Genomic DNA, 185596 nt, shown 5'->3' with positions numbered 1-185596 from the left:
GCCCACGCCGTGTCAGTCAGCTCACCACGCCCCACACCCACAACCCGGACATTACCGGACACATGCCAAGAACATTCGCAGGACAGGGCCTAGACCGTCGGGCCCTTGCCCGGGTTGCCGCGGTCGCGACGGCGCAGGTAGCGCTCGAACTCGCGCGCGATCGCCTCGCCGCTCGCCTCGGGCAGCTCCGCGGTGTCCTTCGCCTCCTCGAGCTGCTGGACGTACTCCGCGATCTCGGCGTCCTCCGCGGCGAGCTCGTCGACGCCGTGCTGCCACGCCTCGGCGTCCTCGGGCAGATCCCCGAGCGGGATGGGCTCCGAGAGGAGCTCCTCGATGCGCGCGAGGATCGCCAGCGTCGCCTTGGGCGACGGCGGGTGCGCCACGTAGTGCGGCACGGCCGCCCACAGCGACACCGACTGCAGGCCCCGCTCGGCGGCGGCGTGCTGGAGCACCCCGACGATCCCCGTCGGCCCCTCGTACGTGCTCGGCTCGACGTCGAGCACCGCCTGGAGCCCGACGCTCTCCGACGTCGCCGTCATGGGGATGGGCCGCGTGTGCGGGACGTCGGCGAGCAGCGCGCCGAGCGTGACGACCGTGCGCACGTCGTGCTCCTCCGCGATGTCGAGCAGCTCGCGGCAGTACCGGCGCCACCGCATCGACGGCTCGATGCCGTGCACGAGCACGACCCGCCGCCCACCGGGCGACAGGGTCGCGGACGCGATCGTCGTCGTCGGCCACGTGATCTCGCGGAGCCCGTCGTCGTCCGTCGTGACGACGGGGCGGTTCACCTGGAAGTCGTGGTACTCCTCCGGGTCGAGCTCGTCGACGTCCTCGGCGCCCCACACCTCGTGCAGGTGCTGGAGCGCAGCCGTGGCGGCGCTCCCCGCGTCGTTCCAGCCCTCGAACGCCGCGATCATCACGGTCTGCCGGGTGCCCTCGGTCGCGTTCTCGGTCATCGCCCCAGCCTATGCGGCCGGGCCCGACGACGGCGGAGCGGGTTCGCGCGTGGCGTAGTCGGCGGGCAGGGGTACCTCGGGCGCGCGGCGCGCCCCTCGGTCCGGTGCGCCGTCCTGTCATTCCTCGGGACGAACCTCGTCGCGACGAGGTACGTCCCTGGTGGGACGTCGCCCCCGTGAGGGAGGATCGAGGATCGACGGGTGCCCTTCACCCTGTCCCACCCCGCCGCGGTGCTGCCCTTCGTGCGGGCCCCCTTCGTCCCTGCCGCCCTCGTGGCGGGGGCCGTCGCCCCCGACGTCCCGTACTTCGTCCGCGTGCCGCGGTCCGCGGACTCCTGGTACGAGCCGTTCGTCAACGCGACGACGACGCACCAGCCGCTCGGCGCGCTCGCCGTGGCCGTGCCGACCGCCGCGGTGCTCCTCGCGCTCTGGTCCGTCGTGCGCGCCCCGCTCCGCGCCCTCGTCGTCGGGCACGAGCGCGGGGACGTCCGCAGGAAGCCCGGGGGCGGCTCCTGGGGCGTCCGCGCGTGCTGGGGCGTCGTCTCGTTGGTGCTCGGTGTCGCGACGCACGTGCTGTGGGACGCGCTGACGGACGACGCCGGAGTCCTCGTCGAGCTCCTCGTGCCGGCGCGCGAGCCCGCGGCGACGGGGTGGGACGGCAGCCGTGTGCTGCAGCATGCGAGCACGGCGCTGGGACTCGGGGTGCTCGCGGTGTGGTCGTGGCGCCGGTTCGCCGCGTGGCGAGGCGACAGGGGTCGCCTGCGGCTCACCTCGGGCCGGGCGGCGATCGTCGCCGGGATCGTCGCGCTCGTCGTCGGGGTCACGGTCGCGGCCGCCGTGCGCGCGGGGCAGGACGAGCTCGCCGGGGTCGAGGGGGTCCTCACCGCGGTCGCGAAGGCTGCGGGGTCCACGCTCGCCGCAGGGGTGCTCGTGTACGCCGTCGCGTGGTGGTGCTGGGCCGGTCGACGGCGCTCGGCCACGATCACCGGCACGGAGCCGTGACGAGAACCCGCGCCGGGCGTACCGGCGTGGCGCGAGGGTCCGACGCGTACCGCAGGCCTGGGGCCGGGTCGATGAGCAGGGACCGTCCTGCGCGCGGCGTCCTGGCCGGGAGCGTGGTGCCCGACGATCGTGGCGGGAGGAGCGGCTAGGGTCGGGTGCTGCACGACGTGCTGCACCGTTCGGTTGGGAGTATGTGATGGCCGCCCCTCATGGCGAGATGAACGCAGGTCGCAAGACGTCTTCGAGCGTGGAGCTGCCTGATGCTGTCCTGTGGGACATGGACGGGACGCTCGTCGACACCGAGCCCTACTGGATCGCCGCGGAGCACGAGCTCGTCGAGGCGCACGGGGGCACGTGGACGCACGAGGACGCCATGTCGCTCGTGGGGAACCCGCTGCGCGAGTCCGCGCGGATCATCCGGGACCGTGGGGGAGTGGACCTGCCGGTCGACGAGATCGTCGCGTTCCTCCTGGGGCGGGTCGTCGAGCAGGTGCAGGCCGCGGTCCCGTGGCAGCCCGGCGCGCGCGAGCTGCTCACGGCGCTGCGCGAGACCGGCGTGCCGTGCGCGCTCGTCACGATGTCCTACCGCGAGCTCGCCGCACCCGTCGCGGAGCTCGCGCCGGACGACGCGTTCCAGGTGCTCGTGTGCGGCGACGAGGTCGAGCGCGGCAAGCCTGACCCCGAGCCCTACCTGCTCGCGGCCGAGCGGCTCGGCGTCGACGTCACGCGCTGCGTCGCCATCGAGGACTCGCCTGCCGGTATCGCCTCGGCCCGCGCGGCCGGCGCGGCGACGCTCGGCGTGCAGGCCGTGGTCCCCGTCCTGCCCGCGCCCGGCCTGAGCCGGACGCCGTCGCTCGAGCTCGTCGACCTCGACCTGCTCGCCCGGCTCGTCTCCGGCGAGGTCGTCGACCTCATGGACGACGACGCCGCCTAGCCTCGCGCGAGGCGCGCCGCGTCCCGGCGGTACATCGCGGCTTGGTCGTGGAGGTCCGGCCGAGCGGTGTCCCGGGCGTGCGCGTCCGTCCAGCCGGCGAGGTCGAGGAGACGTTCGTGCATCGTCGACAGCACGGCGGCGGGAGCCGGCGCGCGGTCGAGGCCGTAGCCGACGAGCAGCTCGGCGAGCCGCTCCTCGGGTGCGAGCCCGGGCGGGGCCGGCATGTCCTCGCACCAGCCGCACAACCGGTAGGCGAGGTAGGCGACGTCCCAGACCCGGGGCCCTGGTGACGCCATGTCGACGTCGATGAACCCGACGAGCGCGCCCCCCGCGCGGACCATGTTGTACGGCGCGGCGTCGTTGAGGCACACGACCTCCGCCGGCTCGCGCACGGGCGAGCGCCACACCGCCCCGGCGAGCGCGAAGCCGACGGTCGCGTCGTGCCACGCCCGCAGCATCGCGCCCGACTGGCGGAGCGTCGCGCGGTCCCAGAGCCAGTCCGGGAGCGGCCAGCCGCCGACCTCGCCCTCGGTCCAGGTCAGCACCTCGCGCCCGACCGCGTCGCGGCCGAGCGGCGCGGGGGCCACGGAGACCCCCTGGGCGCGGACCCAGGCGAGGAGCGCGTGGACCGTCGGCGTCCACGGCCCGGCCGTCCGCCGCACGGTGTCGCCGACGCGCACCACGGCGTTGACGTTCCCTCCGGTCAGCGGGACCTCGTCCTCGTCGTCGTCGTGAGCGTGCACGGCCCGATCATCGCACCCGCCGCCCGCCCGACGTCCGGGTCGGCGCGCGGAACGCATAGGCTCTCAGGGTGGACGGACCCGACCCCAGAGCCCCCCGCACGCCCGCACCGGCCGGCCCGCGCACGAAGGGCTGGGTCATCGGTCGCATCGTCGGCGCACCGGTCATCCTCACGCCGTCGTGGTTCCTGGCCGCCGCGATCCTCACCGTGCTCTTCGTCCCCACGGTGCGGCGGCTCGCGCCGCACCTGGGCAACGAGGTGTACCTCGTCTCGTTCGCGTTCGTGCTCCTGCTGTTCGCCTCCGTGTTCCTGCACGAGGTGGCGCACGCGCTCGTCGCGCGGGCCCGCGGGCAGCACGTCACCGAGCTCGCCGTCACGCTGTGGGGCGGGCACACCGCGTACTCGGGGACGTCCGCCCGCCCGCTCGACGGCTTCCTCATCTCCGTGGTCGGGCCCCTGACCAACCTGGCGCTCGCGGTCGTGTTCTGGGTGACGTTCCAGGCGCAGCCGACGTTCTCCGTGCCCGCGCTGCTCCTCTACGCCGGGGCGTTCTCCAACGCGTTCGTCGGGTTCTTCAACCTCCTGCCGGGCCTGCCGCTCGACGGCGGGCAGATCCTCGAGTCGGCCGTGTGGGCCGCGACGGGCTCGCGTACCAGGGGCACGGTCGCGGCGGGCTGGGTCGGGCGCGCGGTCGCCGTCGGCGTCGTCGCGTGGGCCCTGGTGTGGCCGCTGACGGTCGGACGCCAGCCCGACCTGTGGACCGTCGCCTGGGCCGCGCTCATCGGCGCGTTCCTCTGGAGCGGCGCCGGGCAGGCGATCACCGCGGGCCGGACGCGCGAGGCGGTCTCCGGGCTCTCCGTGCGCGGCCTCGCGCGGCCCGCCGTCGCGGTGCCCTCCACGGCGACGGTCGGTGCCGTGGGACGGGCGGTGGCGCTCGCGGGCGGGCCGCACGTCCTCGCCGTGCTCGTCGACGGGACGGGCCGGCCCGTGGGATACGCGGACCCCGGGGCCGCCGCGGCCGTGCCGCCCGACGCCGCCGAGGCCACGCCCGTGGGCGCCGTCGCCGTGCCGCTGCCCGCGGGCGCGACGATCGACGCGCACCTCCAGGGTCAGGACATGCTCGGCGCCCTGGCACGCGTCGGGCGGGACGGCGCCGTCGTCGTCGTGACCGACGGCGGACGCGTCGTCGGGGCGCTCGAGGTCGCGCGGGTCGTGGCGGCTCTGCGGGACGCGCAGCGCGGTCGCTGACCGCGTCCGGCCCGTAGGATGGTCGCCCGTGACCTCCGAGCCCGCCGCCACGCCCGGCCCCCAGACGACGCCCTCCGGACCGGAGGACACCGCCGCGCCCGCGCCCGCGGCCGCCGCCCCGGACCGCCCCGGCGCGACCGGCGCCGACGAGCGCCGCGGGCCCCTGCGCGTGGGTGACAAGGTCCAGCTCACCGACCCGCGCGGACGCCTGCACACGATCACGCTCGCGCCGGGCGCGACGTTCCACACGCACAAGGGCTACCTGCGCCACGACGACCTCATCGGGCAGCCCGAGGGGAGCGTCGTCCGCAACACGGCCGAGATCGAGTACCTCGCGCTGCGCCCGCTGCTCGCGGACTACGTGCTGTCCATGCCGCGCGGGGCCGCGGTGGTCTACCCCAAGGACGCGGGGCAGATCGTCGCGATGGCGGACATCTTCCCCGGCGCGCGCGTCGTCGAGGCGGGCGTCGGCTCGGGCGCGCTGACGATGTCGCTCCTGCGCGCCGTCGGGGACGCGGGCGAGCTGCACTCGATCGAGCGCCGCGAGGACTTCGCGGCCATCGCGCGCGGCAACGTCGAGACCTTCTTCGGCGGCGCGCACCCTGCCTGGACGCTGTCCGTGGGCGACCTCGCGGACGTGTTGCCCACCGTCACCGGGGACGGCACGGTCGACCGCGTCGTCCTCGACATGCTCGCCCCGTGGGAGAACCTCGACGTCGTCGCCCGCGCGCTCGTCCCCGGCGGCGTGCTGGTCTGCTACGTCGCCACCACGACGCAGCTCTCGCGCCTCGCGGAGGACCTGCGCGCCGACGGGCGCTACGCCGAGCCGGTCGCGTGGGAGTCCATGGTGCGGGGCTGGCACCTCGAGGGCCTCGCGGTGCGCCCGCAGCACCGCATGATCGGGCACACGGGCTTCCTGCTCACCGCGCGCCGTCTGGCCGACGGCGTCGCGCCGCCCGAGCGCAAGCGCCGCCCGGCCAAGGGTGCGTACCCGACCGACGCCGAGCAGTGGTCGCCCGAGGAGCTCGGCGAACGCCCGGTGTCGGAGAAGAAGATCCGCCGCGTGCGGCGCGACGTCGGCCAGGGGCCGGAGCAGCCCGACCTCCAGGGCTCGGAGCAGGTCCCCGGGCACGGCGCCGAGCAGGGCGAGCACCCGTCCGGCGTGTCGGGTCCGTGACGGTCCGGTAACGATCGGGACCCGGTCGTCTCACCCTGGGTGTCGTCGGTGTGCACGGGCCAGAATTGTGCCTAAGGTCGACACCCGACCGCCGGACGGTGGTCGGCACGGGTCCTCCCGCGGGTCCGTCGTCCGCCGTCCACCACGCGGTCGGGCGAGCCGCCGGCGAGAGGGGACACCCCATGAGCGAGACATTCGGCCGTAGCGACGAGGCCCCGCAGAGCAGCGCGCGCGAGCTCGCGCTGCTGTCCGCGAAGAACGAGAGGCTCGCCGAGGCGCTCCGTGCCGCGCGCGACCAGATCCTCGACCTCAAGCGGCAGATCGACGACCTCGCCAAGCCCCCCGGCACGTACGCGGTGTTCCTCGCCGCGCACCCGGACGGGTCGGTCGACGTGTCCGCCGCCGGGCGCAAGATGCACGTCGGCGCCAGCCCGAGCCTCGACGTGGAGCGGCTGCGCCCCGGCCAGGAGGTCAAGCTCAACGAGGCGATGACCGTCGTCGCGGCGGGCGGGTACGAGCGCACGGGCGAGATCGTCACCGCCAAGGAGATCCTCGACGCCGACCGCGTGCTCGTCGTGGGTCGCGCCGACGAGGAGCGTGTCGTGCGCCTCGCCGGCTCGGTCGCGCACGCGTCGTTGCGCGTCGGGGACTCGCTGACGATCGACACGCGCAGCGGCTTCGTGTTCGAGGTGATCCCCAAGTCCGAGGTCGAGGAGCTCGTCCTCGAGGAGGTCCCCGACATCGAGTACGAGGACATCGGTGGCCTCGGCCCGCAGATCGAGCAGATCCGCGACGCCGTGGAGCTCCCGTTCACGCACCCCGACCTGTTCCGCGAGCACGGGCTGCACCCGCCCAAGGGCGTCCTCCTGTACGGCCCGCCCGGGTGCGGCAAGACGCTCATCGCCAAGGCGGTCGCGAACTCGCTCGCGCACACAGTCGCGCGGGCGCGCGGGGAGCAGGTCGAGGCCGGCTCGGGCGCGGCGCGCAGCTACTTCCTCAACGTCAAGGGTCCCGAGCTGCTCAACAAGTACGTGGGCGAGACCGAGCGGCACATCCGCCTGATCTTCGCCCGCGCCCGGGAGAAGGCGTCCCAGGGCACCCCGGTCGTCGTGTTCTTCGACGAGATGGAGTCGCTGTTCCGCACGCGCGGCACCGGCCTGTCGTCCGACGTCGAGACGACGATCGTTCCCCAGCTGCTCGCCGAGATCGACGGCGTCGAGCGGCTCGACAACGTCATCGTCATCGGCGCGTCGAACCGCGAGGACATGATCGACCCCGCGATCCTGCGACCCGGTCGCCTCGACGTGAAGATCAAGATCGAGCGGCCGGACGCGGAGGGCGCGAAGGAGATCTTCGCCAAGTACCTCACCGAGGACCTGCCGATCCACGCCGCCGACCTCGCCGAGCACGGCGGCAACCAGCGCGAGGCCCTCGACGCGATGATCCGGTCCGTGGTCGAGCGCATGTACTCCGAGGAGGACGAGAACCAGTTCCTCGAGGTCACCTACGCGAGCGGCGACAAGGAGGTCCTGTACTTCAAGGACTTCAACTCCGGCGCGATGATCCAGAACGTCGTCGACCGGGCCAAGAAGTCCGCGATCAAGGACTTCCTCGCCACCGGCCAGCGCGGCATCCGCGTCGACCACCTGCTCTCCGCCTGCGTGGACGAGTTCAAGGAGAACGAGGACCTGCCCAACACGACCAACCCCGACGACTGGGCACGCATCAGCGGCAAGAAGGGCGAGCGCATCGTCTTCATCCGCACGATCGTCCAGAAGAAGGGCGAGGGCGGCTCCCCGCGCACCATCGACACGGTCACCAACACCGGCCAGTACCTGTAGGACCATCCGACCGACGCCCCGAGACCCCGTCGGGTCGGCGACCTGCTCGCGCGGGCCGTCGCACCGGCGGGGTCTCGCCGCTGCGTGGGAGGGGGCCGTCGTCGGTGGACAGGGACCGCGCGCCGTCGGAGGACCGACATAGGGTGAGCGCGTGAGCGTTCGACGGGTCATGGGGATCGAGACCGAGTACGGCGTCCTGCAGCCGGGGAAGCCGATGGCGAACCCGATGCTCCTGTCGAGCCAGGTCGTCACCACCTACCGGGCGCTCGCCGCGCGGAGCGACGGCGCGCGCGGCCGGGCCCGCTGGGACTACGACGACGAGGACCCGCTGCAGGACGCGCGGGGGTTCCACGTGCCGCGCGCGTCGGCGCACCCGTCGTTGCTCACCGACGACCCGACCCGGCCCGCCCCCTCCGGGCCGGTGGCGGAGCCCGCCGGGGAAGAGGTGCCCGCGGGCTCGCTGCAGGAGGTCGCGCGGCCCACGACGGAGGAGTACGACGACCCGAGCGCTGCGAACGTCATCCTCACGAACGGTGCCCGGCTCTACGTCGACCACGCGCACCCGGAGTACTCCTCGCCCGAGGTCACGGTGCCGCACGACGTCGTGTGCTGGGACGTGGCGGGGGAGCGCGTCATGCTCGCGGCGTCGCGCGAGCTGGACCAGGTCCCCGGCGGGTCCGTCGTGCTGTACAAGAACAACGTCGACGGCAAGGGCGCGAGCTACGGCACGCACGAGAACTTCCTCGTGGACCGCGACGTCCCGTTCGGGGTGCTCGTGGAGATGCTCACGCCGTTCCTGGTGACCCGGCAGGTGTTCGCCGGCTCGGGGCGCGTCGGCCTCGGCCCCGCGGGCGAGGAGCACGGGTTCCAGATCTCCCAGCGCGCGGACTACGTCGAGGCGGAGGTCGGGCTGGAGACGACGCTGCGCCGCCCGATCGTCAACACGCGCGACGAGCCGCACGCCGACCGGCAGCGCTGGCGCCGCCTGCACCTCATCATCGGCGACGCGAGCATGCTCGAGACCGCGACCTATCTCAAGACGGGCACGACGTCGCTCGTGCTGTTCGTCGTCGAGCACCTCGAGGAGCTGGGGCCGCAGGTGCGGTCGCGGCTTTCGGGCCTGCGGCTGGCGGACCCGGTGGCCGACGTGCAGCGGGTCAGCCGCGACCTGGACCTCACGCGGCGGCTCACCCTCGCCGACGGGCGCGAGCTGACCGCGCTGGAGGTCCAGCGCGAGTACCTCGAGGTGGCGGCGCAGGCGTCGGAGCGGCTCGCCGGGGCTGACGGCGTCGACGCGCCCACGCGCGACGTGCTCGCCCGATGGGCCTCCGTGCTCGACCGTCTCGGGACGGACCGTGCCGCGTGCGCGCGCGACGTCGAGTGGGTCGCCAAGCTGCGCCTCCTCGACCGGCTGCGCGAGCGCGACGGTCTCGAGTGGGGCCACCCGCGGCTCGCGGCGATGGACCTGCAGTGGTCGGACGTGCGCCCGGAGCGCGGCATCTACCACCGGCTCCTCGCGGCGGGCGCGGTCGACCGGGTCGTCACCGAGCGCGAGGTCGGCGCCGCCGTGCACCACGCCCCGGAGGACACGCGCGCGTTCTTCCGCGGCGAGGTGATGGCGCGCTACGGCGACCAGGTCTCCGCCGCGAGCTGGGACTCCGTGATCTTCGACGTCCAGGGCGCGCCGTCGCTCCAGCGGGTCCCGATGATGGACCCGCTGCGGGGGACGCGCGCGCACATCGGCGCGCTGCTCGACGCGAGCCCGGACGCGGCGGCGCTCCTGGCGGGTCTGGCGGGCCCGTCGTGAGCCGCGGCGACTAGGCTGGACGTACGACGGCGCCCCGCCCCTCGCGGAACGGGCGCCGCGTGCGAGCAGGGCCGGGAAGGGCGCGAGCCCCGACCGGGTTGGAACGGACAGAGCGTCGGCGCGGCACCGGGCCGACGGACGAGGAGGCAGCCATGGCGGGTACCGAACGCACCCACGCGTCGCACGAGGACCGGCGTCCCGACGACGAGCCCGAGGGCCCCGAGGTCCCGGTCGCGCCGCAGGCGCAGTCGCGCGACGCGGAGGTCGACGCGCTCCTCGAGGAGATCGACGAGGTGCTGGAGACGAACGCGGAGTCCTTCGTCCGGGGCTTCGTCCAGAAGGGCGGCGAGTAGGAAGGGTGACGGCAACCCGATGAGCACGGACCAGCCAGGGCGCCTGCCCGACGCGTTCACGACCCCCGGGTCGTCGTCCTTCCTGGACTTCCTGTCCGGGCACGCCCCCGACCTGCTGCCGTCGCACCGCGCCGCCGGGCACGCGTCCGCGGGCGCGGCACCCGACGCGCCCCACGCGACGACGATCGTGGCGCTCACGTTCGGCGCCGAGGGCGTCGCGGGCGGCGTCGTCATGGCGGGCGACCGTCGCGCGACGATGGGCTCGATGATCGCGAACCGCGAGATCGAGAAGGTCTTCCCGGCGGACGAGTTCTCGGCGGTCGGGATCGCGGGGACCGCGGGCATCGCGGTCGAGCTCGTGCGCCTGTTCCAGCTCGAGCTCGAGCACTACGAGAAGATCGAGGGCGCCCTGCTCTCGCTGGACGGCAAGGCGAACCGCCTGTCCACGATGATCCGGCAGAACCTCGGCCTCGCCATGCAGGGCCTCGCCGTGGTCCCGCTGTTCGCCGGGTTCGACCTCGACCGGGCCACGGGCCGCATCTTCTCCTACGACGTGACCGGCGGCCGGTACGAGGAGCGCGCCTACCACTCGGTGGGCTCCGGGTCCGTGTTCGCGCGGAGCTCGCTCAAGAAGCTCTGGCGCACCGAGCTCGACCGGGACGCGTCCGTGCGCGTCGCGGTCGAGGCCCTGTACGACGCGGCGGACGACGACTCCGCCACCGGTGGACCCGACCCGGTGCGCCGGATCTGGCCCGTCGTCGCGGTCGTGACCCGGGACGGCTACGAGCGCGTCCCGGACGACGAGCTCGCGGCCGTCGTCGAGCAGATCGTCGCCGAGCGGTCCGGCACGGGCGTGCCGCGCCGCAGCCCCGCGGTGACGAACGCCGAGGCGGTCCCGCACGACCAGCCGCACGACCTGTCGCAGGGCCCCGCGTCGGGAGGTGACGCCGAGTGAACATGCCCTTCTACGTCTCGCCCGAGCAGCTCATGAAGGACCGGGCGGACTTCGCGCGCAAGGGCATCGCGCGCGGCCGGTCCGTCGTGGTCCTCGCCTACGAGGACGGGATCGCGTTCGCCACGGAGAACCCGTCGCGCGCGCTGCACAAGATCTCGGAGATCTACGACCGCATCGCGTTCGCGGCGGTGGGCAAGTACAACGAGTTCGAGAACCTGCGGGTCGCGGGGGTGCGCTACGCGGACCTGCGCGGCTACTCGTACGACCGCACCGACGTCAACGCCCGCGGGCTCGCGAACGCCTACGCCCAGACCCTGGGTACGGTGTTCACCACGGAGTCCAAGCCCCTCGAGGTCGAGCTCGTCGTCGCGGAGGTCGGGCGCACCGCGGCGCAGGACCAGCTCTACCGGATCTCCTACGACGGGTCGGTCGCGGACGAGCAGGGCGTCGTCGTCATGGGCGGGCAGGCCGACCAGCTCGGCCGCGTGCTCCAGGACGCGTGGCAGCCGGGCCTGGCGCTGGCCGAGGTCCTGCGCCTCGCGGTGCGCGCGCTCGGGTCGGGCGGTGACGGCGAGGAGGCGCGGACCATCCCGGCCACGCAGCTCGAGGTGGCCGTCCTGGACCGCACGCGCCCGCGGCGCGCCTTCCGGCGGCTGTCCGGGCAGGCCCTCGAGGACCTGCTCGCGGACGACGCGACCGGCACCGGTCCCGCGACGGACGAGGGGTAGGACCGCATGGACCGCAGGATCTTCGGGCTGGAGACGGAGTACGGCGTGACGTGCGCGTCCGACGACGGCCGCGGGCTGTCGGCGGACGAGGTGGCGCGCTACCTGTTCCGCAAGGTGGTCGCGTGGGGCAGGTCGTCCAACGTGTTCCTGCGCAACGGGTCGCGCCTGTACCTCGACGTCGGCTCGCACCCCGAGTACGCGACGGCGGAGTGCGACGACGTGCACCAGCTCGTCGCGTACGACCGCGGCGGGGAGCGGATCCTGGAGGGTCTGGTCGCGGACGCGCAGCAGCGCCTCGAGCACGAGGGGCTGCCCGGCCGCATCCACCTGTTCAAGAACAACACCGACTCGGCGGGCAACTCCTACGGCTGCCACGAGAACTACCTCGTGCGGCGCCAGGGCGACTTCTCGCGCCTGTCCGACGTGCTCGTCCCGTTCCTCATCACCCGTCAGGTGCTCACGGGCGCGGGCAAGGTCCTCACGACGCCGCGCGGCGCGGTCTACTGCCTGTCGCAGCGCGCCGACCACATCTGGGAGGCGGTCTCCAGCGCGACGACCCGGTCGCGCCCGATCATCAACACGCGCGACGAACCGCACGCCGACGCCGAGAGCTACCGGCGGCTGCACGTCATCGTCGGCGACTCGTCCATGGCGGAGACGACGACGATGCTCAAGGTCGGCACGACCGACCTCATCCTGCGCATGGTCGAGGCGGGCGTGCCCATGCGCGACCTCGCGCTCGAGAACCCGATCCGGTCGATCCGCGAGATCAGCCACGACATGACGGGCAAGCAGCCGGTCCAGCTCGCGAGCGGACGGACCGTCACGGCGATCGACCTGCAGGGCGAGTACCTGCAGCGGGTCAAGGAGTTCGTCGAGCAGGACGTCGCGCCCACGCCCGTCGTCAAGCAGGTCCTCGACCTGTGGGAGCGTGGCCTGCGCGCGCTCGAGACCGGCGACCTCTCGCTGGTCGACCGCGAGCTCGACTGGGTCATCAAGTACCGGCTGATCCAGCGGTACCAGGCCAAGCACGGGCTCGAGCTCGACGACCCGCGGATCGCGCGCCTGGACCTCGCGTACCACGACATCTCGCGCACCGAGGGGCTGTACAACCTCCTGGCCGCGCGCGGGATGGTCGAGCGCGTCACGACGGACCTCGAGGTGTTCGAGTCGACGGCGGTCCCGCCGCAGACGACGCGCGCCAAGCTGCGCGGCGACTTCGTGCGCGCCGCCCAGGAGGCACGCCGGGACTACACGGTCGACTGGGTGCACCTCAAGCTCAACGACCAGGCGCAGCGCACGGTCCTGTGCAAGGACCCGTTCCGGAACGTCGACGAGCGCGTGGAGCGCCTCATCGAGTCGATGTGATGCGGGACGTGATGTGACGAACCTGGTTCCTCCGACCGGGCGCCCCGTGCCGGGCTCCCGGTCCGCTCGTCGTCGTGCGCCCGGCGCCCGGGCGGCGCTCGCGCTGCTCGTGGCGTTCGTCGCCTCGGTCGTCCTCGCCGCCTGCACGGAGCCCGAGGACGCGACGCCGACGCCGCTGAACACCGACCTCACGGTCGCCGGTTCCTCGGGTGCGCCCCCGGAGCTGCAGTACCGCGCCCCGCTCGACGTGCCGGAGGCGACGTCGGAGGTGGTGTGGCCGGGCGCCGGGGCCGAGCTCGTCGACGGCGGCCCGCTCCTGCTCAACCTCTACGCGCAGGACGTGAGCGACGGGACGGTGCTGCAGAACACCTACACCGACGCCCCGCGCTGGCGCACGCTGACGGACGAGTCGATCGGGCGGGACCTGCGCGACCTCCTGCGCGGCCAGCGGGTGGGCGCGCGCCTCCTGCGGCTCGAGGAGGACGACGGCGTCCCCGTCGCGCTGGTCGTGGACGTGCTCCCGACCCGGGCGTCGGGCGAGGCGGTCGCGCCGGTCGAGGGCCTGCCGACCGTCACGCTCGCCGAGGACGGCGCGCCGAACGTCGCCGTCCCGCCCGAGACGGCCGCGCCGGGCGGGCTCGTCGTGCAGCCGCTGATCCGCGGCGACGGCCGCCAGGTCGAGGTCGGCCAGGTCGTCACGGTCCGGTACACGGGCGTGCGCTGGTCCGACGGCGAGGTCTTCGACACGACCTGGGCCGACGGCACCGCGCCCCTGTCGATCATGATCGGGATCGGCGAGGTCATCGAGGGGTGGGAGCAGGGCCTCCTGGAGCAGTCGGTCGGGAGCCAGGTGCTGCTCGTCGTTCCGCCGGACCTCGCCTACGGCGAGACGGCCAACCCGCTCGCGGGCGAGACGCTCGTCTACGTCGTGGACATCCTCGACGCCCAGTTCCCGGTGACCGCCGAGGAGGCCGCCGAGGGCGGCACCGACGGCGCCGGTACCGACACGACCGGCGACGCGCCGGCCGACCAAGGAGAGTCCTCATGACCGTCGCGATCCGTGTGATCCCGTGCCTCGACGTCGACGCGGGGCGCGTCGTCAAGGGCGTGAACTTCGAGAACCTGCGCGACGCGGGCGACCCCGTGGAGCTCGCCTCGCGGTACGACGCCGAGGGTGCCGACGAGCTGACGTTCCTCGACGTCTCGGCGTCGTCGGGGAACCGCGAGACGACGTACGACGTCGTGCGGCGCACTGCGGAGCAGGTCTTCGTGCCCCTCACGGTCGGCGGCGGCGTGCGCTCGGCGGAGGACGTGGACCGTCTCCTGCGCGCGGGCGCGGACAAGGTCGGCGTGAACACCGCGGCGATCGCCCGGCCGGAGCTCATCGCGGAGATCGCGGACCGCTTCGGCAGCCAGGTGCTGGTCCTGTCCGTCGACGCGCGCCGCACGACGGGCGACGTGCGCACCGACTCCGGGTACGAGGTCACGACCCACGGCGGGCGCCGGGGGACGGGCATCGACGCCGTGGAGTGGGCCGCCCGCGCCGCGGGGCTCGGGGCGGGCGAGATCCTGCTCAACTCCATGGACGCGGACGGCACGACCGCGGGCTTCGACCTCGAGATGCTCGGGGCGGTGCGCTCCGAGGTCCGGGTCCCGCTCGTCGCGAGCGGCGGTGCGGGGACGCCCGAGCACTTCGTGGCCGCGGCGCGCGCCGGGGCCGACGCGGTGCTCGCGGCGAGCGTCTTCCACTTCGGCGCCCTCACGGTCGCCCAGGTCAAGGACGCGATGCGCGCGCAGGGCGTCGAGGTGCGCTGAGGCCGTCTCGTGGGGCGGAGGGCCGGCTCCGTCGTCGCGGTCGGCAGAATTCCGTCGGGGCGCGTCAGGGGCGCATGAGAAGATCGTGCAACCCCTGAACGAAAGACGAGGACCGTCCCGTGCCCGGCAGCAGGACGCGCCCCACCGGCGCCGACGCCCCGCCCGCCCCGACCGACCTGCCGGCCTCGACGGACCGGCCCGACCCGCCCCGGGACCTGCTCCCCGACGAGCCGACCGTCCGGCGCCCCCACGCCCTGACCGGGTCGCGGGTGCGCCGGTCGCTGGCCCTCATGGGCCGCGGCATCCGCGACGAGCCGCGCACCTACGCCCTGGCGATCGGGTCGTCCGCGCTCTTCGGCGCGCTCACCGTCGCCGTGAGCAGCGCGATCGGCACCGCGACCGACGAGGTCGTCGTCCCCGCGATCGCGGGCGACGCGGCCGCGCGCGGCCGCATCTGGGTCGCGGGCCTGGTCCTCGCCGGCATCGCGGTCTCCCTCGCGGTGAGCGTGGCCGCGCGTCGCATCTTCGCGGGCAACGGGTACGCCGCGCTCCAGGCGTGGCACCGCACCGCGGTGACGCGCCAGTACCTGCGCCTGCCCATGTCGTGGCACCGCTCGCACCCCGCCGGGCAGCTCCTGTCCAACGCGAACTCCGACGTCGAGGCGGCGACGGGCGTGTTCAACCCGCTCCCGTTCGCGCTCGGTGTCGTCGTCATGATCGGCGTCGCCGCCGTGATGCTGTTCCGCGTGGACGTGTGGCTCGCGTGCGCGGCACTGATCGTCATCCCGCTCGCGATCGCCGTGAACATCGTCTTCCAGCGCTACATGTCGCCCGCGATCACGCGCGCGCAGCAGCTCCGGGCCGAGGTCTCGGACGTCGCGCACGAGAGCTTCGAGGCGGCGCTGCTCGTCACGTCGCTCGGGACCGCGGACCGCGAGGAGCGGCGCTTCGCCGAGCGCACCGACGAGCTGCGCGCCGCGAACGTACGCGTCGGGGTCGTCCGGGCGTTCTTCGACCCGGTCATCGAGCTGCTGCCGTCGCTCGGTACGCTCCTCGTCCTGGCCGTCGGGACCGTCCGGCTCACCTCGGGCGGCGTCGCGGCGGGTGACATCGTCACCGCCGCCTACCTCCTCACGATCATGGCCGTCCCCGTCCGGGCGTTCGGGTGGGTGCTGGGCGAGCTCCCGCGCGCCCTCGTCGGGTACGAGCGCATCAGCCGCGTCGTCGACGCGGGCGGCGTGCTGCGCCCCGGGACCGGCGGGCTCCCCGGCGGGGGCTCGGGGCTGGGCGTCCGCCTCGAGGGCGTCGGCGTGGACGTCCGCGCGGGCGGTCGGGCGATCACCCTGCTCGACGGGGTCGACCTCGAGGTCGACCCCGGGACCACGGTCGCGGTCGTCGGCCCGACGGGTGCGGGCAAGACGACGCTCGTGTCGCTGCTCGCCCGGCTCTCGGACCCGACGCGCGGTCGGGTGCTGCTCGACGAGACGGACGTGCGCGACGTGCGCGAGGCCGACCTGACGTCCCAGGTCGCCCTCGTGGCGCAGCAGGCTTTCGTCTTCGAAGACTCCGTGCGGGCGAACGTCACGCTCGTCGACGACGGCGACGCGGGCCCGGACGACGACCAGGTCTGGGAGGCGCTGCGCCTGGCGCGCGTGGACGACGTCGTCGCGCGCCTGCCGGAGGGCCTCGACGCGCCGCTGGGGGAGCGCGGGGCGAACGTGTCCGGCGGCCAGCGCCAGCGGCTCGCCATCGCGCGCGCCCTCGTGCGCCGTCCGCGCCTGCTCGTCCTGGACGACGCGACGTCCGCGGTCGACCCGCGCGTCGAGCAGCAGATCCTCGCGGGCCTCGCCCGCGAGGGGGCCGACCGCCCGACCGTCGTCATGGTGGCCTACCGCATGTCGAGCGTCGCGCTCGCAGACGTCGTCGTGCACGTCGAGTCCGGCCGCGTGGTCGACGTCGGGACGCACGAAGAGCTCCTCGCGCGCGACCGGGGCTACCGCGAGCTCGCGACGGCCTACGCCCGCGAGGCGGAGCGGCGCGAGCAGGAGCGCGCGGACGCCACCGACGCGACCGCGCTGGAGGCGGCCGAGAAGGACGACGCGAGCCGGGGCGACGACCTCGCGCGTCGGGAGGAGAGCGAGGAGGACGACGTCGTGCGGCACGTCGAGACGGGGGCGCTGGAGGAATGAGCCGGACCACCACCACGGAGCGTTCCGCGACCGGGAGCGCGGCCCCCGCGCCCGGAGGCACGCCGGGCCGGGCGGCCGAGGCCCGCATCGCCGCGGCGAGCTCGCTCGGCGTCCTCGCCACCCTGCGCCGCGGCGTCCAGGTCTCGCCGCAGATCCTCGACGGGATCTGGATCACTCTCGGCCTCGCGGTCGCCGCCGCGCTGGGTCGCGTCGTCGTGCCGGTGACGGTCCAGCAGACCGTGGACACCGGCGTGCTCGCCGACGGCGGTCCGGACACGACGCGCGTGGCCGTGCTGGTCGGCGTCGCCGCGGTCGTCATCGTCCTCGCGGGCCTCTGCTCGGCCTTCGTCAACGTCCGGCTGTTCCGGTCGACGGAGGCGGGGCTCGCCGGCCTGCGGGTCGGGGCGTTCCGGCACGTGCACGACCTCTCGGTCCTCACCCAGAACACCGAGCGTCGCGGGTCGCTCGTCTCGCGCGTCACGAGCGACGTCGACACCATCTCGCTCTTCGTGCAGTGGGGCGGCATCATGCTGCTCGTCTCGGTGCTGCAGATCGGCGTCGCGACAGTCCTCATGGCCGTCTACTCGTGGCAGCTCACGCTCGTGGTCTGGGCGTGCTTCGTCCCGCTGTTCCTCGTCCTGCGCCCCGCGCAGGCCCGGGTCAACGACGCCTACACGCAGGTCCGGGCGCGCGTCGGCGGGATGCTCGGCGCCATCTCCGAGTCGATCGTGGGCGCGGAGACGATCCGCGCCTACGGTGCGGGCGCGCGCACCGCGCGCCGCATCGACGCCGCCGTCGACGCGACGCGGCGGGCGATGGTCCGGGCGCAGAAGCTCGTCGCCGTCGTCTTCTCGAGCGGGGTGCTCGTCGCGAACCTCGTGCTCGCCGTCGTCGTGGTGGTCGGCTCGTACCTCGGGGTGGCCGGCGACATCTCGGTCGGCCAGCTCCTCGCCTTCCTCTTCCTCGTCCAGCTCTTCACGGGCCCCGTGCAGATGGCGACCGAGATCCTCAACGAGCTCCAGAACGCCGTCGCCGGCTGGCGCCGCGTGCTCGCGGTGCTGGAGACGCCCGTCGAGGTCGTCGACAAGGGCGCCGACGGCGAGCGCAGCCCCCGCGGACCTGCGCACGTGCGGCTCGAGGGCGTCCGGTTCGCCTACCCCGACGGGCCCGAGGTGCTGCACGGCGTCGACCTCGACCTCCCGGCCCGGGCCTCGGTCGCCGTCGTCGGGGCCACCGGGTCCGGCAAGACGACGATCGCCAAGCTCGTCACCCGGCTCATGGACCCGACCGCGGGCCGCGTGCTGCTCGACGGCACCGACCTGCGCGACCTCGCCGTCGAGTCCCTGCGCGAGCGCGTCGTGCTCGTGCCGCAGGAGGGCTTCCTCTTCGACGGCACGCTCGCCGACAACGTCGCCTACGGGCTGCGGGGCGACGCCGAGCAGGAGCCCGACGCCGCGCGCCGTGCCCGGATCGAGGCCGCCGTAGAACGGCTCGGGCTCACCGACTGGGTCGCGGACCTGCCCGACGGGCTCGACTCCCCGGTCGGCCAGCGCGGCGAGTCGCTCTCGGCCGGGGAGCGGCAGCTCGTCGCGCTGGTGCGGGCCTACCTCGCCGAGGCCGACCTGCTCGTCCTCGACGAGGCGACGTCCGCCGTCGACCCCGGGACCGAGGTCCGCATCGCCCGCGCCCTCGCTTCGCTCACCGCGGGCCGCTCGACGCTGACCATCGCGCACCGACTCTCAACCGCCGAGGCCGCGGACCTCGTCGTCGTGGTGGACGCGGGCCACGTCGTCGAGGTCGGCCACCACGACGACCTCGCCCGCGCAGGCGGCGTCTACGCCCGCATGCACGACGCCTGGGTCTCGCAGACCCGCTGAGCCGCCCGTCGCCGGGACGGGGCGCTCCGGGGCGGCCGCGGGTCGGGGGACGAGACCACGCCCCGGCCCGACCGTGGGCGAGGCGAGACGGCGGACCGGGGAGGGCGCGGCGTCTGGCAGGATTCTCGGGTGCCCGACTCCACGACCGGCCCGCAGCCCACGACCGACCTCTCGCTCGACCCCGAGATCGCCGCGCGGCTCAAGCGCGACGACGCCGGGCTGGTCGCCGCGATCGTCCAGCAGCACGACTCGGGCGACGTGCTCATGCTCGGCTGGATGGACGACGAGGCGCTGCGCCGGACGCTGACGACCGGGCGCGTGACGTTCTGGAGCCGGTCCCGGCAGGAGTACTGGCGCAAGGGCGACACGTCGGGCCACGTGCAGGTCGTGCGCTCGGTCGCCCTCGACTGCGACGGCGACGCGCTGCTCGTGCGCGTCCACCAGGTCGGGGCCGCGTGCCACACCGGCACGCGCACGTGCTTCGAGGCCGGGGGAGACCTGGGCGCCGTCGTCGGCGACCTGCCGCCCGGCGCCGTCGACCCCTCGACCACGCCCGACCCCGATCCTGAGGAGGAGAACCAGTGAGCGCGACCGTCGACCCGGCCGAGACCACCACCGTCCCCGCGGGCGGTCCCGCGTGGGGCGAGACGTGGCCCGTGCTCGACGGCTTCCGCGCGCTGGCCACGTCGCGACGCGTGGTCCCGGTCGTCCGGCGCCTGCTCGCCGACGACGTGACGCCCGTCGGCCTGTACCGCACGCTCGCGCAGGGGCGGCCGGGCACGTTCGTCCTGGAGTCCGCCGAGTCGGACGGCCGCTGGGCGCGGTACTCGTTCGTCGGCGTCGCGTCCCGCGCGACGCTCACGGCGCGCGGCGGCCGCGCGGTCTGGTCCGGCGACGTGCCGGCGGGCGTCCCGCTCGAGGGGGACGTCGTGGACGTGCTGGAGGCGACGCTCGACGTGCTGCGCACGCCGGCCGTCGAAGGCCTCCCGCCGCTCACGGGCGGCCTCGCGGGCGCGATCGGCTGGGACGTGATCCGGCACTGGGAGCCGACCCTGCCCGCGGACGCACCGGACGAGCTGGGCGTGCCCGAGCTGACGCTGTGCCTCGCGACGGACCTCGCGGTCGTCGACCACGCGGAGGGCAGCGTGTGGCTCGTCGCCAACGCGATCAACTTCGACGACACGGACGAGCGCGTCGACGAGGCGTACGCGGACGCCGTCGCACGGCTGGACGCGATGCAGGACCGGCTCGTCGCCGGGGGCGCGCACGTCGCGTCCGTCCTCGCTCCGGACGTCGCCGAGCCCGAGCTCGAGTTCCGCTCGACGCGCGACGAGTTCGAGGCGGCCGTCGTCGCGGGCAAGGACGCGATCCGCGAGGGCGAGGTGTTCCAGGTGGTGCTGTCCCAACGCCTGGACCTCGACTGCCCTGCGGACCCGCTCGACGTGTACCGCGCGCTGCGGACGATCAACCCGAGCCCGTACATGTACTACTTCCAGCTCACGGACGCGGACGGGCGGGACTTCGCGGTCGTCGGGTCCAGCCCGGAGACCCTCGTGAAGGTCGACGACGGGCGCGTCACGACGTTCCCGATCGCCGGTTCCCGTCCCCGCGGCGCCACGCCCGAGGAGGACGTGGCACTGGGCGAGGAGCTCCTGCAGGACCCGAAGGAGCTCGCCGAGCACATCATGCTCGTGGACCTGTCGCGCAACGACCTCGTGAAGGTGTGCGAGCCGACGTCCGTCGAGGTCGTGGAGTTCATGGCGACCAAGCGGTTCAGCCACATCATGCACCTGTGCTCGACGGTCGTCGGGACGCTGCGCGACGGCGCGACCGCGCTGGACGCCTTCCGGGCGACGTTCCCGGCCGGGACGCTCTCCGGCGCGCCCAAGCCGCGGGCGATCGCCCTCATCGACGAGCTCGAGCCGGCGTCGCGCGGGATCTACGGTGGGACCGCGGGGTACTTCGACTTCGACGGGAACATGGACATGGCCATCGCGATCCGGACCGCGCTCATCCGCGACGGCCGGGCGAGCGTCCAGGCCGGCGGCGGCATCGTCGCGGACTCGGTGCCGGCGCTGGAGTACGCGGAGTCGCGCAACAAGGCAGCGGCCGCGGTCCGGGCCGTCCAGGTCGCCGCGCGGCTGCGGGGGCTGGCATGAGCCGGCCGGCCGGGCCGAGCCGGCGTACCGCGATCTGGGTCCTGCTCCTGCTCGGCGGCGCGACCCTCGCGACGGCGGTACCGACGTGGCTGAGCACGACCGGCGCGACGGCGCTCGACCCGGAGGTCGAGGTCGCCGTCGCCGGGACGTCGGCGGCGCCGGGGGTGAGCGCGTCGGCGCTCGTGCTCGTCGCCGCCGCGCTCGCGCTCGGGCTCGTCGGCCGCGTCGGCCGGTGGGTCGTGCTCGCGGTCGCCGCGGCGAGCGGTGTCGTCGCGACCGTCTCCGCGCTCGGCGTCGCGCTCGACCCGGGGCCGAGCGCCCGGTCGGCCGTCGCGGACGCGACGGGCGTCACGGAGCTCACCGCGCCCGTCGAGCTGACCGTCGCGCCTTGGCTCGCCGCGGCCCTCGGCGTCCTCACGGTGCTCGCGGTGGTGTGGGTCGCGCTCGGCTCGCGGTCGTGGGCGGGCGCCTCGACCCGGCACGAGCGCGCGGCGCCCCCGGTGCCCCCGAGCGCTCCGGCGCCGTCCGCGACGGGTCCCGAGGACCGTCCGGACGCCGCGGCGAGGACCGCGGAGCCCTCCGCGCCCGACGACCTCTCCGACCACGACGCGTGGGACGCGCTGTCCCGCGGCGAGGACCCCACGGACCGCTGAGCAGCGCGGACGCCCGTCCTTGCCCTCGCGGCCCGCGACCGCGCGGGGGACGGGCACCGGCCCGGTCCGATAGGCTCTGACCACATCTTGACGAAAGGCACGACCCTCATGGCCGAGAACCAGAAGACCACCGAGATCGCCTACCTGCCGACGGCGGCGCCGCCCACGAACCACGGCCACACCGTCGCCGCGTGGTTCACCATGATCGGCATCATGGTCGGCGCGCTCGTGGCCGCGATCGGTGTCCTCCTCCCGGGCATGGCCCAGGTGTCCGGCGTCTGGCTCTTCTGGGTCGGCATGGGCGTCGTGGCGGTGGCGCTCGTCGGCGGCCTCGTGCTCCGCAACATGGGCTACGGCCAGAAGCAGTCGCGATGACGCAGCCGCCGGGTCCCGGCCCGTACGACCCCGCAGGCCCGCAGGACGGGTCGCAGGCGCCGTACGGCTCGTCGGCGCCCGGCGGCCCGCAGCACCCGACGGGCGACCCCGCGGGAGCCCCGTACGGGGCACAGCCGCCGTACCCGGCGCAACCGCAGTACCCGGGGCAGCAGCAGTACCCCGGACAGCAGTACCCGGCGGGCGCCTACGGGGCGCCGCCGTACTACCCCAAGAACAACCTGGCGATCTGGTCGCTGGTGCTGGGGATCGCCTCGTTCGTCCTGAGCTGCGGATTCTTCACGGGCATCCCGGCGGTGATCGTCGGCAACGCCGCGAAGCGGGCGGTGGCGGAGGGCCAGGCGGACAACGACGGCATGGCGACGGCGGGGATCATCCTCGGCTGGGTCGCGATCGGCCTGTCGGTGCTCGGCGTGCTCTTCCTGCTGATCTTCGTCCCGGGCATCCTCGCCTGGGTCGGCACGATCCCGGACCAGTACTGACGGGTGCGCACGTGACGTCCGAGGCCGTCCGACGTCGACGGGTCCCGCGCGCGGCGCAGGCACCCCTCGCCGTCGGCGCGCTCGTGGTGGCCGCGGCGGCCTACGTGGGCGCCGTCGACCCCAACCGTCCGGGGCACTACGTCACGTGCCCCCTGCTCGCGCTGACCGGCCTCGCGTGCCCCGGGTGCGGCGGCCTGCGCGCCACCCACGACCTCGTGCACCTCGACCTCGCCGCGGCCTGGTCCATGAACCCCCTGTGGGTCGTCGTCGCGCCGCTGCTCGCCGCGCTGTGGGTCACGTGGCTCGTCCGGGCCTGGCGGGGGCGCCCGGCGCTGCGTCTCCCCGTCTGGCTGGCGTGGGCCTCCCTCGGCGTCCTCGTGCTCTTCGGCGTCCTGCGGAACGTGCCCGCGCTCGTCCCGTGGCTCGGCCCGGTAGCGGGTTGAGACGGTCGGGCAGCGCCGCGACGGTCGTCTCGGGGGCTGAGCCGTGGTCATCGTCACTCGGGGGCGGCTCTACGATGGCAGGTACCTCCCTGTCAACGGGTCGGCCCGAACCTGTGGGTGCACGATGGCCGACCGGCCCGGCCGGGGGGCGAGACGACACGGGGAGTGGTGGGACGATGACGGTTCTGGACGACATCGTCGCGGGCGTGCGCGAGGACCTCGCGGTACGTCAGGCGGCGACCTCGCTCGACGAGCTGAAGGAACGTGCCGCCCGTGTCCCCGGGGCGCTCGAGGTCGTGAGCCGCCTCAAGGCGGACGACGCCGTCGCGGTCATCGCCGAGGTGAAGCGCTCGAGCCCCAGCAAGGGTGCGCTCGCGGCGATCTCCGACCCGGCCGAGCTCGCGGGGGAGTACGAGAAGGGCGGCGCGGCCGCGATCTCCGTGCTCACCGAGCAGCGCCGCTTCAACGGGAGCCTCGCCGACCTCGACGCGGTGCGCGCCCGGGTCGACGTCCCGGTGCTCCGCAAGGACTTCGTCGTGACGCCGTACCAGGTGTGGGAGGCGCGGGCGCACGGCGCCGACATCGTCCTCCTCATCGTCGCCGCGCTCGAGCAGACGGTCCTCACATCGCTCGTCGAGCGCGTCCACTCGCTCGGCATGACCGCGCTCGTCGAGGTGCACACGCTGGACGAGGTCTCGCAGGCGCTCGACGCCGGTGCGCGCGTCGTGGGCGTGAACTCGCGCGACCTCAAGACCCTCGACGTGGACCGCACGACGTTCGCGCGCCTTGCCCCCGCCATCCCGGACGAGGTCGTCCGCGTCGCCGAGTCCGGCGTGCGCGGGCCGCACGACGTCATGGACTACGCCCGTTCCGGTGCGCACGCGGTGCTCGTCGGCGAGGCGCTCGTGACCGACGACGCCCCGCGCTCGTCCGTCGCGGACCTCGTCGCGGCCGGGTCGCACCCGTCGCTGTGGTCCGTGCGGCCCTGAGGCACGACGGCACCGTCCGTCACGCCGCAGGCGCCGCGCCCCGGCCCAGCACACCCCACCACGCAGGAGGACCGGCCCCGTGCCCGACTCGACACCTTCGACCACCTCCCGGAGCGCCGAGCACTCCGTGCGCGCCGACCTGACGCGCTCCCTCGCGACCCAGGAGGGTCCCTACTTCGGCGAGTTCGGCGGACGCTTCGTCCCCGAGGCGCTCATCGCCGCGCTGGACGAGCTGGAGACCGAGTACCGCAAGGCGCTCGACGACCCGGCGTTCGTGAACGAGCTCGCGCGGCTCCAGCGCGAGTACACCGGGCGTCCGAGCCCGCTCACGGAGGTGCCGCGCTTCGCGCAGCACGCGGGCGGCTCGCGCGTCTTCCTCAAGCGCGAGGACCTCAACCACACCGGCTCGCACAAGATCAACAACGTGCTCGGCCAGGCGCTGCTGGTCAAGCGCATGGGCAAGACGCGCGTGATCGCCGAGACCGGGGCGGGCCAGCACGGCGTCGCCACCGCGACCGCCGCGGCCCTGCTCGACCTCGAGTGCGTCGTGTACATGGGCGAGGAGGACACGCGGCGCCAGGCGCTCAACGTGGCCCGCATGCGCCTGCTCGGCGCGGAGGTCGTGCCCGTGACGATCGGGCAGCGCACGCTCAAGGACGCGATCAACGAGGCGCTGCGCGACTGGGTCGCGAACGTCGACACGACCCACTACCTCCTGGGCACGGTGACCGGCCCGCACCCGTTCCCCGAGATGGTGCGGGAGTTCCACCGCGTGATCGGCGAGGAGGCGCGCACGCAGATCCTCGACCGCATCGGGCGGCTGCCGGACGCCCTCGCGGCGTGCGTCGGCGGCGGGTCCAACGCGCTCGGCCTGTTCAACGCGTTCCTCGACGACGAGGGCGTCGAGCTCTACGGCTTCGAGGCCGGCGGCGAGGGCGTGGAGACCGGCCGGCACGCGGCCCGCTTCAGCGGGGGCGCCCCGGGCGTCCTGCACGGCGCTCGCTCCTACCTGCTGCAGGACGACGACGGCCAGACCCTGCCCAGCCACTCCGTCTCCGCGGGGCTGGACTACCCGAGCGTCGGCCCGGCGCACTCGTGGCTCCACGACCTCGGGCGGGCGACCTACGAGCCCGTGACCGACTCCGAGGCCATGGAGGCGTTCCGGCTGCTGTGCCGCACGGAGGGCATCATCCCCGCGATCGAGTCGGCGCACGCGCTCGCCGGCGCGCTGCGGGTCGGCCGCGCGGCCGCCGCCGCGGGCCGCACGGACCACGTGATCCTGGTGAACCTCTCGGGGCGCGGGGACAAGGACGTCGCGACCGCCGCCCGGTGGTTCGACCTCGTGGACGACGACGCGATCGCCGAGACGGCGACGGGCACGGAGGGACAGCTGTGAGCGCGGCACAGACCAAGGACGCCGTCGGGGCGACGACCGCAGGCGCGACGGGCACCGCGCGCCGCCTGCTCGAGCTCCGCGCGGAGGGCCGGGCGGCGCTCGTCGCCTACCTGCCCGTCGGCTTCCCGACCGTGGACCGCTCGATCGAGGCGGCGCTCGCGCTCGTCGAGTCGGGCGTGGACGTGCTGGAGCTCGGCATCCCGTACACCGACCCCGTGATGGACGGTCCGGTGATCCAGGCCGCCGCGCAGACCGCGCTCGACGCCGGCGTGCGCGTCGCCGACGTGTTCCGCGTCGTCGCCGCCGTCACGGAACGCACCGGCGGCCGGGTCCCGGTGCTCGTCATGACGTACTGGAACCCGGTCCTGCGGTACGGCGTCGACGCGTTCGCGCGCGACCTCGCCGCCGCCGGGGGAGCCGGGCTCATCACGCCCGACCTCATCCCCGACGAGGGCCGCGCCTGGCTGGACGCGTCGGAGGCGCACGGGCTGGACCGCGTCTTCCTGGTCGCGCCGAGCTCGACGGCCGAGCGGCTGCGGCTCACCGCGCGCGCGTCGCGCGGGTTCGTCTACGCCGCCTCGACGATGGGCGTCACGGGCGTGCGGGCGGCCGTCGGGCCGCAGGCCGCGCGGCTCGTCGCGGACACGCGCGCCGCCGGCGCCGACCTCGTGTGCGTCGGGCTCGGCGTGTCCACGGGCGAGCAGGCGGCGGAGGTCGGCCGCTACGCCGACGGCGTCATCGTCGGCTCCGCGTTCGTCCGCCCCCTCCTGGGCGACGCGCCGTGGGACGAGCGGATCGCCGCCCTGAAGGTCGTCGCGGCGGACCTCGCCGCGGGCGTCCGCTCGGGTCGCGGCGGGGCCGGCGACGACGCCCCGGCCGGCTCGACGACGTCCGGAGCGGTGGTCGCATGAGCGCCGCGCTCGCCGTCGGGCAGCTCGTGGAGGCCGCGGGCGCCCTGCCCGCCGCGATCCCGAGCCCTCCGCAGCACACGTGGTACGTCGGGCCGTTCCCGATCCGGGCGTACGCGCTCGCGATCCTCGCGGGCATCGCAGTGGCCCTGTGGCTCACCCGGCGCCGCTGGGTGCAGCGTGGGGGAGAGGCGGACGACGTCCTGGAGATCGCCTTCTGGGCGGTCCCGTTCGGGATCGTCGGCGGACGTCTGTACCACGTGTTCTCGACGCCGGACCCGTACTGGGGCCCGAACGGCGACCCCGTCCGCGCGCTCTACGTGTGGGAGGGCGGCCTCGGCATCTGGGGCGCGGTCGCGCTCGGCGCGGTCGGCGCGTACATCGGGTGCCGTCGCCAGCGCGTGAGCTTCCCCGCGTTCGCCGACGCCCTCGCGCCCGGGCTGCTGCTCGCGCAGGCGGTCGGCCGCCTCGGCAACTGGTTCAACCAGGAGCTCTTCGGCGCTCCCACGACGCTGCCCTGGGGGCTGCGCGTCGACGACTCCGTGGCCGCCGCAGCCGGCTATCCGCCGGGCACCTTGTTCCACCCGACGTTCCTCTACGAGATGGTCTGGAACATCGGTGCTGCCCTGCTCCTGATCTACCTGGACCGTCGGTTCCGGCTGGGTCATGGTCGGGTATTCTGGCTCTACGTCTTCGTCTACACGCTCGGTCGGGTGTGGATCGAGATGCTGCGCATCGACGAGGCCGAGCTCGTCCTCGGCCTCCGGCTGAACGTCTGGACCTCGATCCTGGTCGGCGTCGGTGCGTTGATTGCGTTTATCGTTGTCGGGCGTCGCCACCCCGGGCGCGAGGAGACGGTGTCCCTCGACGCTCCGGACGAGGCGTCCACCACGGGGTCCGAGGAGCCGGTCGAGGAGTCGACCGACGACACGGACACCTCGACGACCGAGGACTCCGACGACTCGGAGGAGTCCGAGCAGGCAGATGCCGCGCGACCAGACCCCGGTCGCTGAGCATCCGTCATTCATAGGCGAATCCGCCGGGCGACCGCCCGGTGGGTTCTGTCATGTCCATAGGGCCGACGACGTCCCGAATCCCCCAGCTGGAACCAGCCCGGCCGTCTCGGTCGGGCGCCTGTGAGGACGGTGTTGATGACCACGCCGCAGTATCGGGACGCGCACCGGGCACCTGCCCTGTCCGCCCCTCCCACGGCATCCGGTCTGTACGACCCCGCCGCCGAGCACGACGCGTGCGGCGTCGCCTTCGTGGCGACGCTCCGCGGCACGCCCGGACGCGACATCGTTGACGCGGGCCTGACGGCCCTGCTCAACCTCGACCACCGCGGCGCCGTCGGCGCCGAGGAGAACAGCGGCGACGGCGCCGGGATCCTCACGCAGATCCCCGACGCGTTCGTGCGCGACGTGGTCGACGCGGAGCTCCCGCCCGCCGGGCACTACGCCATCGGCATGGCCTTCCTCCCGCAGGACGCCGGCGCGGCCGCGGAGGCGGCCCGCGGTGTCGAGGCGATCGCGGCCGAGGAGAAGCTCGAGGTCCTCGCGTGGCGCGACGTGCCCGTGACCGCCGACCTCGTCGGACCGAGCGCCCGCGCGTCCATGCCGCTGTTCCGCCAGGTCGTCGTCGCGGACCCCGCGCGCGAGCTGTCCGGCGTCGAGCTCGACCGCCGCACCTACCGCCTGCGCAAGCGCGCGGAGAACGAGCTCGGCCTGTTCTTCGCCTCGCTCTCGGCGCGCACCCTCACGTACAAGGGCATGCTCACGACGGCGCAGCTCGAGCCGTTCTTCCCGGACCTGTCCGACCCGCGGTACGCGAGCGAGATCGCGCTCGTGCACTCGCGGTTCTCGACGAACACGTTCCCGTCGTGGCCGCTCGCGCAGCCGTTCCGGATGATCGCGCACAACGGCGAGATCAACACGGTGCGCGGCAACCGCAACTGGATGGCGGCGCGCGAGGGCACCCTCGCGAGCGACGCCGTCGGCGACCTCGCGCCGCTCCTGCCGGTGTGCTCGGAGGGGTCGAGCGACTCGGCGAGCTTCGACGAGGTGCTCGAGCTCCTGCACCTGTCGGGCCGCTCGCTGCCGCACGCCGTGCTCATGATGATCCCGGAGGCGTGGGAGAACCACGCCGACATGGACCCGGACCTGCGCGCGTTCTACGAGTACCACTCGACGCTCATGGAGCCGTGGGACGGGCCGGCGTGCCTGAACTTCACCGACGGGACGCTGATCGGCGCGGTCCTGGACCGCAACGGCCTGCGCCCGGGACGCTACTGGGTGACCGAGGACGGCCTCGTGGTGCTCGCGAGCGAGGCGGGCGTGCTCGACCTCGACCCCGCGACGATCGTCCGCAAGGGCCGCCTCGAGCCGGGGCGCATGTTCCTCGTCGACACCGGCCAGGGCCGGATCATCGAGGACGAGGAGATCAAGTCCCAGCTCGCCGCGCAGCGCCCGTACGCGCAGTGGGTCGCGGAGAACGCGGTCTACCTCGACCAGCTCCCCGAGCGCGAGCACGTCGCGCACAGCCCGGCGTCGGTCGAGCGCCGCCAGCGCGCCTTCGGGTACACGCAGGAGGAGCTCAAGGTCATCCTCACCCCGATGGCCAACACGGGGGCGGAGCCGCTGGGCGCCATGGGCACGGACACGCCCATCGCCGTCCTCGCGAAGCGACCGCGCCTGCTCTTCGACTACTTCACGCAGATGTTCGCGCAGGTGACGAACCCGCCGCTCGACGCGATCCGCGAGGAGCTCGTCACGTCCATCGGCGGCGCGATCGGCCCGGAGCCGAACCTCCTCGTCGACACGCCCGAGCACGCGCGCAAGCTCATGCTGCCGTTCCCCGTGCTCGACAACGACCAGCTCGCCAAGATCATCCGCGTCGACAAGGACCCGAAGCTCGCCGGCATCTTCCGCGCGGTGACGATCAAGGGCCTGTACCGCGTCGCGGGCGGTGGCGAGTCCCTGCTCGCCCGCCTCGAGGAGATCTTCGCCGAGGTCGACGAGCACGTCGCCGCGGGCGCGAGCTTCATCGTGCTGTCGGACCGCGACTCGGACGCCGAGCACGCCCCGATCCCCTCGCTGCTCCTGTCGAGCGCGGTGCACCACCACCTGCTGCGCCGGCACACGCGCACCCAGGTGTCGCTCGTCGTCGAGGCCGGCGACGTGCGCGAGGTGCACCACGTCGCGCTGCTCATCGGCTACGGCGCCGCCGCGGTCAACCCGTACCTCGCCATGGAGACGGTCGAGGACCTCGCGCGCCGCGGCTACCTCACGGTCGACCCGGCGAAGGCCGTCGCGAACCTCATCAAGGGGCTCGGCAAGGGCGTCCTCAAGGTCATGAGCAAGATGGGCATCTCGACCATCTCCTCCTACCGCGGCGCCCAGGTCTTCGAGGCGGTGGGCCTGTCCCACGACCTCGTGCAGGCGTTCTTCACGGGCACGACGTCGCGCCTCAGCGGCATCGGGCTCGACGTCGTCGCGGCCGAGGTCGCGGCGCGGCACGTCGACGCGTACCCCAAGTCCGGCAACCACCGCCCGCACGTCCGTCTCACGACGGGCGGCGAGTACCAGTGGCGCCGCGACAGCGAGGAGCACCTGTTCGACCCGGAGACGGTCTTCCGCCTCCAGCACGCCACGCGCGAGCGACGGTTCGACATCTTCCGCCAGTACACGCACCGCGTGGACGAGCAGTCCTCGCGCCTCATGACGCTGCGCGGTCTCCTCGCGCTGCGCGAGGGCGAGCGCCCCGCGGTCCCGCTCGACGAGGTCGAGCCCGTGAGCGAGATCGTCAAGCGCTTCAACACGGGCGCCATGTCCTACGGGTCGATCTCCGCGGAGGCGCACGAGACCCTCGCGATCGCGATGAACCGCCTGGGCGGCCGGTCGAACACCGGCGAGGGCGGCGAGGACCCGGAGCGCCTGTACGACCCGGAGCGCCGCTCCAAGGTCAAGCAGATCGCGTCGGGGCGCTTCGGCGTCACGAGCGAGTACCTGACGAACGCGGACGACATCCAGATCAAGCTCGCCCAGGGCGCCAAGCCCGGCGAGGGCGGTCAGCTCCCGGGGCACAAGGTGTACCCGTGGGTCGCGAAGACCCGGCACTCGACGCCGGGCGTCGGGCTCATCTCGCCGCCGCCGCACCACGACATCTACTCGATCGAGGACCTCGCGCAGCTCATCCACGACGCCAAGAACGCGAACCCGGCGGCGCGCATCCACGTCAAGCTCGTGTCCGAGTTCGGCGTCGGGACGGTCGCGACGGGCGTGTCCAAGGCGCACGCGGACGTCGTCCTCATCTCGGGCCACGACGGCGGCACGGGCGCGAGCCCGCTCACGTCGCTCAAGCACGCGGGCACGCCGTGGGAGATCGGCCTCGCCGAGACGCAGCAGACCCTCGTGCTCAACAACCTGCGCGACCGCATCGTCGTGCAGGTCGACGGGCAGATGAAGACCGGGCGCGACGTCGTCGTGGCCGCGCTGCTCGGCGCCGAGGAGTTCGGCTTCGCGACCGCGCCGATGGTGGTCTCGGGCTGCGTCATGATGCGCGTGTGCCACCTGGACACGTGCCCGGTGGGCGTCGCGACGCAGAACCCGGAGCTGCGGGCCCGCTTCACGGGCAAGCCGGAGTTCGTCGTGAACTTCTTCGAGTTCATCGCGGAGGAGGTGCGCGAGTACCTGGCGCGCCTCGGGTTCCGGAGCATCGAGGAGGCCGTCGGCCGCGTCGAGCTCCTCGACACGCGCCAGGCGATCGACCACTGGAAGGCGCAGGGTCTCGACCTCGCGCCCATCCTCGAGAAGCCCGTCCCCGTCGAGGGCGCGTCGCTGCGGAACACGACGACGCAGGACCACGGCCTGGAGAAGGCGCTCGACAACCAGCTTGTCGCCCTCGCCGAGGACGCGCTCGAGCGGCGCGAGCCGGTCCGCATCTCCCTGCCGGTGCGCAACGTCAACCGCACCGTCGGCACGATGCTCGGCCACGAGGTGACCAAGCGGTTCCGCGGCGACGGCCTGCCCGACGACACGATCGACGTGACCCTCACGGGGTCCGCCGGCCAGTCGCTCGGCGCCTTCCTCCCGCGCGGCGTCACGCTGCGCCTGTTCGGGGACGCGAACGACTACGTCGGCAAGGGCCTGTCGGGCGGGCGGATCGTCGTGCGGCCCGACCGCAACGCGGTCCTCACCGGGTCGAGCAACGTCGTCGCCGGGAACGTCATCGGCTACGGCGCGACGTCGGGCGAGATCTTCCTGCGCGGTCGCGTCGGGGAGCGCTTCGGCGTCCGCAACTCGGGCGCGACGCTCGTCGTCGAGGGCGTGGGCGACCACGGGTGCGAGTACATGACGGGCGGCACGGTCGTCGTGCTGGGCCCGACCGGGCGCAACTTCGGTGCCGGCATGTCCGGCGGCACCGCGTACGTGCTCGACCTGCGCGAGAGCGCCGTGAACACGAGCGCGCTCGCGACCGGCGAGCTCGGGCTGAGCCCGCTCGAGGACGCCGAGGTCGCGCTCGTCGAGCGGCTCGTCCGCCGTCACCACGAGGAGACCGGCTCGCCGCTCGCGGCCGAGCTGCTCGAGGACTTCGCCACGGCGGTGCAGCGCTTCACGCGCGTCCTGCCGACCGACTTCGCCCGCATGCGCTCGGCGCTCGAGAAGGCCGAGTCGGCCGGTCTCGACCCGGCCGCGCCCGGCGTGTGGGACCAGATCTTGGAGGTGGCCCGTGGCTGACCCCCGCGGATTCCTGAAGGTGCGGGAGCGCGAGCTCCCGCCGAACCGCCCGGTGGCCGTGCGCCTGCGGGACTGGAAGGACGTGCACGCGCACCTCGAGGAGGGCCAGCCGTTCCTCAAGGAGCAGGCGGGCCGCTGCATGGACTGCGGCATCCCGTTCTGCCACCAGGGCTGCCCGCTCGGGAACCTCATCCCCGAGTGGAACGACCTCGTCTACCGCGAGCAGTGGGCCGACGCGATCGACCGCCTCCACGAGACGAACAACTTCCCGGAGTTCACCGGGCGCGTGTGCCCGGCGCCGTGCGAGTCGAGCTGCGTGCTCGGCATCAACCAGCCGCCCGTGACGATCAAGAACGTCGAGGTCTCGATCATCGACGAGGCGTTCGACCGCGGGTACGTCACGCCCCAGGTGCCGCAGCGGCTCACGGGCTTCACGGTCGCGGTCGTCGGGTCCGGCCCCGCCGGGCTCGCCGCCGCGCAGCAGCTCACGCGCGCCGGGCACACCGTCGCGGTGTACGAGCGAGACGACGCCGTCGGGGGCCTGCTGCGCTACGGCATCCCCGACTTCAAGCTCGAGAAGCACCACATCGACCGCCGCGTCGCACAGATGGAGGCCGAGGGCACGCGGTTCCGCCCCGGCGTCGAGATCGGCGTCGACATCACGTGGGACGACCTGCGGGCGCGGTACGACGCCGTCGTGGTCGCGACCGGTGCGACGGTGCCGCGCGACCTGTCGGTGCCGGGGCGCGAGCTCGGCGGCATCCACTTCGCGATGGACTTCCTGCACCAGGCGAACGCGGTCGTGGCGGGGCACGAGGTGCCCGACCAGATCACGGCCACGGGCAAGCACGTCATCGTCATCGGTGGCGGCGACACGGGCTCGGACTGCCTCGGCACCTCGCTGCGCCAGGGCGCCGCGAGCGTCACGACCCTCGCGATCGGCAAGCAGCCGCCGCTCGAGCGGTCCGCGACCCAGCCGTGGCCGACGGACCCGATCGTGTTCGAGGTGTCCTCGTCGCACGAGGAGGGCGGTGAGCGCGCGTTCCTCGCGTCCACCGTCGAGTTCCTGGGCGACGAGAACGGGGCCGTGCGCGCGCTGCGCGTCGCGGAGACCGAGTACCTGCCCGACGGCCGTCGCGTGCCCAAGGCGGGCACCGAGCGCGAGATCCCCGCGGACCTCGTGCTCGTCGCGATGGGCTTCACCGGGCCGGAGACGGCGACCATCACGACCCAGGCGGGCGCGGACCTCACGGGCCGCGGCCTCGTGGCGCGCGGCGACGACTTCGCGTCGTCGCTGCCCGGGGTCTTCGTGGCCGGCGACGCGGGTCGTGGGCAGTCGCTGATCGTGTGGGCGATCGCCGAAGGTCGGGCGGCGGCGGCGTCCGTCGACGCCTACCTTCAGGGAGGGACCGAGCTGCCCGCGCCTGTGCGCGCGAACACCGTGTCCTTGCGCGCTTGACGTGCACCCCGGCGCCGGGTGTCCGGCGCCGGGACGATGAGCGGGGCATCCTAGGGAGGGGCACCCCGCGACGACCGGCTCCCGGCCGGTCGGAAGACTAGAGGCTGGAGATATGCGCAGAGCAAAGATCGTCTGCACCATCGGACCCGCGACCGAGTCGAAGGAGCAGCTCCGCGCGCTCGTCGACGCCGGGATGGACGTGGCGCGGATCAACCGCAGCCACGGCAGCGCCGAGGAGCACGCGGCCGTCTACCACGGCGTGCGCGAGGCCGCCGCCGAGTCGGGCCGCTCCGTCGCGGTGCTCGTCGACCTCCAGGGGCCGAAGATCCGCCTGGGCCGCTTCGGCGGCGACGAGAAGCACTGGCTCGAGGAGGGTGACACCTTCACGATCACGACCGAGGACGTCGTCGGCACCAAGGAGCTCGTCTCCACGACGCACAAGGGTCTGCCGGGCGACGCGCGCGTCGGCGACCCGATCCTCATCGACGACGGCAAGGTGCTCGTCCGCGTCACTGCCGTCGAGGGCCCGCGCGTCGTCACGCGGGTCGAGGTCGCCGGCCCGGTGTCGAACAACAAGGGCCTGAACCTCCCGGGCGTCGCGGTCTCCGTGCCGGCGCTGTCCGAGAAGGACCAGGACGACCTGCGCTGGGCCCTCAAGCTCGGCGCGGACATCATCGCGCTGTCGTTCGTGCGGTCCGCGAAGGACTTCGAGGACGTCAAGCGGATCATGGACGAGGAGGGCCGCACGGTCCCCGTCGTCGCGAAGATCGAGAAGCCGCAGGCCGTGGAGAACCTCGCCGAGATCGTCGACGCGTTCGACGGCGTCATGGTCGCCCGCGGCGACCTCGCGGTCGAGCTCCCGCTGGAGCAGGTGCCGCTCGTCCAGAAGCGCATCGTCGAGCTCGCGCGTCGCAACGCGAAGCCCGTCATCGTCGCGACGCAGGTGCTCGAGTCCATGACGAACTCGCCGCGCCCGACGCGCGCCGAGGCGTCCGACTGCGCCAACGCCGTCCTCGACGGCGCCGACGCGGTCATGCTCTCGGGCGAGACCAGCGTGGGCGAGTACCCGATCCTGACGGTCGAGACCATGGCCCGCATCATCGAGGCGACGGAGGAGGCCGGCCGCGAGCGCATCGCGCCGCTCGGCTCGACCCCGCACACGCGCGGTGGCGCCATCACGCGTGCCGCCGCCGAGATCGGTGAGATCCTCGGCGCGAAGTACCTCGCGACGTTCACCCAGTCGGGCGACTCGGCGCGTCGCATGTCGCGCCTGCGCTCGTCGATCCCGCTGCTCGCCTTCACGCCGCGCGAGCACGTGCGCAACGTCCTGTCGCTCACGTGGGGCACCCAGACGTACCAGGTGCCCGAGGTGGAGAACACCGACGCGATGGTCGGCCAGGTCGACACGACCCTGCAGGCCAACGGCCTCGCCGAGGTCGGCGACCTCGTGGTCGTCGTCTCCGGCGCCCCCGTGGGCCAGCCGGGCACGACGAACTCGATCCTCGTGCACAAGATCGGCGACCACTCCGACACGCGCGCCTGACACCGTCGCGCCCGTGAGGGCGTAGACCGCGCACGACGCCGGACGGCGGCGCCCCTCTCGCAGGGGCGCCGCCGTCCGGCGTCTCGCCGTCGAGCACCGCGGCCACCGCGCGCGCGAGCGACCCGTCGGTGGAAAGACCACGACACGGACGCTCCGGTGCTCCTACCCTCGCGGGATGCGTGCCGTGCCGGACTCCCTGGACCCTGCGGTCGTGCGTCGGGTCGACGCGCGGCTGGACGCCGTCGTGCGCGACGAGCAGGTCGCCATACCGCTCGCGGTGGAGAGCGGGAGCCGTGCGTGGGGGTTCCCGTCGCCGGACTCGGACTACGACTGCCGGTTCGTCTACGTGCGGCCGGTGGCGGACTACCTGGACCCGTGGCCGCGGCGCGACGTCGTCGAGACGCCGCTCGACGCCGTGCTCGACGTGAACGGCTGGGACCTGCTCAAGGCGGTGCGGCTCCTTGTGCGGGGCAACGCGACGCTGCTGGAGTGGGTGCGCTCGCCGATCGTGTACCGCGCCGACGACGCGTTCCGGGCGGAGCTGCTCGCGCTCGCGGAGCACGTCGTCGACCGTTCCGCGCTGCGGCGCCACTACCTGCACGTCGCACGGGGGCAGCGGGAGCGCTGGTGGTCGGACCCCGAGGTGCCGCTCAAGGAGGTGTTCTACGCCGTGCGCCCGGCGGCGACGCTGCGCTGGCTCCGGGTTCGCCCCGAGGCGGTCCCCCCGATGGACCTGGCGACCCTGCTCGCCGAGGGCGAGGCCTCGGCGAGCGTGGTGCGTGCCGCGTCGGACCTCGTCGCGCTCAAGGCCGTGTCGCGCGAGATGGGTGCGGGCGCCGTTCCGGGACCGCTCGCTCGGCTCGTGGCCGACGAGCTGGCCCTCGCGTCCGACGCCGTGCTGCACGACGGCGACCGCGCCGGTGCGCGCACGGTCGCCGCGGAGGCGTTCCGGACGTTGGTCGCGCGGTACGGTCCGGCGCCGTCCCGCCCGACGCCGGACCTCACGCGCGCACCGGCCGCTGGTCCGTGACCCACCGGGGCGCGGTGGGCGACGCCACGAGTCGGGCGAGCATCGCGTCGAGGACGGCGGCCCGGTCGAACTGCGACGCGTACGTCCGGGCCGCGCCGGCGCGCGCCTGTCGCGCCGGGGCGTCGAGGGAGAGCGCCTCGTCGAGGGCGTGCGCGACGGCGGCAGGGGAGTGCGTCGGGACGATCGTCGCGTGCGGACCGACGGCCTCGCCGATGCCACCGGTGTCCGTGGTGATCACCGGCCCCCCGCCGGAGAGCATCGCCTCGGCGAGGGCGATGCCGAACGTCTCGACGAACTCCGGGCGTGGCTTGCTCGGGAGGACGAACGCGGCGCTGCCGGCCATGAGGTGCGGCTTGGTGGCGTCGTCGGCGTCGTCGAGGAACACGATCCGGTCGGCCGCGCCGCTCGCGGCGGCGCGCGCACGCAGGTCGGCCTCGGCCGGACCGCGGCCCGCGACGACGAGGCGGGCGCCCGCGGCGCGGGCGGACAGCGTGAACCCGTCGATCAGGTCGTCGACGCCCTTCGCGGCGGCGAGACGGGACAGGAAGAGCACGTACGGGCGGTCGTCCAGACCGCGTCCGGCGAGCACGTCGCGCGTGACCGCCGGATCGAGACCGGTGTACGCGCTGGTGTCGATCGCCGGGTACGAGACCTGCACGCGCTCGGCGCACTGCTCCGCGAAGAAGGTCCCGTGCCGGTCGTCGATCTCCTGGGCGCACGCCACCACGAGGTCGCGCGTGTACCGGGAGACGGTGACGCACAGGTCGCTGGCCAGGTACCCGGACAGGACGTGCGCGGCGGCTCCGAAGCGGCCGTCCTCGACGCACGAGCGGACGACGTTCGTCACGTCGGAGCCGACCGCCTCGGCGATCGTGGCGACCTCGACGGGCAGGCCCGTGCTGCGTGCCACGCGCACGGCGTCGGTCACCGCGGTCGTGTGCGGGCTGAGGTACAACGAGAGGCAGACCGTGGGCACGCCGTCGGTGAAGAGCTCGACGAGGCGGCCGGTGAGCCCGGCGAGGTATCGGCCGTCGGGCACCTTGTAGTCGCCGACGGGACCCGGCCGCTCGACCGTGATGCCCGCGCTGTAGGGCAGGACGGAGTCGAGCGGCTTGAGCGGGAGCCCGGCGGCCTCGAGGCGCTCGACCGGCCAGGTCACGATCCGCACGTCCGTGAACCCACGGTGCAGCGCGGCCTCGGCGAGGTTGCGGGCCTCGCCCGAGTGGCCGCAGATCACGGGGTCGGCGCGGACGACGACGACGAGGCGGCGGGTGGGCGTCTGGCGCGGCGTGATGGTCATGACGTCTCCGAGGTCTGGTCGGTCGGGTGGCGTGCGGGGCTCCCGTCGGGGTACGACGGAGGCCGGTGCTCGGGTGCGGTGCCCCAGTCCGTGGGGTGCTTCCCGAGCTCGAGGACGAGGCGCCCGCCGCGGCGCACGCGCGTCGCGGGGAGCCAGGTCCGGTCGAGCGGACGGCCGTCGAGCCACGCGGCGCGCACGTGCTGCGGCGGCGTGCGCGGGCCGGGCTCGACGAAGCCGGTGGTCTCGATCGTGAGCGTCCCACCGGGGACGCGGAGGCGGGACTCGACGAACGACGGCACGCTGACGAGGAAGATCCCTTGCCCGGCGACCGGGAACAGGCCGAGCGACGCCCAGACGTACCACGAGCTCAGCGCGCCCGAGTCGTCGTTGCCGGGCAGGCCGCCCGGCCCGGTGCCGAAGCGCTGGTGGACCGCCGCGTGCACGACCTCGGCGGTCCGGTCGGGACGCCCGGCGTAGTGGTAGGCCCACGGCGCCTCCATGTCGGGCTCGTTGTTCAGCCCTTCGAAGCGGTTCAGCGCGTACCCGGCGGTCATCTCGGCCACGGACGGCCGCTCGCCCGGCTGCGTCACGGCCGGTGCGCCGACGCCGAAGAACCGGTCGAGGAGCGCGACGAACGCGTCGTCGCCGCCCGCGAGCGCGATCCGCGCCGCCATGTCGTGCACGAGGCGGAAGGAGTAGTTCCACCGGCCGCCCTCGTAGAAGGTCGAGTCGTGCAGCAGCCCGGTGGCGGGATCGAAGGCGTTCACCCACCCGCGGGCGTGCCGCGTGAGCTCGTCGGCGAGCGTGTGGTCGCCGACGCGGCGCGCGACGAGCGCGGTGCACCAGTAGCCGAACGCGAGGTCGAGCGTGTGGCTGATCGGGTGCGCGACACCGTGCAGGAGGTAGTCCTCGCCGTAGGTCCGGCGCAGGTCGGCGTGCAGGTGCACGAGCGCCCAGTCCCAGTCGATGCCCGGCTCGTCGATGGCGCACAGGTCGGCGAGGAACGTGTGCGCGAGCGCGCTCGCCTGGCGCGAGAAGCGGTCGGCCCCGCGCGCCATCCGGTACCCGATCGGGAAGTTCCCCTCCACCTCGCAGACGTGCAGGAGCGCGGTCGCGAGCTCGACGGCGCGCTCCGGCCAGAAGGTCGTGAGGAGCGGGAGCTGGGTCCGGTAGATGTCCCACATCGTCGACACGTCGAAGGCGAACGGCGTGTCGCCGGGCCAGAAGGGGCTCTCGTCCGGGGCGAGGCAGGGCTTGAGCAGCGCGTGGTACAGGGCCGTCGCGAAGACCGTGCGGCGTGCCGGGTCCGGGCACTCGACCTCGATCCGGTCGAGGTGCTGCGCCCACGTTGTCGTGGTGCTCTCGTGCCGGGCGGCGAAGGCCGCGGGGCCGGGGCCGCAGTCCGCGCGGAGGTTAGCGTGCGCCTGCTCGGGCCCGCGCAGCGAGAAGCCGAGCCGGACCTCGACGACCTGACCGGCCGTCGTCGGGCCCGCCCAGAGGAGGCCGAAGGGGCGCAGCGTCGTCGGCCGGATGTCCGCGAAGTCCAGGCGGGTGCTGCCCGGCATGAGGCGGCGGTCGTACCAGAGCATCTGCCGCCACGGGTGCGCGTCGCACTCGAGGTGGACGGCGAGCGGCGCGCCCTCGACGACGATCTCCCCGGCCGCCGTCCCGGGGCCCAGCGTCGCGAGGTGGGCGCGGAGCGGGACGGTCGTGCCGTACGGGATCGCCAGGCCGCCGAGCGAGAGGTCGACGACGAGGCGCGCGTCCGGGTGCGCGGGGAAGGTGTAGCGGTGGACCGCGCTCTTGGGGCCGACCGTGACCTCGCACCGGACCCCGTTGCCGAGCGTGGCGGCGTAGTAGCCGGGGGAGGCCTCCTCGTCGAGCAGGTCCCAGTGCCGGCCGAGCGCGTCGAGCGGCTCGAGCATGGGCGTCACCCGCACGTAGTTGTAGTACTTGCGGATCGCGCCCGTGCCGGACTGCTGGAAGTGCGTGAGGCCCGACGCGACCGGGTGGTCGAACAGCGTGGGAGGTACGCCCTCGGTGCCGAGGTCGTACCGGCCGTACCCCGTGGGGTAGGCGCCCGAGTAGGCGCACGCCGAGACCATCCCGAGCGGATGGGTGGCTCCGGGGTGGGTGTTGCCCACGAGCGGCTTGGGGGACCACCACGTCGCGGCGAGGCCGGTCGGCGCCGGGAGATCGGTCACACCCGTGCCCACGAACGGGTCCACGTGCTCGAGCACGCCCACCTCCCACCCGGACGCACGGCCACGCGCCCTGCTCCGGACGGTACGAGCGGGGTGTGTCGCGAGTGTTTCCTGCGGTTTCCTGCGCGTCACGACGCCGGGACGAGGTCAGGAGGTAGAGGGTGCCCCGGGTGGGATTCGAACCCACACTGGATCGGGTTTGAGCCGAACGCCTCTGCCGGTTGGGCTACCGGGGCGGTGCGCGGCGGGGCCGGTCACCGGGTCCGCAGCGCGTGCACCATCGAACCACACGTGCCCGCCTTCACGAGAATCACACTCCTCCGAGGGCGAAACGCGGGGGCGGCAGGGGGTACGGCGCACTACAGTGAACCCCGTGAGTGACCAGACAGCGCAGCCCGAGGACAAGCAGCCGCTCGACCTGCCCCCGATGATCGAGCCCGAGCCCGCCGCGACCCCCGCCCCGTCGGGCCGTCCCGCGCGCCGCGCGGTCGTCGCCGAGGACGAGGCCCTGATCCGTCTCGACGTGGTCGAGACGCTGCGCGACGCCGGGTTCGATGTCGTCGGCGAGGCCGGTGACGGCGCGACGGCGGTGAAGCTGGCGCTCGAGCTCAAGCCCGACGTCGTCGTCATGGACGTGAAGATGCCCGAGCTCGACGGCATCTCCGCCGCGGAGCAGATCGGCAAGGCGCACGCCGCGCCGGTCGTCCTGCTGACGGCGTTCTCGCAGGCGGAGCTCGTCGAGCGGGCGCGCGACGCCGGGGCCATGGCCTACGTCGTCAAGCCGTTCACGCCGGCGGACCTGCTGCCCGCGGTCGAGATCGCGATCTCGCGCTACTCGCAGATCACGGCGCTCGAGTCCGAGGTCGCGGACCTGGCGGAGCGGTTCGAGACGCGCAAGCGCGTGGACCGTGCCAAGGGCCTGCTCATGACCAAGATGGGCCTGTCGGAGCCGGAGTCGTTCCGCTGGATCCAGAAGACGTCCATGGACCGCCGCCTCACCATGCGCGAGGTCGCGGACGCCGTCATCGAGCAGGTCGGCGGCGCCTGAGCCCGCATCGGCGACCGATCGGCCGTGGCCGGGTGTCCTGAGCAGGACCTTTGTCACGGCGCCCCGGGCGGGCTATCGTCTTGGACTGGCGTCCAGTAGTTCCCGGGGCGGTGGACACGCGGTCGCCACGTAGTGCTCAGTCGACGGCCGACGGCGCCGTCCGAGCGACGTGGAACCATCTCACCCCCCACGTCCCTCGGTGCCGTCGGTCCCACGGTGCGAACGAGGAGGAGCGCGGTGCGCCCAGCAGTGGAGGTCAGGCCCGCGGTCGGTGACGACCTGCCGGGGATCGCTGTGCTGTGCTCGGAGGCTCGACGCGAGTCGGCGTCCGGGGCCCAGATCTGCGCGCCCGACGAGGACCGTCTGGTCCGGCACCTGTCGGTGCTGCTGACGCTGCCGGGCGGCAACGTCCTCGTCGCCCTGCACGACGGCCGCCCCGTCGGGTTCGTGCTGGCGCGCGTGCTCGACCCGCACTTGTTCGCCGACGAGCCGAGCCTGTACGTCGAGGCCGTCTACGTCGGCGAGGACGCCCGCCGACGCGGCGTGGGTCACGCGCTGCTCAGCGCCACGGCCGACCTCGCCGCCGGCGCCGGCGCGACGCACGTCTACTCGGTCCCGATCCCCGGCTCGCGCGGCGTCCAGCGCTTCCTCGCGCGCCTCGGCTTCGGCCCCGTCGCGGGCCACCGCGTCGTGTCGACCGCGGTGCTGCAGCGCCGCCTCGCGGCCGACCTCACGCCCACCCGCCGGGGCGCCCGGTCCCTGGAGGACCTCATCGCGCGCCGTCGTCGCGCCCGGACCGAGACGATGTCCGGACCGGTCGACCTGCGCGAGTTCCAGGCGGAGTACCGCAGCCGCAGCGGCGTCGTGACCCCGGTCGAGGCCCGCGAGACCCTGCCCGGCTGAGCCGGCGGCCGCCCGCCTGCCGGGCGCACCCGGCGGGCGGACGCCCGCGACGTCGTGGTCAGTCCAGGCTGAGGATCATGCACGTGAGGCGCGCCGTGCACACGCGACGACCCTCGTCGTCGGACACCACGATCTCGTAGCTCGCCGTCGTGCGGCCCCGGTGGACCGCGACGGCCTCCCCGTGGACCCAGCCGTCGCGCACCCCGCGGTGGTGCGTCGCGTTGACCTCGATCCCCACCGCGGCACGCCCCTGTCCGCCGTGGAGCTGGGCGGCGATCGAGCCGAGCGTCTCGGCGAGCACGACCGACGCACCCCCGTGCAGGAGACCGGCGGGCTGGGTGTTGCCCGCGACGGGCATGCGGGCGGTGACCCGGTCGGCGCTCACGTCCTCCAGCTCGATGCCCATGCGCTCGATGAGCGTGCCCGCGGTGCGCAGGCCCATGGCCTCGTAGGCGTGGCGCGGGGCCTCGGGCGCGCCTGTGGCGGCGGGCGCGGGCGCGGTGGGGTCGGTGGTCCGGTCGGGGCCGTGCGTGTCGGTCATGGACTGTAGGTTGGCACCCGTGACGACCTCCGCGCGACCTCGCCTCCTGCTCATCGACGGACACTCCATGGCCTACCGGGCGTTCTTCGCGCTCCCGGCGGAGAACTTCTCGACGACCACGGGGCAGCACACGAACGCGGTGTACGGCTTCACGTCGATGCTCATCAACCTCCTGCGGGACGAGGAGCCGACGCACGTCGCGGTCGCGTTCGACGCGGGGCGCCAGTCGTTCCGCACCGAGATCCTCCCGAGCTACAAGGGGACGCGCGAGTCCTCGCCCGAGCCGTTCCGCGGCCAGGTCCCGCTCATCAAGGAGATCCTCGAGACGCTGCACATCCCGACGCTCGAGCGCGAGGGCTACGAGGCGGACGACATCTTCGCGACGCTCGCCACCCAGGGCGCGGACGCCGGGATGGAGGTCCTCGTCTGCTCGGGCGACCGCGACTCGTTCCAGCTCGTCGGCCCCGACGTCACGGTGCTCTACCCGAAGAAGGGCGTCTCGGAGCTCGCGCGCATGGACAGCGCCGCCGTCGTCGAGAAGTACGGCGTGCCGCCCGAGCGATACCCGGACCTCGCCGCCCTCGTCGGGGAGACGTCGGACAACCTGCCGGGAATCCCGGGCGTCGGTCCCAAGACGGCCGCCAAGTGGATCACCGCGTACGGCGACCTCGACGGCCTGCTGGACCACGCCGACGAGATCAAGGGCAAGGCGGGGGAGAACCTGCGCGCGCACCTCGACCAGGTCCGCCTCAACCGGCAGCTCAACGCGCTCCTGCGCGACCTCGAGCTGCCCGTCGGCCCCGACGACCTCGCGACGCGCCCGTGGGACCGCGAGGCGGCCCACCGCGTGCTCGACGCCCTGGAGTTCCGCGCCCTGCGCGACCGGCTCTTCGCGATCGCCCCCGAGGGCGAGGTCGAGACGGAGGCCGGGTTCGACGTCGAGCTCGCCGACGTGCTGCCCGGCGGGCTCGGTGCGTGGCTCGCCGAGCACGGCGCCCGGCGCCTCGGGATCGAGGTGGCCGGCAAGGCGGTGCCCGGCGGCGGGGACGCCTGGGCGCTCGCGGTGTCCGACGACGCCGGGGCGGCCGTCGCGCTCGAGCTCGCCGACGTGGCGGGCGCCGACGACGAGGCGCTCGCCGCCTGGCTCGCCGACCCGGAGCGGCCCAAGGTCGTGCACGGCGCCAAGTCCGCGTGGCACGAGCTCGCGGCGCGCGGCTACGACCTCGCGGGCGTCACGTTCGACACCGAGCTCGCCGCCTACCTGTGCCACCCGGACCAGCGCGGCTACGACCTGGGCGACCTCGTGGTGCGCCACCTGCACCGCGAGCTGCGCCCCGACACGGAGGCCGGCAACGACGTCCAGGGCGCGCTCGACCTCTCGCTCGACGGGAACGGTGAGCAGGAGCGCGACGCCGTGCGCGCGCTCGCCGTCGCCCAGCTCGGCGACGTCCTCGCGGGCGAGCTCGAGGACCGCGACGCCACCACGCTCCTGGCCGACCTGGAGCTCCCGCTCTCCCAGGTGCTCGCGCGCATGGAGCAGCGCGGCATCGCGGCCGACGTCGAGTACCTGCGCGAGCTCGAGCAGCACTTCGGCGACCTCGTCGCGACCGCCGCCTCGGAGGCGTACGCGGTCATCGGGCGCGAGGTGAACCTGGGCTCGCCCAAGCAGCTCCAGGAGGTGCTGTTCGACCAGCTCGGGATGCCCAAGACGAAGAAGATCAAGACGGGCTACACGACCGACGCGTCGGCGCTCGCGGACCTCTTCGTCAAGACGCAGCACCCGTTCCTCGAGCACCTGCTCGCGCACCGCGACGCCTCGCGCTTGCGCCAGACGGTGGAGGGGCTGCTCAAGTCCGTCGCGGACGACGGGCGCATCCACACGACGTTCCAGCAGACCATCGCGGCGACGGGACGCCTCAGCTCGACCGACCCGAACCTGCAGAACATCCCGATCCGCACGGAGGCGGGCCGGCGCATCCGGCGCGCGTTCGTGGTCGGCGAGGGCTACGAGACGCTCGTGACCGCCGACTACAGCCAGATCGAGATGCGCATCATGGCGCACCTCTCGGGCGACGAGGGGCTCATCGAGGCGTTCCGGTCCGGCGAGGACCTGCACTCCTACGTCGGCTCACGGGTGTTCGAGGTGCCGGCCGCCGAGGTCACGCCCGCGATGCGCGCGAAGATCAAGGCGATGTCCTACGGGCTGGCGTACGGTCTCTCGGCGTTCGGGCTCTCCCAGCAGCTCACCATCGAGGTGGGCGAGGCGCAGAAGCTCATGGACGACTACTTCGAGCGCTTCGGCGGCGTGCGCGACTACCTCACGGGCGTCGTCGACGAGGCGCGCGCCACGGGATACACGGCGACCATCCTCGGGCGCCGCCGGTACCTGCCCGACCTCACGAGCGACAACCGGCAGCGTCGCCAGATGGCGGAGCGCATGGCCCTCAACGCACCCATCCAGGGCAGCGCGGCCGACATCATCAAGGTCGCGATGCTGGGCGTCCAGCGGGCGATCGACGAGCGCGGGCTGCGCTCGCGGCTGCTCCTGCAGGTGCACGACGAGCTCGTGGTCGAGGTCGCCCCGGGCGAGCGCGACGCCGTCGAGGACGTGCTGCGCACGCAGATGGGCGCGGCGGCGGACCTCGACGTGCCGCTGGACGTGTCGGTCGGCGTGGGCGCGACGTGGCACGACGCGGGGCACTGACCCGGGCTCGTCAGCCCGGGAGGCGCGTGCGGAAGATCGCCGTCCCGGGCAGGTAGGCGCCGCGGACTGGCCCCCAGCCGCCCCACACCTCGGTGTTGGCGGCCGGCCACTCGGGCTCGACGACGTCGCGCAGCTCCAGCCCTGCGGCGACCACCTCGCGTACGTGGTCGCCCAGCGTGCGGTGGTACTCCGCGTAGACGACGCGGCCGGCGTCGTCCGTCTCGACGTACGGCCGCCGGTCGAAGTAGGAGCGGTTCGCGGTGAGCCCGTGCGCGCTCGGGTCGTCGGGGAAGGCCCACCGCGTGGGGTGCGTGACGGAGAACGTCCACGTGCCGCCCGGCCGGAGCACCCGGGCGACCTCGCGGTGGACGGCCTCCGCGTCGGGGACGAACGGGATCGCGCCGAACGACGTGAACGCGACGTCGAACGTGTCGTCCGCGAACGGCAGGCGGCGCGCGTCGGCCTGGACGGCCGGCACCCGGACGCCCGTCGCCCGGTCGAGCGCCTTCCCCGCGGCGAGCATGCCCCGCGAGACGTCCGTCGCGACCGCGCGGGCACCCTGCGCGACGAGCCAGCGCGAGCACTGGGCAGCCCCCGCCCCGACCTCGAGGACGCGGAGACCGGCCACGTCGCCGAGCAGGTGCGCGTCCCGCTCGCGCAGCCCCTCCGGGCACCAGCAGAAGTCCGCCGCGCCGAGGAACGCGCCGTGCTCGTCGAGGTACTCGGCGGCGTTCGCGTCCCACCACCCGCGCCCGGCGCGGCCGCCCTCGGCGGCGGGCACGTCCCGGTAGCCGGCGTCGGCCGTCGGGCCGGGCGGGGTGACGTCCGGGACCGGGACCTGCGGCGGCACGGGGGCGGGGGTCGCGCTCATGCCGGCCATTCTCCCGGGCGTCGCCGCTTCCGGGCACCGTGGGGCGCCGCACGGCCCGGACGGGCGGGACCTTGGTCGCCGGCGTGCCCGAGGACCGGGACGGGCCGTGACCCACGCCGCGGGGTTGACTAGGGTTGAGGGCGACGCGGTGCCGCGGAGGTCGGCACCTCCGTCGACGCCGGGCACGCGCGCGAGGACGCGCGACGCGACGACGAGACGGAGGAAACAGGTGCGCATCGGACTTCTCACCGGCGGAGGCGACTGCCCCGGCCTGAACGCGGCGATCCGGGCCGTGGTCAAGCAGGGGACGGGGGAGTACGGGCACACCATCATCGGCTTCCGCAACGGGTGGCGCGGCGTGGTCGACGGCGACGTGCACCCGCTCGGGCGCCAGGACATCCGCAACGTGCTGCCGGTCGGCGGGACGCTGCTGGGCACCGCGCGGTTCCACCCGCGCGAGGAGGACGGCAGCATGGACGCCGTCCTCGCGACGGTCGAGGCCGAGCACCTCGACGCCCTCATCTGCATCGGCGGCGACGGCACGCTGCACGCCGCGAGCCGCGTCGCCGAGGCGGGCGTCAAGATCGTCGCGATCCCCAAGACGATCGACAACGACGTCGAGGGGACGGACCTGTCGATCGGGTTCCACACCGCGGTGAACATCGCGACCGAGGCCCTCGACCGTGTGCACACGACGGCGGAGAGCCACAACCGCGTCATGGTGGTCGAGGTCATGGGCCGCCACGCCGGGTGGATCGCGGTCAACGCGGGCATCGCGGGCGGCGCCGAGGTCGTCCTCGCTCCCGAGGAGCCCTTCGACATCGACCAGCTCGTGAAGTTCCTGCGGCACCGGCACCGGGCGCACGCGAACTTCTCGATCGTCGTCGTCGCGGAGGGCGCGGTCCCGCGCGAGGGGTCGTCGATGGAGTTCACGCAGCAGCTCGGCCGCTTCGGCGAGATCGTCGCGGGGTCGATCGGCGAGCGGGTGAGCGCGGAGATCGCGGAGCGCACGGGGTTCGACACGCGGCTCACGGTCCTCGGGCACGTGCAGCGCGGCGGGGAGCCGACGCCGACCGACCGGATCCTCGGGAGCCGGTTCGGGGTCGCGGCCGTCGACGCGGTGAGCGCGGGGACGTCGGGCGTGATGACGGCGCTGCGGGGCGAGCGCGTCGAGCTCGTGCCGCTCGCGGAGGTCGCCGGCCGGCCCAAGCGCGTGCCCGAGGAGCTGCTGCGCGTCGCGCGCGTGCTCGCCTGACGCGACCCGGGCGGACGGCGGGGGGGTCTCGGTCGTCGCGTTGACCACCGGGGTGACACCCGGATAAGGTGGACGGCGGTGCGTTGCGCCTGCCTTCGTCCCGGACCACGACGCCGACCATGGCGTCACCCGGTCCACGGACCAGCGGCAGCGGCGCGCCGAGAACCCTACCCGCTCGACTACACCTGTCCGCATCGGAGCATCGAACTCAATGACCATCTCTACCCCCGCGAAGTCCGCACCCCAGGTTGCCGTCAACGACATCGGCACCGAGGAGGACTTCCTCGCCGCCGTTGACGCGACCATCAAGTACTTCAACGACGGCGACATCGTCGAAGGCACGATCGTCAAGGTGGACCGCGACGAGGTCCTCCTCGACATCGGCTACAAGACCGAGGGCGTCATCCCCTCCCGCGAGCTGTCCATCAAGCACGACGTGGACCCCGGTGAGGTCGTCAACGTCGGCGACGCGGTCGAGGCCCTCGTCCTCCAGAAGGAGGACAAGGAAGGCCGTCTGATCCTGTCCAAGAAGCGCGCCCAGTACGAGCGCGCCTGGGGCACGATCGAGAAGATCAAGGAGGAGGACGGCGTCGTCACCGGCACCGTCATCGAGGTCGTCAAGGGTGGTCTCATCCTCGACATCGGCCTCCGCGGCTTCCTCCCGGCCTCCCTCGTGGAGATGCGTCGCGTCCGCGACCTCCAGCCGTACGTCGGCAAGGAGATCGAGGCGAAGATCATCGAGCTCGACAAGAACCGCAACAACGTCGTCCTCTCGCGCCGTGCCTGGCTCGAGCAGACGCAGTCCGAGGTCCGCTCCACCTTCCTGCAGACCCTGCAGAAGGGCCAGGTGCGCCCCGGTGTCGTCTCCTCGATCGTCAACTTCGGTGCGTTCGTGGACCTCGGCGGCGTCGACGGCCTCGTGCACGTCTCCGAGCTGTCCTGGAAGCACATCGACCACCCCTCCGAGGTCGTCGAGGTCGGCCAGGAGGTCACGGTCGAGGTCCTGGACGTCGACTTCGACCGCGAGCGCGTCTCGCTGTCGCTGAAGGCGACGCAGGAGGACCCGTGGCAGACGTTCGCCCGGACCCACGCGATCGGTCAGGTCGTCCCGGGCAAGGTCACCAAGCTCGTCCCGTTCGGTGCGTTCGTGCGCGTCGAGGACGGCATCGAGGGCCTCGTGCACATCTCGGAGCTGGCCGTGCGCCACGTCGAGCTGCCGGAGCAGGTCGTCAACGTCGGTGACGAGGTCTTCGTCAAGGTCATCGACATCGACCTCGAGCGTCGTCGCATCTCGCTCTCGCTCAAGCAGGCCAACGAGGGCGTGGACCCGGAGTCGGACGACTTCGACCCCGCGCTCTACGGCATGGCGGCCGAGTACGATGAGCAGGGGAACTACAAGTACCCCGAGGGCTTCGACCCGGAGACCAACGAGTGGCTCGAGGGCTTCGAGACGCAGCGCGAGGCCTGGGAGGCGGAGTACGCCAAGGCCCACGAGCGCTGGGAGGCGCACCGCAAGCAGGTCGCCGAGGCCGTCAAGGCCGACTTCGACGCCGCGTCGGGCGACTCGGGCTCCTCGAGCTCGTCGTCCTCGAGCAGCACGTCCTACTCGTCGGCCCCGGCCGCCGAGGCCACGGGCACGCTCGCGTCGGACGAGGCGCTCGCCGCGCTCCGCGAGAAGCTCACCGGCAACTGATCTCCTGACGCCCTCCGCCGCTCCGGCGGAGACGTCGCAGGTCGCAGAATGGCCCGCCACCCCCAGGGTGGCGGGCCATTCGCCGTTCCCGACGTACAGGGACCGTGCCGAACAGGTGGTCCTGGTCCGTCAGCGGCCGTGGACGAGCCGGGAACACCTGTTCGGCGGTCCGGGATCGCCTGGTGGGCGATCCGGGCCGTCAGGCCGTGGCGGTCACCGGCTCGGCCGGCGCGGTGGTCGGGTCGAGGTCCGACGGCGTGGGCCTGTCCGCGAACTGCGTCCGGTAGAGCTCGGCGTAGCGCCCGTCGCGGGCGAGCAGCTCGGTGTGCGTGCCCGTCTCGACCACGTGCCCCGCGTCGAGGACGACGATGAGGTCCGCCTCGCGCACCGTGGAGAGCCGGTGCGCGATGACGAGCGACGTGCGCCCGCGCAGCGCCTCGGCGAGAGCGGCCTGGACGGCGGCCTCGGAACCGGAGTCGAGGTGGGCCGTCGCCTCGTCGAGGACGACGAGCTGCGGCGCCTTGAGGAAGACGCGCGCGATGGCGAGGCGCTGGCGCTCTCCGCCGGACATGCGGTATCCCCGGTCGCCGACGACGGTGTCGAGCCCCGACGGCAGCGCGGCAACGACGTCCCACACGTGCGCGCGCCGCAGCGCGGCCTCGAGCTCGGCGTCGGTCGCGTCGGGCTTGGCGTACCGGAGGTTCTCGGCGATCGAGTCGTGGAAGAGGTGCGCCTCCTGCGTGACCACGCCGACGGCGTCGTGGAGGCTCTCCTGCGTGACGTCCCGCAGGTCGCGCCCGGCGATCCGCACGTGCCCGGAGGTCGGGTCGTACATGCGGGTGACGAGCTGTGACACGGTCGTCTTGCCCGCGCCGGACGAGCCCACGAGCGCGACCATCGCCCCCGCGGGGACCGCGAAGGTGACGTCGCGCAGGGTGTCGGTCGTGGGGTCGGTCCCCTCGACGGCGACGGACTCGAGCGAGGCGAGGGAGACCTCCGAGGCGCTGGGGTAGCGGAACGTCACCCCGTCGAGCTCGAGGCTCGCGCCGTGCCGCTCGATGTCGTCGGCGAGGTCGTCGGCGTCGGGCGCGTCGGTGACGGTGGGCTCGAGGTCGAGCACCTCGAGCACGCGCTCGAAGCTGACGAGCGCGGTCATGACGTCCACCTGGACGTTGGACATGGCCGTCAGGGGGCCGTAGAGGCGCCCGAGGTAGGCGGTGAGCGCGACGACGGTGCCGACCGTCAGCGAGCCCGAGATCGCCATGACGCCGCCGAGCCCGTAGACGATCGCGACGGCGACGGAGGCGACGACGGTGAGGCCGACGCGGAAGACCGTGCCGTACATGGCCTGCTTCACGCCGATGTCGCGCACGCGGCTCGCCTGGTCGGCGAACCGGGACGACTCGCGGGCGGGGTCGCCGAAGACCTTGACGAGGTGGGCGCCCGCGACGTTGAACCGTTCGTTCATGGTCTGCGCAGCCTCCGCGTTGAGCTCGTAGCTCTCGCGCGTGATCGCGGCGAGGCGCTTGCCGACCCAGCGGGCCGGCAGCACGAACGCGGGCAGCAGGGTCAGGGCGAGGAGCGTGAGCTGCCAGGACATGGAGAGCATGGCGGCGAGGACGAACACGACGGTGAGGAGGTTCGAGAAGACGTTCGAGAGCGTCGACGTGAACGCCTGCTGGGCGCCGAGGACGTCGCCGTTGAGCCGCTGGACGAGCGCCCCGGTCCGGGTGCGGCTGAAGAAGGCGAGCGGCATGCGCTGCACGTGGTCGAAGACGGCGGTGCGCAGGTCGACGATGAGGCCCTCGCCGATGCGCGAGGAGAACCACCGCTGGGCGACGCCGAGCGCGCCCGAGAGCACCGCCAGCCCGGCGGCGACGGCGGAGAGCGCGACGACGACGCCGACGTCGCCCGCCGTGATGCCGTCGTCGATGATGCGCTGGAACAGCAGCGGCGTGGCCGCGCCCGCGGCGGCGTCGACCGAGATGAGCACGAGGAACGCCGCGAGCTGGCGCCGGTAGGGCCGGGCGAACGTGAGGACGCGTCGGATCGTGCCGCGGTGCAGCCGACGGGACGCGACGGAGGAGTCCTGGCGGAACGAGCGCATGCCGCGCCCGCCGCCGGAGCCGGGAAGGGGTGAGGTGAAAGACATGGGGCCTCCTGGGTGGGGGAGGGGCGCGGTCGTCTGCGGCGGTGTGGCGGCCGGCGAGCGCGGCCGGCTGGGGGCGGACGCGAGGACCGCTCGCGCGAGAGCGATAGTGAGTCTAACTCACAATGAGCAAACTCCACAAGACCTCGCGCGCCCGGTACGCTCGGCCTCGTGACGAGCGATGCGAGCGCGCGCCCCGCGCGGGGCGCGGAGGGCGGCCTGACCTCCACGGACGAGGCGGGCGAGTTCCTCTCGCTCCTGCACGCGGCGCTCCGGAGCGTGCGGCGCGAGGCGAGCGAGCGTGCCGAGCCGGCAGGGACGACCCCCGGCCAGTACCGGATGCTGCGCTTCCTCGCCCGCTGCGACGAGCCCTGCCGGCTCGGCGCGGTCGCGTCGGCGCTGGACGTCGCGCCCCGCTCGGTGACGTCCAAGGTCGACGACGCCGAGCGGGCCGGGCTCGTCCGGCGCACCCCAGACCCGCACGACCGGAGGGCGACGCTCGTCGCGCTCACCCCGCGGGGGCGGGAGGTCGTCGCGCAGGTAGGAGCGGAGCGCTCGTCGAGCGCCGGCACGCTCCTCGCGCGCCTCGACCCCGCGGAGCGCGCCGAGCTCCTGCGGCTCCTGCGCGCCGTCGCGGGGGAGCGGCCGGACGGTGCGCACGCCGGCGACCGGCCGAGAGGTGGCACGGGCGCGCACGACTGAGCCGCGGCGCGAAGGTCGACCGTCCCGGCGCGAGGTCGCCCACCGGCTGGCAGGATGGGGCGCATGTTTCGCATCGGCCTGACCGGAGGAATCGCGGCGGGGAAGTCCGTCGCGCTCGCACGCTTCGCCGAGCTCGGCGCCGTCGTCGTGGACTACGACGCGCTCTCCCGGGACGCGGTCGCGCCGGGGACGGTCGGCCTCGACCAGGTCGTCGAGGCGTTCGGGCCGGGCGTCCTCGACGGTGGCGGCGCGCTCGACCGGACCGCGCTCGGCCGGGTCGTGTTCGGCGACGCCGCAGCGCGCGAGCGCCTCAACGCGATCGTCCACCCGGAGGTGCGCCGGCTCGCGGCCGAGCGCGAGGCCGCCGCCGGCGCGGCCGACCCCCGGGCCGTCGTCGTGCACGACATCCCGCTGCTCGTCGAGACGGGCGACCCCGCGCGGTTCCACTGCGTCGTGGTCGTGCACACGCCCGCGGACGTCCGGGTGGGCCGGATGGTCGAGGGTCGCGGGCTGAGCGAGGACGAGGCCCGCGCCCGCCTCGCCGCCCAGGCCGACGACGCGTCGCGCCTCGCCGCGGCGGACGTGACCCTCGACGGTTCCGGCTCGCCCGAGGCGCTGCGGGAGCAGGTCGACGAGCTCTGGGCACGGGTGCGTGCCGAGGTCGACGCCGAGGTCCAGGCCGAGATCGAGGAGCACGAGGCGTGACCGTCCTCGTCAGCGGGTTCGAGCCGTTCGACGGCGCCGTCGCGAACCCGTCGTGGGAGACCGCCTCGCGGCTCGCTGAGCGCGGGGAGGAGCTCGTGGGCGATCGGGTGGTCGCCGTCCGGCTCCCCGTGACCTTCGCGGGGGCGTGGCCGGTGCTCGACGCCGCGATCCGCGAGCACGACCCCGACGTGGTCGTGGCGCTCGGCCTCGCGAGCAGTGCGCCGGGCGTCCGCCTCGAACGGGTTGCCGTGAACGTGCGCGACGCACGGATCGCCGACAACGCAGGCGCGCAGCCCGTCGACGTCCCCGTCGTCACCGGTGCGCCCGTCGGGTACTGGTCGACGCTCCCGCTCAAGGCGTCTCTCGCGGCGATCCGCACGGCGGGTGTCCCTGCAGGGGTGTCGAGCACCGCCGGGACCTACGTGTGCAACGACGTCTTCTACGCGCTCATGCACCACTGGGGCGCCGGGCCGGGGCGGCGTGCCGGGTTCGTCCACGTCCCCGACGCCGACGTGGTCCCGGTCGAGGACCAGGTCGCCGCGGTGGCCGCGGTCGTGCGGCACGCGCTCCTCGGCACCCCCGAGCCGGCCCTCGCGGCCGGCGCGGAGAGCTGAGCCGGAGCCGGGACGCCGAGGGCCCGGCAGGTCTCGCCTGCCGGGCCCTCGGTGCTCGTGGTCGAGGCGTCAGCTCGTCGCGCGTCGACGTGCCACGACGAGGATCGTCGCGCCCCCGGCGAGCAGCAGCGCGGCCACCACGCCCAGCACGACGACCGACGTGCCCGTCGTGGCGAGGCCGCTCTCGGGCGTGTCGTCGCCCTCGGCGGACGCAGGGGTCGCGTCAGGGCTGGCCGCCGGGGTCTCGGCGGCCGGGGTCGCCTCCACCGTGGGCTCGCCCGGCTCCTCCGTGGACGGGGTCTCCTCGGTCGTCGGCGGCGTGGTCACGCCCTCGCCCGGGTTCGGGCCCTCCGGCGACGGCTCGGGCTTGGGCTCCTCGACGAACGGCGTCGACTCGCACGGGCCGGCGAACGGGTAGTTGTGGTGCTCGATCCCGGCGCCACCGGTGTAGGAGACGGCGCCGTTCGACAGGATGCGCCCGTTGGTCGAGGTCGCGACGGTGAGGGTCGCGTCCGTGCGCGGGACGACGACGGTCCCGGGGAACTGGTCGTTCGTGCCGAGCGTCACCCGGGTCGCGTCCGGGAAGCTCCACAGGAAGTGCGCCGACAGGTGCTGCGCGGCCTGGTAGACGCGCACGCCGCCGTACTCGACGTGCTCCAGCCGCGACACGTCCACGGAGGCGCCGGTGACGGTGAGGAGCACCGGACCGGTCCCGGTGACGTACAGCGTGGTCAGGGTGGAGGCCTGGTCGGCCGTGAGCGTGTACCGCGCCCCGGCCTCGACCGTCAGCACCCCGGCCTCGGGCGCGGCGGCGACGGCGCCGTCGGCGGCGTCGGCCGCGAGGCCCGTGACGAGCCCGGGGAGCGCGACGTAGGGACGCAGCGCGGCGTCGCGGCCGACGCCCTGCGTGACCGTGCCCGGACGGCCGGGCGCGTTGCGGCTCTCGGTGCTCGGGGTCGCGCCGGTGATCTTCCCGCCGACGACGACGTTGCCCCCGCTCGAGGCGTGGAAGCCGACCTGGGTGTTCGTCGCGGTCGCGAGGTCGCCGCCGACGACGAGCATGTCGGTCCCGCCGGCCGGGGTGATCGCCGAGCCGCCGCCCCCTGCGGTCCCGACGTTGAGGCTCCCGGCCCCGGAGAGGTCGGCGTCCCCGCCCACGACGACGCGACCCTCGAGCTCGGTCGCGGTCGTGACGGTGAGCCCGCCGCCCGCCCAGATGCCGACGCCCGCGTCCTCCACGGCGGTGAGCTCGTAGACGTCGACCGGTCGCGTGGACGGATCCGCGGTGCAGACGTCGTCGGCGGTGACCTCCGGCGTGGTGGCCAGCGGCGCGGCGGTCGCCGGCGCGGCGAGGCCGACGGTCGTCAGGGCGAGGGCGGTGAGTGCGAGCAGGGGGATTCCGCGGGGGCGCGCGGGGTGAAGGCGCATGGTGTCGGCTCCAGGTCGAGGGTTCGCTAGCGGCGCTGACTTACTGCGGACGGACTCCGTCGCCCGTGATCCGTGGTGTCGTGCTGCTCCACGGGCGTCGGGGAGCGCGGCAGGGTCGAGGCGACCCTAGAGGTTGCGAATGACACCTTCCAAATTACGTCGGGGTGATTTCCCGGAACGACTCCTCCAGGGGGCGCCGACCGCGCACGGAGGGGTCCGTGTGGGTGGGTCGACGTACCGTGGAGGCATGCGTCCCGTGACCGATCTCCAGCGTGCGACCACCCCGTTCGAGGTCATCTCCGAGTACCAGCCGTCGGGCGACCAGCCCACGGCGATCGCGGACCTCTCCCAGCGCATCCGTGCGGGGGAGAAGGACGTCGTGCTCCTCGGTGCTACCGGCACCGGCAAGTCGGCCACGACGGCGTGGCTCATCGAGGAGCTGCAGCGCCCGACGCTCGTCATGGCCCCCAACAAGACGCTTGCCGCGCAGCTCGCCACGGAGTTCCGCGAGCTGCTGCCGAACAACGCGGTCGAGTACTTCGTCTCCTACTACGACTACTACCAGCCCGAGGCGTACATCGCGCAGACGGACACCTACATCGAGAAGGACTCGTCCATCAACGACGAGGTGGAGCGGCTGCGGCACTCCGCGACCAGCTCGCTGCTCACCCGGCGGGACGTCGTCGTGGTCGCCTCCGTGTCGTGCATCTACGGTCTCGGCACGCCGCAGGAGTACGTCGACCGCATGGTCCGGCTCGACGTCGGCATGCAGGTCGAGCGCGACGACCTGCTGCGGCAGTTCGTGACCATGCAGTACACGCGCAACGACATGGCGTTCACGCGCGGCACGTTCCGCGTGCGCGGGGACACGGTCGAGATCATCCCGGTGTACGAGGAGCTCGCGGTCCGCATCGAGTTCTTCGGCGACGAGATCGAGAGCATCCAGACCCTGCACCCGCTCACGGGCGACGTGATCCGGTCCGAGCCGAGCATCCACGTGTTCCCGGCGACGCACTACGTCGCGGGGCCGGAGCGCATGGAGCGCGCGATTTCCTCGATCGAGGCCGAGCTCGCCGATCGGCTCGACGAGCTCGAGCGGCAGAACAAGCTGCTCGAGGCACAGCGGCTGCGCATGCGCACCACGTACGACATCGAGATGATGCGCCAGATCGGCACCGCGTCCGGGATCGAGAACTACTCGCGGCACATCGACGGCCGCGAGGCGGGGTCGGCGCCGAACACGCTGCTCGACTACTTCCCAGAGGACTTCCTCCTGGTCATCGACGAGTCGCACGTGACCGTGCCGCAGATCGGCGCGATGTTCGAGGGCGACATGTCGCGCAAGCGCAGCCTCGTCGACCACGGGTTCCGCCTGCCGAGCGCGATGGACAACCGGCCCCTGCGCTGGGAGGAGTTCGTCGAGCGGATCGGCCAGACCGTGTACCTGTCGGCGACCCCCGGCGACTACGAGCTCTCGATGGCGGACGGCGTCGTCGAGCAGATCATCCGCCCGACGGGCCTCGTCGACCCCGAGGTGCTCGTCAAGCCCACCACGGGGCAGATCGACGACCTGCTGCACGAGATCCGCGAGCGCGTCGAGCGGAACGAGCGGGTCCTCGTCACGACGCTCACCAAGAAGATGGCGGAGGACCTCACCGACTACCTGCTCGAGAAGGACGTGCGGGTGCGGTACCTGCACTCCGAGGTCGACACGCTGCGGCGCGTCGAGCTGCTGCGCGAGCTGCGCCTCGGCGAGTACGACGTCCTCGTCGGGATCAACCTCCTGCGCGAGGGCCTCGACCTGCCCGAGGTGTCGCTCGTCGCGATCCTCGACGCCGACAAGGAGGGTTTCCTGCGGTCGCCCAAGTCGCTCATCCAGACGATCGGTCGCGCGGCCCGCAACGTCTCGGGCCAGGTGCACATGTACGCGGACAAGATCACGCCGGCGATGGCCGCGGCGATCGAGGAGACCGAGCGTCGTCGCGAGCGGCAGATCGCGTACAACACGGAGCACGGGGTCGACCCGACCCCGCTGCGCAAGCGGATCTCCGACGTGACGGACATGCTCGCGCGCGAGGACGTCGACACGGCCGAGCTGCTGGCGGGCGGGTACCGGCAGCCGGGCAAGGGCGCGAAGGGCAAGGCGCCGGTGCCGGGCGGGCCCAAGGAGGGTGCGTCGTCGGGCAACCGGCTCGCCGGCGCGGCGGCGAGCGACCTCGCCGAGCTCATCCAGGAGCTGAGCGACCAGATGCACGCGGCCGCGGGCGAGCTGCAGTTCGAGCTCGCCGCCCGGCTGCGCGACGAGATCTCGGGGCTCAAGAAGGAGCTGCGGCAGATGCAGGCCGCGACCGCCTGAGCGGCGTCCGTCCCGGCCCCCCGACGCACCGCTCACGCGCGCCCGAGGAACAGTCCGCGGTGGCGTGGTGTTGTCACGTCAGGAGGAGCGATGGCCTATGCTGGCTCCTCGTTGAAGGGGAGTATTCCTCCGCGGTGATGTCGTCATCACGGCCGGCGCAGTCGTCGGCCCGGTGTCACCGGTCCCGCAACCACCAGCCCGCGTCTCGTGCGGGTGCGGGTGGCGGTGCGTGGCGGAAGAGACCTTCGGTACACAGTGCTCCCCACGTACCGGAGGAATCTTCATGGATGTGCCCGTCTGGGTCTGGCTCGTCACCGTCGGCGTGATCCTCGCGATGCTCGCCGTCGACTACGTCGGGCACGTGCGCACGCCCCACGCCCCGAGCCTGCGCGAGGCCACCTGGTGGTCCGCGGGCTACGTCGCCGTCGCGGTGGCCTTCGGCGGCATCGTCTGGGCCGTCTGGGGCTCGACGTACGGCGGGGAGTACTTCGCCGGCTACATCACCGAGAAGAGCCTGTCGGTCGACAACCTCTTCGTGTTCGTCCTCATCATGACGAGCTTCCGCGTCCCGCGGCTCTACCAGCAGAAGGTGCTGCTCATCGGCATCACGATCGCGCTGGTCCTGCGGACGATCTTCATCTTCCTCGGCGCGGCCCTCATCGAGAACTTCAGCTGGGTCTTCTACGTCTTCGGCGCGTTCCTGCTCTACACCGCGTGGACGCAGGTCAAGGCGGGCTCGGGCCACGACGAGGAGTTCCACGAGAACGGCGCGCTGAAGCTGACCCGCCGCCTGTTCCCGACGACGGAGACGTACGTCGAGGACAAGATGACGACGAAGATCGACGGGAAGCGCTACATCACCCCGATGCTCATCGTGATGATCGCGATCGGCAGCGCGGACCTGCTCTTCGCGGTCGACTCGATCCCCGCGATCTTCGGCCTCACGCAGGAGACCTTCCTCGTGTTCGCCGCCAACGCGTTCTCCCTGCTCGGCCTGCGCCAGCTCTACTTCCTCATCGACGGCCTCCTCGACCGCCTCGTCTACCTCGCGTACGGCCTCGCGGCGATCCTCGGCTTCATCGGCGTCAAGCTGCTCATCCACGCGCTGCACAAGAACGAGGTGCCGTTCATCAACGGCGGTGAGCATGTCACCGCCGTCCCGGAGATCTCGACGGCGCTGTCGCTCGGGTTCATCGTCGTCGTGCTCACGATCACCACGGTCGCGAGCCTCGCCAAGGACCGCGCCGACCGTCGGCGCTCCGTCGAGAGCTCGGAGGGCTCACGCTGATGGTTCACGAGCTTCCCGTCTGGTTCGAGTGGGCGTCGCTGTCGGCGCTCGCGGTGCTGCTCCTCGTCGACCTGTTCGTCGTGGGGCGCCGCCCGCACGTCCCCTCGATGCGCGAGAGCGCGCTGTGGGTCGGCTTCTACGTCGCGCTCGCCCTCGTGTTCGGGGCGATCGTCGGCGCGGTGGGCGGGGCGGCACCGGCCGGGGAGTTCTACGCGGGGTGGCTCACGGAGTACAGCCTTTCCGTGGACAACCTCTTCGTGTTCGTCATCATCATGGCGAGGTTCGCGGTCCCGCGGGACCAGCAGCAGCGCGTGCTGATGGTCGGCATCATCGTCGCGCTCGTCCTGCGCGGGGCGTTCATCCTCGCGGGCGCGGCGATCATCGCCCAGTTCGTGTGGGTGTTCTACCTGTTCGGCGCCTTCCTCATCTACACGGCCGTCAAGCTCGTGGCCGGCGGGGACGAGCCCGAGGAGTACCACGAGAACCGCGCGGTGCGGGCGCTCCGGCGGGTCCTGCCGCTGGGCACGCAGTACGACGGCGGCCGGCTGCGCACGGTCGAGGACGGCAAGCGGGTCTTCACGCCGCTCGTCATCGTGTTCCTCGCGATCGGCAGCACCGACCTGCTCTTCGCGTTCGACTCGATCCCTGCGATCTTCGGGCTCACCCAGGACCCGTTCATCGTCTTCACGACGAACGTCTTCGCGCTCATGGGGCTGCGCCAGCTCTACTTCCTCCTGGGCGGCCTGCTCGAGCGGCTGGTCTACCTGCCGATCGGTCTCGCGGTGATCCTCGGGTTCATCGGCGTGAAGCTGATCCTCGAGGCGCTGCACGAGAACACGCTGCCGTTCATCAACGGCGGCGAGCACCTCGACGCCGTCCCGACGGTCCCGATCTGGCTGTCGCTCGTGGTGATCATCGGTGCGCTCGCCGTCACTACCGTCGCGAGCCTGCTGCGCACGCGGGCGTTGCATACCCAGGACGGCTCGTCCGCCGCGGCCCCCGAGCGCGGCGTCGCCGGTCCCGTCGAGGACGCGGCCGAGTCGCCGGCCGACGCGTCGACGGAGGAGGTCGCGCCGGCCGCCGAGACGCCGCCGTGGGGCACCGGTCCGCAGGACGGCGTCGGGCGGTAGCGTGCCCGGCGAGCCGCGGGACGCGACGGTGCCCGGACGGTCCGGCGCGTCCCGCGCCTCCCGCCTGGCCGCGCACGCAGCGGTCGCCACCGCGCTGTCGCTGCGCAGCGACAGCGAGCTGCGCGAGCTCGTGGACGCCGCCCCGCGGGTCGGTGCCGGCATCGGCGGGGAGACGGCGCTGCTCGACGTCGACGGCACGCCCGTGTTCGTCAAGCGCGTGCGTCTGACCGACCTCGAGCGGCAGCCGGACGACGTCCGTTCCACGGCGAACCTGTTCGACCTCCCGACCTTCTGCCACTACGGCGTCGGCGTGATCGGCTCCGCGGGCTTCGGCGCCTGGCGCGAGCTGGCCGCGCACGTCATGACGACGGGCTGGGTGATCGCGGGGGACCACGAGGGCTTTCCCCTGATGCACCACTGGCGGGTGCTCCCCGACGCGCGCCGGCCGCTGCCCGACGAGCTGGCCGACGTCGAGCGCGCCGTCGCCTACTGGGGCGGCGGCACGGCGGTGCGTCGCCGGATCGAGGCCCTCCAGGAGTCCTCGGCGAGCATCGTGCTGTTCCTGGAGTACGTCCCGCAGACGCTGCACGACTGGCTCGGCGTCCAGGTCGAGGCGGGTGGCGAGGCCGCCGAGCGGGCCTGCGCGTTCGTGGAGGAGGAGCTGAGCACGGGGATCTCCTTCATGAGGTCGCGGGGCCTGCTGCACCTCGACACGCACTTCGAGAACGTCCTGACCGACGGCGAGCGGCTCTACCTCGCCGACTTCGGTCTCGCGATCTCGTCCCGCTTCGACCTCTCGCCCGACGAGGTCGACTTCGTCGCCGCGCACCAGGACTACGACGACTGCTACAGCGTCACGCACCTGGTGAGCTGGTTGGCCGTCGCGCTGTTCGGGTGCGGGCCCGAGGAGCGCGCGGCACTCGTGCGCTCCTGGGCCGACGGTGCCCCGGTGACAGGGGCGCCGCCGGCGGTCGCGGCAGCGCTGGCCCGGTACGCTCCGGTCGCGGCGGTCGTCGGGGACTTCTACCGCGCGTTCCAGCGGGAGAGCCGGTCGACGCCCTACCCGTGGGAGGCGATCCGCCGGCTCCGCACCCGCCCGCCCGTACCCGGCCCCGCCGGGTGAGACGCCGGGGAGGGCGGAGCGTCCTCGGGCGCGCGCGCCGGGCCCGGGGCGGTGCCCGTCAGACGCGGTCGGCCCAGTCGCCGATGATGGGGGCCCACGGGCGCACCGTGCGCTCGGCGACGAGCCCCGCACGCCCGAACGGGTCCTCGTCGAGGACCGCGGCGACGGCGTCGGGCGTCTCCCCGTCCAGGACCAGCAGGGCCCCGGCCGGCGCGCCCTCGTGCGCGGGCAGCGGGCCGGACGCCAGGAGCGTGCCCCGGGCATGGAGCGTGCCCAGGAACGCGCGGTGCTCCGGGCGCAGGGCGTCGAGCTCGGGGGCGCGGTCGGCGTAGACGTAGGTGACGGCGTGGATCGGCATGGCGCCAGTGAACCAGGCCGACCCCACGACGCGCGGTCGGGTCCGCGCCTCGGTCGTCGTCGCGGCGTCCGGGCCGCGCGGCCGGGTTCCGCTACCAGCCGCGCTCGCGCCACGCGTCGAGGTGCGGTCGCTCGGCGCCGAGGGTCGTGTCCGCGCCGTGGCCGGGGTAGACCCATGTCGCGTCGTCGTACCGGTCGAAGACGCGCTCCGTGACGTCCGCGAGGAGCCGCTCGAAGCGCTCCGGGTCGCGCCCGGTGCTCCCGACGCCGCCCGGGAACAGCGAGTCGCCCGTGAACAGGTGAACCCGGCCCGCCACGGCCTCCGGCTCGTGCACCTCGGTGGGCTCGCGGTACGCGAGCGCGACCGACCCCGGGGTATGGCCCCGCAGCGCGACGACGTCGAGCACGACGTCCCCGGCACGGACGACGTCCCCGTGGCGGAGGCGCCGCACGACGTGCACGCCGGCGGCCGCCGCGACGGCGTCGGCGTCGGGAGCCCCGACGGCCGTCGCGGCCCCCGTGACCGCGACGATCGACGCGAGGGCGCGCAGGTGGTCCAGATGGCGGTGCGTCGTGACGACGACGTCGAGGCGCGCGGTCGGCGACCCCTCGCGGACGAGCGCGAGGACGTCGTCGGGCGCGTCCGCCGCGTCGATGAGGACCTGGGCGCCCGTGCGTCGGCACGTGAGGAGGTAGACGTCGTTGGCGAGCGGCCCGACGGCGAGCTTGCGGACCTCGACCTCGTCGAGGCGGCGCACGTCGCCGCGCCCGCCCACGACGACCTGTCCGGTGTACGTCATGCGGTCAGTCTGCCTCGCCCGGCGACCGCGGGTGGGGCCGCGGTGAGCGTTCGCCGCAGGACGCGCGAAGGTGACGTCGAACACCTGTGCGAATGTGGGTGGTCGGTCGTACGATGCTGCGGTGAGCAATCGCCTCGTCATCTCCGGTGCCCGCGAGCACAACCTCCGCAACGTCGACCTCGACCTCCCGCGGGACAAGCTCATCGTCTTCACGGGACTCTCCGGCTCGGGCAAGTCGTCGCTCGCGTTCGACACCATCTTCGCGGAGGGGCAGCGCCGCTACGTCGAGTCGCTGTCCGCGTACGCGCGCCAGTTCCTCGGGCAGATGGACAAGCCCGACGTCGACTTCATCGAGGGCCTGTCGCCCGCGGTGTCGATCGACCAGAAGTCCACGAACCGCAACCCGCGCTCGACCGTCGGCACCATCACCGAGGTCTACGACTACCTCCGCCTGCTCTTCTCGCGCGCCGGGACGCAGCACTGCCCCGTGTGCGGCGAGCGCGTGACCGCGCAGACCCCGCAGCAGATCGTCGACCGCCTCCTGGAGCTGCCGGAGGGCACGCGGTACCAGGTGCTCGCGCCGGTCGTGCGCGGGCGCAAGGGCGAGTACTCCGAGCTCTTCAAGGAGCTGCAGACCAAGGGCTTCGCCCGCGCCCGCGTCGACGGCGAGGTGCGCACGCTCACCGACGTCCCGGCGCTCGAGAAGAAGCTCAAGCACGACATCGAGGTCGTCGTCGACCGCCTCGTGGCACGCGAGGGCGTGCAGCGCCGGCTCACCGACTCGGTCGAGACCGCGCTCGGGCTGGCGGGCGGACTCGTCGTCATCGAGCTCGTGGACGCCGACGTGGACGACCCGGCGCGCGAGCGCCGCTTCTCCGAGAAGCGCGCGTGCCCCAACGACCACGAGCTCGCGCTGGACGAGATCGAGCCGCGCACGTTCTCCTTCAACGCGCCCTACGGCGCGTGCCCCGAGTGCACCGGCATCGGCTTCCGCCTCGAGGTCGACCCCGACCTCGTGGTGCCGGACGTCGAGAAGTCGCTGGGCGAGGGCGCGGTCGCGCCGTGGGCGCAGATCTCCTCGGAGTACTTCGAGCGGGTGCTCACGGCGCTCGCGGACGACCTCGGGTTCTCCATGGACACGCCGTGGCGGGCGCTGCCCGAGCGTGCGAAGAAGGCGGTCCTGCACGGGCAGAACCACCAGGTGCACGTGCGGTACAAGAACCGCTGGGGCCGCGAGCGGCAGTACTCGACCGGGTTCGAGGGCGTCATCACGTTCCTCGAGCGCCGGCACACGGAGACCGAGTCGGACTGGTCCAAGGAGAAGTACGAGGCCTTCATGCGCGAGGTCCCGTGCCCCGTGTGCCAGGGCGCGCGCCTCAAGCCCGAGGTCCTCGCGGTCAAGGTCGGGGGCAGGTCGATCTGGGACGTGTGCCGTCTCCCGCTGCGCGAGGCCGCGGCGTTCCTCGGGACGCTCGAGCTGGGCGCGCGCGAGCGCGCGATCGCGACGGAGGTCCTCAAGGAGATCGACGCGCGCCTCGGGTTCCTGCTCGACGTCGGTCTCGACTACCTCTCGCTCGAGCGCCCGGCGGCGACGCTGTCCGGCGGCGAGGCGCAGCGCATCCGGCTCGCGACGCAGATCGGCTCCGGCCTCGTGGGCGTCCTCTACGTCCTCGACGAGCCGAGCATCGGCCTGCACCAGCGCGACAACCGTCGCCTCATCGAGACGCTCACGCGCCTGCGCGACCTCGGGAACACGCTCATCGTCGTCGAGCACGACGAGGACACCATCCGGACCGCGGACTGGGTCGTCGACATCGGCCCGGGTGCGGGCGAGCACGGCGGGCGCGTCGTCCACTCCGGCGACTACGCCGGTCTGCTGGAGGCGCCCGAGTCGGTCACGGGCGCCTACCTCGCGGGCCGTCGCAGCATCCCGCTCCCGGCCGAGCGCCGCCCGACCGACCCGGGCCGTCAGGTCAAGGTCGTCGGCGCGCGCGAGCACAACCTCACGGGCATCGACGTGAGCTTCCCGCTCGGCACGCTCACCGCCGTGACCGGGGTGTCGGGGTCCGGCAAGTCGACCCTGGTGAACTCCATCCTCTACACGGTCCTCGCCAACGAGCTCAACGGCGCTCGCCAGGTCGCGGGGCGGCACACGCGCGTCACGGGCCTGGACCACCTCGACAAGGTCGTGCACGTCGACCAGGGGCCGATTGGGCGCACGCCGCGGTCGAACCCGGCGACGTACACCGGCGTGTGGGACCACGTGCGCAAGCTCTTCGCGGAGACCACCGAGGCCAAGGTGCGCGGGTACACGCCGGGCCGCTTCTCGTTCAACGTCAAGGGCGGCCGCTGCGAGGCGTGCTCGGGCGACGGCACCCTGAAGATCGAGATGAACTTCCTCCCGGACGTCTACGTGCCGTGCGAGGTGTGCCACGGCGCGCGATACAACCGCGAGACGCTCGAGGTGCACTTCAAGGGCAAGACCGTGGCCGACGTCCTCGACATGCCGATCGAGGAGGCGTCGGAGTTCTTCGCGGCCGTCCCGGCGATCTCGCGGCACCTCAAGACGCTCGTCGAGGTCGGCCTCGGGTACGTCCGCCTCGGGCAGCCTGCCCCGACGCTGTCGGGTGGCGAGGCGCAGCGCGTGAAGCTCGCGAGCGAGCTGCAGAAGCGCTCGACCGGGCGCACGATCTACGTGCTCGACGAGCCGACGACGGGCCTGCACTTCGAGGACATCCGCAAGCTGCTCGGCGTGCTGCAGTCGCTCGTCGACAAGGGCAACAGCGTCCTCGTGATCGAGCACAACCTCGACGTCATCAAGAGCGCCGACTGGGTCGTCGACATGGGACCCGAGGGCGGTTCGGGGGGCGGCAAGGTCGTGGCGCAGGGCACGCCCGAGCAGGTCGCACGCGTCGAGGCGAGCCACACCGGCCGCTTCCTCGCGGAGATCCTCGACCAGCACGACCCCGTGCCGGTCGGTGCGCCGACGAAGCCCGGCGCGGCGCAGGCGCCCGCGGCGAAGGGAGCCAAGGGCCGCTCGGCCAAGGCTCGCCGGGCGACCGACGAGGGCACGACCCGCCCCCGCCGCAAGGCCTCCGCGGCCTAGCCGGTGCCCGACGCGGGTGCGCCGGTACGCCGTCCGGTCGTGACCCCGCGGCGACGCGTCCTCGGCGCGCCGCCGCGGGCGTCGACGACGGCGGGCGGGGTGCTCAGGCGGCGGCCCGTCGCGCGGGCGCCGGCTCGACGAGCACGCGGAAGTTCACCGAGCGCGCGATGAAGCAGTGGTCGTGCGCGCGCTGGTGGAGCGCGGCCAGCGCCTCCTCGTCGGTCCCCGGGCCGTCGTCGACCACGACGCGGGGGTGCAGCGTGACGTCCGTGAACTGCCCCTCGCCGCCGGACTCGACGCGCATGGTGCCGGTGACGTCGTCCACGTACTCCCGCACGACGACACCCGCCGCCGCGGCGAGGTGGAGGAACCACAGCATGTGGCACTGCGAGAGGCTCACGACGAACAGCTCCTCAGGGCTGTAGCGCGTCGGGTCGCCCCGGAACGCCGGGTCCGCGGACCCGGGCAGCGGCGGCCTCCCCTCGAGGAGCACGTCGTGGTCCCTGCCGTAGGCCGTGTAGGAGGCGGTGCCCCTGTCGCCCGCGCCCGTCCAGCGGACCGTGGCGGCGTACCCGTGCTGTGCACTCATGGCCGCCACCCTAGCGGGCGGTGGTGCAGGTCACACCACGTCTTTGCCGGCGTTGCGGCGGCCGCCGCACGTCCCCCGCCACCGCACCGTCGGTGGCCTCGCCTAGGCTGGAGAACATGGCTGATCCCGCGACGTACCGCCCGGCGCCGGGGGAGATCCCCACCTCGCCGGGCGTCTACCGGTTCCGCGACGACCACGGGCGCGTGATCTACGTCGGCAAGGCCAAGAACCTGCGTGCACGCCTGTCGAACTACTTCCAGGACGTCGCGAACCTGCACCACCGCACGCAGACGATGGTGACGACCGCGGCGTCCGTCGAGTGGACCGTCGTCGGCACCGAGGTCGAGGCCCTCGCGCTCGAGTACTCCTGGATCAAGGAGTTCGACCCGCGGTTCAACGTCAAGTACCGCGACGACAAGTCCTACCCCTACCTCGCCGTGACGATGGGGGAGGAGTTCCCCCGCGCCCAGGTCATGCGCGGCGCCAAGCGGCCCGGCACCCGGTACTTCGGCCCCTACGGGCACGCGTGGGCGATCCGCGAGACGCTCGACCTCCTGCTCCGCGTCTTCCCGGTGCGCACGTGCTCGGCGGGCGTGTTCAAGCGGGCCCACCAGACGGGCCGCCCGTGCCTCCTGGGGTACATCGACAAGTGCTCGGCGCCGTGCGTCGGGCGCATCACGCCCGAGGACCACCGGGCGCTCGCCGAGGACTTCTGCGACTTCATGGCGGGCGACACGCAGCGCTTCGTGCGCCGCCTCGAGCGCAAGATGAACGAGGCCGCCGCCGCGATGGAGTACGAGGCCGCGGCGCGCCTGCGCGACGACATCGTCGCGCTCCAGCGCGCGACCGAGAAGAACGCGGTGGTGCTCGGCGACGGCACCGACGCCGACGTGTTCGCGCTCGTCGGCGACGAGCTCGAGGCGGCCGTCCAGGTGTTCCACGTGCGCGGCGGGCGGATCCGCGGCCAGCGCGGCTGGATCGTCGAGAAGGTCGAGGACGTGACCGACGCGGAGCTGGTCGAGCACCTGCTCCAGCAGGTCTACGGCGCGGCCGAGGAGGCCGCGGCGGCCGACCCGGGGACCGGCCAGGGCCGGGCCGGCGCGCGCGACGTCGTCCCGCGCGAGGTGCTCGTCCCCGTCCTGCCGCCCGACACCGCGCAGGTCACGACGTGGCTCTCCGGCCTGCGGGGCGCGCGCGTCGACGTCCGCGTGCCGCAGCGCGGCGACAAGAAGGAGCTCGCCGCCACCGTGCGCGCGAACGCGGAGCACGCCCTCGCCCTGCACCGCACGCGCCGCGCGGGCGACCTCACGACGCGCAGTCAGGCGCTGCGCGAGATCCAGGAGGCGCTCGACCTCGACACCGCCCCGCTGCGGATCGAGTGCTACGACGTCTCGCACAACCAGGGCACGTACCAGGTCGCGTCGATGGTCGTGTTCGAGGACGGCCTCGCGCGCAAGAGCGAGTACCGCCACTTCACCGTGCGCGGGCCCGACGGCGACGGGGCCGCGGACGACACCGCGGCGATGTACGAGGTCATCACGCGCCGGTTCAAGCGCTACCTGTCCGACCGCTCGCGCTCGGGCGAGGTGGAGCTGGACCTCGAGGCCGACGACGTCGCGACCGGGTCCGACGCCGCGGGCCGTCGCGCGGAGCGGGCCGCGGAGGCCGCGGGGTACGTGCCGCGCAGCGGCGAGGTCGACGCCGACGCCCCCGTGGACAAGCGGGCGCGGTTCGCCTACCCGCCGAACCTGGTCGTGGTCGACGGCGGCCCCCCGCAGGTCGCGGCCGCCGCCCGGGCGCTGGCCGACCTGGGGATCGACGACGTCGCGCTGTGCGGCCTCGCCAAGCGCCTCGAGGAGGTGTGGGTCCCGGGGGAGGACTACCCCGTGATCCTCCAGCGCTCGTCGGAAGGGCTCTACCTGCTGCAGCGCGTGCGCGACGAGGCGCACCGGTTCGCCATCGCCCAGCACCGCAGGCAGCGCAGCAAGGGCATGACGGCCTCCGCGCTCGACGACGTCCCCGGCCTGGGGCCGGCACGGCGCACCGCGCTCCTCAAGCACTTCGGCTCGCTCAAGCGCCTGCGGGCGGCGAGCGCCGAGGAGATCGCGACCGTGCGGGGCATGGGCGAGCGCACGGCGCGCGCCGTCGTCGCCGCCCTGGGCGGAGCCGCGGAGCCGTCCCCGGGCGCGGCCCCCGCGGAGCGGTCGCCCGCCGAGGGCGACGTGCGCCCGGACCCCGTGCAGGACGCCGTGCGCGACGGCGTGGAGGACGACGTGCAGGACGGCGCGCGGGACACTCCGGTGGGCGACGGGGCCGCGGCCCGGGCGTGAGCGGCTGGCATGCTGGTGCCATGACCTCGGAGCCGACCCCGGACCTCAGCCCGCAGGGGCCGCCCGCCCGCGTGCCGGAGCCCTCGCCCACCACCGTCCCGAGCGGGATCCCCGCGATCGAGGCGGCGACCCACCCCCCGGAGGCGCGCGAGGCCGAGGTGCTCATCATCACGGGCATGTCGGGCGCGGGCCGCACGCGGGCCGCCGCCGTGCTCGAGGACCTCGACTGGTACGTCGTCGACAACCTGCCGCCGCGCATGATCGTCCCGCTCGTGGACCTCATGACCCGGTCGGGCTCGGCGCTCGAGCGCATCGCGGCGGTCGTCGACGTGCGCGGCCGCGAGTTCTTCACCGACCTCGTCGAGGTGCTCGACCACCTCCGGCAGAACGGGGTGTTCTACCGCATCCTGTTCCTCGACGCGTCCGACGAGGTGCTCGTGCGCCGGTACGAGCAGGTCCGGAGGCCGCACCCGCTGCAGGGCGAGGGGCGCATCCTCGACGGCCTGGCCGAGGAGCGACGCCTGCTCGCGAGCCTCGAGGAGCGCTCCGACGTCGTGATCGACACGTCCGAGCTCACCGTGCACGACCTCGCGCGCGAGGTCCGTGCCGCCGTCGCCGACGGCACGCCGGAGACGCTGCGCATCAACGTCGTCTCGTTCGGGTTCAAGTACGGGCTGCCCCTCGACGCCGACCACGTGGTCGACGTGCGGTTCCTCGCGAACCCGTACTGGATCACCGAGCTGCGCCACCTCACCGGCCGCGACGCCCCGGTGCGCGACTACGTGCTCGGGCGCCCCGGCGCGCTCGAGTTCATCGACCGGTACGTGAGCGCCCTGGAGCCGGTCCTCGCCGGATACCTGGGCGAGGAGAAGCGCTACGTGACGATCGCCGTCGGCTGCACCGGGGGCAAGCACCGCTCCGTCGCGATCAGCGAGGCGATCGCCGCACGCCTGCGCGCGCAGGGGCAGCGCGTCATCGTGACCGCCCGCGACCTCGGCAAGGAGTGATCGGTGGTCGCCAAGCGCAACCCCGCCGTCGTCGCCCTGGGCGGCGGCCACGGCCTGTCCGCGAGCCTCTCCGCGCTGCGCCTCATGTCCGACCGGCTGACGGCCGTCGTGACGGTGGCGGACGACGGCGGGTCGTCGGGGCGCCTGCGCTCCGAGCTCGGCGTGCTGCCCCCGGGGGACCTGCGCATGGCGCTCGCGGCGCTGTGCGACGACTCGGAGTGGGGCCGCACGTGGAGCGCGCTCCTGCAGCACCGGTTCACGTCCGAAGGGGACCTCGACAACCATGCGGTGGGCAACCTGCTCATCGTCGCGCTGTGGGAGCTCCTCGACGACCCGGTCGCCGGGCTCGACTGGGTGGGCAAGCTCCTCGGCGCGCGCGGGCGCGTGCTGCCCATGGCGGCGGTGCCGCTCGGGATCGAGGCCGACGTGCGGACCGGCGACCGCCTGGAGACGGTCGTCGGGCAGAGCCACGTCGCCGTGACCCACGGGCGCATCGAGCAGCTCCGGCTCGTGCCCGCGGACCCGCCCGCGTGCGCGGAGGCGGTCCAGGCCGTCGAGGAGGCGGACTGGGTCGTGCTCGGGCCGGGGTCGTGGTTCTCGTCGGTGATGCCGCACCTGCTCGTGCCCGAGCTCGCGCGGGCCCTGCACGAGACCAGCGCGCGACGCTGCGTGACCCTCAACCTGTCGAGCGAGACGGGGGAGACGTACGGGCTCTCCGCCACCGACCACCTCGAGGCCCTGCACAAGCACGCGCCCGGGCTCCGGATCGACGCCGTCGTCGCCGACCCGTCCGCCGTCGAGGACACCGAGCAGCTCGCGGAAGCGGCCGCGCGCATGGGGGCGCGGCTCCTCCTGCGGCAGGTGCGGCGCGGAGACGGCACGCCGCGGCACGACGCGCTGCGCCTGGCGGCGGCCTACCGGGACGTGTTCGACGACTTCCTCGGCGACGTCGGCTCGCCCGCCCGCTGATCCGCGCGCCGGGGCGCGCCGGACGGCCCTCGGGGCGCCCGGCCCGCCGCCGCGACGCGTCGGCATCGGTGGCAGGATGTCCCGCATGGCGCTCACGGCACAGGTGAAGGACGAGCTGGCTCGACTGCGGGTGGACAAGACCTCGTGCCGCAAGGCGGAGGTCTCGGCGATGCTCCGGTTCTCGGGCGGGCTGCACCTCATCTCGGGCCGCGTCGTCATCGAGGCCGAGCTCGACACGGCGATCGCGGCGCGCCGCCTGCGCGAGACCATCGCGGACGTCTACGGGCACACGAGCGAGCTCATCGTCGTGTCGGCGGGCGGGCTGCGCAAGAGCAGCCGCTACGTCGTGCGGGTCGTGCGCGACGGCGAGTCGCTGGCCCGCCAGACGGGCCTCCTGGACCAGCGCGGGCGGCCCGTGCGGGGCCTCCCGCCGCAGGTCGTCTCCGGCGGGGTGGAGGAGGCCGAGGCGGCGTGGCGCGGCGCGTTCCTGGCGCACGGGTCCCTCACCGAGCCGGGCCGGTCGTCGGCGCTCGAGATCACCTGCCCGGGACCGGAGGCCGCGCTCGCCCTGGTCGGCGCGGCCCGCCGCCTCGGCGTCTCCGCGAAGTCGCGCGAGGTCCGCGGCGTCGACCGCGTCGTGATCCGGGACGGGGACGCGATCAGCGCGCTCCTCACCCGCCTCGGTGCGCACGAGGCGGTCCTCGTCTGGGAGGAGCGGCGCGCCCGGCGCGAGGTGCGCGGGACCGCGAACCGGCTCGCGAACTTCGACGACGCGAACCTGCGCCGCTCGGCCCGGGCCGCGGTCGCGGCGGGCGCGCGCGTCGAGCGTGCCTTCGAGATCCTCGGCCCGGACCTGCCCGACCACCTGCGCGAGGCCGGCGAGCTCCGGCTCGCCCACAAGCAGGCGTCCCTCGAGGAGCTCGGGCAGCTCGCCGACCCGCCGCTGACCAAGGACGCCGTGGCGGGACGCATCCGCCGCCTGCTGTCGACGGCCGACAAGCGTGCCGCCGAGCTCGGCATCCCGGACACCGAGGCGGGGCTGAGCCCCGAGCTGCTCGACCTCTGAGCCGCCGTCCCGCGACGTGCCCGGCGCCCCGCGGGGCGACCGGCCCGGCACCTGGACGTCATGCACCGACGGGACGATGGTCCCGAACCGTGGGATCCAGGTCACACGCTGTCGTGGTGTTGGTATAGGCTCGGATGCGTCAGGTGACAACGACGTGCTCCTTCGCTGACACCCCTCGTGGGCGTGGGTGGTCCCGGCTGTCGCCGTGACGGTCCACGGGCACGGAGGGTGCTGTGCCGGGATCCCGGGCAGCGGGGCACGGGCGCGATCACCACCTGCGTACGACGGCGTACGTGATCGTTCGGCATCAACCGTGTGCGTCGGGACAACCGGCGCGCCCTGAGGAGGGCATTGTGACCATCCGCGTCGGTATCAACGGCTTCGGTCGTATCGGACGGAACTTCTACCGCGCCATCGTGGCGTCGGGCGCCGACATCGAGATCGTGGGCGTCAACGACCTCACGGACAACAAGACGCTCGCGCACCTGCTCAAGTACGACACGGTCCTCGGCCGTTTCCCGCTGAGCGTGGACTTCGACGACGACAACATCATCGTCGACGGCAAGAAGATCCGTGCCCTCGCCGAGCGTGACCCCGCGAACCTCCCCTGGGGCGAGCTGGGCGCCGACATCGTCATCGAGTCGACCGGCTTCTTCACGGACGCGACCAAGGCGAAGGCGCACATCGACGGCGGCGCCAAGAAGGTCATCATCTCCGCCCCGGCGAAGAACGAGGACGCGACGTTCGTCGTCGGCGTGAACTCGGACCAGTACGACCCGGCCGCGCACCACATCATCTCGAACGCGTCGTGCACCACGAACTGCCTCGCCCCGCTCGCGAAGGCGCTCAACGACTCGATCGGCATCGAGCGTGGTCTCATGACCACGATCCACGCCTACACGGGCGACCAGAACCTGCAGGACGGCCCGCACCGCGACCTGCGTCGCGCGCGCGCCGCCGCGCAGAACATCGTCCCGACCTCGACGGGTGCGGCCAAGGCCGTGTCGCTCGTCCTCCCGGAGCTCAAGGGCAAGCTCGACGGCTTCGCGCTGCGCGTGCCGGTCATCACGGGCTCGGCGACGGACCTCACGTTCACGGCCTCCAAGGAGGTCACGGTGGACGAGGTCAACGCCGCGGTGAAGGCTGCCTCGGAGGGCCCGCTCAAGGGCATCCTGTCCTACGTCGAGGACGAGATCGTCTCGAGCGACATCGTGACGGACCCGCACCAGAGCATCTTCGACTCGAAGCTCACCAAGGTGATCGGCGACCAGGTCAAGGTCGTCTCCTGGTACGACAACGAGTGGGGCTACTCGAACAGCCTCGTCGCGCTGACGCAGCTCGTCGGCGACAAGCTCTGAGCGACCTGCTGACGCAGCACGACCCTGCGTAGCAACCATGCGTCCGCGTGCGCGTCCCGGCACCGCCCGGTGACGCGCACGCGGACGTCCTCATGTGCGGGCCCGGCCGGTCCTCGGCAGGCGCCCCGTACGACGGCGACCGAACCGTAGGAGACCGCATGAACACGATCGACTCCCTGGGCGACCTGCGCGGCAAGCGCGTCCTCGTCCGCTCCGACTTCAACGTCCCGCTCGACGGGACGACCATCACGGACGACGGCCGCATCCGTGCGGCGCTGCCGACGCTGAAGAAGCTCACCGACGCCGGCGCGAAGGTGATCGTCACCGCGCACCTGGGCCGCCCCAAGGGCGAGCCGGACGCGAAGTACTCGCTCGCGCCCGTCGCGGCCCGCCTGGGCGAGCTGCTCGGCGTGCCGGTCCACCTCGCGCAGGACGTCGTCGGCGACTCGGCGCGCGAGACCGTGGCCGCGCTCGGCGAGGGTGAGGTCGCGCTGCTCGAGAACATCCGGTTCGACCCGCGCGAGACGTCCAAGGACGACGCGGAGCGCCAGTCGCTCGCCCAGGACCTCGCCCAGCTCGCGGACGTGTTCGTCTCCGACGGCTTCGGCGTCGTGCACCGCAAGCAGGCGTCGGTCTACGACGTCGCCCAGGTGCTCCCGTCCGCCGTGGGCGAGCTCGTCCTCAAGGAGGTCGACTCGCTGCGCAAGGCGACGGAGGACCCGGCCCGCCCGTACGCGGTCGTGCTCGGCGGCTCGAAGGTCTCGGACAAGCTCGGCGTCATCGCGAACCTGCTCACCAAGGCCGACCGCCTGCTCATCGGCGGCGGCATGGTCTTCACGTTCCTCGCGGCGAAGGGCTACGGCGTCGGCAAGTCCCTCCTCGAGGAGGACCAGATCGACACGGTCAAGGGCTACCTCGCGGACGCGGAGAAGAACGGCGTCGAGATCGTCCTGCCGACCGACATCGTCGTGGCGGACGCGTTCGCCGCGGACTCCCCGCACGAGGTCGTCGCCGCGGACGCGATCCCGGCGGACAAGATCGGCCTCGACATCGGCCCCGAGTCGGCCCAGCTCTTCGCCAGCAAGATCGTCGACGCGAAGACGGTCGTGTGGAACGGGCCCGCGGGCGTGTTCGAGTTCGAGGCGTTCTCGGGCGGCACGCGTGCCGTGGCCCAGGCGCTCGTCGACGCGACCGCGAACGGCGCGTTCACGATCGTCGGCGGCGGCGACTCGGCCGCCGCGGTCCGGATCCTCGGCTTCGACGAGTCCGGCTTCAGCCACATCTCGACCGGCGGCGGCGCGAGCCTCGAGTTCCTCGAGGGCAAGGACCTGCCGGGGATCTCCGTCCTCGAGGGCTGAGCGCCCCTCCCGAACCATCCTCACGCACCGCCCGCGGCACGTCGTGCGCGGGCGGTGCGACCCCCACAGAGAGAAGAAGGACCGTGGCGAACAGCCGTACCCCGCTCATGGCGGGCAACTGGAAGATGAACCTGGACCACCACCAGGCGACCCACACCGTGCAGAAGCTCGCGTGGACCCTCAAGGACGCGAAGCACGACTACGCGGCCGTCGAGGTCGCCGTGCTGCCGCCCTTCACCGACCTCCGGTCGGTGCAGACGCTCGTCGACGCGGACAAGCTCGAGCTGAAGTACGGCGCCCAGGACGTGTCCGCGCACCTCGAGGGCGCGTACACGGGCGAGATCTCGGCGACGATGCTCGCCAAGCTCGGCGCGAGCTACGTCGCGATCGGCCACTCGGAGCGCCGGCAGTACCACGCCGAGACCGACGCGCAGGTCAACGAGAAGATCGTCGCCGCCGTGGGTCAGGGCATCGCCCCGATCCTGTGCGTGGGCGAGGGCCTGGACGTGCGCAAGGCCGGCGAGCAGATCTCCTACACGCTGGCCCAGGTCGAGGGCGCCCTCGCGGGCATCCCCGCCGCCCAGCTCGCGACGCTCGTCATCGCGTACGAGCCCGTCTGGGCCATCGGCACGGGCGAGGTCGCGACGCCGGAGGACGCGCAGGAGGTCTGCGGTGCCATCCGCGGCGCCCTGGGCGACCTGTACGACGCCGACCTCGCGAACGCGACGCGCATCCTGTACGGCGGCTCCGTGAAGTCGTCCAACGTGGCCGCGATCATGGCGCAGCCCGACGTCGACGGCGCGCTCGTCGGCGGCGCGAGCCTCGACCCCGAGGAGTTCGCCAAGATCGCGCGCTACCAGTCGCACGCGACCGGCGCCTGACCTCCGCGAGACCCTCGCACCGACGGCCCCGGGAGCGGATCCCGGGGCCGTCGGCCCGTGGCGTGAGACGCCCCCGGCCGGGGTTGGCCGCAGCGGCCCCCCGTCGCCTACTCTTGTCCCCTGTGCAGCAGGTCACGCCTGCGCACGACAACCGTGCGGTCGCGCTCGACATCGGTCGGGACGGCCCTGAGCCTCAAGGACGTACTCGTGGACGTGCTGCGCATCATCCTCCAGATCCTGCTGGTCCTCTCCAGCGGCTTCCTCACCCTGCTCGTGCTCATGCACAAGGGCAAGGGCGGCGGCCTCTCCGACATGTTCGGCGGCGGGATCTCGAGCTCGGTGGGCAGCTCCGGCGTCGCCGAGCGCAACCTCAACCGGATCACCGTGGCGTTCGCCCTCGTCTGGGCGGTCGTCATCGTGCTCCTGGGGCTGCTCCAGAAGGTGAGCTGACGTCGACCTCGGGCGCCCTGTGAGGGCGTCCCGGGGTCGAGCAGGGCTCGCGGAGTCGGCAGGGGGCAGCCGCGCCGGACGGCGCGGTACGGGCAGGATCGAGTGCCGACGACGGCATGGACGGGGGAGAGCACGTGGCAGGTGGTAACGCGATCCGCGGGTCGCGCGTCGGGGCGGGACCGCTCGGGGAGTCCGAGCGCGGCGAGATCGCGCCGCGCTTCTGGGTCTCCTACTGGTGCGCGAACGGCCACGAGACGCGACCCAGCTTCTCCTCGGAGGCGGAGATCGAGGCGCCCGAGACCTGGGACTGCCCGCGCTGCGGGTTCCCGGCCGGGCAGGACCGGGAGAACCCGCCGACGCCGTCGCGCAACGAGCCCTACAAGACGCACCTCGCCTACGTGAAGGAGCGTCGCAGCGACGAGGACGGCGTCGCGATCCTCGACGAGGCGCTCGCCGCGCTGCGTGCCCGCCGCGGTCGCTGACCGGGCGCGCTGAGCCCGAGGCCGAGCCGCTCGCCTCGCCGTCGGCTCAGCGCACGCGCGCGAGCACGAACCCGTCGTAGCCCTTGGACCCCACGGTCTGCAGGGCCGTGGCGTCGAGCCGCGGGTCCGCGACGACGCGGTCGACCATCTCCCGCACCCCGCGCACGTTCGGGTCGGTGCTCCCCGCGTCGGCGACGGCGCCGCCGCGGACGGTGTTGTCCACGACGATCAGCGTGCCGGGGCGGGACAGCCGGAGCGCGAGGTCGAGGTAGACGGGGTTCGACGGCTTGTCGGCGTCGACGAACGCGAGGTCGAACGGCTCGACGCCCTCGTCGACGAGGCCCCGCAGCGTGTCCGCGGCCGGGCCGAGCACGACGTCGACGATCCCCGCGAGACCGGCCTCGGCCAGGGACTCCCGCGCGACCGCGACGTGCGCGGCGTCGATCTCGCACGTGACGAGCGCGCCGTCGGGCGGCAGCGCGCGGGCGAGCCAGATCGTCGAGTAGCCGCCGAGCGTCCCGACCTCCAGCACCCGGCGCGCGCCGGAGGCGAGCGCGAGGAGCTGGAGGAACCGGCCCTGCGCGGGGGAGACCTGGATCTCCGGCAGGCCGGCGGCGCGCGCCCTCGCACCGGCGGCGGCGAGCACGTCGTCCTCGCCCACGAGCGGGCCGAAGTACGCGTCGACCGCGTCCCACGTCGCCGTGGGGTCCACGTGCTCGCCGCCGGCCGTCATCGGTCGGCGTCCCGCGTGCCCGCCGCCGCGGCGTCGACGAGCCACAGCGTGCGCTCGGTGCCGCTGACCGCGGCCGCCGGGGTCTCGGACGCCGGGGCTCCGCCGAGCGCCGACGCGACGGCCGGTGCCTTCTCCGCGCCCGCGGCGACGACCCACACCTGACGGGCTCGCGCGACGGCCTCGAAGGTCAGCGTCACGCGCTCCGGCGGCGGCTTGGGCGAGCCGTGGACGCCGGCGGTCGGGACGCCCGTCACGTCGAGCCCCGGGTGCCCGGGGAAGAGCGACGCGACGTGGCCGTCGGGTCCCATCCCGAGCAGGAGCACGTCGAACGCGGGCACCTCGGCACCGTCCGGCGCGTGCCCGGCGAGCGTCGCCGCGTACGCCGCGGCCGACTCCTCGGGGGTCGCCGCCACGTCGGCCGCGGGCATCGGGTGCACGTTCTCGGCCGGGAGCTGAGGCAGGTGGGCGAGCAGCGCGTCGCGCGCCTGCGTCTCGTTGCGGTCCGGGTCCCCGGTGGGCAGGAAGCGCTCGTCGCCCCACCAGAGGTGCACGCCCGACCAGTCGACGGCGTCGCGGGCCGGGTGGCGCTCGAGCGCCGCGAGGCTCGCGATGCCGACGGTGCCGCCGGTGAGCACGACGTGCACCGGGCTGCGCACCGACTGCACGTCGAGCAGGCGCGTCACGAGCCGCGACGCGACGGCCTCGGCGAGGACGTCCGCGTCCGGGTGGACGACCACGAGACGCCCGTGCGACGCGTGCGCGTCGCCGGGCCGGGCGGCGGTCACGCGCCCACCTTCTGCAGGCCCTTGGTGAGCACCTCGCCGTAGATCTCGTCCGGGTCGAGGCGGCGCAGCTCCTCGATGAGGGCCTCGCTCAGCGTCCGGATGGGCAGTGCGACGCGGCGGTCGGGCTTGCCCGGCTGGCTGATCGTCACGATGCGCCCGTCGGGGCGGTCGAGGATGATCGGCCCGCTCTTGCGCTCGAGCGTGACGCGCGTGATCGCCTCGGCCCCGCGACGGCGCACGACCTGCGAGGGGCAGCGCAGCCGAGAGCCGAGCCACGCCGCGAGCAGGTCGAGCGAGGTGTGCTTCGCCTGCCCCTCGACCAGGACGTTCGTCACCGGCTCGTACGGCGGCTGGTCGAGCGCTGCGGCGATGAGGCCGCGCCACAGCGTCACGCGCGCCCACGCGAGGTCGGAGTCCCCGGGGCCGTACGTCGTCGCGAGCTGCGCGAGCGTCGCCTCGGGGTCCTTGGACGTGATCGAGTCGGTGATGCGGCGCTGGGCCATCGCGCCGACCGGGTCGTCGTCGACCGACGCGGGGGGCTGGCCCGGCCACCACACCACGATCGGCGCGTCCGGGAGCAGGAGCGGCATGACGAGCGTGTCGGCGTGCTCGAGCAGGGGCCCCGCGGTCCGCAGCACGACGACCTCGGACGCGCCGGCGTCGCCGCCCACGCGGATCTGGGCGTCGAGGTGCGGGACGGTGCTCCGGCCGGACGGCGCCACGACGATGACGCGGCACGGGTGCTCACGGCTCGCGTCGTTCGCGGCCTCGATCGACGTCTCGACGTCGGACTCGCGCGCGATGACGACGAGCGTGAGGACGCGGCCGAGCGCGATCGCGCCGCCCTCGTCGCGCAGCCGCACGAGGCGCTTGTTCACCGCGTTCGTCGTCGTGTCGGGCAGGTCGATGATCATCGCGGGGTCCTCGCCGGTCGGGAGGTCGTGCGGCCCTGCGGCGCACGACGGGGTCGGGGGGTCTCTCTCAGGGGCGCCGCGCTCCGCGGGGCCGGCGCCGGGGCGGCGGCCGTCACGGGCGCCGCCACGAGCGGCCGTCGCGCGCGAGCATCGCGTCGGCCGACTCGGGCCCCCACGTGCCGGACCGGTACTGGTCGGGCGTGCCGCGGGAGGCCCAGTGGGCGGTGATCGGGTCGAGGATCTTCCACGAGAGCTCGACCTCCTCGCGCGTCGGGAAGAGCGGCGGGTCGCCGAGCAGCACGTCGAGGATGAGCCGCTCGTAGGCCTCGGGGGAGGACTCGGTGAACGCGTGCCCGTACCCGAAGTCCATCGTGACGTCGCGGACCTCCATCGCGGTGCCGGGGACCTTCGCGCCGAACCGCATCGTCACGCCCTCGTCGGGCTGGACGCGGATGACGAGCGCGTTGTTGCCCAGGTCGGAGGCCTGCGAGGTCTCGAACGGCAGGTGCGGGGCCTTCTTGAAGACGACGGCGACCTCGGTCACGCGACGCCCGAGGCGCTTGCCCGTGCGGAGGTAGAACGGGACGCCCGCCCAGCGGCGGTTGTCGATGTCCACGCGGATCGCGGCGTAGGTCTCGGTCGTCGAGTCCGCGGGGATGCCGTCCTCGTCGAGGAAGCCGATGACCTCCTCGCCGCCCTGCCACCCGGCGGCGTACTGGCCGCGCGCGGTGTGCTTGGACAGCTCGCGCGGCAGGCGCACGGCCGACAGCGCCTTGATCTTCTCGGCGCGCAGCGACGGCGCGTCGAACGACACGGGCTCCTCCATCGCGACGAGCGCGAGGAGCTGGAGCAGGTGGTTCTGGATGACGTCGCGCGCGGCGCCGATGCCGTCGTAGTAGCCCGCGCGGCCGCCGATGCCGATGTCCTCGGCCATCGTGATCTGCACGTGGTCCACGTAGTTGGCGTTCCAGATGGGCTCGAACATCTGGTTGGCGAAGCGCAGGGCGAGGAGGTTCTGGACCGTCTCCTTGCCGAGGTAGTGGTCGATGCGGAACACCGAGTCGGGCGGGAAGACCTCCGACACGACGGCGTCCAGCTCGCGGGCGCTCTCGAGGTCGTGGCCGAAGGGCTTCTCGATGACGACACGGCGCCAGGCGTCTCCTTCGGAGCGGGAGAGCCCGGAGCGGGAGAGCTGCCGGCACACGACCGGGAACGCGCTCGGCGGCACCGAGAGGTAGAAGGCGTGGTTGCCGCCCGTGCCGCGCTCGGCGTCCAGCGTCTCGACGGTCTCGCGCAGGCGCTCGAAGGCGTCCTCGTCGTCGAACGTGCCCTGCACGAACCGGATCCCCTCGGCGAGCTGCCGCCACGTCGCCTCACGGAAGGGCGTGCGCGCGTGCTCCTTGACGGCGTCGTGCACGACCTGCGCGAAGTCCTGGTCCTCCCAGTCGCGGCGCGCGAAGCCTGTGAGCGCGAAGCCCGGGGGGAGCAGGCCGCGGTTGGCCAGGTCGTACACCGCGGGCATGAGCTTCTTGCGGGCGAGGTCGCCCGTGACGCCGAAGATGACGAGCCCGCAGGGGCCCGCGATCCGGGGCAGGCGCAGGTCGAGGGGGTCGCGCAGCGGGTTGTGCTCTGGCGTGATCTTGGCCGGTCTCACCTGGTGGCACCGTTCCGTTTCGAGGAGGGGTCGGGAGGACTGCAGAAGGACTGAGGCGTGTGCGGATGATACGGGCGGCTCGCGCTGGCGCGCCGTCGTTCCCGCAGGTCGGACGCGTGCCCGCCGGGGCGGGCACGCGTCGGTGGGTCAGGAGCCGGCGGCGTCGCGCAGGCCGTCGCGCGTCGTGGCGAGGAGGTCGGTCCAGCTGTCCTCGAACTTGCGCACGCCCTCCTCCTCGAGGCGGTCGGTGACCTCGACGAGCGAGACGCCGAAGGACTCGACGGTCTCCAGGGTGCGGCGGGAGGCGGCGGCGGTGCCGGTGACCGTGTCGCCCGTGACGACGCCGTGGTCGGCGAACGCCTGCAGCGTCGCCTCGGGCATGGTGTTGACGATCCCGTCGGTGACGAGCTCGTCGACGTACATCGTGTCGCGGTACTCGGGGTTCTTCACGCCGGTCGAGGCCCACAGCGGGCGCTGCGGGCGCGCGCCGGACGCGGCGAGCGAGCGCCACCGGTCGGTCTGGCGGAACTCCTCGTACGCCTCGAACGCGAGGCGCGCGTTCGCGATCGCGGACTGCCCGCGCAGGTCGAGCGCCTCCGGGGTGCCGACCTTCTCGAGCGCGGCGTCCACCGCGGTGTCCACGCGCGAGACGAAGAACGACGCGACGGAGCCGACGGGCGCGAGGTCGATGCCGTCCGCCCGCGCCTGCTCGAGCCCGATCGCGAAGGCGTCCATGACGGCGCGGTAGCGCGCGAGCGAGAAGATGAGCGTCACGTTCACGCTGATGCCCTGCGCGAGGGTGCGGGAGATCGCGTCGAGCCCGGCGACCGTCGCGGGGATCTTGATGTAGACGTTGGGCCGGTCGATGGTGGCCCACAGCCGCTCGGCCGTGACGACCGTCTTGTCGGCGTCGTGCGCGAGGCGGGGGTCGACCTCGATCGACACGCGCCCGTCGACGCCGTCGGTCGCGTCGTAGACCGGGCGCAGCAGGTCCGCGGCGGCGCGCACGTCGTCCGTCGTGATCCGCTCGACGGCGGCCTCGACCGCCGCGTCGTCCACGCCGGCGGGCGCGAGCTCGGCGAGCTGGGCGTCGTAGGCGTCGCCCTTCGCGAGCGCCGACGCGAAGATCGTGGGGTTCGTGGTCACGCCGACGACGCCGCGCGTCGCCACGAGGTCGGCGAGGTTGCCGGTGCGCAGCCGTTCTCGGGAGAGGTCGTCGAGCCAGATCGACACTCCCGCTCCCGTGAGCTGCTCGATGGGGCCGGGGACGGTGGGGGACTGCGTCATCGGACTTCCTCTCGGTGGTGCTCTCGCTGCGGGCGTGCGCCCCGGGGCGTGCGTGGCTCCCCGGGGCAGCCCGAGGTGGGGCCGCGCACGGCCCCACCTCGGAATCTACGAAGGGTCAGCGCTGGTCGCCAGTGCCACCCTCCGACGGCGTCGGCGCGGCGCCCGGGGCGTCGTCGCCGCGCGCCGCGGCGATCGACTCGCGCGCCGCCGTCGCGACGGCCTCGGACGTGATGCCGAACTCGCGGTACAGCACCTGGTAGTCGGCCGAGGCGCCGTAGTGCTCGAGGCTCACGGAGCGGCCGGCGTCGCCGACGAGCTCGCGCCAGCCCTGCGCCACGCCCGCCTCGACGGACACGCGCGCGCGGACGGCGGCCGGCAGGACCGACTCGCGGTAGGCGGCGTCCTGACCGTCGAACCACTCGCGGCTCGGGAGGGAAACGACGCGCGCCTGCACGCCCTCGCCCGCGAGGATCTCGCGCGCCTCGACGGCGAGCTGCACCTCGGAGCCGGTGCCGATGAGGATGACGTCGGGCGTGCCGTCGGTGTCGAGCAGCACGTAGCCGCCGCGGGCGGTGCCCGAGGCGTCGGCGTAGCCCTCGGTGCCGCGCGGGAACGTCGGGACGTTCTGGCGCGTGAGGATGATGCCCGCCGGGCGCTCGGTGTTCTCGAGGATCGTGCGCCAGGCCCACGACGTCTCGTTCGCGTCGGCCGGGCGGACGACGTCGAGGCCCGGGATGGCGCGCAGCGCGGCGAGGTGCTCGACGGGCTGGTGCGTCGGGCCGTCCTCGCCCAGGCCGATCGAGTCGTGCGTCCACACGAACGTCGTCGGGATCTCCATGAGCGCGGCGAGGCGCACCGCGGGGCGCATGTAGTCGCTGAACTGGAGGAACGTGCCGCCGTAGGCGCGCGTGCCGCCGTGCAGGACGATGCCGTTGAGGATCGCGCCCATGGCGTGCTCGCGGATGCCGAAGTGCAGCGTGCGCCCGTACTCGTGGCCGGGGAACTTCTTGGTCGCGTGCTCGACGGGCACGAACGACGGCTCGCCGTCCATGGTCGTGTTGTTCGAGCCGGCGAGGTCGGCCGAGCCGCCCCACAGCTCGGGCAGCACGTCCTTGAGCGCGGTGAGGACCTTGCCCGACGCGGAGCGCGTCGCGACGGCCTTGCCCGCCTCGAACGTCGGCAGCGCGTCCTCCCAGCCGGCCGGGAGCTCGCGGTTCTCGAGGCGGCCGAGCAGCTCGGCGCCCGACGGGTTCGCCGTCTTCCACGCCGCGAAGGCCGTGTCCCAGGCCGCGCGCGCGTCGCCCTGGCGCTCGCCGACGGCGCGCGTGTACGCGAGCACCTCGTCGTCGATCGCGAAGCTCGCCTCGGGGTCGAGGCCGAGCTCGATCTTGAGGCCCTTGATCTCGTCGGCGCCCATGGCCGAGCCGTGGATGCCGCCGGTGTTCTGCTTGGTCGGCGACGGGTAGCCGATGATCGTGCGCAGCGCGATGATCGACGGCTTGCCGGTCTCCGCCTTGGCGGCCTCGATCGCGGCGTGCAGCGCGTCGACGTCCTCCGCGTAGCCGGTGCCGCCGTTGGTCCAGTCGACCCGCTGGGTGTGCCAGCCGTACGCCGCGTAGCGCGCGAGGACGTCCTCGGTGAACGCGATGTCCGTGTCGTCCTCGATGGAGATCTTGTTGTCGTCCCAGATGACGACGAGGTTGCCGAGCTGCTGGTGGCCGGCGAGCGAGGACGCCTCGCTCGTCACGCCCTCCTGCAGGTCGCCGTCGGACGCGATGACGTAGACGTGGTGGTCGAACGGCGACTCGCCCGGGGCGGTCGACGGGTCCAGCAGACCGCGCTCGCGGCGGGCCGCGAAGGCCATGCCGACGGAGGACGCGAGGCCCTGGCCGAGCGGGCCGGTCGTGATCTCGACGCCCCGGGTGTGCTTGTACTCGGGGTGGCCGGGGGTCTTGGAGCCCCACGTGCGCAGGGCCTCGATGTCCGCCATCTCCAGGCCGTACCCGGCGAGGAAGAGCTGGAGGTAGATCGTGAGCGACGAGTGGCCCGCCGAGAGCACGAACCGGTCGCGGCCGACCCAGTGGTCGTCCGACGGGTCGTGGCGCATGACCTTCTGGAACAGGAGGTAGGCGGCCGGCGCCAGCGAGATCGCGGTGCCGGGGTGGCCGTTGCCCACCTTCTCCACCGCGTCGGCGGCGAGCGCCTTGATCGTCTTGACGGCCCGGTCGTCCAGGTCCGTCCAGTCCAGGGGCGTGTGAGCAGGGGACAACGCGTTCACCGAACCTCATTCCCGTCCGGAGCGCGCGCCCCGGATCCTCGCGACAACTCGAAACAACCGTTGAACATTTCCCGACCTCACGCCTCAGGGGGCGGGGCGGCCCGGTGCCGGTCACGTCGTCCGCGGGCCACAGGTCTTGACGGGCGGTCCGACGCGGGACGGTTGCAGGTCCAGCCTATACGCGGACGCCGTTCGTGCCCGGGCGGTGCCCACGTGCTGGATTTCGGTCGGATGTCACACAATCGCCCGGCCCGTCCGGTCGGCCCCGGCACAGGCGGGGACGTACGATGAGCGAGGACGACCGGCGGTCCGTCCCCAGCTCGCCCCCCACCTCAGAACGGAACACCGAAGCGCGTGCACACCACGAGCCAGGCACCGATCGACGGGACCGGAAGCCCGTCTGGTGCCGCGTCGACCCAGCAGCCGTCCTCGCCGACGAGCCCCGCGACCTCCGTCGCCCCGACGGCCGAGGCCGCGCGCGCGACCCTCGCCCTGCGCGAGCGCCTCGGCGCCTACGTCGCGCTGACCAAGCCGCGCATCATCGAGCTCCTCCTCGTGACCACGGTCCCGACGATGATCCTGGCCCAGGGCGGGCTGCCAGGCATCGGGCTCATCCTCGCGACGCTCGTGGGCGGCACGCTCGCGGCCGCCTCGGCGAACGTCTACAACTGCTACCTCGACCGCGACATCGACGAGGTCATGAACCGCACCAAGCGGCGCCCGCTCGTCACGGGCGAGGTGACGCCGCGGGCCGCGCTCGTGTTCGCGACCGTCCTCGGCGTCGTGTCGCTCGTCTGGTTCGCGCTCCTGGTCAACGTGGTCTCGGCGTGGCTGACGTTCGCGGCGATCGCGATCTACGTCGTCGGCTACACGATGATCCTCAAGCGCCGCACGCCGCAGAACATCGTCTGGGGCGGCATCGCGGGCTGCATGCCGGTGCTCATCGGCTGGTCGGCCGTCACCGGGTCGCTCAGCTGGGCCGCGCTCGCGCTGTTCCTCGTCATCTTCTTCTGGACGCCGCCGCACTACTGGCCGCTGTCCATGAAGTTCAAGCGCGACTACGCCAACGCCGGCGTGCCGATGCTCCCGGTCGTCGCGGACGACCGCAGGGTCGCGCGCGAGATGATCGTCTACGGCGTCGCGATGGTCGCCTCGTCGCTCGCGCTGTGGCCGCTCGCCGGCATGACCTGGGTCTACGGCGTCGTCGCCACCGTGCTCGGGGTCTGGTTCCTGTCCTCGTGCGTGACCATGCTGCGCCGCGCCCGGGACAAGGCCGCCGGCAAGGGCGGCAAGGTCGGGGAGATGAAGGTCTTCCACGCCTCGATCACGTACCTCACCCTGCTCTTCGTCGCGGTGGCGGTCGACGTCTTCCTCCCGCTGTGAGCCCGGCCGTGCCGGGAGGACGGTAGGACGATGGGCTCCGGCGAGGCGCACGTGCCCGAGGCGCTGGACCGCGCCGCGCGCGAGTACCTCGCGCACCTCGCCGTCGAGCGCGGCCTGTCCGCGAACACCGTCGCCGCCTACCGGCGTGACCTCGCGCGCTACGTCGCGTTCCTCGCCTCCCGGGGCAACCACGCCGTCCGCGAGGTCGAGGCGGACGACGTCGCGGCGTACGTCACCGCGCTGCGGACCGGGGCCGACGGCGGGGCGAGCCTCTCGCCCGCCTCCACGGCGCGGTCCGTGGCCGCCGTGCGGGGCTGGCACCGCTTCTGCGCGGCGGAGGGCCTGGCCGACGCCGACGCGTCCGCCGACGTGCGCCCGCCCGCCCAGGGCAGGCGGCTGCCCAAGGCGATCTCGACCGACGAGGTCGCGCGCATCCTCGAGGCCTCCGGCGTCGGCGACGGCCCCGGGCCCCTGCGCGACCGCGCGCTGCTCGAGCTCGTCTACTCGACCGGCGCGCGCATCTCGGAGGCCGTGAGCCTCGACGTCGACGACCTCGACCTCGGGACCGGTGCCGTCCGCCTGCTCGGCAAGGGCGGCAAGGAGCGCGTGGTGCCCGTCGGCTCGTTCGCGCGGCGCGCGCTGGACGCCTACCTGGTGCGCGGGCGCGCGGGGCTGGCCGCGCACGGTCGCGGCACGCCCGCCGTCTTCCTCAACACGCGCGGCGCGCGCCTGTCGCGGCAGAGCGCGTGGGCCGTGCTGCGCACCGCCGCCGAGCGCGCGGGGATCGACCACCCGGAGCGGATCTCGCCGCACACGCTGCGGCACTCGTTCGCGACGCACCTGCTCGCGGGCGGCGCCGACGTGCGCGTGGTCCAGGAGCTCCTGGGGCACGCGTCGGTGACCACGACCCAGATCTACACGCTCGTCACGCCGGACACGCTGCGCGAGGTGTACGCCGCCGCGCACCCTCGCGCGCTGGGCTGACCGGGCCGCTCGCCGGTCGTCCGGCGGCCGTCCGACGGCCGGACGCCGGGAACGCGGCGCGCGGGCGCGTGCGCACGAGCGGCGGCGAGGTCCTGCGATACCGTGGCGGACGTGAGCAGCCAGGCCGAGACCCAGCCCGAGACGCGCGGCGCGCAGAGCTCGCACGGCGACGCCGTCCGTCCGGCCGCACCCGTGACTTCCGCCGAGCGCGGCGTCGCCCCCGCCGTCGACCACGCCACGAACGGCGCGAGCCACGACGCCGCCGAGGCGCCCACCGACGTGGTCGGCCGCCCCCTGCCCGAGTTCCCGGTCCCCGCGCCGCTCGCGGCGCACGGCCCCGGACGCATCATCGCGATGTGCAACCAGAAGGGCGGCGTCGGCAAGACGACGACCACCATCAACCTCGGTGCGACGCTCGCCGAGTACGGCCGCAAGGTCCTGCTCGTCGACTTCGACCCGCAGGGGGCGGCCTCCGTCGGGCTCGGCGTCAACCCGCACGAGCTCGACCGCACGGTCTACAACCTGCTCATGGAGCGGGGCGCGGACATCCACGACGTGCTCGTCCCGACGGACGTCGAGAACCTCGACCTCCTGCCCGCCAACATCGACCTGTCGGCCGCCGAGGTCCAGCTCGTCGGCGAGGTGGCGCGCGAGTCCGTCCTGTCGCGCGTGCTGCGGCCCGTCGTCGACGACTACGACGTCATCCTCGTGGACTGCCAGCCCTCGCTCGGCCTGCTCACGGTCAACGCGCTCACCGCCGCGCACGGCGTCCTCATCCCGCTCGAGTGCGAGTTCTTCGCGCTGCGCGGCGTGGCGCTGCTCGTCGAGACGATCGAGAAGGTGCGCGACCGCCTGAACCCGCGTCTCGAGATCGACGGGATCCTCGCGACGATGTTCGACTCGCGCACGCTGCACTCGCGCGAGGTCGTGGCGCGCGTGCACGAGGCGTTCGGCGACAAGCTGCTCCAGACCGTCATCGGGCGCACGGTGAAGTTCCCCGACGCGTCCGTCGCGGCCGAGCCCATCACCGTCTACGCGCCGACCCACCCCGGCGCCGTCGCGTACCGGCAGCTCGCCCGGGAGCTGGTCGCCCGTGGCGACGCCGCCTGAGACCGAGCCGGCGCGTCGAGGGTTCGAGGTCCGCCTCGACAACTTCAGCGGCCCGTTCGACCTGCTGCTGTCGCTCATCACCAAGCACAAGCTCGACATCACCGAGGTCGCGCTCGCGCGCGTGACGGACGACTTCATCGCCTACATCCGCGACGCCGAGCGTGCGGCCGCCGCCGCGCGCGCCGCGGGCGAGGACCACCCCGGGTGGGACCTCGGGACCGCGAGCGAGTTCCTCGTCGTGGCGGCGACGCTGCTCGACCTCAAGGCCGCGCGCCTGCTGCCCACGGGCAGCGTCGAGGACGACGAGGACCTCGCCCTCCTCGAGGCGCGCGACCTCCTGTTCGCCCGGCTGCTGCAGTACCGCGCGTACAAGGACGTCTCGGGCGTCCTCGCGGAGCGGTTCGAGAGCGCGGGTCGGCGTTTCCCGCGCGTCGTGCAGCTCGAGCCGCACCTCGCCGCGCTCCTGCCCGAGCTCGTGTGGACCATGGGGCCCGACCAGCTCGCCGCGCTCGCGGCCCGTGCCCTCGCGCCCAAGGCGCCCCCGCCCGGCGTCTCGCTCGACCACCTGCACGCGCCCGCGGTGAGCGTGCGCGAGCAGGCGGGGATCGTCGTGGAGCGCGTGCGCAGCCACGGCACGACGACGTTCCGCGCCCTCGTCGCGGACGCGGGGGAGACCGCCGTGGTCGTCGCCCGGTTCCTCGCGCTGCTCGAGCTGTTCCGCCAGGCGCTCGTCGCGTTCGACCAGGTGACGCCGCTCGGCGAGCTCACCGTGCGGTGGTCGGGCGACGACGACGCTCCGGAGCCCGCCCTCGCCGACGTGGGCAGCGAGTTCGACGAGGGCGACGACCCCGAGCCGGTCGACGCCCCCGCCCCCACCGACCAGGAGGTCCCCGCGTGACGCAGCCCGACGGCGCCCCCGCCCTCGAGGAGGTCCTCGCGCCCGCCGTGCACGACCTCCCGGGCGGCCTGCCCGCCGCCCTGGAGGCGGTGCTCATGGTCGCGGACGAGCCGATCCCGGTCGTCGAGCTCGCCGCGGCGCTCGCCGTCCCCGTCGACGAGGTGCTGAGCGCGCTGCACGAGCTCGCCGCCGAGTACCGCGGCGACGACGGCGCCCGGCCGCGCGGGTTCGAGCTGCGCGAGGCGGGCGGCGGCTGGCGCGTGTACTCCGCGCCCGCGCACGCCGACGTCGTGGGCCGGTTCGTGCAGGGCGGGCAGACGGCGCGGCTCACGCAGGCGGCGTTGGAGACTCTGGCCGTGATCGCGTACCGTCAACCGGTCAGCCGCGGCCAGGTGTCGGCGGTGCGAGGGGTCAACGTGGACGGCGTGGTGCGCACTCTCGTGGCGCGCGGGCTCGTGGCCGAGGTCGGTCAGGACCCGCACACCGGCGCCGGCCTGTTCGGCACCACGGGCTACTTCCTCGAGCGCATGGGCTTCACGTCGCTCGACGAGCTGCCCCCGCTCGCGCCGCACCTGCCGGACATGGACGACCTCGAGGGCCTCGACGGGCTCGCCGACCTGCGCGCTCCCGCGCGGCCGACGGGCGTCGCGGCGCCGACGGACGCTCCCGGCGTCGCGGCTGACGACGCGGACGGCGCACCGGCGCCGACCGCCACGACACCGGGCGTGACGCGCGACGTCACGCACGGACCGACGGACGAAGGACACGCATGAGCTCGAAGGACGGACGCCGCTCCGGCGACGGAGGGCGCGGGCGCACGCCCCGCGACGGGGCGGGCGACGCACGCCGCGGCGGGAACGGCGACGCGCGTCGCGGCGGCCCGCGGGGCGGCGACGGCGCACGCACGGGCGGCGCGCCCCGGCGCGGCGGCTCGTCCGCGCAGGGCTCGTCCGCGGGCCGCAGCGCGGGCGACGGCCGGGAGCAGGGCACCGGTCGTGGCCAGGGCGCCGGTCGGACGACCGGCGCGGGCCGCGGCGCGGCTGCTGGTCGGGGTCGCCCTGGCTCGGGTCGCGGCACGGCGGCTCCCCGCGCCGGTCAGGCGGCGGGCCGACCGCGCCGTCCCGTGCGCGGGCAGCCCAGCGAGCCCCAGCGGGACGTGCACGTCGAGGACGGCGTGCGCCTGCAGAAGGTGCTCGCCTCGGCCGGGCTCGGCTCGCGCCGCGCGTGCGAGGAGCTCATCTCCCAGGGGCGCGTCGAGGTCGACGGCGTCCGCGTGACCGAGCTGGGGGTGCGGATCGACCCGGAGCGCGCCGTCGTGCACGTGGACGGGATGCGGCTGCAGCTCGACTCGTCGCGCGTGACGCTCGCCCTCAACAAGCCGCGCGGCGTCGTGTCGACGATGCACGACCCGGAGGGTCGGCCCTCGATCGCCGATCTCGTCGCGGACCGCCCCGAGCGCCTCTTCCACGTCGGGCGCCTCGACGCCGACAGCGAGGGCCTGCTCCTGCTGACGAACGACGGCGAGCTCGCGAACCACCTCGCCCACCCCTCGCACGAGGTCGCCAAGACGTACCTCGTCACGGTGCGCGGCAAGGTGCCGGGCAACGTCGCCAACAAGTTCCTGCACGGCATCGAGCTCGAGGACGGCGTCGTGCGCGCGGACGCGTACCGCGTCGTCGACCAGGTCGCGGACCAGACGATGATCGAGGTCGTGCTGCACTCGGGGCGCAACCGCGTCGTGCGGCGCATGTTCGAGGAGGTCGGCTTCCCCGTGACGCGCCTCGTGCGCACGCGCATCGGACCCGTCGCGCTCGGCAACCTGCGCCCCGGGACGACGCGCGTCCTCGGCCGCACGGAGCTCGGCAGCCTCATGGCGGGGGTCGGGCTCTAGAGCCTGACGCATCCGTACCACCACCCGACGGACCGCCGTGAGGCGGGCCGTCCCGCGAGAAGGAGCACCACCCATGCCGGTCCGGGCGATCCGGGGCGCGACCCAGCTCGACGTCGACGAGCGCGAGCACCTCTTCGAGCGCACGCGCGAGCTCGTCCAGGAGGTGCTCGACGCGAACGCCGTCGACACCGACGCGCTCATCTCCGTCCTCTTCACGTGCACGCCCGACCTGGTGGCCGACTTCCCGGCCGCCGCGGCGCGCGAGATGGGGCTCGGCGACGTGCCGCTCATGTGCGCGACGGAGATCGCGGTGCCCGGCGCGCTGCCGCGCGTCGTGCGTCTCATGGCGCACGCCGACCTGGACGTCGAGCGGTCGGCCGTCCAGCACGTGTACCTGCACGGCGCCACGTCGCTGCGCAAGGACCTGGCCCAGTGAGCGCGGGGGGCGCCTCGGGCACCGGGAGCACCGGGGGTGCCGCGCTGACGATCGCGGTCGACGGTCCCTCGGGGTCCGGCAAGTCGAGCGTGTCCAAGGGCGTCGCGCGCCGGCTCGGGCTCGCGTACCTCGACACGGGCGCGATGTACCGCGCCGCGACCTGGTGGTGCCTGCACCGGGGCGAGGACCTCGCCGACCAGGCGGCGGTCGCGCACGCGGTGCGCGTCATGCCGCTGGTCATGGGGCTGGACCCGTCCGGGCCGACGGTGCACGTGGACGGGACCGACGTCGGCGAGGCGATCCGTTCCACGGAGATCTCGACGGCCGTGAGCGCGGTGGCGACCAACCTCGACGTCCGCGCGGAGCTGCGGCGCCTGCAGCGCGCGGTGATCGAGGCCGAGCGCACGCCGTCCGGGTTCGCCGGGGGGCGCGGGGTCGTGGCCGAGGGCCGGGACATCACGACGGTCGTCGCGCCCGACGCGGACGCGCGCGTCCTGCTCACCGCGAGCGAGGAGGCGCGCCTGGCGCGCCGCTCCCTCGACGTGCACGGGACGGCGGACGCCGCCGCGGTCGAGGCGACCAAGGACCAGGTGCTGCGCCGGGACCGGGACGACGCGACCGTCTCGCAGTTCCAGGTCGCGGCCGACGGGGTCGTGACGGTCGACTCGTCCGAGCTCGACCTGGAGCAGACGATCGACGCCGTGCTCGCCGTCGTCGAGCAGGTCACCGGGCGGGTGGTCGGCCCGCGCCAGGGCTCGTGAGCGCGGGCTCGCCGGAGGTGCGGGTGCCCTCGCCCGCGGGACCGGCCTGGTCGCGCTGGGTCGGTCGGTTCCTCGCGCGCGTAGTCTGGTCGACCCGGGTCCTCGGCGCCGAGAACGTGCCGGTCGACGGCCCCGTCGTGCTCGCCGCGAACCACACGGGCGTGGTGGACGGGCCGATCGTGCTGGGGGTCGCCCCGCGCCCGCTGCACGTCCTCGTCAAGGAGGAGATGTTCGTCGGTCCCGTCGGGTGGGTCCTGCGGGCCGCCGGCCAGATCCCCGTCGACCGCAGCGGCGGCCGGCGCGCGCTGGCGACCGGGCTGGGCGTGCTGCGCCGGGGCGGGGCCGTCGGCGTCTTCCCGGAGGGCAACCGCGGTCGCGGCGACGCGACCTCCGCCCGTGCCGGGGTCGCGTGGCTCGCGCTCAACGGGGGTGCGCGCGTCGTCCCCGTCGCCGTGCTCGGCACGCGTCGCACGGGCGAGGGCGTCAACCGGCTCCCTGGCCTGCGTCGCCGGCTGGTCGTCCGGTTCGGCGCGCCGTTCGCCGTGGAGCGGGCGCCCGGGGTGAGCGGCAAGCAGGCGCTCGAGGAGGCGAACGAGCGGATCCGCACCGCCCTCGCGGAGCTCGTCGCGGACACCGTCGCCACGACGGGCCTGGCCCTGCCCACGGACGACCCGAACCGGGAGCGGCGGGCGGCGCCGTGAGCATCGCCCGCCCGGTGGCGCACGTGGTGGGCGACCGTCCGGGCACGGGCGTCCTCGTCGGCCTCGCGTCCGCGCTCGCGTTCGGCGCGAGCGGACCGTTCGTCAAGCCGCTGCTCGAGGCGGGGTGGTCGCCGGGCGCCGCCGTCTTCGCGCGGGCGCTGTGCTCGGCGCTCGTCCTCGCCCCGGTCGCGGCGTTCGCCCTGCGCGGCAGCCACCGCCTCCTGCGCGAGGAGTGGCGCCTCGTCCTCGGGTTCGGCCTCGTCGCGGTCGCCGGGACGCAGCTCTGCTACTTCGCGGCCGTCGCGCGCATGCCGGTCGGCATCGCGCTGCTCGTCGAGTACCTCGCGCCCGTGCTGCTCGTGGGCCTCGCGTGGCTGCGCACGCGGCACGTCCCGCCGCGTCTCACGCTCGCGGGCTGCGTCGTCGCCGTCGCCGGGCTGGTGCTCGTCGTCGACCCCGCGGGCGCGCGCCCCGACCTCGTCGGGGTCCTCTTCGCCCTCGGCGCGGCCGTGGGCCTCGGCGCCTACTTCGTCCTGTCCGCGCGCCCCACCCGGCTGCCGGCCGTCGCGCTCGCCGCGTCGGGGCTGGGCGTCGGGGCGCTCGCGCTCGGCGCTGCCGGCCTCGTCGGCGTGCTGCCCTTCGCCGCGCCGTTCGTCGACGTCGCGCTCCTCGGGGCGTCCGCGCCCTGGTACGTGCCGCTCGCCGTCGTGGTCCTCGTGGCGACGGCGTTCGCCTACGTCTCCGGCGTGGCCGCGACCGTGCGCATGGGCGAGCGCCTCGCGTCGTTCGTCGGGCTGTCCGAGGTGCTGTTCGCCGTCGTCATCGCGTGGCTGCTCCTCGGCGAGGTGCCGAGCCTCGTGCAGGCGGCCGGGGGCGTCCTCGTCGTCGCCGGCGTGGTGCTCGTGCGCCTCGCGGGGTCGCCCGCCGCGCGGTAGGTTCGCGCGTAGCCGGCCGTGGGGCCGTGCCGTCGTGGGGTCCTGGACGCCAGCCAGCCGTGCGGAGGGGGAGAGCCGATGACCGACGCTCCGGGCAAGCCCACGACGGTCGACGAGTACCTCGCGACGCTGGCACCCCCGGCGCGGGACGTCGTCGCCCACCTGCGCGCCGTCGTCCACGAGACCGTGCCCGGCCTCGGCGAGCGCATCAGCTACGGCATCCCGACGTTCACGCTGGACGACCGCTACGTCGTCTACCTCGCGGGCTGGGCGCACCACGTCTCGCTGTACCCCGTGCCCGAGACCGACGACGAGCTGGCGCGCCGCATCGCGCGCTACCAGGACGGCAAGGGGACCCTGCGGTTCTCGCTCGCCGAGCCCGTGCCCGACGACGTCGTGCGCGCCGTCGTCCTCCGGCTCGCGGCCCGGGCGACGGCGCGCGACGGCGGAGCAGGCTGATCCAGCCGGCCGCAGAGACCCGCGAGGGCGCGCCGACGGGCCGGGTTCGGAGCCTGGCCCGCGGCCTGGGAGAATGGACCCCATGACCACACCCGACCCCGCCCAGCCCGGCACGCCCGGACAGATCGACGCCGCCGGGCAGGCCGAGGAGCCTCTGGCGCCCGCGGACCTCGCGGACCTCGCGGACCTCGCGGACTCGGCGGACGACGCGGCGCGCGAGCGAGCGCTGCGCGCCGGCCTCGAGGACTACGAGCTCGAGGACACCGACCTCGTCCTCCTCGACGCCGACGGCGAGGTGATCGAGGGCTACGAGCCCGAGGCGCCCCTGCCCGTGCTCGCCGTGGTCGGCCGCCCCAACGTCGGCAAGTCGACGCTCGTGAACCGCATCATCGGGCGCCGCGAGGCCGTCGTCGAGGACAAGCCCGGCGTCACGCGCGACCGCGTCAGCTACCCCGCCGAGTGGGCGGGTCGGCGCTTCACCCTCGTGGACACCGGCGGCTGGGAGGTCGACGTCGCGGGCATCGAGTCGAAGGTCGCCGAGCAGGCCGAGGTCGCGATCTCGCTCGCCGACGCCGTGCTGTTCGTCGTCGACGCGACCGTCGGCGCCACCGCGACGGACGAGCGCGTGGTCCGGCTGCTGCGTGAGTCCGGCAAGCCGGTCGTGCTGTGCGCCAACAAGGTCGACGGGCAGTCGGGCGAGGCGGACGCGGCCTACCTCTGGAGCCTCGGCCTCGGCGAGCCCTACCCCGTGTCCGCGCTCCACGGGCGCGGGACCGGGGACCTGCTCGACGCCGCCATGGCGGCCCTGCCGACCGAGTCCGCCCACGGCGAGGTGCGCCCGACCGGCCCGCGGCGCGTCGCGCTCGTCGGACGGCCGAACGTCGGCAAGTCGTCGCTGCTCAACAAGATCGCGGGCGCCGACCGCGTCGTCGTCGACGAGACCGCGGGCACGACCCGCGACCCGGTCGACGAGCTCGTGACGATCAAGGACGTCCCGTACGTCCTCGTCGACACCGCGGGCATCCGCCGCCGCGTGCACCAGACGAAGGGCGCGGACTTCTACGCGTCGCTGCGCACGCAGGCCGCGATCGAGAAGGCGGAGCTCGCGGTCGTGCTCGTGGACGCGTCCGTCCCGCTCACCGAGCAGGACACGCGCGTCATCTCGCAGGTCGTCGACGCCGGGCGTGCCCTGGTCATCGCCTACAACAAGTGGGACCTCATGGACGAGGACCGTCGCCCGTTCCTCGAGCGCGAGATCGAGAAGGACCTGGTGCAGGTCACGTGGGCGCCGCGCGTCAACGTCTCCGCGCGGACCGGCTGGCACACCGACCGGCTCGTCCCCGCGATCCAGCGCTCGCTCGACTCGTGGGACACGCGCATCCCGACCGGGCGCCTCAACGCGTTCCTCGGCGAGCTCGTCGCCGCCCACCCGCACCCGCTGCGCGGCGGCAAGCAGCCTCGCATCCTCTTCGCGACCCAGGCGTCCACGCGCCCGCCGCGGTTCGTCATCTTCGCGACGGGGTTCCTCGAGGCCGGGTACCGGCGGTTCGTCGAGCGCCGCCTGCGCGAGACGTTCGGGTTCGAGGGCACGCCCATCGAGATCAGCGTGCGCGTGCGGGAGAAGCGTAAGCGGTGAGCGACGGCGCGGCACACGTCCCCGCGGGGGTCACCCGGCGGGGACGTGCGCTGCGCCTGGGCGTCGCGCGCGACACCGCCGCGACCCGCCACCTCGTGACGTTCCTCGTCGTGACGGTCGCCACGGTGCTCGTCACGCGCTTCCTGCTCGCCGTCTCCGGGTACCCGCAGGTCGGCGGGGGAGACCTGCACGTCGCGCACGTGCTGTGGGGCGGGCTCGGCATGGCGCTCGCGGTCGTCGTGCTGCTGTCGTTCGTCGGCCCCGCGCTGCGGTCGCTCGGGGCGGTGCTCGGCGGCGTGGGGTTCGGGCTGTTCGTCGACGAGATCGGCAAGTTCGTCACGGCCGACAACGACTACTTCTACCAGCCGACCGCGGCGCTCATCTACGCGACCGTCGTGGTCCTCGTGCTCGTGGTCGAGGCGCTGCACGGTCGGCGCCGCCACCACCCGGCGGAGTACCTCGCGGTCGCGACGGACCGCGCGGTCGCCGGCGTCGCGGGCGGGTTCACCGACGACGCCCGCGGCGAGGCCCGGGCGCTCGTCGCGCTCGGCCGGGGCGAGCCCGGGGCGGACGAGGTCGCGGCGCTGGTCGAGGCCGTGCCGCGCGACGACGTCGACCTCCCCGACCCGGTCCGCGCGCTCGTGCGCCGCGCGTCGTCCTGGTTCGCCGCGGCGCTGGAGCGGCGCTGGGCGGCGGTCGTGGTCGTGGTCCTCGTGGTGGGGACCGCGGTCGGGTCGCTGCTCGCGGGCCTCCGCGTGCTCACCGGAGACATCGACGTGCCTGCGTGGGTCGGCGGCGGGATCGTCGTCGGGGTGGCGGGGACGATCGCGTGCGTCGTCACGGGCGTGGTGGCGGCGCGGAGCGGCCGGTCCGACGCCCGGCGCGCGGGCGCCGTCTGGGTCCGGCGTGGCGTGCTCGTCTCCCTGCTCCTCACCCAGCTCCTCGTGTTCCGGGCGCTCCAGTGGGTCGGCGTCGCCGGGCTGGCGGTGGACCTGCTCGTGCTCGCCGCGCTCGGCGCCGCCCTCGGCGGGGACGACGAGCGCCGCCGGACACCGCGGCACGGGTCGGACCAGGGAGCGCGCGTCAGCCGGCCACGGTGACCGGTCGCAGGAGGGCGGCGAGCCGGCGGACCTCGTCGAGCGTCCGCGCGGCGGCCCGTGCGAGCGTGCCGTCGTCCTGGAGGCGACCGTCGTCGTCGAGCCAGCGGCGCAGGTGGATCGTGACGGCGTTCGCGACGGGGACCATGCCGAGCGCGACGACGACAGGCGTGATCGCCTCGACCGCGCGCATGCCGCCCGACGACATCCCGTACGACACGAACCCGACGGGCTTGTCGCGCCACTCGTCCGCGAGGTAGTCCAACGCGTTCTTCAGCGGGGCGGTGTACCCGCGGTTGTACTCCGGCATGACGAGGACGACGGCGTCCGCCGCGTCCACGCGCGCGCTCCACGCGAGCGTGTGCGCGTGCACGTAGCCGCCGGAGTGCGCGTCGACGGGCTCGTCGAGGAACGGCAGGGCGATCTCGGCGAGGTCGGCGACGTCGATCTCGAGGTCCGGGTCGACGGGCACCTGGGCGAGGAACCAGTCGGCGACGGCGGGGGCGACGCGGGTGGGGCGGGTGCTGGCGACGACGACGAGCAGCTTCACGAGGGGTCTCCTGAGGGGGTGGGGAGGGAGCCGGCGCGGTCCGCGGGTCGCGGCGCTCGGACGGTGAACACGGTGAGGAAGGGCTGGACCAGCGGCCCGACGGTGAGCGCGTAGACGACGGTGCCGACACCGACCGTGCCGCCGAGCGCGAAGCCGACGGCCAGGACACCGAGCTCGATCCCGAGGCGGGACCAGCGCAACGACCAGCCGCGGGCGGCGAGGCCAGTCATGAGGCCGTCACGGGGGCCGGGTCCGTACCCGGCGCCGATGTAGAGGCCGGTGGCTGCGGCGTTGATGACGACGCCCGCGACGAGCATCACGATGCGCCAGGGGAGCGGCTCGACCGTCGGGAGGACGGCGAGGGTGAGGTCGACGAACACGCCGACGAGCACGACGTTCGCGACGGTCCCGAGGCCCGGGCGCTGACGCAGCGGGATCCAGAGCGCGAGCACGACGACGCTCGCCAGGATCACGACGACGCCCAGCGGCAGGCCGGTGGCGCGGGCGACGCCCTGGTGCAGGACGTCCCACGGGAACAGCCCGAGCTCGGCACGCACGAGCAGCGCGATGCTCGCGCCGAAGAGGGCGAGCCCGAGGAGCAGCTGGACGAGGCGACGTGTCGTTGACATGTCATCGATACAAGCACGAGGCTCGATGACATGTCAACGAGTGTGCGATGCTGGCCCCATGACCGACGTTGCCGAGCCTCGATGGCTCTCGCCCGACGAAGAGCGCGCGTGGCGCGGCTACCGCCGCATGCAGACCGTGCTGCCCGTCGCGCTCGCGCGCGACCTGGCGCGGGACTCCGGGCTGTCCGACCCGGACTACGACGTGCTCTCGACCCTGTCCGAGCAGGCCGGCCACCGGTGGCAGCTCCGCGAGCTGGCGGCCCGCATGCTCTGGTCCAGGAGCCGGCTCTCGCACCACCTCGCACGCATGGAGGCGCGCGGGCTCGTCGCCCGCGAGCCGGACCCCGATGACGGCCGGAACGCCGTCGTCGTGCTCACCGACCACGGGTTCGCGACGCTTGAGGCCGCCGCGCCCGCGCACGTCGAGTCCGTGCGCCGCCACCTCGTCGACCTCGCGACGCCAGCCGAGCTCGCGGCGCTCGCGGCACTCGCCGAGCGCGTCGTCGCGGAGGTGGGCGACCTCGAGTAGGAGCGCCCCGCGCGTCAGCGGATCCCGAGGGCCGCGCGCAACTCGCTCCCGCGTGTCACGACGACCGCGCCCTCGCGCAGCTCGGCCGGAAGGTGCGGCAAGAGGTTCCCGCGCGGCACCGCTGCCGGGCAGCCGACGGCGAGGATCGCCAGCGAGCCCGCTCTCGCGAGGTCCGTGACCGTCTCCCACGCCGCCAGCCCGACGATGTGGCTGAGCATCAGTCCACGCGAGACGTCGGTGCCGTAGACCTCGGCATCGCCGTCCTCGAACACAGCTCTCGTCAACTCGCCGGTGCGGACATCGCGCTCGACGTACGGATCGAGGACGGCGAGCAGGGCGCGGGCGTTGCAGTCTGTGGCCTCGCCGTCGACGAATCGCTGGAGGAACACGTCGAAGCTCATCGGGTGGCGTCCTTCTCGCTCGCGCGAAACTCGGAGAGGAGCGCTCTCAGGTGCACGAACGAGGGCAGCCCCACGTACACGCCCGGCCGCGCCAGCATCATGTCGAGGAGGTAGTCCCAGTCGCGCACCGGACGAACGTACCGGTGCGGGACGCGTGCCCGCACCGCGCACCGCTCGCGTAGGGTCGGCGCGTGATCACCCACGACGAGGTCATGGTGCGCTCGGCCGCGGCCGACGGCGCGTACCCGATGCTCACGCTCGACGAGTTCTTCGACGGCAACGAGCAGGAGGAGTCCCTCGCGCCGAACCAGTGGGGGTTCGGCCGTCCGCCGTTGGCTGAGATCGGCCGCAGGCTGCGCGAGCTGGAGCGGGACGACGCCGTCGCGTGGGTGCGGGTGCAGCTCCACGAGGAGACGTTCGAGGATTCCGTCGGGGACGTGCTCGCCGAGGGCATCGCGGTCTGCACCACGCTGGAGGAGCGGGTGGTCGACGAGCGCCTCGTCGTGGACGAGCTGCAGTACGACGGCGCGTTCGACGGGCTCGTGCACGAGGAGGGCGACTTCTCGGACGTCCCGGTCGTGCCCGACGGCTACCGGGTGCTGTCGCTGGTCTGGGACTGACGACCCTCGGCAGGACGGGACAGCGCGGTCAGCCCGTCTCCGGTGCCCTAGGGTCGAGGGCCATGACCGACCTTCCCCTCGCGGCCAGCCACGATGCCTTTCCGAACCACGTCTTCGACGCGTTCGGCGTCCCGCCGGCGCTGCTCGACGAGCGTATCGGCGGCTCCGTCATGGTCGTGGCCAAGCAGCCGACGGACGGGCCGTTCACACTCCTCACCGCGGGCGTGTCCCGGTTGCCGGTGGAGACTGGGCCTCCCGTCGAGCTGGCGGTCGAGGTGCCGGAGGGTCAGGAGGGCGCCGCGCTCGTCGCCCTGCGGATCGTGTGCGACGACATCGCCGTCAACCGCCGCACCCCACCGTTCGAGACGCCGTGGCGCAACGGTGACCCGTTCCTGTCCGGGACGCGGATCTCCGCGATCATGGCGACGGGCTCGCGGTGGGGTGCCGCGCTGGACGACGTGCTCGATCCGGCAGGGAGCGTGGTCGGCCACGTCCGCACCCTGCGGCTGCTCACCGACTCGGAGGCGCAGACCGCCGCGCAGTTCGGGTGGTCGGGACTCGTCGAGGAGGTCGGGTCGATCGACGCCCTTCTCGACGTCACGCGTCCCTGACCGCGTCGGGCGACGGCGTGGAGGTCGTCCGGGTCGCGCGACGGACGTGGTCGGTGGGCACGGTGACCCATGATCGAGCAACGCCCGACGACGGTCGGACCTGCGAGAGATCCGACCGTCGTCAAGCCGTGGAGGCGTCCGAAGAGACGTGGACGGTCCCAGCTCAGCCGAGCGGGCCGTAGAGCGCCGGGGAGGTCCGTGCCTGCGTCGCCTGCTCGAGCGCGAACGCGAGACCGAGGATCGGGCCCTCCTCGAAGTCACGGCCCAGGAGCTCGAGGTTGACGCCGCCGCCCGTGACGGTCGCGTCGGCCTCGGTCGCCTGTCCGATCGGCACCGTCACGGCGGGAAGGCCCGTGTTGGGGCTGAGCCGCAGGTTGGTGCCGATGGTCCCGTACGGGTTCGCGCTGGGGTAGACGAGCGCGTCGAGGTCGGCGTCGTCGAGCATCGCGGTGACGAGCTGCTTGCCCTCGGCGAGCACCTTCGTGTGCGTGCCCGCGGGGCCGGCCCACGCCTGGTACGTCTCCGGGGTGACGGCGTCGCGCGACACGTAGGTGCCGCGCCGCGACGGGACGTACCGCCCGGACTCGACGATGCCGGCCAGGGACCGGGCCTCGACGTCGGGCGAGAGGTGGTTCGCGACGTACTCGTCCAGGTCGTGCTTGAACTCGTTCGTCGAGCCCGACCCCTCGTTGAGCACGCTCGCGAACCCGTTCGGGAGGACCGGCGACCAGCTCGTGGGCGGCGTCACCTCGACGACGGTGGCGCCGAGCGACTCCAGCGTGGCCCGCGTCTGCGCCCAGAGGCGCAGGGTCGTGGCGTTGCTCCCCAGCATGGACGGCACGTACCCGATGCGGGCGCCGTCGAGCGCGTCCGCGTCCAGGTACTGCGTGTACGAGGCGGGGACCGCTCCCTCCTGGCGCGACGTCACGGGGTCCGCAGGGTCGACGCCCACGACCGCGTCGAGCGCGGCGGCCGCGTCCAGGACGCTGCGCGCCATGGGGCCGCCCGTGTCCTGGCTCAGCGCGAGCGGGATGATGCCGTCGCGGCTCGCGAGCCCGACCGTCGGCCGCACACCCACGAGCTGGTTGTACGACGACGGCACTCGGATCGAGCCGCCCGTGTCCGTGCCGAACCCGATCCCTGCGAGGTTGGCGGCGATCGCCGCGCCCGTGCCGCCGCTCGACCCGCCTGCGCTACGGCTCGTGACGTACGGGCTCGCGACGAGCGTGCTCGTCCCCGCGTCCTGGAACGCCGAGAACTCGGACACGAACCCGAACGCGAACTCGTCGAGGCTCGCCTTGGCGAGGATCACGGCGCCGTCGGCGCGCAGCCCGTCGACCATCGTCGCGTCCGTGGCGGTCTGGTTGGCGTCCCAGCACCCGCAGCCGCCCGTGGTGGGCATGTCCTTCGTGTCGTAGTTGTCCTTGACCGCGACGGGCACGCCGAGGAGCAGGCTCGTCATGCCGTTCGCGTCCCGTGCTGCGTCCGCGCGCGCCGCGGCCTCGAGCGCGACGTCGCTCGTCGTGATGATCGAGTGCAGGGGTCGCCCGCCCGCGCCCGTGTCGACGAGCGTCGTGTCGTAGGCCGCGATGCGGTCCAGGTACTCCTGGGTGATCGCGACCGACGACGTGACCCCGGCGTTCATCGCCGCCTGCATGTCGAGCACCGAGGCCTCGACGAGCTCGAACGGTCCGTCGTCGTAGATCATCCGCTGGGAGACGGCCGCGAGGTCAGCGACGGTGATCGTGCCGTCGCCGTCCGTGTCGGCCGCCGCGACGTCGTCCCACGCGGCGTCGTCGGCCGTCGCGCCGAGCGCCGCGGTGACGACGTCGAGGTCGGCGACGGTCACCTGGTCGTCGCCCGTGAGGTCGAGCTCGGTCCAGTACGGCGCGAGGAACGGCGCGGTGACGGGGGCCGCCGTCGCGGCGGGAGCCGCGGCGACGGCGAGCACGAGGCCGGTGACGCTGAGCGCGGCGAGCCCGCCCGCCGCGGCTCGCCGGTGGATGGTGGGCACGGGCTGCTCCTTCATGGTGGTGGGCCGTCGTGGTGCGCGGTCGGCGGGTGCGACGGGCGTCGGGTCGTGGCTCATCGGGAGACCACCGCCCGGCGCCGCGCCCAGAGGATCCCGGCACCCACCACGACGGCGAGCAGCGCGGCACCGGCGAGCCAGGCGACGCTCCCGCCTGTCGAGGCGAGCGAGCCCGAGCCGGTCGAGGTCGACGGCGAGTCGGACGCGTCGTCGGCCCCGGGGGCGGTCGTGCCGTCACCGGTCGGCGGCGCGGAGGTCGCGCCGTCCGTCGGGTCGCCCGTGGGCGGTGCCGTCACGACGGCGGTGACGGTCGTCGTGGCGGACGCGGCGTCGGTGAGCGACGCCGTCGTGCCGTCGGCACCGACGAGGGTGGCCGTGGGGACGGCGAACGGAGCGTCGCCCCCGGCCACGGCGGTGAACGTGAGGGTCGCGAGCGTGACGTCGCCCTCGAGGCCGGGGGACGTGCCGAGCCGCGTGTGCGTGACGGCGACTGTCCCGGACCCGTCGTCGGCCACGTCGGAGAACCCGCCGTCGGGCGTGACGGCGGAGTCCTCGACGAGCTCGACGAGGTCGGGGTCGTAGGAGACCGCCAGGTCGTAGGCGTAGAGGTCGACCGCTCCGGTCGCGGCGACCGTCACCGTGATCGGGGCGCCGGCCTCGACGCTCGACGGCGCGTCGAGGGCCACGGCGGAGACGGACGGCGCGGCGTGCGCCGGGGCGGTGAGGGCGGTCGCGGCGACCGCCAGGCCGCCGACGAGCGCGGCGCGCCGGCCGAGCCGTCGGCGCGAGGGAGAGGGCGTCATGGAGGAGCTGGTCCTTCCTCGGGCGCGCGCCGACTGCGCGCACGACCGTGGTGGTGGTGGAGCCCCCTGCCGGGACCGATGCTCACAAGAGCCTGTTTCCCGGGCGTTTCACGACGGTTAGCGCGAGCAACGAAGGGTGTCTCGGTCCGGTCACGGGCGCTCCGGGCGGTTCGCCCCGTGGTGCGCCGTCGTCGGGCGTCCGGGCGGGTTCAGCCGAGGGTCGGGGGCGCGTCCTCGCGCACCTCGGGATCGGGGATCCGTCGCATGCGCGGCGCGGCGACCACGCCGAGCAGCCCCGCGACGAGCGGGACGAGGAGCGCGACCTGGAGCGCGCGGGCCCGGACGTCGTCGTTGATGCGCAGGATCTCGTCCTGCACCTCGGGCGGCTCGTCGGCGAGCAGCTCGACGAGCTGGGCGTCGCTCATGATCTCGGCGTCGTCCTCGAGCACCGCCGCGACCTGCTGCTTGTCGTCCGGGGGCAGGACGGTGCTCGACTCGGCCTGCGCGGTGAAGCCTGTGGCGAGCGAGGCGAGCATCACCGCGCCGGCGACCGCGAGGCCGAGCGAGAGCCCGAACGACCCGGCGGCCGAGCTGACGCCCGCGGCCTCGCTCGCGCGCTCCTCGGGGACGGGGGAGAGCGTGTAGGCGTTGAGCTGCGACACGAGCAGGCCGAGCCCGGCGCCCGAGACGACGAGCGGCAGAGCCAGCCACCAGCCCGACGTCGCGCGCGGCACCACCAGGACCGCTGCCGCGATCCCGAGGACGAGCAGCGTGAATCCCGCGAGCACGCGCGTGGCCGGTCGACGTCGGCCGGGGCGCTTGCCCGCGACGAGCGCGGCGGCGAACATCGTCAGCGACAGCGGGGCGAGCGAGAGCCCGGCCAGGAGCGCGTCGTAGCCGAGCGCCATCTGGAGGAAGATCGGCAGCGCGATCATCGCGCCACCGAGCGCGACCTGTTGCAGGAGCTGCTGCGAGACGCCGATGCGGAACGCGGGGGAGCGGAACAGGCCCGGGTCGACGAGCGTCGTCAGGCCCGCCCGCGCACGCCGCACCAGCCAGACCGCAAGACCCACGAGGCCCGCAGCGCCGACGACGACGAACGCCCCGACGGCCTCCCCGCCCTCCTGCCACACGAGGACGCCGAGGACGATGCCGCCCATCCCGACGACCGACAGGATCGTCCCCACGACGTCCACCGTGCGGTCGCCGGTGTACGGGACGTCGCGCACGAGCCGCACGCCCAGGAGCACCACCACGATCACCACGGCCTCGAGCCCGAAGGCCACGCGCCACGACAGCGTCGTGGTGATGACGCCGCCGAGCAGCGGCCCCACCGCCGCCGCGATCGACGCCGCGGCCCCCACGAGCGCGTAGGCGGACTTGCGCGCGGCGCCGTCGAAGTTGCCGTGCACGAGCGACTGCATGGCGGGGAGCAGCAGCGCGGCGCCCAGGCCGCCGATGACCGACCAGAAGATCACCACCGCGACGAGGCTCTGCGCGAGCGTCATCGCGATCGCGCCCGCGCCGTACGCGAGCAGGCCGACGACGTACGCCCGGCGCCGGCCGACGAGGTCGCCCACCTTGCTGCCCACGAGGATGAACGACGCGGACACGAGCGCCTCGAGCGCGATCGCCGTCTGGACTCCGCTGACGGTCGTGTCGAGGTCCCGCACGACCGCCGAGATCGACACGTTCATGAACGACGTGTCGACGACGAGGACGAACATCGCCGCCGCGAGGAGCAGCGCGAGGCGCCGGGCGGCCGCGGTCGGCCGGCCGGCGGTGTTCTCGGTGCTCTGCTCCACGTCGACCCCCGTCCGCCGTCCATGCTCACGGCCACGCGGCACCCGCGCCTCACCCGCCGAGGGTGCTCCCGCTGCCCGGGCGCCGCGACGCGCGCGGTGCCACCATCGGCCTATGGCTGCTGACGGGTGGCGCTCGCGCCACGTCGACGTGGAGGGGCACGACGTGTTCGTGCGCGTCGGGCCGGATGTGCCGGGCGCCGTCCCGATCGTGCACGTGCACGGGTTCGCGGTCTCCGGCACGTACCTGCTCCCGACCGCGGAGCGCCTGGCCCACCGGGCGACCGCCGTCGTGCCCGACCTGCCCGGCTACGGGCGCAGCGAGCGGTGGGGGCACACCCTCGGGATCCCGTCGCTCGCGTGGGCGCTGCTCTCGCTGCTCGACGCGCTCGAGCTCGAACGGGTGATCCTCGTGGGCAACTCCATGGGCGGCCCCATCAGCCTCGAGGTCGCGCACGCCGCACCGGAGCGCGTCGCAGGCATCGTCCTCGCCTCGCCCGCCGGCGGCGTGCACAACCAGCCGTTCGCCCGCGCCCTCACCCAGCTCGCGCGCGACGCCGGCCGGGAGAGCCCGCGCATGGCCCGGATCGCCGTGCCCGACTACGCGCGCTTCGGCGCCGTCAACGCGCTCCACCTGTTCGCCGAGCTCGTCCGGTTCCCGTCGCTCGAGCGCGTGATCCGCGTCCCCGTGCCGACCCTCGCGGTCGTCGGCACACGGGACCCCCTCATGCCGCCGCCCCGGCGCGTGCGTGAGGTCGGCACGCTCGCGCCCCCGCACGTGACGATCGTCGCGATCGACGGCGCCGCCCACGCCATGAACTTCAGCCACCCCGGCGAGCTCGCCCACGTCATCGAGTGCTGGCTCGACGGGCGCGAGATCACCGACGACCCCGACCAGCCGGGCGTCTCCCGCGTCCTCCAGATCGCGCAGGGCTCCGGCCCCGTGGTCTGAGACCAGCGCGGGTGTCGGCGCCCGGGGCTAGCCTGCGGACGTGGCCATCACCTGGGCGCAGGCGCTCGCCTGGCGCGCGAGGCGGCACCTGCTCGACCCGGTCGGGGACGAACCGGCCGAGGGGGTCGTCGGGCGGCTGGGCGCCGTCCCCGCGGCCTCCGACGACGTGGCCGAGCTCGCGGTCCGCGTGCGGCAGCGCGCGTCCGAGGTGGGCGACGTCGGGCGGGCGCTCAAGGATGGGCGCCTCGTGCGCACGTACGCGTTCCGCGGGGCGACGCACCTCGTCACGCCCGAGGACGGCGGTGCGTACCTGGCGCTGCGCCGGGCGGGACGCATGTGGGAGCGCGCGAGCTGGCGGGAGTACTACCGGCTCGAGCCCGAGGACTGGCCCGACCTGCGCGCCGTCGTGCGCGACGCGCTCGCCGACGGCCCGCTCACACGGTCCGCGCTGGGTGACACCGTCGCGGCGCACGCGCGGTTCGCGCACCTGCGGCCGTCGTTCGGCGACGGGACGGACACGCTGCTCAAGCCGCTCACGTGGTTCGGCGACATGAGCTTCGCCCCCGCACGCGACGGGCGCACGACGTTCCAGCGCCTCGACACCAACCCGCGGTGGGTCGACTGGCCCGACCTCGACGCCGCGGGCCGGCACGCGATCCTCGCGTACGTCGGCACGTACGGCCCCGCGACGCCCGAGCACGTGCACTACTGGCTCGGGCAGGGACTGGGCGCCGGCCGTGCCCGGCTGAACCGGTGGCTGGCGGAGCTGCGCGACGACGTGCTCGTCGAGGTCGACGTCGAGGGCGACCGCGCCCTCATGCTTCGCGAGCACGTCGACGAGCTCGCGGGTACGCGCGCGTCGGAGGCGGTGCGGTTCCTTCCCGCGCTCGACCAGTGGGTGCTCGGCCCCGGCACCGCGGACCCGAACGTCGTGCCACCGGCGCACCGCGGCGTGGTGAGCCGCGGGGCGGCCGTCGTCACCGTGGGCGGGGTCGTCGCGGGGACGTGGGCGCTCGCGGGCGAGGAGGTGCGCGTCACGTGGTTCGACAGCGTTCGCGCGCCCGACGACGCGCTCGCCGGGGCGGTCGCACGGCTGGGTAGTGTGCTCGGGCGGGACCTGCGGCCCGTGACGGACGGGTGAACGGGCGCGGCGGAGGGAGCGGCACGTGGCGACGACCGGCGGGGTCGAGCTGAGCACGGACGACCTGCGGGAGGTCGCCGGGTACGCGGCCCGGTGTGCGGAGCAGGCGCTGGAGATCGTCGAGGCGGTGCGGCCGGACGACGCCCGGCCCCGCGAGGCGATCGAGGCGGCGTGGGCCTTCGCCCGGGGCGGCGCGCGGGGCAAGGCCTTGCGGGACACCGCGTGGGCGGCGCTCCGGGCGGCGAAGGAGGCGGAGCAGCCGGCCGCCGCCGAGGCCGCGCGGGCCGCGATGGCGGCGGCGGGCGCCGCGTACCTGCACCCGATCGCCGACGCCCACCAGGTGAAGCACATCCTCGGTTCGGCGGCCCACGCGGCGCACGCCGCCCAGCTCGCCGCGGGCGGGGACGAGTCTGCCGCCACAGGACTCCTCGACGCCGCGCGTGCGCTCTCGTCGCCTGAGGTCGTCGACGTGCTGCGCCGGTACCCGCCCGCGCCCGGCGGGGGCGGGCGCGTGGGCGAGCTTGTCCGCCGCCTCGACACCGAGCTGCGGGAGGCGGCGTCCCAGGAAGGGTGGCAGCGATGAGTTTGCGAGGCACGGTCGGTCGGCGCAGGTGACCCGTCGGGCGGTGTGCGCCGTCCGGCGTCCGACACCGCGGAGGACACCATGACGACCACGCCCAGCAGCCCGGCCGCCACCCTGCCGGGACGACCCCCCGTCGTCGACCTCGCCACCTGGCAGGCCGCCCGGGACGAGCTCCTCGTGCGCGAGAAGGCGCATACCCACGAGGGCGACGCCATCGCGGCGGCGCGACGCCGACTGCCCATGGTGGAGATCGACGGCACTGTGGAGGTCGTCGGGCCCGACGGGCCGGTCCCGTTCGTCGACCTGTTCGAGGGGCGCGACGAGCTCGTGGTCTACCAGCACATGTGGCACGACGGCGCCCCGCACCAGGGGCAGTGCGAGGGGTGTACCTGGACGGCGTGGGGCCTGCGGGACGCCGTCTACCTCAACGCGCGCGGTGTCTCGTTCGCGATCCTCACCGTCGGGCGGTGGGAGGAGGTTGCGCCCTACGTCGACTTCATGGGCTACACCCAGCCGTGGTATTCGGTGCGTGGGCTCGACGAGCCGGTCGGCGGCGAGATGGGCTACGTGAGCTGCTTCCTGCGCGACGGCGACCGCGTGTTCCTCACGTACCGCACGACGGGCCGCGGCAACGAGCCGACCAGCCCGCACTTCGCCCTGCTCGACATGACCCCCTACGGCCGCCGGGAGGCGTGGGAGGACACTCCCGACGACTGGCCCGAGGGCAAGGGCGTGTGCTGGTACTGGCGTGCGGACGCCGACGGCGTCGACGGCTGGGGGCCTACGACCCGCCCCGTGCCGCAGCGGACCCGTCCCGGTGCGACGCCGTAGGAGACGCTGGGCCGGGGCGGTCACCACCACTGAGGTGCGCAGGGCGCACAGCGGTGCCGGATCACCGCGCGTCGACGCCGAGTAGGCCGAGGATCCCGTCATGCTGCCGAACGCCGCGTACGACTGGGTGCACCACGACGCCTTACTTACAGTTTCGTCGAAACTGTAAGTATGAAGTGGTCTGGACGGTCACTTGAGGGTCGCGCACCGGGTGTGGCGAGGCCCACGCTTTTCGGGCACCGCTGATGTCGATGTCGCGCACCAGATAGATGCATCATGTATCTATGCCTCGAACGACCAGCGGTTCTGCCACCGAGCAGGCGTATCGGCACGTGAAGTCCCTCGTCCTCGGCGGGAGCCTGCCCGGCGGGTCCATGACGAGCGAGGGGGAGATCGCGGAGCAGCTCGGCGTGAGCCGCACGCCCGTGCGCGAGGCGTTCCTGCGCCTGGAGGCCGAGGGTCTGCTGCGCCTCTACCCGAAACGAGGCGCGCTCGTCGTGCCCGCCGCGCCGGGGGAGGCGGACGACGTCCTCGACGCGCGCCTGCTCGTCGAGACGCACGCGGCGCAGAGCGTCGTGCGCCTGCCCGACACCGAGCTCGCCACGCTCGTCGCTCTCTTGCGCGACCTCGTCACCGCGCAGGAGGCGGCGGTGGCGGACGGCGACGTCGCTGAGTACGCGACGCTGGACGCGCGATTCCACCAGGAGATCGTCGCGGCCGGCGGCAACGCGCTCCTCACGACGTTCTCCGTGAGCCTGCGCGAGCGCCAGCAGCGCATGGTCGCGCACAGCGTCCGGTGGGACCCGCGGCGGGCCGCGACGTTCGTCGCGGGCCACCGCGCCCTCGTCGACGCGCTCGAGGTACGCGACACCCGCACCTACAAGCGCCGCATCCAGCGCCACCTCGAGGACGCGAGGGCGGGCCTGTGAGCGCGGTGACCCCTGCGTCGACCTCGGTGACCGAGAGTGAGGCCGCCGCGTCTGCTCGCGGGGCGAGGGGCGCCGTCGGGCCGCGGGCGTGGCTCGCCGTCGCGGCGGTGATGTTCGCCGTCGCGTGGGGCGGCAACGAGTTCACGCCGCTGCTCGTCCTCTATCGCGAGGTCGGGCACTTCTCGGCGGTGACGGTCGACGCGCTGCTCGCCGCGTACGTGCTGGGCATCATCCCCGCGCTCCTGCTCGGCGGCCCGCTGTCCGACCGGTACGGGCGCCGGCCCCTGCTGCTGCCCGCGGCACCGGTCGCGCTCGTCGGGTCGCTCGTGCTCGCCGCGGGCGACTCGTCCGCGGCGCTGCTCGCGACGGGCCGCGTGCTGTGCGGCGTCGCGCTCGGGCTCGTCATGGCCGTCGGGACCACGTGGGTCAAGGAGCTCAGCGACGCGGCCTCCCGCACGTCCGGGGTGCCCGACGGCGGCTCCGGCGCCCGGCGCGCCGGCCTCGCCCTCACGCTGGGGTTCCTCGTCGGGGCGGGAGTCGCGGCGGTGCTCGCGCAGTGGGCGCCCTGGCCCACGCACACCGCCTACCTGCTGCACGCCGTGCTCGCCGTCGCCGCCGGGGCGTGGGTGCTCGGCGTGCCGGAGACGCGCATGGCGCCCGACGGCGCGGCGCGCGGCCGGCTGCGGGACGACCTGCGCGTACCGGCCGTCGCGCACCGGCGGTTCCTGCGCGTCGTCGTGCCCGTGGCGCCCTGGGTGTTCGGGTGCGCGGGCAGCGCCTACGCCGTGCTGCCCGGGCTCGTGTCGGCGAGCGCGGGGAGCGCGCCCATCGCGTTCTCCGGCCTCATGACCGTGCTCGGCCTCGGCTGCGGCGTCGGGATCCAGGTGCTCGGCCGACTCATCGACACCCGCCACAGCGCGCGGGCGTCCGTCGTCGCGATGTCCATCGTCGTCGTCGGCATGGGATTCGGCGCCTACGCCGCGGCCCGGCTCGACCTCCCGACCGCGCTCGTCGCCGCTGCCGTCCTCGGCGCCGGGTACGGGCTCGCGCTCGTCGCCGGGCTCAGCGAGGTCCAGCGCATCGCGACGCCCGACGACCTCGCCGGCCTCACGGCGGTCTACTACTCGATCACCTACGTCGGGTTCTGCGTGCCCGTGGCGCTCGCGGCGCTGTCCGTGCGGTGGACGTACACGCAGATGTTCCTCGGCGGACTGGTCATCGCCGCCGTGTGCCTCGCCATCGTCGCCAGCGCGTGGCGCGCCCACCTGCCGACGGGGGAGCGGGACGACACCTCGGGTGCTGCCGACGAGACCGACCGCACAGCCCCGACCGGGGCAAACGGTGCGCTGGCGGCGTCGCGGATGGGGTAGAGTATCCGAGGCTTCACGGGGCCGAGACGCGCGATGTTACGTCGAGTGTTACGCCTGGTGATCCAGCCACGGGCTGTGGCGCAGCTTGGTAGCGCACCTGACTGGGGGTCAGGGGGTCGCAGGTTCAAATCCTGTCAGCCCGACCATCGGACAGGCCAGAGGACGAGTGTTTCTCTGGCCTGTTTCGTGTTCCTGGGCGACGATGCCCGGCCGGCGCGCGCCGTCGGCGCGGTGGGTGAAGTTCTCAATCGCCTCCGTGGTCCTCAACCGCGGTATTCCGCCGTCACGGTTCTCATCGGGACGTTCGACCCTCATCCGTCCCCTTCGCCCTCCACTACTGTGAGCGCGCACATCGAGGAGGCGCGTACCGGAACGTGCCGGTCGCCGTAGGCACGAGAAGGACGCGACGTGGCGAAGAAGTCAACAGGTGGCGGTGGGTTCGGCGCGATCGTCGCCATCCTCATCGCGGTTGCGGTGGCGTACTACGCGATCGCGTGGCCTTACCAGCTCGGAGCGTGGATCGCGGTGGAGATGGGTGCCGGGCTGCCGTCGTCGCAGCGTTCCGTCCTGGCGTGGATCTTCGAGATCCTCTATCTCGGCGCCCTCGCGGCGGTCGTCGCACGGTGGGCGTGGGTGCGTCACCGCACCCCGGACGCGTTGCCACCCTTCGACCACGACGCGACCGCGCGGGTGCTCTCGATGATGGACGGGCGTCGGCCGGAGTTCGCCGACTCGCGGGTACCGGGGTCGGAGAAGGTCCGCGGCGAGCTTGCCGGTGTGCGGCTCGTCGAGCCACGGGGGCGCGTCGGCGCGAAGAGCCCCATGGTCGTGAGCACGGGGACGCTCCTCCTCACGGACAAGGCCGCGCGGTTCGCCGGGTCGGACGGACGCACCTGCGTGTGGAAGTGGTCCGCGGTGAGCCGCATCGATTCCGGCGGCGGAGTCGTGACCCTTCCGGTGTCGACACGCATGAAGGACTGCGGCGTGTCCTTCCCCGCGGGGACGGCCGCGGCCGGTCATGCGGCGTTGGTATGGTCCACGCGCAAGGCGCAGGGGGCCGGCCCGGACGAGCTGGGCCAGATCGCGCAGAACCTGCGCACCACTGCGGGTGTGGCCCAAGCCCGCGAACAGGCACAACCCACGGGGCCGAAGCCGCTGCCGCGGCGGGTGCTCGGCACGGCGGTGGCGGCGGTCGCGGCCACGGCACTGGTCTCGACCGGTGCGGTCGCGGTCGGGATCGGTGCGGCACCGCCCGCACCCGCCGGCCTCGTCGCCGAGAACGACGAGCGTGACCTGCCCGAGGACACGAGCGACGGCGCGGACGCGGGCCTGGTGGACACCGACGAGGCATCGGTCCCGGCCTGGGATGCTGCGACCGCGGAGCCCGTTGAAGCGGCCGAGCTCGACACTGCGATCATCGCTGCGGGGCCGAGCACCGCCCTGGCGGCGCTCGGCACGCTCGAGGTCAAGGGCCGCGCCCCCAAGACGGGGTACGACAGGGACGTTTTCGGGCCGGCGTGGGCGGACGTGGACCGCAACGGGTGCGACACCCGCAACGACATCCTGGCCCGCGACCTGGCCGGCGAGACGTTCAAGCCGGGCACTCACGACTGCGTGGTCCTGACCGGTGCCCTCGACGACCCGTACACCGCGACCACGATCGCCTTCCAGCGCGGCAACGCGACGTCCAGCGCGGTCCAGATCGACCATGTCGTCGCCCTGTCGGACGCCTGGCAGAAGGGCGCTCAACAGCTCGACCCCGACACCCGCCGGGCGTTCGCGAACGACCCGCTGAACCTGCTTGCGGTGGACGGGCCGACGAACCAGGCCAAGGGCGACGGAGATGCGGCGACCTGGCTGCCGCCGAACAAAGCGTTCCGGTGCGAGTACGTCGCCCGTCAGGTTGCGGTGAAGGCCGCCTACAAGCTGTGGGTCACCCAGGCGGAGCACGACGCCATCGCCCGCCTCCTCACCTCGTGTCCCGACCGGCTGTTGCCCGCCGCAGACGGTGCCGTCGGTTCGTACGTGCAGGTGGAGGTGGTGGCTGAACCCCCGGCGTCGGAGCCGGTGCCCGAACCCGTGGTGGTCCCCGACCCGGTGCCCGCCCCTGTCGTCGTGCCCGACCCGGCGCCGGCGCCGCCGCCCGCGCCAGCGCCGCAACCCGAACCAGAACCGGCACCCGCCTTCTACCAGAACTGTGACGACGTGCGCGCCGCCGGAGCCGCCCCGATCCGCCCTGGTGATCCGGGGTTCCAGTCGAAGTTCGACCGCGACAACGACGGGGTCGGATGCGAGTGAGGCGGTGACCGACCCCAGGGTCGTCGGAACAGCGGCGTCGGGTGCTGTACGCCCGACGTCGGCCCGACGATCCACGAGCAGCGTTCGACGACGGAGACGGGGAACCTGATGACGGGTACGACCGCAGGATGGTACGACGACGGAACGGGCCGTATGAGGTGGTGGGACGGTCAGACTTGGACGGAGCAACTGCAGCCGCCACCGCACCAAGGTCTGACCGGGACGATCGACCGGGCTCGGGCAGAGGCGACGTCCGGTGGTCGGCCGCGCCCTGCGCCGCCCGGGATGAGCTACGTCGTCCTTCAGGTCATCCTCAAGGAGAAGCTGTGGGGGACCGGCTCGGGAAACCTGACGGAGCTCGAGAGGGCGATCAACGCCCAGGCCGCGCTCGGCTACCGGCTCCACACGATCACCACAGCCGCTTCGGGAAGCAAGGGCATGGGTGGGGGCGACAGGATCCAAGCCACGATGGTCTTCGAGCGACTTACCTAGGTGGGTTCGTCCTGCGCGGCGAGGGGCTCGCGTCGTGCGGAGTGAGCATCTCGTCGCTGCGCGTTCGGCGCGCTCCGGGGTCGGCACCGATACGTCAAGGGATCCGTGCCGCGTCGAGTCACGAGGAGGAGCCTGCGGACGCGACGTGCACCGAGCCGACGAGCAGCCCGACGCTGCGTGGTCGGCACGCGACGTCTCGGCTCCGGGCCACAGCGCGGACGACGCAGCTCGGCTCCGCGTCCGCGCGTACCGACGGACGCATCTACGCTCAGGGCATGCCCACCGTCCTTCTCGTCCGTCATGGCCGCACCACCGCGAATGCCGGTGGCATCCTCGCCGGACGAGCGGACGGGGTCGCGCTGGACGCCGTCGGGAATGACCAGGCGGCCCGGGCTGCCGAGCGCCTCGCGGCCGTACCGCTATCGCGCGTCGTGACCAGCCCGCTCGAGCGGTGCCGGCAGACGGCGCGGGCGCTGCTCGACCGCCAGACGGCCACGCCGGAGTCCGTCACCGAGCAGGGCATCACCGAGTGCGACTACGGGCGGTGGCAGGGCCGCGCCCTGAAGGACCTGGCCACGGAGCCGCTGTGGTCCGTCGTGCAGACGCAGCCGTCAGCGGCCGTGTTCCCGGGCGGGGAGTCGCTCGCAGCCATGCAAGCGCGGGGCGTCGAGGCCGTCCGACGGCACGACGCCGAGGTCGCCGCGCGCCACGGGGCCGACGCGGTGTGGGCGGCGGTGTCGCACGGGGACGTCATCAAGTCCGTGCTCGCCGACGCGCTCGGCACGCACCTGGACCTGTTCCAGCGCCTCGTCGTCGGACCGGCGTCGATCTCGATCGTCCGGTACGGCCCGCACCGGCCGGAGGTGGTGGCCGTCAACACCGACGCGGGCGACCTGTCGTGGCTCCGCGCGGCTGCGCCGGTCGGCGACGCGCCGGTCGGGGGCGGCGCCGGCCCGGCACAGCCCGACGACGCGAGCGGGACGCAGCCGTCCTGACGCCAGACCCGCGGCCACGCGGCGGGGCGCGCACGGGCGCTCGTAGAGTGGGGTCATGCCCACTCTCGTCCACGAGCACGACTGGCCCGACCGCGTCGTCGTGGGAACCGTCGGCATGCCCGGCTCCCGCACCTTCTACCTCCAGGCCCGGACGGGCACCCGCACGACGAGCGTCGCCCTGGAGAAGGAGCAGTCCGCCGTCCTCGCCGACACCGTCCAGCGCCTGCTCGACGAGCTGATGGAGGCGCCCGACAACCGGTACAGCGTCCCCGTCGACGTGGCGGCCGAGCTCGTCGACGACGACCCGCTGGACCTGCCCGTGGAGGAGGAGTTCCGCACGGGGTCGATGCGGCTGAGCTGGGACCCCCGGACGGCGCAGGTCGTCGTCGAGGCGTTCCCGCTCGTGGACGACGACGAGCTCGACCCCGACGCGGAAGAGCCCGAGCCCGCCGAGTCGCTCCTCGTCCGCATGCCCGTCGGGACGGCGCGCGCCTTCGCCCAGCGCACGCGTGCCGTCGTGCAGGCCGGGCGACCGGCGTGCCCGCGCTGCGGCCGGCCGGTCGACCCGGACGGGCACGAGTGCGCGCTGCCCGACGAGGCGTGACGTCCCCGCAGGACGGCGTCGACACGACGCCGTTCGACGCGACGCCGCCCGACACGACGCTGCTCGACACCGCGCCGCTCGAGGTCGTCGGACGCATCCGCGCGGCGTCGAACGCGACGTTCCTCGCCCGGATCGGCGAGGTCTCGGTCGTGTACAAGCCGGTGGCGGGGGAGAAGCCGCTGTGGGACTTCCCGAACGGCACCCTCGCGGCCCGGGAGGTGGCCGCCTACCTCGTCTCGGAGTCGCTCGGCTGGGGGGTCGTGCCGCGCACGTGGCTGCGCGACGGGCCGCTGGGCCCGGGCATGGTCCAGCTCTGGCAGGAGGTCGACGCGACGCAGTCGCCGGTCGACGTCGTCCCGACGGGCGACGTCCCGCAGGACGGCGTGCGGACGGTGCTGGAGGGCGTCGACGAGGAGGACCGCCCGGTGAGCGTCGTCCACGAGGACACGCCGTCGCTGCGGCGGATGGCCGTGTTCGACGCGGTCGTGAACAACGCCGACCGCAAGGGCGGGCACGTGCTGCCGCTGCCCGACGGGCGGCGCCTCGGCGTCGACCACGGCGTCACCTTCCACGTCGAGCCCAAGCTGCGGACGGTGCTCTGGGGCTGGCTCGGGGAGAGCCTCGACGACGACGAGCTCGCGGGCGTCGAGCGCGTGCGCGCGAGCCTCGGCGCGGGCGGCGGCGCCGCGCCCGACGGTGCTCTCGGCCGCCGGCTCGCCGAGCTCCTCGCGCCCGAGGAGGTGACCGCGCTCGCCGAGCGCTGCGACCGGCTGCTCGGGGCGGCACGGTTCCCGGCGCCGTCGGGCGGCATGCCCGCCGTCCCGTGGCCGCTCTTCTGACCTCCCGGCCGCACGCGCCCGACGCCCCCGCGGCTCAGCGGCCGTGCGGGTCCGACGCGTTGAGCACGCGCACGACCTCGTCGTAGTCGCCGCGGGCCTCGCCGTACCGGAGGAACTTCACGCGCTCCACGAGGATCTCGTGCGCGTCGGGCTGCGTGCGCAGCAGGTCGACGACCTCGGTGACGAAATCGTCGAGCGGCATGGCGAACGCGCTCTCGCGCTGGCCGGGCATGAGGTCGGTCGCCACCGACGGCGGGACGAGCTCGACGACGTCGACGCTCGTGTCCGCGAGCTGGAGCCGCAGCGCCTCGCTGAGCATGTGGATCGCGGCCTTGGACGCGTCGTACGTCGGGGTGACCGCGAGCGGGGCGAACGCCAGCCCGGACGACACGGTGACGATCGTCGCGCTCGGCCGGGTCTGCAGGTGCTCGACGAACGCGCCGACGAGGCGGATCGGCCCGAGCACGTTCGTCGTGACGATCTCCTCGGCGGTGTCGAGGAACCCCTCGGGGTGGTGCCAGTCCTCGGCGCGCATGATGCCCGCCATGGCGACGAGCGTGTCGAGGTCGGGGTGGCGCTCGAGCACCTCCTTCGCGGCGGAGGCGATGCTCTCCGGGTCGGTCGTGTCGACGCGCACGGTGTCGATGCCGGGGTGCTCGGCCGCGATCTGCTCCAGCAGCGCGGTGCGGCGCCCGCCGACGACGACGGTGCTGCCCTGCTCGTGGAGCGCGACGGCGAGCGCCAGGCCGATGCCGCTCGTCGCGCCGGGGATGAAGACGGTGCTGTTCGTGAGGTCCATGCCTCGATCCTGGGCGCGCCGCGACGCGCGCGGCAGAGTCCCGTGAACGGGGGACCGGCGATCCCTGGCACGCACGCCGCGCGCCCCGGACGATGGGACGCATGGACCGCGCCGCGCTCGCCGACTTCCTCCGCCGCCACCGGGAGGCGCTGCAGCCGGGCGACGTCGGCCTCCCGCCCGGGCTGCGCCGTCGGGCACCGGGGCTGCGCCGCGAGGAGGTGGCGCAGCTCGCGCTCATGTCGACGGACTACTACACGCGCCTGGAGCAGCAGCGCGGCCCTCAGCCGAGCACGCAGATGCTCGCGTCGATCGCCCGGGCGCTGCGCCTGTCCGACGACGAGCGCGACTACCTCTTCCGGGTCGCCGGGCACGGCGTCCCCGACCGGGCGACCGACCCCGGCCACGTGGCGCCCGCGCTGCAGCGCGTGCTCGACCGCCTGGGCGACACCCCGGCGCTGATCCTGAACCCGCTGGGCGAGACGCTCGCGCAGAACGACCTCGCCCGCGCGCTCTACGGCGACGCGACGGCGTACTCGGGCTGGGACCGCAGCGAGATCTACCGATGGTTCGCCCACCCCGAGGCGGCGCGCGCGATCTACCCCGCGGACGACCGCGACCGGCAGGGCCGTGCGCTCGTCGCGGGGCTGCGCTCCGCCGTCGCCGTGCTCGGCCATGACTCGCGCGCCGGGCGGCTGGCCCGCGAGCTGCGGCGCACGAGCCCGGAGTTCGACGCGCTGTGGGACCGGCAGGAGGTCGCGCGCCGGTTCGTCGACCACAAGGTGCTGGTGCACCCGGTGGTGGGGGAGATCGAGGTGGACTGCCAGGCGCTGCTCACCGAGGACCAGCAGCAGGTCCTGCTCGTGCTCACCGCGGCGCCGGGGACCAAGGCCGCGGAGCGGATCCGCCTGCTCGGCGTGCTGGGCACGCAGGACCTCGCGGTGGACGCGCCCGCCTGACGGACGCGCCCCCCGGACGGCTCGATGCACGACCACGACGAACATGCCCGACGCCGGTGCCGCGCCGCCGCTAGCCTGGCGTGGTGCCCCCGCCCTCCACGCTCCCGAACCGGGTGGACGCCGCCGTCGAGGGCCTGACGCCGGGCTACTTCGCCCTGGTGATGGCGACGGGGATCGTCTCGATCGGGGTGCGGACGAACGGCCTGATCACGGTGTCGACGGTGTTGCTGGGGGTCGCGACGGCCGCGTACGTCGTCCTCGTCGCGCTCACGGCGGTCCGGGCGGTGCGGCACCGCGCGGCGATGGCCGCCGACTTCGCGGACCCGGGCCGGGCGTTCGGGTTCTTCACGTTCGTGGCCGCGACGTGCGTGCTGGGCAGCCGGCTGAGCCTGGAGGACGGGTTCCTCGTCGTCGCCGTCGTGCTCCTGCTGGTCGCCGCCGTCGCCTGGGTCGTCCTCGGGTACACCGTGCCGTGGACCGCGGTGCTGGGGGAGCGGGGCCGCACGCAGCCCATCACGACGGCGAACGGCACGTGGTTCATCTGGGCGGTCGCGAGCCAGTCGGTCGCCGTGCTCGCGGCGACGCTCGAGCCGATGATCGACGCGTGGCGCCCGGCCCTCGCGCTCCTGGCCGTGTTCTCGTGGTCGGTCGGGGCGTTCCTCTACGGGGCGGTCGGGGTGTTCGTGGGCGTGCGCATGCTCACGGTCCCGGTCCGCCCGCAGGACCTCACGCCGCCGTACTGGGTCGCGATGGGCGCGACCGCGATCACGGTCGTCGCGGGCGCCCGGATCGTGCTCATGGCGGACGCGCCCATGGTCGACGCGACCCGCGGCCTCATCGCCGGGACGGCGGTGTTCTTCTGGGCGTTCGGCACCTGGCTCATCCCGCCGCTCGTCATCGCCGGGTGGTGGCGGCACGTGCGGCACCGCGTCCCGTTCCGCTACGAGGCGACGCTCTGGAGCATCGTGTTCCCGCTCGGCATGTACGGCGTGGGCTCGCAGTTCCTCGGCGAGGTCGACGAGCTGCCCATCGTCCACGCGATCGGGTACGGCGCGAGCTGGGTGGCGCTCGCGGTCTGGACGGCGACGTTCGCCTGGATGCTCGTCCACCTCTGGCGGACCGTGCTGCGCGGCCCGCGGGTCGCTACCGCTGGCGGAGACCGTCGAGCCGTGCCGCCACGGTCGCGCAGGCCGTGACGAGCTCGGGCGGCCCGGCGGCGAGGACGTCCGCGTCGAACGCGGCGACGCGCGCGGCGAGCCCGACCCACGACCACGAGCCCAGGCCGACCCGGCACCGGTCCGGGGCGAGCTCCTCGACCGTGCCGTCCTCGACGAACGGCGCGACGGCGGACGCGGGCGCCGCGAGCTCGACCCACCCTGTGCACGGCCATCCCGGGGCGGGTGCCGGGCTGGCGCCCGCGAACCGGGTCGCGACGAACGCGCCGGCGTCCCCGCCCGGCACCTCGCGGGGCGTGAAGCGCGGCCCGGTGGGGACGCGTGGCGCCGTCCGGTCGAGGCGGAACGTGCGCCAGTCGTCGCGGTCGAGGTCCCACGCGAGGAGGTACCAGCGCCCGTCGCGCACGACGACGTGGTGCGGCTCCACGCGGCGCGGCGCTGCGGGCGCGGCCCGGCCGTCGCGCTCGCCCGCCGGTCCCGGCGCCGCGTAGTCGAGCCGCAGCACCTCGCGTCGGCGCACCGCGGTGCTCACCGCGAGCAGCACGTCGAGGTCGACGGCGGGCGCGGAGCGACCGGGTCCGGCGGGCACCGGCGCGACGTCGACGGCGTCGACCCGGTGGCGCAGCCGCGGGGGCAGCACCTGGCGCACGGTCGCGAGCGCCCGCACCGCCGCCTCCCCGATCGCGTCCCCGGGCCCGCTCGTCGCGACGGTCCGTAGCGCCACCGCCAGCGCGACGACCTGGGCGTCGTCGAACAGCAGGGGCGGGAGCTCCGCGCCCGCGTCGAGCCGGTACCCGCCGTCGCGCCCGCGCGTCGCGACGACGCGGTAGCCGAGGTCGCGCAGGCGCTCGACGTCGCGGCGCACGGTCCGGGGGTCGACGCCGAGCCGGTGCGCGAGCTCGGGGCCGGTCCGGTCCGGGTGCGCCTGGAGGAGCGAGAGCAGGAGGAGGGTCCGGCGCGACGTCTCGGTCATGCCCCCATGCTCGCGCACCATGCGGACGCTATCCGTCCGCATTGGACGGGAGAGTCGTCGTCATGAGCCCGGGCGGCGAGCCCGGGAGCTCGGGTACCGCGACCGCGGCCCCGACGATCGACCCGAAGGAGACGCCATGTCCGTCCAGACGACCCCGCACCTCAACTTCCGCGGCGACGCCCGCGCCGCGCTCGAGCACTACCGCGCGGTGTTCGGCGGCGACCTCGTCCTCACCACCTACGGCGACCTGGGCCAGGCGCCGGACCCGGCCGAGGCCGACCTCGTCGTCTGGGGCCAGGTCAGCGCGCCGAGCGGCTTCCGCGTCATGGCGTACGACGTCCCGGCGGGACGTCCCTGGAGCCCGGGCGAGGCGCCGTTCTTCGTCTCCGTGCGCGGCGACGACGTCGAGGAGGTCCGCGGCTACTGGGACACGCTCGTCGACGGTGCGACCGTCGTCGCACCTCTGGCGTCGTCCGACTGGGCGCCGCTGTACGGGATGCTCACGGACCGGTTCGGCGTGACCTGGGTGCTCGACGTCGCGGCGAGCCGCTGACCCGGGGCCGGGGCGCCCCTCGCCCTCGCGGGGGCGCTCCGGCCGCAGCCGTGGCGTGCCGCGCGCCGCGCGCGGTTCACCCGCTCGGTCCCCGCACGAGGAGGCACGCGCCCGCCTCCCTCCTGGTGCAGGGGACCGAACCGAGGGGGACCCCATGGCTGGAACCAGGAAGTCGGCGCCGAAGAAGCCGAGCCGCCGCGAGGTGGCGGAGACGCCCGACACCGCCGACGCGCTCTACCCGCCGCTGCCCGAGCGGATACCGCTCACGCTCGAGTCCATCGCGGGCGACGAGCCGACCTACGCCGAGATGCTCGAGTCCATCTGCGGCGCCACCGACGACTCCCAGCCCGTCGAGCAGTACGACGGCACCCTGGGCGTCACGCAGGCGTACGTGAACGCCCACCAGAAGCAGGCCGTCCAGGTGCAGTGGAACACCGGGCTCGGCGGCGTCTTCACCAACCCCGGCAACGTCGACGGCGTCCGCTGGGGCAGCGGCACGCTCATCGCCCCGGACCTCGTGCTCACGTGCGGGCACCTGTTCGACCAGAGCGCCGACGGGTGGGTCCTGCCGCGCCAGAACGGCTCGATGCAGGTCGTCACGCCGCAGCAGATCGCGACGAGCATGCACGTCAACGTGCTCCACCAGGTGGACCCGAGCGGTGCGCTGCGCGCCGAGGTGAGCTTCCCGATCCTCGCGCTCGTCGAGTACCGCCTCGGCGGGCTCGACATGGCGGTCGTGCGCGTGGGCGGCAACCCGGGGAACACCTACGGGTTCACCGCCGTCGCGACCGGCAACCCGGCCGTCGGCGACATGCTCGCGATCATCGGCCACCCGGCAGGGATGCCGAAGCGGGTCGAGGCCGGGCCCGCGACCACCGTCACGACGAACCAGATCCGCTACGACGACATCGACACGCTCGGCGGCAACTCGGGGTCCGGGATCCTCGGGCCGACGGGCGAGCTCGTGGGCGTGCACACCAACGGCGGCTGCAACGCGGCGGGCACCGGCTCCAACTTCGGGACCGCGATCGCGGGCATCCGGGCCGTGTCGCCCACGCTCCAGGCGCTGCCGCACGGGTCGCGGACCGCGGTCGCCGACGACGTCCTCACGTCGCTGGCGCAGGACGTCATCGCGACCGTGAGGGCCGCCGACCAGGTCGGCACCCTGCGCGCGGCCGACACCGCGCGGGCGGTCGACGTGCTCACGATCAAGCAGGCCGACTCCCACACGGTCGCCGACCAGATCGGGACGTCGTTCCTCCGGGACCATGGCGGCACCCCGCGCGCCCTGGACTCGATCTTCCAGGCCGACACGCGCTTCGCGACGGACAACCCGGTCGCGACCGGGTTCGCGGGCGACGTCGGCACCGGGCCCGGCGACACGCTCCAGGAGGGGATCCTCGACCCCGGCGACCTGTTCGATCCCGTGGTGAACCCCGCGATCGGCCGGCTCGTGCAGGCCGGCGCGCTCGCCGGGGCGCGGCCGTTCGTCCAGGGCGCGGAGTCGCTCGTCGACGAGGAGGACGAGGGCGCCCCCGTCGACGTCGTCGGCGCGCTGGTCGAGGCCGTCGCCGAGGCGCGGGCGACCCTCGAAGCCGTCGAGGCGGCCCTGACCCAGCTCCAGGCCGGGCAGTGACCCGATGATCGGCATCGTGTCGCACGCGGACGACCTCCACACCACGGAGGTCGTCCGCCACCTCGGCGAGCTCGACGCGCCCCACGTCCTCCTCGACACCGGGCACGCCCCGCGCGCGGTGTCGCTCACGTCCGCCCAGGACGCCTCCGGCTGGCGCGCCGACTGGGTCGACGCGGACGGCGACGGGGTCAGCGCCGTCGACGCCACCGCGCTGCGGGCCATGTGGTGGCGCCGCCCGCAGCCCTTCGCCCTGCACGACGACGTCCGCTCGCCCCAGGACCGTGGGTTCGCCCACGGGGAGGTCGCCGCGGCGGTGTCCGGGCTGTGGTCGTGCCTCGCCGCCACGTGGGTCAACGACCCGGACCGCGACGAGGCGGGCTCGCGCAAGATGTGGCAGCTCCAGGTCGCTTCGCGTCTCGGTCTGCGCGTCCCGCGCACGTGCATGACCAACGACCCGGCCCGCGCGCGGGAGTTCCTGCGCCGCGAGCCGGGCCGCGTCATCTTCAAGCCGTTCAGCGGCACGCCCGCGACGTGGCGCGAGACCCGGCCGGTGCGCGAGGCGGACCTCGACCTCCTCGAGAGCGTGCGGTACGCGCCGGTCATCTTCCAGGAGGCCGTCGCGGGGTCGGACGTGCGCGTGACCGTCGTGGGCGCCGAGCTGTTCGCCGCCGAGCTGCGGACCGAGGAGTCGGGCTACGCGTACGACTTCCGGGTGGACACGCACCACTGCCCGACGACGCCCCACGACCTCCCGGAGCACGTCGCCGCCGCGCTGCTGCGCCTCATGGACGTGCTCGGGCTCTGGTACGGCGCGGTCGACCTGCGGCGCACGCCCGAGGGCGAGTACGTGTTCCTCGAGATCAACCCGGCCGGGCAGTGGCTGTTCGTCGAGTACGCGACGGGGCAGCCGATCGCCGCGGCGCTCGCGGGGCTGCTCGCCCGCCTCGACCGGGAGGGCGCGCCCCGTGACCGCTCGGCCACCGGCGTCGGGGCCCCGTGACCGGGCCGCGCGAGCCCGTGGGCCAGCGGCGGCTCACGCCTCCGGGGGACCGGTCGGGCGGGGGTCGCGCACGGTGCCGACGTCCCGACGGCGCGCGAGGATCTGCTCGCCCGCCGAGACGTAGCCGTCGAAGAGCGCGACGACGTCCTGGAGCCGGTCCCGTGCGGCGGAGCCGGACGGGACGAGCTCCTCGCCGTCGCGCAGGGCCGTGATGAAGAGGCGCGCCCGGCGGTGGGACGCGTCCAGCAGGGTGTCGAGCCCGGCCTCGGCCTCGACGTAGAGCCGCCGCCCGCCGCGGCGCGTCGTGGTCCGGGCCAGGCCCCAGCTCGCGAGCTCGCGGACGGACGTGCTCGTCTGCCCCTTGCTGAGCCCCGTCTCGTCCTGCAGCGCGTCGAGCGTGACGGGCGCGTCGCTCAGCAGGAGGGCCGCGTACACCCGGCCGGTCGCGCGCGGCAGGTTCCACGAGGCCAGGAGGTCCGCGAGCCCGTCCGCGAAGCGCTCGCGCCGGTCATCCACGGCGACCCGCCACCGTCGCGAGGAAGGCGAGCAGCGCGGTGTCGACCGCGTCCGGCGCGTCGAGCATGACGACGTGGCCGGCGCCCGGCACCACGACCTCCCGGACACCTTCCGCGGCGGCCCAGCGGGGCATCGCCGTCGCGATGTTCCCGGTGCGGTCCGCCGCCCCGCGCAGCAGCAGGAGCGGGACGGGAGTGCGGTAGGCCGGATCGGGCGCGACGAGCTGTGTCGTCGCCCGCCACGCCCCGAGGAACTCGGCCCGGGACTGGACGGCGAAGATCGCGCGCAGCTCCGCGCGGGCGGCGGGTGTGACGGCCGAGGCGTCCGCCATGAGGCGGGGGAGCGAGCGGCCCGGCACCAGCCGCAGGAGCGGCGCCGCCGAGCGCAGCGCGAGGCGCTCGCCACGCGTGAGCGGTCCGGTGCTCCACGTGGCGTCCAGGACGGCGAGCGCCGCGTACCGGTCCGGTGAGCGGCGCACGAGGGCCTGGGCGAGGTTGCCGCCGAGCGAGTGACCGACGAGCACGGCCCGGTCGAGGTCGAGATGGTCGACGAGCACCTCGACGTCCGCGACGAGCCGGTCCGCCGTGAGCGGCACGCCGCTCGGCCGCGAGGCGCCGTGGCCGCGCAGGTCCAGGAGCACCGGCCGGTACCCCGCGGACGCGAGCGCCGCGCGCTGGGCGGCGAAGGTGGTGCGGTCGGTCCCGGCGCCGTGCAGCAGGACGACGGGGACGCCGTCGCCCCCGCCGTCCTCGAACCGGAGCGTGCACCCGTCGACCCGCAGTTCCGCATCTAGATTTGGCATCTACTGAATATAGCGTCTTTGACCGGTCGCGCGCCTGGGCGACGAGGGCGTCGTCCGACGTCCCTCAGTCCCAGGTGGCGGTGGCCGGGTCCACGCCGCGCGAACGCGCGTTCGCCTCGACCGCGGCGCGCAGCCACGTCGCGAGGCCCGGCGCCAGGCCGTCGTAGTGGGCGCGGAACCCGTCGTCCTCCACCAGCCGCCGGGCCAGGCACACGTGCCGGGCCGGCGGGCAGTCGAAGTGCGCACCGATCGAGGCGCGATGGCGCTCGGCCAGCGCGAGACCCCGCGCGGACGTCGGCTCGACGCCGACCCGGCACGCCGCGGCGAGGTCGGCCTCGAGCGTGGCGACGGTGTCGGCGAGGTCCTGCCAGTCCTCGATCGTCCGCTCGGCGGACCGCTCCGCATACTGCGCCCACTGCGGGGTGTCGCCCCAGCGCTCGCGTGCCTCGGCGGGCCACGCCGGGTCCCACGTCTCGCCGAACAGCGCGACCTGCTCCGCGGGGGTGAGCAGCAGGCCGCGCTCCCGGGCGTCGAGGAGCCGGTCGAGCGCGTGCGCGGTCCGTTCCATGCGCGCGATGCGCTCGCCGAGGAGCGCACGGTGGCGGCGCAGCGCGTCGACCGCGTCGTCCCCGGGCGCGTCGAGCAGCTCGGGGATGTCCTCGAGCGAGACGTCGAGCTCCCGGTACGCCACGACGCGGCGCAGGCGCGCGACGTCGGCCGGTGCGTACAGCCGGTAGCCCGCGGTGGTCCGCGTCGACGGGCGGACGAGCCCGACGGCGTCCCAGTGGTGCAGCGTCCGCACGGTGACCCCGACCGCGGCGGCCGCGTCCCCGACCGTGAGCGCGTCGGCGACGCGGTGGGGCGCGCGATCCGTGGTCACGCGCCCCAGTGTCACCCGGACGGCAGCCGCCGTCATGCGGTGGGCGCCTCGATCCCGATGCCGTCGAGGAAGCGCGCGGCGTCGCTGTCGGGGTCGTACGGCCGCGCCGCGGTCATGACGACGCGGGTGCTCTCGGGCGTGCGGACCTCGACCTCGACGGAGCCCCACGGCATCTCCCGGGGGCCGGTCGTGCACCCGGGCGAGACGTCCTCGCACGCGGCGACGATCCCGTCGAGCTGCGACAGCACGCACGCGAAGCTGACGGTGAGCGCGCTCGGCCCGGGCGCCGTCGTCCCCGGGACGAGCAGGACGTCCTGGAACGCCCACCGCCGCAGGTGCACGACGCCGCCCGGGACGGAGAAGAGGTCGAAGAACCCGAGGCCCCGGGTCCACAGGTCGACGGACGCGGCGAGGTCCGCCGTCGGGACCGTGACGAACTGCGGCATGCCGTAGATGCCGCGGAACGGCTCGGGGGCGACGGCGTCGGGCCCGGGGGCGGGGACGGGAGACAGGTCGAAGGCGGGGTACGTGTCGGTCATGCGGCCAGCGTGGGCCCTCACGCCGCGTGAGGGTCAAGCGCCGCCGCGCGGCTCGTCCGCCAGCAGCGCGTACGTCACGCCGTCGACCCAGCCGAGGTCGCGGTGCAGCGAGTCACGCACGCCGACGCCCTCGCGCCGCATGCCGACGCGCTCCATGAGCCGCCACGACGGCTCGTTGTCCGCGAACGCGCTCGCGACGACCCGCCGCAGGCCGAGGTCCTCGAAGCACACCCGCAGCAGGGCGCGGACGGCCTCGGTCGCGTACCCGCGTCCCTGGTGCGACGGCGAGAACGCCCACCCGATCTCTGCCTCGTCCGGACGGGCGCGATCGACGACGTCCTGCTGCGCCCAGCCGTCGCGCACCGCGAGGTAGAGGTCGCCCACGACCTCCCCGTCGTGCTCCACGACGAGGGTCGTCGCGAGCCGGTCGGGCTCGCCGTGGTGGACGCGCCACTCCTCGGCACTCGTGAAGCGCCGGGAGAGCCAGCGGTCCACCGCGGGCAGGCTGCGGTAGGCGAACAGGGCGTCGGCGTCCTCGGGCCGGGCGCGGCGCAGCGCGAGGCGCGGGGTCGCCACGGGCCACGCGACCCGGTCGAGGGTGTCGGGACGGACGTCGGTGGTGTCGGCCATGGGCACCACCCTGGCACGCGGTCCCGGGCGGGATCGAGGAGATTGCCCGCAGGGGCGCCGGCGACGTGTCACAGCTCGCGCCGGTGCGCGGTCGACAGGGTGACAGGGCGGCACGCGCCGCACGCACCCGACAGGAGGACACCATGAAGATCGTCGTGATCGGCGGTACGGGGCTCATCGGCTCGAAGCTCGTCACCGTGCTGCGGGACCGCGGCCACGAGGCCGTCCCCGCCTCGCCCAACTCGGGCGTCGACACCCTCACCGGGGAGGGCGTCGCCGAGGTGCTGGAGGGCGCCGACGTCGTCGTCGACGTGTCGAACTCGCCCTCCTTCGAGGACCAGGCGGTCCTCGACTTCTTCCGCACCTCGACGGCCAACCTCCTGGCGGCCGAGGAGAACGCGGGCGTCGGGCACCACGTCGCGCTCTCCGTCGTCGGCACGCAGGGCCTGACCGAGAGCGGGTACTTCCGCGCGAAGATCGCGCAGGAAGAGCTCATCACGGGCTCGCCGGTGCCGTACTCGATCGTCCACGCGACGCAGTTCTTCGAGTTCCTCCAGGCCATCACGGACGGCGCCACGCAGGACGGCGTCGTGCACCTCGCGCCGGTGCGGTTCCGGCCGATCGCCGCCGCCGACGTCGCCGTCGCGGTGGCGGACGTGGCCACGGGGACGCCGGTGCGCGGCATCGTGGAGGTCGCGGGTCCCCAGGAGTTCCGGCTCGACGAGCTCGTGCGGACCACGCTCGCGTCGCTCGACGACCCGCGCGAGGTCGTCGGCGACCCGGACGCGCGCTACTTCGGCGCACCGCTCGCCGAGGACTCGCTCGTCCCGTCGGACGGAGCGGTGGTCGGCGGCACCCGGCTCGCCGACTGGCGTCGGCAGCAGTCCGTGGCGGCCCGCTAGGGGACGCACCGGCCGAGAGCACCCGGCTCGACGGGCGGGCCGTCCCGGGCGTCCTCGCGGGAAGACCGGCCGGTACGCCCGCCGGACCTCACCACAGCACGACCCTGCGACACGACGGCGAGGTGCGCATGGACGCGGAAGCACTCGGCCCGACGGTGCGCCGGTTCCGGCTCGCCGCCGACCTGACGCTGGAACGGCTCTCCGAGCTCTCGGGCGTGAGCGACCGGGCTCTCAGCGACATCGAGCGGGGTGCGGCACGGGGACCCCAGCACCGGACGATGCTGGCCGTCGTCGACGCGCTCGGGCTCGGCGAGCACGACCGTGCGCTCGTCCTGCGGGCCGCGCGCGAGGGACGTCGGCGGGCGCGCCCGGAGCCCGGGTGGCGGCTGCCGCTGCCACGCGCGACGGCCGACTTCACGGGGCGCGAGTCGGAGCTCGACCGGGTGACGCGGGCGCTGCGCGCGGACCCGGGCGCGCCGCCGCCCGTCGTGGTCGTCACGGGTCCGCCGGGCTACGGCAAGACGAGTCTCGCCGTACGGGCAGCGCAGCGGCTCCAGGGCGAGTTCGACGACCAGCTCTTCCTCGAGCTCGCGGGCACCACGCCCGACGCCGTGAGCCCGGGCGGCGTGGTCGCGCGGCTCGTCCAGGCGGTCGTCGGGACGGGGACCCGGGGCAGCGACGACCCGGCTCGGCTGCGGGCGCTCCTCGCAGGTCGGCGCGTCCTCGTCCTGCTCGACGACGCGCACGACGAGGCACAGGTGCGTGCCGCGCTCCCGTCGGTGGGCCCCGCGGCGGTCCTCGTCACGAGCCGGCGCCGTCTCGAGGGCCTGGAGGACGTCGTGCGGGTCGACCTCGAGCGGCTGACCTCCGGTGACTCCCGCGCCCTGCTCGCCCGCATCGTCCCTGAGCAGCAGGCGTCCGAGGCCGACCTCGCACGCCTCGCCGCACTGTGCGACGACGTCCCGCTCGCGCTGCGCATCGTCGCCAACCGGCTCGCGAGCCGGGCGACCTGGACCGTGGACGCGTTGGCCTCCCGTCTCGCGGTCGCCGACCGCCGCCTCGACGCCCTGGCCGCCGGCGACCTCTCGGTGCGTGCCGCGATCGACCTGTCGTTCGAACAGCTCGGGCCGGCGGCGCAGCGGCTGTTCCGCCGCCTCGCGCTCGCCGACGCGCGCGACGTCGGTCCCGGGCTCGCCGCGACGCTCGCGCAGGAGCCGGTCTGGACGACCGAGGAGCTGCTCGACGAGCTCGTGTCCCTCAGCCTGGTCCGTCCGGCCGAGCACGACCGGTACGCTCTGCACGACCTGCTGCGGCTCTACGCGCAGCGGGCGCTCGTGGACGTCGAGCCGGCAGAGGTCCGCACGGCCGTCCGCGCCGCGGCGGACGCCTGGCTCCTGCGCACCACCGTGCGTGCCGGGCGCTGGTTCGAGCCCGACGTCCTGGGCGACGGGTCCGCGGACGCCGCGGACGTCGTCGTGCTGAGGTCGGGCGACGAGGCGCGCGCCTGGCTCACGGACGAGGCGGCGGCGTGGTTCGCCGCGCTGGGGCGCGCCGCGCGGAGCGGCGACCACCGGGTGGTGGTCGAGGTCGCCGAGGCGCTGCACTGGTTCTCCGACCTGTGGCCCTACTGGGGGCACTGGCACGAGGTGTACGCGGCGTCGGCCGCGGCGGCCGAGGCGCTCGGCGACGACACGCTTCTCGCGACCCACCTCGGGTACCTCGCGTGGGCGCTGGTCCACTGCCAGGGCGACGCGACCACGGGCACGGCGGTGGCCGAGCGCGCGCACGAGGCGGCGGAGCGCGTCGGCGACCCGGACCTGCAGGCCTGGGCCGCGTACTACGTCGGCTGGTGCGCGAGCTCTGCCGGCGACGACGCGCGGGCCGTCGCCGCGTCGGAGGAGGCGATCGCGCTCTTCCGCCGCGCCGACGACCGCGAGGGTCTGCCGCAGGCGCTGTTCCAGCGAGCACAGGGCCTCGCCGCGCTCGGCCGCGGGGACGAGGCGATCGTCCACCTGCGCGACGTCGTCGCGCTCGTCCGCGACCCGCGCACCGCGCCGCGCGGGCAGGTCGCCGAGTTCACCGCCCTGCACGCGCTCGGCGCGATCGCGCGCATCAGCCTCGACCGGCAGGACTGGGCGACGACGCACAGCGTCGCGGACGAGGCGATCGCGGGGTTCCTGGCGCAGGGCGCTCGCCCGTCGGCCGCGCACATGCACGTGTTCCGGGCCCGCGCCCGGCGCGCGCAGGACGACCATGCGGGCGCGCGCGCCGACCTGGCCCGTGCGGTCGAGCTCTTCGAGGGGTCGGGCGACGCGGAGGGCCTGGCCGCAGCGCGGGCCGCGGGCGCGCTGGTGCGCGCGGGGGACGACGGCGACCCCCGTCGCCGTGGCGACGGGGGCCGCGCGGGCCGGACCGTCAGGAGACGGCGCCGACCGCGTCGATGATCGTCGCGGCGACCTCTGCGGGGTGCGAGACCGACAGGGCGTGGGACGCGCCCGCGACCGCGGTGGTCGCACGCGCACCCGCCCGCTCGGCCATGAAGCGCTGGAGCTCGGCGGGGATGTTCTTGTCCTCCTCGCCGTAGACGAACCAGGACGGGACGCGTCGCCAGGCCGCGTCCGCGCCGGGCAGTCCCTCGGTGAGCGCGAGCTCGGTGACAGGGCGCTGCGCGGCCGCCATCACGACGGCGCGCTCGACCGGGACGTCGTGCGCGAACTGCGACGGGAAGGCGTCGCCCCGGATCCGCAGCTCGTTCCCGCCGCTCGTCAGCGGGTACCCGATCAGGGTCTCACCGAGGGTGCTGCCCGGGAACTTGCCCGACAGCTGCAGGGCGGACTCGCCCGCGTCGGGCGCGAACGCCCCGACGTAGACGAGGGCCCGGACGGCCTCGTTGTCCGTGGCGGCACCGGTGACGACGATGCCGCCGTACGAGTGTCCGACGAGGACGACGGGGCGTCCGATCGCCGTGATCACGTCGCGGACGTACGCGGCGTCGCCCGTGACGGAGCGGAGCGGGTTGGCGAGGGCGACCACGTCGACAGACCGCGCGAGGAGGCGCTCGACGACGCCGTCCCAGCTGTCGGAGCCGGCGAACGCGCCGTGGACGAGCAGGACGATGGGCTTCGTGGTGGACATGGGTTCTTCCTTCTCTCGAGATGTTCGGGGTGTTCTGGGTGTTCTCGGTGTTCTCGGTACGCGGCGCTGCCCGGCGCGGGGTCTCCGCCGCGGGCGTGGCTCGTGGCCGGTCAGAAGGTGCCGAGCGCGGTGCGCAGCACGTGGATCGCCTGCTCGACGGCGGCCGTCGCGGCACGGGTCGGGCGCAGCGGGTTGAGCATCATGAAGTCGTGGATCGTGCCGTTGTAGCGCAGGCTCGTCGTGGGGACGCCGGCCTGCAGCAGCCGCCGTGCGTACGCCTCCCCCTCGTCGCGCAGCACGTCGTTCTCGTCGACGACGACGAACGCGGGCGGCAGCCCCGCGAGGTCGTCGAGCGAGGCGCGCAGCGGTGACGCGGTGATCTCGGACCGGCGGTCGACATCCGGCAGGTAGCTGTCCCAGAACCACGCCATGGCTCGCGCCGTGAGGTGCGGGCCGTCCTTGAACTCGCGGTAGCTCGCCGTGTCCTGCGCCGCGTCCGTCACGGGGTAGTACAGCGACTGGTGGACGAACGTCACGTCGCCCCGCTGCTTGGCGAGCAGCGTGAGCGCGGCCGTGAGGTTACCGCCCACCGAGTCCCCGGCGACGGCGAGGCGTGACGCGTCGAGGCCGAGCGCGGCACCCTGCGTGGTGATCCAGCGCGCCACCGCGTAGCCCTGCTCGAGCGCGACGGGGTAGCGCGCCTCGGGGGAGCGGTCGTACTCGACGAACGCGACCGCCGCGCGGGCGCCGACCGCGAGCTCGCGCACGAGGCGGTCGTGCGTGCCGGCGTCCCCGAGCACCCAGCCGCCGCCGTGCATGTAGAGCACGACGGGCAGCGTCCCGCTCGTGCCGCGGGGGGTGACCACGCGGACGCGGACGGAGCCGTCCCCCGCAGGGACGGTCACCCAGGTCTCCTCGACCTGCGCCATCTCGATGAGCTGCGCCTGCAGGTCGTCGAGGACCTTGCGGGCGCGCTCCGGGCCGAGCTCGTCGACGAACGGGGGAGCCGCGACGGCGTCGGCGAACGCCTGCGCCTCCGGTTCCAGGACGGGTTCGTTCATGGTCTTCTCTCCTCTGGTGCGATCGGTCCCCTGCCCCTCCAGCGTGCGAACCCGCGGCCCCGGGCACCACGAAGAACGCACGCAGGACTCGGGTCCCGCGCACGTCGTGTCACAGGTCGGGCCCCCGCCCGGTCGGGTGGCTGGAACCGCGCTGCCGTCCGGCAGGGCGTGACGGCGGAGCGAGGGTGGGCCAGGATGGCGATCGTGGACGGACCGACGGCGGACCTGACGGTGGCGGAGCAGCAGTTCAGCGCGGCACGGCGCCGGCTGTTCGGGATCGCCTACCGGATCCTCGGCAGCGCGGCCGAGGCCGACGACGTGCTCCAGGACGCGTGGGTGCGCTGGCAGACGTACGACCGCTCCCTCGTGCGCAACCCGGACGCGTTCCTCACGACGACGGTGACGCGGCTCGCGATCAACGTCGCCCAGTCGGCGCGCGTGCGCCGCGAGACGTACATCGGCCCGTGGCTGCCCGAGCCGGTGGACACCAGCGCCGACCCGACGCTGGGTGCCGAGCGGGGCGAGGCGCTCGAGGTCGCGCTCCTCATGCTCCTGGAGAAGCTCACGCCGACCGAGCGCGCGGCGTACGTGCTGCGCGAGGCGTTCGACTACCCCTACGAGCAGATCGCGGAGATCATCGGGCACTCGCAGGCGAGCGTGCGCCAGCTCGTGAGCCGCGCGCGTCGGCACCTGGGGGAGGAGCGCCATGCGCCGGTCGCCCCGGAGGCCCAGCGCCGCCTGCTCACCGCGTTCGTCGCCGCCGCGAAGGCGGGTGACGTCGCGCTCCTGGAGCGGCTCCTCGCCGAGGACGTCGTCTCCTACTCCGACGGCGGGGGAGCGGTCCGCGCGTCGAAGTTCCCGGTCGTGGGCCGGCCGCGCGTCGCGAAGTACCACCACGCGTTCGCCGAGCGTTTCTGGGCGGGCGTCGACGTCGAACCGGCCGACGTCAACGGCCACCCGGCCGTCAAGCTCTCGCACGACGGCGAGCTCTTCGCCGTGCTCACGGTCCGTGCCACGGTCGACGGCATCGACCGCGTGCTGTGGATGATGAATCCGCAGAAGCTCGCGGCCCTCTCCGCGTAGGCACCGCATGTCGCAGCGAGAAGGGTCGAGAGGACCCGGCCGGGCCGGGGCGCAGCACGGTCGCGTCGTCGCCGCGCTCCGCCGCGCGACGGGCGAGGGCGACCGCGACGCCGTGCGCGCGCTCGTCGAGCCCGCCGCGATCCTGTGGGTCGACGCCGCCGGGAGCGACGACGCGACGCCCGGGGTCACCGAGGGCGGCGACGAGACGACGCGGGCGCTGTGCCGGGTCCTGCGCCCTGGCCCGGGCGTCGAGGTCGCGGTGCGCTCGGTGAACGGCGCGGACGGCCTCGTGGTGCGCCACGACGGCGTCGTGACGGGGGTCGTGAGCGTGGCGGTGCGGTCGGACCGGGTCTCGGAGGCGTGGGTCGTGCTCAGCCCGTCCAAGCTCGAACGGTGGAACCGCGACCGACGCGCCTGAGCCGGCAGAGGTCTACTGTCGCCCCATGACGCTCTACCTCGACGACCGCGACGAGGGCCTGTCACCCACGACGAGCCACCCCGCGTTCGTGTCCCTCGCCCCCGAGCCCTTCTACGACGAGGGCGAGGACTTCTCGCCGTTCGGCAACGACTCCGGGCACGACGCGCTGCGCGACCTCGAGGAGTGGTACGCGGCCGACGGCCGCGACGACGCGCTGCCCGCGTTCGTGGACGGTCTCCTCGCGGCCTGGGACCTCGGGGTGCCGGAGGACGTCTGGGCCGCCGGGCGCGAGGCGGCGTCCGACGGGCTCCGTTCGGGAGCGCTCGACGAGGCGGCGCTCGCGGCGGAGGCGCGGGCGCAGGTCGCGATCGTGCTCGGCCAGCTCAAGATCCGGGGCGGCCTCACGCCCCAGGCCCGCGCGGTGGGCACCCGCGCGCTCGACGTGCTGGGCGCGCTCAACGACCACGCGCGCGCCGCGAGCCCGGACTGGCCGTACGCGGACGACGACGCCGCAGCCACGGCCGCGATGGCCGTCGTCGTGCGGGACGCGCCCGACCTCGCCTGAGTCCGCGCTACGTCGTCGACGGCGGGTCGTCGTCGGCGCGCCCGCCCACCAGGGTGCGCACCCGCTCCCACCGCGCCTGGTACCGCGCGCCGAACCGCGCCTGCGCGCGGGCGAGCCGGTGGGGCCGGTGCGCGTACCGCCGTCGGGCCCAGGGCGAGGTCGGCTTGGCGAGGCGGACCGCCCCGACGAACGCCACGACCGGGACGACGATCCCGACGAGGCCCGTCGCGAGCTTGCCCTTGAGGACGCACACGAACGCGAGCGCGAGGTGGACCACGACCGTCACCGTGTACGCGAGCCAGCCGCCCTGCGAGCCGTCGGACGTGACTCCGATCGGCGAGGCGGACAGGAGCAGCGCACCCCCGAGCGCGCCGCCCACGAGGATCGCGTCGATCGAGCGCTGGCCCTCCTCGGACCAGTAGACGTCGTCGACGAGCAACCAGAGCGCGAACTCGTCGAGCGCGAGCGCGGCACCCGCCCCGAACAGGAGCGCGAGCACCTCCGACCACGGGTGACCGGGGGAGTACCGGAACTCGAGCATCCCCGTGAGCAGCACGAGGAGGATGCCCCACACCTGGTGGTGCACGTGGACGCCGCCGACGGACACGTCGCCCAGCAGGGGGCGCCGGCGCCGCGCGGCCGGTCCGGGGCCGGGAGCGGGAGGCGGTCCCGCCTCGCGGCGTGCACGGATGCGGCGCGTGATCGAGCGCACGACGACGAACGTCACGACGAACCCCACGAGCGCGAACAACGCCGGCGCGCGCCCGGTGTCGACGACGTGCTCGGTGTACCAGTCCACGGGTGCACCTCCCCGGCGCGGCCGACGCCCTCTCGGCCCATCGTCGCCGGTCCCGGGGCGCCCCGGCGAGCGGGACGCCCCGGGCCGGGTTCACCGGCCGGGTGCGGGGACGCGGTGGAGCGCCCCGTCCGGGCCCAGCTCGAGCACGACGTCGACGCCGAGCCGGGCCAGGAAGCCGTCGTCGTGGCTCACCACGAGCAGCGCACCGGCGTAGCCCGACAGCGCCTCGACGAGCCGGTCGACGCTGCGCACGTCGAGGTTGTTCGTCGGCTCGTCGAGCACGAGGAGCTGGGCGGGCGGGTCGGCGAGCAGGAGCCGGGCGAGCGAGACGCGGAACCGCTCGCCGCCCGACAGCGTCGCCACCGGGCGGTCCACGCTCGACCCCCGCAGCAGCAGCCGCGCGAGCTGGTTGCGGATCGTGCCCGGTGCCGCGCCCGGTGCCCCCGCGCGCACGTTCTCGAGCGCGCTGCGGGCGTCGTCGAGCCCGTCCAGGCGCTGGGGCAGGTAGCCGACGCGGTCGGTGAGCAGCGTGCCGCCCGCGCGCCCTGGCTCCGGTGCGCGCCCGGCGAGCAGGTTCTCCAGCAGCGTCGTCTTGCCCGTCCCGTTGGCGCCGACGAGCGCGACCCGCTCGGGACCCTGCACGATCACCGTCCCGGTCGTCCCGCGCAGCTCGGCGAGGCGGCGCCCGCGCGGCACGTCCGGGTCGGGGAGGACGAGGTGCACGTGCTCGTCGTCGCGCACGCGGGCCGCCGCGGCGTCGAGCGCGTCCTGCGCGGCCTGGACCTTCGCGTCCAGGCCCTGACGCATCGAGCCGGCGGACACCTGCGCGGCGGACGCGCGCAGCCCCATGGAGATGCGCGACCCCGTGCGGTTCGCCTGCGCGGTGCGCGCGGTCCGCTCGCGGCGTGCGAGCTTGGTCTCGGCCTCGACGCGCTGGCGCTTCTCGGCGCGCAGCGTCTGCTCGGCGGTCCGCGCGGCCTGCGCCGCGGCGGCCTGGTCGGCCTCGAGCCGGTCGCGCCACGCGCTGTACGGGCCGCCGAAGGTGGTGAGGCGGCCGGCGTGCAGCTCCGCCGTCTCGTCCATGTGCTCGAGCAGGTCGAGGTCGTGGCTGACCACGACGAGCGTCCCCGGCCAGGAGTCGACGAGCGCCGCGAGCCGGGCGCGCGTGCCGCGGTCGAGGTTGTTGGTCGGCTCGTCGAGCAGGGTGATCGCGCTGCGCCGCACGCGCAGCCCGCTGATCGCGACGAGCATCGCCTCGCCGCCGGACAGCTCGCCCACGCGCCGGTCGAGGCCCACGCCGTCGAGCCCGATCTCGGCGAGCGCCTGCGCGGCGCGCGCCTCGACGTCCCAGTCGTCGCCGACGGCGTCGAACTGCCGCTCGTCGACGTCGCCGGACTCGATGGCGCGCAGCGCCGCGAGCGTGCCGTCGATCCCGAGGAGCCGCGCGACGCTCGCGTCCTGGCCGAGGGTCAGGGTCTGGGGGAGGTAGGCGACGTCGCCGGTCGTCGTGACGCGCCCCCTCGTCGGCGTGAGCAGGCCCGCGACGAGGCGCAGGAGGGTGGACTTGCCGGCGCCGTTGTCGCCGACGAGGCCCGTGCGGCCGGCGCCGAACGTGCCGGTGAGGTGCGAGAGCGCGACGGTGCCGTCGGGCCATTCGAACGTGAGGTCGGTCAGGGTCACCGCGGAACGGTGCGGGGTGGACATGAGGTGCTCCTCGTGCCCGCGGTGCCGCGGGCAGGGTCGTGCCGGGGAAGGACAGGGCGGCGCGGGCGCGGTGCGGCGGGTCCAGGCACGACGAGGCCACGGCAGGAGCCGGGAGGGTTCGCCCGCGGGAACTCCGTCACGGAACCGGGGGGCGAGAGGGTGCGCTGGGACGGCCGCCGACGGCTCGGCGGCTAGGTTCTGTCGACCTCGATGAGCACGCGCCGATGCTATCAGCGCCCCCGGTCGGCGAGGCGCGGGGCGGTCCTGAGCCAGGCGGTCGAACCCGGGCTTGTTCCTCGCACGAGGTGTCCCGTGGGGAGGAACCCCGGGGTCGGCCCTGCGGGGTAGCGCTTTCCGCTCGACGTGTGCCAGACTCGGCCGAACCGGTGAGAAACCGGTTTCTTGCACCGACGAAGGAGTTGGGTGATGGCAGGACGGTGGGTGAGGGTCCCGTTGGCCGCGGCGACCGCGGTCGTGATGGCGGTGACCGGGACCGCGCTGACGAGCAGCGCGGCGACGGGTGCCGCGGGGGAGGACGGCACGTCCCCGGGCTGGCCGGGCGCGGCGGACCTCGGCCGGCAGGTGCTCGGCGCGGACGACGGCTGGGGTGCCGCGAACGGCGGCACCACCGGTGGGAGCGCGGCGGGCGCCGAGCACGTGTACGTCGTCGACACCTGGGACGAGCTGCGCGCCGCGCTCGGCGGCGCCGGGGCGCGGACCGACACGACGCCCCGCATCGTGTACGTCGACGGACGCATCGACGCGTTCGCCGGGACCAGCTGCGAGGCGATCGCGGCGACCGTCTCGGTCGCGGGGAGCGACGTCCCGTTCTCGATGGACGACTACGTCGCGGCCTACGACCCCGCGACGTACGGGTGGGTGGACCCGGCCGGCCCGCTGGAGGACGCACGCGCGGCCGCCGCCGCGGAGCAGGCGACGCGCACGCTCCAGCACGTCGGGTCGAACGTGACGATCGTCGGCCTGGGCGCGGACGCGCAGGTCGTGGGCGCGAGCCTGCGGATCCGCGACGCGCGCAACGTCATCGTCCGCAACGTCACGTTCTCCGACGCGCGCGACTGCTTCCCGGCGTGGGACCCGGGCGACGGCGACGCGGGCAGCTGGAACTCGGCGTACGACAACGTGTCGGTGTGGACGTCGGAGAACGTGTGGGTCGACCACAGCACGTTCGACGACGGCGAGCACCCGCACTCGTCCCTGCCGACCGTGTTCGGCCGCCCGTTCGAGATCCACGACGGGCTGCTCGACATCACGCACGGCTCGGACCACGTGACAGTCTCGTACAACCACTTCTCCGACCACGACAAGACCGCGATCCTCGGGTCCTCGGACAGCCGGACCCAGGACGCGGGCAAGCACAAGGTGACGTACCACCACAACCGGTGGACCGACGTCGGGCAGCGCGCCCCGCGGGTGCGCTTCGGCGACGTGCACGTCTACAACGAGCTCTACGAGCAGACGCGCGAGGGCATCTTCCAGTACTACTGGGGCGCGGGCGTCGACTCCAGCATCTACGCGGAGAACAACGCGTTCGAGCTCGCGCCCGGCGTGGACCCGGCGCGGATCGTCGCGCGGTGGAAGGGGGAGCGGCTCTTCGAGACCGGCTCGACGGTGAACGGGGAACCGGTCGACCTCGTGGGGGCGTACAACGCCTCGGTGGGGGAGGCGGACCGGCTGGCCGACGAGGCGCGCTGGACCCCGACCCTGCACGGCACGGTCGACCCGACGTGGGCCGTGCCCGCGATCGTGCGGTCCTCCGCGGGCGCGGGGCGCCTCGGCCCGGTCGAGGCCCCGGCCTACGACCCGCACGCGACGTACGGGGCGGGCGACGTCGTCGTCCACGACGGCGCGGTGTTCCGCGCGCAGTGGTACGCGCGGGGGACGACGCCGGGCGCGGCGTGGGGCCCGTGGGAGGAGCTGGCCACGAACGAGCAGGGGGTGCCGGTCTGGACCCCGACGCGGGTGGTCCGCGCGGGTGATGCGGTGGTGCACGACGGCGCGGTGTGGGTCGCGCGGTGGTGGTCGCGCGGCCAGGAGCCGGGCGCGGGCCCCTGGGGTCCGTTCCGCCCCGTCGGCTGAGCGCGGCGGCGCCCCGTCCGCGGGAGGGCCCGGGGAGAGGTCGGCCGGCACGACGCGCTGGGGGCGTCGTGCCGACCGCCTCCTGCGTGCGTGTCGCCGTCGCGTCGGGAGGAGAACGGCGGCAGACTCTCGGCCGTACGTCGGATCCAGCAGATGTCGAGATCGGGGAGCAGGCACGGATGCGAGCACGACGGTGGGCAGCGGTCTCGGCGGCATTGCTGAGCGCTGCGGTGATGGGTGGGTGCAGCGCAGGCGGTGGGGCTCCCGCCGGGGAGGTCGAGCCGGCCCCGTCCGGAGCCGAGGCTCAGCCGGTCTCCCCGGCGGTCGCGCCGGAGGGCGACGCTCCGGACGACGCGGACCTCTGCACCGCGTTCGGCGACGTGCTGACGATCGTGGAGAACGCCGACGTCGCCCTCGCCGACGGCCGCAGCGAGGCGCAGGAGCACGACGGCTGGTACCGGCTGGCGACCCGCGTGCTCGGCCGTCTGCCCTCCGGCGGGGACAGCCCCGTGCAGACGGCGATCGGCGAGCTGCAGGCGGCCGCTCCGGTCGCCTCCGGGGCCTCGGCGGAGCCGACCGGGGTGCGCTCCGCGGAGTGGGACGCCGCCGCGGGCGACCTCGGCGACGCGTGCGACGCGGTCGGCGCACCGCTCACCATCGCCATGTTCACCGGCGGGTGACGCGAGGGCCCGTTCAGGCAGGGTCGGTCGCGGGAGCGAGCGTCGCGGCCAGGACGCGCCAGCCCTCGCCCGTGCGCACCCAGAGGCGCGTGTAGGTCAACCGCGCGGCCGCTGCGGTGCCGTCCTGGACCGCCTCCACGGCGGCGACCAGCCGGGTCACCCCGCTCGCGGCGTCCTCCTGGACGTCGAGCGACTCCTCCACCAGACCGGTGATCCGCAGCCGACCGGAGCGGTAGCCCTCGAGGTCGTCCTCCCGGGAGAAGACCGACCCGTCCGGGCCGACGCCGACGCACCGGGGATGCAGCAGCGCCTCCAGCGCGCCGACGTCGCCCGCGCGCTGTGCGGCCTGGAGCGCGTGCTCGGCATCGAGAAGTCTCATCGGCCGAGTCTACGAGGTCGGCGCTCGTCCGGAGGCGGGCCCGCTTCTGTGCCTCGGCGCCGTTCGTGCTGGTCCGCGCCCGACGAGGACGACCGACCTCAGGCGTCGCGGGCCGCGAGCTCGACCCGTTCGACGCCCCAGCCGAGCGCCTCGTGCCGTTCCACGCGCCAGCCCGCGCGCTCGGCGAGGCGTGCGACGTCGTCGGGCGTGCGCGGCGCGGCCCCGGTCGTGGCCAGGGAGAGCAGCGCGTGCTCGCGCGCGTGGGGGCTGAGCCCGTCGGGCGTGAAGTCCTCGACGAGGACGGCGCGCGGGGCCGCGGCGCGCATCGCGGCGAGGAGGTCGACGACCTCGTCGTCGGTGCGGTGGCCGGCCCCGAGCGCGCACACGGCGACGTCGGCGACCGGCCAGGCCGCGGCCGCGGCGTGCGCCGTGCCGGACCCCGCCTGCTCGCGCAGGACCGCGAGCGGGACGGCGTCCTCGACGAGCGTCGTCGTGCGCTCGCCGGGGACCTCGACGAGCAGGTCGGCGACGACGAGCGCGCCGGGTCCGCCGAGCGCGACGGACCGCGCGGCCGCCCACACCGGCCAGGTGGCGAGCCCCGTGAGCACGTACGGGAGCACGTCGGCGCCCTCGACGACCTCCGCGGCGCGCGCGGCGTCGGTCTCGACCTCGGCGCGCAGCGTCCGGCCGCGCGAGCGCGACCACGCCGGGACGCCGTCGCGGAGCGCGGGGGCGAGCACCGCGAGCGCCAGGATCGCGTCCGCCTCCAGCCCCTCGTACTCCTCACGCTCGTGCTCGTCGTCGAGGAGGTCCTCGCCCGCGTCGCCCAGGGCGACCGTGTCTCCGTCGAGCGTCACCACGCCCGACGCCGCGAGCACGTCCGCGAGGGCGCGCACCGCGCCCGGCGCGAGCTGCGCCGCCCCGGCGAGGGCCGCGAGGTCGCGCGGCCCCGCGGCGAGCTCGTCGAGCAGGCCGAGCTGCAGCGCGGCGCGGGTCGCGAACCACGGCACGGGAGACGGGACCCCCGTGGGCTGAGGCTCCGCCTCGGCCGTCGGCCCCTGAGCGGGTGCCGGGGAGGGCGCCGGCTCGGCGTGCCAGTAGCCCGTGACGTCGACGTGGGTGCGCGGCACGGCGCGCTCGCGCGTCAGGTAGCGCCGCACCGGCAGGAGCGCGCGGCTCTCGCTCGCCGCCCACGCGTAGACCTGGCCGGGCCACCACTCCAGGGCGCGCACAGCCTCGTCGAGCGCGGTGCGGTCGCCCTCCGGCGCGACGACCCACCGCACGGTGTCGCCCGCGCGCAGCGCCAGGTCCTGGCGTGCGGACTCGTCTCCGATCGTCACGACGACCTGGACGGGGACGTCGACCGGCCGCTCGTCGAGGAAGCGCCCGATCGCGGGCAGCGCCGTCTCGTCGCCGGCGAGCAGCGCCCAGTCGACGTCGTCGGGCCAGACGGTCGACGCCTTGGGCCCGACGAACCACAGCTCGCTGCCCGGGCGCGCCGTCTGCGCCCACGCCGCGGCCGGGCCGTTGCCGTGCAGCACGAGGTCGAGGTCGAGCTCGCCTGCCGCCGCGTCCCAGCGGCGCGGCGTGTAGTCGCGGCCCTGCCGGTTCGGCGCGGCCGGCCAGTCGATCCCGTGCGCGCGCTGCACGGGCAGCGCGGACGCGACGTCGCCGTCGGACGCGAGGACGATCTTCACGTGGTCGTCGAACCACGGCGCGTCGAACGCGGGCATCGGCAGGCCGTCGCGCTCGAACGCCCCGAGCTCGGGCCCGACGAGGGTCACGCGGCGCATCCGGGGCGTCACGTCGACGACGCGCGCCACCTCGACGCGCCGCAGCACCAGCGGGTGCGTGCGCAGGCGGTGCTGGGCCATCAGGAGAACTGCTCCTCGACGACGTCGAGGAGCCCCATGGCCTCGTGGTAGTCGCCGCGGATGGTCCACGTCGGCAGCTCGTACGCGTGGCCCGCGGAGAACGACGGCAGGACCGCGTACACCGGGTCGGCGGCGAGCGCGTCGACGTCGATCTCTGCGCCGTTGAAGCCGATGACGAACACGTTCGGCGCCGTGACCACGGACGTCACCTGCTCGGCCGACACCTCGAACATGTCGCCGCCCGGCGTGTACGGCTCGGCGCCCGTCTGCGCCTGGATCGGCTGGACCGCGAACCCGAGCCGCTCGAAGATCGCGGGCAGGCCCTCGCCCTCGTTGAGCGCGAACGTCTTGCCCTCGGACGTGAGCGCGAGGAACGCCGTCTCGCCCGCGGGGACGGTGATGGACTCGCCGACCTGGGCGAGGCGCTCGTCGTACCCCGCGGTCAGCTCGTCGAACCGCTCGGTGTCGTCGAACACGTCGACGGCGAGGAACTCGAACTGCTCCTGCCACGTCGTGTACGTGCCGCTCACGAGCACCGTCGGGGCGATCTGGCTCAGGCCGTCGTAGACGTCGGTGGCCTGCTTGAGCGGGAAGCCCCACCCGCCGCCCACGATGAGGTCGGGCTCCAGGGCGAGGATCGCCTCGAGGTTGAAGCCGTCGGCGCTCCACTCGATGAGCTCGGTGCCGTCCGCCTCGGCCTGGTCCTCCCAGAACGGCGAGAACTTCGGGTCCGGGTCGTCCGTCACCTCGGGCACCGTCGCGAGCACGGGGACGTCGAGCTCGTACAGGTAGCCCGCCAGGGCGTGGTTGAGCACGACGACGCGCTGCGGGTCGGTCGGGACGGTGACGTCACCCTGGTCGGTCGTCACGACCCGCTCGGCGGCGGTCTCGGACGCGGTCGACCCGGGGTCGGCGGACGGCTCGGCACCGGAGCCGGACGGCGTCGTCCCGGCGGAGCAGCCCGCCAGGGCGAGCGACGCGGCGGCGGCGATGGCGGCCAGTGCGGCGAGCGGACGGCGGGCGGGACGGCGTGACGACAGCATGGAACCTCACACTCGGCAGCAGGGACGCGGGGGCCGCACGGCGTACCGGGGCGCTCCTCGCGAGGTTAGGCTAACCACACCTGAGCGACGAACCGCGTCCGAACGTGACACGGCCCGTCCCGGACACGACACACCGGCCCGGGCCAGCCGGGCCCGGGGGAGAGGAGCGCGCATGACGCCGACCGCGCTGGGCGCCGTCGTCCCCGAGCACTCCGTCCGCTTCCTCGGGCACGACACCCACGCCCACGACGAGCCGCACCTCGTGCACGTCGTCGCCGGCACCGCGGAGCTCGTCGTGGACGGCACGCCCCTGACCCTGCGCACGCACGAGAACCTCTGGCTCGCCCCGCGCGTCCCGCACGCGATGCGCCTGCCCGGCGACTCCATGGCGCTCGGTCCCGTGCTGTCCCCGGGGATCGAGCCGCCCGCGCGCGTCCACCGCCTCGGCGTCGTGCCCGCGCTGACCACCGTCCTCACGGCGGTGCTGTGCGCGGCCCCGGCGACGCCCGCGCAGGTCGCGCCCTTCCGCGCCGCCCTCGAGGACGTCCTGCGCGGCCTCGCGGGCGACTACTTCGTCCTGCGGCTGCCCGTGCACCCCGTCGCGCGGGCCGTGGCGGAGGAGGCCCGCCGGGGCGTGGCGACGCTCGACGAGCTCGCCGACCGGCGCCGCGCCAGCGCGCGGCACGTCCAGCGGCTCTTCGTCGAGGAGACCGGGCTCGCGTTCGGTCGCTGGCGCACGCGGGCGCACCTCAACGTCGCGATCGCGCGGCTGCGCGGCGGCTCGCACCTCGACGCCGCCGCGCGTGCCGCCGGGTACGCCACCCGGGCCGGACTGCTGCGTGCCCTGAGCCGGGAGACCGGGCTGCCCGTCGCCGACCTCGCGCGCGACCCGGTCGCGGCGCTCGCGGCCCCGCACGGCGAGGCCGCGAGCGCGCGGGTCGTGGCGGCGAGCGCCTGACGGTGCCCCGCGCCGGGCCTACTCCTGCCCGGTCGGGGCCGTCCTGACGACCCGGTAGCGCAGCGCGGTCCGCGCCCCGACCTCCTCGACGCGCACCTTCTCCAGCACCGCCGGCGCGTCGCCGTCGAACAGGCGCACGCCGCCCCCGAGCAGGACCGGCATGACCTCGACGGCGAGCTCGTCGACGAGCCCCGCGGCGAGGAGCTGGTGGAAGAGGTCGGCGCCTCCGATGAACGTCACGTCGCGCTCGCCCGCGGCGTCGCGGGCCTGCCGGACCGCCGACTCGACGCCGTCCGTGACGAACGTGACCCACAGCCGCTCGTTGCGCTTCGGGGCGACGGCCGGGGGCGTGTGCGTGACGACGAAGATCGGCACCTGGAACTCGTAGCCGTCCGCGTAGCCGTCCGGGTCCGGGGCCATGTCGTACGTGCGCCGGCCCATGAGGACGGCGCCCGTCTGCTCCTGGAGCGCCCGCAGGTACGCGCTGCGCTGCAGCTCCTCGAAGTCCGCGTACAGCGCCTCGATGCTTCCGTCGGCGTCCTGGACGTAGCCGTCCAGCGACACCGCTGCTCCCGCGACCACCGTGGCCATGCCGTCCTCCTGGGTTCGAGATCCTGGGTCGTGGGGTGAGACCCTGCCCGCGCCGCCGACTCATCGGTCCCGGCATGGCCGACCCACCACCACGACCCACGAACCACGACTCGAGCCGTGGGCACGGGACACTGGGGGCATGACCGTCGAGAAGGATGCCGTGGACCTCGTGCCCGGAGACGCGCAGCCGTCCGCCGAGGTCGCGGACCCGGCCGTGCTCCCGGCGCGCGTGCGCGCTCTCCGCGAGCGGTCGGGCGGCGGGCGCGTCGTCGTCGGGATCGCGGGCAGCCCCGGCGCCGGCAAGACGACGCTCGCGACCCGGCTCGTGGAGGCGATCGGACCGGAGGCCGTGCACCTCCCGATGGACGGGTTCCACCTCGCGAACGCGACGCTCGACCGGCTCGGCCGCCATGACCGCAAGGGCGCGCTCGACACGTTCGACGGCGCCGGCTTCGTCGCCCTGCTGCGCCGGGTGCGCGCGGAGCGCGACCGCACCGTGTACGCGCCGTCGTTCCACCGCGAGGTCGACGAGCCCGTGGCCGGTGAGATCGCCGTCGAGCCGTCGCACGCGGTCGTCGTGGTCGAGGGGAACTACCTCCTGGTGCCGCAGGAGCCGTGGGGCCGGGTGCGCGACCTGCTCGACGAGGCGTGGTTCTGCAGCACCGGCGACGCCGAGCGCGCGCGCCGGCTCGTCGACCGGCACACCCGCCACGGCCGCACGGTCGAGGCCGCGACCGCCTGGGCCGCCGAGGTCGACGGGCGCAACGCGCTCCTCGTCGAGTCGACGCGGTCGCGCGCCGACCTCGTCGTGTCCGGGGCGATCGCCCTCGCCCCTCAGGCGAGGTCCACGTCCGCGTAGAGGGCGGCGTGGTCGGACGCCGCGTGCGTCGCCGACGTCATGGTGTCGTAGTGGGGGAACAGGGTGCCGTTCTTGCCACCCCACACGCCCCGGCGGAACACGGACCCGCCGACGGTGCGCTCGAACAGCGCGGGGGACAGCAAGACGTAGTCGATCTTCTGGCTCGCGGTCCCGTTGCCGTAGGTGCCCGGCCGGCCGTCGCCGCGGAACGCCGGGTGCTCGCTGACGTCGCGCAGGTCGGTCCGCTCCAGCAGCGGGCGCAGCGGGGTGGACGACGGCGTGTCGTTGAGGTCGCCCACGACCACGACGTTCTCCTCCCCGCGGGCGCGCAGGCCCGCGTAGATCGCGGCCGTGCGGGTCGCCTGCCGGCGGCGGGTCGCGTCGGACTCGGCCTGCGTGCCGTAGCCCTTGGACTTGAAGTGGTTGACGAGCACGGTGAGCGTGCCGCCGCCGGGCAGCTCGACGACGTACTCCGGGCAGTCGCGGCCGAACACCAGGCGCCCGCGCGAGTCGCGGTCGTCGACGTGCGAGCGGACGGTCCCGATCCGGTACGGCCGCGTCGTGAGCAGCCCGACGTCGATGCCGCGGTCGTCGTTGCCGTCGATGACCATGACGTGCGGGTAGACGGGGCGCCCGGACGGCGTGACGACGCCCGCGTCCGTGAAGTGCTTGAGCGCGACCCGGCTCTCGGCCTCGACCACGGCCAGCACGTCGGCGTCGACGTCCGCCACGACCCGGGCGGTGTGCGTCATGGCGAGCTCGTCGACCCGGTCCTTGACCAGGTCCACCCAGCCGACCCAGTCGCCGCGACCCGTCGCCACGACCTCGGTGCGCGCCGTGCCCGCCGCCTGCGAGCCGGTGCGGCGCACGAGCCGCCCCCGGACCTGGCGCAGCACCGCGAGCGCGGCGGCGTCCGAGCGCAGCAGGCCGAGGGTCTCCAGGTGCTGCAGGATCTCCGCCCGCACGCCCGGCCCGTACTGCTCCTCGGCGAGGAGCGCATTGACCCGGGCGTGGGCGGCCAGGACGGCGTTGCCGCCCGTGAGCGGGCCCGCCATCGCGCGCGGACGCTCGAACAGGTTCTCGACGTTGAACGTCCCGATCCGGAACCTCGCCATCGTGGTCTCCCTCGCGCGGTCCGGGACCCGGGGTGGGTGCGAGACGCGGACCGGCTCTACGAGGAGGGAGGGAGACGACGCCCGGTCCGGGACCTCGGGGCGCGGCGGTCGGTGGACGGGAGGGGAAGCCCGGCCGGTGTCACCGCCACCGGCCGGGCGGCCTGGGGAGCCGACCGGAGGACCGGTCGACGGACCCGTCAGCGTCTGCGCGGGGCGGGCGCCGACGGGTAGATGTCGCGGAACGCGGGCTCGAACGGGCGTCTGAGCATCCGCAGGCCCGCCTGCTCGGGCGTGCGGCCGCCCTTGGCGGCGTTGCACGGCTCGCACGCCGCGACCGCGTTGAGCCATGTCGTCGTCCCGCCCTGGCACCGCGGCACCACGTGGTCCATGGTCGTCGCGGTCCCGCCGCAGTACGCGCAGCGGTACCGGTCGCGGCGCAGCAGCGCCGCCCGCGAGTACGGCACGCGGCCCTGGCGCTCGTACACCCACCGGGTGTGCACGTACCGCACGAGCGCGACCGACCGCGGCCGCTGGTACGGGCCGAACGTCTCGCCCTCGACGGCCTCGAGGACCTCGGCGACGCGCCGGTGCAGCATGCGGATGGCGTGGCGCAACGACACGCGGCCGATCTCCTGGCTGCCGCCGAGGTTGTAGATGACCACCTCGCTCATCGTCGCGCCTCCTGTCGTGTCGGTGGCCGTGGCGGCCGCGCGGTGGGGCGTGACCTGGGGTGGACGACGAGAGCCGCCCCAGGACGGTGCCCCAGGACGGCTCTGCAGGTGGACGACGTACGTCGTCTACCTGAGGAGCGCCCTTCGGGACGGGTCGGTGGACCACTGGTGCAGCACGCGGGTCCACCTCCCCTTCACCGGTCGTCATGATCGTGCGTCCGGGCGGGTTCGACCGGACGCCACGAGGCTATGCCCGCGACCGCCCGACGTCCACGGTTTTGACCCGGCAGGTCGTCGCCGGCGTCAGGCGTCGGCCCCGGCCGGGGCGCTCGCCGCGCGGGGCCGCCCGGCGAGGGCGAGCTGGACGAGCAGCGCGCCCGACAGCACCCAGACCAGCCCCGCGGCCGAGATCATGCCGCCGGCGAGCCACGCGACCGCACCGGCGACGACGACGGGCACGGCGAGCGCGACGGCGGTGCGCGCGTCGCGCAGCACGGCGTGCACCCCGGCGGACACCAGCCCGTGCACGGCGAACGCGCCGACGAGCAGCGCGAGCTCGCCCGGGTCGAGCGCCCGCGCGGGCTCGTCCAGGACGCCTCCGAGCGCGCCCGCGAGAGTGGCCAGGGCGCCGGTCGTCACCAGGTGCAGGAACCACGCCGACCGTGGCGGCACCCCCGCAGGGCGCAGCAACGTGACGCCCGCGTAGCCCGACCGCACCGTGAGCGCCCACAGGGCGACGAGCAGCGTGAACGCCCCCGCGCCCGCCACGAGCAGCGTCCGGTCCCACTCGGCCCCGCTCGCGGCGTCGATCGCCTGGATGAGGCCCTCGCCGAGCACGATGATGACGAAGAGTCCCAGCCGCTCCCCGAGGTGCGGGACGTCGGTCACGGCCGCGTCGACCCTCGTCGGCACCTCGACGGCGTCCGCGCCCCGCCGTCCGCCCCGTCCGGTCCGCCCGGCCGTGCGCCGCGCGGACCCCTCCAGCGGGCGTTCCCGGTCGCCGCGCCCCGGACGGTCGCGCCGGGCACCCGGTCCGCGACCCCGGCGCTCGCGGACCTCGTCGAGGCGCTCCTGCGCGCGCCGCACGAGGCGCTCGCCCGAGAGGGTGAGGAGCAGGATGAGGTCGATCGCGAGGCCGACCGCCCAGAGCGTGTACCGCGTCTGCCCGTCGAACCACCACGACACGATCCAGGGCACGACCCCCGTCAGCGCCTGCACCACCGGCAGGTCGACGACGACGGTCGTGCGGCGCCACGGTCGCGCGGCGACGAGCCGGCCCACGACGTACGCGACCGCGAAGGCCTGCGCGTGCTCGTCGTGGATGCCGGGGACGGCGGCGATCATCACGGCGAGCGCCGCCATCCCGGCGAGGATCGGCAGCGCCCGGGCGCCCTCGCCCGCGACGTTGCCGTACGTGGTGAAGCACGCCCACACGAGCCAGAACGCGGTGTAGGCGATGACGTAGAGCGCGAGCCCGCCGCGGTCGTGGTCCTCCTGCAGCAGGTGGGCGAGCATCCCGATGCCCGCGACGACGACGAGGTCGAAGAAGAGCTCGAGCCACGACGCGTGGCGCTCCTCGCCGACGGGCGACGTCCCCGCGGCGGGGGCGGGCGTCGTCACGGCTGCGGGGCCTGCGGGGTCTGCGCGGGTTCCAGGGGCAGGTGCACGACGAACCGCGTGTCGCCGGGCACGGACGTCACCGTGAGGTCGCCGTGGTGCTTGTTGACGACGATCCGCCACGAGATGTCGAGCCCGAGCCCGGTGCCCTGCCCGACGGGCTTGGTCGTGAAGAAGGGTTCGAAGATGCGGGGGCGCACGTCGTCGGGGATGCCGGGCCCGGTGTCGGCGATCTCGACCTCGGCGCGGTCGTCGACGCGGCGCGTCGTGACCGTCAGGGTGCCGGCCCCGCCCATCGCCTGCGCGGCGTTCTCGACGAGGTTGGTCCACACCTGGTTGAGCTCGGCCGCGTAGACGGGCACGGGCGGGAGGTCGACGGCGTAGCGGCGCACGACCTCGACGCCCGCGAGCGCGTGGTCGAGCATCGTCAGCGTGGAGTCGAGCAGCTCGTGCAGGTCGACGGGCCGGAACGGCGCCCGGTCGAGCTGGGAGTACTGGCGCGCGGCGCCGACGAGGGTGGAGATGCGTACGGTGGCGTCCTCGATCTCGGCCATGAGCTGCTCGGTCTCGATCGTGTACGCGAGCCAGCTCACGGCCCCGGTGAGCGCTCCGGCGTCCACGCGCTCGGCGACGCGGTCGAGCCAGGGCTCGTCGATCCCGGCCTGGACGAGCGCTGGCGACACGCGCCAGCCCTCCGGGAGGCCGTGGTCGTCGAGCCAGTCCGTGAGGCGGTCCTCGAGGTCGGACGTCTCCAGCGCGCCGACGGCGTCCGCGGTCCGGGTGTCGGCGTAGCGCTCGAGCGCCTCCTCCTGGAGCCGGATGAGCTCGGCGAGGGTGGCGCGGTCGTAGGGGCCGTCGGCGATGAGCGCGAGCTTGTGCCGCATTGCGGCGACGCGCTCGCGCAGGGTCCCGGTCGCGCGCACCGCTGCGGCGGCCGGGTTGTTGAGCTCGTGCGTGAGGCCGGCCGAGAGCGAGCCGAGGGCGAGGAGGCGCTCGCGCTGCCCGACGAGCTGCTGCGCGTCGCGCGTGCCCCAGAAGACGCCCTCCAGCAGGTGCACCGCCATGGGGAACCACTCGGTCATGAGCTTGGCGAAGTCGTGCGCCTCCAGCACGAAGAGGCGCGAGGGCTCCAGGGCGCGCGCCGAGTGCAGGTAGGTCTGCGGGAGCCGGTCGCCGAGGTAGGCGTTCCACGCCCCCATGTACACGCCGACCTGGTGGGTGCGCGACACCTCGACCTCGTCCTCGCCGACGCGCCGGTAGAGCGCGACGCCGCCGTCGAGCAGGACGTAGAACGCCTCGGCGGGCGTGCCCTCGTGAAACAGCCAGCCCGCGTCGTGCCGCTCGACGTGGCCGGTGGCGCACAGCCACGCGAGCTGGTCGTCGGTGAGGTGCTCGAACAGGAACGTGGCGCGGAGCTCGTCGACGTCGCACGGCAGCCACCCGTGGACGGCGCCGGTCGAGGTGGGGCCGCCGGGGGCGCCCTCGGCGGGCGGGGTGGTGGTGGGGTCCTCGGTGCTGGTCACGGTGTCGCCTCCGGAGTTCGGGTCGGGGCTGTGTCGCGCGGGACAGGACGGTCAGAGCTGTTCGAGGTAGCGGTGCACGAGCATGACGGCCATGGCACCCTCGCCCACGGCGGACGCGACGCGCTTGGCGGACTCCGCGCGCACGTCGCCGGCGGCGAACACGCCGGGCACCGACGTCTCGAGGTGGTAGGGCGGGCGGTCGAGCGTCCACCCGGCGGGCGGGACGCCGTCGCGCAGCAGGTCGGGGCCGGCGAGGACGTACCCGCGCGGGTCGCGCACGACGACGCCGTCGAGCCAGTCGGTGCGGGGCGCGGCGCCGATGAACACGAACGCCCACCCGCACTCGACGCGCGTGGTCGCGCCGGTGCCGACGTCGCGCAGCTCGAGGCGCTCCAGGTGGCCGTCGCCCGACGCCGAGACGACCTCCGTGCGGGTCAGGACGCGCACGCGCGGGTGCGCCTCGACCTGCTCGACGAGGTAGGAGGACATGGACCGCGCGAGCGCGTCGCCCCGGACCACGAGGGTGACCCGTTTGGCCTCGCGGGCCAGGTAGAGCGCCGCCTGCCCCGCGGAGTTGGCGCCGCCGACGACGTACACCTCCTGGCCGTGGCACGCCGTGGCCTCGGTGAGCGCCGACCCGTAGAACACGCCGCGCCCGACGAGGTCCTCGAGCCCCGGCCCGTCGAGCAGCCGGTAGGACACGCCGGAGGCGAGGATGACCGTGTGGGCGTCGATCGACGACCCGTCGGGGAAGCGGACGCTGCGCGCGGGCCCGTCGACGTCGAGCTCGATCGCGTCGCGAGTCGTGACGATCTCCGCCCCGAACCGCACCGCCTGCCGCCGCGCGCGCTCGGCGAGCTGCGCGCCCGAGATCCCGTCGGGGAACCCGAGGTAGTTGTCGATGCGCGAGCTCTGCCCGGCCTGGCCGCCGGTCGCGGTGCGCTCGACGAGCACCGTGCGCAGCCCCTCCGACGCCCCGTACAGCGCCGCGCTGAGCCCCGCGGGCCCGCCGCCCACGACGACGAGGTCGTAGAAGTCGGCCGTGGGCCGCGTGGCGAGGCCGACCCGCTCGGCGAGCGTGGCATCGTCGGGCGCGACGAGCGCCTCGCCCTCGGGCGTGACCACGAGAGGGAGGAGATCGCCGTCGGTCTGCGCCGCGGTGAGCAGCCGCGCGCCCTCGGCGGACTCCGACGGGTACCAGCGGTAGGGCACGCGGTTGCGCGCGAGGAACTCGCGCACCTGCGACGAGCGCGCCGACCACCGGTGCCCGACGACGACGGTCTCGGCGGGTCGGCGTCGGTCGGTGACGGACCACGCCTCGAGCTGGGCGTCCACGACCGGGTAGAGCTTCTCCTCGGGCGGGTCCCACGGCTTGAGCAGGTAGTAGTCGAGGTCGACGACGTTGATCGCCTCGATCGCGGCCTCGGTGTCCGCGTAGGCGGTGAGCAGGACGCGCCGGGCGGCGGGGAACAGGTCCATCGCCTGCTCGAGCAGCTCGACGCCCGTCATGCCGGGCATGCGGTGGTCGGCGAGCACGACCGCCACGTCCTCGCCCCGCAGCGCGAGCTCGCGCAGCGCCGCGAGCGTCTCCGCCCCCGACTCGGCGCGCACGATCCGGTACCGGTCGCCGTAGCGGCGGCGCAGGTCGCGCGCGACCGCGCGCGAGACCCCGGGGTCGTCGTCCACGGTGACGATGGCGGGGCGGGTCGTCGCGGCGGTGGGTTCCACACGGCCTCCTCGGGAGCCACGGACGGGCGAGTGCCATCCTCCCGCCGTCACGGTCCCGCGTCCACGGCGGCGTGGCGCAGGTCACTCTTGACGGCCCGTCCCGCTGCGCTAGGTTAGGCAAGGCAAACCTCAGGTTGCCTCGTCGCGATCCGCGGCGGTCCTCTCCCCGTACCTGGAGCCTCGCCATGCTCTCAGCACGATCCGTCGCGCCCGCGCACGGTACCTTGACCGCCCCGGCCCTGCTCACGGGCGCGACCGCGGGCGACTACGCGAGCACCCTGCACGGCGTCGTCGACGACGTGGCCGCGCGCGTCGCCGCGGTGACGCAGCCCTGGTCGGGCGCGAGCCGTGCGCAGCTCGCGGCGCTCGTGGACGGCGTCGACCTCGACGCACCCGGCGTCGGCACCGACGCGGCGCTGCGCGAGGCCGCCGACCTGTACGCCACGCACGCGGTGTGGTTCCACGACCCCGCGTACGCCGCCCACCTCAACTGCCCGGTCGCGCTGCCCGCCGTCGGCGCCGAGGCGATGCTCGCGGCGATCAACACCTCCGTCGACACCTACGACCAGTCGACCGTGGCGACCCTCATGGAGCGCCGAGTCCTGGCGTGGACCGCGCGCCGGGTCGGGTTCGCCGCGGGCGACGGGGTGCTCACCTCCGGGGGCACGCAGTCCAACCTGCACGCGCTCTTCCTCGCCCGGGAACGCGCCGTCGAGCGCGCGGCCCGCGCGGGCGGGCCCGGCCGCGCGGCCGTGCTGCCGCGCCTGCGGGTCCTCGCCGCGGCGTCGAGCCACTTCAGCATCGCCCGGTCCGCGCTCCTGCTCGGCCTGGCCGACGACGCCGTCGTCCACGTCGCGGCCGACGCCGACGGCCGCCTCGACCCCACGGCGCTCGCGGCCGCGGTCGGCGCGGTGCGCGCCGCAGGCGACCTCGTCATGGCGGTCGTCGCGACCGCCGGCACGACCGACCGCGGCTGCGTCGACCCGCTCGCGGCCGTCGCGGACGTGTGCGACGCGACCGACGTGTGGCTGCACGTCGACGCCGCGTACGGGTGCGGGCTGCTCGTGTCACGGACGCGCCGGCACCTGCTCGACGGGATCGAGCGCTCGCGGTCGGTGACGGTCGACTACCACAAGGCGTTCTTCCAGCCCGTGTCCGCGAGCGCGCTCATCGTGTCCGACCGCGCCGACCTGGAGCGCGTCGCCCACCACGCGGACTACCTCAACCCGCGCGAGAACGCCGAGCCGAACCAGGTCGACGTGTCGCTGCAGACGACCCGGCGCTTCGACGCGCTCAAGCTCTGGGCGACGCTGCGCGCGCTCGGGCCCGACGGCGTCGGCGCGATGGTCGACGCGGTCTGCGACCTCGCCACTGCGGTGCACGCCGACCTCGCGGACGACCCCGACCTGCGCGTGCTCGGCCGCACCGACCTGTCCACGGTCCTGTTCCGCTACGAGCCGCCCGGCCTGCCCGCGGAGCACGCCGACCGGCTCGTGCCGCTCGTGCGGCGCGTGCTGTTCGAGTCCGGGCGCGCGGTCGTCGCCAAGACCGTGCTCGACGGCGTCCCGTGCCTCAAGCTCACCCTCCTCAACCCGACCGTGACGCTCGCGGACGTGCGCCGCGTGCTCGACCTCGTGCGCACGACCGCGCAGGCGCTCGTCGAGCGCGACGCGCTGCTGGGGGACGAGGACGACGAGCACGCCGCGGACCTCGTGGCCTCGCTCGCGACGGCCGGGGCGGTCGCCCGATGACCGGCGCCACGGCTCTGGCCTCGCACCCGACCCACGACGTCCCGACCCACGACCCTGCCCGCGTGCGCGACGTCGTCGGCGTGGGGATCGGGCCGTTCAACCTCGGCCTCGCCGCGCTGTCCGCGCCCCTCGACGACGTGGACGCCGTGTTCCTCGACGCCGCGCCGGAGTTCCGCTGGCACCCGGGGATGATGATCGAGGGCGCGACGATCCAGGTCCCGTTCCTCGCCGACCTCGTCACGATGGCCGACCCCACGTCGCCGTACTCGTTCCTCGCGTTCCTCAAGGCGACGGGCCGGCTCTACCCGTTCTACATCCGCGAGTCGTTCTACCCGCTGCGCGCCGAGTACGACGCGTACTGCCGCTGGGCCGCGGCCCGCCTGGGCTCGCTGCGCTGGTCGCGGCGGGTCGTCGCCGTCGAGCACGACCCGGGGGCCGACGCGTTCGTCGTGCGGGCCGAGGTCCTCGGCGCGGACGGCGCCGTGACGGGCACCGAGGAGCACCGGGGTCGCCACCTCGTGCTCGGCGTCGGCACCGCCCCGGTGCTGCCGCCCGCGCTGCGGGCGCTCGCGGACGAGGTCACGCGCGGCGAGCACCCGGGCGCCGGGCCGCTCGTGCACAGCGCGCAGTACCTGCCGCACCGCGACGCGCTCGCCGCCTCCGGGTCGGTCACGGTCGTCGGCAGCGGCCAGTCGGCCGCCGAGGTGTACCGCGACCTGCTCGACGGCGTGCACGGCGACGCGCGGCGCCCCGGGTACCGCCTCGACTGGGTGACGCGCTCGCCGCGCTTCTTCCCCATGGAGTACACGAAGCTCACGCTCGAGATGACGTCGCCGGAGTACACCGACCACTTCCACGCGCTGCCGCTCGAGCTGCGCCAGCTCCTCGGTCGCGAGCAGCGCGGTCTGTACAAGGGGATCAGCGGCGACCTCGTGGACGAGATCTACGACGCCCTGTACCGGCTGAGCCTGGACCGCCCGGTGCCGACGACGCTGCTCACGGACACCGAGGTCGTGGCCGCGCGCTACGAGCCGGGGGCCGGTGCGGCGGGGGAGTACGTGCTGCGCCTGCGCCACGCCCAGCTTGGCGTCGAGGTCGAGCGCCGCACGCGCGCCCTCGTCGCCGCGACGGGCTACGCCGCGGCGGTGCCCGCGTTCCTCGACCCCGTGCGCCACCTGCTCCGGTTCGACGAGCTCGGCCGGTTCGACGTCGCGCGCGACTACACGGTCGACGACGCGCGCCGCGTGCACGTGCTCAACGGCGAGGAGCACACGCACGGCATCACCGCGCCGGACCTCGGGTTCGCCGCGTGGCGGAACGCGGTGGTGCTGCGCACCGTCACGGGGCGCGAGGTGTACCCGGTGGAGGAGCGGATCGCCTTCCAGACGTTCGGCCTGCCCGCCGACGCGGTCACGTCTCCCACCACGCCCCCTGCGGGCGCGCCCGTGCCCGCCGGCGAGCGCGCAGGAGGGGAGGCCCGATGAGCACGGTGACCACCACCCCGCCGTCGTCCGCGGCCCCGACGGGCGACCGCGCTCCGGCCGCGACCACGGACCCTGCGTTCGCCGTGCGGGTCCGCCTCGGCGCGGGCCGTGCGGACGTCTCGCTCGACGTCGTCGACCCGGCGCGCGACGCCGCGCTCGTGCAGGGCTGGCTCGCCCACCCGCGCTCCGCGTTCTGGCAGCTGGGCCACCTCGACGTGGACGGCGTGCGCGCCTACCTCGGCGAGGTGACCGCCGACCCGCACCAGGACGCGTGGCTCGGCCGCGTCGACGGCGAGCCCGCGTTCCTCGTCGAGACCTACGACCCGGCGCGCGTCACGCTCGCCGGCGTCCCCGCCGCCGTCGCGCTGCTGGAGCCGGGCGACGTGGGGATGCACCTCCTCGTCGCGCCGCCGGCCGGACCCGCGCGCAGCGGTCTCACGTCCGCGGTGATGGGCGCCGCCGTGCGCTTCTGCCTCGACCCCGCCGGGCGCGGGGCGCGGCGTGTCGTCGTCGAGCCCGACGTGCGCAACGCCGCGATCGCGGCGAAGAACGCCGCGGCCGGGTTCCGCGTGCTGCGCGAGCTCGAGCTGCCGGGCAAGACGGCGCACCTCGCGGTCGCGACCCGCGCCGACCTGGACGCGAGCCCGCTGGGCGACGGCGTGGACCTCGCCCCGCACCTGCGGCCCGACCTGGCCGACCGCGCGCACCGCCACCTCGTCGCCAAGGCGATCGCCGAGCTCACGCACGAGCGCCTGCTCGCGCCGCGCGCTGTGCTCGGGCCGGTCGAGGCGAACGGCCCGGGCGAGTACGTGCTGCCCGTCGCGGGCGGCGCCGTCGAGTACCGGTTCGTCGCGCGCCGCTACGCGCTCGAGCACTGGGTGCTCGACGAGGCGTCGATCCGGCGGACCGCCGTGTCCGGGGACGCGCCGGGGGAGTCGGGCGCGCGGCGCGACCTGCCGGTGGACGCGCTCGACCTCGTCGTCGAGCTCCAGCCCGACCTCGACATCCCCGACGACCTGCTCGCCACGTACCTCGAGGAGGTGTCCTCGACGCTCGCGAGCGCGACCGCCAAGACCGAGCGCTACGAGCGCACCGGCGGTCCGAGCGCCGTCGACCTGCTGGGCGCCTCCTTCCAGGAGGTCGAGGCGGCCATGACCGAGGGGCACCCGGGGTTCGTCGCGAACAACGGGCGCATCGGGTTCGGCCTCGCGGAGTACCGGGCGTACGCGCCCGAGAACGGCGGGCGCGTGCGCCTCGTGTGGCTCGCCGCGCGGCGCGAGCACACGCACCTCGCGCTCGGCGCCGGGCTCGACGAGGCGTCGCACTACGCGGGCGAGCTGTCCGACGACGAGCGCGCCGCGTTCGCGGACCGGCTCGCCGCGCGCGGCCTCGACGGGGCCGACTACCTCTACCTGCCCGTGCACCCGTGGCAGTGGGAGCACCGCGTGCCCATCACGTTCGCCGCGGACGTCGCGCGCGGCGACCTCGTGCCGGTCGGGCAGGGCGCCGACGAGTACCAGCCGCAGCAGTCGATCCGCACGCTGTTCAACCTCACCCGGCCCGGCCGCCACTACGTCAAGGTCGCGCTCGCGATCCAGAACATGGGGTTCCTGCGCGGGCTCTCGCCCGCCTACATGCGCGACACCCCCGCGATCAACGACTGGGTGGCCGACCTCGTCGCCGCCGACCCCGAGCTCGGCGGCCGCGGCTTCACCGTGCTGCGCGAGCTCGCCTCGATCGGGTACACCGGCGACGTCTACCACCGCACCACGACCCCGTCCCCGCACCGCAAGATGCTCGCGGCCCTGTGGCGTGAGAGCCCCGTGCCGCGCACCGCGCCCGGGGAGCGCCTGGCCACCATGGCCTCGCTCCTGCACCGCGACCCCGACGGCGCCGCCCACGCGACCGCGCTCGTCCGGGCCTCCGGGCTCGACCCCGCCGACTGGGTGCGCGCCTACCTCGACGCCTACCTGCGGCCCCTGGCCCACGCGCTGCTCGCGCACGACCTCGCGTTCATGCCGCACGGGGAGAACCTCATCCTCGTCCTGCGCGACCACGTCGTCGTCCGGGCCGTCATGAAGGACGTCGGCGAGGAGATCGCGGTCCTCGGCGACGCGCCGCTCCCGCCCGGGGTCGAGCGCGTGCGCGCCGTCGTCGACGACGAGGAGAAGGCGCTCGCGATCTTCACCGACGTGTACGACGGCGTCCTGCGCCACCTCGCCGCGATCCTCGCCGGGGACGGCGTGCTGCCCGAGGACCGGTTCTGGCGCCTCGCCGCCGAGTGCCTCGACGCTCACCGCGCCGACCACCCCGACCTGCGCAGCGGCGTCGACCTGCGAGCCCCACGGTTCGCGCACTCGTGCCTCAACCGGCTCCAGCTGCGCAACACGCTCCAGATGGTCGACCTCGCCGACCAGTCCGCGTCGCTCCTGTACGCGGGGACGCTCGCCAACCCCGCCGCGCGGGACGCCTGACGTGGTCGCCACGGGAGTGCCGGAGGTCCCGCCCGGCGGGTTCGCCGTGCACCGCGACGCGTGGGGCGTCCCGCACGTGCGCGCCGCCGACGAGCTCGCGCTCGCGCGCGGCCAGGGGTACGTCACCGCGCTCGACCGCGGCTGGCAGATCGAGGTCGACCGGTGGCGCGCCGAGGGCCGCCTCGCCGAGCGCATCGGCGAGCCCGGACTGGTGTGGGACCGGTTCGCCCACCGCGTGCGCCTCGCCGACACCGCGCGCCGCGCCTACGCGGCGCTCGCGGACGACGACCGCGCCTGGGTCGACGCGTACACCGTCGGCGTGAACGAGGGCCTGGAGCGCGGGCGCGACGTGCCCGAGCTGCACGCCCTCGCCGACCCGGGATGGCCCGGTGGGGGCGACCTGCCGCCGCACGAGCCGTGGCCCGCGTGGGCGCCGCTCGGCGTGTTCCTCGTCGCGCACGTGCTCTTCTCCGGCTTCCCGCACGTGCTGTGGCGCGACCACGTCGCCCGCACGCTCGGCGCCGCCGTCGCCCGGTCCGCGCCCGACGTGCCGCTCGCCGAGGTCCTCGACCTGCTCGCCGTCGACGGCGGTCCCGGCTCGGGGTCGAACGCGTGGGCGCTCGCGGGCGCGCGCACGCGGAGCGGGGCGCCGCTGCTCGCGGGCGACCCGCACCGTCTCCTCGAGCTGCCGGGCGTCTACCAGCAGGTGCGCCTCGCGTGTGACGACTACGACGTCGTCGGCCTGGCGTTCCCGGGCGTGCCCGGCCTGCCGCACTTCGGCCACGCCGGCGCCGCGGCCTGGGGCGTGACGAACGCCATGGCGCACCACGTCGACGTCGTCGCCGAACGCCTGCGCCGGAGCGCCGACGGCGGGGTGGAGGCGCTGGGACCGGACGGGCACGAGCCCGCGGACGTCGTCGTCGCCACGGTGCGCGTGCGTGCCGCGGGAGGGCCCGTGGAGCACCGGGTGGAGACGGTCGAGACGGCGCGCGGGGTCGTCGTGACGGGCGGGCCGGACGATCCCGACCGCACGTTCGCGGTCCGGCTGCCCGCGCGCGTCGACGCCGACCTCGGGGTCGCCGCGTGGCGGCGGCTGCTGCGCGCCCGCTCGGCGCGCGACGTCACGGACGCGTTCGCGACGTGGGTGGACCCGGTGGACCGCGTCCTCGCGGCGGACCGCGACACGGTGCTGTCGGTCACCGCCGGCCGCGTGCCCCGCCGGGACCGCGGCGAGCGTGCCCTGCCGCTGCCCGCGTGGTCCGACGCCGCGCGCGCCCGGCCGTGGGTCGTGCCGCCCGCTCCCGTGGTCGTCGAGGACGTCGCGGTCGACGCGAACGAGCGCCCCGGACGTCCGGAGATCGACCTGGGCCACACCTACGCGCCGCCCCACCGCGCGCGGCGGATCCGTGCGCTGCTCGACGCCGCGGGAGACGACGCGACGGCCGCGGACCAGGCCCGGGTGCACGCGGACACGCTGCTCGGCGGCGCGGACGACCTGCTGCGCTGGCTCGGCGCGCCGCCGGGCGTCAGGTCTCCGGGCGTCGAGGACGCGTCCGGCTCGGCGGACGGTGGCGACCTCGCGTCGGCGCGCGCGGCCCGCCGCCTGCGCGCGTGGGACCGCCGCATGGACGCGGACAGCGCGGACGCGGCCCTGTTCGCCGCGTGGCGTGCGGCGCTCGTGCGCCGGGTGGCCGAGCACCCCGCCCTGGCGCCCCTGCGCTCGCCGCACGGGCTCGACACCCGGCTCGACACCGTCTTCGCGCCGTGGCTGTCGGTCACGGCGCGCGTCGCGGACGCGCTGCCGGCGCTGCTCGGTGCCGCGTGGCTGGGGATCGACGGGACGGGCGAGGCGTGGGCCGCGCTGCGGGAGGTCGCGCACGATCCCGTGGGCGCGCACGACGACGGCCCCCTGGGGCCGGTCCGGGGTCTGCCGGACCCTGACCGCACGAGGACCGTGCCGGTGTGGGGCGACGGCCACCGCGTGCTCGGCCGGCACGTGCTGCTCGACGTCCCGGGTGCCGCGGTGCCGCGCGTGCCGCCGCTGCCGCTCGGCGGCGACACGGACACCGTGCGCTGCACCGCGAGCGTGCCCGGGATCAGCGACGTGTGCGTGCGCGGGTCGGTCGCGCGCTGGGCGTGGGACCTGGCCGACCGCGACGCGAGCCGCTGGGGCGTGCCGTTCGGCGCGAGCGGGGATCCCCGCTCGCCGCACTTCACCGACCAGCTCGCGGCGTGGGCGGCCGCCCAGACCGTGCCCGTCGTGACCGACTGGACCCTGCTGCGCCACGAGGAGAGCCGATGACCACCCCCGCGACGACCGCGAGCCGCCCCGAGGTGCCGACCGGACCGCCCGGCGAGGCCGACCTCCCCGCGCCCGCTGGTGCCGTCGCTCCCGCGGGGAGCGGACGGTTGCGGACGGGGGCGCCCGGCGAGCTCCTGCTGACGCACGACGCCCCGGGCGGCGGTCGCCTGACGCTGCGCGTGCTCGACCCCGACGCCGACCTGGACGTGCTGCACGACTGGGTGACCCAGCCGCGGGCACGCTTCTGGGGTCTGGCCGAGCTCTCCCGGGCCGAGCTGCGCGACCTGTACGCGTACGTCGGTTCGCTGCCCACGCACCACGCGTTCCTCGTGCGGTGGGACGAGAACCCCGTGGCGCTGCTGCAGACGTACGAGCCGGAGCACGACCCGGTCGGGGACGCGTACGCGGCGCGGCCCGGCGACGCGGGGGCGCACTTCCTGCTCGGGGCGCGGGGCCCCCGGGGCGCGGACCTGTGGGGCGCGGTCGGCCCGCTGCTCGTCGGGTTCTGCTTCGCCGACCCGCGCGTGGACCGCCTCGTCGTCGAGCCCGACGCCGCGAACGAGCGCGCCCACGCCCGGGTGCGCGCGCTCGGCTTCGAGGTCGCCGACCGGGTGCGCGTGGGCGAGAAGGACGCGGTCCTGGCGTTCCTCACGCGCGAACGGGCCCGCGATCTCCTCGACGCCGCCGCGGCGGTCGCGCGCGACTGACGTCCCGCGCGGGACGCACCCTCCGTCAGGCCGGGCAGGGCATCGGCCCGTGCGCGCCTCAGCGGGGGCCGGCGACGGCGTGCCCGGCGTCGCGCAGGGCGCGCGTGGCCCGGTCGAGCTGGTCCTCGGGCACGAGCACGAGGTCCGCGTGGAACGTCGAGGCGACGAAGACGGCGATGCCCGCGTCGGCGAGCGGCCCGACGACGGAGGCGAGCACCCCGGTCGTCGCCAGGTCGTGCGCCGAGCCGTAGAACCCCGCCCACCGCTCGGCGTCGTCGAAGGGCGACGCGTGCCGCACGACCGTCAGGCCCTCGGGGGCGCGCACGAGCGCGACCCACTCGTCGTCCTCGGGGAACGTGGCGCCGGGGACGTGGGCGAGGAGGAAGCGGTCGGGGACGACGTGCATGTCGAGCGAGGTCATGGGCGGCACGGTAGCCGCCCGCACCCACACGACGTCGGCTCACCGCGGGTGCCCGGGCGCGACACGGTCCGGGGGCGAGAGCAGCGGTCAGCGGGCGAGGCGCTCGACGACCGCCCCGTACAGCCACGGGGCGGCGCTCGCGGCGGGCACGATCGCGCCGCGGGCGGGGCTGCCAGCCCAGGCGAGCAGCCCTGCGGTCAGGACGCGGTAGTCGCGCGTCGCGCGGACCCACGCCCGCTCGTAGGCCGCGGCGTCCTCCAGGTGGCGCACGACGGCGTCGGCCTGGGCGAGCCCGACGCGCACGCCCTCGCCCGTGAGCGCGTCGACGTACCCGGACGCGTCGCCGACGAGGCGCACCCGCCCGGCCGTGCGCCGTCGGGCCTGCTGGCGCAGCGGCCCGGCACCGCGCACGCGCCCCAGCACCGGTGCGCCGCGCAGGTGCTGCGCGAGCCCGGGAAAGGCGTCCAGCCCGGCGGCGGCGCCGCTGTCCGGGCCGGAGCCCGTCTCCCGGCTCGCGCGGGCGCGGTGGGTGAGCACGGCGACGCCGACGACGTCGGGCCCCACCGGGGTCACGTACGCCTCGGCGTGCGGGGCCCAGTGCACCTCGACGAGGTCGCTCCAGGGGGCGACGGAGTAGTGGGTGCGCAGTCCGAACCGGGCGCGCCCGCGCGGGGGGGCGTCGAGCCCGGTGAGGCGCCGGACGGTGGAGTGGAGCCCGTCGCAGCCGAGCACCCAGCCGGCGCGCACGACCGAGCGCGCCCCGCCGTCGTCGCGTGCGGCGTCGAGCGTGACCTCCACCCCGCGCTCGTCCTGGCGCAGCGCGCGCAGGGTCGCGTGCTCGATCGCGACGCCCTCCGCGAGCGCGCGCTCGCGCAGGGCCGCGTGCAGGGCCGTGCGGCGCACCCCACGGCCCGGCCCGGCCGCGAACGGGTGGTCGGCGTGGCGGGTCGCGTCGCGGTAGCTGATGCCGGCGAGCGGGTGCCCGGGCGGGTCGACGCCGAGCGCCAGCACCGCGGCGAGCGCGCCGGGCAGCAGGCCCTCGCCGCACGCCTTGTCGATGACGCCCGCGCGACGGTCGACCACGACGACGTCGTGCCCGGCGCGGCGGGCGTGCAGCGCGGCGGCGAGCCCGACGGGCCCGCCGCCGACGACGAGCACGTCGGTGCGCGCGGGCGTCACGGCGACGCCGGGCGGGGCCCGCCCGCGGTGGCGAGGACGAGCGCGCGCTCCTCGGCCGGGATGCGGAACCGGGCCAGCAGCACGGCGTTGAGGACGGTGAACGCGAGCGCCGTGACCCAGCACGAGTGCACGAGCGGCAGGGCGACGCCCTCGACGACGACCGCGACGTAGTTGGGGTGGCGCAGCCACCGGTACGGACCGCGTGCCACGAGGGGAAGGCCGGGCACGACGATGACGCGCGTGTTCCACCGCGGCCCGAGCGTCGCGATGCACCACCAGCGCAGCCCCTGGCTCGCGAGCACGAGGGCGAGCATGGGCCAGCCCAGCCAGGGCAGGAAGGGGCGGTCCGCGAGCCACGCCTCGGCGACGCACGCGAGCAGCAGCCCGGTGTGCAGGGCGACCATGGCGGGGAAGTGCCCCCGGCCCGACTCGACGCCGCCGCGGGCGAAGGACCAGCGCGCGTTGTGCGCCGACACGACCAGCTCCGCGAGGCGTTCGACCGCCGTGGCGCCGACGAGCGCGACGTACCAGGTGAGGCTCATCCGCCCGCCCCCGCGCGGGGCGCCCCGCGACCGTCGAGGCGCAGGAGCACGAGCTCGGTGCTCACGCCGGGCCCGAACGCCATGAGCACGGCGGGCGTGCCGGGCTCGACGGCGGGGCGCGCGAGGGTCGCGGCGAGGACGTGCAGCACGGACGCGGACGACAGGTTCCCGACGTCGCGCAGGGACGCGCGGCTGAGCGCGAGGTCCTCCTCGGCGAGGCCGAGCGCGTCGCGCACCGCGTCCAGGACGCGCGGGCCGCCCGCGTGCACGACCCACGCGCCGACGTCGGCCGGCTCGAGGTCGTGCTCGGCGAGGAGCGCCTTCACGTCGCCGAGCAGGTGCGCGCCGATGAGCTCCGGCAGCCGCGCGGACAGCACGATCTCGAACCCCGTGTCGCCCACGCGCCACCCGAGGTCGCCCGTCGTGCCCGGGTGCAGGTGGGAGCGGGAGTCGACGACGCGCGCCCCGCGCGCCCGGCCGCCGTCGTGCGCGGCCCGTCCGTACGGGCCGGGGCGTCGCGCGAGCGGGTGCTCGTCGCCCACGAGGGCCGCCGCCGCCGCGCCGTCGCCGAAGAGGCCGGACGCGACGAGGTTCGCCGTCGACGGGTCGCCGCGCTGCAGCGTCAGCGAGCACAGCTCGACCGCCACGAGGAGCGCGACGTCGCGCGGGCGTCCCCGCAGCAGGTCGTCCGCGCGCGCCAGGCCCGCCGCGCCCCCGGCGCACCCCCACCCGAACGACGGCGTGCGCCGCACGTCGGTGCGCAGGCCCAGCCGGGCGGCGACCAGCACGTCGAGAGTGGGCGCGCCGACGCCCGTGACGGTCGTCAGGACGACGTGGTCCACCTCGTCCGCGCGCAGCCCCGCGTCGTCGAGGGCGGCCCGGCAGGCGCGCTCCGCGAGGTCCGTGCCGAGCGCGAGGAACGTGTCGTTGGCCGACCCGAACGACAGCCCGCCGTAGTCCTCGACCGGCAGCGCGAGATGACGGGTCTCCACGCCCGCGTGGGCGTGCAGGCGGCGCGTGACCGCACGCCGTACCGGGTCGTCCGTGAGCAGCTCGCTCGTGACCCGGGAGATCTCGTCCTGGCGGTACGCATGGTCGGGCAGCGAGGTCCCGACGGCGACGACGCGCGACATGCCCGCATCGTCCCACCGGCCCGCCCCGCCCGCGCGGGGGCGAGCACGAGCAGGCCCGTCGCGGGCCCAGGCGCGCGAGCGTCCGGGGCGCTACGTTGCGGCCATGGCGTCGAGGCGGTCGCGGGGGCTCGTGCGGGGGCTGGTCGTGGCGAGCCACTTCCCGCCGACCGTGATGGTCACCGCGTTCGCGCTCGCGCTCTCGGCCGGGATCGGTGCGGGCGCCCGCACGACGACGCTCGTCGCGCTCGCGGTCCTCGCCGGGCAGCTCTCGGTCGGGTGGAGCAACGACTGGCTCGACGCGCGGCGCGACCTCGCGGTCGGGCGTGCCGACAAGCCCGTCGTGACCGGTCTCGTCACGCCCGCGGCCCTGCGCACGGCGGCGCTCGCGGCACTCGGCGCGTGCGTGGTGCTGTCGTTCGCGACGGGCGTGGTGCCGGGGCTGGTGCACGTCGTCGCGGTCGCGAGCGCGTGGTCGTACAACGCGCTGCTCAAGGCGACGTGGTGGTCATGGGCGCCGTACGCGCTCTCCTTCGGCCTGCTCGCGGTGTTCGTCGTGCTCGCCGCGCCCGGGGACGCTCGGCCGGCGCCCTGGGCGGTGGCGGCTGCGGCGCTGCTGGGCGTGGGCGCGCACGTCGCGAACACGCTGCCCGACCTCGAGGACGACGCCGCGACCGGGGTCCGCGGCCTGCCGCACCGGCTCGGGCGGCGCGCGAGCGGCGTGCTCGCGCCCGTGCTGCTGGGCGGCGCCTCGGTGCTCGTCGTGCTCGCACCGCCCGGCGCGCCCGACGCCGCTCGTGCGGGGCTGGGCGGGGCCGCCGTCGGGCTCGCGGTCGCTGCCGGGGTCGTGGGCGTGCTGCGGCCTCGCAGCCGGGCCCCGTTCGCGCTGTCGATGGCGGTCGCGGGCGTGTGCGTCGTGCTGCTCGTGCTCGCGGCGCCCGCCGTCGTCCTCCCGGGCTGAGCGGGCGACGGAGAGTCGGCCGGCGCGAGCGGGATGCGGGTCAGCGCGTGAGGTGGACGGACGCCTCGGCGGTGTAGGTCTGGAACGTGAGCGAGGCGAACAGGTAGAGGCGCACCTCGTCGGCCGTGTGGTCGAGGTAGCCGATCGACACGTCCTGCCCGATCGTCAGCTCGTGGTCCCCGCCGCGCGTGGTGAGCAGGTAGCCGCCGCGCAGCGCGGGCGCCCACACGATGTCGCGCTGCACCATGCGCTCGAGCTGCTCGCGGATCGGGTACCCGTGGTCGCGCGTCTCGGACACCGCCGTGTACAGGTCGGCGTCGAGCACGAGGGCGTACGGGCCCTCCACGCCCGCGAGCCGCAGCTCGGTCTGTGCGGCGGCGACGGCGTCGGGCAGGTCGCGCGGGTCGGCGGGGACCGCGATCGGCGGGTTGTCCGACCCGGGGCCGATGCCGCGGATCCCGGCGGCCGCGTACCCCTCGAACACGGCGCGGTCCTCGGCGCGCGCGAGCGCGGTGGCCGCGTCCTTGACGGGCTGCCAGTCGGAGTCCTTGGATCCCCGCGCGACGTCGTCGACCGCCTGCCGGGACACCGTGAACGGCACCTGGAGCTCGACGAGCGGCACGACGTCGCGCAGGCGCGCCCGGATGCCGTCGTGCGGGGCCTCGACGTCGGTGACGTGGCCCGTGCGCGCGGAGGCGGTGCCGAAGCCGAGGGGGCCCGTCACGTCGACCACGCGCCGCCCGGCGACGTTGCGCACGAACGTGCGGCGCGCCTCGTCGGCGATCTCCTCCCACGCCGCGTCCGTGACGGGCGCGAGCCAGCGGTGCAGGTTCGAGTCCCCGGGCGCGCCGGCGCCGCTCGTGGGGACGACCGAGCCCAGGTCCGGTTCCGAGGTGCTCACGACGGTTCTCCCTTCAGCGACCCGATCGCGAGCGAACCGACGGGCGCGGTGGTGGCGGGTGCGGCGGGTTCCGCGGTCGCGGGACCCGGGTCGGCGGGCGTGTCCTGGCCGAGGGCGTCCGGGGCGTCGTCGGCCAGCGACTCGAGCAGGTCGAGCGAGGGGACGAAGAACGACGTCCCGGTCAGCGCGGTGGACACGTCGAGGATGTGGTCGTACCGGCCCGGCGGGTTCCCCACGAACATGTTGTCCAGCATGCGCTCCACGACGCCCACGTCCGCGGCGTACGCGATGTAGTACGTGCCGAACTCGCCCGTCGACGGGTCGCCGAACGCCATGTTGTCGCGCAGGACGTCGCGCTCGGTGCCGTCGTCGTCGACGATCGTGTTGAGCGAGACGTGCGAGTCCGGAGGCTGCACGTCGTCCGCGAGCTCGACGTCGTCGAGCTTGGTCCGCCCGATGATGCGCTCCTGCGCCTCGACGGGCAGCGCACCCCAGGCCGCGAGATCGTGCACGTACTTCTGCACGACGACGTGGCTGCCGCCCGCGAACGGGCCGTCCGGGATGATCGCGGCTCCGGCGGCCGACCGTCCCGTCGGGTTCTCGGTGCCGTCGACGAAGCCGAGCAGGTCGCGCGAGTCGAAGTAGCGGAAGCCCGTCACGTGGTCGTCGACGCGCACCGTGTCGCCGAGCGCGGCCATGACCTGCCGGGTCAGCTCGAACGTGAGGTCGGCGCGGTCGGCCCGGACGTGGAACAGCACGTCGCCCGGGGTGGACGGCGCGTCGTGCACGGCGCCCTGCACCGCGCGGAACGGGTGCAGGCCGTCGGGCCGCGGCGCCCCGGGCGGGCGCACGGCGTCCCAGAACGCCGCGCCCAGCCCCACGACGCACGTGAGCCCCGCGGCCGACTGGCGGAACCCGACCGCGCGCACCAGGTCGTTCACCGACGACGCGACGTCCAGCAGGCGCGCACGCGACCCGGGCGACCCCGTGGCGCTGACGACGAGGAACACCGCGGACTCGGTGAGGCCGCCCAGGACGGGCTGCGGCTCGGGCACGTCGGCCGGCACGTCGATGCTCGCGCCGGTTCCCTGGGTCGTGTTCTGCGGCACGAGGCGAGCGTGCCACGCGCACCCGGGGAGCGCACCCGCACCGCGACCTCACCCCGCGGCGCGCACCAGACCGTCGACGACGGCCGCCGCACCGGGGGAGGGCCGGTCCCCGTACGTGACCGCGAGCACTCGGCGCGCCGCCCCGGGCAGGGCGTGCGTCCGCACCCGCGGGTCACGGTGGGCGCGCAGCGCCAGGGCGGGCAGGAGCGAGACCCCGACCCCGGCCGCCACGAGGGACTGCACCGCGACGTAGTCGTCCGTCTCGAACGCCACCCGCGGCGTGAAGCCCGCGCGCTCGCACCGGCCCACCAGGTCGGCGCGGCACCGCTCGCAGCCCGCGATCCACGCCGCGTCCGCGAGCGACGCGAGGTCGGCGAGCACAGCGTCCGCCTCCGGCGTGCTGCTGCCCCCGCCGGCGGGCCTCGCGTCGTCCGCCGCCCGCACGAGGAACAGCTCCTCGGCGAGCACCGGCACCGCGCGCAGACCCTCCACGTCGACCGGGGAACGGTCGTGCTCGAACACCAGCGCCACGTCCACCGAGCCACGCCGCAACGCGTCCAGCGCCTCCGGCGGCTCCGCCTCCACCAGCCCCACACCCAGACCCGGACGGTCCCGCGCGAGCCGCGCCACGACGTCGGGCACCAACGTCGCCAGCGCCGACGGGAACGCCGCCAGGCGCACCCGGCCCGCCGAGAGCGACACCAGCGCGTCCAGCTCCTCCCGCGCCGCACCCACGCGCCCCAGGATCTCCTCCGCGCGCGTCGCCAGGAGCCGCCCCGCCGCCGTCAGACGCACCCCGCGCCCGTGCCGCTCCAGCAGCGGCACGCCCACCTCCGCCTCCAGGCGCGCCAGATGGTGGCTCACCGACGGCTGCGCATAGTGCAGCGACCGCGCCGCCGCCGTCACCGACCCCTCGCGCGCCACCGCCGCCAGCACGCGCAGCCGCGTCAGGTCCATGCCGACTCCACCATCCACGAAGCATAGATCGCGTCGATCGAAACACTCAGAACAGGCATTAGACCTATGGGACGGCACGCGGCACCGTGGACGCATGGCCCCCGCAGACCTCGCCCCGCCCACCATGCGCGACGTCCTCGACGCCCGCCGCCTCCTCGCCGCGCACCTCGACCCCACGCCCGCGCGCACCTACGCCGCGCTCGACCATGCCACCGGCGCGAACCTCGTCGTCAAGCACGAGAACCTCCAGCCCACCGGCGCGTTCAAGGTCCGCGGCGCCCTCAACCTCCTCCTGCGCCTCGCGCCCGACGAGCGCGCCCGCGGCGTCACCGCCTTCTCCACCGGCAACCACGCCCAGGCCGTCGCCTACGCCGCCCGCACCACCGCCACCCCCTGCACCATCGTCATGCCCACGAGCCCCAACCCCACCAAGGCCGACGCCGTCCGCGACCTCGGCGCCCGCCTCGTCCTCGCCGGCACCACGTTCGACGACGCCCGCGAGCACGCCACGGCGCTCGCGGCCGACGACGGGTCCCGGCTCGTCAGCGCCGCCAACGAGCCGCTGCTCGTCGCCGGCGTCGCGACCGCCTACCTCGAGCTGCTCGAACGCGCCCCCGACCTCGACGTGCTCGTCGTACCCGTCGGCGGGGGCAGCGGCGCCGCGGCCGCATGCCTCGTCGCCCACGCGCTCGCACCCGACCTCGACGTGGTCGCCGTCCAGTCGTCCGCCTCGCCCGCCGCGCACGACTCCTGGCGCGCCGGGGACCTCCTCGCGCGGCCCAACACCTCCCGGGCCGAGGGACTGGCGACCGGCACGGGGTTCGCCCTCACCCAGGCGATGCTGCGCGACCACCTCGCCGACTTCGTCCTCGTCGACGACGACGCGATCGAGCGCGCCGCGGCGCTCTACCTCACCGCCGCGCACACGGTCGCCGAGGGCGCGGGCGCCACGGCGCTCGCGGCCGTGCTCGCGGACCCGGAGCGGTTCGCCGGCCGTCGGGTCGGCGTCGTGTGCTCGGGCGGCAACGCGAGCCCGGTGGAGCTGCGGCGCGTGGCGGCGCACCTGCCCGCGTAGCCGGGGTCGGCGGCACGCCGGGCGCGAGCGCCGGTCACCCGCAAGGCCGGGCCTAGGCTCGGGACATGGCCCGCTACCTCGACGTGCACCCCGACAACCCGCAGCCGCGCGCGATCGCGCAGGTCGTCGCCCTCCTCGAGGACGGCGGGCTCGTCGCCTACCCGACCGACTCCGGCTACGCGCTCGGGTGCCGCATGGACGACCGGGAGGGCGCGGACCGCATCCGCCGGATCCGCCACCTCGACGACCGGCACCACTTCACGCTCGTGTGCGCGGACTTCGCGCAGCTCGGCCACTTCGTCATGGTCGACAACTCCGCGTTCCGCTCCATCAAGGCCGCCACGCCCGGCCCGTACACCTTCATCCTGCGCGCGACGTCCGAGGTCCCGCGGCGCCTCGCGCACCCCAAGAAGAAGACCGTCGGCGTGCGCATCCCCGACGACGCCGTCGCGCAGGCCATCGTCGCCGCGCTCGGCGAGCCCATCCTGTCGAGCTCGCTCATCCTCCCCGGCTCCGCCGAGGCGCTCACCGACGGGTGGGCGATCAAGGAAGAGCTCGACCACGTCGTCGACGCCGTCGTGGACGGCGGCGAGCGGGGGAGCGAGCCGACGACGGTCGTGGACTTCTCCGACGGCGCCCCCGAGGTCGTCCGCGCGGGCGCGGGCGACCCGTCGCGCTTCGAGTAGGACCGCGGGCGGGCCTGCGCGGGAGGCCACGCGCCGGGTCAGGCGACCGGGCCGACGAGGCGGCGCAGGCGCGCGAGGTCGATCGGGTCGACGAGCGTGCCGCGCTCCTCGCGCACCCACCAGTCGCCCGACCGCCGCCGCTCGTCGCGCGTCGTGTACCGGTAGCGGAACACGCGGGCCCGGACCCACCGGGGCGCGGGTCCCTCCGGGTCGTGCGCGAACGGGTCCGCCGCGAGCAGGCGCAGGGTAGGGCGGTCCGCTTCCAGGAGCCGGAGCAGCAGCACCTCGAACCACCGGGTGCCCGGCGACCCGAGCGCGAGGAACCACATCTGCCAGTCGAGGCGCAGGTGGTACGGCGCGACCTGCGGCGGACGCCGGCTCACGTCGCCGGGCTTGCCGCGGAACGCGTACTCGACCCAGTCGTCCGGGCCGGGAGAGCGCGCCGTCGTGCCTTCCACCACGACCTCGTCCCGCCGCCGCGACACCGACCCGAACGCCCCGTACGCGTTGACGAGCCGGAACGGCTCGAAGCTCGCGTTCATGAGCTGGCGGCGCGCGACGAGGTTGCGCGCCGGGCGCACGCTCAGCACGAGCAGCAGCGCCGACACCCCGAGCACCACCCCGACCAGGGCGACCGGGCCGCCCAGGCCGGTCCCGCCGTCGGGCACCGGCACCTCGCCCCGCCCGAGCGCGGGCACGAGCCACGACCCCACCGTCGCCCACGCGCCGTCGCTCACCACCCCCAGCCCCAGCACGACCGTGAGCCAGTTCAGCCACGCGAAGTTGCCCGTCACCAGCAGCCACGCCTGCGTGAGCACCACCACGCCGCCCGCCACGCTCGCGACTGGCTGCGGCGCGAACAGCGCGAAGGGCACCACGAGCTGCGTCACGTGGTTGCCCGCCACCTCCACCCGGTGCCACCACCGCGGCAGGTGGTGCGCGTGCCACGAGAACGGTCCCGGCAGGGGCTGCGTCTCGTGGTGGTAGTACAGCGCCGTCAGGTCGCGCCACGCCCGGTCGCCACGGACCTTGATGAGCCCCGCGCCCAGCTCGACCCGGAACAGGCACCACCGGGCCGCCAGCAGCACCAGCACCGGGGGAGCGACGCCCCCGCCCGACGACCCCAGCCAGCCCACGAGGAACGTCACCTCGCACAGCAGCGACTCCCAACCGAACCCGTAGAACCGCTGCCCGACGTTCACCACCGACAGGTACGCCGCCCACAGCAGCAGGAACGCGAGCGTCGTCACCCACCACGGGCCACGCTGCGGCACCCCCACCACGAGCAGCGCCGCGAGCACGACGGCGCACCACGCCAAGCCCACCACGAACCGGTCCGAGCACCACCGCCGCAGCATGCTCGGCCCGTCCCGCCACGACGTGCGGTCCACGAACGCCGCCACGGGCAGGAGCCCGCGCTCGCCCAGCAGCGGCCGCCACTGCCGCACCACGACCACGAACGCCACCACGAGCACGGCCGCCGTGCCGCGCTGCAGCACCTCGCGTGCCACGTCGTAGTCCGGTGCCCAGAACCACGACCCCAGCCACGTCGCCACGCGGCCGGGCCACCCGTCCGCCATCCCCCCACGGTAGGCGTGTGACCCGTGTCTCACCCGGGCGCGGCGGGCTCTCGCCGCCCTGCCTCGGGACGGTACCGGCCCCTACGATCGGGGCATGAGCAGCCAGGGCCTCACCCAGTCCACCGACCGCATGCGCGACGCCGGAGTCGCCCCCGCCGCCATCGACGTCTTCACCCGCTTCTACCGGCTCCTCGAGTCCGGCGCGACCGGCATGATCCCCGAGTCCGACGTCGAGCCCCTCACCGACGTCACCCGCCGCGACGCGCTCGACGTCCCCGACGACGCCGCCCGCGACGCCCTCCAGCGCACCGCGATCATCAAGCTCAACGGCGGCCTCGGCACCTCCATGGGCATGGACCGCGCCAAGTCCCTCCTCACCGTGCGCGACGCCGACCCGCAGCGCCCCGACAGCGGCCCCCTCACCTTCCTCGACGTCATCGTCGCCCAGGTCCGCGCCGCCCGGCACGCCACCGGAGCGCCCCTGCCGCTGCTCCTCATGAACTCGTTCCGCACCCAGGACGACACCCTCGCCGCGCTCGCCCCCCACGATGACCTCCCCGTCGCAGGCCTCCCGCTCGACTTCCTCCAGAACCGCGAGCCCAAGCTCCGCGCCGACGACCTCACCCCCGTCGACTGGCCCGCCGACCCCGAGCTCGAGTGGTGCCCGCCCGGCCACGGCGACCTCTACACCGCCCTGTTCGCCTCCGGCGCGCTGCGCGCCCTCCTCGACGCCGGCTACCGGTACGCCAGCGTCTCCAACTCCGACAACCTCGGCGCCGCGCCCGACGCCGCCATGGCCGGCTGGTTCGCCGCCAGCGGCGCCCCCTTCGCCGCCGAGGTCGCGCGCCGCACCCCCGCCGACCGCAAGGGCGGCCACCTCGCCGTCCGCCGCAGCGACGGGCGCCTCGTCCTGCGCGAGACCGCTCAGACGCCGCAGGACGACCAGGACGCCGCCGCCGACATCAGCACGCACCGGTACTTCAACACCAACAACCTCTGGTTCGACCTCGAGGCGCTCGCGGCCGAGCTCGACCGCACCGGCGGCGTGCTCGAGCTCCCGCTCATCAAGAACACCAAGACCGTCGACCCGACCGACCCGACCTCGCCCGAGGTCGTGCAGATCGAGTCCGCCATGGGCGCCGCCGTCGAGGTGTTCGACGGCGCCGTCGCCATCGAGGTCGGGCGCGACCGGTTCCTGCCCGTCAAGACGACGAACGACCTCCTGGTCCTGCGCTCCGACGTCTACGACCTCGACGACCGGTACCGGTTCGTCGCCCGGACCGACGCTCCGCTCGTCGACCTCGACCCGGCGCACTACAAGACCATCGCCGCGTTCGACGCCCGGTTCGACGACGGCACCCCGTCCCTGCGCGCGGCACGCTCCCTCACGGTCCGCGGCGACTGGACCTTCGGCTCGGGCGTCACCGTCACCGGCGACGCCGAGCTCGCCGACCCGGGCGGCTCCTCGCGCGTCCCCGACGGCGCCGTCGTCGGCCCGGACGGAGTCAGCGACTGACCGAGGGAGCACCCCGGATGGCCGAGGTAGAGCCCTGGTACCGCGAGGTAGAGGCCCGGTAGCGCGAGGTAGAGCCCTGGTAGCACGAGGTAGAGGCGTGGTTCTGGTGCTCGACGGCGCATGGTTCGCCTGGGGTGGTCGGCCATGGTGGCGGCTCGCCCGCGCCGTGCCATGGGTCACCGTGTAGCGCATGGCCCTGGCCTCGCGTCCGGCAGTTGGTTCCGGCGCAACCGGTACGCCTGAGGTGCGAGCGTCGCGCGCTCGTCCGACCGGAACCGCCGCCTGGTCGACCCTCCTGGTCACAGAACCGGCCGAGCGCAGTCGTCGCACCAGCCGCCGCAGGCGCCCGACCACCTCGGGAGACGAACGGCGACGGCGGACGATCGACCGCCATCGGGCATGACCAAGGCTCTACCTCGCGCTACCGGGTCTCTACCTCGCGCTACCGAGCCTCTACCTCGCGCTACCGGGTCTGTACCTCGGCCGGGCACGGCTCTACCTCGACGGGTGGGCTCATGCCGGGAGGTCGACGACGCGGTCCTCGCCCCGGCGGGGCTCGAGGGTGCCGGAGGAGGTGGCGGCGAGGTCGGCGTCGAAACGGTCGAGCTCGGCCGGGGGGACGAGGACGGTGAACGTGGCCGTCGCGCCGTAGCCGACGCCCTCGAGCGTGCCGTCGTGCTGGGCGCACCAGTCGCGCAGGACGCCGTGCAGGCGGCCGGCGTCGGCGTGCGGGACGTCGACGCGCACCTCGGTGAGCACCGCGCGGCGCACGGGACGCGCGACGTCGAGCGCCCCGCTCACCGCGGACGAGTACGCCCGGACGAGCCCGCCCGCGCCGAGCAGGACGCCCCCGAAGTAGCGCGTGACGACGGCGACCACGTCGGTGACCTGCCGGTGCCGCAGCACCTCGAGCATGGGGACGCCGGCGGTCCCGGAGGGCTCGCCGTCGTCCGTGGAGCGCTGCTGGTCGGCGTGGGTGCCGACGACGAGCGCGACGCAGTGGTGCCGCGCGTCCCAGTGCTCCTTGCGGACCCGGGCGATCACGGCGTCTGCCTCGGCGACCGAGGTGACGGGGGAGAGGTGCGCGAGGAACCGGGACTTCTTGACCACGAGCTCGTGGTCGACGGGTCGGGCGATCGTCCCCCACAGCTCACCGGTGCCCGCGCTCATCCCGCGACCCTACCTGTGCGCCCCGGGCCCCCGTGAGATAGCGACCTGCCGCCGAGATAGCGACGTGCGACCGTGCGGAACCGGCGTTCCGTGCGGTACGCCGCTATCTCGGCGGGTGCGGCCACCGGGGTCAGTCCGTGCCGGACTCCATGGCGGCGCGGTCCAGGAGCGCGTCGTCGCCCTCGGCCATGCCGCGCGAGGCGATGACCTCGGCGCCGCCCTCGGGCATCGCGCCGATGAGCTCGGTCGGCGCGCCGGTACCTGCCCCGATGAGCGCGGCGTGCGTCGTCCCGACGATCCCGATGCCGGCGTACTGCTCGAGCTTGGCGCGCGAGTCGGCGATGTCGAGGTTGCGCATGGTGAGCTGGCCGATCCGGTCCATGGGGCCGAACGCGGAGTCCTCGGTGCGCTCCATCGAGAGCTTGTCCGGGTGGTAGCTGAACGCGGGCCCGGTGGTGTCGAGGATCGAGTAGTCCTCGCCGCGGCGCAGGCGCAGCGTGACCTCGCCCGTGACGGCGGTGCTGACCCAGCGCTGGAGCGACTCGCGGATCATGAGCGCCTGCGGGTCGAGCCAGCGCCCCTCGTACATGAGACGGCCGAGACGGCGGCCCTCGGTGTGGTACTGCGCGAGCGTGTCCTCGTTGTGGATCGCGTTGACGAGGCGCTCGTACGCGGCGTGCAGGAGCGCCATGCCGGGCGCCTCGTAGATGCCGCGGCTCTTGGCCTCGATGATGCGGTTCTCGATCTGGTCGGACATGCCGAGGCCGTGGCGACCGCCGATCGCGTTGGCCTCGTTCACCAGGTCGACGGCGGACTCGAACTCGCGACCGTCGATCGTCACCGGTCGGCCCTGGACGAAGCCGATCGTCACGTCCTCGGTCGCGATCTCGACCGAGGGGTCCCAGAACCGGACGCCCATGATCGGGTCGACGGTCTCGATGCCGGTGTCGAGGTGCTCGAGCGTCTTCGCCTCGTGCGTCGCCCCCCAGATGTTGGCGTCGGTCGAGTAGGCCTTCTCCGTGCTGTCGCGGTAGGGGAGGTCGTGGGCGAGGAGCCACTCCGACATCTCCTTGCGACCGCCGAGCTCGGCGACGAAGTCGGCGTCGAGCCACGGCTTGTAGATGCGCAGGGCCGGGTTGGCGAGCAGGCCGTAACGGTAGAACCGCTCGATGTCGTTGCCCTTGAACGTGGACCCGTCGCCCCAGATCTGGACGTCGTCCTCGTGCATCGCGCGCACCAGCAGGGTGCCGGTGACGGCCCGGCCCAGGGGAGTGGTGTTGAAGTACGCGCGCCCGCCGGAGCGGATGTGGAACGCCCCGCAGGCCAGGGCCGCGAGGCCCTCCTCGACGAGCGCCGCGCGGCAGTCGACCAGGCGCGCGACCTCGGCGCCGTACGCCGTGGCGCGTCCCGGCACCGACGCGATGTCGGGCTCGTCGTACTGGCCGATGTCGGCGGTGTAGGTGCAGGGCACGGCGCCCTTGTCGCGCATCCAGGCGACGGCGACGGACGTGTCGAGGCCGCCGGAGAACGCGATCCCGACGCGCTCGCCGACGGGGAGGGAGGTGAGAACCTTGGACATGGTCAAAGTATGCGCGAATCTGCATAGGTATTCAATCTCGCGCGACAGGCCGGGCTCCTCCGAGCCCGTTCCGGTGTGTCCTGCCACGAATAGTGTGCCAAGCGGGTAGGTTCTCGACCGTGACCACCGACTCCGCCGCCTCGCCTCCCGGCGGCCCCGACGACACCGGCTCCAGCTCCGCCGCCGCACCGTCCCGGTACCCCCGGCCGACGGTCTCGCTGGACGAGGCCGAGTGGGTGTGGCGCACGCTCGCGACCGAGGCGATGGTCGAGGCGGCGAAGCCGGAGACGGTGCGCCTCGCCGTGATCGCCGGCCTCACGCGTGCGACCGGGGCCCGGTACGGCGACCTCCTGCGGTGCACGGCGGACGCGATCGACCTCGGACCCGCGACGGCGCGCGCGGGGGAGGGGAGGGTCGTGCTCACGCACGGCAAGCACCGCACGGTGCGCGAGCACGTGCTCAGCGCGAGCGTGGTCGTGGTGCTGCGGCGCTGGATGGCCGTGCGCGAGGTGCTCGCGGCGGACCTCGAGGGGTCGGTGCCGCGCGCGCTGCTGCTCACGGTGCACCACACGCACGACAACGGCGTGACCGTCTCCAGCGGCCTGCCCATCACCAAGCAGGGTCTCGTGCTCTCGTGGCGGCGGTTCGTGCACCGGACGAACGCCCGCTACGGCGCCGTGCGGGCTCCGTTGCCGACGCGCTTCGAGCAGGTCCGGCGGGCGTGGGTCGAGGCGTCAGCGCCCGTCGGCAGCGGGATCGTCGCCGGACCCGGGCTCGGCGACGACGCCGGGCGGGACGCCCTCCTCGCCGCCGAGCTCCTGGAACAGGGTGACGTGGAGGCCGGCGGGGGCGTCGAGCCGTGAGTTGAGCGAGCCCCACGGGGTGCGGGTCGGGGGAGCGGCGAGGTCTGCCCCGGCCTCGACCGCGCGCTCGGTGGCGGCCCGCGCGTCGTCCACCTCGAACGCCACGCGCAGGTGGCCGGCCACCTGGCGCCCGACCTCGACGTCGTCGATCGCCCGCTTGTGGGCCGGGTTCGCGATCTCGAGCGTCGCGCGCCCGACGTCGAGGATCGCCACCCGGTCGTCCTCGCCGTCGGCGTAGGCGATGCGCTCGGGGAGGCCCAGCACGTCGCGGTAGAAGGTGAGGGCGGCGTCGTAGTCCTCCGCCTCCACGACGAGGCGCAGCTGGCGGATGACGGGCTGTCGGGGCGTGTTCTCGCTCATGCGTCGACCCTACGTCGCACCTCGGAAAAAAATAGTGTGCCAAGCGGTCATACCCACCCCACCCTCCGTACTCGGCTCACCGACGAGCACGGAAGAGCCGGCCGCCCACCCCGACGAGCGAGGCGGGCGGCCGGCTCTGCCCTGGGGGGAAGCGGCCGAGACGGGGAGCGGGGTCAGGGCTGGCCGGCGGCCGCCTGCTCGGCCTTGCGTGCGGCGCCGGTCTCGGTGCGCGCGCCGTCGGTGGAGAGGTCGCCTCCGGTCGACTCGAGGTGCGCCCGGACGAACCAGTGGAACAGCTCGAGGTCGTGCAGGTGCCCGATGAGCAGGTCGTTCGTGACGTCGTCGAGGCCCTCGGTCGCGGACGCCGCCTCGCGGTGCGCCGTGATGACCCCGACGTACACCTCGTCGAGGGCGCCGAGGTGAGCGATCGTCGACGCGCGGCCGAGGGAGTAGTCCTCCCAGGTCCGCTCGGCGACGAGCGCGCCGGGGGTGCCCTTCGGGGAGACGCCGAGGGTCGCGATGCGCTCCGCGACGGCGTCGACCATCGCCCGGACGGCGTCGACCTGGGGGTCGATCATCTCGTGCACCGCGATGAAGTGCGGCCCGACGACGTTCCAGTGGATGTGCTTGAGCGTGAGCTGCAGGTCGTTGAGCGCGTGCAGGCGCTCCTGGAGGATCCCGGCGACCTTCGCCCCTTCCTCGGGGGTGAGCGACGGGACGGTGTACTTCGGCAGGTCGGAGCGAGCGGCCATGGGTGCCTCCTCGGGTCGGGTGCGTACGCCGCGGCGGCGGCGGGACGGTCTCGGGTGCCGTCCCCGCCATCGTCGGGCGGTCCTCGGCCGCTCGCAGGGCGAGGTCAGTCCCGCGGCGTGACGAGCAGCACGAGGCCCAGCACGGCGACGCCACCGAGCGCGGTGGCGACCGCCGACGAGACGTCTCTCGCCGTGACGACCTGGACGCCGAGCGCCACCACGAGCAGCGCGGCCTGCAGCACGACCACCCGACGGAGGTCGGGCAGCACCGCCCGCAGCTCGGCACGCGCGTCGGGCGGCACGTGGTCCGCCCACCAGGCGGCGCGCAGGACGAGGTGGCCCAGCGGGAGGAGCACGAGCACGACGGGGTCGAAGGGACCGTCCCCCTCCACGAGCAGGAGGAGGCCGCCGAGGAGCACGAGCACGTGCGGCACCGGTGGTGCGGGGAGGAAGGTCGTCGCGGTCCCGAGGACGACGGCGGTGCCCCAGACGAACGACGGTGCGAGTCCCGTCGTCTGGAGCGCCGCTCCGGTGAAGGCGCCGGCGAGGACGAGGAGGACGGCGCGCAGCCACCACCCCGCGAAGGTGCGCCCGGTCTCGACCTCGAGGCGAGGACGCGGCCCCGCGGTGACGACCTCGCGTCGGACGAGGCGTCTCATCGGGCACCCCCGACGGGGCTCGGTCGACCGGGACCCTGTCGGTCGAGCCGGCGCGCCGCGAGCTCGAGCGTCCCGCGAGCGCCGTCGGCGCCGGGCGTGCCGTCGTACCAGCGTGCGACGACGACCCCGCGCTCGCGCAGGTCGTGCACGCGGTCCGCGCGCTCGTGGCGCGTGACGGCCCAGGCGGTCGCGACGTGGTCGTCCACGCCGGCGAGGGAGACGGGCGGGAGGACGTCGACGACGACCACCACGTGCCCGGTGTCGTGCCACTGGCGCGCGAGGCGGGGCGCCTCGTCGTCGAGGAGGGTCGAGAAGAGGTAGACGGCGGCGCCGGCGGGGACCTGGGGCGGGCGGTGCCGGGCGGAGGGGTCGCCGACGGGTCGGGCGAGGGCGAGGCCGTGGAGGATGCGGCGCAGGTGGCGTCGCCCGCCGCCGGCGCGGACGGGTCGGGCGAGTCGGCCGAGGTCGTCGAGGGCGACGCGGTCGCCGTCGGCGAGGACGGCCTGGGCGACGGACGCGGCGGCGTGGCGGGCGAGGTCGAGGGAGGTGGCCTCGTCGGGGCGCTGTGCGCCGACGCCGTTCCAGGTGGCGAGGTCGGGGGCGACCTCGTCGCGGGAGTCGACGACGAGGACGACGGTCGCCTCGGCGGTGCCGAAGGTGCGGCGGACGTAGAGGGTGTCGAGGGTGGGGGAGCGGCGGGCGGTGGCGCGCCAGTCGATGCGGCGGAGCCGGTCGCCGGGGCGGAAGGCGTCGACGTCGCGGAGCTCGGTGCCGTCGCCGGGGCGTCGGGAGGTGTGGGGTCCGGAGAGTCCGCGAAGTCGGGAGGAGAGGGGCAGTCGTCCGAGCGGGAGCGGGCGGGGCAGGACGAGGCGGCGCGGTCCGCGGGCGACGCGGGGAACCTGCTCCTCGACGCCGTCGGGGCCGTAGGCGGCGTAGTCGACGCGGAGGCTGTCGGTGACGCCGGTGCGTGCGGAGGGCGCGCGCCAGGCGAGCTCGTGGGTTCCGGGCGTGGCACGGACCAGCCGTTCGGTGACGAGGCCGCCGGGGGCGAGGGCGCGCAGCCGCAGGAGCTCGACGCCGGGCGGCACGTCGGCGACGGTGCGGGCTGCGAGGGTGCCGGGTGGGGTGTCGGTGTCGAGGACGACCCGCACGCTGACGGGTCCGTGCGGGCGGCGGGTCCAGCCCCAGACGGCGCTGAGCAGGGGCGCGAGCCCGAGGAGTGCGACGTCGGGACGGCGGAGGAGGACGCCGAGGGCGAGGAGGGTGCTGCCGAGGAGGACGCCGGCGGCGAGGTGGACGGTGGTGCGCCAGCGGGGCGCGTCGGTGTCGCGGTCCGCCGCAGGGGTGCTCATCCGCGAGCGCCGACGGTGGCGGGTCCGGGGACGGTCTGGAGGATGCCGGCGACGACGGTCTCGGGCCGCAGGTCGGCGGCCCACGCCCCGGGGGTGAGGGTGAGGCGGTGGGCGAGCACGGGGACGGCGACGCGTTTGACGTCCTCGGGCAGGACGACGTCGCGTCCGTCGAGGACGGCGACGCCGCGGGCGAGGAGGGCCAGGTTCTGGGAGCCGCGGGGCGATGCGCCGACCTCGAGGTCGCGGTGGGTGCGGGTGGCGGCGGCGAGGTCGACGCAGTAGGCGACGACGTCGGGGTGGACGTCGACCTGCTCGACGGCGGTCTGCATGGCGAGGACGGTGTCGCGGTCGACGACCTGGCGGACGACGGGGTCGTCGTGGCGGCGGGCGATGCGGCGGGTGAGGACCTCGCGCTCCTCGTCGCGGCCGGGGTATCCGACGGAGAGGCGCACCATGAAGCGGTCGAGCTGTGCCTCGGGGAGCGGGTAGGTGCCTTCGTGCTCGACGGGGTTGGACGTCGCGACGACGTGGAAGGGGCGGGGCAGCGCGTGGGTGGTGCCCTCGACGGTGACCTGGCGCTCGGCCATGGACTCGAGCAGCGCGGACTGCGTCTTGGGGGCGGTGCGGTTGATCTCGTCGGCGAGCAGCAGCCCGGTGAAGACCGGCCCGGGCCGGAACTCGAACGTCCGGGTCGCGGGGTCGTACACGGAGGACCCGGTGACGTCGGAGGGCAGGAGGTCGGGGGTGCACTGCAGTCGGGTGAAGTCGAGGCCGAGGGCCCGGGCGAGGCTGCGCGCGGCGAGGGTCTTGCCGAGCCCGGGGACGTCCTCGAACAGCACGTGCCCGCCGGCGAGGACGGTGGCGAGCGCGAGGGTGAGGGGTTCGCGGGCGCCGACGACGGCGGTCGCGACCTCGTCGAGGACGGCGCGGCCGTGCGCGGCGACGGTGGGCACGTCGAGGGTCGTGCCCGGTCCGGCGGGGCGGGGTGCGGGGTCGGCGGTCATCGGGGTGTCCCTCCGTCGGGGCGGTCCGGGTGGTCGTGGATGGTCGTCGGTTCGGGCTGGTCAGGCTGGTCGATCCGGTCGAGCGCCGCGAGCCAGGTGTCGAGCTCGGCGGGCGTGGGGAGGCGGTCGTCGGTGACGAGGTCGTGGACGGTGCGCGCGGCGCGGGGGCCGAGGAGGCGGGCCACGTCGGTGGCGGCGCCGGGGTCGGCGAGGTCGTCGACGCCGTGGCGGGCGAGGCGACGCTCCGTGAGGTGGCGCACGCGGCGGGCGGCGGCGGCCGTGACGCGCCCGTCGCGGCCCAGGACGGACCAGCCGAGGTCGGACACGTCGCGCCGGTTGCCGTCGCGCCGCACGTCGGGGACGCGCGGCCACACGGTGTCCCCGGCGTAGCCGGTGCGGTGCCACAGCAGGACGCCCGCGACGCCGAGCGCGGTGAGCATGAGGGCGTGCGCGGGCGAGAACCCGAGCAGCACGAGGAGCGCGCCGAGCCCGACGACGGCGGTGGCCGCGAGCAGGGCGTGCCGGTCGGCCGGGCGCAGCCGGTCCCAGCGTCCGCGCGCCCTCACGGCCGGGCCTCGTCGTGGAGCGGGCGGCCATGGGGCGCGGGGGTCAGGTCCTGGGCGCCGCCGACCCGCGTCGTGAGGTCGGCCGCGATGCGGGCGAGCGCCGCGCGTGCGGCCTCCAGGTCGCGCTCCCCGAGCGCCGTCTCGCCGAACCGGGCCCGGTGGTACAGGCCGCGCAGCGTCGCGACCGCTTCCGGGTCCACCCGGGTGCTCGCCAGGACCGCGGTCGTGAACTCGGTCGGGGTCTGCGCGGGGTCGCGCCGGGTGCCTGCCCGCTCCGCGGCGCGCTCGAGCGCGACCCAGGCGGCGACGACGGCGTCGTGCGGGTCCGCGTCCGGCGCGCGCAGGTCGTCGTGCGCCCGCTGGACCGCCTCCCGCAGCTCCGGCACGACCGGGTCCTCGGCCGCGTGGACGGAGACGTCGCCGGACGCCGTGACGAGGAAGTCGCGTCGGCGTCGCCGACGCACGAGGAGCGCCGGGAGGTAGCGGCGCGCCAGCACGACGAGGACCACGAGCACGACCGCGACCAGGAACCAGAGCAGGTACGCGTCGAACGACAGGCCGCCGGTGTCGATCAGTGCACGGAGGTCCTCCCGCTCCTGCGACAGGACGTCGGTCGCGGCGGTGTCCGGCGGCGGCGCGACCGGGTCCTGCGCGACGTCGTCGAACCAGCCGGGCGCGTCCCAGCCCCACGGCGCGCCGACGGCGGCGGCGAGCACGGCCGCGAGCGCCAGCGCGGCGACGACGGCGAAGCGGCCCGGCCCGGGCCGGCGGTGGTTGTCCCCCTGCGGTGCGGTCATGCGGGCCGTAGCGACTCGGCGTGGACGCCGGCGACGGCGGCGGCGACGAACGCGGCGGGGTCGGCGTCGAGCCCGCGGCCCATGGTGGAGAGCCGGACGGGGACGTCGTGGAGGGCGTCGAGGAGGGCGAGGCCGGCTGGGACGTCGACGAGGTGGTGGCGCCCGGTGGGGGCCGCGAGGGTCGCGGCCTGCTCGGCGACGCGGCCCGTGAGGCCGGCCCCCCACCCGGCGAGCCGCTCGACGTCGGGCGTGGGGACGGGCACGGGGACGTCGCTGGGGGCGAGGGCGACGCGGCCGTACGCGGTGAGGGAGTGGTGGGAGACGCCGAGGTGGCGGTCGCGGGCGTCGGCGCCGGAGACGCGCAGGGACGCGACGGGTCGGCCGCCCAGGGCGGCGACGGCGTTGAGGGCCTCGCCGGCGGCGACACCGGAGAAGCCCCAGCGCGTGCCGGTGCCGAGGTTGCCGGGTCCCTGGGCGACGACGACGAGGTCGGCGCCGGCGACGTGGCGCGCGGCGAGGAGGCCGGTGTGCACGGTGACGGCCTCGAGGTCGCCGCCGAACGCCTGACCGACGGTGAGGCAGGTGTCGAGCCAGCCGGTGTCGCGCAGGGTGGCGACGGTGCGGGAGAACGCGGCGGGCAGGGCGCCGCCGTCGGTCATGACGTAGGCGACGCGGGGGGCGGGGCGGCCCGCGAGCGCCGCGGCGTGCCGGGCGCCGGCGACGACGGCGGGCAGGGCGGAGTGGAGGTCGGCGACGACGACGGGGGTGCCGTCGAGGTCGTCGGCGTCGCGGAGGGTGTCGTGGTGGGGGGACTCCTGCTCGTCGACGCCGAGGACGAGGGCCTGGAGGGGGGTGTAGCGGGCCTTGACGAGGTGGCCGGGCCCGGGTGCGGGGTCGGGCGGGAGGGGGGTGCCGGGCTGGGCGGGGCCGACGACGAGGGCGTACCCGCCGGTGCCGAGGCCGCGCGCGAGGGCGGAGACGTTGAGGAGCACGTGGTCGCCGGGGTCGGGGGTGCCGACGAGCTGGGTGTACGCGAGGGCGCGCACGGTCGCGTCGGGGTCGTCGTCGCGCCCGGGCAGGGGGTCGTGGAGCTGCACGTGCAGCTCCTGGGCGCCGGTCCAGGTCTTCGCGTGCGACACCACGGTCGCGGTCCGCCACGTGATCACGCGGCACACCCTATCGACCGACTAGCGTTGGGCCCGATGTCCGAGCCCACGCCCCCCTCGTCCGTGCCCGACCCTGCGCCGTCGTCGTCGGGGTCGCCGACGAACCCGGCCGCGCGCCTGCTGAACCTGGTGATCGCGCTGGTGAACACGAACGCGTCGATGACCAAGCAGCAGATCCGCACCAGCGTGGCGGGGTACGGCGACGCCCCGTCCCCGGACGCGTTCGAACGGATGTTCGAGCGTGACAAGGACACGTTGCGCGACCTGGGGATCCCGATCGTGACGGTGGACGCGGGCGGGCACGCGGACGAGGTGGGGTACCGGATCGACCAGGACGCCTACGCGCTGCCCGCGGTGGACCTGACGCCGGCGGAGCTGGGGGTGCTGGCGCTGGCGGCGCAGTTCTGGCAGGACAAGACGCTGCGGACGGACATCTCGCGGGCGCTGACGAAGCTGCGGGCGGCGGGCGCGGGGGAGACCGCGATGGACGTGGTGGCGGGTCTGGCGCCGCAGGTGCGGCCGGTGGGGGACGCGTACGCGACGCTCATGGACGCGATCTCGGCGCGGCGGGCGGTGTCGTTCACGTACCGGGCGGCGAGCACGGGCGAGGTGCGGGCGCGGCGGGCGCAGCCGTGGCGGATCGCGGCGCGGCGCGGGGGCTGGTACCTGGTGGGGTTCGACCTGGACCGGGGGGCGCCGCGGTCGTACCGGCTGAGCCGGGTCGAGGGCCGGGTGCGGGCGACGGGTCCGCGCGACGCGTTCGAGGTCCCGGCGGACGTGGACGTGGACGCGGCGCTGGGCACGCGCGACGCGGGCGGGGTGGCGCGCCTGGCGGTGGTGCCGGAGCGAGCGGGTGCGCTGCGGGCGCGCGGCACGGTCGTGGGGTCGGTGCCCGACGCGCGGGCGGGCGACGGCGCGGGCCGCGACGTGCTGGATGTGGCGTACGACGTGCGGTACGCGCTGGCGGACGAGGTCGTGGGGTACGGCGACGCGGTGCTCGTGCTCGGGCCGCCGGACCTGCGCGCGGCGGTCGTGCGCCGGCTGCGGGACGCGGCGGCGCTGGGCTCGTCGTCGGTGCCCGCGCAGGGGCCGGAGCAGGGCGAGGGGTCGACGGAGGTGGCGGGGCGTGGCTGAGCGCGCGGACGACCGGCTGGTGCGCCTGCTGGGCATCGTCGCGTACCTGGACGGGGCGGGGCCGGTGCCGGTGGGCGAGCTCGCCCGGCACTTCGGCGTGAGCGAGCGCCAGGTCCTGGACGACGTCGACGCCCTCTGGGTGTCCGGCACCCCCGGGTACTGGCCGGACGACCTCATCGACTTCGACGCCGACTCGATCGAGCGCGGCGTCGTGCGGCTCACCGAGGCGCGCGGCATGACCCGGCCCCTGCGCCTGGGCACGCGCGAGGCCGTGGCGCTCATCGCGGCGCTCCGGGCCATGCGGGAGACGGCGGCGGTGCAGGCCGACCCCGAGCGCGCGGGCGTCGTGGAGTCGGTGCTGCGCAAGCTCACCGACGCCACGGGCGAGGCCGCGGCCTCGCTCGACGTGCAGCTCGCGCCCGAGGGCGACCCGCGCGTCGTCGCGGCCATCACGAGCGCGCTCGTCGCGGGCCACCGGCTGCGCATCCGGTACGTGACGGCCGCCGACGAGGAGTCCGAGCGCGAGGTCGACCCCGTGTCCCTGCACACGCAGGACGAGCACGCGTACCTGCTCGCGTGGTGCCACCGCGCCCGCGGGCGCCGCACGTTCCGCGTCGACCGCATCCTCGCCGCCACCGAGCTCGACCAGCCCGTCGAGGGGCACGACGTCGACCCCGACGTCGACTTCACCCCCACCGGCGACGCACCGCTCGCGACGATCACGTTCGCCAGCCCCGCGCGCGCCGTCGCGGAGCAGGTCCCCGTCGAGTCCGTGCGCAACCTGCCCGACGGCGCGTTCGAGGTCCGCCTGCGCGTCACCAACCCCGTGTGGCTGCGACAGCTCCTCACCGAGCGGGCGCGGCACGTGCTCGCCGTCGAGCCGGCGTCGGTCGCGCGCGACGTGCGCGAGGCCGCGAGCGCCGCCCTGTCCGCGTACGCGCACCTGCCCGGCGGACCCGACGACGGGCCGGGCGCCGACCCGTCCGGCGACCAGGCCGCTGGCTAGGGTGGGCGGCATGTGGTTCTGGGTCTGGACGCTGCTCGTCGTCGGCACGCTCGTGGGCGCGTTCTTCCTCACGCGGCACCTGTGGCGGTCCGTGAAGGGGCTGGGGCGCGAGCTGTCGCGCGCCTCGCAGGTCGCGGCGGACATGAGCGCGCGGGCGGACGAGCTGTCGCGCGCCCTGGAGGAGGCGCAGCCCTCGACCGCGCCGACCCTGTTCGACGACCCGGTCGTGCTCCAGGAGCGTGTGGACCTGCTGCGCGCCGAGCGGGTGGAGCGGCGCGCGCAGCGGCGCCGGCGCGACGAGCAGGTCTGGTCCCGCTGGCGCCGGTTCAACGCGTAGGGTTCACCGCGTAGACTCGCTCGCGTAGCGCCGTTCGCCTCGAGGAGGAGTTAGCCCATGGGCATGCTCAAGCCCTGGCACATCATCGTGCTGGTCGTCGTCATCCTGCTCCTGTTCGGTGCGCGTCGACTCCCCGACCTGGCCAAGAGCGTCGGGCAGTCGCTGAAGATCTTCAAGAGCGAGGTCAAGGACCTGCGCGAGGACGACACCACGCCGCCCGCGGCGGGTGGCGCCGGCTCGACGTCCGCGTCGACCGGCACCTCCTCGCCGACCGTGACCGGAGGGACGACGTCGCCCGAACCGGGCGACACCTCGAAGGGATAGTCGGTGTCACGTACGTCTCGTGACCCCGAGGGGCGGATGCCGCTCCGCGAGCACCTCCTGGAGCTGCGCAAGCGCCTCTTTCTCGCCGCGTGCGGCCTCGTGGTCGGCGCGATCGTCGGGTGGTTCCTCTACGAGCCGCTGCTCGAGGCCCTGCAGGCGCCGCTGCTCAAGGCGGCGGAGGAGCAGGACAAGGTCATCAGCCTGAACTTCTCGGGCCTGGCCTCCGCGCTCGACATGAAGGTCAAGGTCTCCCTCTTCCTCGGCGTCATCGTCACCTGCCCGTGGTGGCTGTACCAGCTGTGGGCGTTCATCACGCCGGGTCTGACGACCCGGGAGAAGCGGTACGCGTTCGCGTTCCTCGGCGCGTCGGTCCCGCTGTTCCTCGGCGGCGCGTTCCTCGCGTGGTGGGTCCTGCCGCACGCGGTCGACATCCTCGCCGGGTTCGTGCCGGAGGGCGCGACCAACCTGGCCGACGCGCAGGGCTACCTGAGCTTCGTCATGCGCCTCGTGCTGGCGTTCGGGCTCGCGTTCGTGATGCCCGTGGTGCTCGTCGCGCTCAACGCGGCCGGGATCATGCGCGCGTCCGCGATGGCCAAGGGCTGGCGGTGGGCGGTGCTCGTCGCGTTCCTGTTCGCGGCCGTCATGACCCCCACGCCGGACGCGCTGACGATGATCTTCGTGGCGCTGCCGATCTGCGGCCTGTACTTCGCGGCGCTCGGCATCAGCTACCTCCACGACCGGCGCGTCGACAAGCTCGACGCCGCACGGCTCGCCCTGTGAGCGCCGCGCCCCGGCCGCGCCCCCGTGGGCGCGGGGGCCGCGCGTGAGCACGGTCGCGCTCGTCGTCAACCCGACGGCGGGGCGCGGCCGCGGCCGCGCGGCCGGGGGGCGCACCGCCGACGCGCTGCGCGCCGCCGGGCACGCCGTCGTGGACCTCAGCGCCCCGAGCCTGCCCCTCGCGCAGGAGTCCGCCGACGCCGCCGTGCGCGGACCGGGCGGGGACGGCGCGGGTGCGCGGCCCGGGGTGGACGCGCTCGTCGTCGTCGGCGGGGACGGCATGGTGCACCTCGGCGTGAACGCGACCGCCGGGACCGGCGTCCCGCTCGGGATCGTCGCGGTCGGGACGGGCAACGACTTCGCGCACGGCCTCGGGCTGCCCACGACCCGCGCCGACCGGTGCGTGGACGCCCTCCTCGCGGCCCTCGGCCCCGCCGCCGGCACCGTGTCCTCGGCGAGCGCCGCGCCGTCCGTGCGCGCCGTCGACGCCGCGCGCGTCACGGGCGAGCACCTGCCCGCCCCGCGCTGGTACGCGGGCGTGCTGTCCGCGGGGATCGACGCGGCCGTCAACGCGCACGCGAACGCGGCCACCTGGCCCCGCGGCCGGTCCCGGTACGCGCGCTCGGCCCTCACGGAGATCACCCGGTACCGCCCGTACGGGTACCGGGTCACGCTGCGCGGCGTCCCCGCGGGCGACGAGCTGCCCGACCTGCTCGCCGGGGCGCCCCTCCTGCGCGACGGTGCCGCCCTCGGCACGGCGGACCCGGCCGACCCGGGACCGCAGGACGGGCGGACCGTGGTGTGGGAGTCCCCGGGCGCGCTCGTGTCGGTCGCGAACGGGCCGCGCATCGGCGGCGGCATCCGGATCGCGCCGGGCGCCGCGCTCGACGACGGCCTGCTCGACGTCGTCGTCGCGGGCCCGTTCGGGCGCTGGGGCGCGACGCGCATCTTCCCCGGCATGTACGCGGGTCGGCACCTGGCGAACCCGGGGGTGGGGACGCTGCGCGCGACGTCGGTGACGGTCGCGGCGACCGAGGCGGGCGCGACCCCGCCCCACGCGTTCGCCGACGGGGAGCACCTGGGCCCCCTGCCGCTGCGGGTCGACGTCGTCCCGGGCGCGCTGCACGTCCTCGACGCCCCGGCCGGCGCCGCCGCGCAACGCTGAGGACCGCGGACGAACGGCCCGCGACCCGTCGCCGGGCGGCCCGCGCGCCGACCGGCAAGGTGGGCGGTGGACCGTAGGCTGGCACCATGACGGCCGCTGAATCGCCCGCCGCCCGTTACGCCGCGTCCCGGGCCCGCCAGGCGGCGTCCCGCACCCGGCTCGCGGAGTTCCGGCAGGTCCTCGACTTCCCCCTCGACGACTTCCAGGAACGGGCGTGCGAGGCGCTGGAGGAGGGCCGCGGCGTGCTCGTCGCCGCGCCGACGGGCGCGGGCAAGACGGTCGTGGGCGAGTTCGCCGTGCACCTCGCCCTCGCGGGCGGGCGCAAGGCGTTCTACACCACCCCCATCAAGGCGCTGTCGAACCAGAAGTACGGCGACCTCGTGCGCCGCTACGGCGCCGACTCGGTCGGCCTGCTCACGGGCGACACGACGATCAACGGGGAGGCGCCCGTCGTCGTCATGACGACCGAGGTGCTGCGCAACATGCTGTACGCGGGCTCGCGCACGCTCGACGGCCTCGCGTTCGTCGTCATGGACGAGGTGCACTACCTCGCCGACCGGTTCCGCGGACCGGTGTGGGAGGAGGTCATCATCCACCTGCCCGACGACGTCCAGCTCGTCTCCCTGTCCGCGACCGTGTCCAACGCGGAG

The 185596-nt window shown here is 74.6% G+C and carries 170 protein-coding genes, 2 tRNA genes and 1 pseudogene (1 of these 173 only partly in view); 109 read left to right on the top strand and 64 right to left on the bottom strand.

Annotated features, from left to right (window positions below):
- Positions 1–89: 89 nt before the first annotated feature.
- Positions 90–956, bottom strand: coding sequence for a PAC2 family protein (locus ACFC2L_RS08380; RefSeq protein WP_253049744.1), 867 nt, complete (start codon positions 954–956; stop codon positions 90–92).
- Between the two features lie 201 nt (positions 957–1157).
- On the opposite strand from ACFC2L_RS08380, the gene ACFC2L_RS08375 reads away from it, so the two are divergent.
- Both ACFC2L_RS08375 and ACFC2L_RS08370 read left to right on the top strand, forming a co-directional pair.
- Complete coding sequence (locus ACFC2L_RS08375) at positions 1158–1958, top strand: DUF4184 family protein (RefSeq protein WP_375823801.1); 801 nt, start codon at positions 1158–1160, stop codon at positions 1956–1958.
- Between the two features lie 247 nt (positions 1959–2205).
- Entirely contained in the window at positions 2206–2892 is a 687-nt protein-coding gene (locus tag ACFC2L_RS08370) for an HAD family hydrolase (protein WP_375823800.1), read from the top strand.
- On the opposite strand, the gene ACFC2L_RS08365 is transcribed toward ACFC2L_RS08370, so the two are convergent.
- Complete coding sequence (locus ACFC2L_RS08365) at positions 2889–3635, bottom strand: phosphotransferase (RefSeq protein ID WP_375823799.1); 747 nt, start codon at positions 3633–3635, stop codon at positions 2889–2891. The genes ACFC2L_RS08370 and ACFC2L_RS08365 overlap by 4 nt on opposite strands.
- Before the next feature lie 68 nt (positions 3636–3703).
- Here ACFC2L_RS08365 and ACFC2L_RS08360 point away from each other — a divergent pair, with 68 nt between their 5' ends.
- From ACFC2L_RS08360 to ACFC2L_RS08235, 26 genes are all read left to right on the top strand, one after another.
- Complete coding sequence (locus ACFC2L_RS08360; protein ID WP_375823798.1) at positions 3704–4882, top strand: site-2 protease family protein; 1179 nt, start codon at positions 3704–3706, stop codon at positions 4880–4882.
- Between the two features lie 169 nt (positions 4883–5051).
- A complete protein-coding gene (locus ACFC2L_RS08355; RefSeq protein WP_375823820.1) occupies positions 5052–6059 on the top strand; it encodes a tRNA (adenine-N1)-methyltransferase in 1008 nt (335 codons plus the stop codon).
- A gap of 182 nt (positions 6060–6241) precedes the next feature.
- A complete protein-coding gene (gene arc, locus ACFC2L_RS08350; RefSeq protein ID WP_375823797.1) occupies positions 6242–7900 on the top strand; it encodes a proteasome ATPase in 1659 nt (552 codons plus the stop codon).
- A 169-nt stretch (positions 7901–8069) separates the two neighbouring features.
- The gene (gene dop, locus ACFC2L_RS08345) at positions 8070–9707 is read left to right on the top strand and encodes a depupylase/deamidase Dop (protein ID WP_375823819.1); all 1638 of its coding nucleotides are present in this window, start codon (positions 8070–8072) and stop codon (positions 9705–9707) included.
- A gap of 152 nt (positions 9708–9859) precedes the next feature.
- Complete coding sequence (locus ACFC2L_RS08340) at positions 9860–10060, top strand: ubiquitin-like protein Pup (protein ID WP_047232853.1); 201 nt, start codon at positions 9860–9862, stop codon at positions 10058–10060.
- Between the two features lie 19 nt (positions 10061–10079).
- Positions 10080–11015, top strand: coding sequence for a proteasome subunit beta (gene prcB, locus ACFC2L_RS08335; protein WP_375823796.1), 936 nt, complete (start codon positions 10080–10082; stop codon positions 11013–11015).
- The gene (gene prcA, locus ACFC2L_RS08330; RefSeq protein WP_375823795.1) at positions 11012–11743 is read left to right on the top strand and encodes a proteasome subunit alpha; all 732 of its coding nucleotides are present in this window, start codon (positions 11012–11014) and stop codon (positions 11741–11743) included. Before prcB ends, prcA begins: the two co-directional genes overlap by 4 nt.
- A gap of 6 nt (positions 11744–11749) precedes the next feature.
- On the top strand, positions 11750–13111 hold the full coding sequence (gene pafA / locus ACFC2L_RS08325) for a Pup--protein ligase (protein ID WP_375823794.1): 1362 nt from the start codon (positions 11750–11752) through the stop codon (positions 13109–13111).
- A 46-nt stretch (positions 13112–13157) separates the two neighbouring features.
- Positions 13158–14159: an FKBP-type peptidyl-prolyl cis-trans isomerase gene (locus ACFC2L_RS08320; RefSeq protein WP_375823793.1), complete on the top strand. Its 1002-nt coding sequence runs from the start codon at positions 13158–13160 to the stop codon at positions 14157–14159.
- Positions 14156–14926: an imidazole glycerol phosphate synthase subunit HisF gene (gene hisF, locus ACFC2L_RS08315; RefSeq protein WP_375823791.1), complete on the top strand. Its 771-nt coding sequence runs from the start codon at positions 14156–14158 to the stop codon at positions 14924–14926. The genes ACFC2L_RS08320 and hisF overlap by 4 nt, the downstream gene beginning before the upstream one ends.
- A gap of 290 nt (positions 14927–15216) precedes the next feature.
- Positions 15217–17115 (top strand): ABC transporter ATP-binding protein, encoded by a 1899-nt coding sequence (locus ACFC2L_RS08310; RefSeq protein ID WP_375823818.1) that lies wholly within the window; start codon positions 15217–15219, stop codon positions 17113–17115.
- Entirely contained in the window at positions 17112–18992 is a 1881-nt protein-coding gene (locus ACFC2L_RS08305) for an ABC transporter ATP-binding protein (RefSeq protein WP_375823789.1), read from the top strand. Before ACFC2L_RS08310 ends, ACFC2L_RS08305 begins: the two co-directional genes overlap by 4 nt.
- 129 nt (positions 18993–19121) lie before the next feature.
- Complete coding sequence (gene hisI, locus ACFC2L_RS08300) at positions 19122–19577, top strand: phosphoribosyl-AMP cyclohydrolase (protein WP_375823788.1); 456 nt, start codon at positions 19122–19124, stop codon at positions 19575–19577.
- Positions 19574–21151 (top strand): anthranilate synthase component I, encoded by a 1578-nt coding sequence (locus ACFC2L_RS08295; RefSeq protein WP_375823786.1) that lies wholly within the window; start codon positions 19574–19576, stop codon positions 21149–21151. The genes hisI and ACFC2L_RS08295 overlap by 4 nt, the downstream gene beginning before the upstream one ends.
- The gene (locus ACFC2L_RS08290; protein WP_375823785.1) at positions 21148–21804 is read left to right on the top strand and encodes a Trp biosynthesis-associated membrane protein; all 657 of its coding nucleotides are present in this window, start codon (positions 21148–21150) and stop codon (positions 21802–21804) included. The genes ACFC2L_RS08295 and ACFC2L_RS08290 overlap by 4 nt, the downstream gene beginning before the upstream one ends.
- A gap of 108 nt (positions 21805–21912) precedes the next feature.
- The gene (locus tag ACFC2L_RS08285) at positions 21913–22179 is read left to right on the top strand and encodes an HGxxPAAW family protein (protein ID WP_375823784.1); all 267 of its coding nucleotides are present in this window, start codon (positions 21913–21915) and stop codon (positions 22177–22179) included.
- Entirely contained in the window at positions 22176–22679 is a 504-nt protein-coding gene (locus tag ACFC2L_RS08280) for a DUF4190 domain-containing protein (protein ID WP_375823782.1), read from the top strand. Before ACFC2L_RS08285 ends, ACFC2L_RS08280 begins: the two co-directional genes overlap by 4 nt.
- A gap of 11 nt (positions 22680–22690) precedes the next feature.
- A complete protein-coding gene (locus ACFC2L_RS08275; protein ID WP_375823781.1) occupies positions 22691–23122 on the top strand; it encodes a DUF2752 domain-containing protein in 432 nt (143 codons plus the stop codon).
- Positions 23123–23298: 176 nt separating this feature from the next.
- A complete protein-coding gene (gene trpC, locus ACFC2L_RS08270) occupies positions 23299–24111 on the top strand; it encodes an indole-3-glycerol phosphate synthase TrpC (RefSeq protein ID WP_375823780.1) in 813 nt (270 codons plus the stop codon).
- Between the two features lie 127 nt (positions 24112–24238).
- The gene (gene trpB, locus ACFC2L_RS08265; RefSeq protein ID WP_353709193.1) at positions 24239–25507 is read left to right on the top strand and encodes a tryptophan synthase subunit beta; all 1269 of its coding nucleotides are present in this window, start codon (positions 24239–24241) and stop codon (positions 25505–25507) included.
- Positions 25504–26418, top strand: coding sequence for a tryptophan synthase subunit alpha (gene trpA, locus ACFC2L_RS08260; protein ID WP_375823779.1), 915 nt, complete (start codon positions 25504–25506; stop codon positions 26416–26418). The genes trpB and trpA overlap by 4 nt, the downstream gene beginning before the upstream one ends.
- The gene (gene lgt / locus ACFC2L_RS08255) at positions 26415–27428 is read left to right on the top strand and encodes a prolipoprotein diacylglyceryl transferase (RefSeq protein ID WP_336723233.1); all 1014 of its coding nucleotides are present in this window, start codon (positions 26415–26417) and stop codon (positions 27426–27428) included. The genes trpA and lgt overlap by 4 nt, the downstream gene beginning before the upstream one ends.
- Positions 27429–27566: 138 nt before the next feature.
- A complete protein-coding gene (gltB, locus tag ACFC2L_RS08250) occupies positions 27567–32150 on the top strand; it encodes a glutamate synthase large subunit (RefSeq protein WP_375823777.1) in 4584 nt (1527 codons plus the stop codon).
- Positions 32143–33609, top strand: a complete 1467-nt coding sequence (locus ACFC2L_RS08245) for a glutamate synthase subunit beta (protein WP_375823776.1) — start codon at positions 32143–32145, stop codon at positions 33607–33609. The genes gltB and ACFC2L_RS08245 overlap by 8 nt, the downstream gene beginning before the upstream one ends.
- 112 nt (positions 33610–33721) lie before the next feature.
- Positions 33722–35152, top strand: coding sequence for a pyruvate kinase (pyk, locus tag ACFC2L_RS08240; protein WP_375823775.1), 1431 nt, complete (start codon positions 33722–33724; stop codon positions 35150–35152).
- 175 nt (positions 35153–35327) lie between these two features.
- The gene (locus ACFC2L_RS08235) at positions 35328–36182 is read left to right on the top strand and encodes a DNA polymerase beta superfamily protein (protein ID WP_375823774.1); all 855 of its coding nucleotides are present in this window, start codon (positions 35328–35330) and stop codon (positions 36180–36182) included.
- Here ACFC2L_RS08235 and ACFC2L_RS08230 read toward each other — a convergent pair.
- The 3 genes from ACFC2L_RS08230 to ACFC2L_RS08220 form a co-directional block, all read right to left on the bottom strand.
- A complete protein-coding gene (locus ACFC2L_RS08230; RefSeq protein ID WP_375823773.1) occupies positions 36154–37482 on the bottom strand; it encodes a glycosyltransferase in 1329 nt (442 codons plus the stop codon). The genes ACFC2L_RS08235 and ACFC2L_RS08230 overlap by 29 nt on opposite strands.
- Positions 37479–39722 carry a glycoside hydrolase domain-containing protein gene (locus ACFC2L_RS08225; RefSeq protein WP_375823772.1) on the bottom strand — a complete coding sequence of 748 codons (2244 nt, stop codon included), beginning with the start codon at positions 39720–39722 and terminating at the stop codon, positions 37479–37481. The genes ACFC2L_RS08230 and ACFC2L_RS08225 overlap by 4 nt, the downstream gene beginning before the upstream one ends.
- A gap of 126 nt (positions 39723–39848) precedes the next feature.
- Positions 39849–39922: transfer RNA gene (locus ACFC2L_RS08220), tRNA-Leu, on the bottom strand.
- A 191-nt stretch (positions 39923–40113) separates the two neighbouring features.
- Between ACFC2L_RS08220 and ACFC2L_RS08215 the strand changes: the two genes are divergently transcribed.
- Positions 40114–40734: an ANTAR domain-containing response regulator gene (locus ACFC2L_RS08215; protein WP_053370758.1), complete on the top strand. Its 621-nt coding sequence runs from the start codon at positions 40114–40116 to the stop codon at positions 40732–40734.
- 237 nt (positions 40735–40971) lie between these two features.
- The gene (locus ACFC2L_RS08210) at positions 40972–41637 is read left to right on the top strand and encodes a GNAT family N-acetyltransferase (protein WP_375823770.1); all 666 of its coding nucleotides are present in this window, start codon (positions 40972–40974) and stop codon (positions 41635–41637) included.
- A gap of 58 nt (positions 41638–41695) precedes the next feature.
- Here ACFC2L_RS08210 and ACFC2L_RS08205 read toward each other — a convergent pair whose 3' ends face one another.
- A complete protein-coding gene (locus tag ACFC2L_RS08205) occupies positions 41696–42079 on the bottom strand; it encodes a hotdog fold thioesterase (RefSeq protein ID WP_375823817.1) in 384 nt (127 codons plus the stop codon).
- A gap of 97 nt (positions 42080–42176) precedes the next feature.
- Between ACFC2L_RS08205 and polA the strand changes: the two genes are divergently transcribed.
- Positions 42177–44882, top strand: a complete 2706-nt coding sequence (polA, locus tag ACFC2L_RS08200; protein ID WP_375823769.1) for a DNA polymerase I — start codon at positions 42177–42179, stop codon at positions 44880–44882.
- A 10-nt stretch (positions 44883–44892) separates the two neighbouring features.
- Here polA and ACFC2L_RS08195 read toward each other — a convergent pair whose 3' ends face one another.
- Positions 44893–45753, bottom strand: a complete 861-nt coding sequence (locus ACFC2L_RS08195; protein ID WP_375823767.1) for a class I SAM-dependent methyltransferase — start codon at positions 45751–45753, stop codon at positions 44893–44895.
- A gap of 229 nt (positions 45754–45982) precedes the next feature.
- On the opposite strand from ACFC2L_RS08195, the gene ACFC2L_RS08190 reads away from it, so the two are divergent.
- Both ACFC2L_RS08190 and rpsA read left to right on the top strand, forming a co-directional pair.
- Positions 45983–47008 (top strand): 6-phosphofructokinase, encoded by a 1026-nt coding sequence (locus ACFC2L_RS08190; protein ID WP_204541848.1) that lies wholly within the window; start codon positions 45983–45985, stop codon positions 47006–47008.
- Positions 47009–47219: 211 nt separating this feature from the next.
- Complete coding sequence (gene rpsA / locus ACFC2L_RS08185) at positions 47220–48701, top strand: 30S ribosomal protein S1 (protein WP_375823766.1); 1482 nt, start codon at positions 47220–47222, stop codon at positions 48699–48701.
- A gap of 199 nt (positions 48702–48900) precedes the next feature.
- On the opposite strand, the gene ACFC2L_RS08180 is transcribed toward rpsA, so the two are convergent.
- A complete protein-coding gene (locus tag ACFC2L_RS08180; RefSeq protein WP_375823764.1) occupies positions 48901–50853 on the bottom strand; it encodes an ABC transporter ATP-binding protein in 1953 nt (650 codons plus the stop codon).
- A gap of 168 nt (positions 50854–51021) precedes the next feature.
- On the opposite strand from ACFC2L_RS08180, the gene ACFC2L_RS08175 reads away from it, so the two are divergent.
- The 3 genes from ACFC2L_RS08175 to ACFC2L_RS08165 all read left to right on the top strand — a co-directional run bounded on the left by ACFC2L_RS08175 (position 51022) and on the right by ACFC2L_RS08165 (position 52871).
- Positions 51022–51552, top strand: a complete 531-nt coding sequence (locus ACFC2L_RS08175) for a MarR family winged helix-turn-helix transcriptional regulator (protein ID WP_375823763.1) — start codon at positions 51022–51024, stop codon at positions 51550–51552.
- Between the two features lie 63 nt (positions 51553–51615).
- Entirely contained in the window at positions 51616–52257 is a 642-nt protein-coding gene (coaE, locus tag ACFC2L_RS08170) for a dephospho-CoA kinase (protein WP_375823762.1), read from the top strand.
- Positions 52254–52871 (top strand): pyroglutamyl-peptidase I, encoded by a 618-nt coding sequence (locus ACFC2L_RS08165; protein ID WP_375823761.1) that lies wholly within the window; start codon positions 52254–52256, stop codon positions 52869–52871. The genes coaE and ACFC2L_RS08165 overlap by 4 nt, the downstream gene beginning before the upstream one ends.
- A 69-nt stretch (positions 52872–52940) precedes the next feature.
- On the opposite strand, the gene ACFC2L_RS08160 is transcribed toward ACFC2L_RS08165, so the two are convergent.
- On the bottom strand, positions 52941–54299 hold the full coding sequence (locus ACFC2L_RS08160) for a choice-of-anchor A family protein (RefSeq protein ID WP_375823760.1): 1359 nt from the start codon (positions 54297–54299) through the stop codon (positions 52941–52943).
- 247 nt (positions 54300–54546) lie between these two features.
- Between ACFC2L_RS08160 and uvrB the strand changes: the two genes are divergently transcribed.
- The 4 genes from uvrB (at position 54547) to ACFC2L_RS08140 (ending at position 60196) form a co-directional block, all read left to right on the top strand.
- Entirely contained in the window at positions 54547–56655 is a 2109-nt protein-coding gene (gene uvrB, locus ACFC2L_RS08155; RefSeq protein ID WP_375823759.1) for an excinuclease ABC subunit UvrB, read from the top strand.
- A 283-nt stretch (positions 56656–56938) separates the two neighbouring features.
- A complete protein-coding gene (locus ACFC2L_RS08150) occupies positions 56939–57943 on the top strand; it encodes a TerC family protein (RefSeq protein WP_375823758.1) in 1005 nt (334 codons plus the stop codon).
- Positions 57943–59073, top strand: coding sequence for a TerC family protein (locus tag ACFC2L_RS08145; RefSeq protein ID WP_375823757.1), 1131 nt, complete (start codon positions 57943–57945; stop codon positions 59071–59073). Before ACFC2L_RS08150 ends, ACFC2L_RS08145 begins: the two co-directional genes overlap by 1 nt.
- A gap of 1 nt (position 59074) precedes the next feature.
- Positions 59075–60196 (top strand): protein kinase family protein, encoded by a 1122-nt coding sequence (locus ACFC2L_RS08140; protein ID WP_375823756.1) that lies wholly within the window; start codon positions 59075–59077, stop codon positions 60194–60196.
- Between the two features lie 58 nt (positions 60197–60254).
- Here the strand turns inward: ACFC2L_RS08140 and ACFC2L_RS08135 are convergent, their stop codons facing one another.
- Positions 60255–60554 carry a YciI family protein gene (locus tag ACFC2L_RS08135; RefSeq protein WP_375823755.1) on the bottom strand — a complete coding sequence of 100 codons (300 nt, stop codon included), beginning with the start codon at positions 60552–60554 and terminating at the stop codon, positions 60255–60257.
- A gap of 91 nt (positions 60555–60645) precedes the next feature.
- A complete protein-coding gene (locus tag ACFC2L_RS08130; RefSeq protein WP_375823754.1) occupies positions 60646–61353 on the bottom strand; it encodes an MBL fold metallo-hydrolase in 708 nt (235 codons plus the stop codon).
- A gap of 121 nt (positions 61354–61474) precedes the next feature.
- On the opposite strand from ACFC2L_RS08130, the gene uvrA reads away from it, so the two are divergent.
- On the top strand, positions 61475–64459 hold the full coding sequence (uvrA, locus tag ACFC2L_RS08125) for an excinuclease ABC subunit UvrA (RefSeq protein ID WP_375823753.1): 2985 nt from the start codon (positions 61475–61477) through the stop codon (positions 64457–64459).
- A 103-nt stretch (positions 64460–64562) separates the two neighbouring features.
- Here the strand turns inward: uvrA and ACFC2L_RS08120 are convergent, their stop codons facing one another.
- A complete protein-coding gene (locus ACFC2L_RS08120) occupies positions 64563–65048 on the bottom strand; it encodes an OsmC family protein (protein WP_375823752.1) in 486 nt (161 codons plus the stop codon).
- Between the two features lie 116 nt (positions 65049–65164).
- On the opposite strand from ACFC2L_RS08120, the gene uvrC reads away from it, so the two are divergent.
- From uvrC to ACFC2L_RS08075, 9 genes are all read left to right on the top strand, one after another.
- Positions 65165–67378 carry an excinuclease ABC subunit UvrC gene (gene uvrC / locus ACFC2L_RS08115; protein ID WP_375823751.1) on the top strand — a complete coding sequence of 738 codons (2214 nt, stop codon included), beginning with the start codon at positions 65165–65167 and terminating at the stop codon, positions 67376–67378.
- 20 nt (positions 67379–67398) lie between these two features.
- Positions 67399–68385, top strand: a complete 987-nt coding sequence (gene rapZ / locus ACFC2L_RS08110; RefSeq protein WP_375823750.1) for an RNase adapter RapZ — start codon at positions 67399–67401, stop codon at positions 68383–68385.
- 3 nt (positions 68386–68388) lie between these two features.
- Entirely contained in the window at positions 68389–69354 is a 966-nt protein-coding gene (yvcK, locus tag ACFC2L_RS08105) for a uridine diphosphate-N-acetylglucosamine-binding protein YvcK (protein WP_375823749.1), read from the top strand.
- An 85-nt stretch (positions 69355–69439) separates the two neighbouring features.
- A complete protein-coding gene (whiA, locus tag ACFC2L_RS08100; RefSeq protein ID WP_047232822.1) occupies positions 69440–70420 on the top strand; it encodes a DNA-binding protein WhiA in 981 nt (326 codons plus the stop codon).
- A gap of 353 nt (positions 70421–70773) precedes the next feature.
- Positions 70774–71778 carry a type I glyceraldehyde-3-phosphate dehydrogenase gene (gene gap, locus ACFC2L_RS08095; protein WP_087472154.1) on the top strand — a complete coding sequence of 335 codons (1005 nt, stop codon included), beginning with the start codon at positions 70774–70776 and terminating at the stop codon, positions 71776–71778.
- Positions 71779–71936: 158 nt separating this feature from the next.
- Positions 71937–73136 carry a phosphoglycerate kinase gene (locus tag ACFC2L_RS08090; protein ID WP_375823748.1) on the top strand — a complete coding sequence of 400 codons (1200 nt, stop codon included), beginning with the start codon at positions 71937–71939 and terminating at the stop codon, positions 73134–73136.
- 107 nt (positions 73137–73243) lie between these two features.
- A complete protein-coding gene (gene tpiA / locus ACFC2L_RS08085) occupies positions 73244–74017 on the top strand; it encodes a triose-phosphate isomerase (RefSeq protein WP_375823816.1) in 774 nt (257 codons plus the stop codon).
- A 207-nt stretch (positions 74018–74224) separates the two neighbouring features.
- Positions 74225–74467 carry a preprotein translocase subunit SecG gene (gene secG, locus ACFC2L_RS08080; RefSeq protein WP_375823747.1) on the top strand — a complete coding sequence of 81 codons (243 nt, stop codon included), beginning with the start codon at positions 74225–74227 and terminating at the stop codon, positions 74465–74467.
- Positions 74468–74601: 134 nt separating this feature from the next.
- Positions 74602–74949, top strand: a complete 348-nt coding sequence (locus ACFC2L_RS08075) for an RNA polymerase-binding protein RbpA (RefSeq protein ID WP_047232819.1) — start codon at positions 74602–74604, stop codon at positions 74947–74949.
- A gap of 46 nt (positions 74950–74995) precedes the next feature.
- On the opposite strand, the gene ACFC2L_RS08070 is transcribed toward ACFC2L_RS08075, so the two are convergent.
- The 6 genes from ACFC2L_RS08070 to tkt form a co-directional block, all read right to left on the bottom strand.
- Positions 74996–75682 (bottom strand): O-methyltransferase, encoded by a 687-nt coding sequence (locus ACFC2L_RS08070; RefSeq protein WP_375823746.1) that lies wholly within the window; start codon positions 75680–75682, stop codon positions 74996–74998.
- A complete protein-coding gene (pgl, locus tag ACFC2L_RS08065) occupies positions 75679–76467 on the bottom strand; it encodes a 6-phosphogluconolactonase (RefSeq protein WP_375823745.1) in 789 nt (262 codons plus the stop codon). Before pgl ends, ACFC2L_RS08070 begins: the two co-directional genes overlap by 4 nt.
- Positions 76464–77381 (bottom strand): glucose-6-phosphate dehydrogenase assembly protein OpcA, encoded by a 918-nt coding sequence (gene opcA, locus ACFC2L_RS08060; RefSeq protein ID WP_375823744.1) that lies wholly within the window; start codon positions 77379–77381, stop codon positions 76464–76466. Before opcA ends, pgl begins: the two co-directional genes overlap by 4 nt.
- 112 nt (positions 77382–77493) lie before the next feature.
- Positions 77494–79035: a glucose-6-phosphate dehydrogenase gene (zwf, locus tag ACFC2L_RS08055; protein ID WP_375823743.1), complete on the bottom strand. Its 1542-nt coding sequence runs from the start codon at positions 79033–79035 to the stop codon at positions 77494–77496.
- Positions 79036–79182: 147 nt separating this feature from the next.
- Positions 79183–80322, bottom strand: a complete 1140-nt coding sequence (tal, locus tag ACFC2L_RS08050; protein ID WP_375823741.1) for a transaldolase — start codon at positions 80320–80322, stop codon at positions 79183–79185.
- 115 nt (positions 80323–80437) lie between these two features.
- Complete coding sequence (gene tkt / locus ACFC2L_RS08045; protein ID WP_375823740.1) at positions 80438–82600, bottom strand: transketolase; 2163 nt, start codon at positions 82598–82600, stop codon at positions 80438–80440.
- A gap of 354 nt (positions 82601–82954) precedes the next feature.
- Here tkt and ACFC2L_RS08040 point away from each other — a divergent pair, with 354 nt between their 5' ends.
- The 13 genes from ACFC2L_RS08040 (at position 82955) to ACFC2L_RS07980 (ending at position 94894) form a co-directional block, all read left to right on the top strand.
- Entirely contained in the window at positions 82955–83983 is a 1029-nt protein-coding gene (locus ACFC2L_RS08040) for a heme o synthase (RefSeq protein WP_375823739.1), read from the top strand.
- Between the two features lie 30 nt (positions 83984–84013).
- Entirely contained in the window at positions 84014–84967 is a 954-nt protein-coding gene (gene xerD / locus ACFC2L_RS08035) for a site-specific tyrosine recombinase XerD (RefSeq protein WP_375823738.1), read from the top strand.
- A 279-nt stretch (positions 84968–85246) separates the two neighbouring features.
- Positions 85247–86077: a ParA family protein gene (locus ACFC2L_RS08030; protein WP_375823815.1), complete on the top strand. Its 831-nt coding sequence runs from the start codon at positions 85247–85249 to the stop codon at positions 86075–86077.
- Entirely contained in the window at positions 86061–86975 is a 915-nt protein-coding gene (locus tag ACFC2L_RS08025) for a segregation and condensation protein A (protein ID WP_375823737.1), read from the top strand. The genes ACFC2L_RS08030 and ACFC2L_RS08025 overlap by 17 nt, the downstream gene beginning before the upstream one ends.
- Positions 86972–87748, top strand: a complete 777-nt coding sequence (locus ACFC2L_RS08020; RefSeq protein ID WP_375823736.1) for an SMC-Scp complex subunit ScpB — start codon at positions 86972–86974, stop codon at positions 87746–87748. Before ACFC2L_RS08025 ends, ACFC2L_RS08020 begins: the two co-directional genes overlap by 4 nt.
- A complete protein-coding gene (locus tag ACFC2L_RS08015; protein ID WP_375823735.1) occupies positions 87745–88866 on the top strand; it encodes a pseudouridine synthase in 1122 nt (373 codons plus the stop codon). The genes ACFC2L_RS08020 and ACFC2L_RS08015 overlap by 4 nt, the downstream gene beginning before the upstream one ends.
- Positions 88867–88939: 73 nt before the next feature.
- A complete protein-coding gene (gene aroH, locus ACFC2L_RS08010) occupies positions 88940–89302 on the top strand; it encodes a chorismate mutase (RefSeq protein WP_375823734.1) in 363 nt (120 codons plus the stop codon).
- Positions 89299–90063 (top strand): (d)CMP kinase, encoded by a 765-nt coding sequence (cmk, locus tag ACFC2L_RS08005; protein WP_375823733.1) that lies wholly within the window; start codon positions 89299–89301, stop codon positions 90061–90063. Before aroH ends, cmk begins: the two co-directional genes overlap by 4 nt.
- Before the next feature lie 23 nt (positions 90064–90086).
- Positions 90087–90764 carry a lysophospholipid acyltransferase family protein gene (locus ACFC2L_RS08000; protein ID WP_375823732.1) on the top strand — a complete coding sequence of 226 codons (678 nt, stop codon included), beginning with the start codon at positions 90087–90089 and terminating at the stop codon, positions 90762–90764.
- Positions 90761–91699, top strand: a complete 939-nt coding sequence (locus ACFC2L_RS07995; protein WP_375823731.1) for an EamA family transporter — start codon at positions 90761–90763, stop codon at positions 91697–91699. Before ACFC2L_RS08000 ends, ACFC2L_RS07995 begins: the two co-directional genes overlap by 4 nt.
- A 78-nt stretch (positions 91700–91777) precedes the next feature.
- Positions 91778–92158: an iron chaperone gene (locus tag ACFC2L_RS07990; RefSeq protein WP_375823730.1), complete on the top strand. Its 381-nt coding sequence runs from the start codon at positions 91778–91780 to the stop codon at positions 92156–92158.
- A gap of 82 nt (positions 92159–92240) precedes the next feature.
- Positions 92241–93794 carry a ribosome biogenesis GTPase Der gene (gene der / locus ACFC2L_RS07985; RefSeq protein ID WP_375823729.1) on the top strand — a complete coding sequence of 518 codons (1554 nt, stop codon included), beginning with the start codon at positions 92241–92243 and terminating at the stop codon, positions 93792–93794.
- Entirely contained in the window at positions 93791–94894 is a 1104-nt protein-coding gene (locus ACFC2L_RS07980) for a hypothetical protein (protein ID WP_375823728.1), read from the top strand. The genes der and ACFC2L_RS07980 overlap by 4 nt, the downstream gene beginning before the upstream one ends.
- Here the strand turns inward: ACFC2L_RS07980 and ACFC2L_RS07975 are convergent.
- On the bottom strand, positions 94878–95441 hold the full coding sequence (locus tag ACFC2L_RS07975) for an NADPH-dependent FMN reductase (protein ID WP_375823727.1): 564 nt from the start codon (positions 95439–95441) through the stop codon (positions 94878–94880). The two genes, ACFC2L_RS07980 and ACFC2L_RS07975, sit on opposite strands and share 17 nt — an antisense overlap.
- Complete coding sequence (locus tag ACFC2L_RS07970) at positions 95438–96070, bottom strand: YitT family protein (protein WP_375823726.1); 633 nt, start codon at positions 96068–96070, stop codon at positions 95438–95440. Before ACFC2L_RS07970 ends, ACFC2L_RS07975 begins: the two co-directional genes overlap by 4 nt.
- Positions 96071–96128: 58 nt before the next feature.
- Here ACFC2L_RS07970 and ACFC2L_RS07965 point away from each other — a divergent pair, with 58 nt between their 5' ends.
- Positions 96129–96599: a MarR family winged helix-turn-helix transcriptional regulator gene (locus ACFC2L_RS07965; protein WP_375823725.1), complete on the top strand. Its 471-nt coding sequence runs from the start codon at positions 96129–96131 to the stop codon at positions 96597–96599.
- A 14-nt stretch (positions 96600–96613) separates the two neighbouring features.
- Here the strand turns inward: ACFC2L_RS07965 and ACFC2L_RS07960 are convergent, their stop codons facing one another.
- Positions 96614–97000, bottom strand: a complete 387-nt coding sequence (locus tag ACFC2L_RS07960) for a hypothetical protein (RefSeq protein WP_375823724.1) — start codon at positions 96998–97000, stop codon at positions 96614–96616.
- Entirely contained in the window at positions 96997–97128 is a 132-nt protein-coding gene (locus tag ACFC2L_RS07955) for a hypothetical protein (RefSeq protein ID WP_375823723.1), read from the bottom strand. Before ACFC2L_RS07955 ends, ACFC2L_RS07960 begins: the two co-directional genes overlap by 4 nt.
- 63 nt (positions 97129–97191) lie before the next feature.
- On the opposite strand from ACFC2L_RS07955, the gene ACFC2L_RS07950 reads away from it, so the two are divergent.
- Entirely contained in the window at positions 97192–97620 is a 429-nt protein-coding gene (locus ACFC2L_RS07950) for a hypothetical protein (protein WP_375823722.1), read from the top strand.
- A gap of 62 nt (positions 97621–97682) precedes the next feature.
- Entirely contained in the window at positions 97683–98231 is a 549-nt protein-coding gene (locus ACFC2L_RS07945; protein WP_375823721.1) for a hypothetical protein, read from the top strand.
- 163 nt (positions 98232–98394) lie between these two features.
- On the opposite strand, the gene ACFC2L_RS07940 is transcribed toward ACFC2L_RS07945, so the two are convergent.
- The 3 genes from ACFC2L_RS07940 to ACFC2L_RS07930 form a co-directional block, all read right to left on the bottom strand.
- On the bottom strand, positions 98395–100245 hold the full coding sequence (locus ACFC2L_RS07940) for an amidase family protein (RefSeq protein ID WP_375823720.1): 1851 nt from the start codon (positions 100243–100245) through the stop codon (positions 98395–98397).
- A 71-nt stretch (positions 100246–100316) separates the two neighbouring features.
- Complete coding sequence (locus tag ACFC2L_RS07935; protein ID WP_375823719.1) at positions 100317–101063, bottom strand: cohesin domain-containing protein; 747 nt, start codon at positions 101061–101063, stop codon at positions 100317–100319.
- A gap of 209 nt (positions 101064–101272) precedes the next feature.
- Entirely contained in the window at positions 101273–102790 is a 1518-nt protein-coding gene (locus ACFC2L_RS07930; protein WP_375823814.1) for an MFS transporter, read from the bottom strand.
- A gap of 190 nt (positions 102791–102980) precedes the next feature.
- On the opposite strand from ACFC2L_RS07930, the gene ACFC2L_RS07925 reads away from it, so the two are divergent.
- The 7 genes from ACFC2L_RS07925 (at position 102981) to ACFC2L_RS07895 (ending at position 108817) form a co-directional block, all read left to right on the top strand.
- Positions 102981–103817, top strand: coding sequence for an alpha/beta fold hydrolase (locus ACFC2L_RS07925; protein WP_375823718.1), 837 nt, complete (start codon positions 102981–102983; stop codon positions 103815–103817).
- A gap of 40 nt (positions 103818–103857) precedes the next feature.
- Positions 103858–104958, top strand: a complete 1101-nt coding sequence (locus tag ACFC2L_RS07920; protein ID WP_375823717.1) for a DNA glycosylase AlkZ-like family protein — start codon at positions 103858–103860, stop codon at positions 104956–104958.
- 25 nt (positions 104959–104983) lie between these two features.
- Entirely contained in the window at positions 104984–105541 is a 558-nt protein-coding gene (locus ACFC2L_RS07915; protein ID WP_375823716.1) for a putative immunity protein, read from the top strand.
- 81 nt (positions 105542–105622) lie between these two features.
- Positions 105623–106372, top strand: a complete 750-nt coding sequence (locus tag ACFC2L_RS07910) for a DUF899 family protein (protein WP_375823715.1) — start codon at positions 105623–105625, stop codon at positions 106370–106372.
- A gap of 284 nt (positions 106373–106656) precedes the next feature.
- Positions 106657–107301 (top strand): GntR family transcriptional regulator, encoded by a 645-nt coding sequence (locus ACFC2L_RS07905; RefSeq protein WP_375823714.1) that lies wholly within the window; start codon positions 106657–106659, stop codon positions 107299–107301.
- A complete protein-coding gene (locus ACFC2L_RS07900; RefSeq protein ID WP_375823713.1) occupies positions 107298–108671 on the top strand; it encodes an MFS transporter in 1374 nt (457 codons plus the stop codon). Before ACFC2L_RS07905 ends, ACFC2L_RS07900 begins: the two co-directional genes overlap by 4 nt.
- Positions 108672–108740: 69 nt before the next feature.
- Positions 108741–108817: transfer RNA gene (locus tag ACFC2L_RS07895), tRNA-Pro, on the top strand.
- A 492-nt stretch (positions 108818–109309) separates the two neighbouring features.
- Here ACFC2L_RS07895 and ACFC2L_RS07890 read toward each other — a convergent pair.
- Positions 109310–109507 carry a hypothetical protein gene (locus tag ACFC2L_RS07890; protein WP_375823712.1) on the bottom strand — a complete coding sequence of 66 codons (198 nt, stop codon included), beginning with the start codon at positions 109505–109507 and terminating at the stop codon, positions 109310–109312.
- Between ACFC2L_RS07890 and ACFC2L_RS07885 the strand changes: the two genes are divergently transcribed.
- The 6 genes and pseudogenes from ACFC2L_RS07885 to ACFC2L_RS07860 all read left to right on the top strand — a co-directional run bounded on the left by ACFC2L_RS07885 (position 109500) and on the right by ACFC2L_RS07860 (position 113899).
- Entirely contained in the window at positions 109500–110969 is a 1470-nt protein-coding gene (locus ACFC2L_RS07885) for a DUF1524 domain-containing protein (RefSeq protein ID WP_375823711.1), read from the top strand. The two genes, ACFC2L_RS07890 and ACFC2L_RS07885, sit on opposite strands and share 8 nt — an antisense overlap.
- A gap of 108 nt (positions 110970–111077) precedes the next feature.
- A pseudogene (locus ACFC2L_RS07880) lies at positions 111078–111167 on the top strand (DUF2510 domain-containing protein); the annotation flags it as partial.
- Positions 111168–111254: 87 nt separating this feature from the next.
- Positions 111255–111461: a DUF4177 domain-containing protein gene (locus ACFC2L_RS07875; RefSeq protein WP_375823813.1), complete on the top strand. Its 207-nt coding sequence runs from the start codon at positions 111255–111257 to the stop codon at positions 111459–111461.
- A 275-nt stretch (positions 111462–111736) separates the two neighbouring features.
- Complete coding sequence (locus tag ACFC2L_RS07870; protein WP_375823710.1) at positions 111737–112456, top strand: MSMEG_4193 family putative phosphomutase; 720 nt, start codon at positions 111737–111739, stop codon at positions 112454–112456.
- 55 nt (positions 112457–112511) lie between these two features.
- Entirely contained in the window at positions 112512–113060 is a 549-nt protein-coding gene (locus tag ACFC2L_RS07865) for a DUF3090 domain-containing protein (RefSeq protein ID WP_375823709.1), read from the top strand.
- Between the two features lie 59 nt (positions 113061–113119).
- The gene (locus tag ACFC2L_RS07860) at positions 113120–113899 is read left to right on the top strand and encodes an SCO1664 family protein (protein ID WP_375823812.1); all 780 of its coding nucleotides are present in this window, start codon (positions 113120–113122) and stop codon (positions 113897–113899) included.
- 34 nt (positions 113900–113933) lie between these two features.
- Here ACFC2L_RS07860 and ACFC2L_RS07855 read toward each other — a convergent pair whose 3' ends face one another.
- Positions 113934–114698, bottom strand: coding sequence for an SDR family oxidoreductase (locus ACFC2L_RS07855; RefSeq protein ID WP_375823708.1), 765 nt, complete (start codon positions 114696–114698; stop codon positions 113934–113936).
- Positions 114699–114799: 101 nt separating this feature from the next.
- On the opposite strand from ACFC2L_RS07855, the gene ACFC2L_RS07850 reads away from it, so the two are divergent.
- On the top strand, positions 114800–115654 hold the full coding sequence (locus ACFC2L_RS07850) for a helix-turn-helix transcriptional regulator (protein ID WP_375823707.1): 855 nt from the start codon (positions 114800–114802) through the stop codon (positions 115652–115654).
- Between the two features lie 83 nt (positions 115655–115737).
- On the top strand, positions 115738–116850 hold the full coding sequence (locus ACFC2L_RS07845; RefSeq protein ID WP_375823706.1) for a tellurite resistance/C4-dicarboxylate transporter family protein: 1113 nt from the start codon (positions 115738–115740) through the stop codon (positions 116848–116850).
- On the opposite strand, the gene ACFC2L_RS07840 is transcribed toward ACFC2L_RS07845, so the two are convergent.
- Complete coding sequence (locus tag ACFC2L_RS07840; protein WP_375823705.1) at positions 116798–117802, bottom strand: helix-turn-helix transcriptional regulator; 1005 nt, start codon at positions 117800–117802, stop codon at positions 116798–116800. The two genes, ACFC2L_RS07845 and ACFC2L_RS07840, sit on opposite strands and share 53 nt — an antisense overlap.
- Before the next feature lie 136 nt (positions 117803–117938).
- Here ACFC2L_RS07840 and ACFC2L_RS07835 point away from each other — a divergent pair, with 136 nt between their 5' ends.
- The 3 genes from ACFC2L_RS07835 to ACFC2L_RS07825 all read left to right on the top strand — a co-directional run bounded on the left by ACFC2L_RS07835 (position 117939) and on the right by ACFC2L_RS07825 (position 120991).
- Positions 117939–118355 carry a VOC family protein gene (locus tag ACFC2L_RS07835; RefSeq protein WP_375823704.1) on the top strand — a complete coding sequence of 139 codons (417 nt, stop codon included), beginning with the start codon at positions 117939–117941 and terminating at the stop codon, positions 118353–118355.
- 154 nt (positions 118356–118509) lie between these two features.
- Complete coding sequence (locus ACFC2L_RS07830; RefSeq protein ID WP_375823702.1) at positions 118510–119991, top strand: trypsin-like serine peptidase; 1482 nt, start codon at positions 118510–118512, stop codon at positions 119989–119991.
- Positions 119992–119995: 4 nt separating this feature from the next.
- A complete protein-coding gene (locus tag ACFC2L_RS07825; protein WP_375823701.1) occupies positions 119996–120991 on the top strand; it encodes an MvdC/MvdD family ATP grasp protein in 996 nt (331 codons plus the stop codon).
- A gap of 33 nt (positions 120992–121024) precedes the next feature.
- Here ACFC2L_RS07825 and ACFC2L_RS07820 read toward each other — a convergent pair whose 3' ends face one another.
- From ACFC2L_RS07820 to ACFC2L_RS07800, 5 genes are all read right to left on the bottom strand, one after another.
- Positions 121025–121507: a GbsR/MarR family transcriptional regulator gene (locus ACFC2L_RS07820; RefSeq protein ID WP_375823700.1), complete on the bottom strand. Its 483-nt coding sequence runs from the start codon at positions 121505–121507 to the stop codon at positions 121025–121027.
- Positions 121500–122309, bottom strand: coding sequence for an alpha/beta fold hydrolase (locus tag ACFC2L_RS07815; RefSeq protein WP_375823699.1), 810 nt, complete (start codon positions 122307–122309; stop codon positions 121500–121502). Before ACFC2L_RS07815 ends, ACFC2L_RS07820 begins: the two co-directional genes overlap by 8 nt.
- 64 nt (positions 122310–122373) lie before the next feature.
- Positions 122374–123189, bottom strand: coding sequence for a MerR family transcriptional regulator (locus ACFC2L_RS07810; RefSeq protein WP_375823698.1), 816 nt, complete (start codon positions 123187–123189; stop codon positions 122374–122376).
- A 32-nt stretch (positions 123190–123221) separates the two neighbouring features.
- Positions 123222–123728, bottom strand: coding sequence for a VOC family protein (locus ACFC2L_RS07805; RefSeq protein WP_375823697.1), 507 nt, complete (start codon positions 123726–123728; stop codon positions 123222–123224).
- Between the two features lie 33 nt (positions 123729–123761).
- Positions 123762–124358, bottom strand: a complete 597-nt coding sequence (locus ACFC2L_RS07800; RefSeq protein ID WP_375823696.1) for a GNAT family N-acetyltransferase — start codon at positions 124356–124358, stop codon at positions 123762–123764.
- A 143-nt stretch (positions 124359–124501) separates the two neighbouring features.
- Between ACFC2L_RS07800 and ACFC2L_RS07795 the strand changes: the two genes are divergently transcribed.
- Together ACFC2L_RS07795 and ACFC2L_RS07790 are read left to right on the top strand one after the other, a co-directional pair.
- Positions 124502–125260 carry an SDR family oxidoreductase gene (locus tag ACFC2L_RS07795; protein WP_375823695.1) on the top strand — a complete coding sequence of 253 codons (759 nt, stop codon included), beginning with the start codon at positions 124502–124504 and terminating at the stop codon, positions 125258–125260.
- A 128-nt stretch (positions 125261–125388) separates the two neighbouring features.
- The gene (locus ACFC2L_RS07790) at positions 125389–127704 is read left to right on the top strand and encodes an NB-ARC domain-containing protein (protein ID WP_375823694.1); all 2316 of its coding nucleotides are present in this window, start codon (positions 125389–125391) and stop codon (positions 127702–127704) included.
- Here the strand turns inward: ACFC2L_RS07790 and ACFC2L_RS07785 are convergent.
- Positions 127676–128395: an alpha/beta fold hydrolase gene (locus ACFC2L_RS07785; protein WP_375823693.1), complete on the bottom strand. Its 720-nt coding sequence runs from the start codon at positions 128393–128395 to the stop codon at positions 127676–127678. The genes ACFC2L_RS07790 and ACFC2L_RS07785 overlap by 29 nt on opposite strands.
- 110 nt (positions 128396–128505) lie before the next feature.
- Positions 128506–129456, bottom strand: a complete 951-nt coding sequence (locus tag ACFC2L_RS07780; RefSeq protein WP_375823692.1) for an alpha/beta hydrolase — start codon at positions 129454–129456, stop codon at positions 128506–128508.
- 204 nt (positions 129457–129660) lie between these two features.
- Here ACFC2L_RS07780 and ACFC2L_RS07775 point away from each other — a divergent pair, with 204 nt between their 5' ends.
- Genes ACFC2L_RS07775 through ACFC2L_RS07765 form a run of 3 tightly spaced genes read left to right on the top strand, consistent with a single transcriptional unit; the run spans position 129661 to position 131522 of the window.
- A complete protein-coding gene (locus ACFC2L_RS07775) occupies positions 129661–130539 on the top strand; it encodes an RNA polymerase sigma-70 factor (RefSeq protein ID WP_375823690.1) in 879 nt (292 codons plus the stop codon).
- 7 nt (positions 130540–130546) lie between these two features.
- A complete protein-coding gene (locus ACFC2L_RS07770) occupies positions 130547–130957 on the top strand; it encodes a hypothetical protein (protein ID WP_375823689.1) in 411 nt (136 codons plus the stop codon).
- Between the two features lie 25 nt (positions 130958–130982).
- Entirely contained in the window at positions 130983–131522 is a 540-nt protein-coding gene (locus ACFC2L_RS07765; protein WP_375823688.1) for a hypothetical protein, read from the top strand.
- A gap of 7 nt (positions 131523–131529) precedes the next feature.
- On the opposite strand, the gene ACFC2L_RS07760 is transcribed toward ACFC2L_RS07765, so the two are convergent.
- On the bottom strand, positions 131530–132321 hold the full coding sequence (locus ACFC2L_RS07760; protein ID WP_375823687.1) for a hypothetical protein: 792 nt from the start codon (positions 132319–132321) through the stop codon (positions 131530–131532).
- A 90-nt stretch (positions 132322–132411) separates the two neighbouring features.
- Positions 132412–134025, bottom strand: coding sequence for an ABC-F family ATP-binding cassette domain-containing protein (locus ACFC2L_RS07755; protein WP_375823686.1), 1614 nt, complete (start codon positions 134023–134025; stop codon positions 132412–132414).
- A 441-nt stretch (positions 134026–134466) separates the two neighbouring features.
- Here ACFC2L_RS07755 and ACFC2L_RS07750 point away from each other — a divergent pair, with 441 nt between their 5' ends.
- Together ACFC2L_RS07750 and ACFC2L_RS07745 are read left to right on the top strand one after the other, a co-directional pair.
- A complete protein-coding gene (locus tag ACFC2L_RS07750; RefSeq protein WP_375823685.1) occupies positions 134467–136122 on the top strand; it encodes a carbohydrate-binding protein in 1656 nt (551 codons plus the stop codon).
- Between the two features lie 179 nt (positions 136123–136301).
- On the top strand, positions 136302–136802 hold the full coding sequence (locus tag ACFC2L_RS07745) for a hypothetical protein (RefSeq protein WP_375823684.1): 501 nt from the start codon (positions 136302–136304) through the stop codon (positions 136800–136802).
- 13 nt (positions 136803–136815) lie between these two features.
- Here ACFC2L_RS07745 and ACFC2L_RS07740 read toward each other — a convergent pair whose 3' ends face one another.
- The 3 genes from ACFC2L_RS07740 to ACFC2L_RS07730 all read right to left on the bottom strand — a co-directional run bounded on the left by ACFC2L_RS07740 (position 136816) and on the right by ACFC2L_RS07730 (position 140098).
- Entirely contained in the window at positions 136816–137181 is a 366-nt protein-coding gene (locus ACFC2L_RS07740) for a nuclear transport factor 2 family protein (protein ID WP_375823683.1), read from the bottom strand.
- Positions 137182–137279: 98 nt separating this feature from the next.
- Positions 137280–139055: a siderophore-interacting protein gene (locus ACFC2L_RS07735; RefSeq protein ID WP_375823682.1), complete on the bottom strand. Its 1776-nt coding sequence runs from the start codon at positions 139053–139055 to the stop codon at positions 137280–137282.
- Complete coding sequence (locus tag ACFC2L_RS07730) at positions 139055–140098, bottom strand: ABC transporter substrate-binding protein (RefSeq protein WP_375823681.1); 1044 nt, start codon at positions 140096–140098, stop codon at positions 139055–139057. Before ACFC2L_RS07730 ends, ACFC2L_RS07735 begins: the two co-directional genes overlap by 1 nt.
- A 172-nt stretch (positions 140099–140270) precedes the next feature.
- Between ACFC2L_RS07730 and ACFC2L_RS07725 the strand changes: the two genes are divergently transcribed.
- A complete protein-coding gene (locus ACFC2L_RS07725; protein WP_375823680.1) occupies positions 140271–141056 on the top strand; it encodes a helix-turn-helix domain-containing protein in 786 nt (261 codons plus the stop codon).
- A gap of 18 nt (positions 141057–141074) precedes the next feature.
- Here ACFC2L_RS07725 and ACFC2L_RS07720 read toward each other — a convergent pair whose 3' ends face one another.
- A complete protein-coding gene (locus ACFC2L_RS07720; protein ID WP_375823679.1) occupies positions 141075–141647 on the bottom strand; it encodes a dihydrofolate reductase family protein in 573 nt (190 codons plus the stop codon).
- A 139-nt stretch (positions 141648–141786) separates the two neighbouring features.
- On the opposite strand from ACFC2L_RS07720, the gene ACFC2L_RS07715 reads away from it, so the two are divergent.
- Positions 141787–142506 (top strand): nucleoside/nucleotide kinase family protein, encoded by a 720-nt coding sequence (locus ACFC2L_RS07715; RefSeq protein WP_375823678.1) that lies wholly within the window; start codon positions 141787–141789, stop codon positions 142504–142506.
- Here the strand turns inward: ACFC2L_RS07715 and ACFC2L_RS07710 are convergent.
- The 5 genes from ACFC2L_RS07710 to ACFC2L_RS07690 form a co-directional block, all read right to left on the bottom strand.
- Positions 142482–143621 (bottom strand): endonuclease/exonuclease/phosphatase family protein, encoded by a 1140-nt coding sequence (locus ACFC2L_RS07710; RefSeq protein ID WP_375823677.1) that lies wholly within the window; start codon positions 143619–143621, stop codon positions 142482–142484. The genes ACFC2L_RS07715 and ACFC2L_RS07710 overlap by 25 nt on opposite strands.
- A gap of 197 nt (positions 143622–143818) precedes the next feature.
- Complete coding sequence (locus ACFC2L_RS07705) at positions 143819–144292, bottom strand: HNH endonuclease (protein WP_264030521.1); 474 nt, start codon at positions 144290–144292, stop codon at positions 143819–143821.
- 303 nt (positions 144293–144595) lie between these two features.
- On the bottom strand, positions 144596–145912 hold the full coding sequence (locus ACFC2L_RS07700) for a low temperature requirement protein A (RefSeq protein ID WP_375823676.1): 1317 nt from the start codon (positions 145910–145912) through the stop codon (positions 144596–144598).
- Positions 145909–147432 carry an ATP-binding protein gene (locus tag ACFC2L_RS07695; protein WP_375823675.1) on the bottom strand — a complete coding sequence of 508 codons (1524 nt, stop codon included), beginning with the start codon at positions 147430–147432 and terminating at the stop codon, positions 145909–145911. Before ACFC2L_RS07695 ends, ACFC2L_RS07700 begins: the two co-directional genes overlap by 4 nt.
- Before the next feature lie 51 nt (positions 147433–147483).
- Positions 147484–149160, bottom strand: a complete 1677-nt coding sequence (locus tag ACFC2L_RS07690; protein WP_375823674.1) for an FAD-dependent oxidoreductase — start codon at positions 149158–149160, stop codon at positions 147484–147486.
- Positions 149161–149345: 185 nt separating this feature from the next.
- On the opposite strand from ACFC2L_RS07690, the gene ACFC2L_RS07685 reads away from it, so the two are divergent.
- Genes ACFC2L_RS07685 through ACFC2L_RS07665 form a run of 5 tightly spaced genes read left to right on the top strand, consistent with a single transcriptional unit; the run spans position 149346 to position 157878 of the window.
- A complete protein-coding gene (locus ACFC2L_RS07685; protein WP_375823673.1) occupies positions 149346–150911 on the top strand; it encodes a pyridoxal phosphate-dependent decarboxylase family protein in 1566 nt (521 codons plus the stop codon).
- Positions 150908–152395 (top strand): lysine N(6)-hydroxylase/L-ornithine N(5)-oxygenase family protein, encoded by a 1488-nt coding sequence (locus tag ACFC2L_RS07680; protein ID WP_375823672.1) that lies wholly within the window; start codon positions 150908–150910, stop codon positions 152393–152395. The genes ACFC2L_RS07685 and ACFC2L_RS07680 overlap by 4 nt, the downstream gene beginning before the upstream one ends.
- On the top strand, positions 152392–154869 hold the full coding sequence (locus ACFC2L_RS07675; protein ID WP_375823671.1) for a GNAT family N-acetyltransferase: 2478 nt from the start codon (positions 152392–152394) through the stop codon (positions 154867–154869). Before ACFC2L_RS07680 ends, ACFC2L_RS07675 begins: the two co-directional genes overlap by 4 nt.
- A 1-nt stretch (position 154870) precedes the next feature.
- Positions 154871–157171 carry a penicillin acylase family protein gene (locus ACFC2L_RS07670; RefSeq protein WP_375823670.1) on the top strand — a complete coding sequence of 767 codons (2301 nt, stop codon included), beginning with the start codon at positions 154871–154873 and terminating at the stop codon, positions 157169–157171.
- The gene (locus ACFC2L_RS07665) at positions 157168–157878 is read left to right on the top strand and encodes a GNAT family N-acetyltransferase (RefSeq protein ID WP_375823669.1); all 711 of its coding nucleotides are present in this window, start codon (positions 157168–157170) and stop codon (positions 157876–157878) included. Before ACFC2L_RS07670 ends, ACFC2L_RS07665 begins: the two co-directional genes overlap by 4 nt.
- 58 nt (positions 157879–157936) lie before the next feature.
- Here the strand turns inward: ACFC2L_RS07665 and ACFC2L_RS07660 are convergent, their stop codons facing one another.
- From ACFC2L_RS07660 to ACFC2L_RS07645, 4 genes are all read right to left on the bottom strand, one after another.
- Positions 157937–158299, bottom strand: a complete 363-nt coding sequence (locus ACFC2L_RS07660; protein WP_375823668.1) for an ACT domain-containing protein — start codon at positions 158297–158299, stop codon at positions 157937–157939.
- Between the two features lie 87 nt (positions 158300–158386).
- The gene (locus tag ACFC2L_RS07655; RefSeq protein ID WP_375823667.1) at positions 158387–159478 is read right to left on the bottom strand and encodes an NAD(P)/FAD-dependent oxidoreductase; all 1092 of its coding nucleotides are present in this window, start codon (positions 159476–159478) and stop codon (positions 158387–158389) included.
- Positions 159475–160020, bottom strand: a complete 546-nt coding sequence (locus ACFC2L_RS07650) for an isoprenylcysteine carboxyl methyltransferase family protein (protein WP_375823666.1) — start codon at positions 160018–160020, stop codon at positions 159475–159477. Before ACFC2L_RS07650 ends, ACFC2L_RS07655 begins: the two co-directional genes overlap by 4 nt.
- Complete coding sequence (locus ACFC2L_RS07645; protein WP_375823665.1) at positions 160017–161153, bottom strand: type III polyketide synthase; 1137 nt, start codon at positions 161151–161153, stop codon at positions 160017–160019. The genes ACFC2L_RS07650 and ACFC2L_RS07645 overlap by 4 nt, the downstream gene beginning before the upstream one ends.
- 103 nt (positions 161154–161256) lie before the next feature.
- Between ACFC2L_RS07645 and ACFC2L_RS07640 the strand changes: the two genes are divergently transcribed.
- On the top strand, positions 161257–162111 hold the full coding sequence (locus tag ACFC2L_RS07640; protein WP_375823664.1) for a UbiA family prenyltransferase: 855 nt from the start codon (positions 161257–161259) through the stop codon (positions 162109–162111).
- 40 nt (positions 162112–162151) lie between these two features.
- On the opposite strand, the gene ACFC2L_RS07635 is transcribed toward ACFC2L_RS07640, so the two are convergent.
- The 3 genes from ACFC2L_RS07635 to ACFC2L_RS07625 are packed head-to-tail and all read right to left on the bottom strand — an operon-like array spanning position 162152 to position 165078.
- Entirely contained in the window at positions 162152–163012 is an 861-nt protein-coding gene (locus tag ACFC2L_RS07635; RefSeq protein WP_253049496.1) for a family 1 encapsulin nanocompartment shell protein, read from the bottom strand.
- Complete coding sequence (locus ACFC2L_RS07630) at positions 163009–164121, bottom strand: Dyp-type peroxidase (protein ID WP_375823663.1); 1113 nt, start codon at positions 164119–164121, stop codon at positions 163009–163011. The genes ACFC2L_RS07635 and ACFC2L_RS07630 overlap by 4 nt, the downstream gene beginning before the upstream one ends.
- Positions 164122–164169: 48 nt before the next feature.
- The gene (locus tag ACFC2L_RS07625) at positions 164170–165078 is read right to left on the bottom strand and encodes a LysR family transcriptional regulator (RefSeq protein WP_375823662.1); all 909 of its coding nucleotides are present in this window, start codon (positions 165076–165078) and stop codon (positions 164170–164172) included.
- 94 nt (positions 165079–165172) lie between these two features.
- Between ACFC2L_RS07625 and ACFC2L_RS07620 the strand changes: the two genes are divergently transcribed.
- Positions 165173–166153 (top strand): threonine/serine dehydratase, encoded by a 981-nt coding sequence (locus tag ACFC2L_RS07620; protein ID WP_375823661.1) that lies wholly within the window; start codon positions 165173–165175, stop codon positions 166151–166153.
- A gap of 65 nt (positions 166154–166218) precedes the next feature.
- A complete protein-coding gene (locus ACFC2L_RS07615) occupies positions 166219–166839 on the top strand; it encodes an L-threonylcarbamoyladenylate synthase (protein WP_204541662.1) in 621 nt (206 codons plus the stop codon).
- A 38-nt stretch (positions 166840–166877) separates the two neighbouring features.
- On the opposite strand, the gene ACFC2L_RS07610 is transcribed toward ACFC2L_RS07615, so the two are convergent.
- Positions 166878–168419: a lipase maturation factor family protein gene (locus ACFC2L_RS07610; protein ID WP_375823660.1), complete on the bottom strand. Its 1542-nt coding sequence runs from the start codon at positions 168417–168419 to the stop codon at positions 166878–166880.
- A gap of 94 nt (positions 168420–168513) precedes the next feature.
- Here ACFC2L_RS07610 and ACFC2L_RS07605 point away from each other — a divergent pair, with 94 nt between their 5' ends.
- A complete protein-coding gene (locus tag ACFC2L_RS07605) occupies positions 168514–169935 on the top strand; it encodes a UTP--glucose-1-phosphate uridylyltransferase (protein ID WP_375823659.1) in 1422 nt (473 codons plus the stop codon).
- Between the two features lie 513 nt (positions 169936–170448).
- On the opposite strand, the gene ACFC2L_RS07600 is transcribed toward ACFC2L_RS07605, so the two are convergent.
- From ACFC2L_RS07600 to ACFC2L_RS07555, 10 genes are all read right to left on the bottom strand, one after another.
- A complete protein-coding gene (locus ACFC2L_RS07600) occupies positions 170449–171105 on the bottom strand; it encodes a YigZ family protein (protein WP_375823658.1) in 657 nt (218 codons plus the stop codon).
- A 130-nt stretch (positions 171106–171235) separates the two neighbouring features.
- Entirely contained in the window at positions 171236–172684 is a 1449-nt protein-coding gene (argG, locus tag ACFC2L_RS07595; protein ID WP_375823657.1) for an argininosuccinate synthase, read from the bottom strand.
- Positions 172685–173418: 734 nt separating this feature from the next.
- Positions 173419–173907: a VOC family protein gene (locus ACFC2L_RS07590; protein ID WP_375823656.1), complete on the bottom strand. Its 489-nt coding sequence runs from the start codon at positions 173905–173907 to the stop codon at positions 173419–173421.
- A 173-nt stretch (positions 173908–174080) separates the two neighbouring features.
- Entirely contained in the window at positions 174081–174659 is a 579-nt protein-coding gene (locus tag ACFC2L_RS07585; protein ID WP_253049476.1) for a Dps family protein, read from the bottom strand.
- 104 nt (positions 174660–174763) lie between these two features.
- Positions 174764–175318: a hypothetical protein gene (locus ACFC2L_RS07580; RefSeq protein ID WP_375823655.1), complete on the bottom strand. Its 555-nt coding sequence runs from the start codon at positions 175316–175318 to the stop codon at positions 174764–174766.
- The gene (locus ACFC2L_RS07575) at positions 175315–176670 is read right to left on the bottom strand and encodes a DUF58 domain-containing protein (protein WP_375823654.1); all 1356 of its coding nucleotides are present in this window, start codon (positions 176668–176670) and stop codon (positions 175315–175317) included. Before ACFC2L_RS07575 ends, ACFC2L_RS07580 begins: the two co-directional genes overlap by 4 nt.
- Positions 176667–177674 (bottom strand): AAA family ATPase, encoded by a 1008-nt coding sequence (locus tag ACFC2L_RS07570; RefSeq protein ID WP_375823653.1) that lies wholly within the window; start codon positions 177672–177674, stop codon positions 176667–176669. The genes ACFC2L_RS07575 and ACFC2L_RS07570 overlap by 4 nt, the downstream gene beginning before the upstream one ends.
- Positions 177671–178240 carry a hypothetical protein gene (locus tag ACFC2L_RS07565; protein WP_375823652.1) on the bottom strand — a complete coding sequence of 190 codons (570 nt, stop codon included), beginning with the start codon at positions 178238–178240 and terminating at the stop codon, positions 177671–177673. Before ACFC2L_RS07565 ends, ACFC2L_RS07570 begins: the two co-directional genes overlap by 4 nt.
- Entirely contained in the window at positions 178237–179037 is an 801-nt protein-coding gene (locus tag ACFC2L_RS07560; RefSeq protein ID WP_375823651.1) for a DUF4129 domain-containing protein, read from the bottom strand. Before ACFC2L_RS07560 ends, ACFC2L_RS07565 begins: the two co-directional genes overlap by 4 nt.
- Complete coding sequence (locus tag ACFC2L_RS07555; protein ID WP_375823650.1) at positions 179034–180203, bottom strand: DUF3866 family protein; 1170 nt, start codon at positions 180201–180203, stop codon at positions 179034–179036. Before ACFC2L_RS07555 ends, ACFC2L_RS07560 begins: the two co-directional genes overlap by 4 nt.
- A 36-nt stretch (positions 180204–180239) precedes the next feature.
- Between ACFC2L_RS07555 and ACFC2L_RS07550 the strand changes: the two genes are divergently transcribed.
- The 7 genes from ACFC2L_RS07550 to ACFC2L_RS07520 form a co-directional block, all read left to right on the top strand.
- Positions 180240–181337, top strand: a complete 1098-nt coding sequence (locus tag ACFC2L_RS07550) for a helix-turn-helix transcriptional regulator (protein ID WP_375823649.1) — start codon at positions 180240–180242, stop codon at positions 181335–181337.
- Complete coding sequence (locus ACFC2L_RS07545) at positions 181330–182343, top strand: helix-turn-helix transcriptional regulator (protein WP_375823648.1); 1014 nt, start codon at positions 181330–181332, stop codon at positions 182341–182343. The genes ACFC2L_RS07550 and ACFC2L_RS07545 overlap by 8 nt, the downstream gene beginning before the upstream one ends.
- Positions 182344–182353: 10 nt before the next feature.
- Positions 182354–182680, top strand: coding sequence for a hypothetical protein (locus ACFC2L_RS07540; RefSeq protein ID WP_375823647.1), 327 nt, complete (start codon positions 182354–182356; stop codon positions 182678–182680).
- A gap of 57 nt (positions 182681–182737) precedes the next feature.
- Positions 182738–183004, top strand: a complete 267-nt coding sequence (gene tatA, locus ACFC2L_RS07535) for a Sec-independent protein translocase subunit TatA (RefSeq protein ID WP_375823646.1) — start codon at positions 182738–182740, stop codon at positions 183002–183004.
- Between the two features lie 36 nt (positions 183005–183040).
- A complete protein-coding gene (gene tatC / locus ACFC2L_RS07530) occupies positions 183041–183784 on the top strand; it encodes a twin-arginine translocase subunit TatC (protein ID WP_375823645.1) in 744 nt (247 codons plus the stop codon).
- Positions 183785–183827: 43 nt separating this feature from the next.
- Positions 183828–184946, top strand: a complete 1119-nt coding sequence (locus ACFC2L_RS07525; RefSeq protein WP_375823644.1) for a diacylglycerol/lipid kinase family protein — start codon at positions 183828–183830, stop codon at positions 184944–184946.
- Between the two features lie 86 nt (positions 184947–185032).
- Positions 185033–185596: the 5' end (the start) of a DEAD/DEAH box helicase gene (locus ACFC2L_RS07520; protein ID WP_375823643.1), read on the top strand. It continues 2424 nt past the right edge of the window; only the first 564 of its 2988 coding nucleotides appear in the window; it begins with the start codon at positions 185033–185035; the stop codon falls past the right edge of the window.

The organism is Cellulosimicrobium sp. NPDC055967 (assembly GCF_042269845.1).
Taxonomy (GTDB): Bacteria; Actinomycetota; Actinomycetes; order Actinomycetales; family Cellulomonadaceae; genus Cellulosimicrobium.
This window is presented reverse-complemented; position numbering and strand designations above follow the sequence as displayed.

Bases quoted from the DNA above. Each gene is read 5' to 3' on its own strand.
- ACFC2L_RS08380 (WP_253049744.1), bottom strand. From the start codon at position 956: ATGACCGAGAACGCGACCGAGGGCACCCGGCAGACCGTGATGATCGCG.
- arc (WP_375823797.1), top strand. From the start codon at position 6,242: ATGAGCGAGACATTCGGCCGTAGCGACGAGGCCCCGCAGAGCAGCGCG.
- dop (WP_375823819.1), top strand. From the start codon at position 8,070: ATGGGGATCGAGACCGAGTACGGCGTCCTGCAGCCGGGGAAGCCGATG.
- ACFC2L_RS08340 (WP_047232853.1), top strand. From the start codon at position 9,860: ATGGCGGGTACCGAACGCACCCACGCGTCGCACGAGGACCGGCGTCCC.
- prcB (WP_375823796.1), top strand. From the start codon at position 10,080: ATGAGCACGGACCAGCCAGGGCGCCTGCCCGACGCGTTCACGACCCCC.
- pafA (WP_375823794.1), top strand. From the start codon at position 11,750: ATGGACCGCAGGATCTTCGGGCTGGAGACGGAGTACGGCGTGACGTGC.
- hisF (WP_375823791.1), top strand. From the start codon at position 14,156: ATGACCGTCGCGATCCGTGTGATCCCGTGCCTCGACGTCGACGCGGGG.
- ACFC2L_RS08310 (WP_375823818.1), top strand. From the start codon at position 15,217: ATGGGCCGCGGCATCCGCGACGAGCCGCGCACCTACGCCCTGGCGATC.
- ACFC2L_RS08305 (WP_375823789.1), top strand. From the start codon at position 17,112: ATGAGCCGGACCACCACCACGGAGCGTTCCGCGACCGGGAGCGCGGCC.
- ACFC2L_RS08290 (WP_375823785.1), top strand. From the start codon at position 21,148: ATGAGCCGGCCGGCCGGGCCGAGCCGGCGTACCGCGATCTGGGTCCTG.
- ACFC2L_RS08285 (WP_375823784.1), top strand. From the start codon at position 21,913: ATGGCCGAGAACCAGAAGACCACCGAGATCGCCTACCTGCCGACGGCG.
- ACFC2L_RS08280 (WP_375823782.1), top strand. From the start codon at position 22,176: ATGACGCAGCCGCCGGGTCCCGGCCCGTACGACCCCGCAGGCCCGCAG.
- trpC (WP_375823780.1), top strand. From the start codon at position 23,299: ATGACGGTTCTGGACGACATCGTCGCGGGCGTGCGCGAGGACCTCGCG.
- lgt (WP_336723233.1), top strand. From the start codon at position 26,415: ATGAGCGCCGCGCTCGCCGTCGGGCAGCTCGTGGAGGCCGCGGGCGCC.
- gltB (WP_375823777.1), top strand. From the start codon at position 27,567: ATGACCACGCCGCAGTATCGGGACGCGCACCGGGCACCTGCCCTGTCC.
- pyk (WP_375823775.1), top strand. From the start codon at position 33,722: ATGCGCAGAGCAAAGATCGTCTGCACCATCGGACCCGCGACCGAGTCG.
- ACFC2L_RS08235 (WP_375823774.1), top strand. From the start codon at position 35,328: ATGCGTGCCGTGCCGGACTCCCTGGACCCTGCGGTCGTGCGTCGGGTC.
- ACFC2L_RS08230 (WP_375823773.1), bottom strand. From the start codon at position 37,482: ATGACCATCACGCCGCGCCAGACGCCCACCCGCCGCCTCGTCGTCGTC.
- ACFC2L_RS08215 (WP_053370758.1), top strand. From the start codon at position 40,114: ATGATCGAGCCCGAGCCCGCCGCGACCCCCGCCCCGTCGGGCCGTCCC.
- ACFC2L_RS08205 (WP_375823817.1), bottom strand. From the start codon at position 42,079: ATGGGCCTGCGCACCGCGGGCACGCTCATCGAGCGCATGGGCATCGAG.
- polA (WP_375823769.1), top strand. From the start codon at position 42,177: ATGGACTGTAGGTTGGCACCCGTGACGACCTCCGCGCGACCTCGCCTC.
- ACFC2L_RS08195 (WP_375823767.1), bottom strand. From the start codon at position 45,753: ATGAGCGCGACCCCCGCCCCCGTGCCGCCGCAGGTCCCGGTCCCGGAC.
- rpsA (WP_375823766.1), top strand. From the start codon at position 47,220: ATGACCATCTCTACCCCCGCGAAGTCCGCACCCCAGGTTGCCGTCAAC.
- ACFC2L_RS08180 (WP_375823764.1), bottom strand. From the start codon at position 50,853: ATGTCTTTCACCTCACCCCTTCCCGGCTCCGGCGGCGGGCGCGGCATG.
- coaE (WP_375823762.1), top strand. From the start codon at position 51,616: ATGTTTCGCATCGGCCTGACCGGAGGAATCGCGGCGGGGAAGTCCGTC.
- ACFC2L_RS08160 (WP_375823760.1), bottom strand. From the start codon at position 54,299: ATGCGCCTTCACCCCGCGCGCCCCCGCGGAATCCCCCTGCTCGCACTC.
- uvrB (WP_375823759.1), top strand. From the start codon at position 54,547: ATGCGTCCCGTGACCGATCTCCAGCGTGCGACCACCCCGTTCGAGGTC.
- ACFC2L_RS08150 (WP_375823758.1), top strand. From the start codon at position 56,939: ATGGATGTGCCCGTCTGGGTCTGGCTCGTCACCGTCGGCGTGATCCTC.
- ACFC2L_RS08145 (WP_375823757.1), top strand. From the start codon at position 57,943: ATGGTTCACGAGCTTCCCGTCTGGTTCGAGTGGGCGTCGCTGTCGGCG.
- ACFC2L_RS08135 (WP_375823755.1), bottom strand. From the start codon at position 60,554: ATGCCGATCCACGCCGTCACCTACGTCTACGCCGACCGCGCCCCCGAG.
- ACFC2L_RS08130 (WP_375823754.1), bottom strand. From the start codon at position 61,353: ATGACGTACACCGGACAGGTCGTCGTGGGCGGGCGCGGCGACGTGCGC.
- ACFC2L_RS08120 (WP_375823752.1), bottom strand. From the start codon at position 65,048: ATGAGTGCACAGCACGGGTACGCCGCCACGGTCCGCTGGACGGGCGCG.
- uvrC (WP_375823751.1), top strand. From the start codon at position 65,165: ATGGCTGATCCCGCGACGTACCGCCCGGCGCCGGGGGAGATCCCCACC.
- rapZ (WP_375823750.1), top strand. From the start codon at position 67,399: ATGACCTCGGAGCCGACCCCGGACCTCAGCCCGCAGGGGCCGCCCGCC.
- whiA (WP_047232822.1), top strand. From the start codon at position 69,440: ATGGCGCTCACGGCACAGGTGAAGGACGAGCTGGCTCGACTGCGGGTG.
- ACFC2L_RS08090 (WP_375823748.1), top strand. From the start codon at position 71,937: ATGAACACGATCGACTCCCTGGGCGACCTGCGCGGCAAGCGCGTCCTC.
- tpiA (WP_375823816.1), top strand. From the start codon at position 73,244: ATGGCGGGCAACTGGAAGATGAACCTGGACCACCACCAGGCGACCCAC.
- ACFC2L_RS08070 (WP_375823746.1), bottom strand. From the start codon at position 75,682: ATGACGGCCGGCGGCGAGCACGTGGACCCCACGGCGACGTGGGACGCG.
- opcA (WP_375823744.1), bottom strand. From the start codon at position 77,381: ATGATCATCGACCTGCCCGACACGACGACGAACGCGGTGAACAAGCGC.
- tal (WP_375823741.1), bottom strand. From the start codon at position 80,322: ATGACGCAGTCCCCCACCGTCCCCGGCCCCATCGAGCAGCTCACGGGA.
- xerD (WP_375823738.1), top strand. From the start codon at position 84,014: ATGGGCTCCGGCGAGGCGCACGTGCCCGAGGCGCTGGACCGCGCCGCG.
- ACFC2L_RS08015 (WP_375823735.1), top strand. From the start codon at position 87,745: ATGAGCTCGAAGGACGGACGCCGCTCCGGCGACGGAGGGCGCGGGCGC.
- aroH (WP_375823734.1), top strand. From the start codon at position 88,940: ATGCCGGTCCGGGCGATCCGGGGCGCGACCCAGCTCGACGTCGACGAG.
- ACFC2L_RS07990 (WP_375823730.1), top strand. From the start codon at position 91,778: ATGACCGACGCTCCGGGCAAGCCCACGACGGTCGACGAGTACCTCGCG.
- der (WP_375823729.1), top strand. From the start codon at position 92,241: ATGACCACACCCGACCCCGCCCAGCCCGGCACGCCCGGACAGATCGAC.
- ACFC2L_RS07970 (WP_375823726.1), bottom strand. From the start codon at position 96,070: ATGTCAACGACACGTCGCCTCGTCCAGCTGCTCCTCGGGCTCGCCCTC.
- ACFC2L_RS07965 (WP_375823725.1), top strand. From the start codon at position 96,129: ATGACCGACGTTGCCGAGCCTCGATGGCTCTCGCCCGACGAAGAGCGC.
- ACFC2L_RS07960 (WP_375823724.1), bottom strand. From the start codon at position 97,000: ATGAGCTTCGACGTGTTCCTCCAGCGATTCGTCGACGGCGAGGCCACA.
- ACFC2L_RS07945 (WP_375823721.1), top strand. From the start codon at position 97,683: ATGACCGACCTTCCCCTCGCGGCCAGCCACGATGCCTTTCCGAACCAC.
- ACFC2L_RS07935 (WP_375823719.1), bottom strand. From the start codon at position 101,063: ATGACGCCCTCTCCCTCGCGCCGACGGCTCGGCCGGCGCGCCGCGCTC.
- ACFC2L_RS07930 (WP_375823814.1), bottom strand. From the start codon at position 102,790: ATGTTCGTCCTCGTCGTCGACACGTCGTTCATGAACGTGTCGATCTCG.
- ACFC2L_RS07925 (WP_375823718.1), top strand. From the start codon at position 102,981: ATGGCTGCTGACGGGTGGCGCTCGCGCCACGTCGACGTGGAGGGGCAC.
- ACFC2L_RS07910 (WP_375823715.1), top strand. From the start codon at position 105,623: ATGACGACCACGCCCAGCAGCCCGGCCGCCACCCTGCCGGGACGACCC.
- ACFC2L_RS07905 (WP_375823714.1), top strand. From the start codon at position 106,657: ATGCCTCGAACGACCAGCGGTTCTGCCACCGAGCAGGCGTATCGGCAC.
- ACFC2L_RS07875 (WP_375823813.1), top strand. From the start codon at position 111,255: ATGAGCTACGTCGTCCTTCAGGTCATCCTCAAGGAGAAGCTGTGGGGG.
- ACFC2L_RS07870 (WP_375823710.1), top strand. From the start codon at position 111,737: ATGCCCACCGTCCTTCTCGTCCGTCATGGCCGCACCACCGCGAATGCC.
- ACFC2L_RS07865 (WP_375823709.1), top strand. From the start codon at position 112,512: ATGCCCACTCTCGTCCACGAGCACGACTGGCCCGACCGCGTCGTCGTG.
- ACFC2L_RS07855 (WP_375823708.1), bottom strand. From the start codon at position 114,698: ATGGACCTCACGAACAGCACCGTCTTCATCCCCGGCGCGACGAGCGGC.
- ACFC2L_RS07850 (WP_375823707.1), top strand. From the start codon at position 114,800: ATGGACCGCGCCGCGCTCGCCGACTTCCTCCGCCGCCACCGGGAGGCG.
- ACFC2L_RS07840 (WP_375823705.1), bottom strand. From the start codon at position 117,802: ATGACCGAGACGTCGCGCCGGACCCTCCTCCTGCTCTCGCTCCTCCAG.
- ACFC2L_RS07835 (WP_375823704.1), top strand. From the start codon at position 117,939: ATGTCCGTCCAGACGACCCCGCACCTCAACTTCCGCGGCGACGCCCGC.
- ACFC2L_RS07830 (WP_375823702.1), top strand. From the start codon at position 118,510: ATGGCTGGAACCAGGAAGTCGGCGCCGAAGAAGCCGAGCCGCCGCGAG.
- ACFC2L_RS07825 (WP_375823701.1), top strand. From the start codon at position 119,996: ATGATCGGCATCGTGTCGCACGCGGACGACCTCCACACCACGGAGGTC.
- ACFC2L_RS07815 (WP_375823699.1), bottom strand. From the start codon at position 122,309: ATGCCAAATCTAGATGCGGAACTGCGGGTCGACGGGTGCACGCTCCGG.
- ACFC2L_RS07805 (WP_375823697.1), bottom strand. From the start codon at position 123,728: ATGACCGACACGTACCCCGCCTTCGACCTGTCTCCCGTCCCCGCCCCC.
- ACFC2L_RS07800 (WP_375823696.1), bottom strand. From the start codon at position 124,358: ATGGCCGACACCACCGACGTCCGTCCCGACACCCTCGACCGGGTCGCG.
- ACFC2L_RS07795 (WP_375823695.1), top strand. From the start codon at position 124,502: ATGAAGATCGTCGTGATCGGCGGTACGGGGCTCATCGGCTCGAAGCTC.
- ACFC2L_RS07790 (WP_375823694.1), top strand. From the start codon at position 125,389: ATGGACGCGGAAGCACTCGGCCCGACGGTGCGCCGGTTCCGGCTCGCC.
- ACFC2L_RS07785 (WP_375823693.1), bottom strand. From the start codon at position 128,395: ATGTCCACCACGAAGCCCATCGTCCTGCTCGTCCACGGCGCGTTCGCC.
- ACFC2L_RS07780 (WP_375823692.1), bottom strand. From the start codon at position 129,456: ATGAACGAACCCGTCCTGGAACCGGAGGCGCAGGCGTTCGCCGACGCC.
- ACFC2L_RS07770 (WP_375823689.1), top strand. From the start codon at position 130,547: ATGTCGCAGCGAGAAGGGTCGAGAGGACCCGGCCGGGCCGGGGCGCAG.
- ACFC2L_RS07765 (WP_375823688.1), top strand. From the start codon at position 130,983: ATGACGCTCTACCTCGACGACCGCGACGAGGGCCTGTCACCCACGACG.
- ACFC2L_RS07755 (WP_375823686.1), bottom strand. From the start codon at position 134,025: ATGTCCACCCCGCACCGTTCCGCGGTGACCCTGACCGACCTCACGTTC.
- ACFC2L_RS07745 (WP_375823684.1), top strand. From the start codon at position 136,302: ATGCGAGCACGACGGTGGGCAGCGGTCTCGGCGGCATTGCTGAGCGCT.
- ACFC2L_RS07740 (WP_375823683.1), bottom strand. From the start codon at position 137,181: ATGAGACTTCTCGATGCCGAGCACGCGCTCCAGGCCGCACAGCGCGCG.
- ACFC2L_RS07735 (WP_375823682.1), bottom strand. From the start codon at position 139,055: ATGGCCCAGCACCGCCTGCGCACGCACCCGCTGGTGCTGCGGCGCGTC.
- ACFC2L_RS07730 (WP_375823681.1), bottom strand. From the start codon at position 140,098: ATGCTGTCGTCACGCCGTCCCGCCCGCCGTCCGCTCGCCGCACTGGCC.
- ACFC2L_RS07725 (WP_375823680.1), top strand. From the start codon at position 140,271: ATGACGCCGACCGCGCTGGGCGCCGTCGTCCCCGAGCACTCCGTCCGC.
- ACFC2L_RS07720 (WP_375823679.1), bottom strand. From the start codon at position 141,647: ATGGCCACGGTGGTCGCGGGAGCAGCGGTGTCGCTGGACGGCTACGTC.
- ACFC2L_RS07715 (WP_375823678.1), top strand. From the start codon at position 141,787: ATGACCGTCGAGAAGGATGCCGTGGACCTCGTGCCCGGAGACGCGCAG.
- ACFC2L_RS07710 (WP_375823677.1), bottom strand. From the start codon at position 143,621: ATGGCGAGGTTCCGGATCGGGACGTTCAACGTCGAGAACCTGTTCGAG.
- ACFC2L_RS07705 (WP_264030521.1), bottom strand. From the start codon at position 144,292: ATGAGCGAGGTGGTCATCTACAACCTCGGCGGCAGCCAGGAGATCGGC.
- ACFC2L_RS07685 (WP_375823673.1), top strand. From the start codon at position 149,346: ATGCTCTCAGCACGATCCGTCGCGCCCGCGCACGGTACCTTGACCGCC.
- ACFC2L_RS07680 (WP_375823672.1), top strand. From the start codon at position 150,908: ATGACCGGCGCCACGGCTCTGGCCTCGCACCCGACCCACGACGTCCCG.
- ACFC2L_RS07675 (WP_375823671.1), top strand. From the start codon at position 152,392: ATGAGCACGGTGACCACCACCCCGCCGTCGTCCGCGGCCCCGACGGGC.
- ACFC2L_RS07665 (WP_375823669.1), top strand. From the start codon at position 157,168: ATGACCACCCCCGCGACGACCGCGAGCCGCCCCGAGGTGCCGACCGGA.
- ACFC2L_RS07660 (WP_375823668.1), bottom strand. From the start codon at position 158,299: ATGACCTCGCTCGACATGCACGTCGTCCCCGACCGCTTCCTCCTCGCC.
- ACFC2L_RS07650 (WP_375823666.1), bottom strand. From the start codon at position 160,020: ATGAGCCTCACCTGGTACGTCGCGCTCGTCGGCGCCACGGCGGTCGAA.
- ACFC2L_RS07645 (WP_375823665.1), bottom strand. From the start codon at position 161,153: ATGTCGCGCGTCGTCGCCGTCGGGACCTCGCTGCCCGACCATGCGTAC.
- ACFC2L_RS07640 (WP_375823664.1), top strand. From the start codon at position 161,257: ATGGCGTCGAGGCGGTCGCGGGGGCTCGTGCGGGGGCTGGTCGTGGCG.
- ACFC2L_RS07625 (WP_375823662.1), bottom strand. From the start codon at position 165,078: ATGGACCTGACGCGGCTGCGCGTGCTGGCGGCGGTGGCGCGCGAGGGG.
- ACFC2L_RS07620 (WP_375823661.1), top strand. From the start codon at position 165,173: ATGGCCCCCGCAGACCTCGCCCCGCCCACCATGCGCGACGTCCTCGAC.
- ACFC2L_RS07615 (WP_204541662.1), top strand. From the start codon at position 166,219: ATGGCCCGCTACCTCGACGTGCACCCCGACAACCCGCAGCCGCGCGCG.
- ACFC2L_RS07610 (WP_375823660.1), bottom strand. From the start codon at position 168,419: ATGGCGGACGGGTGGCCCGGCCGCGTGGCGACGTGGCTGGGGTCGTGG.
- ACFC2L_RS07605 (WP_375823659.1), top strand. From the start codon at position 168,514: ATGAGCAGCCAGGGCCTCACCCAGTCCACCGACCGCATGCGCGACGCC.
- ACFC2L_RS07600 (WP_375823658.1), bottom strand. From the start codon at position 171,105: ATGAGCGCGGGCACCGGTGAGCTGTGGGGGACGATCGCCCGACCCGTC.
- argG (WP_375823657.1), bottom strand. From the start codon at position 172,684: ATGTCCAAGGTTCTCACCTCCCTCCCCGTCGGCGAGCGCGTCGGGATC.
- ACFC2L_RS07590 (WP_375823656.1), bottom strand. From the start codon at position 173,907: ATGAGCGAGAACACGCCCCGACAGCCCGTCATCCGCCAGCTGCGCCTC.
- ACFC2L_RS07585 (WP_253049476.1), bottom strand. From the start codon at position 174,659: ATGGCCGCTCGCTCCGACCTGCCGAAGTACACCGTCCCGTCGCTCACC.
- ACFC2L_RS07580 (WP_375823655.1), bottom strand. From the start codon at position 175,318: ATGAGACGCCTCGTCCGACGCGAGGTCGTCACCGCGGGGCCGCGTCCT.
- ACFC2L_RS07575 (WP_375823654.1), bottom strand. From the start codon at position 176,670: ATGAGCACCCCTGCGGCGGACCGCGACACCGACGCGCCCCGCTGGCGC.
- ACFC2L_RS07570 (WP_375823653.1), bottom strand. From the start codon at position 177,674: ATGACCGCCGACCCCGCACCCCGCCCCGCCGGACCGGGCACGACCCTC.
- ACFC2L_RS07560 (WP_375823651.1), bottom strand. From the start codon at position 179,037: ATGACCGCACCGCAGGGGGACAACCACCGCCGGCCCGGGCCGGGCCGC.
- ACFC2L_RS07550 (WP_375823649.1), top strand. From the start codon at position 180,240: ATGTCCGAGCCCACGCCCCCCTCGTCCGTGCCCGACCCTGCGCCGTCG.
- ACFC2L_RS07540 (WP_375823647.1), top strand. From the start codon at position 182,354: ATGTGGTTCTGGGTCTGGACGCTGCTCGTCGTCGGCACGCTCGTGGGC.
- tatA (WP_375823646.1), top strand. From the start codon at position 182,738: ATGGGCATGCTCAAGCCCTGGCACATCATCGTGCTGGTCGTCGTCATC.
- tatC (WP_375823645.1), top strand. From the start codon at position 183,041: ATGCCGCTCCGCGAGCACCTCCTGGAGCTGCGCAAGCGCCTCTTTCTC.